Source organism: Cupriavidus sp. JZ107, from assembly GCF_053903255.1.
The window spans coordinates 410,001-637,395 of the sequence record NZ_CP096481.1 but is presented as its reverse complement, the minus strand read 5'-3'; the positions used below and the strand labels follow the sequence as shown (position 1 = coordinate 637,395).

Below are 227,395 nucleotides of genomic sequence, written 5' to 3'. Positions count from 1 at the left end.
GCGCGAGGCCGGCGCCGACGTGCTGCTGGTGGCCGGCCCGACCGGGCTGCCGACCCCGCGCGGCGTCGCCCGCATCGACGTGCAGAGCGCGCAGCAGATGCACGACGCGGTACTGTCGCAGCTGCGCGGCACCGACGTGTTCGTCGCGGTGGCCGCGGTGGCCGACTGGCGCCCGGCCGAGGTGTCCGAGCAGAAACTGAAGAAGGCCAACGACACCGACACGCCGACGCTGCGCTTCGTGCAGAACCCCGACATCCTGGCCACCGTGGCCGCGCGGGCCGATGCGCCCTATTGCGTGGGGTTCGCCGCCGAGAGCGAGAACCTGGAGCAGTACGGCGAGCAGAAGCGCCGCCGCAAGGGCGTGCCCCTGCTTGTCGGCAATATCGGCCACCATACCTTCGGCCTGGACGAGAACGAGATCGTGCTGTTCGACGAGCGCGGCGCCACGCGCCTGCCGCGCGCGGACAAGCTGTCGCTGGCGCGGCAGCTGGTGACGGCGATCGCCGAGCGGCTGCCGGCCGAGCGGCCTTGATCAGGCCTGACCGGCTTGATGGAGCTTCGATCTGGCTTGATTGCCTTCGTCAGCCTCGCGAACCTCGCCGAATCCCCCCGTTTTCTCCCCTCTCCCGCTTGCGGGAGAGGGGCTTGGGGGAGAGGGAAACCGCGGTGACATTGCCGCTATGGTTTGGCCCCCTCTCCCCAACCCTCTCCCCCTGAGGGGAGAGGGAGAACACAATCTCCTTTCCGACCCGACTCCGATGACCCCTTCCCCGAACCCGACCGTCGAAATCAAGATCCTTGACGCGCGCCTGCACCAGTGGGGCCTGCCCAGCTATCAGAGCGACATGGCCGCCGCGATCGATCTGCACGCCTGCCTGGACGCCCCGCTGACGATCGAGCCCGGCACGCCGGCGCAACTGGTGCCGGCCGGCATCGCGGTGCATATGGGCAACCCGTATATGGCCGCGACGATCGCGCCGCGCTCGGGGCTGGGACACAAGAAAGGCCTGGTGCTGGGCAACTCGATCGGCGTGATCGATGCCGACTACCAGGGTCCGATCATGGTCAGCGTCTGGAACCGCAATGCGCCGGGCACCGAGCCGATCGTGATCCAGCCGGGCGAGCGTATCGCGCAGATGATGTTCGTGCCGGTGCTGCGCCCGGTCTTCACCACGGTGGAAGCGTTCTCGAGCGAATCGGCGCGCGGCGCCGGCGGTTTCGGCTCGACCGGCGTCCATCACGGCGGCGCGGCGGCCTGACGGTCGCCGGCGCAGCCCTGCCGCCTCAGCGCTGCTCGAACAGCAGCGCGACGCCCGCGGCGGCTTGGGCCGGAATCAGCGTCTCGGTCGCGCTCAGGTCGAGGCTGGGAACGCCCGCCTCCCGCCACAGCGCGCGCGCCTGCTCCAGCGAGGTGGTACGCAGCCGGATCGCGGCATAGCCAGGCACCGCCTGGCGGATATGGCCGGTGCCGGTCGCCGCGGCAAGGGCCTGCGGGGTGGACAGCACCAGCGTCGCATCGCCGACGGCCAGGCTGCAGACGTGCTCGCTCAGCTGGGTCAGTTCGGCGCCCATCAGTTCCGCATAGGCCCGCGCAGCGGCATCGACCAGCGATGGCGCCACCACCAGGAACATCGTCCCGATTGCCTGCGCGCCATTGGCGTGCGTCATCCATTCCGGCCGCCACAGCAGCTCCGGCGTGCGGTGCTCGCACAGGAAGAAGCGCGCGCCCGGCGCATCGTCCATCGCCGTGACACGGAAGATCGCCGGGTGTTCGGAGCCATCGTCCAGCCGCACCGGACGCGAGAATTCGACCGGCTCGGCGGTATGCCAGCCGCCACCGCGCAGCGCCGCGGCATCGGCCACCGCATCGTCGCTGCGGCACGACAGCGCCGCGCAGCCGCCGCCGTGCTGCTGGCTGTGCCAGTAGTACTGCAGCGCCTCGCCGGGGCCGTCGACATGCATCAGCTCGAGATAGTCGCGAGCCAGCATCACGCAATGGTTCTGCGAGCCCAGCGTATGAAAGCCGCGCGGCGTCAGCGTGAAGCCGAGCCGCTGCCAGGTCTGCGCGGCGGCGTCGAGGTCGGGGCAGATCACGACGGCATGGTCGAACTGGCGCTGGGCTGCGAGGGTCGCTGTCATTGCCACTGTCCTTGCGTCACGTTGGGTCGATTGTCGGTTCGAACTCGGATCGATCGCGGATCGATCATTCGAACTGGAGATTGGCATGGCGGGCCACCGCCTGCCACCTGTCGTGCTCGCGCCGGACCAACTGCCCCAGCGCTTCCGGTGTGCCGGCCACGGGCTCGAGTCCATGCGCGGCCAACGCCGAGGCGACCCGCGGCGCGCGGATCGCGTTCGACAAGGCACCATGCAGGCGGCCGACCATGGCCGGCGGCAGTCCGGCCGGACCGAACACGCCGATCCAGCCATAGGCCTCGAAGCCCGCCAGGCCCTGTTCCGCGACCGTGGGCACCTGTGGCAACTGCGCCAGCCGGCGCTCGCCGGTCACGGCCAGCGCCTTCAGCGTGCGCGTCTGCAGATGGGCCTGCACGGCCGCGTAGCTCGCCAGCACCAGGTCCGCCTGGTCCGACAGCACGGCCTGCACCGCCGGTCCGGTGCCCTTGAACGCGACGTGCCGCCACGACGCCCCGCCCTCGCTCGCCAGCGCCTGCGCGGCCAGCTGATTGAGGCTGCCGGGGCCGGGCGACGCCACCCGGATCGCTTCGTCGCGCTGCCGCCCGAGGCCGATCAGCGCACGAATATTGTCGACGGGCAACGAGGGATGGACCGCCACCACCAGCGGATGGCGCGCCAGCTGGGAAATCGGCGTGAAGTCGCGGAAGGTGTCGTACGGCAGCTGCTTGTAGGCGATCGGCTGCAACGCGAGGCTGTCGAACGCCATCAGCAGCGTCTGCCCATCGGGCCTGGCCCGGGCCACCGTCGCCGCGGCCTGCAGGCCGGCGGCGCCGGGACGGTGATCGACCACCACCGGCTGGCCGAGCGCCTGCTTCAGCCCCGGCTGCAACTGGCGCGCGACCACGTCGCCGCTGCCGCCCGGCGGGATCGGCAGCACCATCGCCACGTGACCGCCGTAGGTGCTCGCGGACTCGCCCGGCAAAGCGTGGGCGATCAACGGGATCGGGGACGTCGCGGCCAGCGGCAGCGACTTCAGCATCAGACGACGCAGGCGAAACATCGGTGGCTCGTTCAGCTTGCCGGCAGGCATCGGCGCCGTGCGCGGCCAAATGAATAGGGGCGGCATCGCTGCCGCCCCGTACTATTTTGCCGAAGGATAGCATGGAACTCGCGTGGCGGGCCCGTCCGGCCCGCCACCCGCCCCGTGCCTGGATCAGGCCTCCGCGCGTTGCTCGCTTTCCGGCGCCTCTGGCGGCTCGGTATCGATCTCGGCGAACTCCAGCTTGATCTGGTCCTTGTCGTCCAGATCGACCACGACCTTGCCGCCCGACGCCAGCTGGCCGAACAGCAGTTCGTCGGCCAGCGCCTTGCGGATCATGTCCTGGATCAGCCGTTGCATCGGACGCGCGCCCATCAGCGGATCGAAGCCCTTGCGCGCCAGGAACTTGCGCAGCTTCTCGGTGAAGCTGGCCTCGACCTTCTTCTCGTGCAGTTGCTCTTCCAGCTGCATCAGGAACTTGTCGACCACGCGCAGGATGATTTCCTCGTCCAGCGAGCGGAAGCTGATGATCGCGTCGAGCCGGTTGCGGAATTCGGGCGTGAACATCCGCTTGATGTCGGCCATCTCGTCGCCCTGCTCGCGCGACGACGTGAAGCCGATCGTCGCCCGGTTCATCGTCTCGGCACCGGCGTTGGTCGTCATGATGATGATCACGTTGCGGAAGTCCGCGCGCCGGCCGTTGTTGTCCGTCAGCGAGCCGTGGTCCATCACCTGCAGCAAGATGTTGAAGATGTCCGGATGCGCCTTCTCGATCTCATCGAGCAGCAGCACACAATGCGGCTTCTTCGTCACCGCCTCGGTCAGCAGCCCGCCCTGGTCGAAGCCGACATAGCCCGGGGGCGCCCCGATCAGACGGCTGACCGCGTGGCGCTCCATGTACTCGGACATGTCGAAGCGGATCAACTCGATGCCCATGATGAAGGCCAGCTGCTTCGCCACCTCGGTCTTGCCGACACCGGTCGGGCCGGAGAACAGGAACGAGCCGATCGGCTTGTCGGTCTTGCCCAGGCCGGCGCGCGACATCTTGATCGCGGAAGCCAGCGCCTCGATCGCCGGGTCCTGGCCGAACACCACCGACTTCAGGTCGCGGTCCAGCGTCTGCAGCTTGCTGCGGTCGTCCTGGTTGACGCTCTGCGGCGGGATCCGCGCGATGCGCGAGACGATGTCCTCGATCTCGCCCTTGCCGATGGTCTTCTTCTGCTTGGACTTCGGCAGGATCCGCTGCGCGGCGCCAGCCTCATCGATCACATCGATCGCCTTGTCGGGCAGATGCCGGTCGGTAATGAAGCGCGCCGACAGCTCGGCCGCCGCGGTCAGCGCCGCCGACGCGTACTTGACGCCGTGGTGCTCCTCGAAGCGCGACTTCAGGCCGCGCAGGATCTGCACGGTCTGGTCGACCGACGGCTCGACCACGTCGATCTTCTGGAAGCGCCGCGAAAGCGCTGCATCTTTCTCGAAGATGCCGCGATATTCGGTGAACGTCGTCGCGCCGATGCACTTGAGCTGGCCCGACGACAGCGCCGGCTTCAGCAGGTTGCTGGCGTCGAGCGTGCCGCCCGACGCGGCGCCCGCGCCGATCAGCGTGTGGATCTCGTCGATGAACAGGATCGCGTTCGGGTTGTCCTTCAGCGATTTGAGCACGCCCTTGAGCCGCTGCTCGAAGTCGCCGCGATACTTGGTGCCGGCCAGCAGCGCACCCATGTCCAGCGAGTAGACGACCGCCTTCTCGAGGATGTCGGGCACCTCGTTCTTGGTGATGCGCCACGCCAGGCCTTCGGCGATCGCGGTCTTGCCGACGCCGGCCTCGCCGACCAGCAGCGGATTGTTCTTGCGCCGGCGGCACAGGACCTGCACCACGCGCTCGACTTCGCTCTCGCGGCCGATCAGCGGATCGATCTTGCCGGCCTTGGCCAGCGCGTTCATGTTCTGGGTGTACTGCTCCAGCGGGCTTTCCTTGCCGTCGCCGCCTTCGCCCTCGGCCGTACCGTCGCCATGCTTGGCCGGCTCGGACTGATCCTTGCGGATGCCGTGGCTGATGAAGTTGACGACGTCGAGCCGCGTCACGCCCTGCTGCTGCAGGTAATAGACCGCGTGCGAATCCTTCTCGCCGAAGATGGCCACCAGCACGTTGGCGCCTGTGACTTCCTTCTTGCCGTTGGAGGTCGACTGGACATGCATGATCGCGCGCTGAATCACGCGCTGGAAGCCGAGGGTCGGCTGCGTGTCCACCTCGTCGGTACCAGGCACGACGGGGGTGTTGTCGACGATGAAATTCTTCAGGCTGGTGCGCAGGTCCTCGATATTGGCCGCGCAGGCGCGCAGAACTTCCGCTGCGGTCGGGTTGTCCAGCAACGCCAACAGCAGGTGCTCCACGGTGATGAATTCGTGGCGTGCCTGCCTGGCCTCGACGAAGGCCATATGCAGGCTGACTTCCAGTTCTTGCGCAATCATGCTTCCTCCATCACGCACTGCAGTGGATGACCTGCCTGCCGCGCGTGCGTTGACACCAGCTCGACCTTCGTCGCGGCGATATCCCTGGTATAGATACCGCAGACTCCCTTGCCTTCCCGATGCACGGTCAGCATGATTTGCGTCGCCGTTTCTCGGTCCCTGCTGAAATACTGTTGCAGGATCATGACGACAAACTCCATCGGAGTGTAGTCGTCGTTCAGCAGGACGACCTTGTACATGGCCGGCGGTTTGAGCGCCTGCTCTTTCCGCTCCAGTACGGTGCCTGCATCGCGTTGTGGGACATTCGCCAGCCGTGTAGCCATGGCTTTATTCTAACCCCTCCGCTCAAGTCTGCAATTTGGGCAAAAGCTGTCGGTTTCAAGGGCAAGCTTCCAATTCCGGACCATTCTTCGACCCTCGAACCACGCCGCCCGACGCAGCGGCCAACGGCGTGCCCGAGGGCGTGCCCTGGAGCGTTCCGGGACGCTGCGCGAGCCGTCACAGTAGCACGGTTGCGAGCCGTCCCATTCCTGCCACATTGGCGTCAGGGTGGGGAATGTGCCGTCTTGACAGTCTGATTGTTTGCCAGAAGAATCGTTCGGACATTCAGGTCCGGTCCCGCGAGCCAAAGCAACAGACCGGACCTCGAGTGCTCCGTGAGCAGGGAGGCCTACGGAGCCAGCAGCGGCGCCTCGACAGAGGCGCTGCAGTGTTTGGTGCAACCCCTCGTTGCAGCTGCCGCTGGCCTGAGCGCCCCCCTGTTTGAAATCTGTTTTTTCGTTGGGGGAGTTTATGGCAAGCGGTACGGTCAAATGGTTCAATGATGCCAAGGGCTTCGGGTTTATCACCCCGGACGACGGTAACGAAGAACTGTTTGCGCACTTTTCGGCTATCCAGATGAATGGCTTCAAGACCCTGAAAGAGGGCCAGCGCGTTTCGTTCGAAATCGTGCAAGGTCCGAAGGGCAAGCAAGCCACGAACATCCAGAGCGCCGCCTGAGCGCGACATCGCGACCGCACCCGCCGGCAGAGCGCGCGGCGGTCGCTACAGGCTTCGACGACAGGCGTCCGGCGGGGGCAATCGAATCATCGATTGCCGAGGCGCAAGTCATTGAATCCTGGGGAAAAGGCCCGGCAACGCCGGGCCTTTTCCATTCCATTGCCGTCCATTCCATTCCCGCGGTTTAAAGCCGGCTTGAAAAAACAAACCCCCGCTACCTGACGGCAACGGGGGTTTTTCGTCAACGCCTTGCGTCGCGCAGCCAGGGGCAGCGCGACGCCAGCGAAGCCGGCGATTACATATTGTCGATCATCACCTGACCGAAGCCCGAGCACGAGACTTGCGTCGCGCCTTCGAGCAGGCGGGCGAAGTCGTACGTGACCTTCTTCGACAGGATCGACTTCTCCATCGACGAAATGATCAGGTCCGCGGCCTCGGTCCAGCCCATATGGCGCAGCATCATTTCGGCCGACAGGATTTCCGAACCCGGGTTCACGTAGTCCTTGCCGGCGTACTTCGGCGCGGTACCGTGGGTGGCTTCGAACATCGCCACCGAATCCGACAGGTTGGCGCCCGGCGCGATGCCGATGCCGCCGACCTGCGCGGCCAGCGCGTCGGAAACGTAGTCGCCGTTCAGGTTCAGCGTCGCGATCACCGAGTACTCGGCCGGACGCAGCAGGATCTGCTGCAGGAACGCGTCAGCGATCGCGTCCTTGACGATGATGTCCTTGCCGGTCTTCGGGTTCTTGAACTTGCACCACGGGCCGCCGTCGATCAGTTCGGCACCGAATTCCTTCTGCGCGAGCTCGTAGCCCCAGTCGCGGAAGCCGCCTTCGGTGAACTTCATGATGTTGCCCTTGTGGACCAGGGTCACCGAGGGCTTGTCGTTGTCGATCGCGTACTGGATCGCCTTGCGGACCAGGCGCTGGGTGCCCTGCTTCGACACGGGCTTGACGCCGATACCCGAGGTTTCCGGGAAGCGGATCTTCTTGACGCCCATTTCGTTCTGCAGGAAGGCGATGACCTTCTTGGCCTGCTCGCTTTCGGCTTCCCATTCGATACCGGCGTAGATGTCTTCCGAGTTCTCACGGAAGATCACCATGTCGGTCTTCTCGGGCTCGCGCACCGGCGAAGGCACGCCCTTGAAATAGCGCACCGGGCGCAGGCAGACGTACAGGTCCAGCTGCTGGCGCAGCGCGACGTTCAGCGAGCGGATGCCGCCGCCGACCGGCGTGGTCAGCGGGCCCTTGATCGAGACCACGTATTCGCGGAGCACGTCCAGGGTTTCGTCGGGCAGCCACACATCCGGGCCATAGACCTTGGTCGACTTCTCGCCGGCGTAGATCTCCATCCACGAGATCTTGCGCTTGCCGGCGTAGGCCTTGGCCACGGCCGCGTCCACCACCTTGATCATCACCGGGGTGATATCGAAGCCGGTACCGTCGCCTTCGATATAAGGGATGATCGGATTGTCCGGAACATTCAGCGAGAGATCCTGGTTGACCGTGATCTTCTCACCGGCCGGGACCTTGATGTGTTGGTACATGACGTCTCCAGTACGGAACGGGGGTTTTGGAACGGCCGGCGGGTTCGTGACCAGACGGCGAAATGCGGGCCTAGCGGGAGGCATTGTAACGGCCCTCGCGACACCGGCACTGCTGCATCGCGAGACTGCGTCCTATTTGAGTCTTATATAAGACACAAGACCGGTTTCGTATTATGCAGCAATTTTTCATCATCCGCCATCCCGGACTGGCGCTTGCGCCGCGCGCGCTGCGGCATACTGGCGCCTTTCCCGCACCGGTTGCCCCATGACCCTGATCGCCCTGAACAAGCCGTTCGGCACCATGAGCCAGTTCTCGCCCCATCCGAGCCGGCAGACGCTCGCCGACTGGATCGCGATGCCGGACGTCTACCCGGCCGGCCGGCTCGACGCCGACAGCGAAGGGCTGCTGCTGCTGACCGACGACGGCGTGCTGCAGGCGCGCATCGCCGATCCGCGCCAGAAGCTGGCCAAGACCTATCTGGCGCAGGTCGAAGGCGTGCCGGACGAGGCCGCGCTGGCCCGGCTGCGCGCCGGCCTGGATCTGGGCGACTTCCACACGCTGCCGGCACAGGCCACGTTGATCGACGAGCCCGCTTTCCTGTGGCCGCGCACACCGCCGATCCGCTATCGCGCGGCGATCCCGACCCAGTGGATCGAGATCGTGATCCACGAGGGCAAGAACCGGCAGGTGCGGCGGATGACCGCGGCGGTCGGCCACCCGACGCTGCGGCTGGTCCGGGTCGGCATCGGTGCGCTGGATCTGCGCCAGCTCGGCCTGGCGCCGGGGCAATGGCAGGAAGTCGCGCCGCAAAGCCTCGGCATGACCGGGCCCGCCCGCGGTGCGGCGGCCGTGCGGCCCCGGCCCAACCCGGGCCGCACCGGTGGACGCCGCGCGAACACGGGCCGCACAGAAGCGGCCCGCACTACCGGCAACGCCAACCGTCGCCGGCCGGCCTAGCCGTGCTGCGCTATGCTTGCGGCTGGCGTTCCGCCGCGTATTCCTGACCTCGCCGTCATGACTGCCGCCATTCGCACAATTCGCGCCTTTCGCTCGTTTCCCGCCATGCCTCTGCACCGTCCGTCGCCTGCCGCCCCACTCGATCGCGCTTCGCTTCGTTGGCCCCGCCGCCCGCTGGCGCGCCGGCTCGCCGCCCTCGCCTGCGGCGCGGCGCTGCTGGCCCCGCTCGCGCACGCGCAGCAGCGGCTGCCGGTCGTCTCGCTGAGCGCCGGCATGTACGTGATCCGAGCCGAGGTCGCCGCCGACCAGCAGTCCCGCCAGCAAGGCCTGATGTATCGCAAGTCGATGCCCGCCAACGCCGGCATGCTGTTCGTGTTCGAGCAGAAGGCCGGCCACTGCTTCTGGATGAAGAACACCGATCTGCCGCTGTCGATCGCCTTCCTGGCCGACGACGGCACCATCGTCAATATCGAGGACATGCGGCCGCACAGCGAGGAAAACCATTGCCCGAAGGCGGCGATCCGCTATGCGCTGGAGATGAACCAGGGGTGGTTCGCGCAGAAGGGCATCAAGGCCGGCGCGAAGATTGGCGGCCTGCCGGCGCAATAGCGGGCCGTAGAACAACGGGCAGCAAAAAAAACGCGGCCCTGTGCAGGGCCGCGTCGTCATCGCCAATACCTGGGTCCGGACTCAGTCACGGAAGTTGTTGAAGTCCAGCGGCGCCTCGGGCACGTCCTTGCGCAGCATCGCGATCACGCTCTGCAGATCGTCGCGCTTGGCCCCCGACACGCGCACCGCATCGCCCTGGATGCTGGCCTGCACCTTGATCTTGCTGTCCTTGATCATGCGGACGATCTTCTTGGCCAGATCGCCGGTCACGCCCTTCTTGATCGTGATGACCTGCTTGACCTTGTCGCCGCTGATCTTCTCGGTCTTGCCGTAGTCGAGGAAGCGCACGTCGACATTGCGCTTGGCCATCTTGCTGAGCAGCACATCCTTGACCTGGCCGAGCTTGAAGTCGTCGTCGGCGAACGCGGTCAGTTCGCCTTCCTTCTGCTCGACACGGGAATCGGAACCCTTGAAGTCGAAGCGGGTCGAGATTTCCTTGTTGGCCTGCTCGACCGCATTCTTGACCTCGACCATATTCGCTTCGCACACCACGTCAAACGACGGCATCGCCTACTCCTTCTGAATGTCCGGCACCTTCGTCCTCGGTACCGCTGTTCGATTGCTGAACCGGCCGGCCCGCGCCGGTGGTTCCGTATAATCCAGCCAACCCTGCAGTCCAGGCCGTTCCGCTTCCATCCCGCTGTCCGGGCATCCTCGTCCGGCAACTCTTTCCGCATGGCAGATTTCCACGAATTTTATCCGCTGCGCCAGCACAACACATTGGGTTTCGACGTACGCGCGCGCTTCGCGGTAGCGGTGCGCAGCGAAAGCGACCTCGTCGAGGCGCTGGCCGACCCTCGCGCCGCGCAGCGGCCGGTGGTCGTGCTGGGCGGCGGCAGCAACGTGGTGCTGACCGGCGATCTCGATGCGGTGGTGCTGCTGATGCAGATTCCCGGCTACACGGTCGCCGGCGACGACGACGCCTCGCTGGTGACGGTTGGCGCCGGGGAAAACTGGCACGCGACCGTCAATCGGACCATCGCCGACGGCATGCCCGGCCTCGAAAACCTGGCGCTGATCCCCGGCAGCGTGGGCGCCGCGCCGATCCAGAACATCGGCGCCTACGGCGTCGAACTGCGCGAGCGCTTCCACAGCCTGCGCGCCTGGGACCGGCAAACCCGCCGCTTCGTCACGCTGAGCCTTGGCGATTGCGCGTTCGGCTATCGGGACAGCCTGTTCAAGCAGGCCGGCCGCGATCGCTACGTGATCACCGCGGTCACGCTGCGGCTGCCGCGCCGCTGGCAGCCGGCGCTCGGCTATGCCGAACTCGCCCGTGAGCTGCATGACCATCCGGCACCCGATGCGGCAGCGATCCGCGATGCGGTCATCGCGATCCGCCAGCGCAAGCTGCCCGACCCCGCGGTGCTGGGCAATGCCGGCAGCTTCTTCAAGAATCCGGTGGTCGGCGCCGCGCAGCGCGACGCGCTGGTGGCAGAACACCCGGACCTGGTCAGCCATCGGCAGCCCGATGGCAGCTACAAGCTGGCCGCTGGCTGGCTGATCGATCGCTGCGGGTTCAAGGGCCTGCGCGATGGCCCGGTCGGCGTGCACGAGCGGCAGGCGCTGGTGCTGGTACACCATGGCGGCGGCGATGGCCGCGCGCTGCTGGCGCTGGCGGGGCGCATCGCGGATACGGTGCGGCAGCGCTTTGGCGTGGAGATCGAACCCGAGCCGGTGGTGCTGTAGCGCCAGCGGTATTGCGAAGGCCCCTCCCTCTCCCCTGCCGTGCCTGCCCTCTCCCGCGAGCGGCAGAGGGCAAACACATCCGCGTCGATGGCCGTTCGTCGATCCCTTACAACGGCATGTCCTGCAGGAACTCCTTGCGGATATCGACGGTGCCGCGCTTGCCGACGGCGTCGTAGTGCTGATCCAACCAGCCCTGCGCGGCAGCGCGTCCGCGCTCGCGCAGCATCAGCAGGAAATTCCAGTCGGTCACCAGCTTGGTCGACGATGACAGGTCCGCCAGCGCCTCGTCGGCGCGGATCGAATGCAGCAGGATGTAGGCGAGCTTGTCGCGATATTCGGGCTTGAGCCACTCCTCGTCGAGCAGCTTCTGCACGAAGGCGATCGCGCGCATCTCGCGCAGCAGCGACGCGTTGAAGGTGATCTCGTTGAGCCGCTCCATCACTTCCTGCGGCTGCGTGGGGACGTCGGGACGCGAGATCGGATTGATATGGACGACCAGAATGTCGCGCGATGCGGTCTGGTAGAAGAACGGGAACAGCACCGGATTGCCCATATAGCCGCCGTCCCAGTAGTACCGCTCGCCGATCTCGATCGCCGGGTACAGATAGGGCAGGCAGGCCGACGCGAGCACCGCGTCGACGGTCAGATCGGCGGTCTGGAACACGCGCACGTTGCCGCTGTTGACGTCGGTGGCGGCGATGAACAGCTTCGTTTCCGGACAGGCCCGCACGCGCTCGAAGTCGACCTGATCCTCGAGCAGCGAGCGCAGCGGGTTGAACGTGCTGCCCTGCGCGGTCGCGCTCCACCAGCCGGACCACATCCGCATCCAGTCCTGCAGCGGCCAGCTGTTGCCCGGTTGCCCGGACAGCCAGTCGACCGTCTGCTGCCCGATCGTCGAGAACGGCGAGCCGGCGCGCGACACGCCGAACCAGAAGTCGTGCAGCTTCTCTCTTGCACGCTCGGGGCCGCCCTCGAGCAGCCCATCGATCATCACCACCGCGTTCATCGAGCCGGCGCTGGTGCCGCTGATGCCGTCGAAACGCAGGCGGCCATCTTCCAGCAGCGCGTCGAGCACGCCCCAGCCGAAGGCGCCGTGCGCGCCGCCGCCTTGCAGCGCCAGATTGATCGGCTTGTGTCGATTTGCCATGCCGGAACTCCGAGAAGCGTGACGATCGAGGGAGACGGCCGCGGCATGCGCGCCGCCGCGGACAAGCGAGATGCGATCAGCCGAAATGGCAGACGTAGTCGAGCGTCTGCTGCACCTCGATATCGAAGCTGCTGTCGCCCGGAATGCTGAACTGCTGGCCGGCGCCGTAGGTCGTCCACTCGTCCGAGCCCGCCAGCCGCACGCGGCAGGTGCCGGCATTGATTTCCATGATCTCCGGCGCGCCGGTCTTGAAGGTCAGCGAGGCCGGGAAGATCACGCCCAGCGTCTTGCGGGTGCCGTCGGGAAACAGCACGGTGTGGCTGACGCATTTGCCGTCGAAATACAGATTGGCTTGCTTGACCACGGAAACATTGTCGAACTGGCTCATGGTGAGTCTCCTGATGAACGATGGAAGTTGGGTGCGGACCTGTGCGGACCTGTGCGGACTTGCGCCGACATCGACGGACATGAAAAGAGGGGCCGCCTGGGCCCCTCTTCTTCCTTGCCGATGCGCGTGACAGCCGCTCGCTGGCGACTTACTTGCCGCGCTGGCGGCGGGCGTTCTCGGCGATGCGCATGCGCAGCGCGTTCAGCTTGATGAAGCCGCCGGCGTCGGCCTGGTTGTAGGCGCCGAAGTCGTCGTCGAAGGTCGCGATGGTCTTGTCGAACAGCGTGTCCTTCGAATCGCGGGCCAGCACGATGACGTTGCCCTTGTACAGCTTGACGCGGACCCAGCCGTTGACGTTCTGCTGCGTATGGTCGATCAGCACCTGCAGCGCGCGGCGCTCCGGGCTCCACCAGTAGCCGTTGTAGATCAGGCTCGCGTAACGCGGCATCAGGTCGTCCTTCAGGTGCGCGACTTCGCGGTCCAGCGTGATCGATTCGATCGCGCGGTGGGCGCGCAGCAGGATCGTGCCTCCCGGGGTTTCATAGCAGCCGCGGCTCTTCATGCCGACGTAGCGGTTCTCGACCAGGTCCAGACGGCCGATGCCATGCTTGCCGCCCAGGCGGTTCAGTTCGGTCAGCACTTCTGCCGGCGACATGCGCTTGCCGTTCAGCGCAACGATGTCGCCCTGCTCGAACTCGATGTCGAGGAACTCGGGCGCGTCCGGCGCCTGCTCCGGCGACACGGTCCAGCGCCACATGTCTTCCTCGGCCTCGGCCTTCGGGTCTTCCAGATGGCGGCCTTCGAACGAGATGTGCAGCAGGTTGGCGTCCATCGAGTACGGGGCGCCGCCCTTCTTGTGCTTCATGTCGATTTCGATGCCGGCCTTCTCGGCGTAGGCCAGCAGCTTCTCGCGCGACAGCAGGTCCCATTCGCGCCACGGGGCGATGACCTTGACGCCCGGCTCCAGGCCGTAATAGCCGAGCTCGAAGCGGACCTGGTCGTTGCCCTTGCCGGTGGCGCCGTGCGACACGGCATCGGCGCCGGTGCTGCGCAGGATCTCGATCTGGCGCTTGGCGATCAGCGGACGGGCGATCGAGGTGCCCAGCAGGTATTCGCCTTCGTAGACCGCATTGGCGCGGAACATCGGGAAGACGAAGTCGCGCACGAACTCTTCGCGCAGGTCGTCGATGAAGATGTTCTCGGGTTTGATGCCGAACTTGAGCGCCTTCTGGCGAGCCGGTTCCAGCTCCTCACCCTGGCCGATGTCGGCCGTGAAGGTGACCACCTCGCATTGGTAGGTGTCTTGCAGCCACTTCAGGATCACCGAAGTGTCCAGCCCGCCGGAGTAGGCGAGCACGACTTTCTTGATATCGCTCATGTTCGACTCGATGCGCAAAAGAGGCGCGGACCGCAGGTAAGACAGCCCGCGCATCGGATAAGGAAAAACGGAAAGCCGCTATTTTGACATGACCGCCCAGGCTTGGGCGCCACATCGCCGGACGGCGCGGCTCGGGCGCCAGACGATCGATCGGATCAATCGCTCAATACTCAATAGCGCCCGCACAGCAGGTACTCCATCAGCGCCTTCTGCACGTGCAGCCGGTTCTCGGCTTCGTCCCAGACCACGCTCTTCGGCCCATCGATCACGGCCGCCTCGACTTCCTCGCCGCGGTGCGCCGGCAGGCAGTGCATGAACAGCGCGTCCGGATTGGCGCGGTCCATCATCGCGGTGGTCACCATCCAGTCCTGGAAGGCGCGCTTGCGGACCTCGTTCTCGGCCTCGAAGCCCATGCTGGTCCAGACGTCGGTGGTCACCAGATCGGCGCCCTGGCACGCGGCCAGCGGATCGTCGAAGACCCTGACCAGGCTCGCGGCGCTGGCCGGCACCATCGCCGGATCGAACTGATATCCCGGCGGCGCCGAGAAATGGAAGGTGAAGCCCAGCCGTTCGGCCGCCTGGATCCACGTATAGGCCATGTTGTTGGCATCGCCGATCCACGCCACCACCTTGCCGTGGATGCTGCCGCGGTGCTCGATATAGGTGAAGACGTCGGCCAGCACCTGGCACGGATGGTATTCGTTGGTCAGTCCGTTGATCACCGGCACGCGCGAATGGGCGGCGAACCGGTCGATGATCTCCTGCCCGAAGGTACGGATCATGATGATGTCGACCATGCGGGAAATCACCTGCGCCGCGTCCTCGATCGGCTCGCCGCGGCCCAGCTGCGAGTCGCGCGTGTTCAGGAACACCGCGTGGCCGCCGAGCTGGTGGATGCCGGCTTCGAACGACAGACGCGTGCGGGTCGAGTTCTTCTCGAAGATCATCGCCAGCGTACGGTCGTGCAGCGGATGCCAGGTCTCGTAGTTCTTGAACTTGGTCTTCAGAATCCGGGCGCGGTCGAGCAGGTACTCGTACTCCTTCGCATCGAGGTCGCTGAACTGGAGGTAGTGCTTGATCGGCGTTGGGCTCATAAAACAAAGAAGGCGGCTCGATGGGGACAGGCGAGCCCATGAACTGTCATGGAACCACGCTGCCGCGGAGCCGCCTTTCGCGTCGCTTGCGCAATGTGAGTTCAGGAATCATAAGGGATTATTCCTGCTTTGGCGAGCCTGGGCGGGCACCCGGCCATGCCGGCGAAGCCCGGTTCCGGGCCATGTGGCGGCTTATGCGGCAGTCTTATATAAGATATAATACTCGCTGATTCACGCGGGGCCCGGCATACCCTTGCCGCCGCCCGCCGCCGGCATCAAAAGTGCCCCCGCCACTACCGACGCCCCGCCTTCCGGCCAGATTCGCGCGAACCCATCGCCGCTCGCCGCGTCAAACGGGCGCCCGTTGCGGGTTTCCCGTCGAGTCACCAGCCTCACCGCAGTCCATGAATTCCACCGTTCGCCAGTACTTCATCCAGGGCATCACCAAGGAAGGCAACACCTTCCGTCCGAGCGATTGGGCTGAACGGCTGTGCGGCGTGATGGCGCAATTCCGCCCGCCTGGCGATACCGGCGACCCCCGCCTGACCTACTCCCCTTACGTGCGCCCGGTGATGTCGGGCGGCGTCAAGTGCGTGGTGGTCGATGCAAGGCTGCGCGAGATCGAGCCCAAGGCGCTGGACTTCGTGCTGAACTTCGCGCGCGACAATCATCTGCAACTGGTCGAGGCCTGCTCGCTCGATTGAGCGGAAGGCCGCACCGAGCGGAAAGCCGAAATGCAAAAAGCCCGTCATCGGACGGGCTTTTTTACTGCGCCGACCGCGCGCCAGGCGCGGCCGGTGAACGCGGCAATCAGGCGGCCATGGCCTTGATCGCAGCCGACAGACGCGACTTGTGACGCGCTGCCTTGTTCTTGTGAACGATCTTCTTGTCGGCGATGCTGTCGATCACGGCTTGCGAGTTCTTGAAGATCTCGGCAGCAGCTGCCTTGTCGCCGGCATCGATCGCCTTGCGGACAGCCTTGACGGCCGTGCGCAGACGCGAGCGCAGGCTGGAGTTGTGCGCGTTCTGGGCGACGGCTTGACGCGCGCGCTTGCGAGCTTGTGCGGAATTTGCCATTTCGTTAAATATCCTGAATTCAGATGCGTGCGTGGATTGCACAAGAGCGACCCGGGATGCACTGACACACGAATCCGGAACGCAACTATCTTCTCGAATCGGCGATTATACACACAAGATCGAAGCCGCCGCAAGGAAGATCCCGCCCCTCGGCGAAGGCGGCGGGCCGCGCACTCCAATCCGTATAATTGGCGCCACAATTGGCGGGCCCCGGCTCGCCCGGTGTGGTGCGATTGCAACTTTCGGCGTCCGGATGCCGTCTGACTGCGGTCTGCCGCCCGGCGACGCGCCCCGAGGCGGCGCTCCAACCGTTTCCTGTCTCCCCGACCTTGAACCTGCTCAAATCGCTCGCCACCATCAGCGGCCTGACGATGCTGTCGCGCATCACCGGCCTGATTCGCGAGATCCTGATCGCCCGCGCGTTCGGCGCCTCGGACATGACCGACGCGTTCAATGTCGCCTTCCGCATTCCCAACATGCTGCGCCGGATCTTCGGCGAGGGCGCCTTCCAGCAGGCCTTCGTGCCGATCCTTGGCGAATACCACGGCAAGCGCGGCGACGAGCCGACCCGGTTGCTGGTCGACGCGGTCGCCACCGTGATGGCGTGGGCGCTGGCCGCGGTGTCGCTGATCGGCGTGCTGGCAGCGCCGGTGATCATGACGATCGTCGCAACCGGTTTTCGCGGCGACCACCAGACCTACGACGCGGCCGTCTTCATGACCCGCGTGATGTTCCCGTACATCGGCCTGATCTCGATGGTTGCGCTGGCCTCGGGGGTGCTGAACACCTGGCGCAACTTCGCGGTGCCGGCGTTCACGCCGGTGCTGCTGAACCTGTCGCTGATCGGCGCGGCGCTGTTCGTCGCGCCGCACCTGCAGCAGCCGATCTACGCGCAGGCCTGGGGCGTGCTGGTCGGCGGCGTGCTGCAACTGGCGATCCAGATCCCCGCGCTCAAGCGCATCGGCATGCTGCCGCGGATCGGCGTGAACCTGCGCGCCGCCTGGCGCGATCCCGGCGTGCGCCGCATCCTGCGGCAGATGGGCCCGGCGCTGCTGGGCGTATCGGTCGCGCAGATCAGCCTGATCATCAATACCAATATCGCCTCGCGGCTGGCCACCGGCAGCGTGTCGTTCCTGACCTATGCCGACCGCCTGATGGAGTTCCCCACCGCCCTGCTCGGCGTGGCGATCGGCACGATCCTGCTGCCCAGCCTGTCCAAGGCCAGCGCGCGCGAGGACGGCGTCGAATATTCGGCGCTGCTCGACTGGGGCCTGCGGCTGACCTTCCTGCTGGCGATCCCGAGCGCGATCGGCCTCTACGTGTTCGGCGGGCCGCTGACCGCGGTGCTGTTCCACTACGGCAAGTTCGACGGCCATGCGGTCGAGATGACAAAGCTGGCGGTGATGGCCTACGGCGTCGGCCTGCTGGGCCAGATCCTGGTCAAGATTCTTGCGCCAGGCTTCTACGCCCGCCAGGACATCCGCACCCCGGTCAAGATCGCCATCGCGATGCTGGTGATGACGCAGCTCGCCAACCTCGCCTTCGTGCCGTGGATCGGCCACGCGGGCCTGGCGCTGTCGATCAGCGTCAGCGCGACGCTGAACGCGCTGCTGCTGTTCATCGGCCTGCGCCGCGTCGGCGTCTACCGGCCCGCGCCCGGCTGGTGGCTGTTCTTCGCGCAGCTGTCGGCCGCGGCGACGTTGCTGGCGGGCGTGCTGCTGTGGTTCGCGCGCACCTTCGACTGGGTCGCCCTCGGTACCACGCCGCTGCTGCGGATCGCGCTGATGGCCTCGTGCCTGGTGCTTGCGGCGGTCGTCTACTTCGGTACACTGTGGCTCACGGGCCTGCGCTATGCCGCCTTCAAGCGCAAAGCTGTCTGAAGACCATGGCGCCGGCCGCAACCAGGAACCGCTATGACCTCGACCAAAGTCCTGGACTATTTTGCCGCGCTGGTGGCGGACGACAGCGGCATCCCGCTGACCGAAACGGCCCTGTCGATCGCACAGGACGCCTACCCTGACCTGGACCTGCAGGCCGAACTGGCCGCCATCGATGTGCTGGCGCTGCGGCTCAAACGCCGGATCGCCGACGGCACTCCCGCTATCCAACGGCTGCGCCTGCTGAACCATTTCTTCTATCGCGACCTGGGCTTCGGCCCCAACGCGAACGACTACTACGACCCTGACAACTCGTACCTGAACGTGGTGCTGCGGCAGCGGCGCGGCATTCCGATCTCGCTCGCGGTGCTGTACATGGAACTGGGCCAGCAGATCGGCCTGCCGCTCAAGGGCGTTTCCTTCCCCAACCACTTCCTGCTGCGGATGTCGATTCCGGCGGGCGAGGTCGTGCTCGATCCGCTGACCGGCGAGACGCTGTCCAAGGAGCAGCTGCAGGACATGCTGGACCCATACCTCGAGCGGGAGGGCATCGCCGATCCGAACGCGGTGCCGCTGGGCCTGTTCCTGCAGACCGCCAGCCACCGCGAGATCATCGCGCGGATGCTGCGCAATCTGAAGGCGATCTATCTGCAGGAGTCGCGCTGGCAGCGGTTGCTCGCGGTGCAGAACCGGCTGGTGATCCTGCTGCCCGATTCGATCGAGGAGGTGCGCGACCGGGGGCTGGCCTATGCGAATCTGGAATGCTTCCGCCCCGCGCTGGAAGACCTGGAAGCCTATGTCAGCGCACGGCCCGATGCGGCCGATTCGACCCAGATCCGCGACCGCATGCCGGCGTTGCGGATGATGAGCCGGTCGCTGAACTGAGACATCGAAGCCGCTGGGTCCCCGCCTGCGCGGGGACGACGGTTTTTGTCCGCGGCGCGCAGCCGCGTCTTATGACACGCGGCGACGCTTGTCGCCACGCCGCAGCAGGCGCCACAGCCCGCCAAGAATCAGCGGCACGATCGCCGCGCTGATGCCGACCAGCACGATCAGGTTCAGGTACTGCTTGATGAACGGCAGGTTGCCGAAGAAGTAGCCCGCGAACACCAGGCCCACTACCCAGGTGACGGCGCCGACCACATTGAACAGCTGGAAGCGCGCGAAGGTCATCTGCGACACGCCGGCCACGAACGGTGCGAAGGTCCGCACGATGGGCACGAAGCGCGCGATCACCAGCGTCTTGCCGCCGTGGCGCTCGTAGAAGTCGTGGGTCTTGCGCAGCGCCTGCTGGTCCAGGAAGCGCCATTGATGGTCGAACACCTTGGGTCCGATCCAGCTGCCGACCCAGTAGTTGACGGTATTGCCGCCGATCGCGGCGACCAGCAGCAGGCCGATCAGCACCCACTCGTTCATCGCCCCGGTCGCGCAGAACGCGCCGGCGATGAACAGCAGCGAATCGCCCGGCAGGAAAGGCGCCACCACCAGGCCGGTCTCGGCAAAGACGATCGCGAACAGAATGGCGTAGACCCAGGCGCCATATTGCTGAATCACGGTGCCGAGGTACTTGTCGACATGCAGCAGCATGTCAATCACCTGCAATACGATATCCAAGACGTTCCCCATCTTTTTCCAGCCCGACATCATACAAGACGAACGTGCCCGTCCTGGCGACGAATCGGCTGCCTGGGGATCCTGAGTGCGACCTCGCGCACGCAAGCCCGCAGCCAGGCCACGGCCGGGCCGCAACGAAGCCGGCACGTATAATCGCTGCCATGTCCGCGCCGCACTCCTCCCCCGCCTCCCAAGCCTCCGACGCCGCCTCGGCCGAACGCCCCCAGCGCCGCCTGGCGCCGGCCCGGCCGATCCGTCCGCTGCCCGACCAGCTGGTCAGCCAGATCGCGGCCGGCGAGGTGGTCGAGCGCCCCGCCTCGGTGGTCAAGGAGTTGCTGGAGAACGCCCTCGACGCCGGCGCGACCCAGTTGTCGGTACGGCTCGAGGAAGGCGGCGTACGCCGCATCGTGATCACCGACAACGGCTGCGGCATCCCGGCCGACGAACTGGCGGTCGCGCTGATGCGCCATGCCACCAGCAAGATCGCCTCGCTCGACGAACTGGAATCGGTATTGACGTTGGGATTTCGCGGCGAGGCGCTGGCCTCGATCGCCTCGGTCTCGCAGCTGGTGCTGACCAGCCGCACGGCGAACTGCCCCCATGCCAGCCAGATCCACGCGGATACCGGCGCGCTGCAGCCCGCCTCGGGCGGGGTCGGCACCACCGTCGACGTGCAGCACCTGTACTTCAATACGCCGGCGCGCCGCAAATTCCTGAAGAGCGAACAGACCGAGCTCGGCCATTGCCTGGAGGTGATCCGGCGCATCGCGCTGGCGCGGCCCGACGTCACGCTGTCGGTCCATCACAACGGCAAGCCGATGGAGCACTGGAACGCCGGCGATGTCGCCACGCGTACCGCCCAGGTGCTCGGCAGCGAATTCGCACGGGCGCGGCTGCCGCTGGAGGAACAGGCCGGTGAACTGGCCCTGTACGGCTTCGCCGGGCTGCCGACCGCCTCGCGCGGCCGTCCCGATCAGCAGTTCTTCTTCGTCAATGGCCGCTTCGTCCGCGACAAGCTGCTGACGCACGCGGTGCGCAGCGCCTATCAGGACGTGTTGCACGGCGACCGTTTCCCTTCGTACGTGCTGTGCCTGGACCTGCCGCCCGAACTGGTCGACGTCAACGTGCACCCGTCCAAGATCGAGGTGCGCTTCCGCGAGTCGCGCGCGGTCCATCAGTTCGTCTACCACGCGGTGCAGCGCTGCCTGGCGCGCCAGGCCGGCGAGAATGGCGACAGCCTGCATACCGGCGACGGCGACATTGGCCACACCGGCCAGGCCCCGGCGCTGCGCGTCGCGGCCACCAGCCCCGCCCAGCCAGGCGGCCGCCCCTGGGTCGATTACACCGCGGCCGCTCGCCAGACCGAACTGGGCATTGCGCAGCCGCGGCAGGCGTATCTGGGCATGGTGCGCGACGCTATGTCGCCGGCCGGCCCGCGCTTCACGCCGTCGGGCCAGCCGCCCGCATGGCTCGCCGACGCCCGCGCCGCCCGCGAGAACGAGCCACCGTCGCTGCTCGACGGCGCACCGATGCAGGCAGCGCGCGTCACCGAGGGTCCGCAGGATGATGCCGACGGCCATCCGCTCGGCTACGCCATCGCCCAACTGCACGGCATCTACGTGCTGGCGCAGAACGCGCGCGGGCTGGTGCTGGTCGACATGCACGCCGCGCACGAACGGATCCTGTACGAGCAGATCAAGACGGCGCTCGACGCGCGCCAGATGACGGTGCAGCCGCTGCTGATTCCGGTCACGCTGCCGGCCAGCCCGGTCGAGATCGGTGCCGCCGAGGAACATCAGGAAACGCTGGCACTGCTGGGTTTCGATATCGCGCCGGTCTCGCCGACCACGCTGGCGGTGCGCGCCATTCCCGCGCTGCTCAAGCAGGCGGACGCCGAGGCGCTGGCGCGAGACGTGCTGCGCGATCTGCATGCCTACGGCGGTTCACGCGTGCTGGCCGAGCGCCAGAACGAACTGCTGGCGACGCTGGCCTGCCACAGCGCCGTGCGCGCCAATCGCAAGCTGACCGTCGAGGAAATGAACGCGCTGCTGCGACAGATGGAGCAGACCGAGCGCGCCGACCAGTGCAACCATGGCCGGCCGACCTGGGTCCAGCTGACCGTGGCCGAGCTGGATCGGCTGTTCCTGCGCGGCCAGTAAGGCCGCACCCTCGCTGTCGCCGTCCGCTTCCTCCATGGCCGCCGCTTCGCCCGCTCCCATCGTCTGCCTGCTCGGCCCGACCGCCTCGGGCAAGACCGCGGCCGCCCTGGCGCTGGCCGCACGCGCGCCGATCGAGATCATCAGCATGGATTCGGCGCTGGTCTATCGCGAGATGGATATCGGCACCGCCAAGCCATCGGCCGCCGAGCTGGCCGCGGTGCCGCACCATCTGATCGACATCATCGATCCCGCCGACAGTTATTCGGCCGCGCAATTCGTCGCCGACACCAATGCGCTGGTCGAATCGATCCGAGCGCGCGGCCGCGAGCCGCTGATCGTCGGCGGCACCATGCTGTACTACAAGGCGCTGACCCAGGGCCTGAACGATCTGCCGCAGGCCGATCCGCAGGTGCGCGCCGAGCTCGACCGACTCGCCGAAGAGCGCGGCTGGCCCGCGCTGCATGCGATGCTGGCCCAGGTCGACCCAGTCACCGCGGCGCGGCTGGCGCCCAACGATTCGCAGCGCATCCAGCGCGCGCTCGAGATTCACCGGCTGACCGGGCAGCCGATGTCGGCGCTGCTGGCCCGCCAGGCCGATGCGCGTACCTTCGATGGACAGCCGGGCTCGCGTTTCCGCGCCATCGCGCTGGAGCCGTCGGACCGCGCGGTGCTGCACGCGCGCATCGAGGCCCGCTTCGACGCGATGCTCGGCGGCGGCCTGCTCGACGAGGTCGAGCGCCTGCGCTCGCGCGGCGACCTGCATCCGGGGCTGCCGTCGATCCGCTGCGTCGGCTACCGGCAGGTCTGGGAATATCTGGACGGCCTCTGCGATTTCGCCACGATGCGCGAGCGCGGCATCGCCGCGACGCGCCAGCTGTGCAAGCGGCAGCTGACCTGGCTGCGCTCGACGCCCGAGCGGCTGGTGGTCGATTGCCTGGCGCCCGACTATGTCGAGCAGGTCGCGCGGCTGGCGCAGTTGGGCTCGTAGCCAGGGACGCACGCAGCGCGCGATAATCGCGGCTTCGTCCTGTCCGGACTCCAACATTGAATTCCGCCGCCATGACCGCCACCGCCTTCACGCTGCGCCCCGCCACCACCGACGACTGCGACACGCTGCTGCGCCTGATCGCCGAGCTCGCCGAGTACGAGAAGCTGACCCATCTGGTCGAGGCCACGCCGGAGAAGCTGCGCCAGACGCTGTTCGGCGCACGTCCGTCGGCCGAGGCGGTGCTGGCCGAGGTGCCTACCGCCGAAGGCCCGCGCGCAATCGGCTTCGCGCTGTTCTTCCACAATTACTCGACCTTCCTGGCCAAGCCCGGTCTGTACCTGGAAGACCTGTATGTCGAACCGGCCTGGCGCGGCCACGGCATCGGCAAGGCCTTGCTGATCCATCTGGCCGGCCTGGCGGTGGAGCGCGGCTGCGGCCGTTTCGAATGGACGGTGCTGGACTGGAACACGCCGTCGATCGACTTCTATCGCGCGATGGGCGCCAGCGTGCTGCCGGACTGGCGCATCTGCCGGGTCACCGGCGAAGCGTTGACCGAGATGGCGGCGCGCAAGGACTGAAATGAAAACAGGCGGATGCCGTCAGCATCCGCCTGGTTCTTTCGACAACTTCGCCGTCCCCGCGCACGCGGGGACCCAGTGACTTCAAAAAGACGCTGGATTCCCGCCTGCGCGGGAATGACGGCGCGGTTGGTCAGACCACCACGGTCGGCGCCTGCCCTTCCTCGCGCTCGCGGATCTCGCCGATCTGCCACACGGCCTCGCCGGCCGCCTGCAGGTGCCGGATCGCGCGTTCGGCGTCTTCCCTGGCGACGATCACTACCATGCCGATGCCGCAGTTGAACACGCGGTGCATCTCGTCGTCGGCGACGCGGCCCTGGGCCTGCAGCCACTGGAACAGCGGCGGCAGCGTCCACGCATCGCGCTGCAGCACCGCGGTGACTTCCTTGGGCAGCACGCGCGGCACGTTTTCGGTCAGGCCGCCGCCGGTGATGTGGGCCATGCCCTTGACCGGCAGCGTCTCGATCAGCGACAGCAGCGGCTTCACGTAGATGCGGGTCGGCGCCATGATCGCGTCCTGCAGGCGCTGGCCGTGGAAATCGGCTTCGAGGTCGGGCTTCGCGACTTCGATGATCTTGCGCACCAGCGAGTAGCCGTTCGAATGCGCGCCCGACGAGGCCAGGCCCAGCACCACGTCGCCCGGCACGATGGTGGTACCGTCAATGATGCGGCTCTTCTCGACCGCGCCGACCGCGAAGCCGGCCAGATCGTATTCGCCGTCCGGGTACATGCTGGGCATTTCGGCGGTTTCGCCGCCGATCAGCGCGCAGCCGGCCAGTTCGCAGCCATGGGCGATGCCCTGGATCACGGTGGCGGCGGTATCGACGTCCAGCTTGCCGCAGGCGAAATAGTCGAGGAAGAACAGCGGCTCGGCGCCCTGCACCAGGATGTCGTTGACGCTCATCGCGACCAGGTCCTGGCCCACGGTATCGTGGCGGTTCAGCTGGAAGGCCAGCTTCAGCTTGGTGCCGACGCCGTCCGTGCCGGACACCAGCACCGGCTCCTTGAACTTGCGCGACAGCTCGAACAGCGCGCCGAAGCCCCCGATGCCGGCCATCACGCCCTCGCGCATCGTGCGCTTGGCAAAGGGCTTGATACGGTCGACGAGCGCGTCGCCCGCATCGATGTCAACGCCGGCATCGCGGTACGAAAGGCCTGCCTGGCCGGAAGTGGGGGCTGCGCTCATGGAATTCTGCGGGTCCTGGATGGTGGAAATGACGACACTCGGGCGAGTCGGATCAAGCGCCGGACCACGCACAAGTGAGGAATGCGGCCCTCGCGGCGCCGGTTGGCGGGTCGCGAGTCCAGTAGAATCGCGATTTTAACGGATACAGGGTGTCGGCTTCCAGTTGCATCGGCTCGCGCCATGCAAACCCGCCGCCGCCGGGCGAGGACGCGCGCTTGCCGCCCGTCCTCGCCTGTCTTTTTGCTGGTTTCTTTTTGCCGGTTTTTCCCCCACTGCCCCGATGAACGCCCCCCTGCTGTCCCACGAGGCCAAGCGCATTCTGCTCTGGGTCGCGCTCGGCGTCGCGCTGTTCGCCACGCTGCTGGCGCTGGCTCCCGTGCTGTCGCCCTTTCTGTTCGCGTTCATCTTCGCCTATATCCTGAACCCCGGCGTCGATTGGCTGCAGCGGCACAAGGTACCGCGGACGATCGCGGTTTCGCTGATGATCCTGCTGCTGATCGTCGTCGTGGTGCTGCTGGTGCTGCTGGTCATTGCCGTGCTCCAGCGCGAGATTCCGCAACTGCGCGAGCAATTGCCGGAACTGCTGAAGAAGCTGAACTCGGTGGTCGCCCCGCGGCTGTCCGAGCTCGGTGTGCGCGTGCGCTTCGACTTCCCCGGCCTGCGCCGCATGATGTCCGAGCGCTTTGCCGCCAGCCCGGAGGACCTGCTGGCGGTGCTGCTGACCTATGTGCGCGTGTCGGGCACGGCGCTGGTGACCTACGGCGGGCTGGCGCTGCTGGTGCCGATCGTGATGTTCTACCTGCTGATGGACTGGCACATGGTGATGCGCCGGATCGAGGGCATGGTGCCGCGCCGCTGGGTGCCCAAGGTGCGCGAGCTGACCGCCGAGACCGACGCGCTGCTGTCGCAGTATCTGCGCGGGCAGATCCTGGTGATGCTGATCCTCGCCGCGCTGTATTCGATCGGCCTGACCATCGCCGGTTTCGAGATCGCGATCCCGATCGGCGTGTTCACCGGCCTCGCGGTCTTCATCCCCTATATCGGCTTCGGTTTCGGGCTGGCGCTGGCCATCGTCGCGGCGCTGCTGCAGTTCGGCAATCTGTACGGGCTGGGCGCGGTCGCCGTGGTCTACGGCATCGGCCAGTTCGTCGAGAGCTTCTATCTGACGCCGCGCCTGGTCGGCGACCGGATCGGGCTGCATCCGCTGGTGGTGATCTTCGCGCTGCTCGCCTTCGGGCAGCTGTTCGGCTTCTTCGGCGTGCTGCTGGCGCTGCCGACCTGCGCCGTACTGCTGGTCGGCGCGCGCCAGCTGCGGCGGCTGTATGTGACAAGCGACCTCTACCGAAAGTAATCGATACGCCATGTCTCCGCGCCCCAAGCAACTGTCGCTCGAACTGGGCAGCCCGCCGCCGTCGACCTTCGAGAACTTCTTCGTGTCGGCCAATCGCGAGCCGGTGCAGCGGCTGCGCGAGTTGCCGGGCGCGGTGGCGCAGGAGCGCGCCGCCGACCGGCTGATCTACCTGTGGGGCGAGACCGGCTCGGGCCGCACCCACCTGCTGCACGCGCTGTGCGACGCCGGCGCCCATGCGGGCCTGCGCTGCCGCTATCTGAGCCCGCACCACGCGCTGGCGGACTTCATCTTCGACCCGAGCTGCCAGCTATACACGGTCGACGACGTCGACCTGCTCGACGAGGCGCGCCAGATCGCGGTGTTTTCGCTGTATAACGAGGTCCGCGCGCACGTGCGCACCGCGCTGGTGGTGGCCGGCAGCCTGGCCCCGGTCACCATGCCGGTGCGCGAGGACCTGCGCACGCGGCTCGGCTGGGGCCTGGTCTACCAGCTCGCGCCGCTGTCGGACGACGACAAGATGGCCGCGCTGGTGCAGGCCGCGCGCGAACGCGGGCTGCAGCTGTCCCCCGAAATCCCGCACTGGCTGGTGACGCGGCACTATCGCGACATGCCCAGCCTGATGGCGCTGCTGGACGCGCTCGACACCTATTCGCTCGAACGCAAGCGGGCAGTGACGCTGCCGCTGTTGCGCGAAATGTTCGCCGAATTGCGTGAATAGCGCGCGGGCCGGCCAAAAGCCCTCGCCAGGTCCGCACCCGGCCCGCGCCCTGGCACGCTCCCTGCAATCGGCCGCCGAGCCGGCCGTCATCCCCTTAAGGTAAAATCGCCGCCCATGAATCTGGCATTGTTCGACCTCGACCACACCCTGATCCCGACCGACAGCGACCACGAATGGGGCCGCTTTCTGGTCCGTCTCGGCGTGGTCGACGAGGAAACCTACCGCCGCAAGAACGACGAGTTCTACGGCCACTACAAGGCCGGCACCCTCGATATCCAGGCCTTCCTGAAGTTCGCGCTGGCCCCGCTGGCCGCCCATCCGCGCGAGCGCCTGAACGCCTGGCGCCAGCAATTCATGCATGAAGTGATCGAGCCGGCCATCACGCCGCAGGCTCGCGCGCTGGTCTACAAGCATCTGGATGCCGGCGACCTGTGCGCGATCGTCACGGCGACCAACAGCTTCGTCACCGCGCCGATCGCCGCCGCCTTCGGCATCAAGCACCTGATCGCCACCGAGCCGGCCACCGCCGACGGCCTGGCCGAGAGCGCCTACACCGGCGAAGTGTTCGGCATCCCGAGCTTTCGCGAAGGCAAGATCGCCCGCGTCGAAGCCTGGCTGAAGGAACAGGGCGCGCGCTGGCAGGACTTCGCCACCACCACCTTCTATAGCGACTCGATGAACGACCTGCCGCTGTTGGCCAAGGTCACCGAACCGATCGCCACCAACCCGGACGAGCGCCTCCGCCATCATGCCGCCGCGGCCGGCTGGCGCATCATGGACCTGTTCTGACGTGATCAAGAAGCTTATCAACCGGCTGCTGGGCAAGCCCGGGCCCAAGCAGCGACGCCTCGGCCGCGCCCACACGCCGCGCATCATCACCGCCGACGAGCACCAGATCGATCCCACGCTGCTGTCGCGCAACGCGGTCAAGGTCACCAGCACGCTGCAGCAGGCCGGCTACCAGGCCTTCATCGTCGGCGGCGCCGTGCGCGACCTGCTGCTCGGCATCAAGCCCAAGGACTTCGACGTGGCGACCAACGCCACGCCCGAGCAGGTGCAGGCGCTGTTCCGCCGCTCGCGCATCATCGGCCGGCGCTTCCAGATCGTGCACGTGACCTTCTACGGCGGACGCGAGCAGGAAATCATCGAGGTGTCGACCTTCCGCGCGCTGGTCGACGCGGTGGCCAGCGAAACGCTGCCCGAGGGCCGCCGGCTCAAGCGCGCCGAACTGGACAACAAGACCCATGCGATCGACGCATCCGGCCGGGTGCTGCGCGACAACGTCTGGGGCTCGCAGGCGGAGGACGCCGAACGGCGCGACTTCACCATCAACGCGATGTACTACGACCCGGCCGAGCAGACCGTGCACGACTACCACCACGGCATGGAGGACATGCGGGCGCGCACGCTGCGGATGATCGGCGACCCGGTCACCCGCTACCGCGAGGACCCGGTGCGGATGCTGCGCGTCGTGCGGTTCGCCGCCAAGACCGGCTTCGACATCGACGAGGCCACGCGCCAGCCGATCGCCGACCTGGCCTCGCTGATCCACAACGTGCCGAGCGCGCGCCTGTTCGACGAGATGCTCAAGCTGCTGATGTCCGGCCATGCCTGGGCCTCGCTGCAGGAGCTGCGCAAGGCCGGCCTGCACAAGGGCCTGCTGCCGCTGCTTGATGTCGCGATCGAACAGCCGCTGGGCCAGCGCTTCGTGCAGCTGGCGCTGGACAATACCGACCGCCGCGTGCAGGCCGGCAAGCCGGTCTCCCCCGGCTTCCTGTTCGCCGCGCTGCTGTGGCACCACGTGCTGCAGCGCTGGAAGTCGCTGCGCGAGGGCGGCGAGCACCCGATCGCGGCGCTCAATGCGGCGATGGATGACGTGCTCGAGCGCCAGACCGGCCAGCTGGCGATCCAGCGCCGCTTCGTCACCGACATGCGGGACATCTGGGGCATGCAGCCGCGTTTCGAAAAGCGCGTCGGCCGCATGCCGTTCCGGCTGCTGGAATCGCCGCGCTTTCGCGCCGGCTTCGACTTCCTGCAGCTGCGCTGCGAGGCCGGCGAAATGCCGGCCGAACTGGCGACCTGGTGGCAGGACTTCCAGAACGCCGATTCGGAAGGCCGCGAGAATCTGATCGAAGCGGCACGCGCCTCCGGCACCGCCGGCAGCGAAGGTCCCGCGCGCAAGAAGCGCCGTCGGCGGCCGGCACGGAAATCGGATAAAGTTTCCCCCCGGGATGAGATGGACGCGGCAGCCGAGCAGCAAGGCGGCAGGCGCGGCCAGCCGGAGGAAACCGAATGACACTGGCCTTCATCGGCATCGGCGCCAACCTGGGCGACGCAAAACAAGCCGTCAAGGACGCCATCGTCTGCCTGGCGCAGCAGGTCGGCATCCGCATCGTGGCGCGATCCTCGCTGTACCGCAGCGCGCCGGTCGATGCCGGCGGCGACGATTACTACAACGCGGTGGTCAAGCTGGAGACCAGCTTCACCGCCGCCCAGCTGCTGGTCATCTGCCACCATATCGAGGACCAGTTCGGCCGCGAGCGGCCCTTCCGCAATGCACCGCGCACGCTGGACCTGGACCTGCTGGTGTTCGGCGACGAAATGCATGATGGCGCGCAGCTGACCGTGCCGCATCCGCGCGTGGCGGCGCGCGCGTTCACGCTGGTGCCGCTGCTCGAACTCGAACCCGACCTGGTGATTCCGGGCCTGGGCCGCGCCGCCGACCATCTGCCCGCGGTCGCGGGCCAGCGCATCGACAAGGTCTCCTTCTGCCAATGTACGCGCCAAACGGAATCTCTCCGTTCCTCCTGACCACAGGCCTGCTGACGCTGTCCAATGTGTTCATGACCTTCGCGTGGTACGGCCACCTGAAGGACCTGAGCAGCCGCCCCTGGTATATCGCGGCCATCGTCAGCTGGGGTATCGCGCTGTTCGAATACATGCTGCAGGTGCCGGCCAACCGGATCGGCTTCCAGCATGGCATCTCGCTGGCGCAACTGAAGATCCTGCAGGAAGCGATCACGCTGACGGTGTTCGTGCCGTTCTCGCTGCTGTACATGCAGCAGAGCTTCAAGTGGGACTACGTGTGGGCGGCGCTGTGCATGGTGGGTGCCGTCTATTTCATCTTCCGCAGCTGAACGCGCCGCCCGTCGCGGGCGCCGGCAAGCGGACCTCCGAGGCACATCGATGAGCTATCTCCTGGAACCCTCCCGCAAGTCCATCACCATCCCCAAGCTGCAGGCGATGCGCGCCGCCGGCGAAAAGATCGTGATGCTGACCGCCTACGACTCGAGCTTCGCCGCGCTGCTCGACCACTGCGGCGTCGAGGTGATCCTGATCGGCGATTCGCTGGGCAACGTGATGCAGGGCCAGCAGACCACGCTGCCCGTCACGCTCGAACAGATGGCGTACCACACCGAATGCGTGGCGCGCGGCAACCAGACCGCGCTGGTGGTCAGCGACCTGCCGTTCGGCACCTACGGCACGCCCGAGCAGGCCTTCGCCAGCGCCGCGACGCTGATGCGCGCCGGCGCGCAGATGGTCAAGCTCGAAGGCGGCGAGTGGCTGGCGCCGACCGTTCGCTTCCTGGTCGAGCGCAGCATTCCGGTGTGTGCGCATATCGGGCTGACGCCGCAGTCCGTGCATGCCTTCGGCGGCTTCAAGGTACAGGGCAAGACCGACGCCAGCGCGGCCCAGCTGCGCCGCGACGCCGAGGCCTTGCAGAGCGCGGGCGCCCAGCTGATCGTGATGGAAGCGGTGCCGGCCGCGCTGGCCGCCACCGTGACCAGCCAGCTGGAGATCCCGACCATCGGCATCGGCGCCGGCGTGGACTGCTCGGGCCAGGTGCTGGTGCTGCAGGACATGCTGAACATCTATCCGGGCCGCAAGGCCAAGTTCGTGCGCAACTTCATGGAAGGCCAGACCTCGATCGAGGGCGCCATCCGCGCCTATATCGCCGCGGTCAAGGACGGCAGCTTCCCCGCGCCCGAACACACCTTCACGGCCTGACGCCGCCCGATGGAGATCGGCGCGGCCACCGCGACCGCCTTTGCCCTGCTGGCCGGCGGCGATCCCGCGCTGTGGGAGATCGTCTGGACATCGCTGAAGATCGCCCTCGCCGGGCTGGCGATCGCCACCGTGCCCGCGGTCGGTGCCGCCTACCTGATCGCCACCCATGACTTTCCCGGCCGGCGGCTGGTAGTGGTGCTGGCGCAGGCCTTCCTGTCGTTTCCGACCGTGCTGGTTGGCTTGATCCTCTATCTGCTGCTGACGCGCCAGGGGCCGCTCGGCAGCCTCGGGCTGCTGTTCACGCCGACCGGCATGGTGATCGGCCAGGCCGTGATCGGCTTTCCGGTGGTGCTGGCGTTCGCGCTGTCGACGCTGCAGGGCGCCGACGCGCGGCTGCGCGAAACCGCCAGGGTGCTGGGCGCTGGCGCCTGGCGTACCTTCTTCACGGTGCTGCGCGAGCTGCGCTTCGGCCTGATGGCGGCCGTGGTCGCCGGCTTCGGCCGCGTGATCGCCGAGGTCGGCTCGGCGCTGATGATCGGTGGCAATATCGAAGGCTCGACCCGCACCATCACCACCGCGATCGCGCTGGAAACCAGCAAGGGGGAGTTCGCCCAAGGCATCGCGCTGGGCATCGTGCTGGTGGCCCTGGCCCTGCTGGTCAACGTGCTGCTGGCGTGGCTGCAGGGCGCCGGAGGATTTCGCCGATGAACGCACCGGAACCGGATCGGAACCGCGCCGCCGCGGACGCGCTGTCGCCGCCGCTGCTGGTGGTGCGCGGGCTGCGCCGCCGCATCGGAGCGCGGGCGCTGTTCGATATCGACGCGCTGGCCTTTCCGCGCGCAACCGCGGTGGTGCTGACCGGCGTCAACGGTGCGGGCAAGACCACGCTGCTGCGGATGATCGCCGGCCTCGAACGGGCGCCGGGCGCCACCGTCGACTGGACCGGCGCGGACGGCAAGCCGTGCAGCGCCGCGCTGGACCCGCTGCCGCCGGCGCTGCGCCAGCGCATCGCCTACATGCATCAGCATCCGTACCTGTTCCGCACCTCGGTGCGCGAGAACATCGCCTACGGGCTGCATGCGCGCGGACTGCCGGCCGACGAAGTCGCCCGGCGTGTCGGCGCCGCCCTCGGCTGGGCCGGCATCACGCATGTCCAGGACACCGCGCCCGACCGTCTGTCCGGCGGCGAGATCCAGCGCGTCGCGCTGGCCCGCGCCAAGGTGCTGGAGCCCGACCTGCTGCTGCTCGACGAGCCGACCTCCAACCTGGATGGCCACGCGCGCGAACAGGTGATCGCGCTGGTGCGCGAACTCGCCGCCGAGGGCCGCACCGTGGTGATGATCTGCCACGACCGCGACCTGATCAATCTGCCCGGCGTGGTGCGCTGGAAACTGACCGACGGGCGGCTGGACACCCACCACCGCTAGGACATCGTCAGGGCATCAGCGTGGCGAGCAGTACGCCGCGCAACGAATTGGCGATCGCGAGGTCGTCGGCATCCAGCAACATCTCGCGGGTGATCGGGCTCTCCTTGACCGGGCCGCCCAGATAGGCCTCGCCATCGCGCAACACCGCGTCCCGCATTACGCCCGGCAGGATGTCCGCCGCCAGCGGCGGCGTCAGCCAGCGGCCGTCGACGCGAACGAATACCGAGCTGCGTCCTCCTTCCAGCAGTTCGTCGCGCGTGTTGAAGAACAGGCTGTCGAAGGCGCCGACGCGCTCCGCCTCGCGCCAGCCGGCATCGAACGTTTCGCGCGCGCTGGTCTTGTGCCGGCGCAAGGGGTCGGCGACCGGCAAGGCGGTGCCGGCGACGATCAGGCCGACCGGCCCTGGCTGCAGCGGGACCAGCGCGCCGCTTGTCATTTGCAACGTTCCGGCCTTGTCCAGCGTGACTCGCAGACGTGCGGGGCCTTGTGCCAGGGCCGCCGCCGCTTTCGTCATCGCATCGCGCGCCTCTTCCTCGTCGAAGTGAAAACCAAGACACGCCGCAGAGGCCCGTAACCGGGCAACGTGCGCATCGAGCCGCAGGCAACGGCCCTGCTCGACCCGCATCGTCTCGATCAGTGTGAAGCCGGGATCGTGTCCCGTCAGAAAGCGCGCCTTCCAGCCGCACTCCGCGTATTCGTCGGCGGCGACGCTGTCGTGCACGATGCCGCTGCCCACGCCCATTTCGCCGGCGCGCAAGCCGTCGTCGCGGCGTGGACCGAGCACCAGCGTGCGGATCGCCACCGACAAGGCCATCCGCCCCAGCGTCTCGCCCGGGTCCGGCGCATCGAGCCAGCCGATCGACCCGGTATAGAGTCCGCGCGGCGCACGCTCCAGTTCGGCGATGATCTCCATGGTCCGGCGCTTCGGCGCACCGGTGATCGAGCCGCACGGAAACAGCGCAGCGAGCAGACCGGCAAGCGTGGTCCCGGCGCGCGCGCTGGCGGTGACGGTCGAGGTCATCTGCAGCACCTGCCCGAATGGCTGCACGGCAAAGCGCTCTGGCACCCGCACCGTACCCGGCTGCGCGACCCGGCCTAGGTCGTTGCGCAGCAGATCCACGATCATCACGTTTTCGGCCCGGTTCTTGGCGTCGGCCGCCAGCGCAGCGGCGGCTTGCGCATCGCGCTCCGGCTCGCCGCTGCGCAACGCGGTGCCCTTCATCGGCCGGGTCACCAGCTGGCCGCCGCCATCGTGGCGGAAGAACAGCTCAGGCGATAGCGACAACACCCACCGATCGCCAGGCAGCCGGGCCAGCGCGCCATATGGCACAGGCTGCGCGCGGCGCAGATCCCGATAGAAGGCGATCGGATCGCCAAACGCTTCGAAGCGCAGACGCTGCGTGAAGTTGACCTGATAGGTGTGCCCGGCCTCGATCCATTGGTGGATGCGCGCGATGGCCGCGTGGAAGCTCGCTTCGTCGGTGTCCGATCGGACTTGCATCGCGCCAGCGGGCGTACTGGCGTCGGATTGCGCTTCCAGCCAGCATTGAACAGTCGCCGCATCGCACACCGTTTTCGAGGCAAACCACAGCACGCGCATGGCGCCGTCGGCGAACGGATTGTCGACATTGGGCTGTGCGAGCGTCGGCACTCGGACCAGCGGCGCACCGAATTCATACGGGGCGAACAGGCAGGCATGCCAGCCGGCTTTCCACCCCTCTCCGAGTCTTGTCTCGAGTTCTTCCAATTCACCCGCCGGCACGACGTCCGTCCGCATGTGGTCGGCGTAGAGCCGGCACATCGCCGCCGCCTCGCTGGCGTCGTCGAGCAGTACGAATGGGGCGCCTTCGTCGATCCGAGGTAAGGCGGACGACGCGGAAGAGCCTGGGCAAGGAGACAACGGGGACATCGGGCAGCAAGGGACAAGAGAGCGCCACGGGCATGGCGGCGGGGGCGGGCCTAAGGGAGAGCCGACATTATCGCCCGCGGCCAGAGCTTCGCGCCAATTCCTTGCAAAAAGCACCGCGCGGCACCGCCGTCGGCTTGCCTTCCCACACGGCGGTTCCCTTCGTCGTTACCGGCAAAAACAAGTCTCCACCGTTTTTTATAGCGGCCTCCGTGCAATGCGCGGATCGTTGCCGCCATGCCATCCGCAGAGATGACGCAAAAAACGGGACCGCCACCCGTGCATGCCGCACGGGACTGAAACCGCTACGAGGGAGAAATGGGAGACAGCACCTCATTCATCCAGTGTGCGCGCCTCGAGGACTTGGCCACCATCCCAAGGTCGAAGAAGGAACGGATACTCCGGGTTCGCGAAGGCGATATCGGCTGCCTCAATGTACGGGTCGAGGGTCACGAATACCTGGTAATCAGGACACACCAGTTTGGCATTCAGGTCTGCCGTCTCGATATCGAAGACCTGACGCCCGCGGCGCGATTGATTCAGGCCATCAAGGAGTTTTTCACTCACCGCGTTGCGGATTTTTTTCAGCTCCGCGGCGTAGGGAGCCGGTCCTACCGGATCGGCAAGACGGTGGAAAGCTGGTTGCGGTTTCCGGATGGGCAGGAGAATGCGAAAGGACCGCCCTTGATGGCTACGCCGTCCATCACGATCGATGTCCCGGGCCACCGGACCACGGAAAGCGAATCTGACTATGTGCACGACCATCTCGCGAATCATTGCCCCCGGCGAGCACGTGAAATTGCAGTTCCCACAGCCTCCAGACCGCTGAGCGATCGTGATCGCGTGTTGCGCGACAACGCTGCTTGCCGACTCGTTCCCCAAGCAGCACAGGGCAGTCACGATGCCGCGCCGCCCCGGCCCCTTGATGATGCGGCATGCGAAGCGGAGTTGATGGCCGCATTCGACCACGCCGACGCAGACCCGACTGCCTTCGCCAGCCTGTTCGCCGCGTTGGAAGCAACCGCACGTCGATCTTCCAGCGCGTCAATCCCTGCCGATAGCTCGCCCCTGGTGCGCCGAGCAATACTACTGCTGCTCGGCAACGCCATTTCGACCGACATCTCCGACGACTTGCAGCCTCTGCGGCGTTCGCCCCAGCAAGCAATCGCCCTGCTCGACATGTTGCGCACACCGTGGCATCAGCTGAATAGTGGCGGAGAGCCGGTCGTCCAATGCTGGCAGGCAGCGCGCCGGCTGGCGAGATGCGAACTGGGCTTCCAGGTATTGTGCGGCCTCATCGGGTCGCCGCCTGACTTGCCAGCGGAAGCCGTGCACCAGTGGCATGCCGCGCTGAGAATCTATTTTCAATCGTGCGATCACCTGATTGCCGCCAGCGAGAACCAGCTCGAAGCAGCGGATTCGCCCAAAAGGGGCGCGATCATTGGAAGCGTGGTGGATGCGCGAAATGCACTGCGTGCCCTGACCGGCCATCCACTCAGGGCCGCCGAATATGCGGCCGCCATGCTTATGCAAGCCAATCACCCCCGCGCCAATCGGCTCGCCTATCGCGCGCTATTGGCGGCCGTCAAATTGTTGACGGTCCGCGAGCACGCGGATTCGGCCTGGCTGAAGGCGCAACGCCAGGCAGCAAGGCATCGGGTCGAGACCGGCTCGTTGCTGGCGCTACCGCTGGACAAGGACGAAGCGATGGCGCTGGCGTTATGGCGGAATGGCTTCCGTGATGATTTGGACGACGGCCTGCTCGCACAGTTTCAGCGGCTTCTCAACAAGTTGATCGTGGAGTGGCTTCCCCACGACGACGTGGCCCCTGATACCGGCTTGGTCGGTCGTCTCATACCCGACGAATCCCCGCTTGCGTTTGTCCTAGGCCACCCGTTGACACGAGGTGCAACGCGCAGGACCGTGACACAGCAAAGCGAGGATCATCAGGCGGCGTTCGGCCGCATGACTCGACTGTTAGTGCTGCACATGAAAATGGTTGCAGGCGTGCCATTGCGGAGACATGAGGGGCTATTGCGAGATGCCCTGCTCTTGCGAGATGAGATCAGGAGGCTTGGTCTGGCGCGAGAGTCTGAAGCGGCGGTGGACTCGAAGTTTGAAAGCGTCATAACTCGACTGGATGATGTCGCGCGCATAATCGATATCACTGAAGGCATTCAGCTTTACTCTGCTGCGGATCTGGCGCGACTTGCCCGCGAATTGGATGTGCCGAGCAAGAGAATGGCACTGCATCAAGTCGCGGCGCATGTTGAAGCATTCCAAGCCCAATTTCCCGAAATCCAACTCGATCGCCTTCGTCAAGCATGGCTCGGCGGCACGGACGAAGCCTTCGGACAGACCAAGCAAGGATTACTCAACCTCGTGCGGTCCAGCCTGCTGACGCATTGGGCGTCCTGTACTGAGCTTGGCATACGCATGCATGCCTATACGGTCACCAATACACTCAGAAGCGCGGTAATCAGTGATCTAGTCGAGCTTCCCGGGCTGCACTCGCATCGCCAAACACTTGAAAAGGAACTTGCCGAGATTACGCATATCGATCTCGACTTGATCCAAGCGTGGGCGGTTGAAACGGGTATCGTGCCCGCGGAATCGACAGCCGCATCAGAGCCGGCGGGATTACCGGAAAAGGCACAGCCTGCTGAACCATGGGAGATCAGCCGTCGCTTTCAACAATATCGCAACGTTGTGGCGATGATCAGGGCGGGCCGGGACAAAATTGATGCCGATGTCTCATTGCCGGAATCGCCGCGAAGCCGTGAGGACTTCCGGCGGATTGCTAGGCATCTCTTCGATGCCAATCTTGGCGCCGGTGCGTCGGGCAGCGTAACGCGAACCGCAGGTATAAGCGTCTCCGTCGGGGTCGAAATGGGCCCGGCGATCGTGCTGGCCGGGGCCGCGCCTTCGATCGGTTTCTCGTTCTCGCACGAACAAAACGCGGCGCACACGCAGACCTTCGGAATCATCGGCAGTTCGGTTGGCGGAGAGACCATGATGGTGAGCGAAGCTCGGAGCGAAATTGGCCAGGCGGGTGCGGGTATTACCGTCAACACGCCCGTGGCACTGCGGATCGGCCTCGACGCGCACCACGCCAATGGCTACGCCTTCGAGTTCGGCATCGCCATTCGCACGCCGCCCACACCGGGTTCGCGCGATTGGGTGCAGGCAGGCCAGCAAGCCATCGACGTCCTCTTCGGCCAACGCTTGGCTCAGAAGCTGGCCAAGGATCGGGCCGTTAAATCGGCCACACCAGATCCGCAGCGTGCGCTACGAGAGTTGTGCTTGCAGTGCTTTGAGCTGCTGCTGCGCGGCGCACTGGCATTGAACGTATTCGAGAATCGAACTGCAAATACCAGCGTGGCCGCCGGAATCTCGGCCGGGGTCGGCGCCAACGCGATCGGCGGCGTTGTCGAGATCGCTGTCAATGCGCGCCTGGCCAAGGAAACGGATCGGCTGCATCAGCAGAGCCGCGTCGACCTGACCGGGTCCGCACGACTGGACGTTCACGGTATGGGCACCGGCTCTCGGTATAGCGCGGCGCTGCGCCTTCTCGCGACGGTGCTGCCGGCACGTTTGACCCGCCACTTGACGAGCGGATTGGCCAGCGGGCCGATGGTGGGCGTGATCGCGACCTTTCGTGAATGCGGCGTTCATCATTTCATTCGGCGGGAAACGCGGGACGGCATCGCGCAGTCTTCGTTTGCCTGGGATATCGTCTTTCGCGATGTCGACGATCTGATCGCGCATCTGAATACACCCGAAGTACGGCGGCACTGGGATCGATACAACGCGCCGCTCCAGCGGCTCGAACGTTGGACACTCGACGAACGACTTCAATATTTACGGCTGCACGCGCGTCATTCGAATCAGAGCTATATGGTCCGTCGGCATTTAAAGGAAAGCAAGCTGGCGGAACTCAATGCACTCACAGCGCTATCGCAAGGGCTGGAGAGCATGAACGGCCCCTTTAGTCATTTGGCCACTCACTACGCGCTGGCGCGGCAGTGCTGGATCTTGCTCAACACGGATGATCATTACGAACTCGGTGGATTTGGCGTCTATGCCGCAAACCATCTCGATACGCAGATTGGCGTCCATGGCAGTGCATTGCTCACCACAGCACGATCGGTGTCGCTATCCTCAGAGCTCCTCTGGTTTAGCGCTCGCGTGGTTGCGCCCACTAAGAGGAATCCGGAGGAGACAGACACATCGGGCAAGGAGCAGACCGGCTCCAACTTTGTATATGGGCCCGCTCTATGACAAGCCCATGCGTTCGATCGGGTCGATGCGTGAGGCATCCATTGTTCGCTTACGCTGGATCCGCATCGGAACCCTAATCTCACCCAGGAACCTCACCATGACGAAGCTTAACCCCTCCAGTTCAGCCAATCGTTCAACACCCTTCACGGTCATTAATCCCGTGGAGCATGCACGCCGGGCATCGGCCTTCATTTCACGCGTCTGCACCGACACACCGTCTTCCGATACGCCGCTATTCGACAGGGCGCCATTGCAGCGATTCGCTATGTCCTTGCGCGGCCCTTCTATGGCATCCACTGGCAGCGCGGATGAAGCGCCTAGCGCTTCATCCATGAGCGCCGCGTCAATGGTGAAAGTACTGAAAGCACGAAAGCTGTCGCTACATGGTGCACACATTTACCACCTTGGCATGCCCGCCATCATGTTGCTTGCGTCGGCATATGCGGCGGACAGGATCTCCCGTAAAACATTCTTCAATACACTGGATCTGTTTTTACAACATACCAGTACAGATTCCGATCATCCCAAAGGGATAAAGCCCCACCACCTGGTAACGTTAGGCATTCCGGCAGCGGACGCTGGAAAGCTACCATTGATCGATTCAAAGCTGGACATCGTGCTCGTTGCAGGACTGTTCACTGGTGTCATCGACATGGAAGACTTCGATTTGCTATACGGCCCCGGACCCAAGGGGCGCTTTCTGCAACGTCACTTTCCAGGCCTCCCAGTCGTGCCATCCACCTCGCAACTCAAGCCTGGCTTCTACTGTGACGCCGAAGATCTATTGGCGAAGGACGGGTGGCAACTTAGCGAGCGCTACAGGGAAAACATCTCGCTGATGTGCGCGAACCTGGAGATGGGCCCTCCCTACTACCTATCGACAAATCACTACAAGCTGCGTCTCCTGGCGGCGGAAAGACGCGGGATATCGCTGGGCATCCCAGAGCAATTCGAAGACTATCGATTCGCGGAAGAGGCATTCCATGACATCTTCTACGTCGTCGCACCTGGCTACGATCCCGGTACCACACGGCGGGAAGATCTTGAGCGCTTCCACTTCGTTGAGCCGAAGGAAATTGATCAGAAACCACCGAAGCAGAGTGACTACCAGGCCGGCACGGAGTGCGATCATCCCAACCGCAGCTGCTCCCTACTCGCGTGTAGCCTTGTCTGACTGAGGCATAAAGCCGGCCGAACCGGCTTCGCATACAAAAAAGCCGCGCCCCTGACGAGGGCGCGGCTTTCGTTTGCTACGATCAAACGCGGTTGGTTCCAAACGCGGCGGTTCCAGCTTCAACTAAAAAAACTCTTGACCTTATCCAACCAAGACTGCTCCTGCGGACTATGCCGCGAGCCGCCTTCGTGCACCGAGCGGTCGAACTGGCGCAGCAGCTCCTTCTGGGCTTCGGTCAGCTTGACCGGCGTCTCGACGTTGACGTGCACGTAGAGGTCGCCCGGCGTGCCGGAGCGGACGCCCTTGATGCCCTTGCCGCGCAGGCGGAAGGTGCGGCCGGTCTGGGTGCCTTCGGGGACCGGGAAGCTGGCCTTGCCGTTCAGCGTCGGCACTTCGAGGTCGCCGCCCAGCGCGGCGGTGGCGTACGAGATCGGCATCTGGCAATGCAGATCGTCACCGTCGCGTTCGAACACCGGGTGCGGCTTGATATGGACCTCGACATAGAGGTCGCCCGGAGGGCCGCCGTTGATGCCGGGTTCGCCGTTGCCGGTCGAGCGGATCCGCATGCCTTCGTCGATGCCGGCCGGGATCTTGACCTCGAGGGTCTTCTGCGTCTTGATCTTGCCCTGGCCGTGGCATTTGACGCACGGCTTGGGGATGTACTTGCCGGTGCCGTGGCACTTCGGGCAAGTCTGCTGCATCGTGAAGAAGCCCTGCGACACGCGGACCTGGCCGATGCCTTTACAAGTGGGGCAGGTCTCGACGTGCGAGCCCGGCTCGGCGCCGTTGCCGTGGCAGTGATCGCAGTCGTCCCAGTGCGGTACGCGGATCTGCGCCTCGTGGCCGTGCGCGGCCTGCTCGAGCGTGATCTCCATGCTGTAGCGCAGGTCGGCGCCGCGATAGACCTGCGGACCGCCGCGTTGCCGGCCCCCGGCTGCCTGGCCAAAGATGTCGCCGAAGATATCGCCGAAGGCCTCGGCGAAGCCGCCGTAGCCCTGGGCACCGCCGAAGCCGCCCGCCATGTTCGGGTCCACGCCCGCGTGGCCGTACTGGTCGTAGGCCGCCTTCTTTTCGGGGTCGGAGAGCATCTCGTAGGCCTCCTTGGCCTCCTTGAATTTCTCCTCCGCATCCTTGCTGTCCGGATTGCGGTCCGGGTGGTACTTCATCGCGAGCTTGCGATACGCCTTCTTGATGTCGTCGTCGCTCGCGTTCTTGCCCACCCCGAGCACTTCGTAGTAGTCACGTTTTGCCATGGTGGCTCAAACCCTGATTGGCCGACCCGCGCGCAATGCGCGCCGGTCGACGAATAGCAAAAAGCCGAGCGGGGAAATCCGACGGCGCCGGCCCGCAGGTCCGCGCTTGGTCCGATATCCGCCGCCCGGCGTCGGGACTGGCATGGCGCCGGCGCAAGGCCCGCGCCATCCCATGTCCGTCGCATTACTTCTTGTCGTTGACTTCCTTGAACTCGGCATCCACGACGTTGTCGTCCTGCGGCTGCGCGTCGTGCGCACCGCCGGCCGCGCCAGCGCCGGCACCAGCACCGGCGGCGCCGGTTTCACCCGCCTTGGCCTGCATGTCGGCGTAGACCTTCTCGCCCAGCTTCTGGCTGACTTCGGACAGCGCCGCGACCTTGGCGTCGATCTCGGTCTTGTCGCCGCCGCGTGCGGCGTCTTCCAGTTCCTTGATCGCAGCCTCGATCTTTTCCTTCTCGCCCGACTCCAGCTTGTCGCCGTACTCGGTCAGCGCCTTGCGGGTCGAGTGCACCAGCGCATCGGCCTGGTTGCGCGCATCGGCCAGTTCGCGGGCCTTGCGGTCTTCCTCGGCATTGGCCTCGGCGTCCTTGACCATGCGCTGGATCTCTTCTTCCGACAGACCCGAGTTGGCCTTGATGGTGATCCGGTTTTCCTTGCCGGTCGCCTTGTCCTTGGCGCCGACGTGCAGGATGCCGTTGGCGTCGATGTCGAACGACACCTCGATCTGCGGCATGCCGCGCGGCGCCGGAGCGATGCCTTCCAGGTTGAACTCGCCCAGCAGCTTGTTGCCGCTGGCCATCTCGCGCTCACCCTGGTAGACCTTGATCGTCACCGCCGGCTGGTTGTCGTCGGCCGTCGAGAACACCTGCGCATGCTTGGTCGGGATCGTGGTGTTCTTGCTGATCATCTTGGTCATCACGCCGCCCAGCGTCTCGATGCCCAGCGACAGCGGGGTCACGTCGAGCAGCAGCACGTCCTTGCGATCGCCGGACAGCACCGAGCCCTGGATCGCCGCGCCAACCGCCACGGCTTCATCCGGGTTCACGTCCTTGCGCGCGTCGCGGCCGAAGAATTCGCGCACCTGCTCCTGCACCTTCGGCATGCGGGTCATGCCGCCGACCAGGATCACGTCGTCGATGTCGCTGACCTTGACGCCCGCGTCCTTGATCGCGATGCGGCACGGTTCGATGGTGCGGGTGATCAGTTCCTCGACCAGCGCTTCGAACTTGGCGCGGGTGATCTTCAGGTTCAAGTGCTTCGGACCCGAGGCATCGGCCGTGATGTACGGCAGATTGATCTCGGTCTGCTGCGAGCTCGACAGTTCGATCTTGGCCTTTTCGGCGGCTTCCTTCAGGCGCTGCAGCGCGAGCACGTCCTTGGACAGGTCGACGCCCTGCTCCTTCTTGAACTCGCCGATGATGTAGTCGATCAGGCGCTGGTCGAAGTCCTCGCCACCGAGGAAGGTGTCGCCGTTGGTCGACAGCACTTCGAACTGCTTCTCGCCGTCGACGTCCGCGATCTCGATGATCGAGATGTCGAAGGTACCGCCGCCGAGGTCATACACCGCGATCTTGCGGTCGCCCTTCTCGTTCTTGTCCATGCCGAAGGCCAGCGCGGCCGCGGTCGGCTCGTTGATGATGCGCTTGACTTCCAGGCCGGCAATGCGGCCCGCGTCCTTGGTGGCCTGGCGCTGGGCGTCGTTGAAGTACGCCGGCACGGTGATGACCGCTTCGGTCACCGGCTCGCCGAGGTAGTCCTCGGCGGTCTTCTTCATCTTGCGCAGCACTTCGGCCGAGACTTGCGGCGGGGCCAGCTTCTGGTCGCGCACCGACACCCAGGCGTCGCCGTTGTCGGCCTTGACGATCGAGTACGGCATCAGCCCGATGTCCTTCTGGACTTCCTTCTCTTCGAACTTGCGGCCGATCAGCCGTTTGACGGCGTACAGGGTGTTGCGGGGATTGGTCACTGCCTGGCGCTTGGCGGGGGCGCCGACCAGGATCTCGCCGTCTTCCATGTAGGCGATGACCGAGGGGGTGGTACGCGCCCCTTCCGAGTTCTCGATCACCTTGGGGGTGTTGCCCTCCATGATCGAGACGCAGCTGTTGGTGGTACCGAGGTCGATACCGATGATCTTACCCATTTATTCTCTCCTCTTGAGCCATCGCTATCCGCGCGGCCTCAACTCAACCTGAGGCCGAAGTGTGGCCGGCCGGCACCTTTTCAAGGGCGGAGCCGGCAAATCCGAGTAATTTTGTTGGTTTTTAGGGCGCCCCGGCTCGGGCGCCGCCGGGGCGAGAATCCGCCCGAATCGTCACTTATGTCAAATCAATTCTTGCGGCCGCGTTGCCACTGCACGTCGGTCTGCCCGCCGGCCCGGTTGGCGACGCGCGCCAGCACGAACAGCAGGTCCGACAGCCGGTTCAGGTACTGGCGGGGCGCCTCGTTGACCGCTTCGACGGCGCCCAGCGCGACCAGCGCCCGTTCTGCGCGCCGGCAGACGGTGCGGCAGACATGGGCGAGCGCCGCGGCGCGGGTGCCGCCCGGCAGGATGAATTCGGCCAGCCGCGGCAGATCGGCGTTGTAGTGCGCGAGCCAGTCGTCGAGCTGGGCGACCTGCTCGGGCTTGACCAGCGTGTACCCGGGGATCGACAGCTCGCCGCCCAGATCGAACAGGTCGTGCTGGATATGCAGCAGCGCGGCGCGGATGTCGTCGGGCAGCGCCTCGGCCAGCAGCACCCCGAGCTGCGCGTTCAGTTCGTCCACCTCGCCGATCGCGGCGATACGCAGGCTGTCCTTGCCGGTGCGGCTGCCGTCGCCCAGCCCCGTGGTGCCCGCATCGCCCGTGCGGGTCGCGATCCGGCTCAATCGATTGCCCATGGAAGTTCTCCCTGTCGAAGCCGCATTATGGCGCGGCATGCACGCGGCGTAGAATAACGGGGTCCGCAACACCCGGCCGCCCGCGCGCGGCCGCATCCAGACAAAGGGCAGCGGCTCGACGGTCGCCCAGAATGACGACCATTCATGGCCACCGCGGCCAGCCAAGGCAAAGCCAGCCCGCCCAGCCTCGCCGGAGACCAGCATGAACCATCCCACGCCCCACACCGCCCTGACCCGCCGTCCGCTGCCGCCGGAAGTGGCCGACGCCCTGCAGGCGCGCTTCGGCGAGCGCTTCACCACGTCGGCCGGCGTGCGCGATCACCACGGGCGCGACGAATCGCCGTTTCCGCCGGCCCCGCCCGATGCCGTCGTGTTCGCCCACAGCACCGAGGAAGTCGCCGAGGTCGCCAGGCTGTGCAACGCCCATGGCGTGCCGCTGATTCCCTACGGCGCGGGCTCGTCGCTGGAGGGCCATTTGCTGGCCGTGGCCGGCGGCATCAGCCTGGACCTGTCGCAGATGAACCAGGTGCTGGCGGTGCAGCCGGAAGACCTGACCGTTACCGTTCAGCCGGGCGTCACCCGCAAGCAGCTGAACCAGGAGATCAAGGACACCGGCCTGTTCTTCCCGATCGACCCGGGCGCCGACGCTTCGCTTGGCGGCATGTGCGCGACGCGGGCGTCGGGCACCAACGCCGTGCGCTACGGCACGATGCGCGAGAACGTGCTGGCGCTGACCGTGGTCACCGCCGACGGCCGCGTGATCAAGACTGGCACCCATGCCCGCAAGTCCTCGGCCGGCTACGACCTGACCCGGCTGTTCGTCGGCAGCGAAGGCACGCTCGGCATCATCACCGAGATCACCGTGCGGCTGTATCCGCAGCCCGAGGCGATCTCGGCCGCGGTCTGCGCCTTCCCCGACATGGGCAGCGCGGTGCGGGCCGTGATCGACACGATCCAGCTCGGCGTGCCGGTGGCGCGGGTCGAGTTCGTCGACGCGCTGGCGATCCGCGCGATCAACCGCCACGATCGCCTGACGCTGCCGGAAAGCCCGCACCTGTTCTTCGAATTCCACGGTACCGAGGCCGGCGTGCGCGAGCAGGCCGAGACCGTGCAGCAGATCACCGCCGAGCATGGCGGCCAGGGTTTCGAATGGGCGACGCGGCCGGAAGACCGCAGCCGGCTGTGGAACGCCCGCCATACCGCCTACTTCGCGATGCTGCAGCTCAAGCCGGGCTGCCGCGCGGTGACCACCGACGTCTGCGTGCCGATCTCGCGGCTGGCCGACTGCGTGGTCGAGACCGAGCGCGACCTGATCGCGTCCGGCCTGCCCTGCCCGATCGTGGGCCACGTCGGCGACGGCAATTTCCACGTGGCGATCCTGACCGATCCCGACAAGCCCGAGGAGCTGGAACAGGCCGAGGCGCTGAACGCGGCGATCGTCTCGCGCGCGCTGGCGATGGGCGGTACCTGTACCGGCGAGCACGGTGTCGGCCTGCACAAGATGGACTTCCTGGTCAGCGAGCATGGGGAGGACGCGCTGGACCTGATGCGCGCGATCAAGCGGGCGCTGGACCCGAACGGCATCCTCAATCCGGGCAAGATCTTCCGCCCGAGCCGCTGAGTCCCGCGAGCAACACCCGACATAACCGATATCCCGCTCATGGCCGCGCTGTTCAACCGCATCCCGCCGCTCCATCTGCTGATCGCCTTCGAGGCGGCGTCGCGGCTGGGCAGCTTCGCCCGCGCGGCCGAGGAGCTGTCGGTGACGCCCAGCGCGGTGTCGCACCGGATCAAGAATCTCGAGGAGCTGTGGGGCGAGGACCTGTTCGTGCGCGCCAACACCGCGCTGCGGCTGACCGCGGCCGGCACCCGCTATCTGCGCAATGTGCAGGACGCGCTCAAGTCGCTGAACGAGCTGGCCCGGCCCGAGTACAACAAGATGCGCACGCGGCTGCGGGTCGCCACGCCGCCGACGTTCGGCCGCCAGCATCTGGTGCCCCGGCTGCCCGAGTTCGGCGCGCTCTATCCGCATATCGACCTGGAACTGCAGCTGGCCATCCCCTTCCTCGATGTGAAGGCCGAGGACACCGACGTCGAGATCCGCTATGGCACGGGACGCTATCCGGACCTGAAGACCACGCGGCTGCTGGTCGAGCCGGTGTTTCCGGCCTGCGGCCGCGAGTACTATGAACGGATCGACGGACGCTCGATCACGCGCCCCGAGCACCTGGCCAATCTGGTGCTGCTGCGCAGTCCGCTGGAGCCGTGGAAGCCCTGGTTCGAGACCGCCGGGCTCGACTGGCCCGAGCCGCAGAGCGGCCCCCAGTTCAACGACATCGGCTTCATGCTCGAGGCGGTCGCCTCGAACCAGGGCGTGGCCCTGGTGCGCCAGCGCATGGCGCGGCACTGGCTGTCGCTGGGCCAGATGGTGCGGCTGCTCGATATCGAATCGGAGTCGCCGCATGGCTACTACATCGTCGAGCGCGAACAGGCGCCGCTCAAGCCCGAGGCCCGCTACTTCGTCGACTGGCTGCTCAGCCTCGAGTGGTAAGACACGGCGCGATGCCGCCCCGGCATGAACGGATTTGATCGGCGCGGCGCGCCGAATTCACGTGTGGCGGCGGCTGCGCGGGCATGGCCTGCGCTATAGTCTGCCGTCCCCGCCTCGCCCGCGCCGCCAGCGCCGCGAGGCCATACAGGAGTCGCCATGAACGCCCCGCAAGACGCCGCCATCCCCGCGGCCTCCTCCGCCGCGCTGTCGCCCGAGCAGACGGCAGAGCTGCTGCGCGAACTCGCGCGCATCCTTCCCGAGCCGGCGCTGCTGACGCGCCCCGAGGACACGGTCCCCTATGAATGCGACGGCCTGGCGGCCTATCGCCAGGTCCCGCTCGCGGTGGTGCTGCCCGACAGCGAGGAGCAGGTGATCGCGATCCTGCGGCTGTGCCACCGGCTGCGCGTGCCCGTGGTGCCGCGCGGCGCCGGCACCAGCCTGTCCGGCGGCGCGATGCCGATCGCCAGCGGCGTGGTGCTGTCGCTCGCCAAGTTCAAGCGCATCGTGTCGATCGATCCGCTGTCGCGCACCGCCGTGGTCCAGCCGGGCGTGCGCAATCTGGCCATTTCCGAAGCCGCCGCGCCGTACGGCCTGTACTACGCGCCCGATCCCTCGTCGCAGATCGCCTGCACCATCGGCGGCAATGTCGCCGAAAATTCCGGCGGCGTGCATTGCCTGAAATACGGCCTGACCGTTCACAACGTGCTGCGCGTGCGCGCGATCACGATGCAAGGCGAGGTGGTCGAGTTCGGCAGCGCCGCGCCCGACGCGCCGGGTCTCGACCTGCTGGCGGTACTGATCGGCTCGGAGGGCATGCTGGCGGTCACGACGGAAGTTACCGTCAAGCTGGTGCCGCGGCCGCAGCTGGCGCAGGTCATCATGGCCAGCTTCGACGACGTCGAGAAAGGCGGCAATGCGGTCGCCGACGTGATCGCCGCCGGCATCATCCCGGCCGGGCTGGAGATGATGGACAAGCCGGCGACCGCCGCGGTCGAGGAATTCGTCCATGCGGGCTACGACCTCGACGCCGCCGCGATCCTGCTGTGCGAATCCGATGGCACGCCGGAGGAAGTGGCCGAGGAAATCGAGCGGATGAGCGAGGTGCTGCGCGCCTCCGGCGCGACCCGCATCGCGGTGTCGCAAAGCGAGCCCGAGCGGCTGCGCTTCTGGAGCGGCCGCAAGAACGCCTTCCCCGCCGCGGGCCGGATCTCGCCGGACTACTACTGCATGGACGGCACCATCCCGCGCAAGCACATCGGCACGCTGCTCAAGCGCATCGAGCAGATGGAGCACAAGTACGGCCTGCGCTGCATCAACGTGTTCCATGCCGGCGACGGCAACATGCATCCGCTGATCCTGTTCGATGGCGCGGACCATGACGAGTGGCAGCGCGCCGAGCTGTTCGGCGCCGACATCCTGGAGACCTGCGTCGAACTCGGCGGCACCGTCACCGGCGAACACGGCGTCGGCGTCGAGAAGCTCAATTCGATGTGCGTGCAGTTCGCGCCCGAAGAGCGCGAGGCCTTCCTGCGCGTCAAGGCGGCCTTCGACCCGGCGCGGCTGCTCAATCCGGACAAGGCCATTCCGACGCTGGCGCGCTGCGCCGAATACGGCAAGATGCATGTGCGCCGCGGCCTGCTGCCGCATCCGGACCTGCCGCGCTTCTGAGCGAGGCCCGCACGCCAATGGCCAATTACCGCCAAGCCCCTCGCAACGACGGCCCCCGTCAGGCCCCGCGCGACGATCCGCGCCGCCGCCAGGAAGCGTTCGTGCGCCAGTATCTGGGCAAGCCGGAGACCGGCTGGCGCCAGCGCTGGTACACGATCATCTTCGAGGCCGATACGCGCGAGGGCCGGCAGTTCGATGTCGCGCTGCTGCTGGCGATCGTCGCCAGCGTGCTGGTGGTGATGTTCGACAGCGTGCCGGCGATCCACGCGCGGCTCGGCGTGGGCTTCACCGTGCTCGAGTGGATGTTCACGCTGCTGTTTACCGCCGAGTACGTGATGCGGATCCTGGTGGTGCGGCGGCCGCTGCGCTACGTGTTCAGCTTCTTCGGCATCATCGACTTCATCTCGATCATGCCGACCTGGCTGGCCTTCTTCATGCCGGAGCTGGCCTTCCTGATCGACGTGCGCCTGCTGCGGCTGCTGCGCGTGTTCCGGATCCTGAAGCTGACCGTCTACTTCGAGGAGGCGCAGATCCTCTACCGCGCGCTGGCCAACAGCCGGCGCAAGATCGCGGTCTTCCTCGGCACGGTGTTCATCATCACCGTGATCCTCGGCACCGTGATGTATGTGGTCGAAGGACCCGAGAATGGCTTCGTCAGCATTCCGCGCAGCATGTACTGGGCGGTCGTGACGCTGACCACCACGGGCTACGGCGACATGGTGCCCAAGACCGCGTTCGGGCAGTTCATCACCTCGCTGACGATCCTGCTGGGCTACGGCATCATCGCCTTCCCGACCGGCATCGTCGGCGCGGAACTGGCCGCCAGCATCATCCGGCGCCCGCTGACCACGCGCACCTGCGTGCATTGCCTGACCGAAGGGCACGACCCCGACGCCTCCTATTGCAAGCACTGCGGCAAGAAGCTGCCGCCGTATCAGGTCGAGGTCGGCGACAACGCCTGACGCGGCGCGACGACGAACGACCGAGCAACAGAACCAGAGCGCCCGCCGGCGCGGCAGCGTGCCGCGCGCAGGACGCCCCGAACCACAGAAAACCAGAACCCCAGCCATCCCTGCCAACGCCATGCAAGACAAGCTCGACGCCTTTCGCGATGCCATCCGGCACGCCGCCGCCAGCCGTACGCCGCTGCGCTTCACCGGCGGCGGCAGCAAGGACTTCTACGGCCAGCCGCCCCAGGGCGAGGTGCTGGACACGCGCGGCCATGCCGGCATCGTCGACTACGACCCCGCGGAGCTGGTGATCACCGCGCGCTGCGGCACGCCGCTGGCCGAGATCGAGGCGACGCTGGCCGAACGGCGCCAGATGCTGGCCTTCGAGCCGCCCCACTTCGCCGGCACCGATGGCGTCAGCCGGGCGACGCTGGGCGGCGCGGTCGCGGCCGGCCTGTCCGGCCCGCGCCGGCAGTCCGTTGGCGCGCTGCGCGACTTCGTGCTCGGCGTGCAGATGATGGACGGCCGCGGCGATACGCTGCAGTTCGGCGGCCAGGTGATGAAGAACGTCGCCGGCTACGATGTGTCGCGGTTGATCGCCGGTTCGCTCGGCACCCTGGGACTGATTCTCGAAGTCTCGCTGAAGGTGCTGCCGGTGCCGTTCGACGACGCCACGCTGCGCTTCGAGCTGGGCGAGGCCGAGGCGCTAGAGCGCCTGAACCAGTGGGGCGGCCAGCCGCTGCCGATCGCGGCCTCGGTCTGGCACGACGGCGTGCTGCACGTGCGGCTGTCCGGTGCGGCGGCGGCGTTGCGCGCGGCGCGCGAGCGCCTGGGCGGCGAGGCGATGGAACAGGGCGAGGCGCAGGCGCTGTGGCAGGCGCTGCGCGAGCAGACCCATCCGTTCTTCGCGCCGTCCCATGCCGGCGCGCCGCTGTGGCGCCTGGCGGTGCCGACCACGGCCGCGCCGCTGGCCCTGCCCTCCGCGGCGGGCGGCACGCAGTTGATCGAATGGGGCGGCGGCCAGCGCTGGTGGATTCCGGCGCAGCCGGTACCGGCCGCCCAGGTGCGGGCGATCGCCCACGCCGCTGGAGGACACGCGACGCTGTTTCGCCACGGCGACAAATCCGAAGGCGTGTTCACGCCGCAGTCCGCGCCGCTGATGGCGATCCACGCGCGGCTGAAGGCGGCCTTCGATCCGGCCGGCATCTTCAATCCGGGGCGGCTGTACCCGGAGCTCTGAATCGGCGCTCCCTTCGTTCCTTCCCCCATTCGCCCCTTCGCCCATTCGCCCATTCGCTAGACAAGCGCCCCGGCAAGTCCCCGCGACAAACCTGAACAACAAGGCAAACGACAAGCCGGCGCGACAAACACTCTGGTCCCTATCATGCAAACGACCCTGGCCGATTTCCTCCGCGACACGCCCGATGGCGAAGAAGCCAAGTCCATCGTCGGCAAGTGCGTGCACTGCGGCTTCTGTACCGCGACCTGCCCGACCTATCAGCTGCTCGGCGACGAGCTCGACGGCCCGCGGGGGCGCATTTACCTGATGAAGCAGGTGCTCGAGGGCAACCCCGTCACCGAAAGCACGCGGCTGCATCTGGACCGCTGCCTGACCTGCCGCAACTGCGAGTCGACCTGCCCGTCCGGCGTGACCTACGGCCGGCTGGTCGACATCGGCCGCCAGGTCGTCGACGAGCGGCTGGCCGAGCAGGGCCTGCATCGCCCGGCGCGCCAGCGCATCGCGCGCTGGGTGCTGCGCGAAGGGCTGACGCGGCCGCGCCTGTTCGGCGCCGCGATGCGCATGGGGCAACTGGTGCGTCCGCTGCTGCCCGAGGTGCTGCGCAACAAGGTGCCGGTCGCCGCGCCGGCCGGCGCATGGCCGCGACGCGAGCACGCCCGCAAGATGCTGCTGCTGGCCGGCTGCGTGCAGCCGTCGATGTCGCCCGGCATCAATGCCGCGACCGCGCGCGTGTTCGATCGTCTGGGCGTGCAGATGGTGGTCGCGCCCGAGGCCGGTTGTTGCGGGGCAATCCGCTATCACAATGGCGACCATCCGGGCGGCCTCGACAACATGCGCCGCAATATCGATGCATGGTGGCCGCATGTCGAGGCCGGCGCCGAGGCCATCGTGATGAATGCGTCGGGCTGCGGCGTGATGGTCAAGGAGTACGGCCATCTGCTGCGCCACGACCCGCAGTACGCCGAACGCGCGGCCCGCATCTCGGCGCTGACGCGCGACGTCTCCGAGTTGCTGCCGGCCTTCGCCGAGCCGCTGAAGCGGCTGGCCGAGGCCGCGCCGCCGCCCGAGCAACGGGTCGCGTGGCACCCGCCCTGCACGCTGCAGCACGGCCAGCAGATCCGCGGCAAGGTGGAGGCGCTCTTGACCGCACTCGGCGTGGAGGTCAAACTCTGCGCTGACAGCCACCTGTGCTGCGGATCGGCGGGCACCTACTCGGTGTTGCAGCCGGACCTGGCCTATCGCCTGCGCGACGACAAGCTCGCCAAACTGCAGGCCACGCAGCCGGACACCATCGTGTCCGCCAATATCGGCTGCATCACCCATCTGCAAAGCGGCACGCAGACGCCGGTGCTGCACTGGATCGAACTGGTGGATCGCATGCTCGGTTGACGGTGCGCGGGAGGCTGCCGCCGGTGGAATCGCGGTGATTCCGCCTGGCCGACCAACCTGCCTCTCGCATGCTTCAGACGCTTGCCATCCTGCTGGTATTCCAATCCGTGGGCGAGGTGTTCAGCTACGCGCTGCGCCTGCCCGTGCCCGGTCCCGTGATCGGCATGATCCTGCTGTTCTGCTGGCTCGCGATCGACGATCGCCTGCTGGCGATCATCCAGGGCACCACCGCCGAACTGCTCAAGCATCTGTCGCTGCTGTTCGTGCCGGCCGGCGTCGGCATCATGGTGCACGGCAGCCGCATCGGCGGCGAATGGATGCCGATCATCGTCGCGCTGGTGCTGTCCACCTGGCTGGCGATCGCGACCACCGCGCTCGTCACGCGCGCGCTGATGCGCAAGCCCCCAGCTTCGCCTTCCGCCCCTTCCAGCCCTTCCGCGGACGATGCCGCGAACGGCGCGGGAGAGACGCGATGACGCCGCGCCTGAACGAGATCTGGGTCTATCTGGCCGCCAGCCCGCTGCTCGGGCTGACCGCGACGCTGCTGGCCTATGTGTTCGCCTTCCGCATCTACGAGCGCGCGCGTTTCTCGCCGCTGGCCAATCCGGTAATGATCTCCGTCGCGCTGCTGGTCGCGGTGCTGACCGTGACCGGCACGCCGTACCAGACCTACTTCGACGGCGCCCAGTTCGTGCACTTCCTGCTCGGCCCTGCCACCGTGGCGCTGGCGGTGCCGCTGTACCAGCAATTGCCGAAGCTGCGCGCGCACGTGCTGCCGCTGCTGGGCGGGCTGCTGGCGGGCTCGCTGGTCGCGGTGGTGTCGGCGGTCGGCATCGCCTGGCTGCTGGGCGCCTCGCCCGAGGTGGTGCGCTCGCTGGCGCCCAAGTCGGTGACCATTCCGATCGCGATGGGCGTCGCAGAAAAGATCGGCGGCCTGCCGTCGCTGACCGCCGTGCTGGTGATGGGCACCGGCATCATCGGCGCGATCAGCGCGACCAAGATCCTGAACCTGCTCGGCATGCGTGACTACAGCGTGCGCGGCTTCGCCACCGGGCTGGCGGCGCATGGCATCGGCACCGCGCGCGCCTTCCAGGTCAACCAGGAGGCCGGCGCCTTCGCCGCGCTCGGCATGGGCCTGAACGGCGTGCTGACCGCCGTGCTGGTGCCGTTGCTGGCGACGTGGATGCCGCGCTGATTTGCGCCGATCGGCGCTGAACCCGCCGCAGCGCGCTTCGGCGCCGGCAACGCAGGACCGAACGACAACCGACCGGGAGAACGCGATGGTACTGAAGCTGGCTCTGGCGCTCGTCTCGCTGTTCGTGCTGTGGGGCGCGCTGGCGCCCGACCAGCTCGGCGCGACGATGCAATGGCTGCTGACGGGCGTGATCGCCCGCTTCGGCTGGTTCTATCTGCTGACGATGTTCGGCTTCCTGGTGTTCGCGCTGTACCTGGCGTTCGGCCGCTTCGGCAGCATCCGGCTTGGCGGCGAAGACGCGGAACCGCAGTTTCACCGGCTCAGCTGGTTCTCGATGCTGTTCGCCGCCGGCATGGGCATCGGCCTGGTCTTCTGGGGCGTGGCCGAACCGGTGTCGCACCTGATCAAGCCGCCGCAGGGACTCGAACCGCTGACGCCGCAGGCTGCCGGCACCGGGCTGCGCTACGCACTGTTCCACTGGGGCCTGCATCCGTGGGCCGCCTATTCGGTGGTCGCGCTGGCGCTGGCCTTCTTCCAGTTCAACCGCGACAGGCCGATGCTGATCAGCACGACCTTCGAGCCGCTGATCGGCGCGCGCGCCAACGGGCCGCTCGGCAAGTGGATCGACGTGCTGGCGCTGATCGCCACCGCGTTCGGCGTGGCCACCTCGCTTGGGCTGGGCGCGCTGCAGATCAATGCCGGCCTGTACCGGGTGTTCGGCGTGCCCAACGATATCGCGGTCGAGCTGATCATCATCGCGGTGGCCGGCGCGCTGTACATCCTGTCGTCGCTGAGCGGACTGACGCGCGGCATCCAGTGGCTCAGCAATCTGAACATGGTGCTGGCCGTGCTGCTGCTGTTGACGGTATTCGTGCTGGGGCCGACCTCGTTCATCCTGGATGCGCTGACCACCACGATCGGCGCCTATCTGGACAACCTGATCGGCATGAGCATGCGGATGACGCCGTTCAGCCAGGGCACCTGGGTCGCCGACTGGACACTGTTCTACTGGGCCTGGTGGATCGCCTGGGCGCCGTTCGTCGGCACCTTCATCGCGCGCATCTCGAAGGGCCGCACCATCCGCGAGTTCATCGTCGGCGTGCTGCTGGCGCCGACGCTGATCAGCTTCCTGTGGTTCGGTGTGTTCGGCGGCGCGGGGCTGTATGCGTCGATGTTCCAGAACGTGCCGGTGGTGCAGGCGGTCCAGCAGGATCCGTCGCTGGCGCTGTTCGCGCTGCTGGACGCCTACCCGGCGGCGACGCTGACATCGATCCTGGCGATCGTGCTGGTCACCGTATTCTTCGTGACCTCGGCGGACTCGGCGACCTTCGTGCTCGGCATGATGTCCGACCACGGCAATCCGCGTCCGCCGGCGCGGCTCAAGCTGATCTGGGGCGTGCTGATCGCGCTGATCGCCGGCGTGCTGCTGGTGTCCGGCGGGCTCAAGGGATTGCAGTCGATGTCGATCCTGGCGGCGCTGCCCTTCGCGGTGGTGATGGCCGCGATGTGCGTCAGCCTGTTCCGTGCGCTCGACGAGGAATCGACCCGGCTGGAGCGCCGGCACCGCGCGCGCGACCGGCTGCTCGAGCGGCTGCTGCGCGACCGCGAAACCCAGCCGCCGGCGGGGCCGCCGCAGGACTGAGCGGCCGCTGGCGACGGCCGGCGCCGCCTCGGTGCGCCGCCTCGGTGCGCCGGCTCGGTGCGCCGGCTCAGTGCGCCGGTTCGGCCAGCAGCGTCTCGATGTCGGCCTCGATGTCCTCGGGCTTGGTGGTCGGCGCGTAGCGCTTGTACACCGTGCCGTCGCGGCGCAGCAGGAACTTGGTGAAGTTCCACTTGATCGCCTCGATGCCGAGCAGCCCCGGCTTTTGCCCGGTCAGCCAGCGATACAGCGGATGCGCGTTGGCGCCGTTGACATCGATCTTGGCGAACATCGGAAAGCTGACCTGGAAGCGCGATTCGCAGAACTGGCCGATCTGCTGCGCATCGCCGGGCTCCTGCTTGCCGAACTGGTTGCAGGGGAAGCCCAGCACCGCGAAGCCGCGGCCCGCATGGCGCTCGTGCAGCCGCTGCAGCCCGGCGTACTGCGGCGTGAAACCGCATTCGCTGGCGGTATTGACGATCAGCAGAACCTTGCCCTCGAACTGCGATAGCGAGACCGGTTGGCCGGCCAGCGATTCGGCGGTGAACTGGTAGACGTTGTCCATGGCGTGTTCCTGTCGGCGATTGGATCGGGAGCAAACACTATAATGGCCTACCCCTAGTTGCCAACCGTTTCTTTAGATGTTTGCCGAATCATGTCGGTCATAGCCGCGAATCTGCAAGCCGTGCGCCGGCGCCTTGCCGCCGCCGAACTCGAGGCGGGCCGATCGGCCGGCGACGTATCGCTGCTGGCGGTGTCCAAGACCTTCCCGCCGGGGGCCGTGCGCGAGGCCTTCGACGCGGGCCAGCGGGCCTTCGGCGAGAACTACGTGCAGGAAGGCCTGGACAAGATCGCCGCGCTGGCATCGTTGCGCGAGCAGCTGTCGTGGCACTTCATCGGCCCGCTGCAAAGCAACAAGACGCGTGCGGTGGCCGAGCACTTCGACTGGGTCCATTCGGTCGACCGGCTGCGCATCGCCGAGCGGCTGTCGGCGCAGCGCCCGGCCTCGATGGGGCCGCTGCAGGTCTGCATCCAGGTCAATATCAGCGGCGAGGCCAGCAAAAGCGGCGTGGCGCCGGCCGACGTGCTGCCTCTTGCCCGCGCGATCGCGCCCCTGCCCAATCTGCATCTGCGCGGGCTGATGGCGATTCCCGAGCCGGAGGAAGACATCGCGGCGCAGCGCCGCCCGTTCGCCGCGCTGCGCGCGCTGCTGGCCACGCTGCGCGAGGATGGCCTCGCGGCCGACACGCTGTCGATGGGCATGTCCGGCGACCTCGAGGCGGCGGTGGCCGAGGGCGCGACCATCGTGCGCGTCGGCACCGCGATCTTCGGCTCGCGTCCGCGTCCGGCCTGAACTTGGCTTGAACCTGGCCGGCACCTCTCCGCCCATCTTTCGAACCCCACATCCAGACTCACAGCGAGACCCACCCATGCTCACCACCCTGACCTTCGGCTTCGTCGGCGGCGGCAACCTTGCCACCGCGCTGATCGGCGGCCTGATCGCCCGCGGCGTGCCGCCGACCTCGATCCGCGTCGCCGACCCGTACGCGCCGGCACGCGAGCGGCTGGCGCGCGAGCAGCGCGTGCATACCGTCGAGACGCCCGACGTCGAACTCGCCGGCAGCGACGTGATCGTGATGGCGACCAAGCCGCAGCAGTTCCGCGAGGCGGCCGAACAGCTGCTGCCGCATCTGCGCACCGCCGGCAGCCGCGGCCTGGTGATCAGCGTGGCCGCCGGCATCCGCCTGCAGGACATCCAGCGCTGGCTCGGCGGTCATGCGCGCGTGGTGCGCTCGATGCCGAATACGCCGGCGCTGGCCGGCAAGGGCATGACGGGCTTGAGCGCGCCGGCCAGCCTGTCGGCCGAGGACCGCGCGATCGCCACCGCGCTGGCCGAGGCGGTCGGCCAGTGCGTCTGGCTCGACAACGATGCGCAGATGGATGCGGTCACCGCGGTCTCGGGCAGCGGTCCGGCCTATGTGTTCTACGTGATCGAGGCGATGGAGCGCGCGGCCACCGAACTGGGGCTGACCGCGGCGCAGGGCCGCCAGCTGGCGATCGAGACGTTCCGCGGCGCGGCCGCGCTGGCCGCGCAGTCGAGCGAGCCGGTGGCCACGCTGCGCGAGCGCGTGACGTCCAAGGGCGGCACGACCTACGCGGCGCTGACGGTGCTGGAGCAATCGGGCGTCGGCGATGCCTTCGTCAAGGCGGTCCACGCCGCGGCGGCGCGCGGCGCGCAGATGGGCGAGGAATTCGGCAAGGAGGGTTGAGTCCGGAGCCAGCGCCAAGATCGCTGTCGTCCCCGCGCAGGCGGGACCCAGCGGCTTTCAGCCGCCCCCCTTGGGAGTCGCTGGGTTCCCGCCTGCGCGGGAACGACAGCTCTACCGCAGTGCGTAGGCCAGCGCGGTACCGGCGAACACCCAGGCGCCCAGCCAGTTGTTGTGCCGGAATGCCGCGAAGCACTGCATGCGGTCGCGCCCGCGGATCAGCGTGTAGTGATACAGCGCGGTGACGGCGGCGGCCGCCAGGCCGAGCCAGAACGGCCAGCCCAGCCCGAGCATGCTGCCGGCCAGCGCCATCAGCGCCAGGAAGCCCGCGTAACAGATCATGATCGCCGCGACATCGAAGCGTCCGAACGTGATCGCCGAGGTCTTCATGCCGATCAGCAGGTCGTCGTCGCGATCGACCATCGCGTAGGCGGTGTCGTAGGCGACCGACCAGAACACATTGGCGAGCAGCATCAGCCAGGCCACCGGCGGCACCTGCTCCTGCACCGCGGCGAACGCCATCGGGATGCCGAAGCCGAACGCGATGCCCAGATAGGCCTGCGGAATCGCGAAGAAGCGCTTGAAGAACGGATAGGTCGCCGCGACGATCACCGCGACCACCGACAGCCACTTGGTCAGCGCGTTGAGCGGCAGGATCAGCAGAAAGGCCAGCACGGCCAGCGTGCCCGCGACCGCCAGCGCCTCCCAGGGCTGGATGCGCCCGGCGGTCAGCGGCCGCTCGCGTGTGCGCTTCACATGCTTGTCGAAATCCCGGTCGGCCCAGTCGTTCATCGCGCAGCCGGCCGAGCGCATCAGGAAGGTGCCCACCACGAAGATCCAGAAGATCGGCCACGGCGGCGGGCCGCCGGCGGCCATCCACAGCGCCCACAAGGTCGGCCACAGCAACAGCAGCGTGCCGATCGGCTTGTCGATGCGCACCAGGCGCGCGTACAGGGCGAGACGTTCGAACATCGGGGTCGGGCGGTGGGAGGGGGACAGCGGCACGGGCGGACGGGCAGGAAGCGGGATCGAGAATGAAGCCCAGCGGTTGCCGTCAGGTTCGATTGCCCCTGGCGAGGCCCCTGCTGCAACCTGAAACGATACGCCGCCGGCATCGGCGGCGCATCGTCACGACTCCGGCCCGTTCAGGCCAGCATCGAGCGCAGCATCCACGCGGTCTTTTCGTGGGTCTGCATGCGCTGGGTCAGCAGGTCGGCCGACGGCTCGTCGGCGGCGGCCTCGACCAGCGGGAAGATCGAGCGCGCGGTGCGCACCACGGCCTCCTGGCCCTCGACCAGCTTGCGGATCATCTCCGTGGCCTCGGGCACGCCCTCCTCCTCCTGGATCGACGACAGCCGCGCGTATTCCTTGTAGGTGCCCGGTGCCGGATAGCCCAGCGCGCGGATGCGTTCGGCGATCGAATCGACCGCCAGCGCCAGTTCGTTGTACTGCGTTTCGAACATCAGATGCAGCGTGTTGAACATCGGGCCGGTGACGTTCCAGTGGAAGTTGTGCGTCTTCAGATAAAGCGTGTAGGTGTCCGCGAGCAGCTTGGACAGGCCCTCGGCGATCTTCTTGCGGTCCTTGTCCGAAATCCCGATGTTCACGCTCATCTCGTTCTTCTTCGCCATGATCGATACGCTCCGTTCTGATGTGGCCACGACAAACTGCGGAAAAATGCGACGGGGCCGCGTGCGGAATCTCCGCCTGCGGCCCGGCATCGCATTATGGCATCCCGCGGCGAATGCGGACAAACCCGCACGCACCGGCTGGGCGCCATGCGACGATCGTCAACGTACGTTCAGCGCCTGCTCCACCCCCTGCGCGTAGGCCGGGTCGATCTTGCGGAAGTGCGCGAGCTGGACCTGCACGATGTCGGCCGGCACGCCCTGCATCGCCGCCGCGATATTGCCGAACAGCCGTTGGCGCTGGCCTTCGTCGAACAGCTGGAACAGCGCGCGCGGCTGGCTGTAGTAATCGTCGTCGTCCGCCCGGTGATCGAAGCGGTCCGCCACCGCGCCGACCGCCAGCGGCGGCTCGACCGCGCGCTCGCCGGCCGCGAAGGCGCCCTGCCGGTTCGGCTCGTAGTTCAGCTTGCTGCCCTGGTTGCCGTCGACGCGCATCGCGCCGTCCCGGTGGAAGCTGTTGTGGAACGGGCATTTCGGCGCGTTGACCGGGATCTGGTGGTGATTGACGCCGAGCCGGTAGCGCTGCGTGTCGCCGTACGAGAACAGCCGTCCCTGCAGCATCCGGTCCGGCGAGAAGCCGATGCCCGGCACGATGTTGGACGGGTTCATCGCGACCTGCTCGACCTCGGCGAAGTAATTGTCCGGGTTGCGGTTCAGTTCCAGCACGCCGACGTCGATCAGCGGGTAGTCGGCATGCGGCCAGACCTTGGTCAGGTCGAACGGATTGATCCGATAGGTCGCCGCGTCGGCCTCCGGCATGATCTGTACCTGCAGCTTCCAGCGCGGGAAATTGCCCTGCTCGATGTGTTCGTACAGGTCGCGCTGCGCGCTCTCGCGGTCGCCCGCCACGACCTTCGCCGCCTCCTCGTTGGTCCAGTTGGCGATGCCCTGCTGCGACTTGAAGTGGAACTTGACCCAGAAGCGCTCGCCGGCGGCGTTGATGAACGAGTAGGTGTGCGAGCCGAAGCCGTGCATCTGCCGGTAGTTCTGCGGCAGGCCGCGATCGCTCATCAGGATGGTGACCTGGTGCAGCGATTCCGGATGGCGCGACCAGAAGTCCCAGACCGCGATCGGGTCACGCAGATTGGTGCGCGGATTGCGCTTCTGCGTGTGGATGAAGTCGGGGAATTTCAGCGGATCGCGGACGAAGAACACCGGCGTGTTGTTGCCGACCACGTCCCAGTTGCCCTCGTCGGTATAGAACTTGACCGAGAAGCCGCGCACGTCGCGCTCGGCATCGGCGGCGCCGCGCTCGCCGGCCACCGTCGAGAAGCGCAGGAACAGCGGGGTCTGCTTGCCGACCTCGGCGAAGATCGAGGCCTTGGTGTACCGCGTGATGTCGTGCGTCACCGTGAAGGTGCCGTGGGCGCCCGAGCCCTTGGCATGCACGCGGCGCTCGGGAATGACCTCGCGGTCGAAGTGCGCGAGCTTCTCCAGGAACCAGACGTCCTGCAGCAGCATCGGACCGCGCACGCCGGCGGTCAGCGAATTCTGGTTGTCGGCGACCGGCGCGCCGGCGGCGGTGGTGAGGATGTCCTTGTCCTTGCTCATCGTGACCTCTGCTGGTGGGGATACGGGGAATACGGAGATACGGGGGGTGCGCGGAACGGCTGCGCAAAACGGCTGCGCCAACGCGCGCGAGACTACGCGCCGTTTGCGATGCCGCCGTGACGCCGCGTTCGCCGGCCGTCAATAGACGGTGGCGAAACAGGCCAGGCAGTCGGTCAGCTGACGGCGCAGGTCGCGCCAGACGGCGCCCGGGGCGGGCAACGACAAGGGACGATTGCGGTTCATGCTGACTCCTTCTGCGAGCGGTATCGTGCGTCGATGGAAGGAGTTTAACAATCACCTATTGGTATGAGAATTTAATTATTTAAAACTATGATATAGCGTAAAGCTAACAGCGCCTTTGCAAGGCAATGCGGTCCCCGCCTGCGCGGGGACGAACGTGGATGCAGCGGGATGGGAAAGGGTCAGGCCGCCTTGGCCAGCGCGTCCGGCGTCAGCTTGCGCACGCCCGGCAGATCGCAGGCCGCGACCGCCGCGCACAGCGCTTCCATCGCCGGCAGCCGGGTGAAGCTCTTGCGCCAGGCCAGCACGACGCGGCGATCGGGCACCGGCTCGGCGAACGGCACGTAGGACAGCAGATCGTTGCCGGCCTGCAGGTCCGGCACCGAGGTACGCGGCAGCACGGTAATGCCGACGCCGCTGGCGACCATATGGCGGATGGTCTCGAGCGACGAGCCCTCGAAGGTCTTCTGGATGCCGTCGGCCGCCTGCGAGAAGCGCGACAGCTCCGGGCAGACGCCCAGCACATGGTCGCGGAAGCAGTGGCCGCTGCCCAGCAGCAGCATGGTCTGCTGCTTCAGTTCGTCGGGCGCGACGTGCTCGGCCTTTTCCAGCTGATGGCCGCGCGGCACCGCGACGACGAAGGGCTCGTCGTACAGCGGCCGCACCGTCAGGCCCGAGTCGGGGAACGGCTCGGCCATGATCGCGCAGTCGATCTCGCCCTGCTTGAGCAGCTCGATCAGCTTGACCGTGTAGTTCTCCTGCAGCATCAGCGGCATCTGCGGCACGGTCTGGATCATCTGCTTGACCAGCGCCGGCAACAGGTACGGCCCGATCGTGTAGATCACGCCGACCCGCAGCGGTCCGGCCAGCGGATCCTTGCCCTGCTTGGCGATCTCGCGGATCGCCATGGTTTGCTCCAGCACCCGCTGCGCCTGCGCGACGATCTGCTCGCCGACCGCGGTCACCGACACCTCGGAGGTACCGCGCTCGAAGATCTGCACGTTCAGCTCGTCTTCCAGCTTCTTGATCGCCACCGACAGCGTCGGCTGCGACACGAAGCAAGCCTCGGCGGCGCGGCCGAAATGGCGCTCTCGCGCGACGGCAACGATGTACTTCAGTTCGGTCAGCGTCATGTCGTATCGGCTTGGGACGGTTGCGGTGGAGCGGGCGATTCTCGCGAGATTGCCAGACGTTGCTGTACGTTGCCGGACGTGTCCCGGCGGACCGGTGCGGCCGGCGGGACGGTGGAATCGCCGCGAAAGCACGTGACAGAAGTGCTTCGCAAATTATCGCTTTTCGGAAGCGATAGATTTTACCTTCGAATCGAGGTTCTGTCAGAGCCGCGCGGCAAAGCGGCGCCGGCTGCTCTTGCCTGCGACGCCCCGCCGGTGGCCGCCGCAGGCGATTTCAAGCCTTCAGAAAGTGCTCCCGCCCACCGAGCCAGCGCGACAGGTGCGCCTGCGCCGCCTCCGGGTAGCGGCCCAGCAGCAGCTCGGCGGCCTGCTGTGCCGGTTCGACCAGCCAGGCGTCGGTCTCGAGGTCGGCGAAGCGCAGCATCGCCTCGCCGGACTGGCGCGCCCCGAGGAATTCGCCCGGCCCGCGGATCTGCAGGTCGCGCCGCGCGATCTCGAAGCCGTCGGTGGTCTCGCGCATCGTCGCCAGCCGCTGCTTGGCGGTGGGCGACAGCGGCGCCTGGTACATCAGCAGGCAGACCGACTCGGCGCTGCCCCGGCCGACGCGGCCGCGCAGCTGGTGCAGCTGCGCGAGGCCGAAGCGCTCGGCATGCTCGATCACCATCAGCGAGGCATTGGGCACGTCGACGCCGACCTCGATCACCGTGGTAGCGACCAGTACCTGCAGACGGTTGGCCGAGAACGCGTCCATCACCGCGGCCTTCTCGGCCGGCGGCAGCCGGCCATGGACCAGCCCGACCTTCAGGTCCGGCAAGGCGGCGGCCAGCGTCTCGAAGGTTTCCTGCGCGGTCTGCAGCTGCAGCGCCTCGCTCTCCTCGATCAGCGGGCAGACCCAGTAGACCTGCCGGCCCTGGGCGGCGGCGTGGTGCACGCGCTCGATCACCTCGTCGCGGCGGGCGTCGTTGACCAGCCGCGTGACCACCGGACTGCGGCCGGGCGGCAGTTCGTCGATCACCGAGACGTCGAGATCGGCGTAATAGGTCATCGCCAGCGTGCGCGGGATCGGCGTGGCCGACATCATCAGCTGGTGCGGTACCGTGGCGGGCTCGTCGGACTGTTGCGCAGTCGCGGCGCCGTGCTGGTCCGGCCCTTCCACGCCGTCGGCCTTGCCGCGCAGCGCCAGCCGCTGCGCCACGCCAAAGCGATGCTGCTCGTCGACGACCGACAGGCCCAGCCTGGCGAAGCGCACCGCGTCCTGGATCAGCGCATGGGTGCCGATCGCCAGTTGCGCCTGGCCCGATTCGACCCGCGCCACGGCCTCGCGCTTTTCGGTGCGCTTCAGGCTGCCGGCCAGCCACACCACCTCGACGCCCAAGGGCGCCAGCCAACCCGACAGCTTGCGGTAGTGCTGCTCGGCCAGGATCTCGGTCGGCGCCATCAGCGCGGCCTGGTAGCCGGCGTCGATCGCCTGGCAGGCGGCCAGCGCGGCGACGATGGTCTTGCCGCTGCCGACGTCGCCCTGCAACAGCCGGTGCATCGGGTGCGGCGCGCCCATGTCGGCAGCGATCTCCCTGACCACGCGCTGCTGCGCGCCGGTCAGCGCGAACGGCAGCGCGGCGAGGAATCGGTCGAGCAGGCCGCCGGCGCGGCGCGGCATCGGCGGCGCGTTGCGGGCGCGGCGGGCGGCCTGCGCGCGCTTGAGCGACAACTGCTGGGCCAGCAGCTCGTCGAACTTGATCCGGACCCACGCCGGATGGGAGCGGTCGATCAGCGCGGCCTCGTCGACCTGCGGCGGCGGCGCATGCAGCAGCCGCAGCGATTCGGCCAGCGGCTGCAGCTTCAACGGCGCCAGCGGCCCGTCCAGCAGCGGCCGCGGCAGCGTCTCCGGCAGCGGCGTGCGCTGCAGCGCCCCGCCGATCGCCTTGCGCAGATAGGCCTGCGAGATGCCGGCGGTGGCCGGGTACACCGGGGTCAGCCGGTCCGGCAGCGGCTCGTCGGGGCCGACCGGACGCACGACCGGATGGATCATCTCGGCGCCGAAGAAGCCGCCGCGGACCTCGCCGCGCACGCGCAGCCGCACGCCCTCGGCCATCTGCCTGGCCTGGCTGCCGTAGAAATTGAGAAAGCGCAGCGTCAGCTCGCCGCTGTCGTCGGCGATGCGCACCACCAGTTGCCGGCGCGGCCGCAGCGTGACCTCGCTCGACACCACCTCGCCCTCGACCTGCACGGCAAAGCCCAGGCCTGCCCGATGCACGGCCTCGCGGATCGGCAGCAGCGTGGTCTCGTCCTCGTAGCGCATCGGCAGATGCAGCACCAGGTCGACGTCGCGCTTCAGGCCGAGCTTGGCGAGCTTGGCCATCGCCGACGACGGCGCGCCGGGCTTGGCGGATTTCGCGGCCGCGGCGGGCTTGGTCGACCTGGACGTCGACTTGGACGCCGACTCGGACGCCGACTTGGGCGTCGACTTGCCGGCCGGCTTGGCCGATTGCGGCTGGGCGTCTGGCTCGGGCGTGCGTTCGCTGGCGGTGACGGGCATCGAGGCGGTGGTCGGCAGGGCGCGGCGGCGCCGCTGGCGTGTCGGATCGGATCGGGGAAAACGGCTGGGCCGTCGGCGCTTTGCGGGCCGCCCCGGCGGAATACCCGCCATCACGGCCAGCGCGGCAAGCCTGGCGGCCGAAGCCTTACAATAGCGGGTCCGCCGATTGTACCCATGCCTGCGCCGCGCGCTCCAGGCGCCACCGGCGGTTCCCCAACCTGCTGCCGTCCCGTTTCGTATGCGCCGGCCTCGTTTCGAGGCGCCGGCCCCTGTCCTTTTATGCTGACGCTGTCCGATTTCGATTTTCCGCTGCCGCCCGAACTGATCGCCCAGACGGCGCTGCCCGACCGCAGCGCGAGCCGGCTGCTGGTCGTGCGGGCCGGCGCGGACGGCGCCACGGAGCTCGACGACCGGGCCTTCGCCGACCTGACCGACTATCTGCGCCCGAACGACCTGCTGGTGTTCAACGACACCCGCGTGATCAAGGCCCGCTTCTTCGGCCAGAAGGCCAGCGGCGGCAAGGTCGAGGTGCTGGTCGAGCGCGTGCTCGACAACGACACGGTGCTGGCCCAGGTACGCGCCTCGAAGACGCCGGCCGAGGGCAGCACGCTGCGGCTGGCCGATGCCTTCGATGTCACGGTCGGCCCGCGCGTGGACCAGTTCTTCACGCTGCGCTTTCCCGAGCCGGCGCTGGACCTGATCGAGCGCTTCGGCCGGCTGCCGCTGCCGCCGTATATCACGCACGATCCCGACGCCTACGACGAGACGCGCTATCAGACCGTCTATGCCCGTCATCCGGGCGCGGTGGCGGCGCCGACGGCCGGGCTGCATTTCGACGACGCGCTGTTCGCGCGGCTCGACGCCCACGGCGTGCGGCGCGCCTTCCTGACGCTGCATGTGGGCGCCGGCACCTTCCAGCCGGTGCGCACCGAGAACCTGGCCGAACACAAGATGCACTCGGAGTGGTACGCGATCTCCGAGGAACTGGCGCAGGCGGTGCGCGACACCCGCGCCGCCGGCGGCCGTGTGATCGCGGTCGGCACCACCTCGCTGCGCGCGCTGGAATCGGCCGCGACGCCCGAGGGCGAGCTGGTTGCCGGCAGCGGGGACACCGACATCTTCATCACGCCGGGCTACCGCTTCAGGCTGGTCGACGCGCTGATCACCAACTTCCACTTGCCCAAGTCGACGCTGCTGATGCTGGTGTCCGCGCTGGCCGGCATCGAGCCGATCCGCGTCGCCTATCGCCATGCGGTCGAGCAGCGCTATCGCTTCTTCAGCTATGGCGACGCGATGCTGCTGCAGCGCCAGCGCTGAGCCGCCGGCACGCCTTGCCCCAACGAATCTCCGCCACCGCTACCCCATGCTCCAATTCGAACTGCTCACCACCGATGGCAACGCCCGCCGTGGCCGTGTCACCCTGAACCACGGCGTGGTCGAGACGCCGATCTTCATGCCGGTCGGCACCTATGGCTCGGTCAAGGCGATGTCGCCGCTGGAGCTGAACGAGATCGGCGCGCAGATCATCCTCGGCAATACCTTCCATCTGTGGCTGCGGCCCGGGCTCGAGGTCATCGACACCCACCAGGGCCTGCACCGCTTCATCGGCTGGGACAAGCCGATCCTGACGGACTCGGGCGGCTTCCAGGTGTTCTCGCTGGGCGAGCTGCGCAAGATCACCGAGGACGGCGTGACCTTCGCCTCGCCGGTCAACGGCGACAAGCTGTTCCTGTCGCCGGAGATCTCGATGCAGATCCAGCGCACGTTGAACTCGGACATCGTGATGCAGTTCGACGAATGCACGCCGTACGAGATCGAGGGCCGGCCGGCCACGCACGAGGAGGCCGCGCGCTCGATGCGGATGAGCCTGCGCTGGGCCAAACGCTCGCGCGACGAGTTCGAGCGGCTGGCCAACCCCAACGCGTTGTTCGGCATCGTCCAGGGCGGCATGTTCGAGGATCTGCGCGACGAGTCGCTGGCCGGGCTGTCGGAGCTCGGTTTCCATGGCCTGGCGATCGGCGGGCTGTCGGTCGGCGAGCCCAAGGAAGACATGATGCGGGTGCTCGAACACGTCGGCCCGCGGCTGCCGGCGGACAAGCCGCACTATCTGATGGGCGTGGGCACGCCCGAGGACCTGGTGGCGGGGGTGGCGTCCGGCGTCGACATGTTCGACTGCGTGATGCCCACCCGCAACGCGCGCAACGGCTGGCTGTTCACGCGCTACGGCGACGTCAAGATCAAGAACGCCGCGCACCGCAACGATCCGCGCCCGCTGGACGAAAGCTGCGCCTGCTACACCTGCCGCAATTTCTCGCGGGCCTATCTGCACCATCTGCACCGCGTCGGAGAAATTCTGGGCGCGCGGCTCAATACGATCCACAATCTGTATTACTACCTGCAGTTGATGCGCGAAATCCGCGAGGCGATCGAGCAGCACCGCTTCGACGCCTTCCGCCGCCAGTTCGCCGCCGACCGGGCGCGCGGCACGCAGTAGACGGGCCTGCCGGCCCTGCCGCCGGCCGTGCGAGACGGGGCTGTCCGGGCGGGCGAAGAAGCGCCTGAACCGGCCGAAGCGGGTGATAGAATGCCCGATTCCTTGAATGTAATTTGTGACGGAGAAGCAACGTGCTGATTTCGAACGCATTTGCCCAGGCCACCGGCGGAGCCGGCGGCGCGGCGGGTGGCCTGATGAGTTTCCTGCCGATCATCCTGATGTTCGCGGTGCTGTGGTTCATCATGATCCGCCCGCAGATGAAGCGGCAGAAGGAAGCGAAGGCGATGCTGGAAGCGCTGGCCAAGAACGACGAAGTCGTGACCGCCGGCGGCATCCTGGGCCGGATCACCAAGGTCAACGAGCAGTATGTGACGCTGGAAATCGCCGAAGGCACCGAGATCACGGTGCAGAAGAACGCCGTCACCGCGGTGCTGCCGAAGGGTTCGCTCAAGGCGCTCTGAGCCCCTCGCTCTCTTACGCCTTGCGGCTTGGCCGCAAGGTTCCGGCACGCCGCCAATAGCGTGCCCGCACAGCCGCCTGGCCCCGCCCCGGGAAGTCTCCGGTCGGGCCAGGCGGCTGTTTGCCAACCGGTTGCCAGCGCGGCACGCCCGCGGATTCCCGTCCGCGCGCCGCGCCGGCCGTAGCAAAACCGTAGAAAGACTGGCCGAAGATGAATCGCTATCCGCTTTGGAAATACCTCGTGATCCTGGTGGCGCTTGCCATCGGCATCATCTATACGCTGCCCAACTTCTTCGGCGAGGCGCCTGCGGTGCAGGTCTCGTCGGGCAAGGCCACCGTCAAGGTCGATCTGGCGATGCAGAAGCAGATCGAGCAGGTGCTGGCGCAGAACGGCTTGCAGCCCGACGGCGTGTTCTTCGACGTGTCGGGACAGTCCGGCTCGGTCAAGGCGCGCTTTCGCACCACCGACGAACAGCTGCGCGCCAAGGACGTACTGTCGCGCGCGCTGAACCCCGATCCCGCCGACCCGACCTATGTGGTCGCGCTGAACCTGCTGTCCGGCTCGCCGAAGTGGCTGACGTCGCTGCATGCGCTGCCGATGTACCTGGGCCTGGACCTGCGCGGCGGCGTGCACTTCCTGCTGCAGGTCGACATGAAGGGCGCGGTCGACAAGAAACTCGACAGCCTGGCCGGCGATGCGCGCACGGTGCTGCGCGACAAGGGCATCCGCCACGGCGGCGTGGACCGCAACGGCGACCGTGTGACCGTGCGCTTCAACAATGCCGAGGACGCCAACCGCGCCCGCGGCGTGCTGGCCGACACCATGCCGGATCTGACCTTCGCGATGGACGGCAACAACGTGGTCGGTACCTTCACCGAAGTGGCGCGCCGCGCGGTGCAGGACGCCGCCGTGAAGCAGAACATCACCACGCTGCACAACCGCGTCAACGAGCTGGGCGTGGCCGAGCCGGTGATCCAGCAGCAAGGCGCCGAGCGCATCGTGGTGCAGCTGCCGGGCGTGCAGGACACCGCCAAGGCCAAGGACATCATCGGCCGTACCGCCACGCTGGAGGCCCGCCTGGTCGATCCGGACGCGCCGCGCAGCCCGCGCCAGGGCGATCCGATCCCGTTCGGCAGCGAGCTGTTCCTGCACGGCAACGGCGCCCCGGTGGTGCTGAAGAAGCAGGTGATCTTCACCGGTGACCGCATCGAAAGCGCATCGGCCGGCTTCGACCAGAACCAGCGCCCGTCGGTCAACATCAAGCTCGACGCCCAGGGCGGCCGCGTGCTGCGCGACGTCTCCCGCGAGAACATCGGCAAGCCGATGGGCATCGTGCTGTTCGAGAAGGGCAAGGGCGAAGTGCTGACGGTGGCGACGATCCAGTCCGAACTGGGCTCGAGCTTCCAGATCACCGGCTCGTACTCGACCGAGGCCGCCAACGACCTCGCGCTGCTGCTGCGCGCCGGCTCGCTGGCCGCGCCGATGGAGATCATCGAGGAACGCACGATCGGCCCGTCGCTGGGCGCCGACAACATCGAGAAGGGCTTCGACTCGGTGGCCTACGGCTTTGCCGCGATCGCCGTGTTCATGGTGCTGTACTACCTGCTGTTCGGCGTGTTCTCGGTGATCGCGCTGGGCGTCAACCTGCTGCTGCTGATCGCGGTGCTGTCGATGCTGCAGGCCACGCTGACGCTGCCCGGCATCGCGGCCATCGCGCTGGTGCTGGGCATGGCGATCGACGCCAACGTGCTGATCAACGAGCGCATCCGCGAGGAACTGCGCGCCGGCGCGTCGCCGCAGATGGCGATTGCGGTCGGCTTCGACCGCGCCTGGGCGACGATCCTGGACTCGAACGTGACCACGCTGATCGCCGGCCTGGCGCTGCTGGCCTTCGGTTCGGGCCCGGTGCGCGGCTTCGCGGTGGTGCACTGCCTGGGCATCCTGACGTCGGTGTTCTCGGCGGTGTTCTTCAACCGCGGCCTGGTCAACCTCTGGTACGGCCGCAAGAAGAAGCTGCAGAGCGTGTCGATCGGCCAGATCTGGAAGCCCGGCCCGGACAACAAGGGCACCGTGGCCAACAAGTGAGCCAAATCAGCGCAATGAGCGCCAGCCGCGCGCGGCCCTGCCCCGCGGCTGCGCTCTGAACACGAAACACCCGAACGCAGCACGCTGCAGCAGATACAGGATTCACCATGGAATTCTTCCGCATCCGGCGCGACATTCCGTTCATGAAGCACGCGTTGATCTTCAACGTGATTTCCTTCGTGACGTTCTTCGCCGCCGTCTTTTTCCTCTGGCAGAAGGGCCTGCACCTGTCGATCGAGTTCACCGGCGGCACGGTGATGGAGGTCAGCTACCAGCAACCGGCCGATCTGGAACGGATCCGCGGCCAGGTCGGCAAGCTGGGCTACACCGACGTGCAGGTGCAGAACTTCGGCACCTCGCGCGACGTGATGATCCGGCTGCCGCTGCAGAAGGGCGCCGACGGCAAGCCGATCAGCTCCGCGCAACAGAGCGAGCAGGTGATGGGCGCGCTCAAGGCGGTCTCGCCCGACGCCAACCTGCAGCGCGTCGAATTCGTCGGCCCGCAGGTCGGCCGGGAGCTGGCCACCGACGGCATGCTGGCGCTGCTGTGCGTGATCGCCGGCATCATGATCTACCTGTCGATCCGCTTCGAATGGAAGTTCGCGGTGGCAGGCATCATCGCCAACCTGCACGACATCGTGATCATCCTGGGCTTCTTCGCCTTCTTCCAGTGGGAATTCTCGCTGTCGGTACTGGCGGCCGTACTCGCGGTGCTCGGCTATTCGGTCAACGAGTCGGTGGTGATCTTCGACCGGATCCGCGAGAACTTCCGCAAGTACCGCAAGATGAACACCCACGAGGTCATCGACAACGCGATCACCAGCACGATCTCGCGGACCATCATCACGCACGGCTCGACCGAGATGATGGTGCTGTCGATGTTCTTCTTCGGCGGCCCGACGCTGCACTACTTCGCGCTGGCGCTGACCGTGGGCATCCTGTTCGGCATCTATTCGTCGGTGTTCGTCGCCGCGGCGCTTGCCATGTGGCTGGGCGTCAAGCGCGAGGACCTGATCAAGGGCGAAAAGAAGGCCGGCGGGGCCGACCGCGACGACCCGAACTACGGCGCGCAGGCATGACGTGCCGGTGGTAAGGAAGCACGCATAAAAAAACGGGGCTCAGGCCCCGTTTTTTTATGCTCCAGCGTACCGCTCACCGGCTGTGTCCGCCCTCTCCCCCTCAGGGGGAGAGGGATTGGGGAGAGGGGGCGGTTTCCAACCACAGTGGCAACACCAGCGGCCGCTGCCCTCTCCCCTGCCCCTCTGCCGCAAGCGGGAGAGGGGAGAAAACCCGCGGGATGGCAACCGCTTCTCTTCCTGCCGATCCCCTTCCCTCAGAACTGCTCGATCCAGATCGCCAGCCGGTCGGCGCCGAACTCGGTCGAGGCCGGCGCCAGGCGCGAGACGATCGTGTTGCCGTCGCGCAGCATCTGCAGCGCATTGCCGCTGTGATCGAGCCACAGCAGCGCGGCGAACCACGCGGCGTGCTGCTCCGACACCGCCGTGCCGACCGGTGCGCCGAGGAATTCGGACAGCACCGGCAACGACAGCCACACCAGGGCGTCGCCGTCGCGGCGCACCGCCTCGCCCAGCTGCTGCGCGATCACCGCCAGCGCGTCGGCGCCCGCGGCGGCGTCATGCGCGGCGCGCAGCTGTGCCAGGCGGCTCGCCACCGCATGGCCGAACGCGCCGCTGCGCTGGCTTTCGGCGCCGACCAGGTCGGCGTAGTCCATCCGCGCCCAGTCCGGCTCGGGACCCTTGGCCCCGGCCAGCACGGCGGCCGCCAGATAGGTCTCGACCGGCTGGAAGCGTTCGGGACCGATCAGGCTGGCGCACAGCGCGCGCACCATGCCGATGCGCGCCGCCAGCGTCTGGCGCTGGATCACGCTGAGCTTCTCGCGCACCAGCTGGTCGCGCTCGCGGCGCAGCCCGGCGATTTCCAGCGCCTGCTTGAGCTCCATGCGCAGCGCGGTGATGTCCCACGGCTTCTTGATATAGCGGTGGATCTGCCCTTCGTTGACCGCCTGCACGGTCGACTCGAGCTCGGAATACGCGGTGGTCAGGATGCGGACGATATGCGGATAGTGCTCGCGCGCATGGCGCAGCAGCTCGTTGCCGTATTCGCCGGGCATGCGCTGGTCCGAGACCAGCACGGCCAGCGTGTCGCCATGGGCTTCGAGCAGCGCCTTGCCCTCCTCGACCGAACCGCCGGTGACCACGGGCGCCAGCCCGCCGATCGCCCTCTGGAAATACTTGACCGCGGTGGCCTCGTCGTCGACGAACAGAATCGCGGGAGGCGATGCCTGGTTGTCGTTCGGTTCGTTCATTGACCGCTCCTATTGCTGTGCATTCGAGTCTTCGTATGGGGGAATTCCAGCGTCACGGTGGTGCCGGCGCCCGGAATCGACTCGATCCGGATGCCGCCGCCGAACGACTGCATGACGCGGTTGCAGAAAATCATGCCGAGGCCATTTCCGCCGGCGGCGGCATGCGTGGTGACCGGATCGACCAGCAGGCGTTCCATCACGTCCGGTGGAATGCCCGGGCCGTTGTCGCTGATGCGGATCACGGGGTCGGGCTGCGCCACCACACGGAAGCGCAGCGACGGCCTGGGAACATCGGTCAGCGCCCGCAAGCCGTTGTTGAGCAGCGACGACAGCACCAGCGACACGCAGTTCGGCAGCGTATGGACGATGAAATCGCCGTGCAGCTCGACCTCGATCCAGTTGCGCTGCGGGCCAGCGAACGGATAGCTGTCGAGCAGCGCCATGATCAGGCTGCCGGCGGTGATGTCGCGATCGTTCTCGCTGGTCAGCGGCCGTTCGCCATTGCCGCGTACCGACTGCAGGAACGACGAGATCACCGCCAGGCAGTACTGCGCATTGCTGTGCATCACCGCGGCCGCCTGGCCGATCTCGGCCTGGCGCTGCGGATCGTATTCGGCGCTGCTGCGGCTTTCAACACCGCGGGCAAAATTCGCGATAGCCGCGAGCGGGGTGTTAAGTTCGTGCGCCAGGAAGGCCAGCGTCTCGTCGATCGCGGTCAGCCGCTGGTGGCGCGACTGCCGTTCGCGATAGCGCTCGCGCGCCAGCGCCAGCACGTCGCGCACCGCCTGCAGGCCGAGCGGCTTCTCGAGGATGCGAAACACCTCGCCGCTGTTGACCGTCTGCAGCAGCATGTCCTTGTCGGCGTAGGCCGTCACCAGGATTCGCACGATCTGCGGATACTCGGCGGCGACCTGCCGCAGCAGATCGGCACCGTTGCGCCCGGGCATGCGGAAGTCGGTGACCAGCACCGCGGTGCGGCCGCTGTCGTTGCGCAGCATCTCGATGGCCTGGTCGGCGCCCTGGGCGAGCAGCACCTCGTACTCCGCGCCTGCCGCGCGCGCGAAGTACTTGCAGGCCATCTCCTCGTCGTCGACGTAGAGCACGGTCAGCCGCGGCTGGCGCAGATCGGATCGCAGCTCGGGCCGCGGATCCGTCCGCTGTTCTGTCCGCTGTTCTGTCATCGCGCTCATTCCGCCCGCGGCAGATCGAAGCTGAACGCGGCCCACTGGCCCAGCTCGCTTTCGGCGAACAGCACGCCGCCATGCCGCTCGATCACCGCATAGCTGATCGACAGCCCCAGTCCCAGGCCCTGTCCGACTTCGCGCGTCGTGAAGAACGGCTCGAACACGCGCGCCAGATTCTCGCTGGGGATGCCCGGGCCGTTGTCGCGCACGTTGACATGCAGCCGGCCGTCCCTCCAGACGACGGTGGTATGGATTGCCGGTGCCGGCGTGCCGGCCTTGCGCATCGCCAGCGCCGCGTTCGAGAACAGGTTGATCAGCACGCCGATGATGGCCGCCTCGTCGCCGAACACCAGCGTGTCGGGCGGCAGATCGCGCGACATCCGCACGCCGCGCAGTTCGTGCGCGGTCAGCCGGCTGGCCGAGTCCAGCGCCTTCTCGAACAGGAACGGCCGGCCCTCGACCTCGGCGCCCGGCTGCCGATAGGCAAAGATCTTCAGGTCCGAGACGATATGCTGGATCCGCTGCATCCCCTGCCGGGCATCGATCAGGCATTCCTGCAGCGAGGCGCTCTCCTTGGCCTCGGGCTCTTCCAGCGCGATCTCGATCGCCATCAGGCAGAAGTTGACCGGGTTGTTGACCTCGTGCAGCAGCCCCGCGGCCAGCGTACCGACCGCGGCCATTTTTTCCTGCTGCAGCAGCTGGCCCTTGATCTGCGCCAGGTTCTCGTTGATGCGCGCCAGCTCGTCGTTCTTGTGGGCCAGTTCTTCCTTCAACCGGAACAGCTGGAAGCGGCCCTTCTCGTTGAAGTAGGTGTAGACCGCGCTGGCCGCGCCGGCGAACAGCACGAACAACGAGTTGACGATGAAGGTGCCGATCGGATGCAGGCCGTCGGGATGCAGCAGGCAGGCGACCAGGTAGCACAGGTACGAGAGCCCGCCGAACACGACGTTCTGCCACAAGCCGAACGGCAGCGCGATGCCTGACGCGAAGATCGCCAGGTTCAGCCCCACGTAGTACGGCGAGGCGACGCCGTCGGTCTCCCAGATCATCCACGCGATCATCAGCTGCGGCAGCAACAGCCACGACAGCGTCAGCCACGGCGCCAGCCTGCGCCCGTGCCGGCTGTACAGCACCACGACGATGCCGGCGATCAGCATCGACACGACGATGCGGGCGACCGCGAACGGTACCTGCCATTCCGGGTACTGGCCGTAGTCCAGACCCATGCCGAGCAGCACCAGCACGATGGCGGTGTAGGCCCCGCCGCGGCTGAACGCCAGGCGAAAGTCGGCCAGTTCGGCCTGGTATCCGGCGTAGAGTCGGTTGACAGTCATGGCAGATCGGCGGCGCCGCCTCAGGAGATGGTGGCTTCAGCGAACACGTTGACGCCCGTGGCATCGACATAGACCTGGTGGTCGGTCGACTGCTCGGGCAGCAGGCTCAGCATCTTTGCTTCGTCGCGATAGATCAGGTACCACTCGAGCAGGTGTTCCATGCCGTATCGCTCGGGATTGCTCGAATGGACGTTGGTGACCAGGACCCGCCCGCCGGGACGGGTGCGCGCCGCGAAATGGTTCAGCAGGCGGGCGCAGACCTTGTCGGACAGATAGTCGAACAGGCCGGCGCAATAGACCGCATCGAACTCGCGCACCGAGGGATCCTCGACCGCGATACGGCGCTTGAGCAGCTCGTGCACCGACTCGTGCACCATCTCGACCTGCACGCTGCGGCCCGCCTCCCGCGCCGCCCGCTGGATCGAGCCGCGCGTGAATTCGAGCGTCTCCTCGCTGAAGTCGACCAGCTGGAACGACAGCCGGTCGGGCTCGGCGTATTCGCGCGCAAAGCGCTGGATTTCGAAGGCCGGGCCGCAGCCGACGTTGAGCACGCGGAACGGTCGGCCCGCGGCGCGGGCGCTGTCCGCCTGCCGGCCGAGGAACTCGACCAGCAGATCGATGCGGTTGCGGTGCGCGGTGGCGACCGCCGCCTTCAGGAAGGCGGTATTGACGATCTGGAAGTAGGTGGTCGGCCCCTGCTGCGGATCGCTGAGGATCTGGTTCACCATTTCGTAGTCGCCGGCGTAGCCGAGCGGCTTGGTGAAGGTGCGATAGACGAACGGCGCGCGCAGCAGCAACGGGTGCAGCGCCGATTGCGCATAGGTGCGATGGACCGGCGCCAGCTCGACGTCGACGCGCTCGGCCTCCTCTTCGAGCCGGTCCAGGTACGCCTTGACCTTGACCATCAGCGGCGTGGCCAGCTCCTGGAACACGTCCTCGCGCAGGCGGCCGTCGACCTTGGGCAGGCTTTCGGTCAGGTCGACCTGCTCGACCCAGCGCGACACCTCGGACAGGAAGGCGCGCATCTCGTTGACGGCGATCTGGTAATCGCGGCGGATGTTGAAGCGCGTGTCCCAGTCCGTGACGAACAGCTCGGCCTCGCGTCCCACCGAGCGCGGCTCGTTGGGCAGGTCGCTCAGCTCGCGCCATTCGTCGATCAGCGTCAGCGAGACCACCGCCGTGAGACCGGTATTGACCAGGCTCATCACCACCGCTTTGCCAAGATAGGCGTTCTTGGCCCCGATCCTCACGCTCAGGTCGCTCAATACCTCGCTGACCTGAACGATCGAATACGGGTTATAGACTTCCATCACCAGAGACTTTCTCTGGAGATTGATGATCGTGCCCCGCACCTGCTCGCCCTGCGAGTTGCGGAAGCTGACCACCGGATCAATTTGCGTTTGGGAGTACACGGTTTTGCGCCAGGGAAAATCCGAAGAATGCGGCTGGCTCATGCCGACACGGGGGTCGGGACGGTCCGGCGCGGCATGGGCGAAGGAACTCGCGAACGGCTCGGCGAAGGCGATGCACGGAAACTAGGGGTTGGGCATACGCTTGCGATCCTGATCGGGAAGTGAGCGGCGAAGGGGCAAAGCTGCGGAAACGCCTGCGGGCCAACGACAGGCCGATGCGGGCCAGCAGCCTGACCGGAAGCCGGCCGGCAACGGCCTCGGCGCGGTCGGGCAACGCCTGCCCCGGTCCCGCTCCCCGGGCCGCCAGGTGCGAATCAGCGACCGATTGTACTGTGGGCCCCTGCGGTGGACAACGACCCTCATCCCAACGAGGGGGAGCGGCCGCACATGCCCCCCACCGCGGGAGGGGTTGCCACCAATGAAAAAGGGCCGGATCAACCGGCCCGCGAATGGCAATGCGCAGGCAATGCGGATGCGCCCCAGGCAGGGCCGCGGCGGCGTCAGTCGGCGCGCACGCCCTCGACCTGGATCGCCAGCTTGACCTCGGGCTTGAAGCCCATCTTGACGCCGTAGTCGATGCCGAAGTCGGTACGGTTGAAGGTGGCATAGGCATCGGCGCCGCAGGCCTCGCGCTTGAGCATCGGATGCTGGATGCACTTGAACTCGCGGATCTCCAGCTTGACCGGCTTGGACACCCCGCGCAGCGTCAGCACGCCATCGACCTCGGTCGGCACGTCGCCGGCGAACTTCGAGAACTTGCCCTTGTAGGTGGCCTCCGGATAGGCCTGCACGTCGAACATGTCCGGGCTCTTGGCGTGCTCGTTCATCTTGCCGTTGCCGAAGTCGATCGATGCGGCATCGATCTTGATGTCCAGCGTGCCGGTCTTGGCGGCACGATCGAGCGTGACGACGCCGCTGGACTTTTCGAACTTGCCGCGCCACTTCGACAGGCCGCCCAGGTGATCGGCCTCGAAGCTCGGATACGTATGGGTCGGATCGAGGTTGTAAGTCACGGCGGCAGCCGAGGCGAGGCCAGCGAAGGCAGTGGCGGAAGCGGCGGCAACGATGGCGGCGGCGGTACGCAGTTTCATGGGTTCTCCGGTCAGCGGTCGGGTTGGATACGTTTCGATCGATTCGATTCGATCGTTTGGGGTCGTTGGGTTGGGTTCGAACGTTGCGATTCGGTTCAGGACTTGGCGGCCGTCACCAGACGGAACTTGATCTGGACTTCGTCGGCGACCACCGAGGTGTCCTTCCACTCGCCCTCGCCGATATTGAAGACGCTGCGCTTGATCGGCAGCACGCCCTCGAAAACCTGGTTGGAACCTTCCTGGCGATAGGTCGCGGGCACCACCACGTCCACGGTCTTGCCCTTGATCGTCAGCTTGCCGGCGACATCGAACTTGCCCGCCGCGGCCGGCTTGATGCCGGTCGATTCGAACACGGCCTTGGGAAAGCGCGCGGCATCGAACCAGTCCTTGCCCTTGACCTCCTTGGTGGTGGTGGCGTCGCCGATCTCGAAGCTCGCCACGTCGATCTCGACCTTGGCGCTGGAGCTGGCCAGCCTGGCGGGATCGAAGTCCACCGCGGCGGCAAAGCGCTTGAACTTGCCTTCCATCGGCACGCCGATCTGGCGCGCCACCGCGGTCACCGAACTCTTGCCGGCGTCGAGCTGCGCGGCGGCGAGATTGGCGGCAAAGCCGGCGCAGGCCAGCGACGCGGCCAGCAGCAAGGCACCGGGACGGGGAATACGTTTCATCGAGGGCTCCTCGGATTCATTCGGTCAATGCTAAACAGCGGGAATCGGGTGGTGATCCTGCGGGCGATTCTGCGCAGGATTCTGGCGCTCGGGCGGGCTCAGCGCAGAAACGGCAGCATCCGGCCGAGCGTGCCGTCGCGGTCCAGCCACTGGTGCTTCAGCGCCGCGGCGGCATGCAGCACGACGATCGTTGCCATCAGGTAGTTCAGCCAGATGTGGGCGTACTTCAGCGTCTCCTTCAGCGCGTCATTCGGCTCGATCAGCTGCGGCAGCGGCCATACGCCCAGATAAACGACCGGCACGCCGGCGGACAGGCTGTACAGGTAGCCGGTCACCGGCACCACCAGGATCAGCAGATAGAGCAGCCCGTGGGCGGCCTTCGCGGCGGCTGCCTGCCAGGCCGGCATGCCGGCTACCGGCTCCGGCGCCGCATGGGTCAGGCGCCAGAGCACACGCATCACCGCCAGCGCGAACACCGTCACGCCCAGCCACTTGTGCCACGAGTACAGCTTCAGCTTGGTCGGCGTGAAGCCCGGGATGTCGGTCATGTAAAGGCCGAGCCCGAAGGCGGCGAAGATCAGCAGCGCGACGATCCAGTGCAGGCCGATCGCGGTCGCGCCATAGCGCGCGGAAGTATTGGAACGCATTGAGGAAATCCGGCTTCAGTCTTTATTCTTTCGGCAAACGCTATTGATTCTCGCATTATTGCGCCCGAAAAGTGACGTCGGAAAGGCGGAACTTCATCAAGTCGTTCAAAGCGTTTGAAGGGGCCTGCCCGCGCGACGGCCTGGGCTCGGCACATCGGGACGCCCGATGGCCTCAAGTCAGCCAGTTTTCGTAGCGCAAACCCGGCACGCGGGAAAACTCGGACACGTTGTCCGTCACGAGTACAGCGTCAATCGCCAGGGCATGCGCGGCGATCAGCATATCGTTGGCGCCGATCGGTTTCCCATGGCGCTCCAGCTCGGTGCGCAGCCGGCCATAGTGCCGATCGGCATCGCCATCGAGCGGCAACACGCGAAGCGTGCTCAAGGCATGTTCCACCCGGCGTGCCAACTCGGCGGAACCCTTCTTCGCAACGCCGAAGCGCAGTTCGGCCGCGACGACAATGGACGTGCACAGCGCCTCGGCGTCCGTCATTCCGATCCGCGCGGCACAGGCGCCACGGGTATTCCGAAGGGCCGCCGACACGATATTCGTGTCAAGCAGGTACAACGCCATCAAAGATCCACCGGCTCGGGAGGCCGGTCATCGATGTCCGGCCACGTCTCGTCCAGCGGCTCCCACTGCGCGAGAAGCGCCCGGAACGACGTCGCAGGAATCGGTTCGATGATCAGCTTGTCGCCTTCTTTACGCATGATCGCCTCCTCTCCGGGTAACTCGAATTCGCGCGGTATCCGCACTGCCTGATTGCGGCCATTGCGGAAAAGCCGCACATGCCTGCCTTCCGTTGTCGTCGTCATGGTACACCCCTTGGCATATGTCAAAGCATATGCCAACTGTAGTGGGTGCGCCAGTCTTCCAGTCATGTGGGAAATGGTACCGATTCGGCCCCCCTATGAAATAGGAGGTGGGCACATCGTGTCGCCTCCTTACGCTGCCGAATTGACCGGCCAGGCCAACCGGACAAGGCGCCCAGGAAGCAAAAAGCCGCCCCATGGGGCGGCTCGGTGACAAAGGGACGAGAGAGGCGAAGGGACGAGAGAGGCGCGATCCGGTACCGCGCCTTGCTTCCCTACTTCAACCGCTCGGCCAGTTCCACCGCGCGGCCGATATAGCTGCCCGGCGTCATCTCGAGCAGCCGAGCCTTGGCCTCGTCGGGGATCGCCAGGCCCTCGATGAAGGTGCGCAGCGCCTCGCGCGAGATGCCCTTGCCGCGGGTCAGTTCCTTCAGTTGCTCATAGGGATTGGCGATGCCGTGGCGCCGCATCACGGTCTGCACCGGCTCGGCCAGCACTTCCCAGCAGTTGTCCAGGTCCTCGGCCAGCCGCTCCGGGTTGGTCTCGAGCTTGCCCAGGCCGCGCAGGCAGGCCTCGTAGGCCAGCAGGCTGTAGCCGAACGCGACGCCGATATTGCGCAGCACCGTCGAGTCGGTCAGGTCGCGCTGCCAGCGCGAAACGGGCAGCTTCTCCGACAGGTGGCGCAGCAGCGCGTTGGCCACGCCCAGGTTGCCCTCGGAGTTCTCGAAGTCGATCGGATTGACCTTGTGCGGCATCGTCGACGAGCCGATCTCGCCGGCCTTGGTCTTCTGCTTGAAGTAGCCCAGCGAGATATAGCCCCAGACGTCGCGGTCCAGGTCCAGCAGGATGGTGTTGGCACGGGCCACCGCGTCGAACAGCTCGGCCATGTAGTCGTGCGGCTCGATCTGGATCGTGTAGGGGTTGAAGGCCAGGCCCAGCCGGTTCTCGATGACATCGCGCGAGAACGCTTCCCAGTCGAACTCCGGATAGGCCGACAGGTGGGCGTTGTAGTTGCCGACCGCGCCGTTCATCTTGCCGAGCAGCTCGACCCGCTCGATCCGTTCGATCGCACGTGAGAGGCGCGCGGCGACGTTGGCCATTTCCTTGCCCAGCGTGGTCGGGCTGGCCGGCTGGCCGTGCGTGCGCGACAGCATCGGCTCGCGCGCGTTGGCATGCGCCAGTTCGACCAGCCGCGCATGCACGCGCCGCAGCGTCGGCACGAGCACGCTGTCGCGCGCGCCCTTGAGCATCATGCCGTGCGAGGTGTTGTTGATGTCTTCGGAGGTGCAGGCAAAGTGGATGAATTCGCTGGCGGCCACCAGCTCGGCGTTGTCCTGCACGCGCTCCTTCATCCAGTACTCGACCGCCTTGACGTCGTGATTGGTGACCGCCTCGATCTCCTTGATCCGTGCCGCGTCGGCTTCGCTGAAGTGCTCGACCAGCGCGAGCAGCGCGGCTTCCGACTGCGCCGAGAACTTCGGCATGTCGGGCAGGCCGGTACGGGCCAGCGCAATCAGCCAATGGACTTCGACCTTGACGCGGTGGCGCATGAAGGCGGCCTCGGACAGCCATTCGCGCAGCGGGTCGGCCTTGGCGGCATAGCGGCCATCGATCGGGGACAGGGCGGTGAGCGGCGAGAGCGCGGCGGGGGAGGCGGTAGCGGACATGCTGGCAGACGGCGGGAGGGAATGAAGAGGAAAACCTGGAACGGTCGGCGGGCGCGCTGCGCTGGCACAGCCTATGTACTCAGACGCATACAAAGCCGGGAACGATCCTGCGCAATCCGGCGCGAACCGGTGCACCGGCCTGGCAGCCGGCGCTGGAAAGCCGCGATTTTACCACCGCCCTCCCCGCTGCGCCGCGCGATCGTCGCCAGTGTTGCGGGCAGCCCCGCGGGGCGCCCGTTCGGCGCCGGCGCCGTGCCGGAACGGCCTCCCGGGCGGTTATACTCGCCACGCCGAGCCAGCGGCCTGTTACGAAGTGCATCAAGGCAGACCGGACCCGCGCGCCACCGCCGGCGCACGAGGCCAGCCGCTCCCGCTGCGGAGCGCCCGATGCACTTCATAACGAGCTCAAGGGGAGAACATGAAGCTGTACGCATCGCAGACCAGCCCTTACGCGCGCAAGGTGCGCGTGGTGATGGCCGAGAAGAAGATCGACTATCAGATGGTGGAAGTCGACGTGTGGTCGCCGGACACGGCGATCGGTCAATTCAATCCCCTCGGCAAGGTGCCCTGCCTGGTGATGGAGGACGGCGGCGCGGTGTTCGATTCGCGCGTGATCGTCGAGTACGTCGATACGCTGACGCCCGTCAGCCGCATGATTCCGCAAGGCAGCCGCGAGCGGCTCGAGGTGCGCTGCTGGGAGGCGCTGGCCGACGGCCTGCTCGACGCGGCGCTGCTGGCGCGGCTGGAACATACGCAACGCGAGCCGGCCGAGCGCAGCGAGCGCTGGGTGCGCCGCCAGCTCGGCAAGATCGACAGTGCGCTGGTGGCAATGGCCAACGGCCTGGCCGATCGCACCTGGTGCGCCGGCAACCATTATTCGCTGGCCGACGTCGCGGTCGGCTGCGCCCTGTCCTATCTGGACTTCCGCTTCCCGGACATTGCCTGGCGCGAGCGCCATCCCAACCTGGTCGCTTTCCACGACAAGATCAGCAAGCGCCAGTCGTTCATCGATACGGAACCGCCACGCGGTTGAGCCGGCGCCCGCCCGAGGGTCAGTCGAAACGCCTGTCCTCGGGCGGCGCTGCCCAGCGGATCGCATCGAAGCGCTTCCAGACGTCTCGCAGCGCCGCATGCCGCGTCGGCTGCGCGCGCAACTCGCACAGGGCGAGCAGCGGCAAACCCTGATACTGGCCGGGCAATGCCGCGGTGGCGGCAATCAGTTGTTCCAGTAGCGGTCTGGCGGCAAGTTGCACACCCTTCCGATCGCCGCTCCATTTGCGCAGGTCGAACATCGCCAGCCGGCACAGGACCTGCGCCTGCAGTGTCGATGGCAGCGTCCGGGTCTGCTGCAGCAGCCACGCGCGTTCATCGATCTTCCTGAACTTGACCGCCAACGCATCCAGGACCTGGGCGCGCAGTGTTGGCTCGACTCGGGACAGCGCCGCGGCGATGATGTCCCGCCAGATGCGACCCCACTCCGGAGGCGGTTCCCGCATTTCGACCATCATCGAACGCCATGCCTTGGCGAGCCCGGCATCGAGCCACCCGGCGTGACGCCGCGCGTTGGTCGTGTGCGCCAGCATGGCGCCTGCCAGCGGTCCCCAGACCACGAGGTCGCTGTCGCACCGATATGCCGTTGCCCTCGCGCTGTCCTGGGCGGCCAGTTGTACGTCCTCCGGCAGACCGGCGTAGCGCTCCAGGATGACGGCTTCATCCCGGGTGGTTTTCAGGATGGCCTTGACGAACGCCCTGAACTCGGAAACCGCCGCCAGTGGCTCGGCCGGGGAAGGGCCACCCCCCTCGACATACCGAAGCACGGCCGCCACCGCTTCCCGGTCCGCCGGCAAGAGCCCATCGGCGGCGGCACGGACGCGGTCCGCCGTCCCAGGCGGCGCCCATTCGTTCGCTACCCAGGCCATGGCCTTGATCACAACGGCCCGGTCCTCGACGGACAGCGCCTGCGTCGAATCCAGCACGGCATTCCACACCGTCGGCCATGTCGCGCTCTGGAATCCCGGTCCCAAGGTGGTGTTGGTACGGTCGCGCTCGAGCGTCTTGACGAGCTCGAGCAACAGCGCCGTTTGCGCCGACAGCGGACGTCGCCTGGCATCGAGCAGTTCGCCATTGGCTTGCAGCAGTTGCAGGTGGCGATCGGCAAGCGCCGGCATGCCGCTACGCCAACGCACGCGCTCCAGCAGCGTCAGCAGCAGATCCACGCGCTGCTCGAGCGGCAGGGTCCGGCCGGCGTCGATCCACAGCGCCAGCCCCTGTTCGGACAGCGGCCGCGCGCAGAGGCGCAGATAGGCGCACAGCGACGGTCCGCGCTGGCTCGCCGGCAGCTCCATGACCGCGACGATCAGGTCATCGGGCGAGACGCCGTACTCCTCCCAGACGGCGCCTGCGGAATCGGCTTCGGTGCGGGTCCGGTAGCCCGCAGCAGCCAGCAGTCGCTGAAGCGGGCCGGCACGAACCGATGCCGGCAGATCGAGCACCGCCCTGGCGATATCGTGCTGCCGCCGGCTCGCCAGATAGGGCAGCTGAAAGACACGCCGCACCAGCGTGGCCAGAATCTCGGCCCTCCGCGCTGTCGGAACGACGTGCTGTCCCGGGGCCAGGCATTGCCGTTTGTCGCGATGCTGGTCGGTCAAGGCGTGCGTCCCGGAAGTGCATTCGCGCAATATCGGCGCGATCGTGGACGGCGTCGCCGCTCGCCGCGCGTGGTGCAGCAGTTTGTCGGCATGCAGCGCGTTGCGTAGCGCTTGCAGCATCGATTTCGACGCGCGGGCCAGGTTGGCGCAGGTTCGCGGTGGCAGCATGCCGGCCACCTGTTGCCAGACATGGCAAGGAACCAGGTCGATGGTGGCCTTGCTGGCGGACGACGCCGGCTGTCCCGGTGGCGGCGCGATGGCAAGCGCACCGGTGCTGGCGGGATGGGAGGAAGGAAAGGCCGTCGGCTCGGCGACAGGCAGGAAGGACGGCGCGGAAGGCGCACGGCCAGTAACAGGCGGATTCAGGGGCATGGCAGGCAAGCATGGGCAAGGCCGCTTGGCGCCTTGCCGCGTGGAACTCGGGAAGTCGGGAACCCGGATGCGGGGCACTATCGCGCGCCATCGGGCGCGCCATCGGTCGCGCCATCGAGGGCACCATCGGGGGCACCATCGCCGGCGCCGCACGAATGCGAATGGTGCGCGAACTCCCTGCCCCCCGCTTTGCCGTAATTCCGCCCGCTTTCGCTTCTACCGCCTGCTTTTGCCGATCGTGCCGCTGGCCACGCGGCCCTTACTGGATGATGCCTCCGCCAAGACACACCTCGCCGTCGTACAGCACCGCCGACTGGCCCGGCGTGACCGCCCACTGCGCCTCGTCGAAGCGCAGCTGAAGATCGTCACCGTCGACCGCGCCGACCACGCACGGCGCGTCGCTCTGCCGATAGCGCGTCTTGGCGCTGAGCGCGGTACCCGCGCGCGGCGCTTCGCCGGCGACCCACGACAGGTCGGCAGCCCGCAGCGTCGGCGACAGCAGCCACGGATGGTCGTGGCCCTGCACCACGTACAGCGTGTTCGACGCCATGTCCTTGCGCGCGACGTACCACGCGTCGCCGCTGCCGTCGCGGCTGCCGCCGAGACCGATGCCCTTGCGCTGGCCCAGCGTGTAGAACGCCAGCCCGATATGCTCGCCGACGACCTTGCCGTCGGCCGTCTTCATCGGCCCGGGCCTGGTCGGCAGATAGCGATTCAGAAAATCGCGGAATGGACGTTCGCCAATAAAGCAGATGCCGGTGGAATCCTTTTTCTTCGCGTTCGGCAGGCCGATTTCGGCGGCGATCTCGCGCACCTGCGTCTTCGGGATCTCGCCCAGCGGAAACAGCGTGCGCGACAGCTGCGCCTGATTGAGCCGATGCAGGAAGTAGCTCTGGTCCTTGGTGTGGTCCAGCGCCTTCAGCAGTTCGAAGCGGCCATGCTCGCCCTGCCGCACGCGCGCATAGTGGCCGGTGGCGATGCGCTCGGCGCCGAGCGACATCGCATGGTCGAGGAAGGCCTTGAACTTGATCTCGGCATTGCACAGCACGTCCGGGTTCGGCGTGCGGCCGGCCGAATATTCCCGCAGGAAATCGGCGAACACGCGGTCCTTGTACTCGGCGGCGAAATTGACCGCCTCGACGTCGACGCCGATCAGGTCGGCCACCGAGACCACGTCGAGCCAATCCTGGCGCGTCGAGCAGTATTCGCTGTCGTCGTCGTCCTCCCAGTTCTTCATGAACAGGCCGACCACCTCGTAGCCCTGCTGCTTCAGCAGCCAGGCCGTGACCGACGAGTCCACCCCGCCCGACATGCCGACCACCACGCGCTCGCCGCGGCCGATGGCGGGGTTCAGTTCGGGACGGGTCGAGACCGCGGCAAGCGATCCGGCGTTGCTGGCTGCGCTCATGGATGGGCTCCCGGCATCAGCGTCGACGGATGCGTGTACAGCGCATCGAGAGCGAAGCGCTTGCCCGCCAGATAGTCCTCGACGCAGGCCAGCACCAGCGGCGAGCGATGGCGTTCGGGACAGGCGCGGATCTCGTCGGCGCTGAGCCAGACGGTGCGGACGATGCCGGTGTCGAGCGGGCGGCCGCTGTCGAGCGGACCCAGATCGCCGGTGAAGGCGAAGCGCACATAGGTGATGTCGCCCTCGGGATGCTGGGTGGTCGGCGAGGTCACCGAACGGGCCAGATAGCAGCCGAGCAGCGCGCGCGGCTCGAAGCTGTGCGCGGTTTCCTCCAGCGTTTCGCGGATCACCGCGCGCACCAGGCTCTCGCCCGGGTCCAGGTGGCCGGCCGGCTGATTCAGCTTCAGGCCGTCGCGGGTTTCTTCTTCGACCAGCAGGAAGCGGCCACCGCGTTCGATCACGGCCGCCACGGTGACGCTGGTTTTCCAGTCTTGGGACATGATGCACAAGTTTTAGGCAATCCGGCATTTTACCGGCAGGCGCGCGCCGCTGCAGCGAGGCCGCCCGCGCCAGGCCCGGGCGGGGGACCGCAAGTCGATCTCCCCCGCATCGCCCCCTCTCCCCCACATCGCCCCCACATCGCCCCCACATCGCCCCCGCATCGCCCCCGCATCGCCCCCACATCGCGCCCACATCGCCCCCATTGCCGTCAGATTCCTGTAAGCTGCGAAAAAATTGTGCGCTGCGCTGGACGGCGGCGCCGACAAACGAGCCCGGATGCCTGCCCGGCCGTAGCCCGGAGCGGCACCGCAACAGGAGAAGCTGACGATGCAGATCGGTATCCCGCTGGAGACACGGGCCGGCGAAGCGCGTGTCGCCGCCACCCCCGAGACCGTCAAGAAGTACGTCGCCCAAGGCCATCAGGTGCTCGTGCAGAGCGGTGCCGGTGTACGCGCCAGCTGTCCCGACGCCGCTTACGAGACCGCCGGCGCCAGCATCGTCGATGCCGCCCGCGCGTTCGGCGCCGAGCTCGTGTTGAAGGTACGCGCTCCCGATCCGCAGGAACTGACGCAGATTCGCCCCGGCGCCGCGCTGGTCGGCATGCTCGATCCGTTCGACGCCGACAACAACGCGCGCATGGCGGCCGCCGGCATCGTCGCCTTCGCGCTCGAAGCCGCGCCGCGCACCACGCGCGCGCAAAGCATGGACGTACTGTCCTCGCAGGCCAATATCGCCGGCTACAAGGCCGTGCTGGTCGGCGCCAACCACTACCAACGCTTCATGCCGATGCTGATGACCGCCGCCGGTACGGTCAAGGCGGCACGCGTGCTGATTCTCGGCGCTGGCGTCGCCGGCCTGCAGGCGATCGCGACCGCCAAGCGGCTGGGCGCGGTGATCGAGGCCTCCGACGTGCGGCCCGCGGTCAAGGAACAGATCGAATCGCTGGGCGCGAAATTCCTCGACGTGCCGTTCGAAACCGACGAGGAGCGCGAGATCGCGCAGGGCGTCGGCGGCTATGCGCGGCCGATGCCGGCAAGCTGGATGCAGCGCCAGGCCGCGCTGGTGCACGAGCGGGCGAAGCAGGCCGATATCGTCATCACGACTGCGCTGATCCCGGGCCGGCGTGCGCCGGTGCTGCTCAAGGAAGAGACCGTGCAGGCGATGAAGCCCGGCTCGGTGGTGGTCGACCTGGCCGCCGCGCAAGGCGGCAACTGCCCGCTGACCGTGGCGGACGAGGTGGTCGAGCGCCATGGCGTGACGCTGGTCGGCTACACCAATCTGGCCAGCATGGTCGCGGCCGACGCCTCCGCGCTGTACGCGCGCAACGTGCTCGACTTCCTCAAGCTGATCGTCGACAAGGACGGCAAGCTGACAATCAACGCGGAAGACGATATCGTCGCGGCCTGCCTGATCAGCAGGGACGGCGCGCTGGCCCGCCAGGCCGCCTGAGCGGCAGCCGGCCCGGCGCCGCCGGTGCGATCGGCGCGCCGGCAGCGCCGACCCTCCACCATCGATTTCAACCCCGCGCCCATCCCGGGCGCGTTTTCACGGTGCCGCGGCCCCACGTTCGAGCCGTCGCGGCGCCAGCATCAACGAAGGAAAGCAACACCATGCAACGCATCATTCTGCGCGCCAAGCTGCATCGCGTCACCGTGACGCAGGCCGACCTGCACTACGAGGGGTCGTGCGGCATCGACGAGGATCTGCTCGACGCGGCGGACATGAAGGAGTACGAGAAGATCGAGCTCTATAACGTCAACAACGGCGAGCGTTTCTCGACCTACATCATCAAGGGCAAGCGCGGCACCGGCGAGATCTCGCTGAACGGCGCCGCCGCCCGCCGCGCCCACCTGGGCGACCACCTGATCATCTGCACCTACGCGCCGATGAGCGATGCGGAACTGGCCGACTACAAGCCGAAGATCGTGCTGGTCGACGACAACAACCGCATCAAGGAAATCAAGAAGGTGTAATCCCATGATCGCCGCGCGCAGGCAGTCTCGCCCGCAGTCCCGGCATGCCAACGGTGGCCCTGGCGCATGGCGCCGCTGGCTGATCGTTGTCTTGACGGCGGGCTGCGCGGCCTGCGCGGGCGTATCGACACCCGCATCGGGACCCGCATCGCCATCGCCTGACGGCGGTGCACCGCCGACTTCCGCCGCGGCGGACCCGCTGCCCTCCTGGCGCGACGGTCCCGCCAAGCAGGCGATCCTGCGCTTCGTGCGCGACACCACCACTGTGGGCGGCCCGGCCTTCGTCGCCCCGGCGGACCGCATCGCCATCTTCGACAACGACGGCACGCTGTGGCGCGAGGACCCGCGCGCCGAGCTGCTGTTCGTCGCGCACCTGGCGCGTGCGCGCACCGACGCCGATCCCGCGCTGGGCGCGCAAAGCCCCTACCGCGAATTCCTCGCCGATCCGCGCGGCTACCTGCAGCGCGGCGACACCGCGGCGCTGCAGCTGCTGCACGCCGTGTACGGCAACACCGCGGTCGAATCGTTCCAGGACGAGGCGCGGCGCTTTCTCGCGGCCGCCCGTCATCCCCGCAGCCGCGCGCCGCTGCGCGACGGCATCTACCAGCCGATGCTCGAGCTGCTCGCCCATCTGCGCGCGCAGGGCTACCAGACCTGGCTGTGCGCGGGTTCCACCGCCGACTTCATGCGTGCGTTCTCCGCGGACTACTACGGCATCGCGCCACAGCAGGTGATTGGCTCCCGGCTGGCACTGCGCTTTCGCGAAACCGCCCAGGGGAACGCGGTCTGGCGCGAGCCGCGCGTCGACAGCTTCAACGACAAAGAGAACAAACCCGCCAATATCGCGCTGCAGATCGGCCAGCGGCCGGTGTTCGCGGCCGGCAATGTCGGCGGCGCCGGCGATATCGCGATGCTGGCCTACAGCCAGGGACGGCACGGGCCATCGTTCCAGATGCTGATCGACCATGACGACGCGCAGCGCGAGTCGGCCTATACGGAGCCGGATGGCGCGTCGCTGAAGGCCGCCGCCGCGCACCGCTGGACCGTGGTCAGCATGCGGCGCGACTGGGAGCGGGTATTCGTGCCGCCGTCGGCACGGACGCCATCACCGGCGCTGGCCGGCGAGCCAATGGCGAAGCCGGCCGCGCCATAGCCGGGAAACTGCGCGGACAACCGAATTCAAGCAACGGGAGGAGAAGTCGATGGAGATGGTGAACCACACGGTGATCAACCTGATCATCTTCGTGCTGGCGATCTACGTGGGCTACCACGTGGTCTGGACGGTTACGCCGGCGCTGCATACCCCGCTGATGGCGGTCACCAACGCGATCTCGGCGATCATCATCGTCGGCGCGATGCTGGCCGCGGGGCTGACCGAAGGCGGCGTCGGCCGCGCGATGGGCACGCTGGCCGTGGCCCTGGCCGCGGTCAACGTGTTCGGCGGCTTCCTGGTGACCCAGCGCATGCTGGAGATGTTCAAGAAGAAGGAGCCGAAGAAGTCGGCTCCGGCCGGCAACAAGGAGGGCGCGCAATGAGCATGAACGTCGTCACGCTGCTCTACCTGGTGGCCTCGGTCTGCTTCATCCAGGCCTTGAAGGGGCTCTCGCATCCGGCGACCGCGCGCCGCGGCAACGCCTTCGGCATGATCGGCATGGCGATCGCCGCGCTGACCACCGTCGCGCTGATCGTCAAGCTGAAGAACGAGTTCCTGGCCGCGGGCATCGGCCAGTCGTCGATCGGCACCGGGCTCGGCCTGATCCTGGCCGGACTGGTGGTCGGCGGCGGCATCGGCGCCTACGTCGCGAAGAAGGTCGAGATGACCAAGATGCCGGAGCTGGTCGCGGCGATGCACTCGCTGATCGGCCTGGCGGCGGTCTTCATCGCGATCGCGGCGGTGGCGGAACCGGCCGCCTTCGGCATCACCGCGGCAGGCTCGCACGAGATTCCGCTGGGCAACCGCATCGAGCTGTTCATCGGCTGCTTCGTCGGTGCGATCACGTTCTCCGGTTCCGTGATCGCGTTCGGCAAGCTGGCCGGCCGCTACAAGTTCCGGCTGTTCCAGGGTGCGCCGGTGGTGTTCGCCGGCCAGCATTGGCTGAACCTGGCGCTGGCGGTGGCGATGGTCGGCTTCGGCATCGCCTTCTTCATGACACAGCAGTGGGTGCCATTCCTGGTGATGCTGGCGATCGCCTTCGTGCTCGGCGTGCTGATCATCATCCCGATCGGCGGCGCCGACATGCCGGTGGTGGTGTCGATGCTGAACTCGTACTCGGGCTGGGCGGCGGCGGGCATCGGCTTCTCGCTGAACAACCCGATGCTGATCATCGCCGGCTCGCTGGTGGGTTCCTCCGGTGCGATCCTGTCGTACATCATGTGCCGGGCGATGAACCGCTCGTTCTTCAACGTGATCCTCGGCGGCTTCGGCGGCGAGGCCGGCAGCGCGGCCGCCGCCGGCGCGCAGGCGCAGCGCAACGTCAAGTCCGGCTCGCCGGACGACGCGGCCTTCCTGATGGGCAATGCCGAGACCGTGATCATCGTGCCCGGCTACGGCCTAGCGGTGGCGCGCGCCCAGCATGCGCTCAAGGAGCTGACCGAGATGCTGTCGGAGAAGGGCGTCACGGTGAAGTACGCGATCCACCCGGTCGCGGGCCGGATGCCAGGCCATATGAACGTGCTGCTGGCCGAGGCCGAGGTGCCGTACGACCAGGTCTTCGAGATGGAGGACATCAACAGCGAGTTCGGCCAGGCCGACGTGGTGCTGGTGCTGGGCGCCAACGACGTGGTCAACCCCGCGGCCAAGACCGACCCGAACTCGCCGATCGCCGGCATGCCGATCCTGGAGGCCTACAAGGCCAAGACCATCATCGTCAACAAGCGCTCGATGGCGGCCGGCTACGCCGGGCTGGACAACGAGCTGTTCTACATGGACAAGACGATGATGGTGTTCGGCGACGCCAAGAAGGTGGTCGAGGACATGGTCAAGGCAGTCGCCTGACCGCGATCGCGCACCCGTAAAAGCTGTGCCGCCGGCCCTACTCCAGGGCCGGTTGCGCCCCCGCTCCGGCGCGCTATACTGGCCCTCGGCCGCGGGGGCCGGCATGCGCCGGCCATGGCGGCCCTGGCGCCGGCCCCGCGCTCCCCGCTGCAGCCGGACCCGCTTCTCGCCTCCCCGGGGTCGCACGCGACATGACATTCAATCCGCAGGACCGGCATCTGCCGGTCTTCCAACATCCGATCCTGACCGTGCTGGTCGACGACAGCCGTTCGTTCATGGACAGCCTGGTCTTCCAGATGGACCGGAGCCGCCCGGTGGTCACCTTCACCGACCCGCGCGAGGCGCTGCAGTGGATCCGCGAGGCCTACACCACGCGCTTCACCGGCTTCCTGCCGGTGCGCGTCACGCACGACGACCTGACGTTCCTGACCGAGCGCCGCACCGTGCAGCTCGATATCGACCGCATCCACCGGCAGATCCATGACATTCACCGCTTCGTGCAGCCCGGCGTGATCGTGGTCGACTATTCGATGCCGCAGATGGACGGGCTCGAATTCTGCCGCGCGCTGCAGGACCTGCCGTGCAAGACCATCCTGCTGACCGGCACCGCCGACGAGGGGGTCGCGGTGCAGGGCTTCAACCACGGACTGATCGACCGCTACGTCAAGAAGCACGACAGCAATATGGTCGAGCGCCTGGACCAGGAGATCGACGCGCTGCAGCAGCAGTACTTCACCACGCTGTCGCACACGCTGCGCGACCTGCTGACGCGGCACTCGTTCTCGTTCCTGTCCGATGCCGCGATGGCCGAGCGCGTGCGCCAGCTGGCGGCGCGCTACGGCTTCGTCGAGTACTACCTGTACCCGAACCCGGCCGGCATCCTGCTGCTGACCGCGCAGGGCCAGGCCACGCTGATGGTGATCGAGACCCGCACCAGCCTGGCCAGCCAGGTCGAATCGGCCGAGGCCTACGACGCGCCGGCGGCGCTGACCGAGGGCCTGCGCGAAGGCCGCATCGTGCCGTTCTTCTGGCCCGGCAACGGCATGTACACGCCGGCCTGCGTCGACTGGGAGCAATACTGCCTGCCGGCCGAGCGCGTCGAGGGCCGCGAGGAATTCCTGTACGCGCTGTTCGACCTGCCGCGCCATCTGCTGGACGAGCCGGTGGTCAGCTTCAGGACCTTCCTGACGGAATTCGAGCGCAACGAAGGCAGTTTGACGGGGCGTTGAGAGCTACTACCGGTTCTCTCCCCTCTCCCGCTTGCGGGAGAGGGAGAACACCATCAGGCCGTCACGACTGCGCCCGGTTCCCGCCCTTCACCATCTCGAAGCGGAACAGCCGGCATTCGATGGCGCCGTTATACAGCGGCACCCGCCGCGATTCCTTCAGCCGCAGCCGGCGCGGCAGCGACAGGTCGCCGGTAAAGATCCACGCCTCCCAGCCGGCAAAATGCTGCTTCAGCGTCGTCGCGAACGCGCTGGCGAACTGGTTGGCGGCGTCTTCCTCGGCGCTGTCCACCGGCGCCTCGTCGAATGCGGGCCGGCGCTGGCCGCGCACCGCGATCCGCTCGCCATAGGGCGGGTTCAGCAGCAACAGGCCGGGTTCCGCGAATGGCGGCTGCACGTGGCGCGCATCGACCTGCTTGGTGCGCAGCTCGCCCGGCAAGCCGGCACGCTGCCAGTTGGCGCTCGCCATCGCCAGCATGTCGGTCGAGATATCGCTGCCCGCGATCGCGCGGTCCGTCGCCGATGCCGCCGCAGCGGCGCGCCGGCTGGCGGCCTGGGCCTCGCTCTTCAGCGCCTTCCACGGCTTCTGGTCGATGCCCTTGAGCCATTCGAAGGCAAAGCTGCGTGCCGCCCCGGGAGCGAGACCGAGCGCGACCTGCGCCGCCTCGACCAGGAACGTGCCGCTGCCGCACATCGGGTCGTAGAAGGGCCGCGCGGTCTTGCCCGGCGTCCAGCCGGCCAGCCGCAGGATGCCCGCGGCCAGATTCTCCTTCAGCGGCGCCTCGCCCTTCTCCATGCGCCAGCCGCGCTTGAACAGCGGCTCGCCGGTGGTGTCCAGGTACAGCGTGCAGTCGTGCTCGGTCAGGTGCGCGTAGATCCGTACGTCGGGGCTGGCGGTATCGACGCTGGGCCGTGCACCGAGGCGCTCGCGCATCGCGTCGCAGACGCCGTCCTTGACCCGCAGTGCCGTGAAGTTCAGGCTGCGCAGCGGCGAGCGGTGCGCGGTCAGTTCGATCTTGATGGTCTCGTCCGGACCGAACCACTGGTCCCAGCGCTGCGCGCGCGCCAGCTCGTAGATGTCGTCCTCGTGGCGGTAGCCGCGGGCGGCGACCCGCAGCAGCACGCGGCTGGCGATGCGCGAATGCAGGTTGACCGCGTACGCGGCCGCCATGTCGCCGGAAAAGCTGACGCCGCCCGGCACCTCGCGATGGACGTCGAACGGCGCCAGGGCGTCGACATCGGGCCGCACGGCGATCTCGCGCAGCTCGTCGGCGAGCGCGCTCTCGAGGCCGCGCGGGCAGGGGGCGAAGAAGGCTTGAGTCATCACAGCGGTCCGGCAAAAGGTCGCGAACGGGTCGCAAGAAAGTCGCGAATGGTCCAGTGGTCGCGACAGGTCAAATAAACAGCAGGCGAAACGGCGGCACAAGCCGCTTCAAACAAAAACGTCCGCCGTGGCGGACGGAGGCACCGGCGCCGGCCTGGGCCGGCACGGACCGCGCTCAGGCGGCCGCCAGCGCGCGATCGAGAAAGTCGAGCCGATCCTGGCCCCAGTACGGCTGGCCGTCGTAGACATACCACGGCGCGCCGAACACGCCGGCCGAGATCGCATCTTGCGTATGGCGCGCGTATTCGTCCTGCACGCCCTGCCCTTCGCTGGCCTTGAGCAGCGCCGCGCCATCGAAGTCCAGGCGATCGGCCAGCTCGGCCAGCGTGGCGGCATCGGCGATATTACGCTCCTGCGCCCACAGCGCCTGGCCGATCGCCCCGAGCAGCGCCATCGCGCGCGCGGTGCCATGCGCCAGCCGCGCCGCGATGATCAGCCGGCTGGCGGCGTCGCCCGAGACCGGAAAGTACTTCGGCTCCAGATTGAGCGGCACGCCGAGGTAGTCGCGCCAGCGCGCCAGTTCGATCAGCCGGTAGGCCTGGCGCTGCGGCGGCCGCTGGGCCAGCGGCAGACCGCCCGAGGTCGCGAACACCTTGCCTAGGTCGCATGGCTTCAGATTGACCTGGGCGCCATGACGGGCCGCGATCTCGGTAAAGCGCGCGTGGCCGAGATAGACGTACGGCGACTGCGGCGAGAAGTAGTAGTCGATCTGCTTGCTCATCGGTTCCTCGGGAATGGGTTCAGGCGAAGAGATACAGCGTCAGAACGGGATGTCAGAGGGCGTCAGAACGGCTTGACCACCACCAGCACCACGATCGCCAGCAGCACCAGCACCGGCAGTTCGTTGAACCAGCGGTAGAAGCGGTGCGAGCGGGTATTGCGGCCGGCCTCGAACTTGCGCAGCAGCACCGCGCAGCCATGGTGATAGCCGAGCAGCACCAGCACCAGCGCCAGCTTGGCATGCATCCAGCCCTGCCCCGGCCCGCGCCCGATGCCATAGCCCAGATAGAGCCACAGGCCGAACGCCAGCGCGGGGATCGCCAGCATCGTCATGAAGCGCAGCAGCTTGCGCGCCATCGCCAGCAGCCGCGTCACCGCGGCGGGATCGGTCTCCATCGCCAGATTGACGAAGATGCGCGGCAGATAGAACAGCCCGGCGAACCAGGAGACCACGAAGACGATATGCAGCGATTTGACCCAGAGCATCGGCGATCCGTATGACGCGGCGATTTACGTGCGAATCTCGCCGTGGCCGAACACCACGTACTTCAGCGAGGTCAGTCCTTCGAGGCCGACCGGGCCGCGTGCGTGCAGCTTGTCGTTCGAGATGCCGATCTCCGCGCCCAGGCCGTATTCGAAGCCGTCCGCGAAACGCGTCGACGCGTTGATCATCACGCTGGCCGAATCGACCTCGCGCAGGAAACGCATGCCGGCCGAATAGTTCTCGGTGACGATCGAATCGGTATGGGCCGAGCCGTAGGTATTGATATGGGCGATCGCCTCGTCGAGGCCGGACACCGTGCGGATTGCCAGCACCGGCGCCAGGTATTCGAGGCGCCAGTCCTCCTCGGTGGCATCGACGAGCCCCTTGATGCCGGCCGCTTCCAGCGTGGCGCGCGTGGCCGGGCAGACCCGCAGCTCGACGCCCTTCTGCTGGTAGATCTTGCACAGCGGCGGCAGCACGCGCGCGGCGATCGATTCGGCGACCAGCAGCGTTTCCATCGTGTTGCACGGCGCGTAGCGCTGCGTCTTGGCGTTGTCGCAGATGCGCACCGCCTTGTCGAGGTCGGCGTCGGCGTCGACGTAGACGTGGCAGATGCCGTCCAGATGCTTGATCATCGGCACGCGCGCCTCTTCCATCAGCCGCGCGATCAGGCTCTTGCCGCCGCGCGGCACGATCACGTCGACATACTCGGTCATCGTGATCAGGCGGCCGACCGCGGCGCGGTCGGTGGTCTCGACGACCTGCACCGCCTCGGCCGGCAGACCGGCTTCGGCCAGGCCCTCGGCGACCAGCCGGGCCAGCGCGGTATTCGATTCGATCGCTTCCGAACCGCCGCGCAGGATGGTCGCGTTGCCGGACTTCAGGCACAGCGCCGCGGCGTCGATCGTCACATTGGGACGCGACTCGTAGATGATGCCGATCACGCCGAGCGGCACGCGCATCTGGCCGACCTGGATGCCGGTCGGCCGGTATTTCATGTTGCCGATCTCGCCGATCGGATCGGGCAGCGCGGCGATCTGCTCGAGGCCCGCGGCCATCGTCGCGATGGCCTTGTCCGACAGCGTCAGGCGGTCGACGAAGGCGGCGTCCTGGCCGTTGGCGCGGGCGCGCTCGACATCGCGCGCATTGACGGCCTTCAACTGCTCGGCGTCGCGTCGGATCGCGGCGGCGATGGTCAGCAGCGCGCGGTTCTTGTCGGCGGTCGATGCGCGCGCCATCGCGCGCGATGCGGCGCGGGCCTGGCGGCCGACGCGGTCCATGTACTGGTAGAGGTCGAGCTCGTTCATATCGGGGGCCGGTCGGTGCGGCCTGGCAATCTTGTATTTTGGCGGGTCGCGCTGCGGGCGGCGCGGCGGCGCGGGTTCCGGCGGCGCTCGGCCGCAGGGCAGCGTTGGAACGGCGGCGGATCAGCGCGCGATCATCAGCGCCAGCTGCAGCAGGCCATCCCACGGCTCGGCCGGCATGCCGTCGACGCGCAGCCCCTTGGTCTGCCGGTCCAGCTTCGCGGCCATCGCCAGCGCGGCCTCGAGGCGCTCGGTGGACAGCCGCTGCGCGGCCTGCGGCACCAGCTTCTCGCGCGGTCCCCAGATGCGCAGCTCGCGGGTCAGCACGCCCATCGGCTTGCCGCCGGCTAGCCCCTGCCGGACCTTGGATAATACGCGAATTTCCTCGGTCAGCGCCCACAGCACCAGCACCGTGGCCTCGCCCTCGCCGCGCAGTCCTTCGAGCATCCGCACCAGCCGTGGCACGTCGCCGCCGAGCATCGCCTCGGACAGCTTGAACACGTCGTAGCGGGCGACATTGAGTACCGCGTCGTGGACCTGGTCGAAGGTCAGCACGCCGGCCGGGTACAGCAGCCCGAGCTTCTGGATTTCCTGATGCGCGGCCAGCAGGTTGCCCTCGACCTTGTCGGCGATGAACTGCAGCGCGCGGCGGCCCGGTTCGCCCGGTTCCACGCGCTGGTTCTGCAGCGCCAGCCGCTCGCCGACCCAGGCCGGCAGCCGGCTGCGATCGACGTTGTCGACCTTGATCGAGACGCCGGCGCCCTCGAGCGCCTGGAACCAGGCGGATTTCGACGCGGCGAAGTCCAGCCGCGGCAGCGTGATCAGCATCACCAGATCGGACGCGGACTGCGCGCCCGCCAGCTGCGCCGCCACCGCGCGCAGCGCCTCGCCGCCTTCCTTGCCTGGCTTGCCGGACGGAATGCGCAGCTCGACGATCTTGCGGTCGCCGAACAGCGACATCGATTGCTGGGCCTCCAGCAGCTGGCTCCACTGGAAGCCGCGCTCGGACACCAGCACGTCGCGCTCGCTGTAGCCGGCGTCGCGCGCCGCCTGGCGCAGACGGTCGACCGCCTCGAGCACCAGCAGATGCTCGTCGCCGTGTACCACGTACAGCGGCGCCAACCCGCGCGCCTGGGCCTGGCGCAGGTGACCGTCGAGGGCGTCGAGCTTGAGCTGCATCCGGTGGGCCGTGTCCGCCTGGCTTGCCTGTCGTGTCCGTGTTGCCTGTGCGTGCGCCGTGCGCGGCCTCAGGCGGGCTTGGCGGCGGCGAGCCGGCGCATCAGCTGCTGCACGATGTCGCGCTGCATGTCGCGATACAGCTGCTCTTCCTCGTAGCCCTTGGCCAGCGCGTTGGCCTCGTTGTAAGTCAGGTCGCGGAACAGCACCATCTGCGACGGCGCGATCATCTCGCGGCCGGCCGCATCGCGCAGCCGGAACGTGAAGCGCTGGGTCAGCCGGTATTCGCGCACGACACCGGCCGTCGTGATCGACAGCACGGTCCGCGTGCGGGTGTCCTCGAGCACGTCGAGCAGCGCGTCGGCCTGCTTCGGATCAGTGACGACGATGGTATCGGAACCGCCCTGGATCGCGCGCGTCAGTTCGGCGCCCATCAGCGAGTTCTTCGGGATGCCGACATACAGCCGCTTGAAGGCGAAGTCCGAGCTGCCGCGCAGATGGAAGCCACAGCCGGCCAGCGCACCGGCGGCCAGCAGCGCGGCCAGCACGGCGCGGCGATTCGGGTTCGGTCTAGTCATGGCGCGATTCCTTTGATTGGGACGATGGCGCGGCGGCGGGATGCCATTGCAGGGCGGCCCGCCTCAGACCACCACATTGACCAGGCGGCCGGGCACCACCACGATCTTCTTCGGCGCGGCACCGGCAGCGAACTTGGCGACGGTCTCGCTGGCGGCGGCCATCGCCTCGATCGCGGCGCGGTCGGCGTCGGCCGGCACCGTCAGGCTGCCGCGCACCTTGCCGTTGACCTGCAGCACCAGCTCGATCTCGCTCTGCACCAGCGCGGCCTCGTCGACCTGCGGCCACGGCGCATCGAGCAGATCGCCATGCGCGGTGGCGTAGCCCAGCTCCTGCCACAGCACGTGGGTGATGTGCGGCACCACCGGGTACAGCACGCGCAACAGGATGCCGAAGCCCTCGCGGCGCGCGGCCGGCGAAGCCGACTTGGCGTCTTCCAGCGCGTTGAGCATCTTCATCGCGGCGGACACCACGGTGTTGTACTGGATCCGCTGGTAATCGTAGTTGGCCTGGCGCAGCACGCCATGCACGTCGCGGCGCAGCGCGCGGTCCGCGTCGACGGCTTCACCGCCGGCGCCGGCCGCCCGGATCGCCTCGGCATTGGCCTGGCCATAGGCCCAGACGCGGCGCAGGAAGCGCGACGCGCCCTCGACGCCCGAGCTGCTCCACTCGAGCTGCTGCTCGGGCGGCGCGGCGAACATCGTGAACAGGCGCGCGGTGTCGGCGCCGTACTGGTCGATCAGTGCCTGCGGGTCGATGCCGTTGTTCTTGGACTTCGACATCTTCTCGACGCCGCCGATCTCGACCGGCTGGCCGTCGGCCTTCAGCGTCGCGCCGACCGGGCGGCCGCGCTCGTCGGTCTTCACATCGACGTCGGCGGGATTGAACCAGTGCTTCTTGCCGCTGGCGTCCTCGCGATAGTAGGTCTCGTTCAGCACCATGCCCTGCGTCAGCAGGTTGGTGAACGGCTCGCCGAACTTGACCAGGCCCAGGTCGCGCATCACCTTGGTCCAGAAGCGCGCGTACAGCAGGTGCAGGATCGCGTGTTCGATGCCGCCGATGTACTGGTCCATTGGCATCCAGTAGTCGTTGCGCGCATCGACCATCGTGGCCGCGTCCGGGCAGGTATAGCGCATGTAGTACCAGCACGAGTCGATGAACGTATCCATCGTGTCGGTCTCGCGCCGGGCCGGCTTGCCGCAGGACGGGCAGGTGCATTCGAGGAAGCGCGGATCCTTGGCGAGCGGATTGCCGCTGCCGTCCGGCACCAGGTCCTCGGGCAGCACCACCGGCAGGTCCTGCTCTGGCACCGGCACCACGCCGCAGCTGTCGCAATGGATCAGCGGGATCGGCGTGCCCCAGTAGCGCTGGCGCGAAATGCCCCAGTCGCGCAGGCGCCAGGTCACCTTCTTCTCGCCCAGGCCCTTGGCGGCCAGGTCGGCGGCGATCGCGTCGACCGCGGCGCGATGGTGCAGGCCGTCGTAGTGGCCGCTATGGATACAGCGGCCATGTTCCTTGTCGGCGTACCAGTCCTGCCAGGCCTCGGTCGAGAACGGCCGACCCTCGACGTCGATGACCTGCTTGATCGGCAGGCCGTACTTGCGCGCGAAGGCGAAGTCGCGCTCGTCGTGGGCGGGCACGCCCATCACCGCGCCGTCGCCGTAGCTCATCAGCACGTAGTTGCCGACCCAGACATCGACCGGCTCGCCGGTCAGCGGGTGCACGACCTTCAGGCCGGTCGGCATGCCCTTCTTTTCCATGGTCGCCATGTCGGCTTCCATCACCGAGCCGTGCTTGCACTCGTCGATGAAGGCGGCCAGTTCCGGATTGGTCGAGGCGGCGTGCGTTGCCAGCGGGTGCTCGGCGGCGACCGCGCAGAAGGTCACACCCATGATGGTGTCGGCGCGCGTGGTGAACACATACAGCTTGCCGCCGCCGATCAGCTCGCCGTCGTCGCCGACGATCGCGTGCGGGAAGGCGAAGCGCACGCCCTCGCTCTTGCCGATCCAGTTCTGCTGCATCACCTTGACGCGCTCGGGCCAGCCCAGGCCTTCGAGCTCGCCCAGCAGTTCCTCCGCGTATTGCGTGATGCCGAGGTAGTACATCGGGATCTCGCGCTTTTCGACCACCGCGCCGGAGCGCCAGCCGCGGCCGTCGATCACCTGCTCGTTGGCCAGCACGGTCTGGTCGATCGGATCCCAGTTGACGGTGCCGGTCTTGCGATAGGCGATGCCCTTCTCCAGCATCTTCAGGAACAGCCACTGGTTCCAGCGGTAGTAGTTCGGATCGCAGGTGGCGACCTCGCGCGACCAGTCGATCGCCAGGCCCATCGACGCCATCTGCTTCTTCATGTACGCGATGTTGTCGTAGGTCCAGGCGGCCGGCGCCACGCGGTTGTTGATCGCGGCGTTCTCGGCCGGCATGCCGAAGGCGTCCCAGCCCATCGGCATCAGCACGTTATGGCCGTTCATGCGCAGGTAGCGCGCCATCACGTCGTTGATCGTGTAGTTGCGCACGTGGCCCATATGAAGCTTGCCCGACGGATACGGCAGCATCGAGCAGGCATAGAACTTGGGCTTCTCCTTGCCGTCGGGGCCCACCGCGTGCTCGTCGACGCGATAGGCATCGATGGCTTGCCAGTGCTGGCGGGCGGATTCTTCGACTTCGGCGGGGAGGTATTTGTCTTGCATGGTTGGGACAGCGGTGCGCACGCGGCGCATCGGCAATGTGGAATCTGGCAGCGGTGGAAGGCACGCCGGCCGTTGCGGCGTGCGGAAAGCGCCGATTATAACCGGCGGTGGCCGGCGGAAACGGCCTGCGCCCGCCATCGCGGGGGCCGCAGGCGCGTGCATGGCAGGACTTACTTCAGGCCCAGTACGTCCTGCATGTCGAACATCCCGTTCGGCTTGCCGGCCAGGAAGCGGGCGGCGCGTACCGCGCCATCGGCATACGACTGGCGGCTCGAGGCCTTGTGCGTGATCTCGATGCGCTCGCCGATGCCGGCGAACAGCACGGTGTGGTCGCCGACGATATCGCCGCCGCGCACCGTGGCAAACCCGATCGAATTCCCTTCGCGCTCGCCGGTATGGCCCTCGCGGGCGAACACGCCGCAGGTCTTCAGGTCGCGGCCGAGCGCTTCGGCGATGACCTCACCCATCTTCAGCGCGGTGCCCGACGGCGCGTCGACCTTGTGGCGATGGTGGGCCTCGATGATCTCGATGTCGTAGCCCGTGGACAGCATCTTCGCGGCCACCTCGAGCAGCTTGAAGGTCGCGTTGACGCCGACGCTCATATTGGCGGCGAAGACCACGCCGATCGACTGCGCGGCCTCGGCCAGCGCGGCCTTGCCGGCATCGTCGAAGCCCGTGGTGCCGATCACCATCTTGACGCCGAGACGGCGCGCCACCTGCAGATGGGCCAGCGTGCCCTCGGGGCGGGTGAAGTCGATCAGGCAGTCCGCACCGGCCAGCGCGGCCTCGATGTCCGAGGTGATCGTGACACCGGTCTCGCGGCCGAGGAACAGGCCCGCGTCCTGCCCCAGCGCAGCGGCGCCGGGCGCATCGAGCGCGCCGGCCAGCGTCACGCCCTCGGCGTCCAGCACATATTCGATCAACATGCGGCCCATGCGGCCGGAGGCGCCGGCGATAGCGAGTTTCATGGCGAGTCGGTTCCCCGGAAAGAAATCAGGCGAATTTCAGCGAATGACAGCGAATACGGTCAACAAGACCGGAATGGCGCCGGGCGCTGCGTGGAACGGCCACGCGCGCAACGGCGCGGGTGCTACGGCAGGGGCGACCGGGCGGTGGCCCGCGCCCGCTGCCTACTTGAGGGTGTAGGCGGGGCCGGCGCTGGCGGCGCGCTCGCTGGCCGGCTCGGCCGCGGGCTGCGACGGCGTCGCACCGGCCGGCGCTGCGGCGGCTTCGGAAGCGGAGGCGGACGGCTGTGCTTGCGCCTGGGGCTGCGCGGCTTCGGCCGGGGCCTGCGGCTGCTGGCCGCCCTGCTGAGCCGGCGGCTCGGCCGGCGCGGCGGCCTGCTGCGGCGCCGGCTTGGCGCCCTTCGCGTCCGGCGCGCGCTTCATGCCGTCGATCTCGGCGATCAGTTCGTATTCCGACGGCAGTTCATCGCCGCCGAAGCGGACCAGACGATCGTTGTCGAAGAACACGGTGAAGCGGCGCTGCTGCACCACCTGGGTATTGCCGCGCTTGAACGAGAACACATAGTCCCAGCGATTGGCGTGGAACACGTCGGTCAGCAGCGGCGTGCCGAGCAGGAACTGCACCTGGTCGCGGGTCATGCCCTCGCGCAACTGAGCGGCGGCTTCGCGCGAGACGAAGTTGCCCTGGACGATATTGATCCGGTACGGCGTGATCGCGTTGGCGATCTTGCGGGAAGTGCTGTCGTAGGTCGAGCAGGCGGCGGAGGCCAGCGTGATGGCTGCCAGAAGCGTGGTCAGCAGCGCCGGGCGCAGGGCGGATGTTCGAATGGAATCCATGTAACTCGCAGTTCTCGCTACCGAAGGAAGGGAAAGTGCCGGTCGGTGGGCATGGGCCGCGTGTCCGCGCGGACACGCGCTCGCCGCCGCGTGAAGGGATCAGCGCATTGCCAGCACCGGCGGCGCCGGGCGACTTTTGCCGGCAAAACCCTTATGATTCAACAATCCAGACATTGTACTCTAGGGAGTCACGCCCATGCCGAGTCCGGCGGAACTCAAAAATATCGGCCTGAAAGCAACCGTGCCGCGGCTGAAGATCCTCGAAATCTTTCAGACCAGCGAGCAGCGCCATCTGAGCGCGGAAGACGTCTATCGCATCCTGCTCAACGAGCATATGGATATCGGGCTGGCCACCGTCTATCGCGTGCTGACCCAGTTCGAACAAGCCGGCCTGCTGTCGCGCAACAACTTCGAATCGGGCAAGGCCATCTTCGAACTGAACGAAGGCAAGCACCACGATCACCTGGTCTGTCTCGATTGCGGCCGCGTCGAGGAATTCTTCGACGGCGAGATCGAACAACGCCAGCAAAGCATCGCGCGCGAACGTGGCTTCGCGCTGCAGGAGCATGCGCTGTCGCTGTACGGCAATTGCACCAAGACCGCTTGCCCGCATCGGCCCAAGCGCTGATGCACGGTACCGCGTGCGAGGAGGCACGCGGCGGCAACAAAAAAACCGGCGCCAGGCGCCGGTTTTTTGTTGTGCAGCGGTGCCGCGCACCAGATCTGCCTAGACCTGCTCGCGCTCGATCTCGGCCATGCGCTGGGGCAGCCCGGGCACCGGCACGCCGACAAATTCGGCCACGACCTGGCGGAACAGTCCGCGCGCCCAGACCAGCATCGGATGGGTGTTGCGGCTGCGGTGCCAAAACATGTTCAGGCCGAGCGTGGTCTGGATTTCGGCCGGCAGCGGGAACGCGTTCAGGCCGTAGCTTTCGCAGGCGACGTCCTTGGTCAGCGCGTTGACGGTGAAGATCATGTCGGTCTGCGCGGCCAGTTCGGCCTGGGCGCGCCACGAGTGCACGGTCAGCGCCGCATTGCGCTTCAGGCCGCGCTGCTGCAGCGCGTAGTCCAGCGGAATCAGCGAAGGTGCCGGGCGCCCGGTGCCGCCCGCCGAGGCCATGAAGATATGGCCGCACTCGAGATAGTGGTCCAGCGTGCAGGCTGTCTGCAGCAACGGGTGCCCCTTGCGCGCGCAAACCCACAGGTTCAGCGCGGCGACGGTTTCCTCGACGATCTCCGGGTGGCCGGTCGGCAGCGCGCTGAACGCCAAATCCAGCTCGTTGGCGCGCATCGAGGCCACATCGGCCTCCCACGAATGGGATTCGACCAGACGGATATGCAGTTCGGGAGCCAGCTGCGCCAGGCGCAACACGAAGCGGTTGAACACCGTATCGCCGAGTTCGGCGGCAAAGCCGATATGCAGCGTGCCGGACGCGACCGCGGGATCGAAGTTATCGACGTCGCCCTCGTTGATCGAGGACCACAGGTCCAGCATCTCGCGGATCTTCGGTCCGAGTTCGAGCGCGCGCGGCGTCGGCGTCAGGCCATGCGGGACGCGGATGAACAGCGGGTCGTCGAAGATCTCGCGCAGCCGGCCCAGCGAGTGCGATACCGCTGGCGCCGTCATGTGCATCTTCTCGGCGACATAGGTCGCGTTCCGCTTGCTGAGCAACTCGGTGAAGATCACGAGCAGCTTGGTGTCAACGTTCACCATGATCACGCCCAGTTCAGGTTTGATACGCGTGGCCAGGCGAGCGCACGCGAGGACACTAAGGCTAGTGTAAGATCAAATCGCCACTTCGGGGAAGCGAAAACGTCATTTTTACTCGCCCGGGAACCCCTCCGTAGCGGGGTTCTTGTGTCGTATTTACCATATTTTACAGTCCGTGCGTGGGCTGGCGCACACAGGCCATAAAAAACGGCGCCACATGGGCGCCGCTTCGGAGTCCCCGCCAAAGCGGTGACGTCGGCCATTGACCACAGGCCGATTTACTTGGCGTTCATCAGCGCCACGGTGGTATCGAGCATCCGGTTGGAGAAGCCCCACTCGTTGTCGTACCAGCTCGACACCTTGACCAGATTGCCGGACACCTTGGTCAGCGTCGCGTCGAAGGTCGACGAGGCCGGGTTGTGGTTGAAGTCGACCGACACCAGCGGTGCGGTGTTGTAGTCGAGGATGCCCTTGAGCTCGCCTTCCGACGCGGCCTTCAGGATCGCGTTGACTTCATCGACGGTGGTCTCGCGCGCGGCGACGAACGACAGGTCGACCAGCGACACGTTGATGGTCGGCACGCGGATCGCGAAGCCGTCCAGCTTGCCGTTCAGTTCCGGCATCACCAGGCCGACCGCGGCGGCGGCGCCGGTCTTGGTCGGGATCATCGACTGGGTGGCCGAACGCGCGCGGCGCAGGTCCTCGTGATAGACGTCGGTCAGCACCTGGTCGTTGGTATAGGCGTGCACCGTGGTCATCAGGCCGGTCACCACGCCCAGCTTCTCGTGCAGCGGCTTGACCAGCGGGGCCAGGCAGTTGGTGGTGCACGAGGCGTTCGAGATCACGGTGTCCGAGGCCTTCAGCACGTTGTGGTTGACGCCGTAGACGATGGTCGCGTCGACGTCCTTGCCGCCCGGCGCCGAGATGATGACCTTCTTCGCGCCGCCGGCCAGGTGAGCCGAGGCCTTTTCCTTGGAGGTGAAGAAACCGGTGCACTCCATCACCACGTCGACGCCCAGCTCGCCCCACGGCAGTTCGGCCGGATTGCGGTTGGCCAGCACCCGGATCTTGTCGCCGTTGACGACCATGTAGTCGCCCTCGACCGACACGGTGCCCGGGAACTTGCCATGGGCGGTGTCGTACTGCGTCAGGTGGGCGTTGGTCTTGGCATCGCCGAGGTCGTTGATCGCGACGATCTCGATGTCATGCTTCTTGCCGCCTTCGTAGTGGGCGCGCAGCACGTTGCGGCCGATACGGCCATAGCCGTTGATGGCAACCTTGATAGTCATGGTACGTCTCCTGAACGGGAAGTAGAAAAAGCTGCGGGCGCCCGGGCCGGCGACGGCAGCGCCGCCGCGCCCGCACGTCCCTGAAAGTCAGATCACGCTCTTGACGGTGTTCGCCACGTTCTCGACGGTGAACCCGAAGTGCTTGAACAATACGCCAGCCGGCGCCGATTCGCCGAAGGTGTCGATGCCCACCACCGCCTGCACCTGGTACTTCCACCAGAAGTCGGTGACGCCGGCCTCGACCGCCACGCGGGGTACGCCCGCGGGCAGCACCGTCGACTTGTATGCCGCATCCTGCTTGTCGAACACAGTCGTCGAGGGCACAGACACGACACGCACACGGATCCCTTCGGCGGCCAGCTGGTCGGCCGCGCCGACCGCCAGGCCCACTTCCGAGCCGGTCGCGACGATCACCGCATCGGGCAGGCCGGTGCGGGGGTTGACGTTGTCGCGCAGCACGTAGCCGCCGCGCGCGATGTTGGCGCGGGTGGCATCGTCACGCTTCTGGAACGGCAGGTTCTGGCGGCTGAAGATCAGGCAGCTGGGACCGTTCTCGCGGCGGATCGCCTCGGCCCACGCCACCGCGGTTTCGGTGGTATCGGCGGTGCGCCAGACGTCCATGTTCGGGATCAGGCGCAGGCTGGCGACGTGCTCGATCGACTGGTGGGTCGGGCCGTCCTCGCCCAGGCCGATCGAATCGTGCGTAAACACGAACAGCGTGCGGATCTTCATCAGCGCCGCCATGCGCAGCGCATTGCGGCTGTAGTCGGAGAACGTCAGGAAGGTGCCGCCGTAGGGGATGTAGCCGCCATGCAGCGTGATGCCGTTCATGATCGCGCTCATGCCGAACTCGCGCACACCATAGTTGATGTGGTTGCCCCAGGCATCGACGCGTACCGCCTTGCTGCCCGACCAGTTGGTCAGGTTCGAGCCGGTCAGGTCGGCCGAGCCGCCGAGCAGTTCGGGCAGCACCGGCGCCAGCGCCTCGATCGCGTTCTGGCTGGCCTTGCGGGTGGCGATGGTCTCGGCCTTTTCCTCGCACTTGGCCAGATAGGCCTGCACCGCGGCGTCGAACGCGCCGGGCAACTCGCCGCGCATGCGGCGCTCGAACTCGCCGGCTTCGTACGGATAACGCTCCGAATAGCCCTCGAACAGCGCGGCCCAGGCCTTCTCCAGCGCCGCGCCATTGGCCTTGGCGTCCCACGCCGCATAGACCTCTTCCGGCAATTCGAACGGGGCGTGGCTCCAGCCCAGCGCCTCGCGCGTCGCCAGGATCTCGGCGCCGCCCAGCGGGGCGCCGTGCACGTCGTGGCCGCCCTGCTTGTTCGGGGATCCCTTGCCGATCACGGTGCGGCAGCAGATCAGCGTCGGCTTGTCGCTGGCCTTGGCCTGCGCGATGGCGGCGTCGATCGCGTTGACGTCATGGCCATCGACCGCGCGGATCACGTTCCAGCCATAGGCCTCGAAGCGCTTCGGGGTGTCGTCGGAGAACCAGTGCTCGACGTCGCCGTCGATCGAGATGCCGTTGTCGTCCCACAGCGCGATCAGCTTGTTCAGCTGCAGCGTGCCGGCCAGCGAGCAGGCCTCGTGGCTGATGCCCTCCATCAGGCAGCCGTCGCCGAGGAAGACATAGGTGTAGTGGTTGACGATGTCGAAGCCGGGACGGTTGAACTCCTCGCCCAGCAGCCGCTCGGCCAGCGCCATGCCGACCGCGTTGGTGATGCCCTGGCCCAGCGGGCCGGTGGTGGTCTCGACGCCCGGCGTGATGCCGTATTCCGGATGCCCCGCGGTCTTGCTGTGCAGCTGGCGGAAGTTCTTCAGCTCCTCGATCGGCAGCTCGTAGCCGGTCAGATGCAGCAGCGCGTACAGCAGCATCGAGCCGTGGCCGTTGGACAGCACGAAGCGGTCGCGGTCGGCCCACTTCGGATTGACCGGGTTATGCTTCAGATGACGGCTCCACAACGCGACGGCGATATCGGCCATGCCCATCGGCATGCCCGGATGGCCCGAATTGGCCTGCTGGACGGCGTCCATCGCCAGGACGCGGATCGCATTGGCCATCAGCGACGCGGGCTGGCTGGCATAGGGGCTGGTGGCTGGGTGTGCGAGGTGAGACATGCGGCGGGAAATTGGCGGCGGGAAAAGCGCGATTTTACCAGAAGGAGGCGACGTTTCCGGTACGGCGGCGGCCCCGACGGCGCCTTCCGAGGCCGGCCTCGAATGGCGTGAATGGCTATCCAGAGGCGTCGGCTCCACACTGGCCGACGTCATCCCGCGCGCCTCGGTGCGCTCGCCCCATCAGCACATCGAGATAGGCGAGCATCCGCTGTTCGGCCGCGTGTTCCGGCTCGATGGCCGCATCATGAGCGCGGAAGCCGACGCGTTCATCCAGCATGAGGTAATGGTCCACCCGATGGCCGTAGCCCATGGCGCCGCCGCCAGCGCGCTGGTGATCGGCGGCGGCGACGGCGGCTCGGCGCGCGAACTGCTGCGGCTGCCGGGAATGCGCGAGGTCGTGATCGCCGAGCTCGATGCCGAGGTCGTGCAGCTGGCGCGGCGCTGGCTGCCGGGCATCCACCACGGCGCCTTCGACGATCCACGCGTGACGCTGGAGATCGGCGACGGACTCGCCGTGATGCAGGCGCTGCGCGATGCCGGCCGCCGCTTCGACTTGGTGGTATTCGACCTGACCGACGCCGACGATGGCAGCCCCGCCACGACGTTGTTCAGAGCGCGCGGCCTGCAGGCGGCGCGCGACTGCCTGGCACCGGACGGGGCGATGTCGCTGCATCTGGGGCCGCCCTTCCACCGCCCGGACACGGCGCAGCTGCTGTGGCGGCGGCTGCGCGACCATTTCCGGCTGGTGCAGCCGATGACGGTGGCGATTCCCGTCTATGGCGCGCTGTGGGCGATCGCGGTGGCCAGCGACACGCTCGACGTGCGGGCCGCCGACCCTGCCATGCTGGCCGCCCGGCTCGCCGACTGGCGGCTCGACGGCGCGCTGCGCTGCTATCACGCCGGCCTGCATGCGGCGTTGTTCGCGCTGCCACGCCACCTGCAATCGCTGTTCGACGGCGGCGCCACATCGACGTGATATGCTCGGCTGACCGCTCCACCGGGGGACTTGCGGCAAGGCAGGCGCGGCGCTCGTCCGGCGTTCGCTTCGCGCGCGATACCCGCCACCGTGGAGCCCGGCGGCCACGCCGCACGGAATCCGGGAGGACACGATCATGACCAAACCTGCCAACACGCCCTGGCTGATTCCCTACCTGACGGTCGGCGACGCACGCCGCGCGCTCGACTTCTACAGCCGCGCCTTCGGCTTCGTGCCCGGCAATGTGGTCGACGAGAACGGCGTGCCGACCCATGCCGAGATGCACTACCACGGCGAGCTGGTCGTGATGTTCGCCCCCGAGGGCGCCTGGGGCAGCACCGCCCGCACGCCGCGCTCGACCGGCTTCGAGTGCCCGCAGACCTTCTACCTGTACTGCGACGATGTCGACACGATGCATGCGCGCGCGGTGGCGGCCGGCGCGATCAGCCTGATGGCCCCGGGCGACCAGTTCTGGGGCGACCGCTATTGCATGGTCGAGGACCTCGACGGCTACCGTTGGGGCTTTGCCCGGCCGCTGGACCAGGCCGTCGCCGCCGCCACCGGCTCGCAGGCCGCCTGACCGTCCGATGCCGGGCCCGCTGCCGCGACGGCGCGCATGATACCCATGTCGCGCCCGCCGCGGCGGGCCCTCCCCGCCTGACCGATTTCCCCTGGATTCAATGCCACCGCGCTTTTACGTCGATCAACCGCTCGCCCCCGATACCCTGCTGCCGCTGCCCGAGGCGGTGGTCCGCCATGTCCAGGTACTGCGCCTGCATCCTGGCGAACCGATCACGCTGTTCGACGGACGCGGCGGCAGCCATGCCGCGACGCTGGTCGACATCGGCAAGCGCAGCGCGACCGCGCAGGTCGGCGCGCGCGACGCCGCCGAATGCGAGCTGCCGTTCCGCGTCACGCTGGCCCAGGGCATTGCCGGCGGCGACAAGATGGACTGGCTGATCGAGAAGGCAGTCGAGCTCGGCGTCGGCGCGATCCAGCCGCTGCAGACCGCGCGCGCGGTGGTGCGGCTCAGCGGCGAACGTGCGCAGAAGCGCCACGCACACTGGCAGGCGCTGGTCACCGCGGCCTGCGAACAATGCGGGCGCAACCGCTTGCCGGCGGTATCGCCGGTGGCTAACTTGGAGTCGTGGCTGGCGGCGATCCCGGCCGATGCGGGACAGCGGCTGCTGGTATCGCCGCGCGCCGAATCGACGCTGGTGGCGCTGGCCCAGGCGCACCGTGACGAATGGATTGCTGGCGGCGTCACGTTGCTGATCGGCCCCGAAGGCGGACTGTCGCCCGAGGAAGAACGCGCCGCGCTGGCGCAAGGTTTCACGGCGGTGTCGCTCGGACCGCGCATCCTGCGCACCGAGACCGCCGGTCTGGCCTGCCTGGCCGCGCTCAATGCGCTGCTGGGCGGATTCTGACGGCACCGCGCCGTCGACCGCTATCGACCGAGCCGGTCCGCAGCATGGCACCGGCCGGTCCGATAAATGAATCAACAACAAGGAGCTGAAGATGGGACTGCTCGATAGTGTGCTTGGCGGCGTGCTCGGCCAAACCAACCCGGCGCAGGCCGGCGAATCCGGCCAGTCCGGCATGAATCCGAAGATGATGCTGGCGCTCGGCCTGCTGGCGATGCTGGCGATGCGCGGCCGTCAAGGCGGCGCGGAAGCGACGCAGGATCCGGGCGGCATGGCCGGCGGCCTGGGCGGCATCCTCGGCGGGCTGGCCGGTGGCGGTGGCGGACTCGATCTCGGCTCGCTGCTGGGCGGCTTGATCGGCGGCCAGGGCGGCGCGGCCGGCGAAGCGCAGACGATCGGCGCGGCGGCCGGCGGCATCGGCGCGCTGCAGCAGATCCTGGCGCAGGCGGGCCTGGGCGAGCAGGTGTCCTCGTGGATCGGCACCGGCCCCAATCAGCCGGTATCGCCGTCGTCGCTGGCCGAGGCGCTGCAGGGCACCGGCGCGCTTGACACGCTGTCGTCGAGCACCGGCCTGTCGCGCGACGATGTCGCGGCGCAGCTCAGCGCCGGCCTGCCGGAGCTGATCGACCAGCTGACGCCGCAGGGCAAGGTGCCGCCGGCCGCCTGATCGGCCTTGCGAAGTGCCGGGACGGCGGCCGCGCCGCTGTCCACGCAAAAAGGCCCGCCGATTGGCGGGCCTTTTCCTTGTGCGGCGGGATCAGTGCGCTCAGGCGAACGAGTAGAACACGCGGAACTGCACGCGGCGCTCGGCCCAGAATTCGGCGGCGTCGCGGAACACGTCGAGCAGCGTCTCGCGCGCTTCCTTGTCGAACTTCTGCGCGCAGGGCAGGCCCTCGAGCACGATGACGAAACCGGGCTGCACGCCGGCCTTGTGAATCATGTCGGTCAGGCAATCGGCCAGCGCATCGAAGTTCTTGCCGAAATGCTTCGGGAACAGGAAGGCGGTGGCGATCGTTTCCAGCACCTCGCCCTTGGTCGTGCAATGGGCGCAATTGGCGTAGAGGAAATGCTGGCCAAGGTCGGCTGCCGCCTGTGCCAGCTCGGGCACGCGGAAGGCGCGGATCGACTGGACGATATTGGGTCGCACGGTCTTGAACAGGTTCAGCGCGGCCTCTCTGCCGCAGGCCACTTCGGCATTGCCGTCCTGCGGCGACGCCGGCGGCAGTTTATTGTGCGCGACCTCGTAGCGGGGCATCATCAGCACACTGTCATAAAGGTTCTGGGCATGTTGTTGAGCCCGCTGCCAGCCATCTCCGGCGCCGCGCTCTTCGCGGGCGGCAAGGGCGTCGCCCAGTCCGAAAATGTCAGTCATCATCTGATTATCCGTTTGAAGCTGTTGTAGTGGTCTTCCGTGTAATAGCAGTCGTTGGCGGCCCGTTGTTCGCCGCCACAGACGATTCGCTTCGCCCCCCGATTGCGGCTGCCTGGACGGGCAACCGTGTATTCACGGTAATAGCCGCGCGGCCGCCGAGGCAGGATCCGCTCGTAGTTGCCGAACCGCGAGCCATCCTTCGCGTACGGGTACGGCCCTCCGGCCTCGATGCGCTGCAGCGTCTGCTGTGCCTCGTTGGGCAGCTGCTGCACTGCAATGGTTCCCAGCGTATCCGGCAGCACCTGCGCGGACTGCTTCGCGTGGGCCGGCTGCGCCAGCGTGGCCGCCATGGCCAGCGCCGCGAGCGTATGCAGGGCGCCGCGCGCAACCCGTTGGAGCGAAGGCTGGACCCGTAGCAGGATCTTGTCGGAGCGCGATGCGCGTTGCGGCAAAGAAGTCGGGGAACCCACGTTGTCTGGTCTGGTGGCGCAGCAATCCAACGCCAAGCGCGGTCAAGGGATCGCCTGCATCGAAGGCGCTAGGTTACGCGCAAGCGGTTAAATAATCAATCCCCGCGCGCCGGCCACGCCGAAAACCTGAATTGTTTCAAGGCGTTAATGGAATGTATGCGCACACTAACTGCCCCTGAAGAGTAATAAAAAAGCCGGGGCATGCCCCGGCTCCTGCACTCGACTGGCGAGGTCTTACCGCTTCGCCGCCGCGTCCACCACCACCAGCGACGTCATGTTGACGATGCGGCGCACGGTAGCCGACGGCGTCAGGATATGCACCGGCGCGTTGACGCCCAGCAGGATCGGGCCGATCGCGACGTTGTTGCCGGCGGCCGTCTTCAGCAGGTTGTAGGCGATATTGGCGGCATCGATGTTCGGGCACACCAGCAGATTCGCTTCGCCCTTGAGCGTGCCGTCCGGCACCAGCTGGTCGCGCAGCTTCTGGTCCAGCGCGCAGTCGCCGTGCATCTCGCCGTCGACCTCCAGCTCCGGCGCGCGCTCGCGCAGGATCGCCAGCGTTTCGCGCATCTTCTGCGCGGACGGCGCTTCCGACGAGCCGAAGTTCGAATGCGACAGCAGCGCGATCTTGGGCTCGATGCCGAAGCGCTTGAGCTCCTCGGCGGCCATGATCGTGATCTCGGCCAGTTGCGGCGCGCTCGGATCGACGTTGACGTGGGTGTCTACCAGGAAGATCTGGCGGCCCGGCAGCACCAGGCCGTTCATCGCCGCATAGACCTCGTTGGTGCCGCCCAGCACCTGGTCGATATAGCGCAGATGCGCGGCGGTATTGCTGACGGTGCCGCAGATCATGCCGTCGGCCTCGCCCTTGTGCACCAGCATCGCGCCGATCAGCGTGGTGCGGCGGCGCATCTCGAGCTTGGCGTACTGCGGCGTCACGCCCTGGCGGGCCATCATCCGGTAGTAGGTGTCGGAGTAGTCGCGGAAGCGCTCGTCGTGCTCGGGGTTGACCACGGTGAAGTCGACGCCCATGCGCAGGCGCAGGCCGAAGCGTTCGATGCGGTGCGTCAGCACGGCCGGCCGGCCGATCAGGATCGGGTTGGCCAGCTTCTCGTCGACGATCACCTGCACCGCGCGCAGCACGCGCTCTTCCTCGCCCTCGGCGAACACGATGCGCTTCTTCTCCATCGCGACCTTGCGGGCGGCCGCGTAGATCGGCTTCATCAGCGTGCCCGAGTGGTAGACGAACTGCTGCAGCTGCAGCTTGTACGCGTCCATGTCCTCGATCGGGCGGGTCGCCACGCCGGAGTCCATCGCCGCCTGCGCCACCGCCGGCGCGACCTTGACGATCAGGCGAGGATCGAAGGGCTTCGGAATCAGGTATTCGGGGCCGAACGACAGATCCTGGATGCCGTAGGCCGTCGCCACGATATCGCTCTGCTCCTGCCGCGCCAGCTCGGCGACGGCGTGCGCGGCGGCGATTTCCATCTGCTTGGTGATGGTCGTCGCGCCCACGTCCAGCGCGCCGCGGAAGATGAACGGGAAGCAAAGGACGTTGTTGACCTGGTTCGGATAGTCGGTGCGGCCGGTGGCGATCACCGCGTCGGGCCGCACTTCCTTGACCTGCTCCGGCATGATTTCCGGATTCGGGTTGGCCAGCGCCAGCACCAGCGGGCGGTCGGCCATCCGCTGCACCATGTCCTGCTTGAGCACGCCGGCGGCCGACAGGCCCAGGAAGATGTCGGCGCCGTCGATGACCTCGGCCAGCTTGCGCTTGTCGGTCTTCTGCGCGAAGCGCGCCTTCTCCGGATCCATCAGCTCGGTGCGGCCCTCGTAGACCACGCCCGCCAGGTCCGTGACCCAGATGTTGGACAGCGGCAGGCCGAGATCAACGAGCAGATCCAGGCAGGCCAGCGCTGCCGCGCCCGCGCCCGAGGCGACCAGCTTGACGTCCTTGATGTCCTTGCCGACCACGCGAAGGCCGTTGATGACCGCCGCGCCGACCACGATCGCGGTGCCGTGCTGGTCGTCGTGGAAGACGGGAATCTTCATCCGCTCGCGCAGCTTGCGCTCGACGTAGAAGCATTCCGGCGCCTTGATGTCCTCGAGGTTGATGCCGCCGAAGGTCGGCTCCAGCGAGGCGATGATCTCGACCAGCTTTTCCGGGTCCTTCTCGTCGATCTCGATATCGAACACGTCGATGCCGGCAAACTTCTTGAACAGGCCTGCCTTGCCTTCCATCACCGGCTTCGAGGCCGCCGGACCGATGTCGCCCAGGCCGAGCACCGCGGTGCCGTTGGTGACCACGCCGACCAGATTGCCGCGCGCGGTATAGCGGAAGGAATTGGCCGGATCGGCGACGATCTCCTCGCAAGCGGCCGCGACGCCCGGCGAATAGGCCAGCGCCAGGTCGCGCTGGTTCGACAGCGGCTTGGTCGGCGTGACCGAGATCTTGCCCGGGGTCGGAAACTCGTGATATTCGAGGGCGGCTTTGCGCAGCGCCTCGCGCTGCTGCTGTTTCAGCTCGTCTTGCGAGATTGCCTGCGAGTTCGGCTGTGAATCGGGCTGCGAAGGACTGGTCATCGGCGCATCTTCCGGTCTGTGGAGCCGTGTTTGACGAAGCGGAAAGCGGTGGGAACACACCCTCGCGGGCCGGCTCCACCTGCCCGCTGTCTCCTGATCGAGCCCCGCATTTTATATTGTGAAATTTTATTTCACAATAAGCGTTTTGCGAGAGGCACCTTTGCGTTTCGGTACAATATGCCGGATGCGGAGGGCACTGACCAGCCGCGCATGCCGTCCGAGGCGTCGTCCGGCGGCCCCGTCACAAGACACCCAGGACTCTCCCGCCTTCTTGCCGCGCCCGCCGGGCGGGTTGCCGAGCCGACTCCAGCATGCCTCCGACCGACCGCGACCCCGCCGCGCAACCTTCCACGCATCCATCCGCGCAGCTATCCGAATTTGAACTGATCCGCCGCTATTTCACCCGGCCTGCCCGCAAGGCGGTGCTCGGCGTCGGCGACGACTGCGCGCTGCTGGACCCGCGCCCGGGACATCTGCTGGCGGTCAGCACCGACATGCTGGTCAGCGGCCGCCATTTCTTCCCCGACGTGCCGCCGCGCGCGCTGGGCCACAAGGCGCTTGCCGTCAATCTGTCCGATCTCGCCGCGATGGGCGCCGAGCCGCGCGCCTTCACGCTGGCGCTGGCGTTGCCCGAGGCCGAGCCGGCGTGGCTGGCCGAGCTTGCCGCCGGCATGCTGGAACTGGCTGACGCGCATGGCTGCGAACTGGTCGGCGGCGACACCACGCGCGGCCCGCTGACGCTGTCGCTGACCGTGTTCGGCGACGTGCCGCGCGCCAGCGCGCTGCGCCGCGACGCGGCCCGGCCGGGGGACGACATCTGGATCTCCGGCACGCTCGGCGACGCGCGGCTGGCGCTCGGCGACTGCCGCGGCGAATGGCTGCTGCCCGAGCCCGACTTCACGCTGGTGCGTCCGCGCATGGACACGCCGACGCCGCGCGTGGCGCTGGGCATGGCGCTGCGCGGGCTGGCCCATGCGGCGCTCGATATCTCGGACGGCCTGATCGGTGATCTCGGCCACATCCTGGAGCGGTCGCAGGCCGGCGCACTGCTCGACGTCGACGCGCTGCCGCGCTCGGAGGTATTGGCCGGCCAGCCGCGCGACTGCCAGCTCGAATGCGTGCTGGCCGGCGGCGACGACTACGAGCTGTGCTTCACCGCCCCGGCCGGCGCGCGCGAGGCGCTGGCGGCCCTGGCCGAGCGGCTGGCGCTGCCGCTGACCCGGGTCGGCACGATCACGGCCGAGCCGGGGCTGCGCCTGGTCGATGCCGGTGGCGAACCCGTCTCCTTCCAGGCCACAAGCTTCGATCATTTCGCCAACCCCTGACAGCGGGACGGCGGCATGTCATGATGCCGCCATGCGGCGGAGCGCCGCGCCCGGCGGCAGCCAGCCGCGCCAGCAGCAGCCAAGCCCCGGCCCGCTCCGACCGCGATAACAAACGAGCCAGATACCTTGATGTCCGCCTACCCTCCCGGTTCGGCGTCGACCGATCCCGCGATGACGCTGGAGGCCGGTCAGACCGCCAAGATCCTGCGCCCGACGGCGCGCTTCATGCTGTCCCATCCGGCGCATTTCATTGCGCTGGGCTTCGGTTCCGGCCTGTCGCCGGTGATGCCCGGCACGGTCGGCACCCTGTACGGGTGGCTGTCCTTCGTCGTCATTTCGCTGTGGGTGCAGCCGTCCGCCTGGCTGTGGATCATCGGCGGCGGCTTCCTGCTGGGCCTGTGGGCCTGCGCACGGACCGCGCGCGCGATGGGCGTGCACGATCACGGCAGCATGGTGTGGGACGAGATCGTGGCGTTCTGGCTGGTGCTGGCCTTCGTGATGCCGACCGGTTTCGGGGGCCAGTTCGCCGCCTTCCTGTGGTTCCGGCTGTTCGACATGGCCAAACCCGCGCCGATCGCCTATTACGACCGCACGCTGAAGGGCCCGGGACTGCGCGGCGGCTTCGGCGTGATGTTCGACGATCTGGTCGCGGCGTTCTACACGCTGCTGGTGTTCGCGCTGTGGCGCTCGTTCTGAGCGCATCCGCGCCGCCGCATCCGCACCGCATCGATTCCCCGCCAGCACGAGAGCCGTCATCATGTCCATCAGCCGCTTGCTCGACCAGCTTGCCGTCCAGGCCGGCATTGCCCTCAAGGAAAAATCGCTGATGGTCGCCACCGCCGAGTCCTGTACCGGCGGCCTGGTGGCGGCCGCGATCACCGACGTCGCGGGTTCGTCCGGCTGGTTCGAACGCGGCTTCGTGACCTACTCGAACGAGGCCAAGAGCACCATGCTCGGCGTGCCGGCCAAGCTGATCCGCGATTACGGCGCGGTCAGCGAGGAAGTCGCCCACGCGATGGCAGAGGGCGCGCTGCTCAACAGCCGCGCCCAGGTGGCGCTGTCGATCACCGGCGTCGCCGGTCCGACCGGCGGCACCCCGGAGAAGCCGGTCGGCATGGTCTGCTTCGGCTGGAGCAACCGCATCGTGACCCGGGTCGAGACCCAGCGCTTCAAGGGCGACCGCCAGCAGATCCGCCGCCAGGCCGCCGAGCATGCGATGCGCGGCCTGCTCGATCTGGTCCGCAACGAGGCCTGAGCGCCTTGGCGCCAGGCCGTCCGTTCAGCCCTGGCGGAAGCGGTTGATCGTATCGCGCGTCTGCAGCGCGGCGCGGCGGGCCGCGGCGGCGAAGTCCTTCTCGCGGCTGGCGTACAGGATCGCCCGCGACGAATTGATCATCATGCCGGTGCCGTCGGCGCTGCGGCCGGCCTTGACGGTGGCCTCGATGTCGCCACCCTGGGCGCCGATGCCCGGAATCAGCAGCGGCATGTCGCCGACCAGCTCGCGCACCTTGGCGATCTCGTTGGGGAACGTCGCGCCGACCACCAGCCCCATCTGCCCGGTGGTATTCCACCGCGCCGCGGCCTGCTCGGCGACCAGCTGATAGATCGGCTTGCCCTCGACCTGCAGGAACTGCACGTCGGAGCCGCCCGGATTCGACGTCCGGCACAGCACGATGACGCCGCGCTCCGGATAGGCCAGATACGGCTCGACCGAATCGAATCCCATGTACGGACTGACCGTGACCGCATCGGCCTGGTAGCGCTCGAACGCCTCGATCGCGTAGTGCTGCGCGGTCGAGCCGATGTCGCCGCGCTTGGCGTCGAGGATCACCGGGATGCCGGGGTGCGCGTCGTGGATATAGTGGATCAGCTGCTCGAGCTGGTCCTCGGCGCGCTGCGAGGCAAAGTAGGCGATCTGCGGCTTGAAGGCGCAGACCAGGTCGGCGGTGGCGTCGACGATCTCGCGGCAGAAGGAAAAGATCGCGCCGCCGGCGCCGGTCAGCGACAGCGGCAGCTTGCCCGGGTCCGGATCGAGCCCGACGCACAGCAGCGAATCGTTGCGCCGCCAGGCCTGGGTCAGCTGCTCGGTGAACGGGACGGGAGGAACGGAAGGACGGGTCATGGATCGCTCGAATGCGTGGCGTCGGGGCCCGGGATGGGCCGCGGCGGACCGTTGGCCATCGTGCCGGCACGCGCAGGCAATCGCGGTGGCCGTCGACGGGCGGGTCGTTGCCGGCAATTTTACCCGTTGCATGCTATCTTCCTTGCGCTTTTCCGACAGACGAAACCAATAGAAAGAGCGGTAACGCACCCGTAGCCGCCTGCCCTCCATGACTCTCGATCGCCGCAACATTGCCCTGCTCGTCGCCCTGACGCTCGCCTGGGGCGTCAACTGGCCCGTGATGAAGATCGGCGTGGCCCATTTCCCGCCGCTCGGTTTCCGCCTGCTGTGCATGGCCGGCGGCCTGGTCGCGCTGGGGCTGGCGCTGCGTGCCAAGGGCATCCCGCTGACGGTGCCGCGCGAGGCCTGGGGCACGGTCTTCAAGCTGGCGCTGCCCAATATGGTGATCTGGCACCTGCTGGCGATCGGCGCGGTCAAGATGCTGTCGTCCGGCCGCGCCGCGATCCTGGGCTACACGATGCCGATCTGGGCGGTGGTCTGGGGGCTGCTGCTGTTTCGCGAGCGGATTTCCGGCTGGGCCTGGGTCGGCATCGGCTGCGCGCTGGCCGGCACGCTGCTGCTGATGTCGAGCGAGTTCGGCACGCTGACCGGCAGCCCGACCGGCACCGTGATGATGCTGGCGGCCGCCGCCGGCTGGGGCTACGGTACCCAGCTGATGAAGCGCACCCCCGTCGATATCCCGCTCGGCACGCTGACCTTCTGGATGCTGGCCGTCGCGCTGCCCTTCCTGCTGGTCGGCACGATGCTGTTCGAGGACGGCTGGCGCATGCCGAACGCGATCGAATGGGCGGCAATCCTGTACAACGCGGTGGTCGTGTTCGCCTTCTGCCATCTGGTCTGGTTCGCGCTCGCCCGTTCGCTGCCGCCGGTGGTGTCGAGCCTGTCGATCATGTTCATCCCGGTGGTCGGCGTGTTCTCGGGCATGTGGCTGCTGGGGGAGCAGCCGCACTGGCAGGACTACGCCGCCATCGTGCTGATGTTCGCCGCGCTGGCCTCGGTGCTGCTGGTGCCGTTGCTGCTGCCGCGGCTGCGCCGGCGCGCCTGAGGCAAGGCCAGCCTGATCCCGGGACGCGGTGACGCTTCATCCAGATTTCACTTAACAAACGCGGTCGCGTTGGGCTACACTCGCGGCCATCCATAATCCCGGAGAAATTACGTGGGCAGTAGCATCGGGTGTTCGAGTTGCCGCGGCAAAGCCGCGACCTCTACGAATGCCATGTCACTGCGGGCTGCGTAACGACGAACCCGTCCGGACCATGCTGGTCGGACGCTCGCCGAACCCGCCCGCAGCACACTGCGGGCGAGTGTTTTTTCCGTACTGCCACCGGCGGCCATCGTTTCAACAGGCCCGCCGCGTTGTTGCGGACTTCCCTCACCCGGCTTGCCAGCCATCAACGGCAAACGCCATCGCCTTGCGCGGCCCGTCCGCGCAGCGCGATCACGCTTGCCTTCGAGCCCGCCATTCGCCGCCGCGAAGGGTGCGGCCCGGCCGTGCCGCAAGCCTGCCTGCCGCTTTTCTTCATCGCACGGCATAAGGAATACCGGGGATGATCAATCTGTTCGTCCTGCAGAAAGGCCGGCTCGCCCAGGAGCAGGTCGACGACCGCAACGAGTTGCTGCAGCACAAGCCCATCTGGATCGATGTCGTCAGCCCCGACGACGAGGAACTGGACTGGATCAAGGAAGCCTACGGCGTGGCCCTGCCCGAGCTCGAGGACCTTGGCGACCTCGAAGCCTCGGCGCGTTATTTCGAGGGCGAGGATGAAAACATCCATATCCGCACCGACTTCCTGCTGGACGAGGACGAGGTCTCGCGCAACGTGCGCGTGGCCTTCGTGCTGACGCGCGACGTGCTGTTCTCCATCCACGACGAGGACCTGCCGGTGTTCCGGCTGGTGCGGCTGCGCGCGCGCATGCGCCCGGGCTCGGTGCGCAACGCCAAGGACGTGCTGATGGATCTGTACGCGACCGACGCCGAATACTCGGCGGACTCGATCGAGGAGATCTACGAACGGCTGGAGGACGCCAGCAAGCGCGTGCTGGCCGAGAACGTGACCGATGCCGCCGCGGCCGACGTGCTCGAGACCATCGCCCGCGAGGAAGACCGCAACGGCCGCATCCGCCGCAACGTGATGGACACCCGGCGCGCGCTGTCCTTCCTGATGCGCAGCCAGCTGCTGTCCGCCGAGCAGCAGGACGAGGCGCGCCAGATCCTGCGCGACATCGACTCGATCGAGAACCACACCGCGTTCCTGTTCGACAAGATCAACTTCCTGATGGACGCGACGGTCGGTTTCATCAACATCAACCAGAACAAGATCATCAAGCTGTTCTCGGTGGTGTCGGTGGCGCTGATGCCGCCGACCCTGATCGCCAGCGTCTACGGCATGAACTTCAAGGTGATGCCCGAGCTCGACTGGGCCGCCGGCTATCCGTGGGCGATCGCGCTGATGGCGGTATCGGCGGCGATTCCGCTGATCTACTTCCGCCGCAAGGGCTGGCTCAGCTGACGCGGCTCAGCTGACGCGAGCGGGGCGCCACGGGCCGGACCGCATCAGTCCGGCAGCGTGGCCGACCCCATCCGGCGCGCGATGATGCCGGCCTTGGCGCGGAAGTTGACGCGCACATGCGCGCAGTACTGCTTCTTGTCGAAGCATTTTGGCGCCGGCAGCGCCGCCGCCAGCCGCGCCGCCTGGCCCACGCTCAGGCGAGCGGCGCTGGTCTTGAAGTAGTGGCGCGCGGCCGCCTCGGCGCCGAACACGCCCTCGCCCCACTCGACCGAGTTCAGATAGATCTCGTAGATGCGCTGCTTGTCGAGCCAGAACTCCAGCATCCAGGTGATCAAGAGCTCCTGCCCCTTGCGCAGGTAATGCTGCTCCGGCGACAGGAACAGGTTTTTGGCCAGCTGCTGCGTGATGGTGGACCCGCCTCGCACGATATGGCCGCGCTTCTTGTTGCGCTCCCAGGCCTCGAGCATCGCGTCGAAGTCGTAGCCCGGATGATTGACGAAGTCGGCGTCCTCGCTGGCGATCACCGCCCGCTTCAGATTGCGCGAGATGTCGGCATACGGCACCCACTGCCGCTCGATGCCGCAGCTCCAGACGTTCCAGCCGCACAGGCGCCAACGCTCGGCGCGCATGAACGAGGTGGGACCGGGATCGACGATCTGCCACGCCGCGATCTGCAGGAAGAAGTAGACCTGCATCGCGACCACGCCGGCCAGCACGCTGCCCGCCAGCCAGGCGAGCCAGCGCAGCGGGGAGGAAGCGCCCGCGCGCGCGGACGCGGCGGCGGCACGGGAACGGATGGCGCGTTTGCGTTGGGCCAAGGCGGAACTCGCGTCGGTCGGTCGGCGAAAGTGGGCGAAATCGGGCGAAATCGGGCGAAAAAGCCGAACAAGCAAAAGACGAAATGACGGCAGGCGACAGGCGCGGCAATCAGCGTCCGGCCTGCGCTTCCTGCTGCAGCAGCGCCCGCAGTTCGTCGAGCACCGGCGCGGTGTCCGGATGCACGCCGCGCCAGAGATAAAAGGCCTGCGCCGCCTGCTCGACCAGCATGCCGAGACCGTCGGCGGTACGCGCGCCCTGCGCGGCCGCATAGCGCAGGAACACGGTCGGCTCGGCGCCGTACATCATGTCGTAGGCGAGCACGCCGTCGCCGAGCAGCGCCTCGGGTACCGGCGGCACCTCGCCCTGCAGGCTGCCGGCGGTCGCGTTGATCACCACCTCGCAGCCGTCCTCCTCGGACAGCCCGGCCAGCGCATCGAAGCCACCGCCCCACAGTTCGACGCCGGCCTCGCCGGCCGCCTCGGCAAAGTTCTCCAGCATCTCGCTGGCGCGATCGGCCGTGCGGTTGGCCACCACGATGCGGTCGGGCCGGCAATCGATCAGCGGCAGCATCGCGCCCATCGCCGCGCCGCCGGCGCCCAGCAGCAGGATGCGGCGGCCTTCGAGTTCGACGCCGAGGCGATCGACGATATCGCGCACCAGGCCGACGCCGTCGGTGTTGTCCCCGTGCAGCAGGCCGTCCTCCATCCACAGCGTGTTGACCGCGCCGGCGGCCTCGGCGCCGGGCGTCAGCCGGTCGGCCAGTTCGAAGGCCTGCACCTTGAACGGCGTCGTCACGTTCAGGCCCTGGCCGCCCTCGGCGAAGAACTGGCGCACGGTGCCGGCAAACCCGTCCAGCGGCGCCAGCAGCCGTTCATAGCTGAGCGCCTGCGCGGTCTGGCGCGCGAAGGCGGCGTGGATCTGTGGCGAGCGGCTGTGCGCGATCGGGTTGCCGACCACGGCATAGCGGTCCACGGCGAGGTCTGCGTTGGGCATCTGGGTAGGCGTAGTCATTTCAGTCTGCTGACAAGGCGCGATCGGGCTTGCGGTCCGCGATCCGAGTCATTTAGCGGCCAATTAGCGGGATTGCAGCCGGGTTTCCAGCCCGCTGCGCGAGAACTTGAACGTCGAAATCACTTCGAGAATATCGTAGCGGGCCCGCATCTCCGGCGAGAACTCGCCGAACGGCGCCGCTGCGCGCACGATCGCGATGGCCTGGCGGTCCAGCGCCGCGTTGCCCGAGCTCTTGACCAGCTCGACGCCGTCGACGCGATAGCCGCCGCGCTCGTAGCCGAGCCGGCCATGGCGGTCGACGTTGATCGCCACGATCAGCTCGCCATACAGCGGCTGGCCGCCACGGCGCGGAAAGTCGGCGGTGCCGCGCGCCTCGATCGTCTTGCGCAGGCGGTCGTAGTAGCGGGCGTAGACGACCTGCTGCGCGCTGGTCGCGGTGATCTGGTGACGCTTGGGCCGGCGCGCGTAGTGTTCCAGATTGCGGCCGATTTCGGCCTCCAGCCGCGCCATCTCGTCGAGCGAATCGTGCTCGTCCTGCCCGCGCGCCGGCGTATCGAGACGGCGCTCGCCCGGACGCAGCGGCTGGCTGTGGACCGGCGGCGCGCTCTCGCGCAGCTGCGTCATCAGCCGCTGCTGGCGCGCTTCGAGCAGATCGACGCGGCGCTGCACCTGGCGCACCAGATCGCCCTCACGCGGCACCGGCTGCGACGGCAGCGGGGTCGTGGCGCGCTGCTGCTGATGGTCGCCGCCGCCGTCGAGATCGGCCTGGGCCAGCGCGGCCGGCTTGAGCGGCTGCTGGCCCGACTTGGCATTGACCAGCACCACGTCGAGCGCGGTATCGCTGCGCTTGATCTCGAAGGCCTCCGGCGCGCCGAATCGCACCGCCAGCAGCAGCGCATGGACGGCCAGCGAGATCGCGACGGCCCTGGCCATCGTGCTGCTGCCTTGCCACCACTGGCGGAAAGCGCGACGGAGGTTCACGGCGGGCCGGGATCAGGAGGCAGCGGGGCCGCTGTTGCCGGCGCTCTTGGCAGCGCCGTCGCGTCCATCGGCGCTGTCGTCGGCGCTGTCGTCGGCGCTGTCGTCGGGGATGGCTTCGGCCGGCGGTTCGGCACCGGCACCGTCCACCGTCTCCGGCACCGTCTCGGCGCCCTGCTCGGCGGCCTCCTGCGCGATCTGCTCGGCCGCGACCTCGGCGGCGGCTTCGGCGGAGACCTCGGCCGATTCCTCGTCGCCTTCGAGTTCATCGGCGGGCAGCTCGCCTTCGCCGGCAAACACTTCCAGCACCCGGCAGCTGACTTCCAGCGTCAGCTCGTCGGTGCCGGCGATCTCGAGCAGCACCTGCGTGCCGCGCGCGGCCTGCGCGAGTTCGGGCACGCGCGTGACCAGCGGGATCTCGGCAAAGCGCACCGCGCCGTCCTTCAGCACGGTCGCCATCATGCGCTCACGCTTCTCCTGCGCGAGCCAGCGCAGGCACCAGTAACGCTCCATCGTCGACTGGTGCTCGGCATAGGCGGCATAGGTGCCTTCGAAATCGGCGACCGCGGCCAGCAGGTCAGCGTCCTTGGGCTTGAACGGCGCCACCAGCTTGGCGGTGATCCCGTGCTGGGCCGCCGCGATGATCTGCCATTGATTGACCAGATCGACATAGCGGCGCAGCGGCGACGTGCTCCACGCATACTGCGCGACGCCCAGGCCTTCATGCGGTGCCGGATAGGTCTGCATGCGGGTCCGGTGCATGCCCCAGGCCTTCTGCGTGCGGTAGATGCCCGGCACGCCGTGGTCGGCCAGCAGCTTGCCCCAGGTGCTGTTGGCCAGGATCATCAGCTCGGCGACGATCTTGTCCAGCGGCGAGCCGCGCTTGCGCTGCTCGATGCGCACGCGCTGGCTGCCGTCGTCCTGCTCGTCCAGATAGAAGCTGTAGTCGGCGCGGCTGTGCGATTCGGGCCGCAGGCCGCTGGCGACGCGCGCGCGCTGGCGCTCGTCGTAGAGGAAATTGGCAAAGCCCCACAGCGCGGTCAGCGCGTCGCGGAACGGATAGTCGCCGCTGCCTTCGGTCAGCGCGGCCTCGGTCACCACCTCGTCGAGCAGGTTGTGGCGCAGATTGGCGGCGATCTGGACCATCTCGGCGCGCGTCTCGCTGGCAAGGATCTGCTGCGCCGCCGGGTCGTAGATCACGTACAGCGACAGCGCCGGGCACTGCCGCCCTTCCTGCAGCGTGTAGCGCTCGACCACCGCATCGGGCAGCATCGTGATCTTGTCGCCGGGGAAGTAGACCGTCGACAGCCGCTGCCGCGCGATCGCATCGAGCGGATCGCCGCGGCGGATGCCCAGCCCCGGCGCCGCGATATGGATGCCGATGCGCAGGCGCCCCTCGTCCAGCGGCATCACCGACAGCGCGTCGTCGATCTCGGTGGTGGTGACATCGTCGATCGAGAACGCCTGGACCGGCGCCAGCGGCAGGTCGCCGGCAGGCTCGGGCACCGTGACCTCCGGGAAGCCGGTGCCCTTGGGGAAGCATTCCGACAGGAAGCGGGCCTCGTGCAGCGCGCGCGCGTTCGGCACGCCGCCGACCTCGATCATCAGCCGCATCGGCGACTTGCCAAGCGCGGTGCAGGCGGCATCGAGCGCCTTGTATTCGAGGCTGTTCTTGTCGGGCTTGAACAGCAGCGTCAGCACCTTGCCGCGGAACGCCTCGGGCAGCGTGCCCGCCTTCAGCTGCTGTTCGTATTCGGCCTGCACCAGCGCCTGCTGGCGCTTGCGCTCGAGCCCGGCCAGCGCCGCCTTCAGCTGGTCCTCGGGCGCGCGCTGGTAGCGGCCCCGGCCCTTGCGGCGGAAGTAGACCGGATTGCCGTGCAGCGCCATCGCCAGCGCCGCCTGCTGCGCGGGGCTGGCCGTCGCGCCGTAGTACTCGGCGGCCAGTTCGGTGAAGCCGAACTCCTGCTCGGGGGCGCATTCCCACAGGAAATCGAGGTCGATGTCGCCGGTCAGCGCCGCGGTCTGCGACAGCAGCTCGGCCGCGCTCGGCTGCGCAAACTGCAGCAGCACGTCGCGCGACTTGACCTTGGTGCGCTTGCCCGCGGGCAATTCGACCTGATAGGCCTCGCCTTGCTGGTTCAGCACGGTACCGGCGCGGATCTCGCCGCCTTCCTCGAACAACAACTGCATGGGATCAGGTCTTTCAGATATGCCGGAAACCGGGCGTCGGCGAGGCGCGCTGCCCGCCTCGGAAATGGATAAGCGTCACCGCCCGGCGCATGCCGGGCGGTGGGATCGTCGGCCGCGCACGCGGCGGCGGCCGGTCGTCAATGATACCGTACCGGGCTCGCGCGGCCGCCTGCCCTGCCACGCAATAAAACGTGTCGGCGGCGCCGGGCGAGCGGCGCAGAATCGCGCCCTCAGATCGACATGCCGCCGCTGGCCTCGATCGCGGTGCCGTTGATATAGCTGGCGTCGTCGCTGGCAAGGAAGGCGTAGATGCTGGCGATCTCGTCGGGCTCGGCCAGCCGGCCCAGCCAGCAGGCCTGCTTCATGCCGTCGAGCACCTTGTCGGGTACCGTCTGCAGGATCTCGGTGGCGACGAAGCCCGGACAGACCGCATTGACGCGCACGCCCTTGGGCCCGAGCTCGCGCGCCCAGGTCTTGGTGAAGCCGACCACGCCGAACTTGCTGGCCGCGTAATTGGTCTGGCCGAAATTGCCGTACAGGCCGACCACGCTGGAGGCGTTCAGGATCACGCCGCGGCCCTGCTCGATCATCGGACCGGCGACGGCCTGCGCGCAATGGAACACGCCCTTCAGGTTGACGTCGATCACCGCGTCGAACTGGGCCTCGGTCATCTTGACCAGCCGCGCGTCCTTGGTGATGCCGGCATTGTTGACCAGGATGTCGATCCGCCCGTGCTCGGCCAGCGTCGCCGCGACCATCGCGTCGACCTGCTCACGCTGCGTCACGTCGACCTGGTGCGCGCGGACGGCGGCGCCGTTCGGGCCAACGTCGGCCAGTTGCGCGGCGGCCTCCTGCACGCGTTCGGCGTTGACGTCGCACAGGATCACGATGGCGCCCTCGGCGGCGAAGCGCCGCGCGGTCGCAAAGCCGATGCCGGCGGCGGCGCCGGTGACGATGGCAATCCGTCCCTGAAGTTTCATCGTAGTGTTCTCGTGGTAGTGGGGTTGGCTGTCGTTATCGTTTTTTGTCCCGGCGCGCCGCCGCGTCTACCGCGGCGGACGCATCGGCACCGGCATGCCGGTCGCGGTGCGCGGCGCGGGCCGCGTGGCGAGGTCGGGCAGGAACACCTCGGTCACCAGCATCACGCCGGCGCCACGCCGGAACACCGAACGCCGCGCCGGCAACATCATCGCCGCCAGCTCGTCGCCGAACCCGGGCAGCGCGCGGCGCAGCCGCTGCGCCAGCGGATGATGCGGCAGCAGGCGGGCGAATTCGAACGGATCGCGGCGCACGCGCGGGTCGACGAACAGCGCGCCGCCCAGCGGCCGGTCGCCCAGTCCGCCAAGAAATGGCCAGTCGCGGCGCGCATGGCGCGGGTGGACGATGGTGTGGCCGAACACGGCCGGGGTGTTGTCGCAGACAAGCAGCACATCGCGGGCGATCACCGGCAGCGGCGCGCCCAGGCCCAAGGTGTGCCATTCGTCGGCCAGCGGACGCTCCATCCGCTGCGACAGCTTGCTGACGCGAAAGCGCGACGAGGCGCTGATCAGCCGCGCGGTCAGCGAACCTTCGCCGGTGATCCAGCGGCGCAGGTTGGCGCCCAGCGCCGCATCGAACGGCAGATGCCCGCTCCAGGCACAGCGGCGCACGCGCGCCGCGCAAACGTCAGGCATCGGCGCCGTCCTTGCCGCCTGGCCTTTTTCCGTTCTCCTTGCCACCGTCCGCGGTGTTGCCGTAGCCGCAGAAGTCCAGCACCTCGTCGACATAGTCGGCGAACTCGCTGATGCCGTGGTCGCTGCCTTCGATCACGCGGATGCGCGCGCCAGGGCAGGATGCCACCATCTCGCGGTAATCGAGCACCTCGTCGCCGGTCGCGGCGATCAAATAGAAACGTTCCGGATGGCGCAGCGTGTCGACGCGCAGGTCCAGCAGTTCCTGCAGATGGTGGCGCTCGACCTTGACCGAACCGCCGCCATGCCACAGCGGCTGCTCGCCGAGGTGGCGCTCGAGATCGGTCCACGGATGCACGGCGGGGTTCAGCAGCACCGTGGGGCAGCCGTGCCGCTCGCCGAGCCAGCGCGCGTAGTAGCCGCCGAGCGAGGAGCCGACGACGGCGAGCGGCCGATCACTGGATTGGCGGGCCGCGGCGATCGCAGCCTCGGCCTGCTCGATTGCCCGAGCCGGCGACACGTCCAGCATCGGGCAGGCGTAGTAGCGGCCAAGGCCGCGCTCGCGCAGGCGCCGCTGCACCAGTTGCGCCTTGAACGAGCGCGGTGACGAACGGAATCCGTGCAGATACAACAGCATCGGCGCCGCTCCGCTCAGCCCCTGGCCGGCGCCGCCAGCGCGTCCAGCAGCTTCTGATGGACGCCGCCGAAGCCGCCGTTGCTCATCACCAGCACATGGTCGCCCGGCCGCGCGGCGGCGCGCACCGCCGCGACCAGTGCCTCCAGGTCGTCGAAGGCCGCGGCGCGCTCGCCCAGCGGCGCCAGCGACTCGGCCAGGTCCCATCCCAGCGCGTCCTTGCCGCTGGGCGCGCCATAGCCGAACACCAGGTCGGCCAGCTCCAGGCTGGCGGGCAGTTGCGCCTTCATCACGCCGAGCTTCATGGTATTGGAGCGCGGCTCCAGCACCGCGAGGATGCGCGACGCGCCGACGCGCCGGCGCAGGCCGTCGAGCGTGGTCTGGATCGCGGTCGGATGGTGGGCAAAGTCGTCGTAGACGGTGACGCCGCCGGCCATGCCACGCACTTCCATGCGGCGCTTGACGTTGGCGAAGCGGCTCAGCGCATCGATCGCCTGCGCGGGCGGCACGCCGACATGGCGGGCGGCCGCGATCGCGGCCAGCGCGTTCATGCGGTTGTGCACGCCCTGCAGCGTCCATTGCACGCGGCCGACCACGGTCTCGCCGTGCCAGACGTCGAAGGCATCCAGCCCCGGGTTCGCCGCGGCAGTGTCGGCGGCATCGCTGGCGCGCCAGTCGCCGGTACCGAACTGCTCGACCTCGCTCCAGCAGCCGCGCTCGAGCACACGCGCCAGGCTCTCTTCCAGGCCATTGACCAGCAGCCGCCCCTGGCGCGGCACGGTGCGCACCAGATGATGGAACTGGGTCTCGATCGCGGCAAGATCGGGGAAGATGTCGGCGTGATCGAACTCCAGATTGTTCAGGATCGCGGTGCGCGGCCGGTAGTGGACAAACTTGCTGCGCTTGTCGAAGAAGGCCGTGTCGTACTCGTCGGCCTCGATCACGAAGAAGTCCGACGGCGTGACGCGCGCCGACACGCCGAAGTTCTGCGGCACGCCGCCGACCAGGAAGCCCGGCTCGTAGCCGGCGTCCTGCAGGATCCACGCCAGCATCGAGGTCGTCGTGGTCTTGCCGTGGGTGCCGGCCACAGCCAGCACCCACTTGCCGCGCAGCACGTGTTCGCCGAGCCATTGCGGGCCGGACACATAGGGCAGGTTGCGGTCCAGGATCGCTTCCATCAGCGGATTGCCGCGCGAGACCACGTTGCCGATCACGAACAAGTCCGGCTCCAGCGACAGCTGGGCCGGATCGAAGCCCTCGATCAATTCGATCCCCTGGGCCTCGAGCTGCGTGCTCATCGGCGGATAGACATTGGCGTCGCAGCCGGTGACGCGGTGACCGGCCTGCTTGGCCAGCACGGCAAGGCCGCCCATGAAGGTGCCGCAGATACCGAGGATATGAATATGCATGGGGATCGGTGAACAGCCGGATGGAAAGCGAGGGTTGATGGCGCGAGCCCGCGGCGAAGGCCCTTGCGAGCTCGACGGCGGCTTGACGATGGCTTGACGGTGGCGCGTCGGCGGGCATCGATGGCGCACTGGACAGGGTCATCGGCGCGACCGCACCGTGCCGCAGTGCCGCATTGTACCGTGCGAGCCGGGCCTCGGCGGCAGCGGGTATCATCGTGGGATGTCACGACGTACCTCCATCGATCCGGCGCGCCTGCGCAACGAGATCGCCCAAGCCGCCGCCCGGATGATCGCCGAGGATGGCGCCGACTACGCCACCGCCAAGCGCAAGGCCGCCCGCCAGCTGCTCGGCGACGTGCGCATCGCCGGCGACTGGCTGCCCGACAACGAGATGGTCGAGGACGAGGTCCGCGCCTATCAGGCGCTGTTCCATGCCGACAGCCAGCCGCGCATCGTCGCGCTGCTGCGCCGCGTGGCGCTGCTGGCGATGCAGGATCTGGCCGGTTTCCGCCCCTATCTGGCGGGCGCCGTGCTCAACGGCACCGCCACCGAGCACTCCGACATCCACCTTCAATGCTTCTGCGACAGCCCCAAGGACGTCGCGCTGCATCTGCTCAATGCCGGCGTCGACTTCGAGACCAGCGAGACGCGGCACTTCGCCAACAAGGGCGAGGTCGAGACGCTGAGCTTCCTGTGGCGCGGCCAATGGCCGGCGCAGCGCGAGGCGCGCCTGCTGGCCGGCGAGGTGCGCGCCGAACTTGGCGCACCGGTCGGCATTCATATTGCGCTGTACGACGCGAATGACGAACGCGGCGCGCGCGGCGAGGCCGGGGGCCGGCCGCTGCGGATCGACGAGGACGCCTTGCGCACGTTGATCGCGGCGGATGAGGCAGCCGCGGACGACAGGACTGCCGACGGCGACACCATCTAAATAAAAATGGCGCCGATAGCGCAGCAAACCGGCGCCAACATTCCTCTTCCCTGCTCGAGGCCTTCATGAAAGCCGATTCGTCGACCTCCACCACCCCGCCTTCCGCACCGCAACCGGCGCGGCGCGGCCGTCTGCTGTTCTGGCTGGCGATCGCCGTCGCCGCCGCGATCGCCGGCGCGGTCGTCGGTAGCCGTGTCTTCTCGCCGCAGCCGGCCAGCGACCAGGCCGTCGAGGCGCTGTACCGCATCGAGCTGCCGGACGCGGACGGCAAGCCGATCCGGATGGACGCGTTGCGGGGCAAGACCGTGGTCGTCAACTTCTGGGCGCCCTGGTGCGGCCCCTGCGTCGAAGAAATGCCGGACCTGACCGCGCTGCACAAGGAATACCAGTCCCGCGGCGTCGAATTTGTCGGCATCGGCATCGATTCGGCCAGCAATATCCGCGAGTTCGTCCAGAAGGTGCCGGTCGCCTACCCGTTGGCCGTGGCGGGATTCGCCGGCACCGAACTGACCCGCAGCTTCGGCAACGCCGCCGGCGGCCTGCCCTACACGGTGGTGATCGACCCGGAAGGTGTGGTGCGGATGCGCAAGATGGGACGCGTGATGCCCGATGAACTGCGCGCCGTGCTGCCCAAGGGATCATGAGCCCGGCCTGCCGACGTGTGCCGCCGGCGCGGTTTTGCCGGCTTCTGCAGCGAACCGGCCCGCAATTGTGGCGAAATGGTGCGGCGCGCGGCGATTAACGGGTCTGATGCACTCAGATGCGGTGCATCGTGCCCCTCCAAGGCGGGATTCGCGGATCCGCCTTGTACCGTGTGCTAGACAAATCCCTCTAAGCTACGGTAATCTCCGCGCAATTTCGTAGAACTGGTCGAGCTGCCGTGACCGATATCCGTCCAAGCCCTAGCGCCGCCCGCTACCGTCAGGTACTGGTCCTCCATGGACCGAACCTGAACTTGCTGGGCACGCGGGAGCCGCAGACGTATGGCACGACCACGCTGGCCGACATCGATGCCGCGCTCGGGCAGCGCGCTGCCGCCGCGGGCATCGGACTGGCGACGTTCCAGTCCAACCACGAAGGTGCGTTGATCGACCGTATCCATGCCGCGCGCGAGCAGGGTGTGGATTTCATCATCATCAATCCCGCCGCCTACACGCACACCAGCGTGGCGTTGCGCGACGCGCTGGCGGGCGTGTCGATACCGTTCGTCGAAGTGCACCTGTCGAACGTGCATCGCCGCGAGAGCTTCCGCCACCGGTCCTATTTTTCCGATCTGGCGGTCGGCGTGATCTGCGGGCTCGGTTGGCAAGGCTATCTGCTGGCGCTGGACTACGCCCTCGGGCAGGAACAGGCGCCGCCCGGGGCCTGAGCCCCGCGTCGAATCAGAAACAGACACAGTACCCATGGCGCGCGCCGGTGTGCGCGCCCTCGCCGGCTCCCCCGCGTGCCCGGCGCGGCGGCGCGATTGCCGGCCGCAACGATTTTCTCCGGGCCCCCGCCATCGCGGCGGTGCCGGACAACCCGATTCAGGAGGATAGAAGATGGACCTGCGCAAGCTGAAGACGCTGATCGACCTGGTGGCCGAATCCGGCATCTCCGAGCTGGAGGTCACCGAGGGCGAAGGCAAGGTGCGCATCGTCAAGGCGCCGCCCCAGGTGTTGGCCCAGCCGATGCCGATGCAGGCCGCCCCGGCGATCGCCGCCGCGCCGGCCCCGGCCGCCGCGCCCGCCGCGATCCCCGCCGAACCGGCCGCGCCCCAGCTGCCCCAGGGCCACGTCGTGACCTCGCCGATGGTCGGCACCTTCTATCGCGCGCCGTCGCCCGGCGCGGCGCCTTTCGTCAACGTCGGCGACACGGTCAAGGAAGGCCAGACCGTCTGCATCATCGAGGCGATGAAGCTGCTCAACGAGATCGAGTCCGACAAGGCAGGCGTGATCAAGGAAATCCTGGTCGAGAACGGCCAGGCGGTCGAATACGGCCAGCCGCTGTTCGTCATCGGCTGATTCTGAGGACGGCACGCCCGGCCCACACGCTGTCCACGCCCGCACGATGCGGGCGTTTCGCGTGGCGGCGTGCGGCGCCGGCCGCCGGTCGCGACGCGGCGTCCATTGCCCGCCCCCGGCGTGACCGCCCTTTCCGCTGCGCAGAGAGAGACTATGTTCGAAAAGATACTGATCGCGAACCGCGGCGAAATCGCCCTTCGCATCCAGCGCGCCTGCCGCGAGCTCGGCATCAAGACCGTGGTGGTCTATTCCGAAGCCGACAAGGAGGCCAAGTACGTCAAGCTGGCCGACGAAGCGGTCTGCATCGGCCCGGCCCCCTCCCCCCAGTCGTACCTCAACATGCCCGCCATCATCTCGGCGGCCGAGGTCACCGACGCACAGGCGATCCACCCGGGCTACGGCTTCCTGTCGGAGAACGCCGACTTCGCCGAACGCGTGGAAAAGTCCGGCTTCGTCTTCATCGGCCCGACCCCGGAATGCATCCGGCTGATGGGCGACAAGGTGTCGGCCAAGCAGGCGATGATCAAGTCCGGCGTGCCGTGCGTGCCGGGCTCCGAGGGCGCGCTGCCCGAGGATCCGAAGGAGATCCTGGCGACCGCGCGCCGGGTCGGCTATCCGGTCATCATCAAGGCGGCCGGCGGCGGCGGCGGACGCGGCATGCGCGTGGTGCACACCGAGGCCGCGCTGCTGAACGCCGTCAACATGACGCGCGAGGAAGCGGGCCGCGCGTTCGGCAATCCGGAGGTCTACATGGAGAAATTCCTGGAGAACCCCCGGCATATCGAGATCCAGGTGCTGGCCGACCAGCATCGCCAGGCGATCTGGCTGGGCGAGCGCGACTGCTCGATGCAGCGCCGCCACCAGAAGGTCATCGAGGAAGCGCCGGCTCCGCACATTCCGCGCCGCCTGATCGAGCGGATCGGCGACCGCTGCGCCGATGCCTGCAAGAAGATCGGCTATCGCGGCGCCGGCACGTTCGAATTCCTGTACGAGAACAACGAGTTCTACTTCATCGAGATGAACACGCGCGTGCAGGTCGAGCATCCGGTGACCGAGATGATCACCGGCATCGACATCGTGCAGGAGCAGATCCGCATCGCCTTCGGCGAGAAGCTGCGCTACCGCCAGAAGGACGTGCAGTTCCGCGGCCACGCGATCGAATGCCGCGTGAACGCCGAGGATCCGTTCAAGTTCACGCCGTCGCCGGGCCGCATCACCGCCTGGCACGCGCCGGGCGGCCCCGGCGTGCGGGTCGATTCGCACGCGTATGATGGCTATTTCGTGCCGCCGCACTACGATTCGATGATCGGCAAGCTGATCACCTACGGCGCCACCCGCGAGCAGGCGATCGCCCGCATGCGGATCGCGCTGTCGGAGATGGTGGTCGACGGCATCCAGACCAATGTGCCGCTGCACCGCGAGCTGATGCTCGACGCCAACTTCGTCGAAGGCGGCACCAGCATCCACTATCTGGAGCACCGCCTGGCCCAGAAGAGCGTGGCCAAGGGCGAGAAGGTCTGAGACGGCCCGGACAGTCCAGGCAGCAATGGCGGTAATGGCGGTAATGGCAGTAACCGCGGTAACGGCAGTTTGACGGCCGCCCCGCCCACCACGGCAGGCGGCCAGCATGGGGAAAGTGCGTGGCATTTCAGGAATGTGTAATCGAGATTGCCCAGGATCAGGCCGAGGCCTGGTCCGACGCGCTGTTCGAGCTCGGTGCGCTGTCGGTCTCGGTCGAGGACGCGGACGCCGACACGCCCGATGAGCAGCCGCTGTTCGGCGAGCCGGGCATGGAACCGACCCGCCTGGCATGGCAGCACTCGCGGCTGGTCGCGCTGTTCGATCAGGACACCGATCCGGCGCTGGTGCTGGCCGCCGCGGCCAACGCGCTGGGCTGCGCGGTGCCCGCCAGCGTCGTGCGCAGCGTCGAGGACCAGGACTGGGTGCGGCTGACGCAGTCGCAGTTCGAACCGATCCGGATCGGCGAGCGCATCTGGGTGGTGCCGTCCTGGCACGATGCGCCCGACCCCGACGCCGTCGTGCTGGAGCTCGATCCGGGCCTCGCCTTCGGCACCGGCAGCCATCCGACCACGCGGCTGTGCATGCAGTGGCTGGAGCAGAACCTCAGGCCGGGCGAGACCGTGCTCGACTATGGCTGCGGCTCCGGCATCCTGGCCATCGTCGCCAGGAAGCTCGGCGCCGGCGACACGCTGGGCGTCGATATCGATCCGAACGCCGTCGAGGCCTCGCGCTACAACGCCGAGCGCAACCGCGTCAGCGCGACCTTCGCGCTGCCGGACGAGGCCGCGGCACTGGCTGCCTCCACCGGCACCGCGACCCATGACCTGGTGGTCGCCAATATCCTGTCCAACCCGCTGAAGCTGATGGCCGCGATGCTGAGCGCGCGCGTACGGCCGGGGGGCCGGCTGGTGCTGTCCGGCGTGCTCGAACGGCAGGCCGACGAGGTCGCCGCCGCCTACGCGCCGTGGCTGCCGCTGAGCGTCTGGCGCAGCGACGAAGGCTGGGTCTGTCTGCATGGCACCCGCGCCTGACGCCGACCATCCCGAACTTCCCGAAGACGCCCGGCGCGAGGCCGGGCCGCAGCATGCCGGCCGCGATGCCGGCACGGATACCGGCACCCACGCCAGCCCCGACGCAAACGCCGACACCGGCAACGTCGACACCAACGCCGGCACCAACGCCGGCACCAAACGCAGCCTGAGCGCCGGCGGCTATCTGCGCGCACGGGCCGTCGAATCCAACGAGATCGCACCGAGCGCGATCGCGCGCGAACAGGCGATGCGCCGCTGGCAAGGCGGCGCCGCGCCCGACACCGTTCCCTTCTCCGCCGATCTGTCCGGCACGCCCGAAGAGGCCGCGCTGGCGGCGCGGCGTGCGGCCGCGCGCGGCCGTCGCCTGCGCTGGGCCGCGGCCGCCGCGGCGCTGGCCGCGCTGCTCGCGTCGATCGCCGCCGCGCTGCTGTGGCGCACCGAACTGGCCGGGCGTGTGCCCGCGCTGCGGCCGGGGCTCGAGGCGGCCTGCGCACCGCTGGGCTGCCGCGTGCTGCCGGCCAGGCAGCTCGCCGCGCTGCGCATCGACGGCTCGCAGCTGCAGATGCCCGATGCCGGCGCCGACGACTATCTGCTGACGATGACGCTGCGCAACGAGGGCCGCGCGCTGGTGGCGCTGCCGGCGATCGAGCTGGTGCTGACCGATGCGCAGGATCGCCCGGTGCAGCGGCTTGTGCTGATGCCGGCCGACTACCTGCCGGCCGCGCAGCGAGCGCGCGATCCGGATGGCGCCACGGGCCTGCAGGCGGGCGCCGAGCTGCCCCTTCAGGTACGATTCCGGACTCGGCAGGCCGCGGACAACTACCGCGTGTCGGTCTTTTATCCCTGACCATCGCCGAGCATCCTCGAACCATCCCCGAATCCCCGGGATGCGCCGCCGCGGCATCCGGCCGCGCGCCGCGTCCCCTTCAACCCAGGAGCGACCATGAGCACTGTGACCCTCGGCGGCAACCCGATCGAAGTCGGCGGCAAATTTCCCCAACCCGGTGACAAGGCCCCCGCATTCTCGCTGGTCGGCAAGGACCTGAAGGACGTGACGCTGGCCGACTTCGCCGGCAAGCGCAAGGTCCTCAATATCGTGCCGAGCCTGGACACGCCGGTGTGCCAGGCCTCGGCCCGCAAGTTCAACGAGAAAGCCAGCGCGCTGGCCGACACCGTGGTGCTGACGATCTCGGCCGACCTGCCGTTCGCGATGGGCCGCTTCTGCACCGCGGAAGGCCTGAACAATGTGGTGCCGCTGTCGACGATGCGCGGCGCGCAGTTCAAGAACGACTACGGCGTCGACATCAAGAGCGGCCCGCTGGCCGGCGTGACCGCCCGCGCGGTGGTGGTGCTCGACCAGAACGACACGGTGACCTACAGCCAGCTGGTGCCAGAGATCAAGAACGAGCCGGACTACGACGCGGCGCTGGCGGCGTTGAAGTAAGCGCGAGGCCGAACCCCTTTGCTCTCCCTCTCCTCAGGGGGAGAGGGCCGGGGAGAGGGAGGTGGTTTCAAACGGCAGTGGCATGGCCACCGCCCTCTGCCCTCTCCCCCGCCCCTCTCCCGCAGGCGGGAGAGGGGAGACAAACCACCAGCAGCACCAGCAGCACCAGCAGCACCAGCAGCACCACCAGCGAACCACCAGTACCAAAACACCTTGGAGCATCCATGCCCAGCCTGATCTGCGGCTCCGTCGCCTACGACACCATCATGACGTTCGAGGGCCGGTTCCGCGAACACATCCTGCCGGACCAGATCCACATGCTCAATGTGTCCTTCCTGGTCCCCGGCATGCGCCGCGAATTCGGCGGCTGCGCCGGCAATATCGCCTACAGCCTGAAGCTGCTCGGCGGCGAGCCGGTGGTGATGGCGACGGTCGGCGAGGATGCCGGCCCGTATCTGGACTACCTGCGCGCGCTCGGCATCGGCACCGAGCATATCCGCATGCTGCCCGATACCTTCACCGCGCAGGCGATGATCACCACCGATCTGGAGAACAACCAGATCACCGCCTTCCACCCGGGCGCGATGAACCAGTCGCAGCTGTCGCACGTGCAGGACGCACTGAAGGGCGAGCGTGCGCCGCGGCTGGGCATCGTCGCGCCGGACAGCCGCGAAGGGATGCTGCACCACGCCCGGCAATTCGCCGAGGCCGGCGTTCCGTTCATCTTCGACCTCGGCCAGGCGATGCCGCTGTTCGGCGGCGAGGACCTGCGCCAGTTCGTCGAGCTGGCCAGCTACGTGACCGTCAACGATTACGAAGGACAGGTGCTGCTCTCGCGCACCGGCTGGAGCAGCGCCGAAGTGGCCGCCCGCGTGCGCGCCTTCATCGTGACGCACGGCGAGCGCGGCGCCACCATTCACGCCGATGGCCGGCAGTACAATATTCCCGCGGTGCAGGCCGAACGGGTCGTCGACCCGACCGGCTGCGGCGACGCCTTCCGCGGCGGCCTGCTGTACGGCATCGAACAGGGCTTCGACTGGGAAACTACCGGTCGGCTCGCGAGTCTGATGGGGGCGATCAAGATCGCGCACCAGGGACCCCAGAACTACAAGGTCTCGCGCGAGCAGATCGGCCAGATGTTCGAGTCGGCATTCGGCTACCGTTACGCGTAAACCCTCGCTGGGGAATCACCATGCAAACCCTTCTCCGAACCTGCGGCGTCGCGCTCGTGGCGGCCGCCAGTCTCGTGGCCGGCTGCGCCACGCAATCGAACTCCGCCAGCATCTATACGCCGGGGCAGGCGCAGCGTGAACAGACGCTGCGCTATGGTGTGGTCGAGAGCGTGCGCGAGGTGATGATCCAGGGTCAGCAATCGGGCGTCGGCACGCTCGCGGGCGGCGCCATCGGCGGCATCGCGGCCGGCAGCTCGATCGGCAGCGGCAGCGGCTCGGTGGCGGCCGGCATCCTGGGCGCGGTGCTGGGCGGCATGGCCGGCAGCGCGATCGAGAACCGCGTCGATCAGCGTCGCGGGCTGGAGATCACGGTGCGCCTGGACAATGGCGAGATGCGCGCGATCACGCAGGACGCCGACGAGATCTTCCGTCCGGGCGAACGCGTGCGGCTGCTGTCCTCGGGCGGCGTCACGCGCGTCACGCACTGAGCATCGCCACCAAGCGGCGCGCTTCACCGGCCGTCGATCGAGACGCCGCCCCCTTCGGGGGGGCGGCGTTTTTCTTTGTGGTCCCAGCCCGGCGGTATTCTCCCTCTCCCCCTCAAGGGGAGAGGGCTGGGGAGAGGGAGGTGGTTTCAAACGGCAGTAGCATGGCCATGGTCCTTGCCCTCTCCCCCGGCCCCTCTCCCGCAAGCGGGAGAGGGGGAGCAGTCCTGCGGGTTATCGATCGGTGCACCCGCCCAAAATGAAAAACCCGCCGCGGCTTGCGCCGGCGGCGGGTTGGCAGGACCACTGTCATGCCGACCGGATACGAGGTATCCGGTCATTCGGGCACGCGAAGGTGCCCCGAGGATTCCCGCAGGAATCAAGCGCGCACGGGTCGCGCTTCAACGCTTACGGACGGCTGCCGGTCGGGAACGGCCAGGCGGCGGCCGGGCTCAGCGCGGTCTTGGCGGCCGGCGCGGGAGCCGAGGCAGGCGACGAGGCAGGGGCCGCGGCAGGCTGGGCGGCGGCCTTCTTGCCGGCAGCCTTCTTCGCCGGCGCCTTCTTCGCGGCAGCCTTCTTGGCCGGCGCGGCCTTCTTGGCGGTCGCCTTCTTCGCGGTGGTCTTCTTGGCCGCGGCCTTCTTGGCCGGTGCCGCCTTCTTCGCCGCTACCTTCTTGGTCGCGACCTTCTTGGCGGGGGCCTTCTTCGCTGCAGCCTTCTTGGCCGGTGCGGCCTTCTTCGCCGCTACCTTCTTGGTCGCGACCTTCTTGGCGGGAGCCTTCTTCGCTGCAGCCTTCTTGGCCGGCGCCGCCTTCTTCGCCGCTACCTTCTTGGTCGCGACCTTCTTGGCGGGGGCCTTCTTCGCTGCGGCCTTCTTGGCCGGCGCCGCCTTCTTAGCGGCGACCTTCTTCACCGCGGTCTTCTTGGCCGGTGCGGCCTTCTTGGCGGCTGCCTTCTTGGCGGGCGCGGCCTTCTTGGCCGCAGGTTTCTTCTTCGCAGTCGTTGCCATGGATGACTCCTTCACTAAAGCGTGAATATCGAATGTCCAAAATTGGCGACCCGACCGACCCGAGGCGTTAATGCCTGCAAGCCGCAGGCTTGCAAACCCCAGTCGAGCGAGCGATTCATCGGCGTGCCGCAATACGGCTGCCGCACGCTAATGAATTCCTTGGCGGGCGCCTTGCGCAGGGCAAGGCTTCCGTGGCGACGTGCAACGCGATGACCCGCGCGCAACGCTCGTCGCGTCCCGCAGTATTCGATCCGCTCGCGCGTCGTTGCCCGACGACACGCGGCTTCAAAGTAGGAGTATTCCGACGGCAGACCTGCATTCGCGGTCATGGCCCGCGCCAGGCAGACGCCGTGTTGTTCGAGGTAGCGAACCCATCCCGTCAATGGGCCACAGGAGACTGTACGCGTTGTAAGAAGCCAGCCCGGTCTGGTCTGCGTCAAAGTTCTGTTGCTCCTCGGCTACCTGCATCACTGCATCGAATCGCGCCGCGGTTGTTGTTCGAGTTCTTCGCTTTGCGATGTCCTGCTTCATGCAATGAAGAGAGACTCTTGTCAAGGCGAATCATAATTCGTTTGGTCGGTGATGTTAAGAAAAAAGTTCCAAAAAATCACGCCATCGAATGCGCGCGCTTTGCAATGACGAACGCATCGATGCAATGACACGCGCGACGCGCTGTCGAGACACGCGTCGCATGCCGCGACGACACGCTCGCCGACCCTCTGCGTTGCTCGCATCGCGGCTCCGTCGACATGCCGACGACGCACTGGTCGAGCCGCGCGTGAAGACCTTGCGGCAACGATCGCGTGGACCGCTCGAAGGCCTTCGAGCGGACACGCAGAAGACACGAGGGAGAACCCGCATGCTCGCCGCAAAGCCGCATGCAACAAGGCTTTGCGGCAAGCAGTGAAGAGCGGTCGCGCGTGCCATGCGCGCGCTGCGCGTCGCGCGACGCGGCGGCGTCGAGGCGCATCGCGGCCGCGTGCGATCGCGACGACGGCAGTCCGGCGACGAGCGCGCCGATGATGCCGACGGCCATCGCGACAGCGAAGCGCGCATCGCGCATCGGCTTCGCATCGCGCGCCATCGCGCATCGCGCGCGCGCGCCGTTCGAGTGATGCGTCGACGCAACGCTTTGCCATTCGCGAGCTCGGTATCGCTGCCGCATCGACGCCTCATCGACGCCTCATCGACCCCGGATCGACGCCCGATCGACGCCTCACCGATGCGCGATCGACTGTCGAACGACGCTCGATCGATGACCGTCGATGGTCATTGCCCACGGTCGACCACCACCATCGGCCTTGGTCGATCTCGATCGCTCGTACGTGCGCGCTGTCGGACGACGGCGGACACCAACGTCGCGCCACCGCTGTGCGATGCATGCGCCGACGGCATGCGGACATGCGCAGATTTCGTTACCGCCCACGCCGGCCCAGCTTCTAACATCGGCCGTCCGGCCCGCTGCGCCAGCCGCACGCGGGCGCCTGCCCATCCCAGAGGAGAACGCCATGAAGAGGAGAACCCCATGCAAGCGAGCGTAGCCCACGCCGACGCGCTGCCCGTCACTCACGCGAGGGAACGCCGCCGCGCCATCGTCGCGACGGTGATCGGCAACGGCCTCGAGTGGTTCGACTTCACCGTCTACAGCTTCTTCGCGGTGATCATCGCCAGGCTGTTCTTTCCGACCGGCAACGACCTGTCGTCGCTGCTGCTGGCGGTCGCCACCTTCGGCGTCGGCTTCTTCATGCGTCCGGTCGGCGGCATCGTGCTCGGCATCTATGCCGACCGCGTCGGCCGCAAGCAGGCGTTGTCGCTGACCATCCTGCTGATGGCGGTGGGCACCACCATCATCGGCATCGCCCCGACCTACGACCAGATCGGCGTGTTCGCGCCGCTGCTGATCGTGATCGCGCGGCTGATGCAGGGCTTCTCCGCCGGCGGCGAGATGGGCGGCGCGACCGCCTTCCTGACCGAGTACGCGCCGGCCCGCCAGCGCGCCTTCTACTCGAGCTGGATCCAGGCCAGCATCGGCGTCGCGGTGCTGCTCGGCGCCGCGGTCGGTACCTTCGTCACCAGCGCGCTGAGCCCGGAGGCGCTGAACAGCTGGGGCTGGCGCCTGCCCTTCCTGCTGGGCATCGTCATCGGTCCGGTCGGCTACTACATCCGCCATCACCTGGACGAAACGCCAACCTTCCGCGACAACGCCGAGCGCTCCGACTCGCCGCTCAAGGAGATCGTGCAGACCTACCCGCGCGAGACCACGGCCAGCTTCTCGATGGTGATCCTGTGGACCGTCTGCACCTACGTGCTGCTGTTCTATATGCCGACCTACTCGGTCAAAGTGCTCCAGGTGCCGCAGTCCACCGGCTTCATCGCCGGCATGGTCGGCGGACTCGCGATCATGGTGTTCTCGCCGATCGTCGGCTGGCTCGCCGACCGCATCGGCCGCCGCGCGCTGCTGTCCGGTTCGGCGCTGCTGATCCTGCTGCTGGCCTATCCGATGTTCTTCTATATCAACCAGGTGCCGGGCCTGGTATCGCTGCTGGTGTTCCAGCTGGTGTTCGGGGTGCTGATCGCCGCGTACACCGGCCCGATCCTGGCGGCCTTCTCCGAACTGTTCCCGGCCAAGGTGCTGTCGACCGGCCTGTCGGTCGCCTACAACCTGGCGGTGACGATCTTCGGCGGCTTCGCCTCGTTCATCATCACCTGGCTGATCGCCAGCACCGGCAGCACCATGGCGCCCGCCTTCTACGTGATGATCGCCGCCGCGATCAGCTTCGTCGGCACCCGCTTCGTCCGCGAGCCGGCCTATCTGCAACGACACTGATTTACCGATGACCAGAATCCTGCTTCAGGGCGGCAACGTCCTCGACCCGGCGCACGGCAGCCTGCTGCGCCGCCATGACGTGCTGATCGACGGCGAGCGCATCGCCGCGGTATCGGCCACGCCGCTCGACCTGCCCGACGCCCCCGACCTGCGGCGCATCGACGTCGCCGGCAAGACCGTGATGCCGGGGCTGATCGACTGCCACGTGCACGTGCTGGCCTCGCTGGCCAACCTTGGTTTGAACGCGACGCAGCCCAATGTGCTGGTCGCGATCCGCGCGCTGCCGATCATGCGCGCGATGCTCGAGCGCGGCTTCACCACCGTGCGCGATGCCGGCGGTGCCGACTGGGGCCTGTCGCAGGCGGTGGAGAGCGGCCTGATCCCCGGTCCGCGCATCTTCCCCTCGGGCAAGGCGCTGTCGCAGACCGGCGGCCACGGGGACTTCCGTCCGCGCGGCGACACGCTGGAGCCGTGCTCGTGCGCGTTCCGCGCCGGCGCCATCGCGCGCGTGGTCGACGGCGTCGACGCGGTGCGGCTGGCGGTGCGCGAGGAGATCCAGAAGGGCGCGACGCAGATCAAGATCATGGCCTCGGGCGGCGTCGCCTCGCCGACCGATCCGATCGCCAACACGCAATACAGCGAGGCCGAGATCCGCGCCATCGTCGAGGAGGCCGAGGCCGCGCAGACCTATGTCGCGGCGCACGCCTACACGCCGCGCGCGATCGCGCGTGCGGTGCGCTGCGGCGTCCGTTCGATCGAGCACGGCAACCTGGTGGACCGCGCCGCCGCCGAGGTCATGCGCGAGCATGGCGCCTTCGTGGTGCCGACCGTGATCACCTACGAGGCGCTGGCGCGGGATGGCGCGCGGCTCGGCCTGCCGGCCGAGTCGGTGGCCAAGATCGAGACCGTGCGCCAGGCCGGCCACGACTCGCTGCGCATCTACGCCGAGGCCGGCGTGCCGATGGCCTTCGGCTCCGACCTGCTCGGCGAGATGCACCAGTGCCAGAGCGAGGAGTTCCGCATCCGCGCCGACGCGCTCGGCAACCTGGAAGCGATCCGCTCGGCGACCTCGATCGCCGCCGCGCTGCTGCAGCGCGAGAACGAGCTCGGCACGGTGCGCGCCGGCGCGCTGGCCGACCTGCTGGTGGTCGACGGCGACCCGCTGGCCGACATCGGCTTGCTGATGGGACAGGGCGAGCATCTGGCGGTAGTGATGCAGCGCGGGCGGATTCATATGCGCGCCGCGCGGTAGCGCTTCGGTACGTCCACCTTTGTCGTTCTCCCCCCTGCCCTACATGGGGAGAGGGTTGGGAGAGGGGAGCGCTGCAGGACTCCCACTACCCCTCAGGGGGGAGTGGGTTGGGGAGAGGGGGTGGTGTAGAAGCCCGGCGGCACCGCGACCGCCCTTGCCCTCTCCCCGCCCCTCTCCCGCAAGCGGGAGAGGGGAGCACCCGTGCGCGGGCGTGCTCGATGTCGTGGCCCATCGCTCCACTATCATGGCGGCTTGACCGACCGGACGCCGCCATGCGCATTGCCCCGCTTCCTCCGCTGCCCTGCCTGATCGCCTTCGAGGCGGCGATGCGGCACGGCAGCTTCACCCGCGCCGCCGCCGAGCTGCATCTGACACAGAGCGCGATCAGCCGGCAGGTCGCGCAGCTCGAGCAATTCCTCGGCAAGAAGCTGTTCGTGCGCGAGCCGCGCGCGCTGCGGCTGACCGTCAGCGGCCAGCGCTATGCCGAGGTGGTGCAGCGGCTGCTGGTCGGCTGCGCGGAGGCGACGGAGGATGTGATGAAGCGCAAGGGGCATACCGAGCTGTCGGTGGCCTGCTCGTCCGGCGTCGCGGTGCCGTGGCTGACGCCGAGGCTGGCGCGCTTTCGCGCCGCGCATCCGGACATCCACCTGCGCCTGGTCGTCAACGACAGCCTCGCCTCGATGTCGGGCGCCGAGTTCGATATCGGTCTCTATTACCTGCGCGAAGGACCGCCCCCCGCGTTCGCGGCGCGGCGGCTCTATGACGAGGAAGTGTTCCCGGTCTGCACGCCCGGCTATCTGCGCGGCCGCTCGCTGGCGCCCGCCGACCTCGTCGACGAGACGCTGCTGGTGCTCGAAGACGCGCAGCGCAACTGGATGTCATGGGAATCCTGGCTCGGCCAGAACGGCCTGCCGGATGCACGGCCGCACCATCGCGTGGTGGCCAACCAGTATCCGATCCTGCTGCAGCTGGCGATCGAAGGCCACGGCATCGTGCTGGCCTGGCGCCATATGATCGATGCGTGCCTGCGCGACGGCCTGCTGGTGCGCGCCACGCAGGCGAGCGCGACGCTGGGCGGCGGCTACTACGCGGTGTGGCCGCGCGAACGCGCCGAGCCCGCCGCGGCCCGTGCCTTCCGGCAATGGCTGGTGCAGCAGAGCGGCATCGACGGCCGCGCCGGAGATCGAAGCGCCGATGGATGAAGCGTCGATCGATGCGCGCCGATGACCGAGCCCGGGCCGCTCAGGATATCGGCAACCCCGACCCAGAACACAAGGAGCGATTCGCCATGAAAGACGTGCTGCTGCCCTGCGGTGAACGCGTGCCGGCCCTCGGCATGGGAACCTGGAATATCGGCGACGATCGTTCGCGCCGCGCCGAGGAGATCGCCACGCTGCAACTCGGCCTGGACCTTGGCCTGCGGCTGATCGATACCGCCGAGATGTATGGCGAGGGGCTGTCGGAACAACTGGTCGGCGAAGCGATCGCGGGCCGGCGCGACGAGGTCTTCCTGGTCACCAAGGTCTATCCGCACAACGCCGGCCGGCGCGACGCGGTGGCCGCCTGTGAACGCAGCCTGCGCCGGCTGCGCACCGACCGCATCGACCTGTATCTGCTGCACTGGCGCGGCGGCGTGCCGCTGGCCGAAACGATGGAGGCCTTCCTGGCGCTGCAGCAGGCCGGCAAGATTCGCCACTTCGGCGTCAGTAACCTCGACCTCGACGACATGCGCGAGCTGTGGAAGGTACCGGGCGGCGATCGCGTCCAGACCAATCAGCTGCTGTACAACCTGGGCCGCCGCGGCATCGAATGGGACCTGCTGCCGTGGCTGCGCGAGCGCGGCGTGCCGGTGATGGCCTACTCGCCGATCGAGCAGGCCCGGCTGCTGCGCCATGCCGGCCTGAAGGCGTTCGCCGCGCGTCATGGCATCGCACCGGCGCAGGCGGCACTGGCCTGGCTGCTTGCGCGCGACGGCATCATCGCCATCCCGAAGACGAGCCGGCGCGACGCGCTGCGCGAGAACGCCGCGGCGCTGTCGGTCGCGCTCGATGCCGCGCAGCTGGCGGAGCTCGACGCCCTGTTCCCGGCGCCGCGCGGGCCGCGTCCGCTGGAGATGCTGTAGCGGCCTGCCGCGGAGGGAGGCTTACGCGCCGATCGGCAGCGGCGCCCCGCTCTTGACCTCGCACAGCACGATGCTGGAGCGGATGCCCGTCACGCCCGGCAGCCGGAATATCACGTCGTGCAGGAAGGCATCGTAGGCGCGGATATCCGGCGTCAGCACCTTCAGCAGATAGTCGGCCTGGCCGGTGGTGCGATAGCACTCGACGATGGCCGGGCAGCGGCGCACCGCGGCCTCGAATTCGTCGACCACGGTCTCGCTGTGGCGGGTCAGGTTGATCTCGGCCAGCACGCAGTTCGACAGCCCGACCCGCTCGCGGTCGACCCAGACCGTGTAGTTGCGGATCACCCCGCTCTCCTCCATCGCCTTGAGCCGCTTCCAGCAGGGCGTGACCGACAGGCCCACCGCCCCGGCCAGCTGCTGCAGCGACTGGCGCGCGTCGCGCTGCAGCTCGGCGAGGATGCGGCGCGAGTACTCGTCGAGAACCTCTTCGTTCTTCATATCGCTCGATATCGAGATGGGTTTTCTCCAATCTAGGCCGTGGCGGCAAAATTGAGAAATCCATTTCTTCGATCGCGTGCCTAACATGGTCTTCAGGACAGGCGCGGCAAGACGGCCGGAACACCGGCCGCGCATGGCCGGCGGAACGCCGGTCATGATGCCGAAAGGAGACCGAGATGGACGCTGCAATGGAGGCCGGCACGCTGCGCGCCGACTATCGGCTGTCGGACAATCTGACCGCGCCCGCGGGCCAGGTCTTCCTGAGCGGCACGCAGGCGCTGGTCCGCCTGGTGCTGGAGCAGGCCCGGCGCGACCGCGCCGCCGGCCTGGGCACCGCCGGCTTCGTCAGCGGCTATCGCGGCTCCCCGCTCGGCATGGTCGACCAGGCGATGTGGAAGGCCGCGCCGCTGCTCGATGTGGCCGGCGTGCGCTTCCTGCCCGCGATCAACGAAGAACTGGCCGCCACCGCGGTGCTCGGCACGCAGCAGGTCGAGGGCGATCCGCAGCGCACCGTCGACGCGGTATTCAGCCTCTGGTACGGCAAGGGCCCCGGCGTCGACCGCGCCGGCGATGCGCTCAAGCATGGCAACGCCTATGGCAGCTCGCCGCACGGCGGCGTGCTGGTGGTCGCCGGCGACGACCATGGCTGCGTGTCTTCGTCGATGTCGCACCAGAGCGATTTCGCGATGCAGGCCTGGTCGATGCCGGTGCTGGCGCCGGCCGACGTCGCCGAATATCTGGAATTCGGGCTCTACGGCTGGGCGCTGTCGCGCTACTCGGGCAACTGGGTCGGCTTCACCGCGCTGTCGGAGACCGTCGAGAGCGCCATGACGGTCGATCTGGATCCGATCCATGCGCGCGTCGCCTGCTGGCAGGATGCCGACGCGGTACGCCAGATCAGCGGCCACATGCCGCCCCCCGACGGCCTGCACTATCGCTGGCCCGACCTGCCGTCGCCGCGCATCGAGCAGCGGCTCGGCGCCAAGCTCGAGGCGGTGCGCGCCTTCGCCCGCGTCAACAGCATCGACCGCATGGTGGTCCAGGCCGACGAAGCGCGCGCCGGCATCGTGACCTGCGGCAAGGCCCATCACGATCTGATGGAAGTGTTCCGGCGCCTGGGCATCTCGACGCAGGCGCTGGCCGACGCCGGCATCCGCGTCTACAAGCTGGGGCTCGCCTATCCGGTCGAGCCGACCCGGCTGCTGGCCTTCGCGCGCGGCCTCGAGGAGATCCTGGTGGTCGAGGAAAAGGGCCCGCTGGTGGAACGGCAGCTGCAGGCGCTGTTCTACAACGCGCCCGATGGCGTGCGGCCGGCGATCGCCGGCAAGTTCGGCATCGATGGCCGGCCGCTGTTGCCCGAACGCGAGGAAATGCGGCCATCGCGGCTGATGCAGCCGGTGGCCGACTGGCTCGCCCGTCTCAGCCGCGGGCTGGACCGGCGCGAGCTGGTGCCGCAGTTCAGCGAACATCCGCTGCTGTCCAATGCGGCCGACGGCATCCGCCGCCAGCCCTACTTCTGCCCCGGCTGCCCGCACAACACGTCGACCCGCGTACCGGAAGGCTCGCGCGCGCAGGCCGGCATCGGCTGCCATTTCATGGCGAGCTGGATGAACCGCGAGACCTCGGGGCTGATCCAGATGGGCGGCGAAGGGGTCGACTGGGTCGCGCACAGCCGCTTTACCGCGACGCCGCACGTGTTCCAGAACCTCGGCGACGGTACCTACTATCACTCGGGCTACCTGGCGATCCGCCAGGCGGTCGCCGCGCGCACCAACGTGACCTACAAGATCCTGTGCAACGACGCGGTGGCGATGACCGGCGGACAGCCGGTCGATGGGCCGCTCGACGTCGAGGCGATCGCGCGCCAGGTCAGCGCCGAGGGCGTGGCGCGTGTCGCGCTCGTCAGCGATCGCATCGACGTGCATCGCGGCCGCCGCGTCCGCTTTCCCGCCGGCACGACGTTCCATCCGCGCGAGTCGCTCGAGGCGGTGCAGCGCGAGCTGCGCGAGGTGCCGGGGGTCACCGTGCTGCTGTACGAGCAGACCTGCGCCGCCGAACTGCGCCGCCGGCGCAAGCTCGGGCGCGCGCCGGCCCCGACGCGACATGTCTTCATCAACGAGGCGGTCTGCGAGGGCTGCGGCGACTGCAGCGTGCAGTCCAACTGCCTGGCGGTACAGCCGGTCGAGACCGCGCTGGGGCGCAAGCGGCAGATCGATCAGGCCAGCTGCAATCACGACGAGTCGTGCATCAAGGGCTTCTGCCCGAGCTTCGTCACCGTCGAGGGCGCGACGCCGCGCCACCCGGTCGGGCATGAGCGCGGCGTGGCGGCGCTGCGCGAGCGGGCGGCCGCATTGCGTGAACCGGCACCGCGGCTCGGCCCCGGCCCCTTCGACATCCTGGTGGCCGGCGTCGGCGGTACCGGGGTGGTCACGGCCGGCGCGCTGATCGCGATGGCGGCGCATCTGGAGCGGCGCGTGGCCAGCGTGCTGGACTTCATGGGCTTCGCGCAGAAAGGCGGATCCGTGCTGTCCTTCGTGCGGCTGGCGCAGGGCCGGCAGTGGCTGAACCAGGCACGCATCGACGCGCAGCAGGCCGACGCGGTGCTGGCCTGCGACCTCGCGGTGGGGGCCTCGCCCGACGTGCTGCAGACGGTCGCGCCGCGGCGCACACAAATCGTCGCCAATACGCATCCGACCCCGGTCGCCGAATTCCAGCGCAATCCGGATGCCGACCTGCATGCCGACGCGCTGCTGGCCAAGCTGCGCCACGCGACGGGCTCGGGCGGCATCGACACGCTGGACGCGCAGGCGCTCGCCACCGCCTTCCTCGGCGATACCGTGGCCGCCAATATCGTGGTGCTCGGCTTTGCGTGGCAGAAGGGCCTGGTGCCGGTCTCGCTGGCGGCGCTGACGCGCGCGATCGAACTCAATGGCGTCGCGGTGGACGCCAATCTGGAGGCGCTGGCGCTGGGGCGCCTGGCCGCCGGCGATCCTCTCGCGCTGACGCGGCTCGCCGCGGGCGAAGGCAAGCCGGACGGCCTGGCGCTGATCGCGCCCGAGCCCGCGGCAATGTCGGCCACGCCGCTGCCGCAACTGGTGGCCGACCGCGTGGCGCTGCTGACGGCCTACCAGGACGCCGCCTACGCGGCACGCTATACCGCGCTGGTCGAGGCGGTGCAGGCCGCGGAGAACGCACTGGGCGAGGCCGGGCGCGAGCGCCGGCTGACCCGGGCGGTGGCCGAGCAGTTCGCCCGGCTGATGGCGTACAAGGACGAATACGAGGTGGCGCGGCTGCACAGCGACCCGGCCTTCCGGCAGGCGCTGCGCGCGCGTTTCGACGGCCCGCTGCGGCTGCGCTTTCATCTGGCGCCACCGCTGCTGTCGCGCCCCGGCAAGCATGGCGAGCCGCCGCGCAAGATCGCGTTCGGCGCGTGGCTATGGCCGCTGATGGGATGGCTCGCCAAGGGCAAGCGGCTGCGCGGCACCCGCTTCGATCCGTTCGGCAGGACCGCCGAGCGCCGGCTGGAGCGGCAGTCCATCGCGGACTACGAGGCTCGCATCCGCGCGCTGCTGCCGGCGCTGACCGAAGCGCGGCTGCCGGTCGCGGTCGAGATCGCGCAGTTGCCCGCCAGGGTACGCGGCTTCGGCCACATCAAGCTGGCCGCGCATGCCGTCGCTGCGGCGCGGGCGGCCGAGCTGCTGCACCGCTTCGACGGGCAGCGCTATCCGCGCCCGGACAGCACGCATGGCGCCAATGGTGCGGGTCAACTGCGCGGAATTCCAATCCGGCAGGCCGACGCAATGGCCGATGCAACGTCGGACGCAAAGGCGGAGGCAAAGGCGGACGCAAAAACGGCGCGCACTGGCGCGCCGCATTGAGCGAAGGATTGGGCGGAAGCCGGAACGCCGCCTTACTGGCGGGCGGCGACGGCGCGGTGGTACTCGACGTGGCGCAGCAGATAGGCGCGCACCTTGTCTTCGGTATCACGGCCCACGCGGTCGGCCGCCTGGCGCGCCGAACGCTTGCCGTGGGCTGACGACATCTGGCCATCCAGGTACTCGCGGAACGATGTGCGCACCGCGTCGAGCTCGCCGCGGCAGTCGCGCAGCGCATCGTTGACCACGGCCTGCGTCGTGCCCGGCTTGGCCGAACGGGCTTCGGCCTTCTCGCGCGCGCACTCGGTGTATTGCTGCCGCTTCTTTTGCCACTCGGGCGGCGGCCCGGAGGCGGCCTGGCTCTCGGCGGCAGCGGCGGTGGCGGCAGCGGCGGCCTGCTGGTCCGAAGGCGCATGCGAGGCGCAGGCGCCGACCAGCAGGATGGCGGGGATCAGGGCAAGGACTTTAGGCATGCCGCATGGTAGCGCCACGGCTTCGACAAGGTAACCGGCGGTTACATCGCGTTGCAATGGTGCCGCAGAAAGTGCTTTGTAGGACAGACACCACACGGCCTGAGTCGGTCGTCCTACAGCAGCCGCCGCGTGCGCTTTGTATATTGCACAAACGGAGGGCAGCGTGATGGCGCGCCATCGTCCGGCGCAACGACCGTCGGCGAGGACGCCATCCTGGTTGGCATCGCAGTGATTGACAGGAACAAAGGAGAACAACATGGAACGTAGGGCATTCCTGAACGCCAGTGCGGGTCTCGGTTTGGCGGTGGCCGGCAGCGGCCTGCTGCTGGGCGCGTGCACCACCACGCGGGATTCGGCCTCTTCCCCGACCGAGAAGGCGACGCGCCGCCGCGAGATCGATTCCGGCGTGCAGAACACGCTGGACCGGCTCTACAGCTCGGTCAACGGCTCGCGCGATCTCGCCTCGCGCGCGCGCGGCATCCTGGTGTTTCCGCGCACGCTGTCGGCCGGCTTCTTCGTCGGCGGCGAATATGGCGATGGCGCGCTGCGCGTGGGCAATACCACCCGCGGCTATTACCGCACCATTTCCGGTTCGCTGGGCTGGCAGATCGGCGCGCAATCGAAGGCGCTGATCTTCATGTTCATGAACCAGCAGGCGCTCGACAAATTCCTCGCCAGCGAAGGCTGGACCGCGGGCGTCGACGCCACCGTCGCGGTAGCCAAGGTGGGCGCCAACGGTGCGCTCGATACCAATACCGTGCAGCAGCCGGTGGTCGGCTTCGCGCTGACCAATGCGGGCCTGATGGCTGGCCTGAGCCTCGAAGGCACCAAGATCACCAGGCTGGACCTGTAAGGCTGACGCTGCAAGGCGCCCTTCTGCGGACGACGCCTTGCAGCACCTCGCGTCCGCAGCCCTTGGCAGGGGGCCGCGGCGCTTTTTCGTCCGTGGATGGCTGTCCGCTCTCTTCACCGGTGTTGCCGTACGCGACATCGGCCACGCCAAGCCGCTAGAATTCGTCCCTTTCGCCAACTGGCCGAGGTGCCGAATTCTCATGTGGTTCAAGAATCTTCAGCTACACCGCTTCTCCGCACCCTGGAACAAGGACGCCGACGAGATCGAGGCCTGCCTCGCTTCGCACGCCTTCTATCCGGGTACCAGCCTCGAAATGCAGACGCAGGGATGGGCCTCGCCGCGCGATAACGGCGCGCTGGTGCACCGCGTGGGCAAGCAGATGCTGCTGACCATGCGCGCCGAGAAGAAGCTGCTGCCGGCCACCGTGGTCAACCAGGTCACCAAGGCGCGCGCGGCCGAGCTCGAGGAGCAGCAGGGCTACAAGCCGGGCCGCAAGCAGTTGCGCGAGCTGAAGGAACAGATCACCGAGGAACTGCTGCCGCGCGCCTTCAGCATCCGGCGCGATACCCGCGTCTGGATCGATCCGGAGCGCGGCTGGCTGGCGATCGACGCGGCCTCGGCGATCAAGGCCGACGAGGTCCGCACGCTGCTGTTCAAGGCGCTGGACCCGCTGCCGCTGACGTCGCTGCAGGTCAACCAGTCGCCGGTGGCGGCGATGACCGGCTGGCTGGCCGACGATGCGGCGCCGGCCGGCTTTACCGTCGATCAGGAGATCGAGCTGCAGGCCAGCGCCGAGAGCAAGGCCACCGTCCGCTATGTCCGCCATCCGCTCGATGCCGAGGAGCTGCGCCGCCATATCGCCGCGGGCAAGCGCTGCACGCGGCTGGCGATGACCTGGAACGATCGCGTCTCCTTCGTGCTGACCGACGCGCTGGCGATCAAGCGCGTGGCGCCGCTCGACGTGGTCAAGGAACAGATCGACGGCACCATGAGCGACGAGGACGAGCGCTTCGACGCGGACTTCACGCTGATGGCCGGCGAGCTGTCGGCCATGCTCGGCGATCTGACCGAGGCGCTCGGCGGGGAACGCCAGGGCTGACGGCGGCTCGTCCGGAAACGATACGGGCCGGCGTCGATGCCGGCCCGGACTTTGACGGCCCCTTCCTTCAGCGGGCCGGATGCCGGTCGGCACGCGCCGGCGCGCACCGTTCCAGCACCGCCTCCACGCCGGTCATGCCGGCAAACAGCGGGTGCACCGACACCAGCGCGCGCAGCTCGGCCGGCAGCATCGCGCGGTCCCGGCGCGCCAGCGCCGCGGCCTGCCGCAGCGCGCCCAGCACCTGCTCCATCAACGCACGCCGCAACTGCGCATGACACGGGTCGATGGTCGCGATCGATTGCAGCGTCAGCGCCAGCACGCTGGGCCGGGCGAGCCGCGCCAGCGTCTCTGCGGCAATCGTGATGTGCGCACCCTCGAGCTGCGCACCGCTGAAATCGGTCCACGCCAGGCTGATCTCGCGCAGCGTCGCCTGCTTCAGGTTGGCACCGTGGAAACGCAGGTGCGATACGCCGGCGATCGGCGGATCGGCGCCCGCCAGGTCAGCATGGCTGAAATCGAAAGCCAGCGCCGTCAGCGGCGCCTCGTCGTCCGGCTCCAGCCTCACGCCGCGCAGCAGGGCGCTGCGCTGCGCGGCAGCCGGCGGCGTGGCCCGTGCGGCATCGCCGGCGCGCAGCCCGACCAGACGCCGCGCCAGCTCGAGGAAGCGTTGCCAGCTGCGCTGCCGCGGCGCGGCATCCTGGCCCGATGGCTCGGGCTGGCGCACATCCTGAACGGCGAGCTGGATGCCGGCGTTCAGCGGCGTCGTCGACGCCGGAGGGATCGCGCCGCTCTGCTGCGGCGCGGAGGGTGCGGCAATGCCGCGGTGGATACTGGGAATGGTCATCTCGGCTCTCCCGCTGTGGAATCAGGCTGCTGGGCCAAAGGATCGATTCGACGGTCGGATCGACCGGTGGATCGAATGGCAGCCATTGTTCCCGTGGTGCAGAGGTACGACCATGCGTTAGGGCAGCAGACTATCGGTTTTGGTCTACTCCTTGCGGCGTTGGTGATGCGGGCCTCACGACGATCGGCCTCACAACATTTCGCCGAGATGCGACACCAGAAATAGCAGGATGCCGATGCAGCAACCGACCGCCGTGCCGCTGATCCGGATGTACTGCAGGTCGGGGCCGATGCTCAGTTCGATCTGCCGCGACATGTCCGTCGCGTCCCAGTTGCGCACCGTGTCGCTGATATGCGACGTCAGGAAGTCGGCGAACCGGGGCGCGGCCGCCGCGGCGAACGACTCGGCGTGGTCGTTGATCGAGCGGCGCAACTCCCGGTCCTCCGACAGCCTCCGGCCGAACCACAGCCCCACGCGTTCGACCTGTTGCTGCAGCTGCGGCGAGCTGGACGCCAGGTCGTTCGACAGCCAGTCGCGCAGCGCCGCCCACACGTTCTGCGCATAGTCGGCGAGCTCGGGATTGCGCAGCACGAAGTCCTTGATCTCCTCGCCTTTCCTGACGAACGCTTCGTCGGTCTTGAGCCTGGCGATCAGGCCTTCCAGCGCGTCGTCGAAGGCCGCGCGCAGCTCGTGCGCCGGCATCCGCGCCACATCGTCGAGAAAGTCGATCACATTGCTGCGCGCCGCCTCGGCGGCCTTGTCGCCCAGCCATTCGGTCGGCAGCACGAGCTGCTTCCACCTGTGCTCGCTCTTGAGCCAGTTGACCACGCGCTGGGCGATCAGCTGCTGCGTTTCGGGCCGTTTCAGCAGGGCGATCGCATGCCGGAGCACGGCGTCGAGCAGTTGCTGATGGCTGCCGCCGCGGGTCAGCATCTCGAGCACGGAACCGAGCGCCTGCGAGAAATCGATGCGGCCAATGACCGTACGCGCGGCATCGTTGAGGAAGGCCTGGATCCGCCGGTCGTCCACCAGATCGAGCAGCACGCCCATCAGGTTCGCGGCATGCTGGCCGATGCGGCGCGCATTGGCCGGCTCGCTGAACCAGGCAGCCAGCCAGTGGGCGGGATCGCTGCGCCGGATCAGATCCGTCACGACCTCGGGGTTCAGGAACTTGTCGCGCACGAATGCCGCGAGATTGTCGGCGATGCGGTTCTTGCTCTTCGGGATGATCGCCGTATGCGGGATCGGCAGGCCCAGCGGCCGGCGGAACAGCGCCACGACCGCGAACCAGTCCGCCAGGCCGCCGACCATCGCCGCCTCGGCACCGGCCCGGAGCAGCCGGACCCAGAACGTGGCAGGCAGGAACAGCGTGGCGACGAACACCGCCGCCGCCACGCCGACGCATGCCAGCGCCACCGATTGCATGCGCTTGAGTTCGGCTTCCCTGCCGGCGTTCCTGCCCTGCTGCATGGCGTCTCCTTGCGCCGCGCGAAGCCGGCGGCGTAAAAAAAATGGGACGTTTCGGCCGAAACGTCCCACTCTTTACCGATGCTGTCGCTGCCGGCCGCCGGCTTCACGCCGCCGGCCGGTGCAACCTTGCCTCAATCCCAGGACAGCGCGCCACCCGTCTGGTATTCGATCACGCGCGTCTCGAAGAAGTTGCGCTCCTTCTTCAGGTCGATCATCTCGCTCATCCACGGGAACGGGTTTTCCTCGTTCGGGAACAGCGCGTCGAGGCCGATCTGCTGGCAGCGGCGATTGCAGATGAAGCGCAGATAGCTCTTGAACATCGGCGCGTTCAGGCCCAGCACGCCGCGCGGCATCGTGTCCTCGGCGTAGCGGTATTCGAGGTCGACCGCCTTCCTGAACAGGCCGACGATCTCTTCCTTGAACTCGGCGGTCCACAGATGCGGGTTCTCGAGCTTGATCTGGTTGATCAGGTCGATGCCGAAATTGCAGTGCAGCGACTCGTCGCGCAGGATGTACTGGTACTGCTCGGCCGCGCCGGTCATCTTGTTCTGCCGGCCCATCGCCAGGATCTGCGTGAAGCCGACATAGAAGAACAGGCCTTCCATGATGCAGGCGAACACGATCAGCGACTTCAGCAGCTTCTGGTCGTTCTCCGGCGTGCCGGTCTTGAACGACGGATCGGTCAGCGTGTCGATGAACGGGATCAGGAACTCGTCCTTGTCGCGGATCGACGGCACCTCGTGATAGGCGTTGAAGATCTCGGCCTCGTTCAGCCCCAGCGACTCGACGATGTACTGGTAGGCGTGCGTGTGGATGGCCTCTTCGAAGGCCTGGCGCAGCAGGTACTGGCGGCACTCGGGCGCGGTGATCTGCCGGTAGGTGCCCAGCACGATGTTGTTGGCGGCCAGCGAATCGGCGGTGACGAAGAAGCCCAGGTTGCGCTTGATGATGCGGCGCTCGTCCTCGGTCAGGCCGTTCGGGTCCTTCCACAGCGCGATGTCGCGCGACATGTTGATTTCCTGCGGCATCCAGTGGTTGGCGCAGCCGGCCAGGTACTTCTCCCAGGCCCACTTGTACTTGAACGGCACCAGCTGGTTGACGTCGGTGGCGCCGTTGATCACGCGCTTGTCGGCGGCGTTGACGCGGCGCGTGCTCTGCGCGGCCGCAGCGTTCGGGTTGTTGCCGAGGATGCCGGCGCCCGGCTGCGTCGCAGCGGGCGGCAGCACGCCCTGCTGGTCGGCGGTGGCGATCGCCGGTTGCAGGGCGGGTTGAGGCGCGGGCTGCGGGGCAGCCTGCGGATTGGCTTGAACGTCGTCGTCCCAGCTCAGCATGGTGTTGGTTCTCCGTGTAACGCTCTGGTGAGCCGGCCCCCGGGGCCACCGCGCGCGGCGCGGGCCATCGGGTCCGGATCGGTTGCCAGTATCAGGACCGGCACGCGCGCTGCGTGGCGCCGCGTGCCGGCATTGCCGTTATTGGCAGGCTTCGCACTCGTCGAACCCCGGATCGCCCGGGCGCATCGTGCAGACCGCGCCTTCGGCTTCCGGCATCGCCGGGGCCGAGGCGGCCACCTGGTCGATCGACGAGGCCGAGGCACCGCCGGCGCCGGCGCCCGAGGACACCGCGTTCAGCGAGCCGCGCGACACGGTCGACTTCTCGACGTGCGTGGCGGCGATGGTGCGCAGGTAGTAGGTCGTCTTCAGGCCGCGGATCCACGCCAGCTTGTAGGTATCGTCCAGCTTCTTGCCCGAGGCGCCGGCCATGTAGATGTTCAGCGACTGGGCCTGGTCGATCCACTTCTGGCGGCGGCTGGCGGCCTCCACCAGCCAGGTCGGCTCGACCTCGAACGCGGTCGCGTACAGGTCGCGCAGGTCCTGCGGAATGCGGTCGATGCGGGCGAGCGAGCCGTCGAAGTACTTCAGGTCGGCGACCATCACCTCGTCCCACAGGCCGCGTGCCTTCAGGTCGCGCACCAGGTAGTCGTTGACCACGGTGAACTCGCCCGACAGGTTCGACTTGACGTACAGGTTCTGGAAGGTCGGCTCGATGCAGGCCGACACGCCGATGATGTTCGAGATCGTCGCGGTCGGCGCGATCGCGATGCAGTTCGAGTTGCGCATGCCGTGCTGCTTGATGCGGGCACGCAGCTTGTCCCAATCCATCGTCGACGACTGGTCGACCTCGAGGTAGCCGCCGCGCTCCTCGGCCAGCAGCTTCAGCGAATCCTGCGGCAGGATGCCGCGATCCCACAGCGAACCCTGATAGGTGCTGTAGCGGCCGCGCTCCTCGGCCAGCTCGGTCGAGGCCTGGTAGGCGTAGTAGCAGACCGCCTCCATCGAGGTGTCGGCGAACTGCACCGCGGCGTCGCTGGCGTACGGCACGCGCAGCACGTGCAGGCAGTCCTGGAAGCCCATGATGCCCATGCCGACCGGACGGTGGCGCAGGTTCGAATTGCGTGCCTTGTCGACCGCGTAGTAGTTGATGTCGATCACGTTGTCGAGCATGCGCATCGCGGTGCGGATGGTCTTCTCGAGCTTGGCGTGGTCGAGCGCGTGGCTGCCGTCGGCCTGCTGCTTCAGGTGCGCGACCAGGTTGACCGAACCCAGGTTGCAGACCGCGATTTCGCTGTCGTTGGTGTTCAGCGTGATCTCGGTGCACAGGTTCGAGCTGTGGACCACGCCGACATGCTGCTGCGGGCTGCGGATGTTGCACGGATCCTTGAAGGTGATCCACGGATGGCCGGTCTCGAACAGCATGCCCAGCATCTTGCGCCACAGCTGCATCGCGGGGATCTTCTTGAACAGCTTCAGCTCGCCGCGCGCCACCTTCTCCTCGTAACCGAGGTAGGCCTTCTCGAATTCCTTGCCGACCTTGTCGTGCAGGTCCGGGCAGGTCGACGGCGAGAACAGCGTCCACTCGCCGTTCTCCATCACGCGCTTCATGAACAGGTCCGGAATCCAGTTCGCGGTGTTCATGTCGTGCGTGCGGCGGCGGTCGTCGCCGGTGTTCTTGCGCAGCTCGAGGAATTCCTCGATGTCCAGGTGCCAGGTCTCCAGGTAGGCGCAGACCGCGCCCTTGCGCTTGCCGCCCTGGTTGACCGCCACGGCGGTGTCGTTGACCACCTTCAGGAACGGCACCACGCCTTGCGACTTGCCGTTGGTGCCCTTGATGTGCGAGCCCAGTGCGCGCACGTTGGTCCAGTCGTTGCCCAGGCCGCCGGCGAACTTCGACAGCAGCGCGTTCTCCTTCAGGCCCTCGTAGATGCCTTCCAGATCGTCGGAGATCGTGGTCAGGTAGCACGAGGACAGCTGCGAGCGGCGGGTGCCCGAGTTGAACAGCGTCGGCGTCGACGACATGAAGTCGAACGACGACAGCAGGTTGTAGAACTCGATCGCACGGCCTTCACGGTCGGTCTCGTTCAGCGCCAGGCCCATCGCGACGCGCATGAAGAAGGCCTGCGGCATCTCGATGCGGGTCTCGTCGACGTGCAGGAAGTAGCGGTCGTACAGCGTCTGCAGGCCCAGGTAGTTGAACTGGAAGTCGCGCGAGGCGTCCAGCGCCGCGCCCAGGCGCGCCAGGTCGAAGGTCGCCAGCTTCTCGTCGAGCAGTTCGGCCTCGATGCCGCGGGCGATGAACTTGGGGAAGTACTCGGCGTAGCGACTGCCCATCTCGGCCTGGGTCACTTCCTCGCCGAGGATTTCCTTGCGGATCGTGTGCAGCAGGATGCGGGCGGTGACCTGGCTGTAGGCCGGGTCCTTTTCGATCAGCGTGCGCGCGGCGAGGATGGCCGAGTCGTAGACCTGGCTCATCGGCACGCCGTCGTACAGGTTCTTGACCGTTTCCTTCAGGATCGGCTCGGCATCGACGCCTTCGCCCAGGCCGGCGCAGGCGGTGTCGATCAGCGCGTGCAGCGCGACCAGATCCAGCGGACGCGTCACGCCGCCGTCGGTGACGTTGAAGTTGGCCACGGTCTGCGCCACGCGGGCGACGGCCTGGGCATTGGCCTGGCCGCGCTCCTGGTTGCGCTTCTCGCGGTAGAGCACGTAGGCGCGCGCCACTTCATGTTCGCCCGAGCGCATCAGCGCCAGTTCGACGTGATCCTGCACATCCTCGATGTGGAAGGTGCCGCCGTTCGGGCGGCTGCGCAGCAGCGCGCGCACCACGTTCTGGGTCAGCTGCTCGACCAGCTCGCGCACGCGCGCGGAAGCGGCGCCCTGCCCGCCGTTGACGGCGAGGAAGGCCTTGGTCATCGCCACCGAGATCTTGCTCGGCTCGAAAGCGACCACCGCGCCGTTGCGGCGGATGATCTTGTAATCCTGGTAGTTGCCAGCGGCGTTCTCAGCGGCGGGGCTCGGCTGCGCCACGGCGGCGATACCGGCGTTGCCGGCGATGTCTTGTTGGGCCGTCTGCATGTAGCACTCCTGTTTTTGTGACCAGTGTTATCAACGACAAAGAGCCCCTGGAAAATGCGCAAAAAGAGACATCCCATGCGCGGCGATGCCGTGCCGGATTACTGCCTTGCTGCATTCCCGTGGAGGGCTCTTGTGACGTGCCGACCGTGTGGCGCGCCGGTGCCGCATGCTGGGGGCCGGCTGGAAACGCCCGCCGCGCGTGGCGCGAAGGCAACCTGCCGAGCCCGTGGCGGACGCTGCACGCCTAGGTCGGCTCCCCGAAAGCACCACTAGATATAGTGGTCATGACGAAAAGCTGGACTAAGTATAGTGAAATGAATCGCGTTGACCAGTCTTGACAAGCGCGTCCGCGGGCCGGTCCGGCGTCACGCCGGCACCCCGGCTCCCCGCCAGACCAAGCGGCTCAAGGGTTGCGGCCGTTTTGTCGGCTGGCGCACCGACGAAAGAATTTTTTTTGATTAGCGCCACGCTTCCGATAGCCCCGCGCCGGCGCGGGGTTTTCGGCTAGGCCGCGGCGCCGCCGCAACGGTACGGCAGCATCGCCGGCGCGAGTCCCGCGGCCTGCGCAAAGCGCGGCCAGTCAAAGCACGGACCGGGGTCGGTCTTGCGGCCGGGGGCGATATCGCTGTGGCCGGCCACGGCCGCGATCGGATAGGCCCGCACCAGCAGCCGCGACAGCGCGGCCGCGGTGTCGTACTGGGCCGGCTCGAACGGCAGCGTGTCGCAGCCTTCGAGCTCGATGCCGATCGAGAAGTCGTTGCAGCGCTCGCGCCCGAAGAAGGCCGACTGGCCGGCATGCCAGGCGCGCTCGGCGCACGAGACGAACTGCAGCAGCTCGCCGCTGCGCCGCACTAGGAAATGCGCCGACACGCGGACCTCGTGGATGGTGGCGAAGAACGGATGGCGCGCCGGATCGAGCCGGTTCAGGAACAGCGCCTCGATATCGTCGCTGCCGAATTCGCCGGGCGGCAGGCTGATGTTGTGGATCACCAGCAGATCGACCGGCATGCCGGGCGGGCGCGGATCGAAGTTCGGCGACGGCACCCGGCGCGCGCCCTCGACCCAGCCAGCGCCGTCGAGCCGCAGCAGGGGCGGAAGCGGCGCGGTCATGGGGAACCGCCGGGGTCGCCGCCGCGGTCGCCAGATCGCTGCTGAGCTTCAGGGAGATGACCGGCACGGCAGTAGTGCAGGCCCTGATAGGCGATCGCCTCGCTGCGCGGCAGATGCACGCCGCAGTGGGCGCACGGCACGATCGGCTCCTGCGCCCGGCGATTCGCGTCGGGAGCGGCATCGGCCGGCGGGGGATCGGCGCGCCGAGCGCGCACGCGGCTGCCGAGCCACCAGAATATGGCCAGCAGGACCGCCAGCAACAGGAACAGACGTGCCATCGACGATGCCTTGCTTCAGAGGCGATGCAGAATCACTTCGATCACGAAGCGGCTGCCGACGTAGGCCAGCAGCAGGATGCAGAACGAGGCGATGACCCAGCGCAGCGCCACGCGGCCACGCCAGCCGTAGAACCGCCGGCCCGCCAGGATGCCGGCGAACATCACCCACGAGACCAGCGCGAACACGGTCTTGTGGTCGAAGCGGAAGACCCGCCCGAACAGCTCCTCGGAGAACAGCAGCCCCGAGGCGATCGTCATCGTCAGCAGCACGAAGCCGGCCGCGATCAAGCGGAACAGCAGCTTCTCGAGCGTCAGCAGCGGCGGCAGCAGGTCGAGCCAGCGGCCCAGCCAGCCGGCCTGCTGCGGCGCGCCGGCGGCCATCGCGCCGCCCGGCACGTGTACGCCGTGGCCGCGATTGAAACCATGCAGCCGGCGCTCGACCAGCAGCATCAGGAAGGCGTGGAAGGCCGCCAGCGTGAACAGCCCGTAGGCGACGTTGGCGATGATGAAATGCAGCTTGAACAGCGGCCGCGCGGCATAGCCGAGGATCTGCGCGCCGGGGAAGGCGAGCGGCATCAGGCTGGCCAGCATCGCCACCGGGATCACGACCAGGCCCAGTCCCGCCAGCGAGAAGAAGAAGCTCTCGATCCAGTAGATGCCGACGCCCAGCCACAGCATCGCCGACAGCGCGAAGGCAAAGCCGAACACCATGCGGTCGGCCGGAAAGATGGTCTCGTGCAGCAGCATGCCGTGGCTGGCCAGCACCGCCACCATCAGCAGATGCCACCAGGCAGGCTGCCCCTCGGCGCTGCCGCCCGGCGCGGGGCCCGGCACCAGCACCATCGAGCCCGGCTGGCCGCCGAGGCCCGGACCGCCAGCCGTGCTAGTGGCCAGCCCGGCGTGGCGCGTCGCCCAGCCGTGATAGGCCAGCGCGCAATAGAGGAGTGCCGTCAGGGCATACAGTACAATCGCCATTCGCGCAGTTTACCCTAGCGCCTGTTACGGTGACCGACGGCGGTGACTGACCCGCGGTGACCGGCGGCAATGACCCGCGGCGGCAAGGCCGGATGGCGGCGCCGCGATGGACGCCCGGCGAATTCGCCCGATCGGCCCCCGTCCGCCACGCCACGGCCCGCACCGCATGGTCGATCAGCGATCGGCCACCGGCCGACAAGCGCGGCGGCGCGCCGCAACCCTACAAAGCCCACCTCCGGATTTCTGCCATGCTGGACAATCTCACTCAACGCCTGGCGCGGGTCGTCAAGACCATGCGCGGCGAGGCACGCCTGACCGAAGCCAACACCGCCGAGATGTTGCGGGAGGTTCGCCTGGCCATGCTGGAGGCCGACGTCGCGCTGCCGGTGGTGCGCGAGTTCGTGGCCCGCGTCAAGGAAAAGGCGCTGGGCGAGGAAGTGGTCGGCAGCCTCACGCCCGGCCAGGCGCTGGTCGGCGTGGTGCAGCGCGAACTGACCGCGGTGATCGGCGGCGAGGAAGCCGTCGCGGCCGACGGCGCGGCCGGCAAGGCGGCCGAGCTGAACCTGGCGGTGCAGCCGCCGGCGATCATCCTGATGGCCGGCCTGCAGGGCGCGGGCAAGACCACTACGGTCGGCAAGCTGGCCAAATGGCTGAAGGAAAACAAGAAGAAGAAGGTGCTGACGGTCTCGTGCGACGTCTACCGCCCCGCCGCGATCGCGCAGCTCAAGACCGTGTCGGACCAGGTCGGCGCCGACTTCTTCCCGTCGCAGCCGGATCAGAAGCCGGTCGACATCGCCCGCGCCGCGCTCGACTGGGCCCGCAAGCACTATCACGACGTGCTGATCGTCGACACGGCCGGCCGGCTCGGCATCGACGAGGCGATGATGCAGGAGATCGCCGCGCTGCACGCCGCGCTCAAGCCCGCCGAGACGCTGTTCGTGGTCGACGCGATGCTGGGCCAGGACGCGGTCAACACGGCCAAGGCGTTCAACGACACGCTGCCGCTGACGGGCGTGGTGCTGACCAAGCTCGACGGCGATGCGCGCGGCGGCGCCGCGCTGTCGGTGCGGCACGTGACCGGCCGCCCGATCAAGTTCGTTGGCGTTGGCGAAAAGCTCGACGGCCTCGAACCGTTCTACCCGGATCGCATGGCCCAGCGCATTCTCGGCATGGGCGACATCCTCGCTCTGGTCGAGGAGGCGCAGCGCGGCGTCGACATGGAAGCGGCCGAGAAGCTCGCCAAGAAGATCAAGAAGACCGGCGGCTTCGACCTCGAGGACTTCAAGGCGCAGATCGGCCAGATGAAGAAGATGGGCGGCCTGGGCAGCCTGGTCGACAAGCTGCCGGCGCAGTTCGCCCAGCAGGCCCAGGGCGCCAATATGGATCAGGCCGAGAAGCAGGTGCGCCGCATGGAAGGCATCATCAACAGCATGACGCCGGCCGAGCGCGCCAAGCCCGAGCTGATCAAGGCCAGCCGCAAGCGCCGCATCGCCGCGGGCGCCGGCGTGCCGGTGCAGGAAGTGAACCGCCTGCTGAACCAGTTCGACCAGATGCAGAGCATGATGAAGAAGCTCAAGGGCGGCGGCATGGCCAAGATGATGCGCTCGATGGGCGCGATGAAGGGCGGCATGAAGGGCCTGTTCAACCGCTGATCCGCCCCATCGAACTGCCGCCCGCAAAGAACACCAGACAGGACCGAACATCATGATGACTGCCGAACAGGCCCGCGAACTGTGGGCGAACTCCGAGGAAATCGTCAGCGCGCAGCAGGTGCAGCAGTCGCTGGACCGCATGGCGCGCGAGATCACCGACAAGATGGGAGACCGCTTCCCGCTGGTGCTGTCGGTGATGGGCGGCGCCGTGGTCTTCACCGGCATGCTGCTGCCCAAGCTCGAATTCCCGCTCGAGTTCGACTACATCCACCTGTCCCGCTACAACAACAAGACGGTCGGCGGCGAGATGCAATGGCGCGTCGCGCCACGCGAGTCGGTCAAGGACCGGACCGTGCTGGTGCTCGACGACATCCTCGACGAGGGCGAGACCATGGCGGCGATCCGCCAGCGCATCATGGACATGGGCGCGCGCGATTTCTACGCGGCGGTGCTGTGCGAGAAGACGCTGGCCAAGTCCAAGCCGATGCATCCGGACTTCTGCGGCTTCACGGTGCCGGACCGCTATGTGTTCGGCTGCGGCATGGATGCCAAGGGCTACTGGCGCAACCTCGGCACCATCCGCGCGCTGAAGGACTGAGGCGCCCGCCTTTCTTCCCCGCCCCTTCCCCGTCCCGGCGGACGCGCCTGCTTTCAGTGTCCGGCCGCCAGGATCGGCCACAGCGAGCCGAGCAGCAGCAGCGCCATCGTCACGTTGAACACGCGCAGCACGCGCGGCCGCGCCAGCCAGCGGCGCAGCGACGCGCCGAACACTGCCCACACCGCCACGCTCGGCAGATTGATGATCGCCGACAGGCTGGCCAGCAGCAGCACGTTGAGCCAGACATTCGGGTGCAGCACATAGGCGCTGCACGCGCCCACCGCCATCACCCACGCCTTCGGATTGACCCACTGGAACGCGGCCGCCTGCAGGAAGCCCATCGGCCTGGCCACCTGCCGGTCCTGCACGCCACCGGCGGTGGCCAGCTTCCAGGCCAGGTAGACCAGATAGACGGTGGCGGCCACGCGCAGCAGCGGCCAGGTCCACGGCAGCGCGGTGAACAGCGAACCGAGGCCGAGGCCGATCAGCGCGATCATCACCGCGAAGCCGCTGCTAATGCCGAGCAGATGGGGAATGGTGCGCGCGAAACCGAAATTGACGCCCGAGGCCAGCACCATCGTGTTGTTCGGTCCGGGCGTGATCGACGACACCAGCACGAAGCCGCCGAACGCGGCAAACACGGCAGAGCCCGCCGCCAGTTCCGACAGTGCCATGGCAACTCCTTGAATACAGGGGAAGCGGCAGTCTAGCTTGACGATCCTATACAGTACCGGTACAGATTCACCGGTAAAGTCCGGCACAGTGCTGCTGCCGGTTCAGCACAGATGTGGCGGGCGGAGCGCGACCACGGGCTCCGTGCCTCCGGGCGGCAGCGGGTCAGCCTTCGCCGCGATACGGCGCTTCGCGCAGCCACTTGGTGGCGATCCACTTCTCGCCCTGCTCGACCGGCAGCCCGGCGTGCAGCGTCCGTTCGTCGAGCGAGCCGTCCTCGCCGAGATAGGCGAAGAACACTGCATTACCCTGCACCGGATTGACGCGCAAACCCAGCTTCGGGAACGCGGTCGCGCCGCCGGCCGGCACATCGTTCAGGTAGATCACCAGCGTCGCCATCCGCTGTCCGCCAACGCGCAGCTGGCGTGCCTCGCCGGGGCGCTGCGGGTTGAAGAAGTCGTAGTGCGGCTGGTACTCGGCGCCGGGCTTGTAGTTCAGGATCTGCAGCCCTTCGCCGTGCTCGACCGGCACGCCGGTCACCGCGGCGATGCGCGCCTCCAGCCGCTCGATCAGCGGATGCTCGCCGACCTGGAACATCGCGCCCATGCTGGTGCGCGCGTCGATCAGGTTCTCGTCGCCGGTATCGGGATTGACCACCGGCGAGCGCGCCAGCCGGCCGCGCGACAGCGCGATCAGCGCCTCGCATTCGTCTGGCATCAACAGCCGCTGGAACAGCGCGATGCGCGGCGACTCGATCGCGAACAGCACCGGCACGTCACGGCCGTCGCCGGCCGGCAATGCATTGGGCGCGGCGATCGCAGGGGTCGCCGCCGCGGCGGTGGCAGCGTGGTGCGCGGCGTTGGGCATGGACTGCGCAGCGGCCTTCGCCCTGGCGGTCGGCGATGGCGAATGTCCCGACCGCGCGCCGCGCTGCCCGGATCCGGCAAAGGCGGCCTGCACCGTGGCGCGCGCGAAGGCCGCGTCGTAGCCGGACTGGCACATCGACCGCACCAGCGCGTCGGCGCCGAAGCCTTGCGCGATATGCCGGGCCAGCCAGCGTTCCAGTTCGGGCGACGAGGTGGCGTAGCCGGTCTTGCCGGCCGCCGGATGCGGGCGCGAAGTCATGACGGATCGGACAGGCGGGTGGATGGGAACGCGGCAGGCGCGGCGGTGTTCGCCACCGTCACCGCGGCCTCGGCCTCTTGCCAGCGCTTCCACGCGGCCAGCACCGCGTTCGGATAGTCGGCCCGGCCGCGGCTGCCGTTGTAGCGGCCCAGCGCGAGGAACAGGTCGCCGGACTCGCGGTCCAGGTAGTGGCGCAGGATCGTGCAGCCGTAGCGCAGATTGCTCTGCAGATGGAACAGCTTGCGGGCGTCGCCGTCGCCGATGGTGCGCGCCCAGAACGGCATCACCTGCATCAGCCCGCGCGCGCCCGCCGTGCTGATCGCGTACTTGCGGAAGTTGCTCTCGACCTGGATCAGCCCCAGCACCAGCGCGGGCTCGAGTCCGGCCCGCTTGGCCTCGTAGTAGACGGTCTCGACCAGCTCGGTGCGGATCAGCGGCTCGGGAATGCGCCGCTCGAGGCGGCGCGACATCTCGGCGACCCAGCGCAGATAGGCGTCACGCTCGCCGGCGGAGACGAACACCGGCCGGGTGGGGCGCGCATCGGCAATCGCCGCGGCCAGCGCGCCGCGCACGGCGTCGGCCAGCTGCTCCTCGCGCTGGGCGCCGGCGTGCGCGGGCGGCGCGGTCAGCAACGCCAGCGCTGTCAGCAGCGCCGCGATGGCGGCGCATCGCGGCGTGGGCATGGCGTCAGTTGGCCAGCAGCTTGCGGACATGCCCGACGATGTCGGCCACCGCCACGCGGCTCGCCTCGGCATCGCGCCGGCCCTGATACTCGACCTGGCCTTCCTTCAGGCCGCGGTCGCCGACCACCACGCGATGCGGCACGCCGATCAGTTCCCAGTCGGCGAACATCACGCCGGGGCGCTCGCCGCGGTCGTCCAGGATCGCATCGACGCCGGCCGCCAGCAGCTCGGCATGGATACGGTCGGCCTCGGCCTTGACCGCTTCCGAGCGGTCGTAGCCGACCGGGCACACCACCACCTCGAACGGGGCGATCGCGGCCGGCCAGATGATGCCGCGCTCGTCGTAGTTCTGCTCGATCGCCGCGCCGACGATGCGCGTCACGCCGATGCCGTAGCAGCCCATCTGCATCGGCTGGGTCTTGCCGTTCTCGTCGAGGAAGGTCGCGTTCATCGCCGCCGAATAGCGCGTGCCGAGCATGAACACATGGCCGACCTCGATGCCGCGGCAGATCGCCAGCCGGCCCTTGCCGTCGGGCGAGGCATCGCCCTCGACCACGTTGCGCAGGTCCGCGACCACCGGCTCGGGCAGGTCGCGGCCCCAGTTGACGCCGGTCAGGTGATAGTCGCGCTCGTTTGCGCCGCAGACGAAGTCGCTCATGTTGGCGACGGTGCGGTCGGCCACCACGCGGATCGGCGCCTTGGCACCGATCGGGCCCAGATAGCCCGGGGGCGTGCCGAACGTGGCGACGATCTCCGCCTCGGTGGCGAAGCGGAACTCGGCCAGGCCCGGCACCTTCGACGCCTTGATCTCGTTCAGGTCGTGGTCGCCGCGCAGCAGCAGCAGCCAGATCTGGGCGGGCTCGCCGGCCGGGCCCTCGGTCGCCAGCACGATCGACTTGACGGTGCGCTCCAGCGGAATGCCCAGCAGTTCGGCGACGTCCTCGCACTTGGCCTTGCCCGGCGTCGGCGTGCGCGTCAGCGGCTCGCGCGCGGGCGCACGCTCGGCCAGCAGCGACAGCGCCTCGGCGGCCTCCATGTTCGCGGCGTAGTCCGACTCGGGGCAGTAGACGATCGCGTCCTCGCCGGTGTCCGCGATCACGTGGAATTCATGCGAGCCCGAGCCGCCGATCGCGCCGTTGTCGGCCGCCACCGCGCGGAACTCCAGCCCGAAGCGCTGGAAGATGCGGATATAGGCGTCGTACATCTGGCGGTACGACACCTTCATGCCGTCCTCGTCGCGGTCGAACGAATAGGCGTCCTTCATCGTGAACTCGCGCCCGCGCATGATGCCGAAGCGCGGCCGGCGCTCGTCGCGGAACTTGGTCTGGATCTGGTACAGGTTCAGCGGCAGCTGCTTGTAGCTGCGGATCTCGGTACGGACGATGTCGGTGACAACCTCTTCGGAAGTCGGCTGCAGCACGAAGTCGCGCTCATGGCGATCCTTCAGGCGCAGCAGCTCCGGCCCCATCTTGTCCCAGCGGCCGGTCTCCTGCCACAGCTCGGCCGGCTGCACGAACGGCATCAGCAGTTCGACGGCGCCGGCGCGGTTCATCTCCTCACGGACGATCTGCTCGATCTTGCGGATCACGCGCAGGCCGGTTGGCATATAGCTATAGATGCCGGCACCCAGCTTCTTGATCATGCCGGCGCGCATCATTAGCTTGTGCGAGACGATCTCCGCGTCGGCGGGGGCTTCCTTGAGAGTGGAAATGAAGAATTGCGAAGCTTTCATCCGTGGCTTTCGGTTGGGACAGCGGGTTGGGACAGCGCGCGCGGCGCGGATCGATGGGAAAAAGGGTAAGGGGTCCGACAGGGCAAGGATTGGGTAAAAAATGCGGCCGGGCACACGGTCGCGACACGGTGTCTGGGCCGGCGAAAGGCGCCTGAAACGGCGCATTTCGTCGGGGAAAACCAGCACGCCGGACCGGCCCGGACGGACCCCGCGCTTCCTTTATAATCGACGTAATTCTAAAGGATTCGAGGTGCAGTCATGCTCGATCGTGAAGGCTTCCGCCCGAACGTCGGCATCATCCTCATCAACGCACGGAACGAGGTGTTCTGGGGCAAGCGAATCGGCGAACATTCTTGGCAGTTTCCCCAAGGCGGCATCAAATACGGCGAGACGCCGGAACAGGCGATGTACCGCGAACTGCATGAAGAGGTCGGACTGCTGCCCGAGCACGTCAGGATCGTCGGTCGCACGCGCGACTGGCTGCGTTACGAGGTGCCGGACAAGTTCATACGCCGCGAGATTCGCGGGCATTACAAGGGGCAGAAACAGATCTGGTTCCTGCTGCGCATGGCGGCGCGCGATTGCGATATCTGCCTGCGCGCCACCGACCACCCGGAATTCGATGCCTGGCGCTGGAGCCAGTACTGGGTGCCGCTCGACGCGGTGATCGAATTCAAGCGCGAGGTCTACCAGATGGCGCTGACGGAGCTGTCGCGCTTTCTGCATCGCGGCCAGCGGGCGCCGCTCAGTCCCTACGGCAACCACCATGCCGGGACCCATGGCAACGCCGGCCGCGCCGGCGGCCAGCGCGCGGGCCGGCAAGGTCCGGGCAATGCGCCGGCCGCCAGCCAGCCGTCCCCTACCCTGACGCAGCCGGAAGCGCCGGTCTGCGTGCAAACGCGGAGCACTGATGACTAAACCCGCCGGCTTCGGCCGACGCCGCACCGGCAGCGCAACCCCCACGGGTCTGGCTGCCGGACTTGCCACGCTGTTGGCACTCGCCCTGGTGAGCGCCTGCTCGACCAGCACCGAGACGCCCAAGCGCGCCGCCCAGCTCGAAGCGGAGGAGGCCGAGGAACCGGTCTTCCTGCTCGACCGGCTCGCCTCCAAGGGCTTTCAGGAGGCCGCGACCAAGCTGCCGCCGCCGCCGGCCGACGCCGATCTGCTGCCGTTTGACGTCAGCACGACCGGGCGCCTGTCGTTCGCGGTGGACGCCAAGTCGATCCTGGTCGGCGAGGACGGCGCGGTGCGCTACACCGCGGTGATCACCAGCCCGACCGGCGTGCGCAACATCAGCTACGAAGGGGTGCGCTGCGACGTGTTCCAGCGCAAGCTGTTCGCCACCATGCCGCCCGGCAGCAAGACCTGGGTGCCGAACCAGAGCGCGGGCGCCGAGCAATGGCGGACGATGAGCACCAGCGTGCGCAACAGCTATGCGGCGACGCTGGCGTCCGAATATCTGTGCGACGGCCGCGCGGTGGCGGGCAAGACCGAGGACATCGTGCGCGCGATCCGCGACGGCGTGGCCCGGCAGGGCGCGTACCAGTAAGGGCTATCGACAGCCTGCGATGAAGGCCGGCGGCGGCGGATTGCCCTCGCCGGCCTTTTTGCGTCCGCTCAGACGAGTACGAGGTTGTCCCGGTGGATCAGCTCGGGCTCGTTCAGATGGCCGAGCACCGCTTCGATTTCCGATGACGGCTTGCGGGCGATCAGCCGCGCCTCGGCGCTCGAGTAGTTGGTGAGGCCACGCGCCACCTCGCGCCCCTGCGCATCGACGCAGGCGATGACCTCGCCGCGCGCGAACTCGCCCTGCACTTCCACCACGCCGATCGGCAGCAGCGACTTGCCGCCCGCGGTCAGCTTGTCGACCGCGCCGGCATCAATGACGACGCGCCCGCGCAGCTGCAGATGGTCTGCCATCCACTGCTTGCGCGCGGTCAGCCGCCCGGTCGGCGCCAGCAGCTGCGTGCCGATCGCCTCGCCGCCGGCCAGACGCGCGAGCACGTCGGCCTCGCGTCCAGACGCGATCACGGTATGGGCGCCCGACTTGGCCGCGCGCTTGGCCGCCAGGATCTTGGTCAGCATGCCGCCGCGGCCGATCGCGGTGCCGGCACCGCCGGCCATCGCCTCGAGCTGTGGCGTGCCGGCCAGCGCCTCGTGCACGAACTCGGCGGCCGGATCCTTGCGCGGATCGGCGGTATAAAGGCCGCGCTGGTCGGTCAGGATCACCAGCGCATCGCCCTCGATCAGGTTGGTGACCAGCGCGCCCAGCGTATCGTTGTCGCCGAACTTGATTTCGTCGGTGACGACCGTGTCGTTCTCGTTGATGATCGGCACCACGCCCAGGCCGAGCAGCGTCAGCAGCGTCGAGCGCGCATTCAGGTAGCGCTCGCGGTCGGCCAGGTCGGCATGGGTCAGCAGCACCTGCGCGGTGCGGATGCCATAGCGGCCGAACTGGCTTTCGTAGACCTGGGCCAGCCCCATCTGCCCGACCGCGGCCGCGGCCTGCAGTTCATGGATCTCGCGCGGACGGCGCGCCCATCCCAGCCGCTGCATGCCCTCGGCGATCGCGCCCGAGCTGACCAGCACCACTTCCTTGCCGGCGGTGCGCAGCCTGGCGATCTGCGCCGCCCAGCGGGCGATGGCATCGTGGTCCAGCCCCTTGCCGTCGTTGGTGACGAGGCTCGATCCGACCTTGACGACGATGCGCCGGGCCTGCGCGATGACCGATTGGGTGGGCAACTGTGTCTCCTGAAGTGGGGTCGTGCCGGGCGATGTTCCGGCGCAGATTTCCGGCGCGGGGTCAGCCTTGTCGCTCGTCGCGATTTTCTTCGCGATGTTCGTCGCGATCGACGTTGTGCAGCCGCTCGTCCAGACGCACGTCCGGCTCGGCCAGCGCCGCGGCCTCCTCGGCCTTCAGCGCGGCCAGGTGGTCCTTGATCGCGTAGACCAGCTCACGGCAGCCCTCGCCGGTCAGCGCCGAGATGCGGAACACCGGCCCCTTCCACTTGTAGCGCTTGATGAAGTCCTTGACGCGCGCCTCACGCTCGTCCTCGGGAACCATGTCGAGCTTGTTCAGCACCAGCCAGCGCGGCTTCTCGTACAGCTCGGCGTCGTATTTCTTCAGCTCGTTGACGATGGCGCGCGCCTCGGCGACCGGATCGACCGATTCGTCGAACGGTGCCAGATCGACGATATGCAGCAGCAGCCCGGTGCGCTGCAGATGTCGCAGGAACTGGTGGCCCAGGCCCGCGCCCTCGGCGGCGCCCTCGATCAGCCCCGGGATATCGGCGATCACGAACGATTGCTCGTGGTCGACGCGCACCACGCCCAGGTTCGGATGCAGCGTGGTGAACGGATAGTCCGCCACCTTGGGCCGCGCGTTGGACACGTGCGAGATGAAGGTCGACTTGCCGGCATTGGGCATGCCCAGCAAGCCCACGTCGGCCAGCACCTTCAGCTCGAGCTTGAGCATGCGGCGCTCGCCCGGCTTGCCGTCGACCTGCTGGCGCGGCGCACGGTTGGTACTGGACTTGAAATGCAGATTGCCCCAGCCGCCGATGCCGCCCTCGGCCAGGCATACCTTCTGGCCGTGCTCGGTCAGGTCGGCGATGACCTCGCCGCTGTCCATGTCGGTGATCAGCGTGCCGACCGGCATGCGCAGGGTCACGTCCTCGCCGGCCGCGCCGTAGCAGTCGGAGCCGCGGCCGTTCTCGCCGTTGCGGGCGACATGCTTCTTGGCGTAGCGGAAATCGATCAGCGTGTTGATGTTGCGATCGGCCACCGCGTAGACGCTGCCGCCACGGCCGCCATCGCCGCCGTCCGGCCCGCCGAACGGCACAAACTTCTCGCGCCGGAACGACGCGCTGCCATTGCCGCCGTTACCGGCAATGACTTCGATTCGGGCTTCGTCGATGAACTTCATGATGGTGATCCGTGCTGGAGCGTGCCGCGTCGAAAGACCTTGTCAGGCGCTGCCGGCGGCGGGCGACGTGCGACATTGTCGCCAGAAAAGAAAAAGCCCCGCAAGGGTTGCGGGGCCTTCGTGCTGCAAGGCAGTGGTCAGGCTGCCGGAACGACGCTGACCTGCTGCTTCTTGGCAGCGCCCTTGACGGCGAACTTCACGTGGCCGTCAACCAGGGCGAAGAGGGTGTGGTCCTTGCCCACGCCGACGTTCTCGCCGGCATGCACGCGGGTACCGCGCTGGCGGATGATGATGCCGCCGGCGTTGATGGCCTGGCCACCAAACACCTTCACGCCCAGACGCTTCGATTCGGAATCGCGGCCGTTCCGTGTGGAACCGCCGCCTTTTTTCTGTGCCATGACTTAACTCCTGTCGCTATACCTGATGTCGCTCGATTGCGTTGTCTCGTTGCGGTCCGTGGGGACTCAGGCAACGATCGCTTCGATGCGCAGTTCGGTGTAATTCTGGCGATGGCCTTGGCGCTTTTGGTAATGCTTGCGACGGCGCATCTTGAAGATCTTCACCTTGTCGTGACGACCCTGGGAGATAACGGTAGCTTTGACGGAAGCCCCGCTGACCAGCGGCGTACCAAACTTGATCTGGTCGCCAGCGCCCACTGCGAGCACTTGGTCGAGCGTGATTTCTGCGCCAATGTCTGCCGGTATCTGTTCTACTTTCAGTTTTTCGCCAGCAGCAACCTTGTATTGCTTGCCGCCGGTTTTTACGACCGCGTACATTGTCGAACCTCTCGATGTGAATAAACGCCCAAAAGCCAGCGCTGGCGCGGCTTCGCGGCTAGGCGAAGCGGCCATGCAACGCGCTTTCGGCCCGGTTATCTCCCGCCGGCACGGACGCAACAACAGCAGTTCAGCCGGAGGAAACTCGGCATTCTATACGAGCAGCGGGAAAAGTGCAAAGAAAACAAACACATAGACCCGCAGAGACGGGCAGCGCACTTACTGCGCGCTTGCCCGCGCCCTTGGGCTGACGGCCCTCAGGTCGCCTCGGCGAGCAGAAATCCGGCCAGCGCGGCGAACGCCACCCACCACGCAAGGCGGCGGGACGGACGGCGGCCATGGCCATCGGGAGCGGCGGGCTTCTTCATGGCGGCATTATAGGCGCCGGCCGGCCCGTCCTGCCCCCGGGTTCGGCGGCGAAGAGCGCGCCGCGCCACCGCGCGCAGCAGGTGCCATCCGGGCCATCTGGACACGGCCATCGCATATAATCGCTCGTTCTGCGTAACGGTGATCATCTTGTCCGAGTCTTCCGCTTCTGCCTTGCTCGCTCCGGTCGCTGCCGACATGCGCGCCGTCGATGCAGTCATCCGGCAGCGCCTGTCTTCCGAAGTGCCCCTGATCGAACAGATCGGCGAATACATCATCGGCGCGGGCGGCAAGCGCCTGCGCCCCGTGATCCTGCTGCTGTCCGCGCGCGCGCTGGGCTATGACGGACATCGCCATCACGAACTGGCCGCGGTGGTGGAATTCATCCACACCGCCACGCTGCTGCACGACGACGTGGTCGACGAATCCGAGCTGCGCCGCGGCCGCCAGACCGCCAACGCGGTGTTCGGCAATGCCGCCAGCGTGCTGGTCGGCGACTTCCTCTATTCGCGCGCGTTCCAGATGATGGTCGACGCCGGCAGCATGCGGATCATGCAGATCCTGTCGGACGCGACCAATGTGATCGCCGAGGGCGAGGTGCTGCAGCTGCTGAACATGCACGACCCCGACGTCACGGTGGAGCGCTATCTGCAGGTGATCCGCTACAAGACGGCCAAGCTGTTCGAGGCCTCGGCCCAGCTCGGCGCGGTGCTGGCGGGCGCCGACGCGGCGATGGAAGAGGCGGCCGCCGAATACGGGCGCCGCATCGGCACCGCCTTCCAGCTGATCGACGACATGCTCGACTACACCGCCAGCGCCGAGCAGATGGGCAAGAACGCCGGCGACGATCTGCGCGAGGGCAAGCCGACGCTGCCGCTGCTGCATCTGATGGAGCATGGCACCGCCGAGCAACGCGCGCTGGCGCGCGAGGCGATCGTCGAAGGCGGCACGGAACACTTCGACGCGGTGTTCTCGGCCATCCATCAATGCGGGGCCCTGGATGCGACCTTCGAGGCCGCAAAACGCGAGGCCGATGCGGCCGAACGCGCGGCAATGCAATTTCCCTCTTCACAACTGAAGGAAACGCTGATAAAGTTATGTGCTTTCTCGCTGCAACGTCAGTCCTGACGCGGCGGGGAACAAAAAACGGGGTGTAGCTTAGCCTGGTAGAGCGCTACGTTCGGGACGTAGAGGCCGGAGGTTCGAATCCTCTCACCCCGACCAGTTTTTTCGAAAGGGCCGTGCAGCGATGCACGGCCCTTTTGTTTTGGTCGTTTTGGCTTTGGCCGGCGCTTCCCATTTGAGACTGGGCGCATTCCCCTCCCTGCCCGCGCATCGCACACTGGGCCACTCCTCCACTGCGCCCCGCCCGCCATGATCGCCGTGACCTCCCCGTCCGATGCGCCGTCCGATGCGCCGTCCGATGCGCCGTTCGATGCGCCGATCGAATACGACCCCGCCATGCCGTCGGCCGACGACGCGCCGGTCGTGCGCTTCGTCCACAGGCTGCTGACCGAGGCCTGCCTGCGCGGCGCCTCGGATCTGCACTTCGAACCGTACGAAGGCTTCTACCGCGTGCGCTTTCGCATCGATGGACGGCTGCACGAGGTCGCGCGTCCGCCGCTGGACATTCGCGATCGCATCGCGACGCGCATCAAGGTGCTGGCGCGGCTGGACATCGCCGAGAGGCGGATACCGCAGGATGGCCGCATGCGTTTCGTGGTGCCGCGGCGCGACGGCGAGGCAACGCCTGACGGGGCCGCCGGCCGCGCGGTCGACCTGCGCGTATCGACGCTGCCGACGCTGTTCGGCGAGAAGATCGTGCTGCGCATGCTGGCCGCGTCCAGCGTGCGGCTCGATATGGACAGCCTCGGTCTCGAGCCGCCGCAGCTTGCCGTGCTGCGCGAGCGGCTGCGCCGCCCGCACGGCATGGTGCTGGTCACCGGTCCCACCGGCAGCGGCAAGACCGTCTCGCTGTACGCCTTCCTGAACCTGCTGAACCAGGAGGAGCGCAATATCTCGACGGCCGAGGATCCTGCCGAGATCCAGCTGGCCGGCATCAACCAGGTCAATATCCACGACAAGATCGGCCTGAACTTCCCGACCGTGCTGCGCGCGTTGCTGCGGCAGGACCCGGACGTGATCATGGTCGGCGAGATCCGCGATGCCGAGACCGCCGATGTCGCGGTCAAGGCGTCGCAGACCGGCCATCTGGTCCTGTCGACGCTGCATACCAACGACGCGCCGGGCACGCTGACGCGGCTCGCGCAGCTCGGCGTCGCGCCGTTTCACCTGGCCGCCAGCGTGCTGGTGATCACCGCGCAGCGGCTGGCCCGCGTGCTGTGCGCCTGCAAACGTCCCGGCCCGGTGCCGCTGTCGGTGCTGCGCGAGGCCGGTTTCGCGGATACGTTGCTCGACGGCGACTGGCAGCCCTGCCAGCCCGTCGGTTGCGCCGCCTGCCGCGGCAGCGGGTATCGCGGCCGCTGCGGCATCCATCAGGTGATGCCGGTCTCCGACGCGATGCAGGGCATCATCCTGTCGCGTGGCAGCGCCCGCGCGCTCGCGCAGCAGGCGCGCCGCGAGGGCGTGCTATCGTTGCGCGAGGCCGGGCTGCTCAAGGTCAGGGCGGGCACGACCTCGCTGGCCGAGGTGCTGGCGGCCACCAGTCCATAACGACAATCCACAACGACGATCGACCGAACGATCATGCCATCCGGGTCCACCATGGCGGCGCCGGCCCCACGCGCCGCGCTCCGCCTTCCGGCCATGGCGCGCACCATCGCGCCACCCCGCTTCCGAGCCGAAGACATCGTGCGCTTCACGCGTCAGCTGTCGACGCTGCTGGGCGCCAGCGTGCCGCTGCTGCCTGCGCTCGACATCATCGCGCGCGGCCATGGCGACCCGGCGTGGCGCCGCCTGCTGGCCCAGCTGCGCGGCGACATCGAAGGCGGCAGCAGCCTGGCGCAGGCCATGCGCCGCCATCCCCGCGCGTTTGACGCGCTGTACTGCAGCCTGGTCGAAGCCGGCGAGCACAGCGGCGCGCTGGGCGGCATGCTTGACCGGCTGTGCGCCTATCAGCAACAAGCGATCGCGCTGCGCGGCCAGGTACGCGCCGCACTGCGCTATCCGCTGGTGGTGCTGGCGGTCGCCGCCGCCGTGACGACGATCCTGATGCTGTTCGTGATTCCCGCGTTCAAGCAGGTGTTCGTCGGCTTCGGCACCGGCGCCGAACTTCCTGGGCCGACGCAATTCGTGATCGCGGTGTCGGATGGCCTGGTTGCAAACTGGCAACTGCTGCTGGCGCTGCCGGCGCTGGCGTGGCTGGGCCTGCGGCATGCGCTGCGGCGCTCGGCTGCGCTGCGCCATGCGCGCGATCGCGCGCTGCTGCGCTTGCCGCTGGCCGGTCCGCTGCTGCGCAAGGCGGCGGTGGCGCGCTGGACGCGCACGCTGGCGACGCTGTCGGCCGCGGGCACGCCGCTGGTCGAGGCCATGGCGCTGGTCGCGGGCGCCGCCGGCAATCGCGTGTACCGCGACGCCACCCGGCAGATCGAACGCGCGGTGCGTTGCGGCGCCAGCCTGGCGACGGCAATGCGCGCCAGTGCCGCGTTCGACCCGATGGCGCTGCAGATGACGCGCATCGGCGAGGAATCCGGCGCGCTCGACACGATGCTGCTGCATGTCGCGCAATGCTGCGAGCGCGAGGTCGACGAGGGCGTCGCCGCGCTCGCCGGCCTGGTCGAGCCGTTGATCGTCGTGGTGCTGGGCGTGCTGATCGGCGCGCTGGTGATCGCGATGTACCTGCCGATCTTCAGGCTCGCCCAGGTGGTCTGAGATGCAAGGCTTCCTGTCGAACTGGAACGCGGCCATGCCCGCCGGTACCTGGACCATCGCCGCACTGGCCGCGCTGCCGCCATGGTTCCTGCTGGGCGCGGCGGCGCTGCTCGGACTGGTGGTCGGCAGCTTCCTCAACGTGGTGGTGCATCGGCTGCCGCGCATGATGGAGCGCGAGGAGGCCAACTATCTGGCGGCGCTGCGCCACGAGCCCGCGCCCTTCCCGGACCGCTACGACCTCGTGGTGCCGCGCTCGTCGTGCCCGCACTGCGGCCATGCGATCGCGCCGTGGGAGAACATCCCGGTGCTCGGCTATCTGCTGCTGCGCGGCCGCTGCTCGAGCTGCCGCAAGCCGATCGGCCTGCGCTATCCCGCCGTCGAGCTGATCAGCGCGGCGCTGTGCGCGCTGGCGGCCTGGCATTTCGGACCGACCTGGCAGGCGGCGGCCGCGCTGGTGCTGATCTGGTCGCTGCTGTCACTGGCGCTGATCGATGCGGACACGCAGCTGCTGCCGGACCAGATCACGCAGCCGCTGCTGTGGCTGGGCCTGCTGCTGAACATGACCGGCCTGTTCGCACCGATCGGCGATGCGGTCATTGGTGCGGCCGCCGGCTATCTGCTGTTGTGGACCACCTATTGGCTGTTCAAGCTGCTGCGCGGCAAGGAGGGCATGGGCTATGGCGACTTCAAGCTGATGGCCGCGCTGGGCGGCTGGTTCGGCTGGCAGGCGCTGCCCGCGCTGGTGCTGGTGTCGTCGGTGGTGGGACTGATGTACGGTCTTGCCAAGATCGCACTGCGCCGCCACGATCGCGATACGCCGTTCCCGTTCGGGCCGTTCATTGCCGGCGCCGGACTGCTGGTGCTGTTCGCCGGTGCCGACTGGCTGCTGCCGGCATTGGCGCCCGACATTGCCATCGAAGCGGGCGCGATGCAGACCCACTGACCCTGGAGACTTATGCTGGAAATCGGATTGACCGGGGGCATCGGCTCTGGCAAGAGCCGCGTCGCCGATCTGTTTGCCGAACGCGGCGCCGCGCTGATCGATACCGATCTGATCGCGCACGAGATCACCGCCCCCGGCGGCGCGGCGATTGCCGCGCTGGTCGAGGCCTTCGGCCCCACCTGCCTGCGCGCCGACGGCGCGATGGACCGCGATGCGATGCGTGCGCTGGTGTTCTCCGATCCGACCGCCAAGGCTCGGCTCGAGGCAATCACGCATCCGCTGATCCGCGAGATCACCGAACAGCGGACCGCGCGTATTCGCGCCGACGGCACCCATCCGTATCTGATCCACGTGGTGCCGCTGCTGGTCGAATCTGGCCGCTGGCGCGAGCGCGTCGACCGCGTGCTGGTGGTCGACTGCAGCGAATCGACACAGATCGCCCGCGTGATGGCGCGCAACGGTTTCTCGCGCGAGCAGGTCGAGGCGATCATGGCCCGGCAGGCCACGCGCGCGCAGCGGCTGGCCGTCGCCGACGACGTGATCGACAACGATGGCCCGGTCGAGGCATTGCCGCCGCAGGTCGAGGCGCTCGATCGCCGCTATCGTGCGATGCAAGCGCTGTCCGCCAAACCGACTGCGCGCTGAGCCGGAGCCGGCGTACCACTGCACTTTGCATCAGGCGCCGCCGAGGCCACCATCGGCGGCGTTTCATTGTCCTTGCGCGCTGTCTCGCATAGAATGCGTTGGAATATGCTGCCAAGTGCATGCATACGGCCGCATGCGAGCTTCGCATGCATTCTGTACCGATCGCCTCGCGCGCCAGCCTGAGCCGATTCGTCTGTCGAATCCAGCACCGGGCCGGCAAGCTGACCGACGCCGCGCTGCACGGACTTCCCCTTGATTCTGTACGAATATCCTTTCAACGAACGCATCAGGACACTCCTGCGTCTGGAGGACCTGTTCGATCGGCTGGATTACTTTCTCGGACAGGAACATGCGCTGCAGCATCATGTCGCGCTGACCACGCTGTTCGAGATCATCGACGTCGCTGGCCGCGCCGACCTGAAGACCGATCTGATCAAGGAACTCGACCGCCAGCGCCAGGCGCTAAGCGCGCTGCGTTCGAGCCCGCAGATCGACCAGCAGACGCTCGACGCGGTGATCGGCGAGCTCGAGCAGGCCATCGCCCAGCTGAACCAGACCGTCGGCAAGGCGGGCCAGCTGCTGACCGACAACGAGTGGCTGACCAGCATCCGCAGCCGCGCGATCATTCCCGGCGGCACCTGCGAGTTCGACCTGCCCTCGTACTATGCCTGGCAGCATCGGCCCGCCGAGGAACGGCGCGCCGACATCCTGAAGTGGGTACGTCCGCTGATTCCGCTGCGCGTGGGTACCGATGCGGTGCTGAAGCTGCTGCGCGAATCCGGACAGAGCGGCAAGGTGATCGCCACCGGCGGCAGCTATCAGCAGATGCTGTCCGGCCGCAGCTACCAGCTGATGCAGGTGCTGCTCGACGATTCGCTGCTGGCCTTCATCCCCGAGATGAGCGCCAACAAGTACATGCTGTGGGTGCGCTTCACCCAGCAGGACGGCGACATGCGACCGCGCTCGGTCGACGCCGACATCCCCTTCCTGCTCAAACTCTGCAACTTCTGATTTGCCATGCCATCCGTAGTCAAATGCCCGACCTGTGGCAAGGACGTGGTTTGGGTGCCGGAAAACAAGTTCCGTCCCTTCTGTTCCGAACGTTGCAAGCAGATCGACCTGGGTGCCTGGGCCTCGGAGAAATACGTGATCGGCGGCAAGCCGGCCGATCCGACCGAGGACGAGCAGGACCGGAACGAGGACTGAGCGCCCGCGCTCGCACGGCGGCAACGCTCAGGCCGCCTCCTCCCCCAACCACTGGACCACCGGAATCGTCGCCGGCAGCAGCGGACCGACGGTAACGGGCACCTGCTCCCACGAGAACGCCTGGCCTTCGCGCCCGACCGGTTCGCCGGTCCAGCCGGTGACCTTGCAGAAGTGCAGCCGCACATAGGCGTGTGGGTAATCGTGCTCGAGCACGTGCCAGCGCGTCGAGGCCGTGATGTCCAGGCCCAGTTCCTCGTGCAGCTCGCGCGCCAGCGCCGCTTCGACCGATTCGCCGGCTTCGAGCTTGCCGCCGGGAAACTCCCAGTAGCCCTCGTACGGCTTGCCGGCCGGCCGCTGTGCCAGCAGGAAGCGGCCGTCCGGCCGTACCAGCACGCCGACCGCGACCTCGGTGACCTTGCGTCCCCCGCTCATGCCGGCTCGCCCTGGTGCGCGCCCGGATGTCCGCCGTAAGGCTTGCCATGCTTGCCGCCCCAGTCGCGCGCGAACTGCCACGCGACGCGCCCCGAGCGCGAGCCGCGCTCGAGCGCCCAGACCAGCGCATCGCCGCGAGCCGCGGCAATATCGTCGTCGCTGCAGCCAAACTGGCGCAACCAGTGCGCGACGATATTCAGGTATTCGTCCTGCTTCGGCGGATAGAACGACAGCCACAGGCCGAAGCGCTCGGACAGCGAGATCTTTTCCTCGACCACTTCGCCGGGATGGATTTCGCCATCCGCGGTGTGCTGGTAGGTCTCGTTGTCCTTCATGTACTCCGGCAGCAGATGGCGGCGGTTCGAGGTCGCATAGACCAGCACGTTGTCCGACTGCGCGGCGACCGAGCCGTCGAGCGCCGACTTCAGCGACTTGTAGCCCGATTCGCCGTCCTCGAACGACAGGTCGTCGCAGAAGATCACGAAGCGTTCCGGCCGCTGCGTCAGCTGCTCGACGATATCGCCCAGGTCCCCCAGATCGGCCTTGTCGACTTCGACCAGGCGCAGCCCCTCATCCACGAAGGCGTTCAGGCAGGCCTTGATCAGCGACGACTTGCCGGTGCCGCGCGCCCCGGTCAGCAGCACGTTGTTGGCCGGCAGCCTGTGCACGAACTGGCGCGTATTGGCGACGATCGCGTCCTTCTGGCGCTCGATGTTCTTCAGGTCGTCCAGATGGATCGGCGGCAACTGCCGGATGGCCTGCAGGTAGCCGATATTGCCGAACAGGCTTTGGCGCTTGCGCCAGCGGAAGGCGACGGCCTGCTGCCAATCGTCCTCGGTCAGCTGCGGCGGCAGCCATTGTTCGAGCCGGGACAGAAACTGGTCGAGACGGGAGGCGAGATCGGACATGGCGGCAATCCGGAAAGGCGGGGGATGGCAGAAGCGGAACAGCGAGGCGAGCACGATGGGCCGATGCCCGGCCCTCGGCGTGCGCGATGCCTCGCCAATCGGCAAGGCATCGTCAGGCAGCAATCAGGAACGATAGTCCGCGTTGATCGATACGTAGTCGTGCGACAGGTCGCAGGTCCAGACCGTGGCCGTGGCATTGCCGCGGCCCAGCGCGATACGCACCGTGATCTCGGCCTGCTTCATCACGCGCTGACCGTCTTCCTCGCGGTAGTCGGGGTGGCGGCCGCCGTCCCTGGCGACCCAGACATCGTCGAGCCACAGGTTGACGCCGCCGACATCGAGGTCGTCGACACCGGCATAGCCCACCGCGGCCAGGATCCGGCCCAGATTGGGGTCGGACGCGTAGAACGCGGTCTTGACCAGCGGCGAGTGGGCGACCGCATAGGCGATCTGCCGGCACTCGGCGACATCGCGTCCGCCCTCGACCCGGATCGTCATCAGCTTGGTCGCGCCTTCGCCGTCGCGCACGATCATCTGCGCCAGCTCCTGCGCCAGCGACGTCACCGCATCGCGCAGCGCCGCGAACTCGGCACCGTCCGCGCGCTCGATCGCGGGCGCGCCGGCGCGGCCGGTGGCGATCAGCACGAACGAATCGTTGGTCGAGGTATCGCCGTCGATCGTGATGCTGTTGAACGAGTGGTCCGCCGCGTGCGCCACCAGCGCCTGCAGCACCGGCTGCGCCACGGTCGCATCGGTGGCGATGAAGCCCAGCATCGTGGCCATATTGGGACGGATCATGCCGGCGCCCTTGCTGATGCCGGTCAGCGTGACGGTCTTGCCGCCGATCGCCACCGTGCGCGACGCGGCCTTCGGCTGCGTGTCGGTGGTCATGATCGATTCGGCCGCCGCCAGCCAGTTGTCCTCGCGCGCGTTGGCGATCGCCTTCGGCACGCCGGCCAGCAGGCGCTCCATCGGCAGCGGTTCGAGAATCACGCCGGTCGAGAACGGCAGCACCTGATCGGCCCCGATGCCCAGCGCGCCGGCGACCGCGTCGCAGGTCGCGCGGGCATTGGCCAGGCCCGGCTCGCCGGTGCCGGCATTGGCGTTGCCGGTATTGATCACCAGCGCGCGGATGCCGCGGCCGGCCGCCAGATGCTCGCGGCAGACCTGCACCGGCGCGGCGCAGAAGCGGTTGCGCGTGAAGACGCCCGCCACGGTGCTGCCTTCGGCCAGGCGCACCACCAGCACGTCCTTGCGGTTGGCCTTGCGGATGCCCGCTTCAGCCCAGCCGAGCTCGACGCCGGCGACCGGTTTCAGATTCTCTGCCTGCGGCAGCGGCAAGTTGACGGCCATGTTCGATTCCTTGCTTCGATGCGATACCCAGTGCCAGTGTCTTGCGGCCGGCTCAGCTCAGCCGGCCGTGGCACTGCTTGAACTTCTTGCCCGAGCCGCACGGGCATGGGTCGTTGCGGCCGACGCGGGGCATGGTCGCCACTTCGCTGTCGTCGCGCGCGCCGCGTGCCGCTGCGGCAATCGCGCGCTCGCCGGTGTCGGGACCGGCGCCGCCGAACTCGTCATGCTGGTATCGCACATTGCCCAGATGCGACAGGTCGTCCTCGATCTGCTCGGAGGCGTGCTCGAGCTCTTCCGGCGACTGGATCTGGACGTTGAAGACGACGCGGGTGACTTCGCTCTTGATCACGTCCAGCAGCCGCGCGAACAGCTCGAACGACTCGCGCTTGTACTCCTGCTTCGGATCCTTCTGCGCATAGCCGCGCAGGTGGATGCCCTGGCGCAGATGGTCCAGCGCGGCCAGGTGCTCGCGCCAGTGCGTGTCGATGCTCTGCAGCATCACCGAGCGTTCGAAGCCGGCAAAGGCCTCGCGGCCGACCTGCGCGACCTTGGCCTCGTAACGCTCAGCCGCGGCCGAGACGATCATCTGCAGCAGTTCCTCGTCCTCGATGCTCTGCGCGTTCTCGATGGTCTGCGCCAGCGGCAGCTCCAGGCCGAAATCGTCGCGCAGGCGCTTCTCCAGGCCGGCGATGTCCCACTGCTCTTCCATCGATTCGGCCGGCACGTACTCGCGGAACAGATCGACCAGCACGCCCTCGCGCAGGCTCTTGATCATCTCGCCGACGTCCTGCGCCTCGAGCACCTCGTTGCGCAGCTTGTAGATTTCCTTGCGCTGGTCGTTGGCTACGTCGTCGTACTGCAGCAGCTGCTTGCGGATATCGAAGTTGCGGCCCTCGACCTTGCGCTGCGCCGATTCGATCGAACGCGTGACGATGCCGGCCTCGATCGGTTCGCCCTCGGGCATCTTCAGGCGGTCCATGATCGCGCGCACACGGTCGCCGGCGAAGATGCGCAGCAGCTGGTCGTCCAGCGACAGATAGAAGCGCGACGAACCCGGGTCGCCCTGGCGGCCGGCCCGGCCGCGCAGCTGGTTGTCGATCCGGCGCGACTCGTGGCGCTCGGTGCCGACGATATGCAGGCCGCCCGCGGCCTTGACCTGCTCGTGCAGCGACTGCCATTCCGACTTCAGCTGCGCGATGCGCGAGGCCTTGTCGTCGTCCGACAGATTGGCATCGGCCTCGATGAAGCCGGCCTGCTTCTCGACGTTGCCGCCCAGCACGATGTCGGTACCGCGGCCCGCCATGTTGGTGGCGATCGTGATCATCTGCGGCCGGCCCGCCTGCGCGACGATCTCCGCCTCGCGCGCGTGCTGCTTGGCGTTGAGCACCTGGTGCGGCAGCTTTTCCTTGTTCAGCAGGTCCGACAGGTATTCCGAGGTCTCGATCGACGTGGTGCCGACCAGCACCGGCTGCCCGCGCTCGTAGCATTCGCGGATATCGCGGACCACGGCGTCGTAGCGCTCCTTGGACGTCTTGAAGATCTGGTCCTGGAAGTCCTTGCGCTGGGTCGGCTTGTTGGTCGGGATCACGACCACTTCCAGGCCGTAGATCTCCTGGAATTCATAGGCTTCGGTGTCGGCCGTGCCGGTCATGCCGGCCAGCTTCTCGTACATCCGGAAGTAGTTCTGGAACGTGATCGTCGCCAGCGTCTGGTTTTCCTGCTGGATGGTCACGCCTTCCTTGGCCTCGACCGCCTGGTGCAGGCCGTCGGACCAGCGGCGGCCCGTCATCAGGCGGCCGGTGAATTCGTCGACGATGACGACCTCGTCGTTCTGCACCACATAGTGCTGGTCGCGATGGAACAGGCTGTGCGCGCGCAAAGCCGCGTACAGATGGTGCATCAACGTGATGTTCTGCGGCGCGTACAGCGACTCGCCCTCGCCGATCAGGCCCAGCTGCGCCATGATCTGCTCGGCCTTCTCGTGGCCGGCTTCGGTCAGGTAGACCTGGTGCGCCTTCTCGTCGACGTAGTAGTCGCCCGGCTTCTCGACGCCGGTGCCGTCCGCCTTCTCCTCGCCGATCTGGCGCTCGAGCAGCTTCGGGATGCCGTTCATGCGCTGGTACAGGTCGGTATGGTTCTCCGCCTGGCCCGAGATGATCAGCGGGGTGCGCGCCTCGTCGATCAGGATCGAGTCGACCTCGTCGACGATTGCATAGTGCAACGGCCGCTGCACGCGCTGACCCGGGTCGTAGACCATGTTGTCGCGCAGGTAGTCGAAGCCGAATTCGTTGTTGGTGCCGTAGGTGATGTCGCTGTTGTAGGCCGCCTGCTTCTGGTCGTGCGGCATCTGCGACAGGTTGACGCCAACCGACAGCCCGAGGAAGTTGTACAGCCGGCCCATCCACTCGGCATCGCGCTGCGCCAGGTAGTCGTTGACCGTGACCACGTGCACGCCCTTGCCGGTCAGCGCGTTCAGGTAGACCGCCAGCGTCGCGGTCAGGGTCTTGCCCTCGCCGGTACGCATCTCGGCGATCTTGTTGTCGTTCAGCACCATGCCGCCGATCAGCTGCACGTCGAAATGGCGCATCTTCATCACGCGCTTGCTGGCCTCGCGGCAGACCGCGAAGGCTTCGGGCAACAGCGACTCGAGCGATTCGCCGCCGGCGTGGCGCTGGCGGAACTGTTCGGTCATGCCGCGCAGCTCGTCGTCCGACAGCGCTTCGAACTTCGGCTCCAGCGCGTTGATCCGCTCGACTGTCCGTCGATATTGTTTGATCAGCCGCTCGTTACGGCTGCCGAAGACTTTCTTGAGAAGGCCCGTGATCATCGATTGGTGTCACCTGCGCACGATTGCGGTCCCGCCGTCCGAGCCGCAGGGCCGGACGCGAAGCACGCGTGGCGAAGAGAGGATTAGCGCAAAACGCCGAGTTTATCACGCGCGGCGGGCGGTTCCGTGGCCGGTCCCGCGCGGTTTCGGACATGCCGGGCGTGGCTGCCGACCGTGCCGGCACGGCGTCTCGCGCACGGCACCGCGGGTGCCGTGCCGGGGCCGCTCGAGGCAGGCAGCGGCTAGAATGCCGGCATGCGCCTGTTCACCCACCACGCCCTGCAAACACCCCACGCCAAGCCGCTGAACGACTGGCTGGCCAAGGCCGGACCGATGTCGTCGCTGATGCAGGCGGCGCGCGAGCTGGCCGCGCTGGAAGCCGAGGTGATGGCGCTGCTGCCGCCGGGCATGCGCGCCGGCATCGCGATCGGGGGTGTGCGCCAGGACACCCGCAGCCCGGGGCAGCCGAACACGCTGCTGCTGCTGGCCGCGCACGGCGCGGCCGCGGCGCGGGTGCGGCAGATCGTGCCGAGCCTGCTGGCGCGGCTGCAGCAACGCGGGGCACGGATCGATGCGGTCAAGGTGCGGGTACAGCCCGACGCCGCGCGCGGCGACTGGGACGTGGAGCCGGCCGAGCGGCCCAAGAGAACGGGCGTTCCGGCGGCGGGATTGAACAGCCTGGGGGAATTGGCGCAGACCTTGCCGGACTCGCCGCTGCGGGACGCGGTGCAGACGCTGCTGTCGCGGCATCGCTGAGGCCAGGCGCGGGGGGCCTGGCAAGCGCCGTTGCCCCCACCTCCGCCCCTCTCCCGCAAGCGGGCGAGGGGAGCAAACCCACCCTTGAATAATCAGGCGAAGGCCGGCTGCAGCTGCGGCAGGAAGGCGGCCGGGGCCTCTTCCTGGCGTTCGAAGCTGACGATCTCGTAGGCCTGCTCGTCCGCCAGTAGCGCGCGCAGCAGCTGGTTGTTCAGCCCGTGGCCGGACTTGTTGGCGACGTAGGCGCCGATCAGCGGATGGCCGACGACATAGAGGTCGCCGATCGCGTCGAGGATCTTGTGGCGCACGAACTCGTCGCCATAGCGCAGTTCCTCGTTGTTCAGCATGCGGTGCTCGTCGAGCACGATCGCGTTGTCCAGGCTGCCGCCGCGCGCCAGGCCCATCTCGCGCAGGGCCTCGACCTCGTGCGCGAAGCCGAAGGTACGGGCGCGCGCGATCTCGCGCACATAGCTGGTGTCGCCGAAATCGATCTCGAAGGTCTGGCCGGTCTTGTCGACGGCCGGATGGCGGAAGTCGATCGTGAACGACAGCTTGAAGCCGAAATACGGCTCGAGCCGCGCCAGCTTGTCGCCCTCGCGCACCTCCACCGCCTTCCTGACGCGGATGAAGCGCTTGGCCGCCGGCTGCTCCTCGATGCCGGCCGACTGCAGCAGGAACACGAAGGACGCCGCGCTGCCGTCCATGATCGGGATTTCCTCGGCGTCGACGTCGACGAACAGGTTGTCGATGCCGAGGCCCGCGCAGGCCGACATCAGGTGTTCGATGGTGGACACGCGGGCGCCGTTCTTCTGCAGCACGGAAGCCAGCCGCGTATCGCCGATCGCCGATGCCTTGACCGGAATCTCGACCGGCTCGGGCAGGTCGACCCGGGTGAACACGATACCGGTGTCGGTCGGGGCGGGCCGCAATGTCAGCGTCACTTTACGGCCCGAGTGCAAGCCAATGCCAACGGTCTTGACCAGGGACTTGATGGTGCGCTGTTTGAGCATGACGGCCTCTGCTAATTATTAAAATCTATCGGGCTGTAAATCCAATAAACCGCATCTTACCACCGGCGAGAATATTGCGCTGCACCAGTTTTGTTTCGTCGTGTTAACGGTGTGGCATTCGACGGGTAAAGGCCCGAAAAAGATGCGGGAAATGGCGGCGAAGTCGTCGACGGACGCGTTATAAGGGACCCGTCAAGCACTTTCAATGCCTCACTCTCCGGGTCACGGCGGCCATGGAGCACGGCATGCCGTCTTACGCGCGCAACATCGCGAGCACCGCTTCCGCGCTGCTGACCTCGAATTTGCCCGGGGCTTCGACGGCCAGGTGCGTGACCACGCCATCGTCCATCACCAACGCATAGCGCTGCGAGCGGACGCCCATGCCGCGCTTGCCCAGGTCCTGCTCCAGGCCCAGCGCACGCGTCCAGTCGGCGCTGCCGTCGCCGAGCATCCGGACCTTGCCGGCAGTGCCCTGCTCGCGCGCCCAGGCGCCCATCACGAAGGCGTCGTTGACCGACACGCACCAGATCTCGTCGACGCCCGCGGCGCGCAGCGCCTCGGCCTGCTCGACGAAGCCGGGCACATGGCGTGCGGAACAGGTCGGCGTGAACGCGCCGGGCAGACCGAACACGACGATGCGGCGGCCCTTGGCCAGCTCGGCGACCGAGAAGGCGTTGGGACCGAGCGCGCAGCCGCCCGTCTCGGTTTCGAAGTACTCGTACAGCGTCGCGTCGGGCACGCGTGCACCGATTTCGATCATGGCGTTTTCCTCAGGTAGCCGCGGCGTCGGCGTCCACGTCGCCCATCGGCAACGACGGCGCGGCAACGACGGCGATCGCCTTGGCCAAACCCAGTCTGCATCATAGTTGCCGCCTTCCGGCATCCCAAGTGGGACGGCGGCGCGCACGGCTGTCGGCGGACGCCGACAGGCCGGCAAGCAGAACTGACAAAAACAGGCGCGGCGAGCTTGCGCTCGCCGCGCGGACGGAAGGCACATCCCGGCCGGGATACGGCGGGAGACCAGTCCGGGGAGGCGGCCGGCGGCGCGCCTGTCCCGGCACGGGATGCGGACGGAGGACAGCGGGCGGCGTCAATCTCCTCGCTCGCGCGAAAGGCCGGCGGCCGTCATCCGGAGCGCGGGCACGGGCGGATGGGGAGCGCCCATCGTGCCCCGCTGTCGCGGATGCGCGGCCGGCAACCTGCCGGCGATGCGATCGGCCAGCCGAGGGGTCGGCTCGCCGCGGACCGACGTCGCGCCGTGCTCAGTCCGCCTGCTTGCGCAGGAAAGCCGGGATGTCGTACGTGTCGACACCCTTTTCCTGCAGCGCAGCCACGTGCGCCGACGCGGTTTCGCGCGAGCTGCGGAACACCGCCGGCGTATCGAGGCCGCTGTAGTCCGGCGCGCTGTGCAGCGCCGAGCCATGCTGCAGGCCGGCCATCATCTGCACCGGCATGTTGTCGGTACCGGTCTTGAGCAGCGTCATCGGCTGCTGCTTCTTGCCCGAGCGGCCCAGGCCCGTGGCGACCACGGTCACGCGCAGCGCATCGCCCATCGAGTCGTCGTAGACGGTACCGAAGATCACGGTCGCATCTTCCGCGGCATAGCTGCGGATCGTGTTCATGACTTCCTTGGTCTCCGACAGCTTCAGCGAGCGGCTGGCCGTGATGTTGACCAGCACGCCGCGCGCGCCGGACAGATCCACGCCTTCCAGCAGCGGGCTGGCAACCGCCTGCTCGGCGGCCAGGCGCGCGCGATCGACGCCCGACACCGTGGCCGTGCCCATCATCGCCTTGCCCTGCTCGCCCATCACGGTCTTGACGTCTTCGAAGTCGACGTTGACCAGGCCGTCCACGTTGATGATCTCGGCAATGCCGGCCACCGCGTTGTGCAGCACGTCATCGGCGCACTGGAAGCACTTGTCCATCTCGGCGTCGTCGCCCATCACCTCGAACAGCTTCTCGTTGAGCACGACGATCAGCGAGTCGACGTTGTTCTCCAGCTCGGCCGAACCATGCTCGGCGACCTTCGCGCGGCGCGCGCCTTCGAAGTCGAACGGCTTGCTGACCACGCCGACGGTCAGGATGCCCATCTCCTTGGCGACCTGCGCCACGATCGGCGCCGCACCGGTACCGGTGCCGCCGCCCATGCCGGCAGTGATGAAGACCATATGCGCGCCGCGCAGCGCGTCGGCGATCTGTTCGCGCGCCGATTCGGCGCAGGTGCGGCCGACCTCCGGCTTGGCGCCGGCGCCCAGGCCCGTATTGCCCAGTTGCAGCACGCGCGCCGCGGTCGAGCGCTTGAGCGCCTGCGCATCGGTGTTCATGCAGATGAATTCGACGCCCTGCACCCCGCGGTTGATCATGTGCTGCACGGCGTTGCCGCCCGCGCCGCCCACGCCGACCACCTTGATGATGGTGCCGTCCTGCATTTCCGATTCGATCATGTCAAAGTCCATCACTGCCTCCGAGAAAAATCAGTCGCCAAACGCTGCGGCCTCCCCGCCGCAACCCTTGGTTCCTGAACAAAGAACCAAAAGAAAGAAACTGCTCCATCAACGCGCCGGGCCCGCCACGGTGGACAGTCGGCAATCGGCGCGTCGCCAATTCGTGTCATCAATGCCTGTCGCCGATCAGAAATTGCCGACGAACCATTCCTTCATGCGCGTCCAGATCTGCTTGACCGAACCGCTCTGCACCGCCACCTTGCGTCCGCGCATCCGTTGCACGCGGCCTTCCAGCAGCAGGCCCATCACCGTCGAATAGCGCGGGCTCTTGACGACCTCGTGCAGGTTGCCGCGGTACTCGGGAACGCCAACCCGAACCGGTTTGAGGAAGATGTCCTCTCCCAGTTCCACCATGCCGGGCATCATTGCGGTGCCGCCGGTGATCACGATACCGGACGACAGCAATTCCTCGTAGCCGGACTCGCGCACGACCTGATGGACCAGCGAGTACAGCTCCTCGATGCGCGGCTCGATCACCGCCGCCAGCGCCTGGCGCGACAGCGTGCGCGTGCCGCGGTCGCCCACGCCCGGCACCTCGATCATTTCCTCCGGATCGGCGATCGCCTGCTTGGCGATGCCGTACTGGATCTTGATGTCCTCGGCATCGGGCGTCGGCGTGCGCAGCGCCATCGCGATGTCGTTGGTGATCTGGTCGCCGGCGATCGGAATCACCGCGGTATGGCGGATCGCGCCTTCGCTGAAGATCGCGATATCGGTGGTGCCGCCGCCGATGTCGACCAGCACCACGCCGAGCTCCTTCTCGTCCTCGGTCAGCACCGCCAGGCTCGACGCCAGTGGCTGCAGGATCAGGTCGTGCACCTCCAGTCCGCAGCGGCGCACGCACTTGACGATGTTCTGCGCCGCGCTGACCGCGCCGGTCACGATATGGACCTTGACCTCCAGCCGGATGCCGCTCATGCCGATCGGCTCGCGCACGTCCTCCTGGCCGTCGATGATGAATTCCTGGGTCAGGATGTGCAGGATCTGCTGGTCGGTCGGGATGTTGACCGCCTTCGCCGTTTCGATGACCCGCGCCACATCGGTCTGGGTCACCTCCTTGTCCTTGATCGCCACCATGCCGCTCGAGTTGAACGAGCGGATGTGGCTGCCGGCAATGCCGGTGAAGACCTCGGCAATCTTGCAGTCGGCCATCAGCTCGGCTTCCTCGAGCGCCTTCTGGATCGACTGCACGGTGGCCTCGATATTGACCACGACCCCTTTCTTCAACCCCTTGGACTCGGATTGGCCCATCCCGATCACTTCGTAGCTGCCGTCGGGGCGCAATTCCGCGACCACCGCCGCCACCTTCGAGGTGCCGATGTCCAGACCAACCAACAGGTCCTTGTATTCCTTGCTCATCGGGTTTTCTCCGCGTTCTCTTTTCTCAGTCGCGTCGGATTGTTGTTGGAAGCCGGGCCACGCTTCGCGCTGCTTGCACTGGCACTGGCATTGGCACGGTTGGCGCCGTTCGCATTGCTCGCTCCCTGCTCGCGGGCCTTGGCGGCGGCTGCCGCCTGGGCCTCGGTCAGGAAGCGCACATTGGCTGCCCGGATGGCAAACCCGTTCGGATAGCGCAAATCCGCATACTCGATCTGCTTGCCCCACTGCTCCGTCACCTGCGGCCAGGCGATGACGAAACGCTTGACGCGCTCCTCCATCGCCATCCGGTCAAGGTCGGTCTGTTCCCGTCCCAGTTCGACCACCATGCCGTTGGACAGCCTGGCCCGCCAGGCGTAACGCCCGGACAACGTCACCGCGAGCGGTTCGGCCTTCAGCGGCCGGAACCAGTCGCGCATGATCTCGAGCTTGTCGACGACGTCCGCCTCGCTGCCGGGCGGGCCATCGAGCGCGAGCAGACGGGCGTCCTCTTCCGCCTCGGCCGGATTGGCCACGAACAGCTCGCCATAGGTATTGATCAGCCGGCCGGTATCGGGCGCGCCCCAGGTACCGAGCGCCTCGTGTTCCTCGATCCTGACCGTCAGGCCGCTCGGCCATTCGCGCCGCACGCTGGCCTTGCGCACCCAGGGCACCGACTCGAAGGCCTGGCGCGCGGCGTCCAGGTCCAGCGTGAAGAAATTGCCCGACAGCTTGCCCAGCGCGTTGGCGCGCACCGCCGGCGCGTTGACGTGGCGCAGCGTGCCGCCGTACATCGGCGCCAGCTCGACATGGGTGATCGCGAACACCGGCCGCTGCGCCAGCCACATCAGGCCGGCCGCGAGCGCCATCACCACCACCACGGCATAGAGCGTGGTGGCGATCAGGTTCAGCAGGCGTGCGTTGTGCCACATGTCGGTTCGGTGCGCGCGAAGGCTTCGTTGTGCGGGTTATTCGGGTTTCCAGTGCTCGTTCGGATGCAGGTCCAGCGTCGCCGCGGCGACCACCTGCAGCACGAAGTCCTCGTAGCTGATGCCGGCCGCGCGCGCCGACATCGGCACCAGCGAATGGCCGGTCATGCCGGGCGAGGTGTTCATCTCGAGCAGGTAGGGCTGGCCGTCGGCGGTCAGCATCACGTCGGCGCGCGCCCAGCCGCGGCAGCCCAGCACGCGGAAGGCCTCGACCGCGAGGCTGCGCACGCGCTGCTCGAGTTCGTCGCCCAGGTTCGCGGGGCACAGGTATTGGGTAACGTCCGTGAAGTACTTGTTTTGATAGTCGTAGTTGGCGTCGGGCGCGACGATGCGGATCACCGGCAGCGCCCGCGCGTCGCGCCCCTCGCCGACGATCGGGCAGGTCAGCTCGGCGCCGTCGATGAACGCCTCGGCGATGACGTCGTTGTCCAGCGCGGCGGCCTTCTCGTAGGCGGCGCGCATCTGGCTCGCGTCCGTGACCTTGGTCAGCCCGATCGACGACCCTTCGCGCGCCGGCTTGACGATCAGCGGCAGGCCCAGGTCCGCCACCACCGCGTCGAACTCGCGCTCGGTGCAGTCGGCGGTCAGCATCGCGAAGCGCGGCGTCGGCAAGCCATGGGTACTCCACAGCCGCTTGGTGGCCGGCTTGTCCATCGCCAGCGCGGAGGCCAGCACGCCGCTGCCGCTGTACGGGATGCCCAGCTGCTCGAGCAGCCCTTGCATGGTGCCGTCCTCGCCGTAGCGGCCGTGCAGCGCGATGAAGACACGGTCGAAGCCTGCCGCAGCCAGTTCGGCGACGCCTTGCACCGCGGGATCGAAGGCATGCGCGTCGACGCCGCGCGACCGCAGCGCGGCCAGCACCCCCTGGCCCGACAGCAGCGAGATTTCGCGTTCGGCCGACCGGCCGCCCATCAGCACGCCGACCTTGCCGAGCGTCTTCGGATCGATTTGGGGATTGGGGACGAAGCTCATGCCTGGCCTCCGGCTTGCGGCACGGCCGCTTGCACTGGTTGTTGCGACGCTGGCTGGGCAGCGGGTTGCGAAGAGGAAGATGCCGCGGATGCCGTGGAAGGCGTGGCCGTCGATGAGGCCCCGGCCTGGCCCGACACCAGCAGGCCCGGCACCGCACCGATCGTGCCGGCGCCCATCGTCACCACCACGTCGCCCGGACGCGCGGCGTCCAGGATCGACTGCGGCATGTCGTCGATCCGCTCGACGAAGACCGGCTCGACCTTGCCGGCGACGCGCAGCGCGCGCGTCAGCGCGCGGCCGTCGGCGGCGACGATCGGCGCCTCGCCGGCCGCGTAGACCTCGGCCAGCAGCAGCGCGTCGACGGTGCCGAGCACCTTGACGAAGTCCTCGAAGCAGTCGCGCGTACGCGTGAAGCGATGCGGCTGGAACGCCAGCACCAGGCGGCGGCCCGGGAACGCGCCGCGCGCGGCGGCCAGCGTCGCGGCCATCTCGACCGGGTGGTGGCCGTAGTCGTCGACCAGCGTGAAGGTGCCGCTGCCGTCCGCGCAGGCCACCTCGCCGTAGCGCTGGAAGCGCCGGCCGACGCCGTGGAATTCGCGCAGCGCCTTGACGATGGCGGCGTCGGGCACTTCGAGCTCGGTGGCGATCGCGATCGCCGCCAGCGCGTTCTGCACGTTGTGCAGGCCCGGCAGGTTCAGCACCACGTCGAGCGGCGGCTCGCTATGGTTGTTCAGCTGGCGCAGCACCGTGAAATGCATCTGGCCGTCGACCGCGCGGGGGTTGACGGCGCGCACCTGCGCGTCCTCGGCGAAGCCGTAACGGACTACCGGCTTGGACACGAAGGGCAGGATCTCGCGCACGTTCGGATCGTCGACGCACAGCACCGCGATGCCGTAGAACGGCAGCCGCTGCGTGAATTCGACGAAGGCCTGCTTCAGACGGGCAAAGTCATGCCCGTAGGTGTCCATATGGTCGGCGTCGATGTTGGTGATCACCTCGATCACCGGGAACAGGTTCAGGAACGACGCGTCCGATTCGTCCGCCTCGGCGACGATGAAGTCGCCGGTGCCCAGCCGCGCGTTGGCGCCGGCCGAGTTCAGCCGGCCGCCGATCACGAAGGTCGGATCGAGCCCGCCCTCGGCCAGCACCGACGCCACCAGGCTGGTGGTGGTGGTCTTGCCGTGCGTGCCGGCGATCGCGACGCCCTGCTTCAGGCGCATCAGTTCGGCCAGCATCACCGCGCGCGGCACCACCGGAATGCGCTTGGCGCGCGCCGCCAGCACCTCGGGGTTGTCGCCGCTGACGGCGGTCGACACCACCACCGCGTTGGCGCCGGCGATATGCGCGGCATCGTGGCCGTGCATCACCGTCGCGCCCAGCGCGGCGAGGCGGCGCGTCGCGGCGTTGCTCCCCATGTCGGAACCGGACACCCGGTAGCCGAGATTGAGCAGCACCTCGGCGATGCCGCTCATGCCGGCGCCGCCGATGCCTACGAAGTGGATGTTCTTGACGATATGCTTCATGAATCCTGCTTGTCGGTGGACCTCGATCCCGTCGGTTCCCCGTACTAATCCCTGGCCAGCTCGCTGCAGACCTGCGCCACGCGCCGGGTCGCATCCGGCTTGGCCAGTCCGCGCGCGCGCAGCGCCATCTCTTTCAATTGCGGCCGCGACAGCTGCGCCAGCGTCTGCGCCAGCCCTTCCGCGGTCAATGCGTCCTGTTGCACCAGCAGCGCGGCGCCCTGTTCCGACAGGAAGCGCGCGTTGGTCGTCTGGTGGTCGTCCACCGCATGCGGAAACGGCACGAACAGCGCCGCCACGCCGGCTGCCGCCACCTCCGATACCGTCATCGCGCCGGCGCGGCAGATCACCAGATCGGCTTCGGCGTAGGCCTGCGCCATGTCGTCGATGAACGGCACGGCCTCGGCCGCAACCCCGGCCGCGGCGTAATTGGCCCGCAGCGTATCGATCTGCTTGACGCCGGCCTGGTGCCGCACCAGCGGCCGCTCGCCTTCGGGCAGCATCGCCAGCGCCTGCGGCACCACCGAGTTCAGCGCCGCGGCGCCGAGGCTGCCGCCGACCACCAGCACCCGCAGCTGACCCTGGCGGCCGTCGTAGCGCGCGGCCGGTTCGGTGAGCGCCGCCACTTCGTCGCGCACCGGATTGCCGGTCCACTCGGCGCCGGGCAGCGTCTGGGGAAATGCGCACAGCACGCGGTCGGCGACCCTGGCCAGTACCTTGTTGGCCAGCCCCGCGATCGAGTTCTGCTCGTGCAGCACCAGCGGCCGGCCCAGCAGCGAGGCCATCATGCCGGCCGGGAAGGTGATATAGCCGCCCATGCCGAGCACCACGCTCGGGCGCACCCGGCGCAGCGCGCCGATGCTCTGCCAGAACGCACGCAGCAGGTTCAGCGGCAGCAGCAGCTTGGTCAGCAGTCCCTTGCCGCGCAGCCCGCCGAACTGGATGAACTCCATCGGGATATCGTGCTTCGGCACCAGCGTCGCTTCCATGCCGGTGCGGTTGCCGAGCCAGACCACGCGCCAGCCCTGCGCGCGCAACGCATGCGCGACGGCGAGCCCCGGGAACACATGGCCCCCGGTGCCGCCCGCCATCACGAGGAGCGTGCGCTGCTGCGTGGAACTCATACCTTCCCTCCACGCATCAATACGCGGTTTTCGTAATCGATGCGCAGCAGCAGCGCCAACGCCACACAGTTCATCAGGATCCCGGACCCGCCATAGCTGACCATCGGCAGCGTCAGCCCCTTGGTCGGCAGCAGTCCCAGGTTCACGCCCATGTTGATGAAGGCCTGCCAGCCGATCCAGATGCCGATGCCCTTCGCCACCAGGCCGGCGAAGGTGCGGTCCAGCTGCAGCGCGGTGCGGCCGATCGAAAAGGCGCGGCGCACCAGCCAGTAGAACAGCACGATCGCGGCCAGCACGCCGATGAAGCCGAGTTCCTCGCCGATCACGGCCAGGATGAAGTCGGTATGCGCCTCGGGCAGGTAGTGCAGCTTCTCGATGCTGCCGCCCAGCCCGACCCCGGCCCATTCGCCGCGGCCGAACGCGATCAGCGAATGGGTCAGCTGATAGGCCTTGCCCAGCGCGTATTCCTCGCGCCAGGGGTCCAGATAGGCGAAGATCCGCTCGCGCCGCCACGGCGACACCGCGATCAGCAGCGCGAAGGTGCCGACCGCGATCGCCACCAGCGCGCCGAACAGCTTGCCGTTGACGCCGCCGAGGAACAGGATGCCCATCGCCACCGCGGCGATCACCAGGAACGCGCCCATGTCGGGCTCGAGCAGCAGCAGCATGCCGACCACCGCCACCGCGACGCCCATCGGCAGGAAGCCCTTGCCCAGGCTCTGCATCCATTCCTGCTTGCGCACCGTGTAGTTGGCCGCGTACAGCACCACCGCCAGCTTCATCAGCTCGGACGGCTGGAAGTTCATCAGGCCCAGCGGAATCCAGCGGCGCGCGCCGTTGACGCCCTTGCCGATGAAGGGCACCAGCACGATGATCAGCAGGATCAGCGCCAGCACGAACAGCTTGGGCGCATAGCGATCCCAGTACTTGACCGGGATCTGGAAGGCCAGCAGGCCGACGCCCAACCCGATCAGCAGCGAGAACGCATGGCGGATCAGGAAATGGCTCTCGCGGTAATTGGCAAAGCGCGGCGAATCGGGCAGCGCGATCGTCGCCGAGTAGACCATCACCAGGCCGAGCGACAGCAGCACGATCGCGACCCACAGCAGCGGCTGGTCGTATTCCATCATCCGTGAACGGGTCGGCTTGACGCCCGACACCGCATCGCGCAGCCCTTCCCAGGCGTTGCCGATGGTCGCGCCGACGATGGTGGCGCCGACGAAGCCGCTGCGCTTGGCCTGGCGCTCTGCCTGCATCTCGCTCATGGCATGATCCCCCGGGACAGCGCCAGTTCTTCGACCGCGGCGCGGAACACCTGCGCGCGGTGCACGTAGTTGCGGAACATGTCCAGGCTCGCGCAGGCCGGCGACAGCAGCACCACGTCGCCCGGCTGCGCCTGCTCGGCGGCCAGCCGCACCGCGGCCTCCAGCGCACCCTCCTGCGAACCCGCATCGAGCAGCGCGACGCCGGTGCCTTCCAGCGCCGCGCGCAACTCGGCGGCGGCCTTGCCGATCAGCACCACCGCGCGCGCGTACTGCGCGACCGGCGCGGCCAGCGGCGAGAAGTCCTGGCCCTTGCCCTCGCCCCCGGCGATCAGCACCACGCGCTTGTCCAGCCCGGACAGCGCGGCGACGGTCGCGCCGACATTGGTGCCCTTGCTGTCGTCGAAGTACTCGACATCGTCGATCGTGGCGAGCCACTCGACCCGGTGCGGTTCGCCGCGGTATTCGCGCAGGCCGTGCAGCAGCGCGTTCAGCGGCAGATCGATGGCGCGGCACAGTGCCAGCGCCGCCATCGCGTTGGTGGCGTTGTGCATGCCGCGGATGTGCAGCGCGTCGGCCGGCATCAGGCGCTTGTGCCGCACCGGCACCGGCGCGGCCTCGTCGCCGGCGGCGCCCTTGCGGCGGCGCGGCTTCGCCTCGTCGGCCTCGCCATCGGGTTCGGCCAGCACCAGCCAGGGCATGCCGCCCTCGCGCAGGATGCCGAAGCTGCCCGGCACTTCCGGCAGGTCGGTGCCGAAGGTCACCGGCACGGTGCCCGGGCGCGCCATCTCCATCGTCAGGCGGTCGTTGCGGTTCAGCACCTGCACGCACTGCGAACCATCGCCGCCGGCCGGCCCGAAGATGCGCTGCTTGGCCGCCGCGTAGGCCTGCATCGTGCCGTGCCAGTCCAGGTGGTCCTGCGTGACGTTCAGCACCGCGGCCGCGTGCGGCGCCAGCGTATGCGTGGTCTCCAGCTGGAAGCTCGACAGTTCGAGCACCCAGACATCGGGCAGCGTCGCCGAGGCGATGCAGGCCGACAGCTTGTCCAGGGCCGACGGGCTGATATTGCCGGCCACCGCGACGGTCTTGCCGGCGCGCTCGACCAGCCGGCCGGTCAACGCGGTGGTGGTGGTCTTGCCGTTGGTGCCGGTGATCGCCAGCAGCTTCGGCGCGTAGCCCGCTTCGGCCTGCAGATGCGCCAGCGCGCGCGCGAACAGTTCGATCTCACCCCACACCGGGATGCCGCGCTCGCGCGCCGCGTCCAGCAGCGCGCCGGTGTCGGCTTCGGCCGGCGACAGGCCCGGGCTGATCGCGATCAGCCCGATGCCGTCGAGCAGCGCGGCGGTGAACGGGCCGCCGACGAATTCGGCCGAGGGCAGCTCGGCCTGCAGGAAGGCAAGATTGGCGGGCGCCGGACGGGTATCGGCGACGCGCAGCGCGCAGCCATACCGGCCGCACCAGCGCGCCATCGCCAGGCCCGATTCACCGAGGCCCAGTACCAGCACATCAGGGGTCTGCAACTCGCCAAACACTTCGTTTCCTGCCTTTGATTTCCTGTCGTCGATCGATCTTGCGAACGCGCATCCGCGCGAATTCAGTCAGTCCGGCTTCAGCGCAACTTCAGCGTCGAGAGGCCGATCAGCACCAGCAGCAGCGTGATCACCCAGAAGCGGACCGTGACCTGCGTTTCCTTCCACCCGCTCAACTCGAAGTGGTGGTGCAGCGGCGCCATGCGGAACAGCCGCCGTCCTTCGCCATAACGCCGCTTGGTGAACTTGAACCAGGTGACCTGCAGCATCACCGACACCGTCTCGGCGACGAACACGCCGCCCATCACGAACAGCACGATCTCCTGGCGCACGATCACGGCGATGGTGCCGAGCGCCCCGCCCAGCGCCAGCGCGCCGACATCGCCCATGAACACCTGCGCCGGATGCGCGTTGAACCACAGGAACGCGAGGCCGGCGCCAGCCATCGCCGAGCAGAAGATCAGCAGCTCGCCGGCGCCCGGGATATGCGGGAACAGCAGGTACTTGCTGTAGACCGCATTGCCCATCACGTAGGCGAACACGCCGAGCGCGCTGCCGACCAGCACCACCGGCATGATCACCAGGCCGTCGAGGCCGTCGGTCAGGTTGACCGCGTTGCTCGAGCCGACGATCACGAAATAGGTCAGCACGATGAAGCCGGCCACGCCGAGCGGATAGCTGACCTCCTTGAAGAAGGGCACCAGCAGGTTCGACTTGTAGGGCATGTCCAGCGACAGCCCGCCCTCGACCCAGCTGAGGAACAGCTCCCACACCTTGACGTTGCTCGCCTCGGAAATCGAGAAGGCCAGATAGACCGCGGCGACCAGCCCGATCAGCGTTTGCCAGAAATACTTCTCGCCGCTCGACATGCCGCGCGGATCCCGGTAGACGACCTTGCGGTAGTCGTCGACCCAGCCGATCGCGCCGTAGCCGAACGTCACCAGCATCACCACCCAGACGAAGCGGTTGCCCCAGTCGCACCACAGCACCGTCGAGATGCCGATCGACAGCAGCACCAGCACGCCGCCCATGGTCGGCGTGCCGGACTTGACCAGATGGGTCTGCGGGCCGATCGTGCGCACCGCCTGGCCGATCTTCATTTCGGTCAGCTTGCGGATCACCCACGGACCGAGCGCGAGGCCGATCACCAGCGCCGTGAGGTTGGCCATCACGGCGCGGAAGGTCAGATAGTTGACGACCCGCAGGAAGCTGTAGTCATCTTGCAGCCATTGGGCCAGGGCCAATAACATCGTTCTTCGGTTTCCAGTCTGCTGCCGCGGTGTCCCTGGTTCGGGGCCTGCGGCCAATTCCAATCAATCGTTAAGCTTCACTACCGTTCAGCATCAACCCTGCGTCGCCGGCGCCGGCGGCGCCACCAGCGCGTCCACCATGCGTTCCATCCGCATGAAGCGCGAACCCTTGACCAACACCGCGCTCGCGCGCGCGACGGTGCCGTCGGCATCCGCGGCCAGCGTCGCCGCCAGTTCGCCGGCGCCGGCAAAGTGCCGCGCGCCCTCGCCGAACGCCTGCACCGCATGCGGCGAGGCCTCGCCGGTGGCCCACAGCGTCTCGATGCCGCGCGCGTGCGCATAGGCGCCGATCTCGGCGTGGAACGCCGGTCCCTGATCGCCGACCTCGCCCATGTCGCCAATCACCAGCACGCGCGGCGGCGCGAAGCCGGCCAGCACGTCGATGGCAGCGCGCATCGAGTCGGGGTTGGCGTTGTAGGTGTCGTCGATCACCACGGTGCCGACAGCGGCGCGCTTGACCTGCAGCCGGCCCTTGACCGGCGCGAAGCCGGCCAGGCCGCGCTGGATCGCGTCGATCTCGACGCCGGCGGCCAGCGCGCAGGCGATCGCCGCCAGCGCATTGCGCACGTTGTGCATGCCGAGCAGCGCCAGCCGGACCTCGAAGGCACGGCCGGGCGCGCGCACCCGCAGCCGCTGCACGCCATCGTCCAGGCTCACTTCGGCGCTGACGTCGGCCTGGCCGCCGTTGCCGCCGTTGCCGCCCTCGGCCAGGCCGAAGGTCAGCACCGGCCGGCTGCCGGCGGCGGCGCGCCAGATGCCGGCATGCGCGCCGCCGCTGGCCGCGTCCACCGGGAACACCGCGGTGCCGTCGGCCGGCAGCGCGGCCAGGATGCTGGCGTGCTCGTGCGCGACGGCCTCGACGCTGACCATGAATTCCTGGTGTTCGCGCTGCGCGTTGGTGATCACCGCGACCGTGGGCTGCGCGATCGCCGCCAGCGTTGCGGTCTCGCCCGGATGGTTCATGCCGAGCTCGAGCACCGCGAGCCGGTGGCTCGGACGCAGCCGCAGCACCGTCAGCGGCAGCCCGATGTCGTTGTTCAGGTTGCCGCCGGTGGCGAGCCGCTGCGGCTCGCCGACCGCCGCGGCGAAGATCGCCGCGATCATTTCCTTGACCGTGGTCTTGCCGTTGCTGCCGGTCACCGCCACCGTCGGCAGCGTGAAGCGGGCGCGCCAGCCGGCACCGAGCTGGCCCAGCGCGATGCGCGTGTCGAGTGCCACGATCGCCGGCAAGCCCGGCGCCGCGGCGGAGACATCGCGCTCGACCAGCACCGCGGCGGCGCCCTTGGCGGCCACGTCGGCAATGAAATCGTGCGCGTCGAAGCGCTCGCCGCGCAGCGCGACGAACAGGTCGCCGGGCTCGACGGTACGGCTGTCGGTATGCACGCGGGTAAACCGCCGTGTGCCATCGCCTTCCACGCGCGCGCCGGCGATCCAGCCCGCGGCCTGCTGCAGGTCGGTCATCGCCTGTTCCGGATTGGCCATCGCCTTCATCTCGTGACTCATGCCGATGCTCATGCCGAGACTCCGCGCGCCGCGAGCGCCAGGCGCACATGTTCGCGATCGGAGAACGGCCGCTTGCGGCCCTGGATTTCCTGCGTGGCCTCGTGGCCCTTGCCGGCCACCAGCACCACGTCGTTTGCGCCGGCATGCTTGACCGCATAGAGGATCGCCGCGGCGCGGTCCTCGATCTGGCGGCCACGGCGGAAGTCGCGCATGCCGTCGGCGATCGCATCGAGGATCGCCTGCGGGTCCTCGCTGCGCGGGTTGTCGCTGGTCAGCACCACCTCGTCGGCCAGGCGTTCGGCCACCGCCCCCATCTGCGGGCGCTTGCCCGGATCGCGGTCGCCGCCGCAGCCGAACACGCACCACAGCCGGCCCTGGCGCGCCGCCACCACCGGCCGCAGCGCGTTCAACGTCTTCTCCAGCGCGTCGGGCGTATGCGCGTAGTCAACCACGGCCAGCGGCCCTTCCTGGCCGCCGAACAGCTCCATGCGGCCGTCCACGGGGCGCAGCGCGCGCAGCGCGGCCAGCGCCGCGTCCCAGGCGACGCCGTTGGCCAGCGCCGCGCCGAGCACGGCCAGCAGATTGCTGACGTTGAACTCGCCGATCAGCGGCGTGGTGACCTCGGCGCTGCCGAAGCTGCCGTCGACCTTGAACACGGTGCCGGTCGGGGTCGCCTTGACGCCGGTCGCGCGCAGCCACGCCGCGCCGCCGCTGAAGCCGGTCGCGCCGGCGGGGCCGCCGATGCCGTACTCGATCACCTGCCGCGCCGCCATGCCGGCCGCCAGCAGGCGCCGGCCCATCGCGTCGTCGCGGTTGATTACCGCGGCCTGCAGCTTCGGCCAATGGAACAGCAGCGTCTTGGCCGCCTCGTACTCGGCCATGGTGCCGTGATAGTCGAGGTGGTCCTGGGTCAGGTTGGTCAGCACCGCGACCTGGAACGGCGTGCCGGCGACGCGGCCCTGCTCGAGACCGTGCGAGGACACTTCCATCGCCACCGCGGCCGCGCCGGCCGCATGCAGCTCGGCCAGGCTGTCCTGCAGCTGGACCGCATCGGGCGTGGTGAAGCCGGTGTGCTGCAGCGCGTCCGGAAAGCCGCTGCCGAGCGTGCCGATCGTCGCGCAACGGGTGCCGGCGGCCTGCAGCACGCGCGCGAGCCACTGGCTGCACGAGGTCTTGCCGTTGGTGCCGGTGATGCCGGTGATCGCGAGGCCGCGCGCCGCGTTGCCGTACCAGGCGGCGGCGATCGGCCCGGCCAGCCGCTCCAGCCCTTCGATCGGCAGATGCGGCACGGCGTCGCCATGCGGCCAGTCGTAACCGCGGCTCTCGTAGACCACCGCGGCGGCGCCGCGCGCCAGCGCCTCGGCGATATACGGGCGGGCGTCGGTCGACAGGCGCGCGTTGCCGAGCACATAGGCGAAGAAGACGTCGCCCTGGCGCAGCCGGCGCGTGTCGCCGGTCAGGCGGGCCGTGTCCGCTGCGTGCTGGCGCAACCAGGCCGCTGCCTTGGCAGCGGCCTGTTCGAGGGCGGCGTGCTTGCTGCGGGCGGTCATCGGGCGGTGCTCCCGGATCCGCGGGCGGACAGGGTTTCGGGCGGCGTATCGGGCAGGGTCTCGGGCACGCTCTCGGTGACCACCAGTTGCCGGATCGGCGAATCGGGCTGGACGTTCAGCGCGCGCAGCGTGCCGCCGGTGATCGCGGCGAACACCGGGCCGGCAACCGCGCCGCCATAGTGGCTGCCGGAGGTCGGCTCGTCGACGCTGACGGCGACGATGATGCGCGGGTTCGACATCGGCGCCAGGCCGATGAACGAGGCGCGGTACTTGCTGCGGTCGTAGCCGCGGCCGACGTGCTTGTAGGCGGTGCCGGTCTTGCCGCCGACGCGGTAGCCCATCACCTGGGCCTGCGTCGCGGTGCCGCCCGGAGCCGTCACCATTTCCAGCATGCCACGCACATCGCGCGCGACCTGGGGCGAGATCACGCGCTCTCCGCTGGCCGGACCGTCGGTGCGGAACATCGTGATCGGGATCAGTTCGCCGTCGTGGGCAAAGATCGTATAGGCGTGCGCCATCTGCATCAGCGACACCGACAGGCCGTAGCCGTACGACATCGTCGCCTGCTCGATCGGCCGCCAGCTCTTGTACGGGCGCACGCGGCCGGCGGCGGCGCCGGGGAAGCCGAGCTTGGGCGCCTGGCCCAGGCCCAGGCTGGTGAACATGTCCCACATTTCCTGCGGCTTCATCAGCATCGCCATCTTGATGGTGCCGATGTTGCTGGACTTCTGGATCACGCCGGCGACGGTCAGCGGCCCGTAGTTGTGGGTATCCGAGATCGTCGCGCGTTCGAAGGTGTAGCGGCCGTCGGTCTGGAACACCGTCGACGGCGTCACGCGCTTCAGTTGCAGCGCGAGCGCGGCGGTGATCGGCTTCATCATCGACCCGGGCTCGAAGGTGTCGGTCAGCACGCGGTTGCGCAGCTGCTCGCCGGACAGGCGCGCGCGGTCGTTCGGGTTGTAGCTGGGCCAGTTGGCCAGCGCCAGCACCTCGCCGGTCTGCGCGTCGAGCACCACCGCGCTGGCCGCCTTGGCCTTGCTGCGCTCGGCCACCGCCTTGACCTCGTTGAAGGCCAGGTACTGGATCTTGGCGTCGATCGACAGCTGCAGGTCCTGGCCGTCGCGCGGGCTGCGCAGCACGCCGATGTCCTCGACCACGCGGCCGAGCCGGTCCTTGATGACCTGGCGCGCGCCGGCCTTGCCGGCCAGCACGCCTTCGCGGGCCAGCTCCATGCCTTCCTGGCCGCGGTCCTCGACGTTGGTGAAGCCGACGATGTGCGCCATCGCCTCGCCTTCCGGGTAGAAGCGCTTGTACTCGCCGCTCTGGTGCACGCCGTCGATCTTCAGCGCGGCGATTTTCTCGGCGACATCGGGCAGCACCTGGCGCTTCAGGTAGACGAAGCTCTTGTCCTCGGTCAGCTTCTTGCGCAGCTCCTTCTCGGACATGTCGAGCAGCCGGGCGAGCTGGCGCAGCTTGCTTGCATCGAGGCTCGACGGTACGTCCTCGGGCACGGCCCAGATCGCCTTGACCGGCAGGCTGGTGGCCAGCACCAGGCCGTTACGGTCCAGGATCTTGCCGCGCGTGGCGGGCAGCTCGAGCGTGCGCTGGAAGCGCTTCTTGCCCTCGGCCTCGTAGAACTGGTTGCCGGGGCCCTGGATCCACAGCGCGCGCACGGCCAGCGCGACGAACGCCGCGAACATCAGGAACACCACCAGCTTGGAGCGCCACATCGGCAGGCGCAGGCCGAGCACCGGGCTGGCCGAGAACTGACCGGAGCGCGGACGCGTGGCGGCCGGCCGCGCGGCGCGCGGGCGGTTCAGGCTGGGGCGGGCCATCGTCATGGACGGGCCTCCGCGTTGGCGCTGGACTGCTGCTTGTCTGCGCCATTGGCCCCTTCGCCGGCCGCGGCGCCCTCGGCGCGCGGCAGCACGATGCCCTGCAGGTATTGGGTGCGGCCCGGGCTGACCGGCGACATCTTCAATTGCGCGCGGGCCGCGTCGGCGATGCGCGCGCTCTTGGACAGCGCGCTCTGCTGGTATTGCAGCCGCGACCACTCGGTCTCGAGCTGGCGCTCCTCCGACTGCTCGCGCTCGAGCGCGACGAACAGCGTGCGCGCCTCGTGCTGGGCGCTGACCAGCGACAGCGCGCACAGGATCAGTGCGCCGAGCAGGAAGAAGGTCAGGCGGTTCATGCGCGCGCCCCGCCCTGCGGTGTCGGCGCCGCGGGCGCCAGTTTTTCAGCGACGCGCATCACGGCCGAGCGCGCGCGGGGATTGTCGGCGACTTCCTGGGGGCCGGGCTTGAGCCGGCCGAGCAGCTTCATCGTGGGCTGGGGCAGGTCGGCCGCGCGCAGCGGCGCGCGCCGCAGCGCCGGATCGGCGTCCTGCTGCGGGCGTGCGTGCGCCTGCATGAACCGCTTGACGATGCGGTCCTCCAGCGAATGAAAGCTGATCACCACCAGCCGTCCCCCTACCTCGAGCAGATCGTAGGCCGCGCTCAGACCGCTTTCGAGGTCCGCAAGCTCTTGATTGATGAAAATCCGTAGAGCCTGAAAGGTGCGGGTCGCAGGGTCCTGACCCTTCTCGCGTGTCTTGACGGCTTTCGCCACGAGCGCGGCAAGGTCGGCAGTAGTGGCGAGGCGTCCGCCATCGCCGGGTTCGCTCCGGCGAGCAACAATCGCCTTTGCAATCTGTACAGCAAACCGTTCTTCCCCATAGTCTCGTATCACCCTCGCGATGTCCTGCTCGTCGGCCTGCGCCAGCCACTCGGCGGCAGTGATGCCGCGCGTGGTGTCCATGCGCATGTCGAGCGGGCCCTCGAACCGAAACGAAAACCCCCTCGCTGCGTCGTCGATCTGGGGCGAGCTGATCCCCAGGTCGAGCAGCACGCCCGCGACCTTCGCGCCGGCCAGGCGCTCGCCCATGGCGGCGAAGCTCGCGTGCTCAATAGAGAAGCGGGCATCCTTGATGGTGCCCGCTTCTGCGATTGCTGCCGGATCCTTGTCGAAGGCGACCAGTGCCCCTTCGGGTCCCAGCCGCGCCAGCACGGCCCGGCTGTGCCCTCCCCTGCCGAAGGTACCGTCCACGTACACGCCGTCGGGCCGCCACACGAGCGCATCGACGGCTTCGTCGAGCAGCACGGTGCGATGGCGCAGGGGGGTGGGCCCCGGCGTACGGGTCGGTTCCATAACCACTTCAGAAAGAGAAGTTCTTCAATGCTTCAGGCATGCCCTGGGCCATCGCCTGCTGTTCCTTGGCGGCGTAGGTCGCGGCATCCCAGACCTCGAAATGGCTGCCCATGCCGAGCAGCATCACTTCCTTGTCCAGCATGGCGGCGCTGCGCAGCTCCGGCGCGATCAGCACGCGCCCGGCGCTGTCCATTTCGACGTCCGCGGCATTGCCCAGAAAAATGCGCTTCCACCAGTGCGCGTCCATCGGCAACGCCGCAATCCGTGTGCGAAAGGTTTCCCATTCCGGCCGGGGAAAGAGCAGCAGGCATCCATCCGGGTGCTTGGTCAGCGTCACCCGGCCCTCGGCCTGTTGTTGCAGCGCTTCCCGGTGCCGCGTCGGAATCGACATCCGACCCTTGGCATCGAGGGAGAGCGCCGATGCTCCCTGAAACAAGTTCACCCCCGTCCCGCGCCTGCCTGCGGCGGCTTGGCGTGGCGTTGACTGGTCCGCTTCGGCTAGTGCACATCATCCCACACCGAAGCCCTTTCCTCACACAAAAATACACTTCCTCACACTATTCCCCACTTTAGAGGAAGCCTATTGGGCGGTCAAGGCTCGTCAACGGTGCCAAAAAGGCGTTTTTCGGAATCAGAACAATGACTTAGCGCAGCGCGAGCGCGCACCAGGAAGGTGAATTCCTAATGAAATGAAGGTCTTAGGGGAGAAAGCCGAGAAACCACCTGAGAACTACGAGGGGAGAAGTCGCTGGCGCAAGGAAATACCGCGGTCCCGAGCCCGGCCAAAGGATACAACGATTCGGTGCCGGGGGCCCTTGGGGCGAGCCCGCAGCGCGGGCCGGTCCAGGCGGTCCGGCGCCGCGCGCGAGTTCGGGATGACCGGTCAGATCCGATAGGCGGTGGTGGTCATCACGCGCGAGGCCGCGCGCATCGCCGCACGTACCGGGGCCGGCAGCGTGATACCCCCCGCTTCGCGCGCGCTGGCGCCGTGGCGGGCCTCGTCGTCGCGCATCTGCTCGAGGATCGCGCGCGAGCGCGCGTCGGCGGCGGGCAGTTGCTCGAGATGGCCGGTCAGGTGCTGCTCGACCTGGCGCTCGGTCTCGGACACGAAGCCCAGGCTGGCGCGGTCGCCGGCGCGTCCGGCCAGCCAGCCGATGGCGAAGGCGCCGGCATACCACAGCGGGTTCAGCAGGCTCGGTCGCGAGCCCAGTTCGCGCAGGCGCTCGGCGCACCAGCCGAGGTGATCCTCTTCCTCGCGCGCGGCGGCATCCATCTGCGCGCGCACCGCGCCATCGCGGGCGGTCAGCTTCTGCGCCTGGTACAGCGCCTGGGCGCAGACCTCGCCGACATGGTTGACCCGCATCAGCCCGGCGACATGCCGGCGCTCCCCGGCGTCGAGTTGCGTGTCGTCATGCTCGCCCAGCGGCTCGGCCGGGCTGGGCCGCCCCGCTCGGGTCGCGCCGGTGATGGCGCGCAGGGCGACGTCGAATTCGTGGATCAGCTTGTCCATGTCGGTACGGCGGAGGCGGCACGCGTGACGGTGAAAGTGACGACGAGCCGCCTTGGGTCGGTTCGGGGAATTCCCGCATTGTACCGCCCCCGTTTCGGACGTCCCGCACCGGGCGCCTTGCCAGTACTGGCTTGGGCTGGCGGGCTACTCCAAAACCCTGAGTTGTGAAAAGCCGACAATAGAACGACTGTGCGATTGTGCAAACAAGGCCGTTTGTTACAGTACCTGACAACTTCTCGCGAAGTTGGGTGCGTGGGCCATGGAGAGCTCAGGAGGCTGCCTCGCGCATCACACCAATAATTCTTACTACAGGAGATAAACCAGCATGAAGAAGTCGCTTCTTGCATTGGCCGCGCTCGGCGCTTTCGCCGGCACCGCACAGGCCCAATCGAGCGTCACGCTGTACGGGGTGGTCGACGCCAACATCGAATACGTCAGCAACATGTCTTCGACCGCGGCCGGCACGGCCGGATTTCCGGGTCGTGGAGAGAACAAGTTCGGGGTGACTTCCGGTGGCCTGTCCGGTTCGCGCTGGGGTCTGCGCGGCGTGGAGGATCTCGGCGGTGGCATGAAGGCGCTGTTCGTGCTCGAAAGCGGCTTCGGCGTCGATGATGGCCGCATGCAGCAGGGCGGCCGCCTGTTCGGTCGTCAGGCGTACGTCGGGATCGAGAGCAACCAGGTCGGCCGCTTCACCTTCGGCCGCCAGTACACCTCGATGTTCGATGCGTTCGCCAACTTCTCGCCGACCGGCTACGCGACGCAGTATGAACCGATCGCCTATCAGCTGGGCACCAACTTCCGTTCGGACAACACCGCCAAGTACACCGGCAAGTTCGGTCCGGTCACGGCCATCGCGCACTGGTCGTTCGGCAACGGCGTGGCCGGCACCGGCGAAGTCCCGGGCCAGTTCCGGCGCGACACCGGCTACGGTGGCGCGGTGGCGTACGCGGCCGGTCCGCTGGGCGTAACCATCGCCTACGACCAGTCGAACCCGACGGTGGCCAACACCGGCGGCGACACCGCGACGTTCCGCAAGGCAGGCGCCGCGGCCAGCTACGCGTTCGGCCCGGCCAAGCTGATGGCCGGCTATCGTTGGGGCCAGAACAAGGCCCCGAACGACGCCACCATCTATCGCGACGACTACTACTGGGCCGGCGCCAACTACCAGGCCACCGCCGCGCTGGGCCTGACGCTGGCGTACTACTACGCCGACGTCAAGAACCTGAACGGCGTCAACGCTCCGAACCCGTGGCAGGTCAGCTTCGTGGCGGACTACAACATCACCAAGCGGACCGACATCTACCTGACCGCGGCCTACACGAAGAACGCCGGCCTGAACTTCGACAGCGCCGTGATCAGCTTCGCCAACGGCTACCCGCTGGGCGCCGGCGAAGACAATATGGTCGGCGTGGGCATCGGCATCCGCCACAAGTTCTAAGAACAACGGCAACACCGCGGGCACGCCCGCTTTCGAAAGGCACCTCCGGGTGCCTTTTTTGTTGGCCGCGCCGTGCTGCCATAGGGCTTCACCTCATCGGCAGCGCTGCGCCGGCGCCACTAGAATGCAGCAGTCCCGTCGGCCCGCCGGCAGGCACAAGACGATGCGCCAGCAGGCGCCCGAGGAGACGAACCGATGCAAGCAACCCGCCGCCGCGCGCTGCGCCTGACCCTGGCCGCCACCCTGAGCGGGCTCGCCGCGACGGCATGGCAGATTCCCGCGCACGCCGCCGATCCCGGCAGCTATCCCGCCAAACCGATCCGCATGGTCGTACCCTTCGCCCCCGGCGGCACCACCGACATCCTGGCGCGCGCGGTCGCCGCCGAGCTGTCGAAGCTGCCGGGCTGGAACGTGGTGGTCGACAACCGTCCCGGCGCGGGAGGCAATATCGGCGCGGAGATCGTCTCGAAGGCCGAGCCCGACGGCTATACGCTGCTGATGGGCACGGTCGGCACGCATGGCATCAACCAGTCGCTGTACGGCAAGCTGCCGTACGACCCGATCAAGGACTTCGCGCCGATCACGCTGGTCGCCGCGGTGCCCAACGTGCTGGTGTTGAACCCGGCGTTCGCGCAGCAGAACAAGATCAACAGCGTCAACGACCTGATCGCGTACGCGCGAGCCAATCCCGGCAAGCTGAACATGGCCTCGAGCGGCAACGGCACCTCGATCCACCTGGCCGGCGAACTGTTCAAGACGCAGACCCGGACCTTCATGGTCCACTTCCCGTACAAGGGCAGCGGCCCGGCGCTGACCGATCTGGCCGGCGGCACCATGCAGGTGATGTTCGACAACCTGCCGTCGTCGATGTCGCTGATCAAGGCCGGCAAGCTGAAGGCACTGGCGGTAACGAGCGCCAGGCCGTCGCCGGCGCTGCCCGACCTGCCGACCATCGCGCAGGCCGCGAAGCTGCCCAGCTACGAGGCCAGTTCCTGGTTCGGCCTGCTGGCGCCGGCCGGCACGCCGCCCGCGATCGTGTCGCGGATCCAGCAGGAAGTCGCCAAGGCGCTGGGCACCCCGGCGATGCGCGAAAAGCTGCAGGCCCAGGGCGCCGAGCCCGTCGGCAATACGCCGGAGCAGTTCGCGCAGCATATCCGCGCGGAAACCACCAAGTGGGCCAAGGTGGTCAAGGACTCGGGCGCCAAGGTCGACTGACCGCCTCGCCGCACTCGGGTCGCGCCGGCTGCCTGAGCCAGCCTCGCGGTCGGCCAAACGCATATACTTCAGGCGTCAACCATTTTCTTCGATGCCCGCCTGCAATGCCGACCTCCGCCGCCGACGCCGCGCCCAACGCGGCGCCAGTCGATCTCGAAACCCGCGCCGATGACGCCAGCCACGAGGCGCTGCGCCTGTGGCTGCGTCTGCTGACCTGCACCAACCTGGTCGAGGCCGATATCCGCGGCCGGCTGCGCGAATCGTTCGGCTGCACGCTGCCTCGCTTCGACCTGATGGCGCAGCTCGAGCGCCATCCCGAGGGCCTGAAGATGGGCGAGCTGTCGCGCCGCATGATGGTGACCGGCGGCAACGTGACCGGCATCACCGATCAGCTGCAGCAGGAAGGGCTGGTTTCGCGCGAGCCGCTCGCCAACGACCGGCGCGCCTATCTGATCCGGCTGACGCCGGCCGGCCGCGCGGCCTTCACGCGCATGGCGCGCGCGCACGAGCAATGGGTCGAGCAGCTGTTCGAAGGGCTCGCCGAGACCGAGCGGCGCGCGCTGTTCAAGCTGCTGGGCCGCCTCAAATCGACACTGGTGTCCGCATGAAATCCCTGATGCCGCAACCGAGGTTGCAACAGCGGCCGCAAGCGCAAGCGTTGCGTGTCTTGCGCCAGCCGGCGCCCGCGAGGACGGCCGCGGTGGCCGCCATGGCCGCCGCCGTGGCCGTCCTCACCGGTGCCTGCGCCAGGTCGCCGAGCGCGCCGCCGGCGCCGCAGATCACGCCGGTCAACGCCACCGTCAAGCTGGGCAGGATCGCCGAGAAACGCTTCGTCACGCGCGTCGACGTCGAACAGGCGCGCGGCTATTCCGGCTATGGCGTGGGGGTGGGCGCCGCCAGCGGGGGCGGCTGGAGCGGTGGCGGCGTCGGGGTCGGGCTGGCGTTCGACCTGGGCCGGCTGCTGAATCGCCCGCCGGTGCAGCAAGTCGACATCTTTGCCTACGAGATCAAGCTGAACGACGGCACCGCTGCGACGGTCAACGGCCCGGCGGCGCCAGGGCTCGATGTCGGCAGCTGCGTGCGCGTGGTCTACGCGGACGGACGGCGCGAGCCGGGGCTGGCGCCGTCCAACGAGTGCTGAGCCGGCGCCGGCATCGTCGGCATCGTCGGCGCCGTGGCGGCGATCAGGCGGCCTTGCGCGAATCGCGCAGCTCGCGGCGCAGGATCTTGCCGACGTTGGTCTTCGGCAGTTCGGTGCGGAACTCGACGTACTTCGGCCGCTTGTAGCCCGTCAGCCGGTCCTTGCAGAACGCGATCACGTCCTGCTCGGTCAGCGCCGGATCCTTCCTGACGACGAACAGCTTGACCACCTCGCCCGAGTGTTCGTCCGGCACGCCGACCGCCGCGACCTCGAGCACGCCCGGGCACTCCGCGACCACGCCCTCGATCTCGTTCGGGTACACGTTGAAGCCCGACACCAGGATCATGTCCTTCTTGCGGTCGACGATGCGGGTATAGCCGCGCTCGTCGATGATGCCGATATCGCCGGTCTTGAAGAAGCCGTCCGGCGTCATGACCTTGGCGGTCTCGTCCGGCCGGTTCCAGTAGCCGGCCATCACCTGCGGTCCGCGGATGCAGATCTCGCCCGGCTGGCCCAGCGGCACGTCGCGGCCGTCGTCGTCGCGGATGGCGATTTCCGTGGACGGCAGCGGCAGTCCGATGGTGCCCGAGAAGGCGTCGCTGTCGGTCGGATTGCAGGTCGCCGACGGCGAGGTCTCGGACAGGCCATAGCCTTCGATGATCGGGCAGCCGGTCTTGGCCAGCCATTTCTTGGCCACCGCCTCCTGCACCGCCATGCCACCGCCGTTGGCCACGCGCAGCCCCGAGAAATCGACCTTGTCGATGTCCGGATGGTTGATCAGCGCGTTGTACAGCGTGTTGACGGCCGGGAACATGTGGAAGCGGTACTTCTGCAGCTCCTTGATGAAGCCCGGGATATCGCGCGGATTCGGAATCAGCACGCTCAGGCCGCCGCTGCGCATGCCCAGCAGCCCGCAGACCGTCAGCGCGAAGATGTGATACAGCGGCAGCGCGGTGATCGTCACCACCTGGTCGATCGGCGCGCCCTTGGCCAGCGCGGGCTGCATCCACGCATGCGACTGCAGCACGTTGGCGACCACGTTCCGGTGCAGCAGCACCGCGCCCTTGGACACGCCGGTGGTGCCGCCGGTGTACTGCAGGAAGGCGATGTCGTCCGGGCCGGTATCGACGGGCTTGCGCTGCAGCCGGCTGCCCTCGGCCAGCGCCGTGGGGAAGCGCACGCAGTTCGGCAGCTCCCACGCGGGCACCATCTTCTTGACGTTGCGCACGACGAAGTTGACCACCGCGCCCTTCAGGCCGCCGAGCATGTCGCCCATGCTGGCCACCACCACGTGCTTGACCGGCGTGGCCGACAGCACCTGCTGCAGCGTGGCGGCGAAGTTCTCCAGGATCACGATCGCCTCGGCGCCGCTGTCCTTGAGCTGGTGCTCGAGCTCGCGCGGCGTGTACAGCGGATTGACGTTGACGACGACCATGCCGGCGCGCAGCACGCCGGCCAGCACCACCGGGTATTGCAGCACGTTCGGCATCATGATCGCGACGCGCGCGCCGGGCTTCAGTCCGCGCGCCTGCAGCCAGGCGGCGAAGTGGCCGGACAGCCGGTCCAGCTCGGCATAGGTGATCGCCTTGTCCATGCAGACGAAGGCACGCCGGTCCGCGTAGTCCCGAAAGGATTCCTCCAGCAGTTGGGCAAGCGACCGGTACTGGCTGGCGTCGATCTCGGCGGGGACGCCTGCCGGATAGTATTTCAGCCACTGCTTTTCCATATGCCGTCTCCTGGTTTCTGAATGATCGTTCGATTTTTGCAACGCTAAACGGCGATGCTAAACGGCGGGCCCCCTTAAGACAACACCAGGACGACACGTTAGATGAAGTCCTCTGGACCGCTGCCAGTGTAATGGCGCCCGATCGCGCCGTCGGTGTGCGCGCCGGCGCGGGAATACCCTAGGACCCGCCGGACTGCCCGGTGGCGGCACCCGGGCCGGCCGAGGCATGGCCTGCCGCGTCGCCGCCGCCGGCGTCGGCGTTCACCGTCGCCGCGCCGATCGCCCGCTCATTCGGCGCCAGCGCACGCAGCCGCGCCTTGCGCTGCTCGGGCTTGAGCTTGCCGATGCGTTCGGCCTCCGCATAGAAGGCCTTCCAGTCGCCGCCGCATTGCTCCAGCAGCGCGAGGAACGCCGGCACCCATTGCTGATAGGTGGCGACCGCGGCCAGATGGGCGTTGGTCAGCGGCTGCGAGAACCAGCGGTCGTAGCCGCTGTAGCCGCCCCACGATTCCTTCAGCGCCGCATAGCGCTGGCGCAGCGCGGCGAAGATCGCCGCCTTGCCGGCCCGCTTGGCGTCGTCGTCGATGGGGCTGCGGTACAGCGCGTCCAGTTCGGCGCGCGCCTGCAGCAGCATCGCGCGGAACTGCCGGCGGCGCGCATCGTACTGGCGATAGCTGGCGCGCGCGTCGGCCGAGGCCTCGCGCGCCAGCCAGCGTTCGACGCCGGCGATCTCCACCGCCGAGGCAAACGACTCGTTGAAGGTGGTGTCGTTGCGCACGTAGACCACCTGATGCGCGAGCTCGTGGAAGATCATCCGCGCGAGCTCCCCCTCGGGCAGATAGACGAAGGTGTTCAGCAACGGATCGTCGAAATAGCCCAGCGTCGAATAGGCGGGAACGCCCGCCACATAGGTCTCCAGCCCCTGGCTGCGCAGCCCCGCGGCATAGCGGTGCGCGTCCTCGATCGCGTAGTAGCCGCGGTAGTTGACGCAGCCGACCACCAGGAAGCACCACTTGTGCAGCTCCATCGACAGCTCGGGCGTCGCAAAGACGCTCCACACCACATAGGGACGATGCAGGTTGGCGTAGTGCCGGTAGCTGCCGTTGTCCGGCAGCGCCAGTTCGCGCGAGGCAAAGTCGCGCATGCGTCCGGCCAGCGCGAGCCGGTCGGCCAGCCGCTTGTCGTTGCTGCCGTTGGCGTAGGCGATCGCGTCGGACAGCGGCGTGGCCTGGGCCATCACGCCCAGATGGCCGCTGATCGACTGCGCGTAGTAGCCGACGGCCTCGCAGCCGGCCAGCAGCGCGCCCAGCGCCGGGGCGGCAAGGGCGGCCAGCGCGGCCGCCACGCGGACGCGAGCCGGCCGCCGTGCCATCACGTCACCGCCTGCGCGGCGGCCTCCACCTGCACCAGGCAGTCGTAGAAGACCGGCGCGCGGCCCATGTCGGTCAGGCGCTGGCTGGTCAGCTCGTTGGCGTTCTTGCCGTCCGGCGCCAGCTTCTTCCACCAGATCGACAGCCCGACCACCAGCCCCTGCCGCGCGCGGTCGGTGACGCGGGCACGCGCCTGCATGCTGCCGCGGTCGTTGAAGGCGCGCACCATCATGCCGTCGACGATGCCGCGCGCGGCGGCGTCGTCCGGATGGATGTCCAGATGCGGCTCGCCCTCGGTCGCGCGCAGGCTGTCGACGTTGACGAAGGTGCTGTTCAGGAAGTTGCGCGCCGGCGGCGAGATCATCGCCAGCGGATACCGCGCCGCCAGCTCCGGCGCGCTGGCGGGCGCCTCGTACGGCGGCACGTAGCCTGGCAGCGGATCGAGGCCGTCCTTGACCATCTCGGCCGCGTAGAACTGGCACTTGCCGGTGGGGCTGGGAAAGCCGCCCTCGGCAAACGGCGCCGCCGGCAGCTTCAGCTTCTGCCAGCCGCTTTCCTTCAGCGTCGGCCAGTCGATGCCGGCCGCGCGTGGATCGTTGTGCGCGATCGCCTGCGCGGCGATGTCCTCGTCGCTGTCGGCGAAGCAAGGCTCGGTAAAGCCCATGCGCCGTGCCAGCCGGCGGAAGATCTCGGTATTGGGCAGCGCCTCGCCCAGCGGTGCGATCGCCTGGTTGTTGGCGAGGAAGTAGGTGTGGCCGTAGGCCTTGTGCACGTCGACGTGCTCGAGCTGCGTGGTGGCCGGCAGCAGGATGTCGGCATAGTCGGCGGTATCGGTGCGGAAGTGCTCGAGCACCACGGTGAACAGGTCCTCGCGGGCAAAGCCCGCCGCCACCTTGCCCGATTGCGGCGCGACCGCGACCGGATTGCTGTTGTAGACGACGATCGCCTCGACCGGCGGCGTGCCGGCCGGCAACCCCTCGCCCAGCAGCGCATCGCCGATCGTCGACATATTGATCGTGCGCGGCAGCTTCGGCCAGCTCGGCAGCAGGTCCGGGCGCTGCAGCGCCGCGTTGTCGATCGGGAAGAAGCCCGACGTCGACAGCTGCAGCCCGCCGGCGGCGTGGCGCCATGCGCCCACCAGCGACGGCAGGCAGGCCACCGCGCGCACCGCCTGGCCGCCGCCGTGGGCGCGCTGCATGCCATAGTTCAGGCGGATCGCGACCGGCTGCCGTTCGCGCACGGCGAGCTGGCCGTACAGGCCGGCCAGCCATTCGATGTCCTGCGCATCGATGCCGCAGATCTGCGCGGCGCGCGCCGGGGAATACTGCGCCGCGCGGTCGCGCAGCGCGTCGAAGCCGACCGTGTGCCGGGCGATGTAGTCGTGATCGAGCAGATCGTCGCGGATCAGCACGTGCATGATCGCCAGCGCCAGCGCGCCGTCGGTGCCCGGCATCGGCGCGAGATGGCGATGGCACTTCTCGGCCGTCAGCGAGCGGTACGGGTCGATCGCCACCAGCGTCGCGCCGCGGCGCTTGGCCTGCTGCACGCGGGTCCAGAAGTGCAGGTTCGAGGCGATCGGATTGCCGCCCCAGATCACGATCAGCTTCGCGTCCTCGACATGCTCGATGTCCATGCCGACGCTGGCGCCGTAGGTGTAGCGCAGCGCGGTGGCGCCGGCGCTGGCGCAGATGGTGCGATCGAGCAGCGAGGCGCCGAGCTTGTGGAAGAAGCGCGCGGCCATGCTTTCGCCCTGCACCAGCCCCATCGTGCCGGCGTAGCTGTAGGGCACGATGGCCTGCGGATCGCGCGCGGCGATCGCGCCGAGCCGCTGCGCGACGATGTCGAGCGCCTCGTCCCAGCCGATCGGCGCGAACTGTCCGCTGCCCTTCGGGCCGATCCGCTTCATCGGGGTCAGCAGGCGGTCGGGATGATAGGTGCGCTCGGTATAACGCGACACCTTGGTGCACAGCACGCCCTGCGTGCCCGGATGGTCGGGATCGCCGGCCACCTTGACGGCGCGGCCGTCCTCGACGGTGACGAGCAGCGCGCAGCTGTCGGGACAATCGTGCGGGCAGGCGGCGCGGACGATGCGGGTGGACATGGGTTCTCCGGGGGCGATGGTCTTTGTGGCCGATTGTATTCGATCGGATTCCGTCGGATTCGATCGGATTCCATCCAGGGGCAGCCGGCGCAGGCGCCGCCGCCTCCCTGCGCCGCCTGCTCGCCTCCTCCGGCCAGTGGTCCCGTCGTCCGCGTCAGGCGCTCAACGCTGGTCGTTCAGATGACAGGCTGACATCCGCCCCGGCGCGATCTCCTTCAGCGCGGGAGACTCCTCCCGGCAGCGCGGCATCGCATGCGGGCAGCGCGGATGGAAGTGGCAGCCCGACGGCGGATGCAGCGGCGACGGGATCTCGCCCTGGATCGCCACATAGGTCTTCTTGCCGACCTCCAGCTTGGGCGCCTCGGCCAGCAGCGCCTGCGTGTACGGATGATTCGGCGCGGCGAACACCTGCTCGGTCGGCGCGGATTCGACCACGCGGCCCAGGTACATGATCACCACGCGGTCGCTGGTGTGCTTGACCACGCCGAGGTCGTGGCTGATGAACAGGTAGGTGAGGTTCAGCTCCTGGCGCAGCCGCATGAACAGGTTCAGCACCTGCGCCTGGATCGACACGTCCAGCGCCGCCACCGATTCGTCGCAGACCAGGAACTCCGGCCTGACCGCCAGCGCGCGCGCAATGCCGATGCGCGCCCGTTGGCCGCCCGAGAACTGATGCGGAAAGCGCCGCAGCACGGTCGGGTCCATGCCGACCCGCGTCAGCATCTCCTCGACATAGGCCTTCTGGCCCGAGGCCGGCACGATGCCGTGCACCACCGGCGCCTCGCCGACGATATCGAGCACGCGCAGCCGCGGGTTCAGCGAGGCGTACGGATCCTGGAAGATCATCTGGATCGCCAGCTGCTTCTCGCGCTTTTTCTCCGCCGGCAGCTGCTCCAGGTCCTCGCCCTTCCACAGCCGCGTGCCTTCGGTCAGCGTATGCAGGCCGACGGCCATCCGGCCCAGCGTCGACTTGCCGCAGCCGGATTCGCCGACCAGGCCGACGACCTCGCCGGCGCGGATGGCCAGGTCGACATGGTCGACCGCGTGCACCACTTCTTCCTTCGCATGCGCGCCGAACAGATTGGCGATGCGTGCGGCGGCGTCGAGCGACTTGACGAAGCGCTTGGAGACGCCGCGCAGCTCGAGCAGCGGCGCGCCGGTTGCCGACGCGGAGGCCGGCTTCGCTGCCGCGTCGGCGGGCGCGTCGATCACGGACATATCGGTCATGCGGCCTCCTGGGTTTCGAGCACCGGATGGAAGCAGCGCAGGCGCCGTCCGTCGGGCGCGCTGCTCAGCGGCGGCTCGGTGCGGCAGATCTCGGTGGCGCGCGGGCAGCGCTCGCGGAACGCGCAGCCGCCCGGCAGGTTCAGCAGCGACGGCGTCATGCCGGGGATCTGCCGCAGCGGCGCGCCGCGCGGATTGCGCGACGGCGCCGAGCCGATCAGTCCGTGCGTATAGGGATGTTCGGGACGCTCGAGCACCTGGCGCACGTCGCCAGCCTCGACGATCCTGCCGGCGTACATCACGCAGACGCTGTCGGCCAGCCCCGCGATCACCGACAGGTCGTGCGTGATCCAGATCAGCGCGGTGCCGGACTCGCGGCACAGCTTCTGCATCTCGTAGAGGATCTGGCCCTGGATCGTCACGTCGAGCGCGGTGGTCGGCTCGTCGGCGATGATCAGGTCCGGCTTGTTCAGCAGCGCGATCGCGATCGCGACGCGCTGGCGCATGCCGCCGGAGAACTGGTGCGGATAGGCCTGCAGCCGCTCGTCCGGCGACGGAATGCCGACCCGCGCCAGCGCATTGCGCGCGCGCTCGCGCGCCACCGCCTTGTCGACCTTCTCGTGCGCCAGCACCGCCTCGATCATCTGCGTGTCGATGCGCAGCACCGGATTCAGCGTCATCATCGGATCCTGGAAGATCATCGCGATGCGGTTGCCGCGCACGTTGCGCATCTGCGCCGGCGTCAGCCTGCGCAGGTCGCGCGTGACGCCGTCGCGGCTGGTCAGCTCGATGCGTCCGCCGACCACCTGCCCCGGTGGGTCGATCAGTCCCATGATCGAATAGCCGGTCATCGACTTGCCCGAGCCGGACTCGCCGACCAGCCCCATGATCTCGCCGCGGCCGATCGAGAAGGAGACGCGATCGACCGCGCGCGCGACGCCGCCGCGCGTGAAGAAATGCGTTTCCAGGTCCTCGACCAGCAGTGTTGGTTTGCTGTTCATGCGGTCATTCCCTTGTTGGCGTCGTCTGTCAAAGCGTCTGCAGGCGCGGATTCAGCACGTCGCGCAGCTGGTCGGCGACCAGGTTCATCGCGACGATGGTCACCACCAGCGCGATGCCGGGGAAGAAACTGATCCAGTACTTGCCGGACAGCATGTACTGCTGTCCGTTCGAGATCAGCGATCCGAGCGACGGCTCGGTGATCGGCACGCCCAGTCCCAGGAAGGACAGCGTTGCCTCCAGCGTGATCGCGGACGCCACCTGCAGCGCGGCGATCACGATCAGCGGTGGCAGGCAGTTCGGCAGCAGGTGGCGGAACATGATGCGCCGCGCCGGCAGCCCCAGGCAGGTGGCCGCCTCGATATATTCCTTGCGCCGCTCGACCAGCGCCGCGCTGCGCGTGGTGCGCGCGTAGTAGGCCCACTGCACCGCCACCAGCGCGATCACGATATTGCCGATACCGGGCCGCAGGAAGGCCAGCAGGATCAGCGCCAGCAGGATCGGCGGGAACGACAGCTGCAGATCGGCGACGCGCATGATCAGCGCCTCGACGCGTCCACCGACGAAGCCCGCGATCAGCCCGAGCGTGGCGCCCAGCACCAGCGCGATCACCGTGCTGACCACGCCCACGCCGATGCTGATGCGCAGGCCGTACATCACCGCCGACAGGATGTCGCGGCCCTGCTCGTCCGAGCCGAGCAGGAACGTCATGCCGTTGCCCGCCACCTCGCCCGGCGCCAGGCGCGCGTCCAGCACGTCCAGCGTGGCCAGGTCGTAGGGGTCCTGCGGCGCCAGCCACGGCGCGAAGATCGCGACCAGCACGATCGCGATCAGCACCGCCAGGCCCGCCACGGCGATCTTGCTGGAGAAGAACTGCCGGGCGAAGCGGCGCCACGGCGTATCGACGGCCGCCGCTGACGGCGTCGGCGTGCCGGTCGGGGTGCCCGGGGGACCGGCGGGAATATCGGAGGGGGGAACCGGCAGCCCATCCGGCGTGCCCGGTTGCGTAGCGATGGTCATGGGATCAGCCCTTGTTGTCGGCGATGCGCACGCGCGGGTCGAGCACGCTGTAGAGGATGTCGACCGCCAGGTTGATCAGGATGAACAGCGTCACGATCACCATCAGGTAGGCGACGATCACCGGCCGGTCCAGCAGCTGGATCGAATCGATGATCAGCTTGCCCATGCCGGGCCAGGCGAAGATCGTCTCGGTGACGATGGCGAACGCGATGATCGAGCCGAACTGCAGCGCGATCACGGTGACGATCGGAATCAGGATGTTCTTCAGCACGTGCACGCCGACGATCCGCGTGTTCGACAGCCCCTTGGCCCGCGCGAACTTGACGTAGTCCTGCAGCATCGCCTCCTGCGTGCCGGCGCGCGTCAGCCGGATCACCATCGCGATGTTCAGCAGCGACAGCGTGACGGCGGGCAGCACCAGATGGCGGATGCCGTCGACGGTCAGGAAGCTGACCGGGATGCCGAGCACCGGGACGGTCTGCCCGCGCCCGTTCGACGGCAGCCAGCCCAGCTGCACCGCGAACACCATGATCAGCATCAGCCCGACCCAGAAGGTCGGCAGCGAGAAGCCGAGGATCGACACCGTCATGATCGACTTGCCGGCGATGCCGTTGGGCCGCAGGCCGGCCCACAGCCCGAGCGGAATGCCGAGCACGATCGCCAGCAGGATCGCGCAGACCGCCAGCTCCATGGTCGCCGGCATCCGCTCGAAGATCAGCTTCAGCGCCGGCGTGCCGTGCGCGAACGAGATGCCCAGATTGCCCTGCAGCGCATTGGTCAGGAAGATCCAGTACTGCTCCCACAGCGGCTTGTCGAGGCCGAGCGCGGCGATGGTGCGCTTGATGTCCTCCTGATCGGCCTGCGGATTGATCAGGATGTCCACCGGATTGCCGATGGCGAACACACCGAGAAAGACCAGCAGCGACATGACGAAGAGCACGACCACGCTCTGCATCAGGCGCCGGATGATAAAGACCAGCATAGTCGGGACGCTTTTCCTTCGCCGCCGGCACCGCCCTCCGTCATGGCTCGCGCGAGAAGTCGCGCGAAGGCATGCGGCGGGACGCGGCACCGGCTGACGGCTAGCGCCGCCCGATCGTCGCCGGGCGGCTGTTTGGGTGGCGATCGGCGCGTGGCCGGGTCCGAGGGCCCACGGCCCGCGGGGCCCCGGCCGCACGCGGCGGTCCGCTTGGGCCCGGCGGTCCGGTCGAGCGCGCGGCGCCATTGGGCACCGCGCACTGCACGGCTGTCAAGTCGACAGCCTGGCGCCGGCCCTGCCGCGTTATTGCTGCGGCTTGAAGTTGTGCGCGTAGGTCCGTTCGTCGGTCCGCGGCACGTAGGTGATGCCCTTCTGCGTGGCCCAGGTGGTCACCTGTTGATGGATCGGGATGATGCCGCCATCGTTGATCGCGATCGCGGTCGCCTCCTGCAGCAGCTTCGAGCGCTCGCCGTCGTCGACCGTCGACAGCGCCTTCTCCAGTACCGCGTCCATCTTCGGATTGCAGTACTCGCCCCAGTTCGTGGTGCCGAAGCCCTTCTTGGCATCCTCGCACGCCAGCAGCGCGCGCAGCGGCGAGCTGACCTCGCCGGTCTGCGCGCCCCAGCCCAGCAGGCCGAACGACCACTCGTGCTTGATGCCCTTGGACGAGTACGTCGCCATCGGCATGCCTTCGACGCGCGTGGCAATGCCGATCCGCGTCAGGTTCTGCGCGATGGTCTGCGCGATCTTCTCGTCGTTGACGTAGCGGTTGTTCGGCGTATGCAGCGTCACGCCGAAGCCGTTCGGGTAGCCGGCGTCGGCCAGCAGCTTCTTGGCGCCCTCGGGGTCGTACTTGACGGTCTTCAGGTTCGGGTTATGCCCGAACAGCGTCGCCGGCACCAGGTTGTTGGTCGGCTCGGACAGCCCCTCCATCAGCCGGTCCTTGATGCCCTGGCGATTGATGGCCATGCTGATGGCGTTGCGCACGCGCGCATCCTTCAGCGGGTTCTTGTCCATCGGCTGGCCGTCCTTGCTGGTGACGTACGGCGACTTGTCGCGCTTGGCATCGAAATACAGGTAGATCACGCGGTGCGAGATCTTCGAGAAGAACGACAGCTTCGGGTTCTTGCGCACCTGCGGAAGATCCGGCGTCGGCACGTTCTCGATCGCCTGCACGTCGCCGGACAGCAGGGCGGCAAGACGCGTGGCGGGGTTCGGAATGAAGCGCAGCGTCACCTTGTCCCACGCCGGCTTCGGGCCCCAGTAGTCGGGGTTGCGCGTCAGTTCGACCCGGTCGTCGCGCGCATAGCTGACGAACTTGAACGGACCGGTGCCGATCATGCCCTTGCCTTGGGCGAAGTCGTCGGAGTTCAGGCCCTGCGTGGCCTTCTTCTGCACGATGAAGATCGAGGTCAGGTCGTTCAGCACCAGCGGATAGGGCTGCGCGGTGATCAGCTGGATCGTGTTCGGATCGATGATCTTCTTGGCGACGATGGCCTTGGTATAGACGTCGAACTTGCCCGGGCTGTTCTGGATCGTCGCGGGCCGGTCCAGCGACCACAGGATGTCCTCGGCGGTCAGCGGCGAGCCGTCATGGAACTTGACGCCCTTGCGGATCTTGAACTCCCAGGTGGTCTCGTTGACCAGCTTCCACGACTCGGCCAGGCCCGGAATGATGCGGCTGTCCGCGTCCATCTTGATCAGGCTGTCGAAGATGTGCTCCGACACGTTGATGTTCGAGAACAGGTTGTAGAAGTGCGGGTCCATCGAGGTGGGCGGCGAGCTCATGGCCAGCTTGAAATCGGCTGCCAGTGCCTGACCGCCGGCACCGAAGCTGATGGCTGCGGCGAGCAGGGCGGTTGCAAGTGCCTTCTGGTGGTGGCGTAGCGGCATCGAGCGATTCTCCCGAAAAGTGGGGGCAACTATAACGAGCGGCCTGTGACCGTCGCAAGCTGCGACGCCGCAAATTGGTGCAGGCGTCGTGATACTCGCGGGGCCCGGCTCGCGGACGCGGTACGGCAAGCATTAACTGTTCCAGTAGAGAAGCCCCGGCGGCAATGCGGGGAAACCCACCTCCGGGCGCAACGGTGGCGAATGCCGACGGCAAATCGCGCGGTATATTGGGCGGCATATACGGGAAATCTCCTGGGGGAAACCTCGCGCCTTGGCCCTTCATGGTGGCCGCTGGTGGTGACCCTCGGTTCCGGCGCCGGTTTTGGCGCATTCCGGCGGGGCGTCGTATGATCCGGTTGTTTCACCCCCGCGGTTTCCCCATTCCGTATTGTCGACTCGGTGTTTCTCCCCGGTCATTACCTTCTCGTTCATCACCGCTTACCGCTGCTGCCACGGCCATGACCCTGATCCCCGAAATCCTCCAGGCGCAAGACGAGATCCGTTCGATCCGCCGCGATATTCACGCTCATCCGGAATTGCGGTTCGAGGAGCAGCGCACCGCCGACGTGGTTGCGCGCACGCTGACCGACTGGGGCATCGAGGTCCATCGGGGCCTGGGCAAGACCGGCCTGGTCGGCGTGATCCGCAACGGCAGCAGCGCGCGCAGCATCGGACTGCGCGCCGACATGGACGCGCTGCCGCTGCAGGAGGCGAACACCTTCGGCCACCGCTCGCAATACGAGGGCAAGATGCACGCGTGCGGACACGATGGCCATACCGCGATGCTGCTCGGCGCCGCCCGCTACCTCGCGCGGCACCGCAACTTCGACGGCACCGTCCATCTGATCTTCCAGCCGGCCGAGGAAGGCGGCGGCGGCGCGCGCGAGATGATTCGCGACGGCCTGTTCGAGCGCTTCCCGTGCGACGCGGTGTTCGGCATGCACAACTGGCCCGGCATGCCGGCCGGTTCGTTCGGCACCTGCCCCGGCCCGCTGATGGCATCGAGCAACGAGTTCCGCATCGTCGTGCGCGGCAAGGGCGCGCATGCCGCGATGCCGCATAACGGCAACGACCCGGTCTTCACCGCGGCCCAGATCGTGGGCGCGCTGCAGGGCATCATCACCCGCAACAAGCGGCCGATCGACGCGGCGGTGATCTCGGTCACGCAGTTCCACGCCGGCGACGCCACCAATATCGTGCCCAACGAGGCATGGATCGGCGGCACCGTGCGCACCTTCACGCTGCCGGTGCTCGACCTGATCGAACGGCGCATGGAAGAGGTGGCGCGCGCCGTCGCCACGGCCTTCGACTGCACCATCGAATTCAGCTTCGACCGCAACTATCCACCGACCGTCAACAGCGCCGCCGAAGCGGCCTTCGCGGTCGAGGTCGCACGCGAGCTGGTCGGCGTCGACAACGTCGAGGCCAACGTCGAACCGACGATGGGCGCCGAGGACTTTTCCTTCATGCTGCTCGAGCGGCCCGGCTGCTATCTGTTCATCGGCAACGGCGAGGGCGGGCACCGCGAGGCGGGCCACGGCATCGGGCCCTGCATGCTGCACAACCCCAGCTACGACTTCAACGACGAGATCCTTCCAGTCGGCTCGACATTCTTCGTCAAGCTGGTCGAGAAGTGGCTGGCGCCGGCGTGAGCGGCGAGGACATTGCCGGCGTGACTGGCACGGCCGGGCGGGCCGCGCTGCCGGCACTCGATATCGCGACCGCCAGCGCCTTCGCCCAGGTCGCGCTCGAGAACATCCTGCGGCCCTATCCCTACCGCGTCGACCACATGATGATGGGCGCCGGCGACCTGGCCGAGCCACGCACGCTGCATCCGGTCTATTTCGGCAGCTATGACTGGCACTCCAGCGTGCACATGCACTGGCTGCTGGTCCGGCTGCTGGCGCAGCGGCCCGATCTTCCCGAGGCCGGCGCGATCCGCTCGACGCTCGATATCCAGTGGCAGGCGCAGGCGGTCGCGGCCGAACTTGCCTATTTCCAGCGGCCGGGGTGCGCGACCTTCGAACGTCCCTATGGGTGGGCCTGGATCCTGCGGCTGCAGGCGGAGTTGCGCGAATTTCCCGGGGCCGACGAGCAGGTCCAGCGCTGGGCGAAGGCCTGCGAGCCGCTGGCGACCGATCTGGCCGGCCGGCTGACCGACTATCTCGATATCGCCGACTTCCCGATCCGCACCGGCACGCACGCCAACAGCGCCTTCGCGCTGGTGTTGGCGGACGGTTATGCGCGCACCGAGGGCCATCCGGCGCTGCGCCGGGCCATCGCGCGGCGCGCGCATCGCTGGTTCGGCCACGACCAGCGCTACCCGGCCCGCTATGAGCCGGGCGGCGACGAGTTCCTGTCAGGCGGCCTGATGGAGGCGGTGCTGATGCGCAGGGTGCTGGACGACTGCGCGTTCGCCGAATGGTGGGAGATGTTTGCGCCGGCGCCCAGCGATCTGGCGACCTGGCTGACGCCGGTGGTGGTCGCCGATCGCACCGATCCGAAGCTGGTGCACCTCGACGGACTGAACCTGTCGCGCGCCTGGTGCTGGCGCCTGCTGGGGCCGTCGCTGCCGGAACCGTTGCGGACGAAAGCGGCGGCCGCGTGGGCCGATCATCTGGACGCGTCGCTGGCGCAGGCGGTCAGTGGGGACTATGTCGGTACGCACTGGCTGGCTTCGTTCGCGGCGCTGGCCTTGACCGATCCCGTGCTCGCGGCGTGAGCGCCTGTTCTTCGCCGGTTGGTCCTCGCCGATCGAATTTTCGGCGATCGATTTTCGGCGGTGGACCGTCGTATCGGTCTGCCCGCCGCTAATCCAGCGCGATGTCGCCATACCAGGCTTCGGCCTGGCTCTTGGTGTTATCGGTGTCCGTCATGATGCCGACCGCCAGCAGGCGGCCCGGCTCCTTGCCGAAGGCGGCGCGATAGTCGGCCCGCAGATCTCGCTCATGGCAGCGCCATTGCCTCGCGTGACGCGTGCCCGAGTCGGCCACGATCATGCGGACCCGCTCGGTATGGGGATTCGGAATGACGGTCCCTTCCGCGCGTTTCGAACCCCAGATGTACATCAACGTCGCGTAAGGCATCTCGCGGCCTGTCATCAGCCGCGCCATCTCGTCCATCAGATGGTCCTTCAGCGACAGCGTGCTCTTGTCGCCATCGAACGCCACGAACACCCGCAGCGGCGCGTCTTCGCGCGGCCCGGCGGCGTTGTCGCCGTCGGGGATGACGTCGCGGGTCTTCCAGGCCCAACGCAGCTTGCCGGGATCGCGCGGCGTCAGCGGGACATAGAGCCCCGACGCCGAGCCCTCGGCGCGGGCATGCAGCACGACACGCTGGTCGACTTCGGCCAGCGCATATTGCGTCGGCGTCTTGCTGCGGTTGACAGTCCAACTGCGCCAGCCGGCCGGCAGCGATTGCTCGGGATCCGACGCGGAAAATAATGGAAGATGCGGCAACGGCGTCGGTTCGCTGTCTTCTTGCTCGCTTCCATCGGCAACTTTCTGGAACACTCCCGCAACGCCCGTGCCGGCCGATGCTCGCGTGCGCAGCGTTCTGGCGGTGGAGGAAGCGGCGAGCCGCTTATGAAAGCCGCGGCAGTCGGTCGCGGCGATCTTGATCGATGGCTTCGCCGACGGCGCGCGGGCCGCTGAGTCGATCGGTGGCGATGAAGAGGTCGAACATGCCGCCAATGCGGCGGTCAGCACACAAAGTGCGGCTGCAACCGCGGGCCTGCGCAGGTCCATGCCGATGATTCCGGGCCTGATTGCGGCCATCCCTCTCTCCCGAACTTCGGATCGCCGGGCGCTGGGTCGACCGCGGCTCCGATTACATGACGCCGGCCTGCCATGCCCTGAAACAGGGCGGGTGCCAACGCCGAGCGACACCATAGCAGAGCCCGTTCGGGCGCGGAACCGGTGACTTCACCTTGGCGGCCAATCTGTTGTATTCCGTCTGCGGGCTGGGGCACACAATGTCGTTCTATTTCGGCCCTGCCGCAAAGCAAAACGCCCCAGACCTGTTGGGATCTGGGGCGTTTTTGAATGGAGAGCCTGGCGATGACCTACTTTCACACGGGTAGTCCGCACTATCATCGGCGCGAAGTCGTTTCACGGTCCTGTTCGGGATGGGAAGGGGTGGTTCCGACTTGCTATGGTCACCAGGCATAAAGGGTTGCCGGACTGGCTTGTGGGGCCAATCGGGCGTATTGGGATGTAGCGTAGGTTGTGCTGTATGGCACGTATGCGGATACCAGCGGCGCGTATCGAACGCGCTAAACGCACTGGTTATAGGATCAAGCCTTACGGGCAATTAGTACTGGTTAGCTTAACGCATTACTGCGCTTCCACACCCAGCCTATCAACGTCCTGGTCTTGAACGACCCTTCAAGGAGCTCGAGGCTCCAGGGAATCCTCATCTTCAGGCGAGTTTCCCGCTTAGATGCTTTCAGCGGTTATCTCTTCCGTACATAGCTACCCTGCGATGCCTCTGGCGAGACAACAGGTACACCAGCGGTACGTCCACTCCGGTCCTCTCGTACTAGGAGCAGCCCCCGTCAAGATTCCAACGCCCACGGCAGATAGGGACCAAACTGTCTCACGACGTTTTAAACCCAGCTCACGTACCTCTTTAAATGGCGAACAGCCATACCCTTGGGACCGGCTACAGCCCCAGGATGAGATGAGCCGACATCGAGGTGCCAAACACCGCCGTCGATATGAACTCTTGGGCGGTATCAGCCTGTTATCCCCAGAGTACCTTTTATCCGTTGAGCGATGGCCCTTCCATTCAGAACCACCGGATCACTATGTCCTGCTTTCGCACCTGCTCGACTTGTCGGTCTCGCAGTTAAGCACGCTTTTGCCATTGCACTTTAGGTACGATGTCCGACCGTACCAAGCGTACCTTCGAACTCCTCCGTTACACTTTGGGAGGAGACCGCCCCAGTCAAACTGCCTACCATGCACTGTCCCCGACCCGGATTCACGGGCCTAGGTTAGAACCTCAAACAAACCAGGGTGGTATTTCAAGGACGGCTCCACGAGAACTGGCGTCCTCGCTTCAAAGCCTCCCACCTATCCTACACAGATCGGTTCAAAGTCCAATGCAAAGCTGCAGTAAAGGTTCATGGGGTCTTTCCGTCTAGCCGCGGGGAGATTGCATCATCACAAACACTTCAACTTCGCTGAGTCTCGGGAGGAGACAGTGTGGCCATCGTTACGCCATTCGTGCAGGTCGGAACTTACCCGACAAGGAATTTCGCTACCTTAGGACCGTTATAGTTACGGCCGCCGTTTACCGGGACTTCAATCAAGAGCTTGCACCCCATCATTTAATCTTCCGGCACCGGGCAGGCGTCACACCCTATACGTCCACTTTCGTGTTTGCAGAGTGCTGTGTTTTTATTAAACAGTCGCAGCCACCATTTTATTGCAACCCCTTCACCCTTCTGGCGCAGGCCAGTCAAGCTACCAGGGCGTACCTTATCCCGAAGTTACGGTACCAATTTGCCGAGTTCCTTCTCCCGAGTTCTCTCAAGCGCCTTAGAATACTCATCTCGCCCACCTGTGTCGGTTTGCGGTACGGTCTCGTATGACTGAAGCTTAGAGGCTTTTCTTGGGACCCCTTCCGATTGCTTCGCAGCACTAGGCCGCTCGCCCCACATCCTTGAATCCTGCGCCCGGATTTGCCAAAGCGCCTTCTCCAATGCAGGGACCGGGACTTCCAACACCCGGACAACCTTCCGCGATCCGTCCCCCCATCGCATCATACGACGGTGCAGGAATATTAACCTGCTTCCCATCAGCTACGCATCTCTGCCTCGCCTTAGGGGCCGACTCACCCTACGCCGATGAACGTTGCGTAGGAAACCTTGGGCTTACGGCGAGGGGGCCTTTCACCCCCTTTATCGCTACTCATGTCAGCATTCGCACTTCCGATACCTCCAGCATCCTTTACAAGACACCTTCACAGGCTTACGGAACGCTCTCCTACCACGCGCACAAGGCGCGTCCGCAGCTTCGGTGACTGGCTTAGCCCCGTTACATCTTCCGCGCAGGACGACTCGATCAGTGAGCTATTACGCTTTCTTTAAAGGGTGGCTGCTTCTAAGCCAACCTCCTGACTGTTTTAGCCTTCCCACTTCGTTTCCCACTTAGCCAATCTTGGGGACCTTAGCTGGCGGTCTGGGTTGTTTCCCTCTTGACACCGGACGTTAGCACCCGATGTCTGTCTCCCGTGATTGCACTCTTCGGTATTCGGAGTTTGCTATGGCGGGGTAATCAGCAATAGACCCCCCAACCATGACAGTGCTCTACCCCCGAAGGTGAGACACGAGGCACTACCTAAATAGTTTTCGGAGAGAACCAGCTATTTCCAGACTTGTTTAGCCTTTCACCCCTATCCACAGCTCATCCCCTAACTTTTCAACGTTAGTGGGTTCGGTCCTCCAGTACGTGTTACCGCACCTTCAACCTGGCCATGGATAGATCGTCTGGTTTCGGGTCTACACCCAGCGACTCAATCGCCCTATTCGGACTCGCTTTCGCTACGCCTTCCCTAACCGGTTAAGCTTGCCACTGAATGTAAGTCGCTGACCCATTATACAAAAGGTACGCCGTCACCCGTTGCCAGGCTCCGACTGTTTGTATGCATGCGGTTTCAGGATCTATTTCACTCCCCTCCCGGGGTTCTTTTCGCCTTTCCCTCAC

205 protein-coding genes, 1 tRNA gene and 2 rRNA genes (2 of these 208 only partly in view) are annotated in these 227,395 nt (G+C 67.6%); 92 read left to right on the top strand and 116 right to left on the bottom strand.

What is annotated here, in order from left to right; translation table 11 throughout:
• Both coaBC and dut read left to right on the top strand, forming a co-directional pair.
• A protein-coding gene (gene coaBC / locus M1D55_RS12505) for a bifunctional phosphopantothenoylcysteine decarboxylase/phosphopantothenate--cysteine ligase CoaBC (protein WP_064576506.1) crosses the window boundary here: on the top strand, positions 1-532 show its 3' portion. Its footprint begins 668 nt before the window's first position; only the last 532 of its 1,200 coding nucleotides appear in the window; its start codon lies off the left edge, out of view; it ends in the stop codon at positions 530-532.
• Positions 533-758: 226 nt separating this feature from the next.
• Positions 759-1,259, top strand: coding sequence for a dUTP diphosphatase (gene dut / locus M1D55_RS12500; RefSeq protein WP_006578055.1), 501 nt, complete (start codon positions 759-761; stop codon positions 1,257-1,259).
• A gap of 25 nt (positions 1,260-1,284) precedes the next feature.
• Here dut and M1D55_RS12495 read toward each other — a convergent pair whose 3' ends face one another.
• From M1D55_RS12495 to clpS, 4 genes are all read right to left on the bottom strand, one after another.
• Complete coding sequence (locus M1D55_RS12495; RefSeq protein ID WP_456282295.1) at positions 1,285-2,139, bottom strand: VOC family protein; 855 nt, start codon at positions 2,137-2,139, stop codon at positions 1,285-1,287.
• 64 nt (positions 2,140-2,203) lie between these two features.
• A complete protein-coding gene (locus M1D55_RS12490) occupies positions 2,204-3,196 on the bottom strand; it encodes a Bug family tripartite tricarboxylate transporter substrate binding protein (protein WP_043436878.1) in 993 nt (330 codons plus the stop codon).
• Between the two features lie 153 nt (positions 3,197-3,349).
• The gene (gene clpA / locus M1D55_RS12485) at positions 3,350-5,647 is read right to left on the bottom strand and encodes an ATP-dependent Clp protease ATP-binding subunit ClpA (RefSeq protein WP_006578052.1); all 2,298 of its coding nucleotides are present in this window, start codon (positions 5,645-5,647) and stop codon (positions 3,350-3,352) included.
• Positions 5,644-5,970: an ATP-dependent Clp protease adapter ClpS gene (gene clpS, locus M1D55_RS12480; RefSeq protein WP_006578051.1), complete on the bottom strand. Its 327-nt coding sequence runs from the start codon at positions 5,968-5,970 to the stop codon at positions 5,644-5,646. The genes clpA and clpS overlap by 4 nt, the downstream gene beginning before the upstream one ends.
• Positions 5,971-6,439: 469 nt before the next feature.
• Here clpS and M1D55_RS12475 point away from each other — a divergent pair, with 469 nt between their 5' ends.
• Complete coding sequence (locus M1D55_RS12475; protein ID WP_006578050.1) at positions 6,440-6,646, top strand: cold-shock protein; 207 nt, start codon at positions 6,440-6,442, stop codon at positions 6,644-6,646.
• A gap of 295 nt (positions 6,647-6,941) precedes the next feature.
• Here the strand turns inward: M1D55_RS12475 and icd are convergent, their stop codons facing one another.
• On the bottom strand, positions 6,942-8,192 hold the full coding sequence (gene icd, locus M1D55_RS12470) for an NADP-dependent isocitrate dehydrogenase (RefSeq protein WP_023263378.1): 1,251 nt from the start codon (positions 8,190-8,192) through the stop codon (positions 6,942-6,944).
• A gap of 265 nt (positions 8,193-8,457) precedes the next feature.
• On the opposite strand from icd, the gene M1D55_RS12465 reads away from it, so the two are divergent.
• Positions 8,458-9,150, top strand: coding sequence for a pseudouridine synthase (locus M1D55_RS12465; RefSeq protein WP_456282294.1), 693 nt, complete (start codon positions 8,458-8,460; stop codon positions 9,148-9,150).
• 111 nt (positions 9,151-9,261) lie between these two features.
• Positions 9,262-9,759, top strand: a complete 498-nt coding sequence (locus M1D55_RS12460) for a DUF192 domain-containing protein (protein ID WP_440268309.1) — start codon at positions 9,262-9,264, stop codon at positions 9,757-9,759.
• Between the two features lie 81 nt (positions 9,760-9,840).
• Here M1D55_RS12460 and M1D55_RS12455 read toward each other — a convergent pair whose 3' ends face one another.
• Complete coding sequence (locus M1D55_RS12455; protein ID WP_006579066.1) at positions 9,841-10,326, bottom strand: YajQ family cyclic di-GMP-binding protein; 486 nt, start codon at positions 10,324-10,326, stop codon at positions 9,841-9,843.
• Positions 10,327-10,494: 168 nt separating this feature from the next.
• On the opposite strand from M1D55_RS12455, the gene murB reads away from it, so the two are divergent.
• A complete protein-coding gene (murB, locus tag M1D55_RS12450; RefSeq protein ID WP_456282293.1) occupies positions 10,495-11,505 on the top strand; it encodes a UDP-N-acetylmuramate dehydrogenase in 1,011 nt (336 codons plus the stop codon).
• Positions 11,506-11,611: 106 nt separating this feature from the next.
• Here the strand turns inward: murB and M1D55_RS12445 are convergent, their stop codons facing one another.
• The 4 genes from M1D55_RS12445 to argF all read right to left on the bottom strand — a co-directional run bounded on the left by M1D55_RS12445 (position 11,612) and on the right by argF (position 15,512).
• Complete coding sequence (locus M1D55_RS12445) at positions 11,612-12,652, bottom strand: patatin-like phospholipase family protein (RefSeq protein WP_006579064.1); 1,041 nt, start codon at positions 12,650-12,652, stop codon at positions 11,612-11,614.
• Between the two features lie 76 nt (positions 12,653-12,728).
• On the bottom strand, positions 12,729-13,040 hold the full coding sequence (ppnP, locus tag M1D55_RS12440) for a pyrimidine/purine nucleoside phosphorylase (RefSeq protein ID WP_260731053.1): 312 nt from the start codon (positions 13,038-13,040) through the stop codon (positions 12,729-12,731).
• 148 nt (positions 13,041-13,188) lie between these two features.
• Entirely contained in the window at positions 13,189-14,418 is a 1,230-nt protein-coding gene (locus M1D55_RS12435) for an argininosuccinate synthase (RefSeq protein WP_144829900.1), read from the bottom strand.
• 170 nt (positions 14,419-14,588) lie between these two features.
• Positions 14,589-15,512 (bottom strand): ornithine carbamoyltransferase, encoded by a 924-nt coding sequence (gene argF / locus M1D55_RS12430; RefSeq protein ID WP_456282292.1) that lies wholly within the window; start codon positions 15,510-15,512, stop codon positions 14,589-14,591.
• Positions 15,513-15,916: 404 nt separating this feature from the next.
• Here argF and M1D55_RS12425 point away from each other — a divergent pair, with 404 nt between their 5' ends.
• Positions 15,917-16,216, top strand: coding sequence for a DUF3579 domain-containing protein (locus tag M1D55_RS12425; RefSeq protein WP_456282291.1), 300 nt, complete (start codon positions 15,917-15,919; stop codon positions 16,214-16,216).
• Positions 16,217-16,322: 106 nt separating this feature from the next.
• Here the strand turns inward: M1D55_RS12425 and rpsT are convergent, their stop codons facing one another.
• The gene (gene rpsT / locus M1D55_RS12420; protein WP_006579059.1) at positions 16,323-16,589 is read right to left on the bottom strand and encodes a 30S ribosomal protein S20; all 267 of its coding nucleotides are present in this window, start codon (positions 16,587-16,589) and stop codon (positions 16,323-16,325) included.
• 329 nt (positions 16,590-16,918) lie between these two features.
• Here rpsT and murJ point away from each other — a divergent pair, with 329 nt between their 5' ends.
• Together murJ and M1D55_RS12410 are read left to right on the top strand one after the other, a co-directional pair.
• Entirely contained in the window at positions 16,919-18,469 is a 1,551-nt protein-coding gene (gene murJ, locus M1D55_RS12415) for a murein biosynthesis integral membrane protein MurJ (protein WP_064576511.1), read from the top strand.
• 33 nt (positions 18,470-18,502) lie between these two features.
• Positions 18,503-19,351 carry a SirB1 family protein gene (locus M1D55_RS12410; protein ID WP_023263957.1) on the top strand — a complete coding sequence of 283 codons (849 nt, stop codon included), beginning with the start codon at positions 18,503-18,505 and terminating at the stop codon, positions 19,349-19,351.
• Positions 19,352-19,420: 69 nt separating this feature from the next.
• Here M1D55_RS12410 and M1D55_RS12405 read toward each other — a convergent pair whose 3' ends face one another.
• On the bottom strand, positions 19,421-20,068 hold the full coding sequence (locus tag M1D55_RS12405) for a VTT domain-containing protein (protein WP_157071949.1): 648 nt from the start codon (positions 20,066-20,068) through the stop codon (positions 19,421-19,423).
• A gap of 173 nt (positions 20,069-20,241) precedes the next feature.
• Between M1D55_RS12405 and mutL the strand changes: the two genes are divergently transcribed.
• The 3 genes from mutL (at position 20,242) to M1D55_RS12390 (ending at position 23,805) form a co-directional block, all read left to right on the top strand.
• Positions 20,242-22,239: a DNA mismatch repair endonuclease MutL gene (gene mutL / locus M1D55_RS12400; RefSeq protein ID WP_456282290.1), complete on the top strand. Its 1,998-nt coding sequence runs from the start codon at positions 20,242-20,244 to the stop codon at positions 22,237-22,239.
• 34 nt (positions 22,240-22,273) lie between these two features.
• Complete coding sequence (miaA, locus tag M1D55_RS12395; RefSeq protein WP_456282289.1) at positions 22,274-23,227, top strand: tRNA (adenosine(37)-N6)-dimethylallyltransferase MiaA; 954 nt, start codon at positions 22,274-22,276, stop codon at positions 23,225-23,227.
• Positions 23,228-23,298: 71 nt separating this feature from the next.
• Positions 23,299-23,805, top strand: coding sequence for an N-acetyltransferase family protein (locus M1D55_RS12390; RefSeq protein WP_456282288.1), 507 nt, complete (start codon positions 23,299-23,301; stop codon positions 23,803-23,805).
• A 133-nt stretch (positions 23,806-23,938) separates the two neighbouring features.
• Here M1D55_RS12390 and purM read toward each other — a convergent pair whose 3' ends face one another.
• Positions 23,939-24,991, bottom strand: coding sequence for a phosphoribosylformylglycinamidine cyclo-ligase (gene purM / locus M1D55_RS12385; protein WP_232206775.1), 1,053 nt, complete (start codon positions 24,989-24,991; stop codon positions 23,939-23,941).
• A gap of 280 nt (positions 24,992-25,271) precedes the next feature.
• Here purM and M1D55_RS12380 point away from each other — a divergent pair, with 280 nt between their 5' ends.
• The 9 genes from M1D55_RS12380 (at position 25,272) to M1D55_RS12340 (ending at position 32,495) form a co-directional block, all read left to right on the top strand.
• Positions 25,272-26,342: an AI-2E family transporter gene (locus M1D55_RS12380; protein WP_006578917.1), complete on the top strand. Its 1,071-nt coding sequence runs from the start codon at positions 25,272-25,274 to the stop codon at positions 26,340-26,342.
• 10 nt (positions 26,343-26,352) lie between these two features.
• Entirely contained in the window at positions 26,353-27,060 is a 708-nt protein-coding gene (gene hda, locus M1D55_RS12375) for a DnaA regulatory inactivator Hda (protein ID WP_064576515.1), read from the top strand.
• Positions 27,061-27,174: 114 nt separating this feature from the next.
• A complete protein-coding gene (locus M1D55_RS12370; RefSeq protein WP_006578919.1) occupies positions 27,175-27,849 on the top strand; it encodes a histidinol-phosphatase in 675 nt (224 codons plus the stop codon).
• Position 27,850: 1 nt separating this feature from the next.
• A complete protein-coding gene (gene pcnB / locus M1D55_RS12365; protein WP_064576516.1) occupies positions 27,851-29,356 on the top strand; it encodes a polynucleotide adenylyltransferase PcnB in 1,506 nt (501 codons plus the stop codon).
• Positions 29,353-29,871 carry a 2-amino-4-hydroxy-6-hydroxymethyldihydropteridine diphosphokinase gene (folK, locus tag M1D55_RS12360; RefSeq protein ID WP_456282287.1) on the top strand — a complete coding sequence of 173 codons (519 nt, stop codon included), beginning with the start codon at positions 29,353-29,355 and terminating at the stop codon, positions 29,869-29,871. The genes pcnB and folK overlap by 4 nt, the downstream gene beginning before the upstream one ends.
• Complete coding sequence (locus M1D55_RS12355; protein ID WP_456282286.1) at positions 29,835-30,197, top strand: DMT family protein; 363 nt, start codon at positions 29,835-29,837, stop codon at positions 30,195-30,197. The genes folK and M1D55_RS12355 overlap by 37 nt, the downstream gene beginning before the upstream one ends.
• A gap of 49 nt (positions 30,198-30,246) precedes the next feature.
• Positions 30,247-31,068 (top strand): 3-methyl-2-oxobutanoate hydroxymethyltransferase, encoded by an 822-nt coding sequence (gene panB, locus M1D55_RS12350; RefSeq protein WP_053822468.1) that lies wholly within the window; start codon positions 30,247-30,249, stop codon positions 31,066-31,068.
• Positions 31,069-31,077: 9 nt separating this feature from the next.
• Positions 31,078-31,776 carry an ABC transporter permease gene (locus M1D55_RS12345; RefSeq protein WP_456282285.1) on the top strand — a complete coding sequence of 233 codons (699 nt, stop codon included), beginning with the start codon at positions 31,078-31,080 and terminating at the stop codon, positions 31,774-31,776.
• Positions 31,773-32,495 carry an ATP-binding cassette domain-containing protein gene (locus M1D55_RS12340; protein WP_456282284.1) on the top strand — a complete coding sequence of 241 codons (723 nt, stop codon included), beginning with the start codon at positions 31,773-31,775 and terminating at the stop codon, positions 32,493-32,495. Before M1D55_RS12345 ends, M1D55_RS12340 begins: the two co-directional genes overlap by 4 nt.
• A 7-nt stretch (positions 32,496-32,502) precedes the next feature.
• On the opposite strand, the gene pabB is transcribed toward M1D55_RS12340, so the two are convergent.
• Positions 32,503-34,404: an aminodeoxychorismate synthase component I gene (gene pabB / locus M1D55_RS12335; protein WP_456282283.1), complete on the bottom strand. Its 1,902-nt coding sequence runs from the start codon at positions 34,402-34,404 to the stop codon at positions 32,503-32,505.
• 315 nt (positions 34,405-34,719) lie between these two features.
• Here pabB and M1D55_RS12330 point away from each other — a divergent pair, with 315 nt between their 5' ends.
• Positions 34,720-38,682, top strand: a complete 3,963-nt coding sequence (locus tag M1D55_RS12330; RefSeq protein ID WP_456282282.1) for a hypothetical protein — start codon at positions 34,720-34,722, stop codon at positions 38,680-38,682.
• Here M1D55_RS12330 and M1D55_RS12325 read toward each other — a convergent pair.
• Positions 38,677-39,015 (bottom strand): hypothetical protein, encoded by a 339-nt coding sequence (locus M1D55_RS12325; RefSeq protein ID WP_456282281.1) that lies wholly within the window; start codon positions 39,013-39,015, stop codon positions 38,677-38,679. The two genes, M1D55_RS12330 and M1D55_RS12325, sit on opposite strands and share 6 nt — an antisense overlap.
• A gap of 13 nt (positions 39,016-39,028) precedes the next feature.
• Between M1D55_RS12325 and M1D55_RS12320 the strand changes: the two genes are divergently transcribed.
• Positions 39,029-39,856, top strand: coding sequence for a hypothetical protein (locus M1D55_RS12320; protein WP_456282280.1), 828 nt, complete (start codon positions 39,029-39,031; stop codon positions 39,854-39,856).
• A gap of 119 nt (positions 39,857-39,975) precedes the next feature.
• On the opposite strand, the gene dnaJ is transcribed toward M1D55_RS12320, so the two are convergent.
• The 3 genes from dnaJ to M1D55_RS12305 form a co-directional block, all read right to left on the bottom strand.
• Entirely contained in the window at positions 39,976-41,109 is a 1,134-nt protein-coding gene (gene dnaJ, locus M1D55_RS12315) for a molecular chaperone DnaJ (RefSeq protein ID WP_006575623.1), read from the bottom strand.
• Positions 41,110-41,293: 184 nt separating this feature from the next.
• Positions 41,294-43,249: a molecular chaperone DnaK gene (gene dnaK / locus M1D55_RS12310; protein WP_456282279.1), complete on the bottom strand. Its 1,956-nt coding sequence runs from the start codon at positions 43,247-43,249 to the stop codon at positions 41,294-41,296.
• A 185-nt stretch (positions 43,250-43,434) separates the two neighbouring features.
• Complete coding sequence (locus tag M1D55_RS12305) at positions 43,435-43,986, bottom strand: cob(I)yrinic acid a,c-diamide adenosyltransferase (RefSeq protein ID WP_456282278.1); 552 nt, start codon at positions 43,984-43,986, stop codon at positions 43,435-43,437.
• Between the two features lie 202 nt (positions 43,987-44,188).
• On the opposite strand from M1D55_RS12305, the gene M1D55_RS12300 reads away from it, so the two are divergent.
• The 9 genes from M1D55_RS12300 to M1D55_RS12260 all read left to right on the top strand — a co-directional run bounded on the left by M1D55_RS12300 (position 44,189) and on the right by M1D55_RS12260 (position 54,621).
• The gene (locus tag M1D55_RS12300; RefSeq protein ID WP_064576522.1) at positions 44,189-45,607 is read left to right on the top strand and encodes an FAD-binding oxidoreductase; all 1,419 of its coding nucleotides are present in this window, start codon (positions 44,189-44,191) and stop codon (positions 45,605-45,607) included.
• 39 nt (positions 45,608-45,646) lie between these two features.
• Positions 45,647-46,537 carry a LysR substrate-binding domain-containing protein gene (locus tag M1D55_RS12295; protein WP_006575626.1) on the top strand — a complete coding sequence of 297 codons (891 nt, stop codon included), beginning with the start codon at positions 45,647-45,649 and terminating at the stop codon, positions 46,535-46,537.
• 156 nt (positions 46,538-46,693) lie between these two features.
• On the top strand, positions 46,694-48,205 hold the full coding sequence (locus M1D55_RS12290) for an FAD-linked oxidase C-terminal domain-containing protein (protein ID WP_456282277.1): 1,512 nt from the start codon (positions 46,694-46,696) through the stop codon (positions 48,203-48,205).
• Between the two features lie 17 nt (positions 48,206-48,222).
• On the top strand, positions 48,223-49,167 hold the full coding sequence (locus tag M1D55_RS12285) for an ion transporter (protein WP_006575628.1): 945 nt from the start codon (positions 48,223-48,225) through the stop codon (positions 49,165-49,167).
• Positions 49,168-49,288: 121 nt separating this feature from the next.
• Positions 49,289-50,395 carry a glycolate oxidase subunit GlcE gene (glcE, locus tag M1D55_RS12280; protein WP_456282276.1) on the top strand — a complete coding sequence of 369 codons (1,107 nt, stop codon included), beginning with the start codon at positions 49,289-49,291 and terminating at the stop codon, positions 50,393-50,395.
• 144 nt (positions 50,396-50,539) lie between these two features.
• The gene (gene glcF / locus M1D55_RS12275; RefSeq protein WP_456282275.1) at positions 50,540-51,784 is read left to right on the top strand and encodes a glycolate oxidase subunit GlcF; all 1,245 of its coding nucleotides are present in this window, start codon (positions 50,540-50,542) and stop codon (positions 51,782-51,784) included.
• A 68-nt stretch (positions 51,785-51,852) separates the two neighbouring features.
• Positions 51,853-52,260: a CidA/LrgA family protein gene (locus tag M1D55_RS12270; protein WP_064576525.1), complete on the top strand. Its 408-nt coding sequence runs from the start codon at positions 51,853-51,855 to the stop codon at positions 52,258-52,260.
• The gene (locus tag M1D55_RS12265) at positions 52,257-52,979 is read left to right on the top strand and encodes an LrgB family protein (protein WP_006578593.1); all 723 of its coding nucleotides are present in this window, start codon (positions 52,257-52,259) and stop codon (positions 52,977-52,979) included. The genes M1D55_RS12270 and M1D55_RS12265 overlap by 4 nt, the downstream gene beginning before the upstream one ends.
• An 85-nt stretch (positions 52,980-53,064) precedes the next feature.
• Positions 53,065-54,621 (top strand): glycine betaine uptake BCCT transporter, encoded by a 1,557-nt coding sequence (locus tag M1D55_RS12260; protein WP_006578594.1) that lies wholly within the window; start codon positions 53,065-53,067, stop codon positions 54,619-54,621.
• Positions 54,622-54,688: 67 nt separating this feature from the next.
• Here the strand turns inward: M1D55_RS12260 and M1D55_RS12255 are convergent, their stop codons facing one another.
• The gene (locus tag M1D55_RS12255) at positions 54,689-55,183 is read right to left on the bottom strand and encodes a glutathione peroxidase (protein WP_006580237.1); all 495 of its coding nucleotides are present in this window, start codon (positions 55,181-55,183) and stop codon (positions 54,689-54,691) included.
• A 90-nt stretch (positions 55,184-55,273) separates the two neighbouring features.
• Here M1D55_RS12255 and M1D55_RS12250 point away from each other — a divergent pair, with 90 nt between their 5' ends.
• A complete protein-coding gene (locus M1D55_RS12250) occupies positions 55,274-55,972 on the top strand; it encodes a YggS family pyridoxal phosphate-dependent enzyme (RefSeq protein WP_064576528.1) in 699 nt (232 codons plus the stop codon).
• A gap of 76 nt (positions 55,973-56,048) precedes the next feature.
• Positions 56,049-56,888: a pyrroline-5-carboxylate reductase gene (gene proC, locus M1D55_RS12245; RefSeq protein ID WP_023263945.1), complete on the top strand. Its 840-nt coding sequence runs from the start codon at positions 56,049-56,051 to the stop codon at positions 56,886-56,888.
• Between the two features lie 111 nt (positions 56,889-56,999).
• Here the strand turns inward: proC and ubiA are convergent, their stop codons facing one another.
• The 5 genes from ubiA to recG all read right to left on the bottom strand — a co-directional run bounded on the left by ubiA (position 57,000) and on the right by recG (position 64,033).
• Positions 57,000-57,857, bottom strand: a complete 858-nt coding sequence (gene ubiA, locus M1D55_RS12240; protein WP_456282274.1) for a 4-hydroxybenzoate octaprenyltransferase — start codon at positions 57,855-57,857, stop codon at positions 57,000-57,002.
• Between the two features lie 173 nt (positions 57,858-58,030).
• The gene (locus tag M1D55_RS12235; RefSeq protein ID WP_006577618.1) at positions 58,031-58,516 is read right to left on the bottom strand and encodes a Dps family protein; all 486 of its coding nucleotides are present in this window, start codon (positions 58,514-58,516) and stop codon (positions 58,031-58,033) included.
• 159 nt (positions 58,517-58,675) lie between these two features.
• Positions 58,676-60,124 carry a catalase gene (locus M1D55_RS12230; RefSeq protein WP_064576530.1) on the bottom strand — a complete coding sequence of 483 codons (1,449 nt, stop codon included), beginning with the start codon at positions 60,122-60,124 and terminating at the stop codon, positions 58,676-58,678.
• A gap of 422 nt (positions 60,125-60,546) precedes the next feature.
• Positions 60,547-61,497: a LysR substrate-binding domain-containing protein gene (locus M1D55_RS12225; RefSeq protein ID WP_006577620.1), complete on the bottom strand. Its 951-nt coding sequence runs from the start codon at positions 61,495-61,497 to the stop codon at positions 60,547-60,549.
• A 274-nt stretch (positions 61,498-61,771) separates the two neighbouring features.
• Positions 61,772-64,033: an ATP-dependent DNA helicase RecG gene (gene recG, locus M1D55_RS12220; RefSeq protein WP_456282273.1), complete on the bottom strand. Its 2,262-nt coding sequence runs from the start codon at positions 64,031-64,033 to the stop codon at positions 61,772-61,774.
• A gap of 279 nt (positions 64,034-64,312) precedes the next feature.
• Here recG and queA point away from each other — a divergent pair, with 279 nt between their 5' ends.
• From queA to secF, 5 genes are all read left to right on the top strand, one after another.
• Positions 64,313-65,350 (top strand): tRNA preQ1(34) S-adenosylmethionine ribosyltransferase-isomerase QueA, encoded by a 1,038-nt coding sequence (gene queA, locus M1D55_RS12215; protein WP_456282272.1) that lies wholly within the window; start codon positions 64,313-64,315, stop codon positions 65,348-65,350.
• Positions 65,351-65,396: 46 nt separating this feature from the next.
• Positions 65,397-66,527 (top strand): tRNA guanosine(34) transglycosylase Tgt, encoded by a 1,131-nt coding sequence (gene tgt, locus M1D55_RS12210; protein ID WP_006577208.1) that lies wholly within the window; start codon positions 65,397-65,399, stop codon positions 66,525-66,527.
• Between the two features lie 131 nt (positions 66,528-66,658).
• Positions 66,659-66,988 (top strand): preprotein translocase subunit YajC, encoded by a 330-nt coding sequence (gene yajC / locus M1D55_RS12205; protein WP_006577207.1) that lies wholly within the window; start codon positions 66,659-66,661, stop codon positions 66,986-66,988.
• Between the two features lie 209 nt (positions 66,989-67,197).
• On the top strand, positions 67,198-69,072 hold the full coding sequence (secD, locus tag M1D55_RS12200) for a protein translocase subunit SecD (RefSeq protein ID WP_006577206.1): 1,875 nt from the start codon (positions 67,198-67,200) through the stop codon (positions 69,070-69,072).
• 107 nt (positions 69,073-69,179) lie between these two features.
• The gene (gene secF / locus M1D55_RS12195; protein ID WP_006577205.1) at positions 69,180-70,151 is read left to right on the top strand and encodes a protein translocase subunit SecF; all 972 of its coding nucleotides are present in this window, start codon (positions 69,180-69,182) and stop codon (positions 70,149-70,151) included.
• A 254-nt stretch (positions 70,152-70,405) separates the two neighbouring features.
• Here secF and M1D55_RS12190 read toward each other — a convergent pair whose 3' ends face one another.
• From M1D55_RS12190 to purB, 10 genes are all read right to left on the bottom strand, one after another.
• Positions 70,406-71,398, bottom strand: coding sequence for a response regulator (locus tag M1D55_RS12190; protein ID WP_064576534.1), 993 nt, complete (start codon positions 71,396-71,398; stop codon positions 70,406-70,408).
• Entirely contained in the window at positions 71,395-72,579 is a 1,185-nt protein-coding gene (locus M1D55_RS12185; RefSeq protein WP_006577204.1) for a hybrid sensor histidine kinase/response regulator, read from the bottom strand. Before M1D55_RS12185 ends, M1D55_RS12190 begins: the two co-directional genes overlap by 4 nt.
• 5 nt (positions 72,580-72,584) lie before the next feature.
• Positions 72,585-73,916: a sensor histidine kinase gene (locus tag M1D55_RS12180; RefSeq protein ID WP_006577203.1), complete on the bottom strand. Its 1,332-nt coding sequence runs from the start codon at positions 73,914-73,916 to the stop codon at positions 72,585-72,587.
• 20 nt (positions 73,917-73,936) lie between these two features.
• Entirely contained in the window at positions 73,937-75,328 is a 1,392-nt protein-coding gene (locus tag M1D55_RS12175; RefSeq protein WP_006577202.1) for an SAM-dependent methyltransferase, read from the bottom strand.
• A 500-nt stretch (positions 75,329-75,828) separates the two neighbouring features.
• Positions 75,829-76,419 (bottom strand): YceI family protein, encoded by a 591-nt coding sequence (locus M1D55_RS12170; RefSeq protein WP_006577201.1) that lies wholly within the window; start codon positions 76,417-76,419, stop codon positions 75,829-75,831.
• A 95-nt stretch (positions 76,420-76,514) separates the two neighbouring features.
• Positions 76,515-77,087 (bottom strand): YceI family protein, encoded by a 573-nt coding sequence (locus M1D55_RS12165; RefSeq protein ID WP_456282271.1) that lies wholly within the window; start codon positions 77,085-77,087, stop codon positions 76,515-76,517.
• Positions 77,088-77,185: 98 nt separating this feature from the next.
• Positions 77,186-77,734 carry a cytochrome b gene (locus M1D55_RS12160; protein WP_456282270.1) on the bottom strand — a complete coding sequence of 183 codons (549 nt, stop codon included), beginning with the start codon at positions 77,732-77,734 and terminating at the stop codon, positions 77,186-77,188.
• A 172-nt stretch (positions 77,735-77,906) separates the two neighbouring features.
• On the bottom strand, positions 77,907-78,308 hold the full coding sequence (locus tag M1D55_RS12155) for a type II toxin-antitoxin system VapC family toxin (protein WP_232206759.1): 402 nt from the start codon (positions 78,306-78,308) through the stop codon (positions 77,907-77,909).
• Positions 78,308-78,550: an antitoxin gene (locus M1D55_RS12150; protein WP_023265229.1), complete on the bottom strand. Its 243-nt coding sequence runs from the start codon at positions 78,548-78,550 to the stop codon at positions 78,308-78,310. Before M1D55_RS12150 ends, M1D55_RS12155 begins: the two co-directional genes overlap by 1 nt.
• A gap of 272 nt (positions 78,551-78,822) precedes the next feature.
• A complete protein-coding gene (purB, locus tag M1D55_RS12145; RefSeq protein ID WP_456282269.1) occupies positions 78,823-80,214 on the bottom strand; it encodes an adenylosuccinate lyase in 1,392 nt (463 codons plus the stop codon).
• 418 nt (positions 80,215-80,632) lie between these two features.
• Here purB and M1D55_RS12140 point away from each other — a divergent pair, with 418 nt between their 5' ends.
• Positions 80,633-81,247 carry a glutathione S-transferase family protein gene (locus M1D55_RS12140; RefSeq protein ID WP_006577195.1) on the top strand — a complete coding sequence of 205 codons (615 nt, stop codon included), beginning with the start codon at positions 80,633-80,635 and terminating at the stop codon, positions 81,245-81,247.
• Positions 81,248-81,266: 19 nt separating this feature from the next.
• On the opposite strand, the gene M1D55_RS12135 is transcribed toward M1D55_RS12140, so the two are convergent.
• From M1D55_RS12135 to M1D55_RS12125, 3 genes are all read right to left on the bottom strand, one after another.
• Positions 81,267-83,234 carry a hypothetical protein gene (locus M1D55_RS12135; RefSeq protein WP_456282268.1) on the bottom strand — a complete coding sequence of 656 codons (1,968 nt, stop codon included), beginning with the start codon at positions 83,232-83,234 and terminating at the stop codon, positions 81,267-81,269.
• A 259-nt stretch (positions 83,235-83,493) separates the two neighbouring features.
• Positions 83,494-84,642, bottom strand: a complete 1,149-nt coding sequence (gene mnmA / locus M1D55_RS12130) for a tRNA 2-thiouridine(34) synthase MnmA (protein WP_456282267.1) — start codon at positions 84,640-84,642, stop codon at positions 83,494-83,496.
• Entirely contained in the window at positions 84,639-85,142 is a 504-nt protein-coding gene (locus tag M1D55_RS12125) for an NUDIX hydrolase (RefSeq protein WP_006577192.1), read from the bottom strand. Before M1D55_RS12125 ends, mnmA begins: the two co-directional genes overlap by 4 nt.
• Before the next feature lie 328 nt (positions 85,143-85,470).
• Between M1D55_RS12125 and M1D55_RS12120 the strand changes: the two genes are divergently transcribed.
• From M1D55_RS12120 to M1D55_RS12095, 6 genes are all read left to right on the top strand, one after another.
• The gene (locus M1D55_RS12120; protein WP_456282266.1) at positions 85,471-86,592 is read left to right on the top strand and encodes a Re/Si-specific NAD(P)(+) transhydrogenase subunit alpha; all 1,122 of its coding nucleotides are present in this window, start codon (positions 85,471-85,473) and stop codon (positions 86,590-86,592) included.
• A 161-nt stretch (positions 86,593-86,753) separates the two neighbouring features.
• Complete coding sequence (panD, locus tag M1D55_RS12115) at positions 86,754-87,116, top strand: aspartate 1-decarboxylase (RefSeq protein ID WP_006577190.1); 363 nt, start codon at positions 86,754-86,756, stop codon at positions 87,114-87,116.
• Between the two features lie 4 nt (positions 87,117-87,120).
• The gene (locus tag M1D55_RS12110; RefSeq protein WP_456282265.1) at positions 87,121-88,269 is read left to right on the top strand and encodes an HAD family hydrolase; all 1,149 of its coding nucleotides are present in this window, start codon (positions 87,121-87,123) and stop codon (positions 88,267-88,269) included.
• A gap of 49 nt (positions 88,270-88,318) precedes the next feature.
• A complete protein-coding gene (locus M1D55_RS12105) occupies positions 88,319-88,651 on the top strand; it encodes an NAD(P) transhydrogenase subunit alpha (RefSeq protein WP_006577188.1) in 333 nt (110 codons plus the stop codon).
• The gene (locus M1D55_RS12100; RefSeq protein ID WP_023263383.1) at positions 88,648-90,111 is read left to right on the top strand and encodes an NAD(P)(+) transhydrogenase (Re/Si-specific) subunit beta; all 1,464 of its coding nucleotides are present in this window, start codon (positions 88,648-88,650) and stop codon (positions 90,109-90,111) included. Before M1D55_RS12105 ends, M1D55_RS12100 begins: the two co-directional genes overlap by 4 nt.
• Positions 90,112-90,302: 191 nt before the next feature.
• Positions 90,303-91,340 carry a response regulator gene (locus tag M1D55_RS12095; RefSeq protein ID WP_456282264.1) on the top strand — a complete coding sequence of 346 codons (1,038 nt, stop codon included), beginning with the start codon at positions 90,303-90,305 and terminating at the stop codon, positions 91,338-91,340.
• A gap of 61 nt (positions 91,341-91,401) precedes the next feature.
• On the opposite strand, the gene M1D55_RS12090 is transcribed toward M1D55_RS12095, so the two are convergent.
• From M1D55_RS12090 to M1D55_RS12050, 9 genes are all read right to left on the bottom strand, one after another.
• Positions 91,402-92,661: a THUMP domain-containing class I SAM-dependent RNA methyltransferase gene (locus M1D55_RS12090; RefSeq protein ID WP_456282263.1), complete on the bottom strand. Its 1,260-nt coding sequence runs from the start codon at positions 92,659-92,661 to the stop codon at positions 91,402-91,404.
• Between the two features lie 175 nt (positions 92,662-92,836).
• A complete protein-coding gene (locus M1D55_RS12085; protein WP_456282262.1) occupies positions 92,837-93,442 on the bottom strand; it encodes a DsbA family protein in 606 nt (201 codons plus the stop codon).
• 62 nt (positions 93,443-93,504) lie between these two features.
• Entirely contained in the window at positions 93,505-93,927 is a 423-nt protein-coding gene (locus tag M1D55_RS12080) for a CopD family protein (RefSeq protein ID WP_023263385.1), read from the bottom strand.
• A 24-nt stretch (positions 93,928-93,951) separates the two neighbouring features.
• A complete protein-coding gene (locus M1D55_RS12075) occupies positions 93,952-95,232 on the bottom strand; it encodes a glutamate-5-semialdehyde dehydrogenase (protein ID WP_232206750.1) in 1,281 nt (426 codons plus the stop codon).
• Between the two features lie 120 nt (positions 95,233-95,352).
• Entirely contained in the window at positions 95,353-96,408 is a 1,056-nt protein-coding gene (gene holA / locus M1D55_RS12070) for a DNA polymerase III subunit delta (RefSeq protein WP_456282261.1), read from the bottom strand.
• A gap of 68 nt (positions 96,409-96,476) precedes the next feature.
• On the bottom strand, positions 96,477-96,983 hold the full coding sequence (locus M1D55_RS12065) for an LPS-assembly lipoprotein LptE (protein ID WP_006579735.1): 507 nt from the start codon (positions 96,981-96,983) through the stop codon (positions 96,477-96,479).
• A 63-nt stretch (positions 96,984-97,046) separates the two neighbouring features.
• Positions 97,047-99,671, bottom strand: a complete 2,625-nt coding sequence (gene leuS / locus M1D55_RS12060) for a leucine--tRNA ligase (RefSeq protein WP_064576544.1) — start codon at positions 99,669-99,671, stop codon at positions 97,047-97,049.
• Positions 99,672-99,841: 170 nt separating this feature from the next.
• Positions 99,842-100,639: a 4-hydroxy-tetrahydrodipicolinate reductase gene (dapB, locus tag M1D55_RS12055; RefSeq protein WP_456282260.1), complete on the bottom strand. Its 798-nt coding sequence runs from the start codon at positions 100,637-100,639 to the stop codon at positions 99,842-99,844.
• 162 nt (positions 100,640-100,801) lie between these two features.
• Entirely contained in the window at positions 100,802-101,473 is a 672-nt protein-coding gene (locus M1D55_RS12050) for an outer membrane protein assembly factor BamE (protein WP_456282259.1), read from the bottom strand.
• 196 nt (positions 101,474-101,669) lie between these two features.
• Between M1D55_RS12050 and fur the strand changes: the two genes are divergently transcribed.
• Entirely contained in the window at positions 101,670-102,101 is a 432-nt protein-coding gene (gene fur, locus M1D55_RS12045) for a ferric iron uptake transcriptional regulator (protein WP_023263964.1), read from the top strand.
• A 99-nt stretch (positions 102,102-102,200) separates the two neighbouring features.
• Here the strand turns inward: fur and M1D55_RS12040 are convergent, their stop codons facing one another.
• From M1D55_RS12040 to tkt, 3 genes are all read right to left on the bottom strand, one after another.
• Positions 102,201-103,187, bottom strand: a complete 987-nt coding sequence (locus M1D55_RS12040) for a LysR family transcriptional regulator (protein ID WP_043438440.1) — start codon at positions 103,185-103,187, stop codon at positions 102,201-102,203.
• A 275-nt stretch (positions 103,188-103,462) separates the two neighbouring features.
• A complete protein-coding gene (gene gap, locus M1D55_RS12035; RefSeq protein ID WP_006579985.1) occupies positions 103,463-104,473 on the bottom strand; it encodes a type I glyceraldehyde-3-phosphate dehydrogenase in 1,011 nt (336 codons plus the stop codon).
• Positions 104,474-104,560: 87 nt separating this feature from the next.
• Entirely contained in the window at positions 104,561-106,591 is a 2,031-nt protein-coding gene (gene tkt, locus M1D55_RS12030; RefSeq protein WP_197498381.1) for a transketolase, read from the bottom strand.
• A 166-nt stretch (positions 106,592-106,757) separates the two neighbouring features.
• Here tkt and M1D55_RS12025 point away from each other — a divergent pair, with 166 nt between their 5' ends.
• From M1D55_RS12025 to M1D55_RS12010, 4 genes are all read left to right on the top strand, one after another.
• On the top strand, positions 106,758-107,567 hold the full coding sequence (locus tag M1D55_RS12025; RefSeq protein WP_456282258.1) for a spermine/spermidine synthase domain-containing protein: 810 nt from the start codon (positions 106,758-106,760) through the stop codon (positions 107,565-107,567).
• Positions 107,568-107,703: 136 nt separating this feature from the next.
• Entirely contained in the window at positions 107,704-108,147 is a 444-nt protein-coding gene (locus tag M1D55_RS12020) for a VOC family protein (RefSeq protein WP_064577406.1), read from the top strand.
• 100 nt (positions 108,148-108,247) lie between these two features.
• The gene (locus tag M1D55_RS12015; RefSeq protein WP_456282257.1) at positions 108,248-108,994 is read left to right on the top strand and encodes a 16S rRNA (uracil(1498)-N(3))-methyltransferase; all 747 of its coding nucleotides are present in this window, start codon (positions 108,248-108,250) and stop codon (positions 108,992-108,994) included.
• Between the two features lie 91 nt (positions 108,995-109,085).
• Positions 109,086-109,658, top strand: coding sequence for a YidB family protein (locus M1D55_RS12010; protein ID WP_456282256.1), 573 nt, complete (start codon positions 109,086-109,088; stop codon positions 109,656-109,658).
• A gap of 99 nt (positions 109,659-109,757) precedes the next feature.
• Here M1D55_RS12010 and M1D55_RS12005 read toward each other — a convergent pair whose 3' ends face one another.
• The 3 genes from M1D55_RS12005 to M1D55_RS11995 form a co-directional block, all read right to left on the bottom strand.
• Positions 109,758-110,366 carry a barstar family protein gene (locus tag M1D55_RS12005; RefSeq protein ID WP_006579293.1) on the bottom strand — a complete coding sequence of 203 codons (609 nt, stop codon included), beginning with the start codon at positions 110,364-110,366 and terminating at the stop codon, positions 109,758-109,760.
• Entirely contained in the window at positions 110,363-110,713 is a 351-nt protein-coding gene (locus tag M1D55_RS12000) for a ribonuclease domain-containing protein (RefSeq protein ID WP_456282698.1), read from the bottom strand. The genes M1D55_RS12005 and M1D55_RS12000 overlap by 4 nt, the downstream gene beginning before the upstream one ends.
• Positions 110,714-111,067: 354 nt before the next feature.
• Complete coding sequence (locus M1D55_RS11995) at positions 111,068-113,416, bottom strand: NADP-dependent malic enzyme (RefSeq protein WP_043439473.1); 2,349 nt, start codon at positions 113,414-113,416, stop codon at positions 111,068-111,070.
• Between the two features lie 311 nt (positions 113,417-113,727).
• Between M1D55_RS11995 and thiL the strand changes: the two genes are divergently transcribed.
• The 3 genes from thiL (at position 113,728) to M1D55_RS11980 (ending at position 115,996) form a co-directional block, all read left to right on the top strand.
• Entirely contained in the window at positions 113,728-114,741 is a 1,014-nt protein-coding gene (gene thiL, locus M1D55_RS11990; RefSeq protein WP_456282255.1) for a thiamine-phosphate kinase, read from the top strand.
• 129 nt (positions 114,742-114,870) lie between these two features.
• Positions 114,871-115,437, top strand: a complete 567-nt coding sequence (locus M1D55_RS11985) for a phosphatidylglycerophosphatase A family protein (RefSeq protein ID WP_456282254.1) — start codon at positions 114,871-114,873, stop codon at positions 115,435-115,437.
• Positions 115,438-115,498: 61 nt separating this feature from the next.
• Positions 115,499-115,996 (top strand): CinA family protein, encoded by a 498-nt coding sequence (locus M1D55_RS11980; protein ID WP_006577338.1) that lies wholly within the window; start codon positions 115,499-115,501, stop codon positions 115,994-115,996.
• Positions 115,997-116,020: 24 nt separating this feature from the next.
• Here the strand turns inward: M1D55_RS11980 and pyrF are convergent, their stop codons facing one another.
• Positions 116,021-116,863, bottom strand: a complete 843-nt coding sequence (pyrF, locus tag M1D55_RS11975; RefSeq protein ID WP_064577392.1) for an orotidine-5'-phosphate decarboxylase — start codon at positions 116,861-116,863, stop codon at positions 116,021-116,023.
• Positions 116,864-117,071: 208 nt separating this feature from the next.
• Between pyrF and M1D55_RS11970 the strand changes: the two genes are divergently transcribed.
• Positions 117,072-117,968, top strand: coding sequence for a DMT family transporter (locus M1D55_RS11970; protein ID WP_456282253.1), 897 nt, complete (start codon positions 117,072-117,074; stop codon positions 117,966-117,968).
• Between the two features lie 502 nt (positions 117,969-118,470).
• On the top strand, positions 118,471-119,433 hold the full coding sequence (gene corA, locus M1D55_RS11965; RefSeq protein ID WP_006577335.1) for a magnesium/cobalt transporter CorA: 963 nt from the start codon (positions 118,471-118,473) through the stop codon (positions 119,431-119,433).
• Positions 119,434-119,477: 44 nt separating this feature from the next.
• Here the strand turns inward: corA and mtgA are convergent, their stop codons facing one another.
• The 8 genes from mtgA to mpl all read right to left on the bottom strand — a co-directional run bounded on the left by mtgA (position 119,478) and on the right by mpl (position 128,144).
• Positions 119,478-120,179, bottom strand: a complete 702-nt coding sequence (gene mtgA, locus M1D55_RS11960) for a monofunctional biosynthetic peptidoglycan transglycosylase (RefSeq protein WP_456282697.1) — start codon at positions 120,177-120,179, stop codon at positions 119,478-119,480.
• A 181-nt stretch (positions 120,180-120,360) separates the two neighbouring features.
• Positions 120,361-121,245, bottom strand: a complete 885-nt coding sequence (aroE, locus tag M1D55_RS11955; RefSeq protein ID WP_232207296.1) for a shikimate dehydrogenase — start codon at positions 121,243-121,245, stop codon at positions 120,361-120,363.
• A gap of 81 nt (positions 121,246-121,326) precedes the next feature.
• Complete coding sequence (locus M1D55_RS11950; RefSeq protein ID WP_006577332.1) at positions 121,327-122,196, bottom strand: energy transducer TonB; 870 nt, start codon at positions 122,194-122,196, stop codon at positions 121,327-121,329.
• Between the two features lie 60 nt (positions 122,197-122,256).
• The gene (locus M1D55_RS11945; protein ID WP_456282252.1) at positions 122,257-124,431 is read right to left on the bottom strand and encodes a ribonuclease catalytic domain-containing protein; all 2,175 of its coding nucleotides are present in this window, start codon (positions 124,429-124,431) and stop codon (positions 122,257-122,259) included.
• Positions 124,432-124,661: 230 nt separating this feature from the next.
• A complete protein-coding gene (gene fabG, locus M1D55_RS11940; RefSeq protein ID WP_456282251.1) occupies positions 124,662-125,411 on the bottom strand; it encodes a 3-oxoacyl-ACP reductase FabG in 750 nt (249 codons plus the stop codon).
• Positions 125,412-125,477: 66 nt separating this feature from the next.
• Positions 125,478-126,104: a chorismate--pyruvate lyase family protein gene (locus M1D55_RS11935; protein ID WP_064577383.1), complete on the bottom strand. Its 627-nt coding sequence runs from the start codon at positions 126,102-126,104 to the stop codon at positions 125,478-125,480.
• Complete coding sequence (locus M1D55_RS11930) at positions 126,097-126,738, bottom strand: YqiA/YcfP family alpha/beta fold hydrolase (RefSeq protein WP_456282250.1); 642 nt, start codon at positions 126,736-126,738, stop codon at positions 126,097-126,099. The genes M1D55_RS11935 and M1D55_RS11930 overlap by 8 nt, the downstream gene beginning before the upstream one ends.
• Positions 126,739-126,752: 14 nt before the next feature.
• Positions 126,753-128,144, bottom strand: coding sequence for a UDP-N-acetylmuramate:L-alanyl-gamma-D-glutamyl-meso-diaminopimelate ligase (gene mpl / locus M1D55_RS11925; protein WP_456282249.1), 1,392 nt, complete (start codon positions 128,142-128,144; stop codon positions 126,753-126,755).
• 220 nt (positions 128,145-128,364) lie between these two features.
• Between mpl and M1D55_RS11920 the strand changes: the two genes are divergently transcribed.
• The 8 genes from M1D55_RS11920 (at position 128,365) to tpx (ending at position 135,074) form a co-directional block, all read left to right on the top strand.
• Positions 128,365-129,075: a hypothetical protein gene (locus M1D55_RS11920; RefSeq protein WP_023265172.1), complete on the top strand. Its 711-nt coding sequence runs from the start codon at positions 128,365-128,367 to the stop codon at positions 129,073-129,075.
• A 65-nt stretch (positions 129,076-129,140) separates the two neighbouring features.
• Positions 129,141-129,719: a TlpA family protein disulfide reductase gene (locus M1D55_RS11915; protein WP_064577380.1), complete on the top strand. Its 579-nt coding sequence runs from the start codon at positions 129,141-129,143 to the stop codon at positions 129,717-129,719.
• A 245-nt stretch (positions 129,720-129,964) separates the two neighbouring features.
• Positions 129,965-130,444 carry a type II 3-dehydroquinate dehydratase gene (aroQ, locus tag M1D55_RS11910; protein WP_043442635.1) on the top strand — a complete coding sequence of 160 codons (480 nt, stop codon included), beginning with the start codon at positions 129,965-129,967 and terminating at the stop codon, positions 130,442-130,444.
• Positions 130,445-130,616: 172 nt separating this feature from the next.
• Positions 130,617-131,078, top strand: a complete 462-nt coding sequence (gene accB / locus M1D55_RS11905) for an acetyl-CoA carboxylase biotin carboxyl carrier protein (protein WP_456282248.1) — start codon at positions 130,617-130,619, stop codon at positions 131,076-131,078.
• A gap of 153 nt (positions 131,079-131,231) precedes the next feature.
• On the top strand, positions 131,232-132,599 hold the full coding sequence (gene accC / locus M1D55_RS11900; RefSeq protein ID WP_006579042.1) for an acetyl-CoA carboxylase biotin carboxylase subunit: 1,368 nt from the start codon (positions 131,232-131,234) through the stop codon (positions 132,597-132,599).
• A gap of 119 nt (positions 132,600-132,718) precedes the next feature.
• Positions 132,719-133,630, top strand: a complete 912-nt coding sequence (gene prmA / locus M1D55_RS11895; protein ID WP_456282247.1) for a 50S ribosomal protein L11 methyltransferase — start codon at positions 132,719-132,721, stop codon at positions 133,628-133,630.
• Positions 133,614-134,477: a DUF3426 domain-containing protein gene (locus tag M1D55_RS11890; RefSeq protein WP_456282246.1), complete on the top strand. Its 864-nt coding sequence runs from the start codon at positions 133,614-133,616 to the stop codon at positions 134,475-134,477. Before prmA ends, M1D55_RS11890 begins: the two co-directional genes overlap by 17 nt.
• 96 nt (positions 134,478-134,573) lie before the next feature.
• Positions 134,574-135,074, top strand: a complete 501-nt coding sequence (gene tpx / locus M1D55_RS11885; RefSeq protein WP_064577233.1) for a thiol peroxidase — start codon at positions 134,574-134,576, stop codon at positions 135,072-135,074.
• Positions 135,075-135,141: 67 nt separating this feature from the next.
• Here the strand turns inward: tpx and M1D55_RS11880 are convergent, their stop codons facing one another.
• Positions 135,142-135,300, bottom strand: coding sequence for a hypothetical protein (locus tag M1D55_RS11880; protein WP_456282245.1), 159 nt, complete (start codon positions 135,298-135,300; stop codon positions 135,142-135,144).
• On the opposite strand from M1D55_RS11880, the gene M1D55_RS11875 reads away from it, so the two are divergent.
• Both M1D55_RS11875 and M1D55_RS11870 read left to right on the top strand, forming a co-directional pair.
• On the top strand, positions 135,299-136,246 hold the full coding sequence (locus M1D55_RS11875; RefSeq protein ID WP_006579693.1) for a carbohydrate kinase family protein: 948 nt from the start codon (positions 135,299-135,301) through the stop codon (positions 136,244-136,246). The two genes, M1D55_RS11880 and M1D55_RS11875, sit on opposite strands and share 2 nt — an antisense overlap.
• A gap of 20 nt (positions 136,247-136,266) precedes the next feature.
• Positions 136,267-136,734 (top strand): outer membrane lipoprotein, encoded by a 468-nt coding sequence (locus tag M1D55_RS11870; RefSeq protein WP_064577234.1) that lies wholly within the window; start codon positions 136,267-136,269, stop codon positions 136,732-136,734.
• A gap of 405 nt (positions 136,735-137,139) precedes the next feature.
• Here the strand turns inward: M1D55_RS11870 and M1D55_RS11865 are convergent, their stop codons facing one another.
• The 3 genes from M1D55_RS11865 to M1D55_RS11855 all read right to left on the bottom strand — a co-directional run bounded on the left by M1D55_RS11865 (position 137,140) and on the right by M1D55_RS11855 (position 138,904).
• The gene (locus tag M1D55_RS11865; RefSeq protein WP_023264369.1) at positions 137,140-137,739 is read right to left on the bottom strand and encodes a histone H1-like DNA-binding protein; all 600 of its coding nucleotides are present in this window, start codon (positions 137,737-137,739) and stop codon (positions 137,140-137,142) included.
• 14 nt (positions 137,740-137,753) lie between these two features.
• A complete protein-coding gene (locus M1D55_RS11860; RefSeq protein WP_456282244.1) occupies positions 137,754-138,068 on the bottom strand; it encodes a hypothetical protein in 315 nt (104 codons plus the stop codon).
• Between the two features lie 278 nt (positions 138,069-138,346).
• On the bottom strand, positions 138,347-138,904 hold the full coding sequence (locus tag M1D55_RS11855) for a hypothetical protein (RefSeq protein ID WP_156526619.1): 558 nt from the start codon (positions 138,902-138,904) through the stop codon (positions 138,347-138,349).
• A 360-nt stretch (positions 138,905-139,264) separates the two neighbouring features.
• On the opposite strand from M1D55_RS11855, the gene M1D55_RS11850 reads away from it, so the two are divergent.
• The 4 genes from M1D55_RS11850 to M1D55_RS11835 all read left to right on the top strand — a co-directional run bounded on the left by M1D55_RS11850 (position 139,265) and on the right by M1D55_RS11835 (position 143,940).
• Positions 139,265-140,566, top strand: a complete 1,302-nt coding sequence (locus M1D55_RS11850) for an MFS transporter (RefSeq protein ID WP_064577236.1) — start codon at positions 139,265-139,267, stop codon at positions 140,564-140,566.
• A 7-nt stretch (positions 140,567-140,573) separates the two neighbouring features.
• Complete coding sequence (locus tag M1D55_RS11845) at positions 140,574-141,818, top strand: metal-dependent hydrolase family protein (RefSeq protein ID WP_064577237.1); 1,245 nt, start codon at positions 140,574-140,576, stop codon at positions 141,816-141,818.
• A 272-nt stretch (positions 141,819-142,090) separates the two neighbouring features.
• Positions 142,091-143,020: a LysR substrate-binding domain-containing protein gene (locus M1D55_RS11840; RefSeq protein ID WP_456282243.1), complete on the top strand. Its 930-nt coding sequence runs from the start codon at positions 142,091-142,093 to the stop codon at positions 143,018-143,020.
• Positions 143,021-143,106: 86 nt separating this feature from the next.
• Entirely contained in the window at positions 143,107-143,940 is an 834-nt protein-coding gene (locus tag M1D55_RS11835; RefSeq protein WP_456282242.1) for an aldo/keto reductase, read from the top strand.
• A gap of 21 nt (positions 143,941-143,961) precedes the next feature.
• Here the strand turns inward: M1D55_RS11835 and M1D55_RS11830 are convergent, their stop codons facing one another.
• Positions 143,962-144,438: an Lrp/AsnC family transcriptional regulator gene (locus tag M1D55_RS11830; RefSeq protein WP_006578359.1), complete on the bottom strand. Its 477-nt coding sequence runs from the start codon at positions 144,436-144,438 to the stop codon at positions 143,962-143,964.
• 176 nt (positions 144,439-144,614) lie between these two features.
• Here M1D55_RS11830 and M1D55_RS11825 point away from each other — a divergent pair, with 176 nt between their 5' ends.
• The gene (locus M1D55_RS11825) at positions 144,615-148,316 is read left to right on the top strand and encodes an indolepyruvate ferredoxin oxidoreductase family protein (protein ID WP_456282241.1); all 3,702 of its coding nucleotides are present in this window, start codon (positions 144,615-144,617) and stop codon (positions 148,314-148,316) included.
• 32 nt (positions 148,317-148,348) lie between these two features.
• Here the strand turns inward: M1D55_RS11825 and M1D55_RS11820 are convergent, their stop codons facing one another.
• Positions 148,349-148,786, bottom strand: a complete 438-nt coding sequence (locus M1D55_RS11820; RefSeq protein ID WP_023263515.1) for a hypothetical protein — start codon at positions 148,784-148,786, stop codon at positions 148,349-148,351.
• 256 nt (positions 148,787-149,042) lie between these two features.
• Here M1D55_RS11820 and M1D55_RS11815 point away from each other — a divergent pair, with 256 nt between their 5' ends.
• Together M1D55_RS11815 and M1D55_RS11810 are read left to right on the top strand one after the other, a co-directional pair.
• Complete coding sequence (locus M1D55_RS11815) at positions 149,043-149,639, top strand: BPSL1445 family SYLF domain-containing lipoprotein (protein ID WP_006579078.1); 597 nt, start codon at positions 149,043-149,045, stop codon at positions 149,637-149,639.
• A 199-nt stretch (positions 149,640-149,838) separates the two neighbouring features.
• Positions 149,839-150,738 (top strand): recombination-associated protein RdgC, encoded by a 900-nt coding sequence (locus M1D55_RS11810; RefSeq protein WP_456282240.1) that lies wholly within the window; start codon positions 149,839-149,841, stop codon positions 150,736-150,738.
• 67 nt (positions 150,739-150,805) lie between these two features.
• Here the strand turns inward: M1D55_RS11810 and M1D55_RS11805 are convergent, their stop codons facing one another.
• From M1D55_RS11805 to M1D55_RS11775, 7 genes are all read right to left on the bottom strand, one after another.
• A complete protein-coding gene (locus M1D55_RS11805) occupies positions 150,806-151,582 on the bottom strand; it encodes a pentapeptide repeat-containing protein (protein WP_064577242.1) in 777 nt (258 codons plus the stop codon).
• A gap of 189 nt (positions 151,583-151,771) precedes the next feature.
• Positions 151,772-153,052, bottom strand: coding sequence for a DUF445 domain-containing protein (locus M1D55_RS11800; RefSeq protein WP_456282239.1), 1,281 nt, complete (start codon positions 153,050-153,052; stop codon positions 151,772-151,774).
• 131 nt (positions 153,053-153,183) lie between these two features.
• Positions 153,184-154,383, bottom strand: coding sequence for a ribonucleotide-diphosphate reductase subunit beta (locus M1D55_RS11795; RefSeq protein ID WP_064577244.1), 1,200 nt, complete (start codon positions 154,381-154,383; stop codon positions 153,184-153,186).
• A gap of 138 nt (positions 154,384-154,521) precedes the next feature.
• Complete coding sequence (locus M1D55_RS11790; RefSeq protein ID WP_064577245.1) at positions 154,522-157,461, bottom strand: ribonucleoside-diphosphate reductase subunit alpha; 2,940 nt, start codon at positions 157,459-157,461, stop codon at positions 154,522-154,524.
• Between the two features lie 504 nt (positions 157,462-157,965).
• Complete coding sequence (ampD, locus tag M1D55_RS11785; protein ID WP_006577077.1) at positions 157,966-158,571, bottom strand: 1,6-anhydro-N-acetylmuramyl-L-alanine amidase AmpD; 606 nt, start codon at positions 158,569-158,571, stop codon at positions 157,966-157,968.
• Entirely contained in the window at positions 158,568-158,849 is a 282-nt protein-coding gene (locus M1D55_RS11780) for a PP0621 family protein (protein ID WP_456282238.1), read from the bottom strand. Before M1D55_RS11780 ends, ampD begins: the two co-directional genes overlap by 4 nt.
• Before the next feature lie 15 nt (positions 158,850-158,864).
• Positions 158,865-159,824, bottom strand: a complete 960-nt coding sequence (locus M1D55_RS11775; protein ID WP_023264221.1) for a cytochrome C assembly family protein — start codon at positions 159,822-159,824, stop codon at positions 158,865-158,867.
• A 248-nt stretch (positions 159,825-160,072) separates the two neighbouring features.
• Here M1D55_RS11775 and ffh point away from each other — a divergent pair, with 248 nt between their 5' ends.
• Positions 160,073-161,476, top strand: coding sequence for a signal recognition particle protein (gene ffh, locus M1D55_RS11770; protein ID WP_006579214.1), 1,404 nt, complete (start codon positions 160,073-160,075; stop codon positions 161,474-161,476).
• A 52-nt stretch (positions 161,477-161,528) separates the two neighbouring features.
• Complete coding sequence (locus M1D55_RS11765; RefSeq protein WP_023264223.1) at positions 161,529-162,074, top strand: hypoxanthine-guanine phosphoribosyltransferase; 546 nt, start codon at positions 161,529-161,531, stop codon at positions 162,072-162,074.
• A gap of 53 nt (positions 162,075-162,127) precedes the next feature.
• On the opposite strand, the gene M1D55_RS11760 is transcribed toward M1D55_RS11765, so the two are convergent.
• The 4 genes from M1D55_RS11760 to M1D55_RS11745 form a co-directional block, all read right to left on the bottom strand.
• Positions 162,128-162,748 (bottom strand): LysE family translocator, encoded by a 621-nt coding sequence (locus M1D55_RS11760; RefSeq protein WP_006579216.1) that lies wholly within the window; start codon positions 162,746-162,748, stop codon positions 162,128-162,130.
• A 163-nt stretch (positions 162,749-162,911) separates the two neighbouring features.
• Positions 162,912-163,871, bottom strand: coding sequence for a 2OG-Fe(II) oxygenase (locus M1D55_RS11755; protein WP_456282237.1), 960 nt, complete (start codon positions 163,869-163,871; stop codon positions 162,912-162,914).
• Positions 163,868-164,554 carry a lytic transglycosylase domain-containing protein gene (locus M1D55_RS11750; RefSeq protein WP_440268570.1) on the bottom strand — a complete coding sequence of 229 codons (687 nt, stop codon included), beginning with the start codon at positions 164,552-164,554 and terminating at the stop codon, positions 163,868-163,870. Before M1D55_RS11750 ends, M1D55_RS11755 begins: the two co-directional genes overlap by 4 nt.
• 4 nt (positions 164,555-164,558) lie before the next feature.
• Entirely contained in the window at positions 164,559-166,286 is a 1,728-nt protein-coding gene (locus tag M1D55_RS11745; RefSeq protein ID WP_456282236.1) for a proline--tRNA ligase, read from the bottom strand.
• 258 nt (positions 166,287-166,544) lie between these two features.
• Here M1D55_RS11745 and M1D55_RS11740 point away from each other — a divergent pair, with 258 nt between their 5' ends.
• Positions 166,545-167,204: an RNA pyrophosphohydrolase gene (locus M1D55_RS11740; RefSeq protein WP_006576520.1), complete on the top strand. Its 660-nt coding sequence runs from the start codon at positions 166,545-166,547 to the stop codon at positions 167,202-167,204.
• The gene (locus M1D55_RS11735; RefSeq protein ID WP_043438063.1) at positions 167,197-167,835 is read left to right on the top strand and encodes a CNP1-like family protein; all 639 of its coding nucleotides are present in this window, start codon (positions 167,197-167,199) and stop codon (positions 167,833-167,835) included. Before M1D55_RS11740 ends, M1D55_RS11735 begins: the two co-directional genes overlap by 8 nt.
• 68 nt (positions 167,836-167,903) lie before the next feature.
• On the opposite strand, the gene proB is transcribed toward M1D55_RS11735, so the two are convergent.
• The 5 genes from proB to M1D55_RS11710 form a co-directional block, all read right to left on the bottom strand.
• On the bottom strand, positions 167,904-169,028 hold the full coding sequence (gene proB, locus M1D55_RS11730) for a glutamate 5-kinase (protein ID WP_064577249.1): 1,125 nt from the start codon (positions 169,026-169,028) through the stop codon (positions 167,904-167,906).
• Positions 169,029-169,089: 61 nt separating this feature from the next.
• Entirely contained in the window at positions 169,090-170,211 is a 1,122-nt protein-coding gene (gene cgtA / locus M1D55_RS11725; protein WP_006576523.1) for an Obg family GTPase CgtA, read from the bottom strand.
• Between the two features lie 137 nt (positions 170,212-170,348).
• A complete protein-coding gene (gene rpmA / locus M1D55_RS11720; protein WP_006576524.1) occupies positions 170,349-170,609 on the bottom strand; it encodes a 50S ribosomal protein L27 in 261 nt (86 codons plus the stop codon).
• Positions 170,610-170,675: 66 nt separating this feature from the next.
• Positions 170,676-170,987, bottom strand: a complete 312-nt coding sequence (rplU, locus tag M1D55_RS11715; RefSeq protein ID WP_006576525.1) for a 50S ribosomal protein L21 — start codon at positions 170,985-170,987, stop codon at positions 170,676-170,678.
• A gap of 257 nt (positions 170,988-171,244) precedes the next feature.
• Entirely contained in the window at positions 171,245-171,574 is a 330-nt protein-coding gene (locus M1D55_RS11710) for a hypothetical protein (protein ID WP_456282235.1), read from the bottom strand.
• On the opposite strand from M1D55_RS11710, the gene ispB reads away from it, so the two are divergent.
• The 8 genes from ispB to M1D55_RS11670 all read left to right on the top strand — a co-directional run bounded on the left by ispB (position 171,552) and on the right by M1D55_RS11670 (position 177,978).
• Positions 171,552-172,481, top strand: coding sequence for an octaprenyl diphosphate synthase (ispB, locus tag M1D55_RS11705; protein WP_006576526.1), 930 nt, complete (start codon positions 171,552-171,554; stop codon positions 172,479-172,481). The genes M1D55_RS11710 and ispB overlap by 23 nt on opposite strands.
• A gap of 19 nt (positions 172,482-172,500) precedes the next feature.
• Positions 172,501-172,577: transfer RNA gene (locus tag M1D55_RS11700), tRNA-Pro, on the top strand.
• A 150-nt stretch (positions 172,578-172,727) separates the two neighbouring features.
• Positions 172,728-174,026 (top strand): GspE/PulE family protein, encoded by a 1,299-nt coding sequence (locus M1D55_RS11695; RefSeq protein WP_456282234.1) that lies wholly within the window; start codon positions 172,728-172,730, stop codon positions 174,024-174,026.
• 93 nt (positions 174,027-174,119) lie between these two features.
• Entirely contained in the window at positions 174,120-175,184 is a 1,065-nt protein-coding gene (locus tag M1D55_RS11690) for a type II secretion system F family protein (protein ID WP_456282233.1), read from the top strand.
• A gap of 1 nt (position 175,185) precedes the next feature.
• A complete protein-coding gene (locus M1D55_RS11685) occupies positions 175,186-176,127 on the top strand; it encodes a prepilin peptidase (RefSeq protein WP_304524546.1) in 942 nt (313 codons plus the stop codon).
• A 12-nt stretch (positions 176,128-176,139) separates the two neighbouring features.
• Positions 176,140-176,772: a dephospho-CoA kinase gene (gene coaE, locus M1D55_RS11680; protein WP_456282232.1), complete on the top strand. Its 633-nt coding sequence runs from the start codon at positions 176,140-176,142 to the stop codon at positions 176,770-176,772.
• A gap of 252 nt (positions 176,773-177,024) precedes the next feature.
• On the top strand, positions 177,025-177,783 hold the full coding sequence (zapD, locus tag M1D55_RS11675; protein WP_006578256.1) for a cell division protein ZapD: 759 nt from the start codon (positions 177,025-177,027) through the stop codon (positions 177,781-177,783).
• 6 nt (positions 177,784-177,789) lie between these two features.
• Entirely contained in the window at positions 177,790-177,978 is a 189-nt protein-coding gene (locus M1D55_RS11670) for a DNA gyrase inhibitor YacG (RefSeq protein ID WP_023264847.1), read from the top strand.
• Positions 177,979-178,005: 27 nt separating this feature from the next.
• Here M1D55_RS11670 and M1D55_RS11665 read toward each other — a convergent pair whose 3' ends face one another.
• From M1D55_RS11665 to secA, 4 genes are all read right to left on the bottom strand, one after another.
• Entirely contained in the window at positions 178,006-178,410 is a 405-nt protein-coding gene (locus M1D55_RS11665; protein ID WP_006578258.1) for an NUDIX domain-containing protein, read from the bottom strand.
• Positions 178,407-179,318 (bottom strand): ATP-binding protein, encoded by a 912-nt coding sequence (locus M1D55_RS11660; protein ID WP_064577270.1) that lies wholly within the window; start codon positions 179,316-179,318, stop codon positions 178,407-178,409. The genes M1D55_RS11665 and M1D55_RS11660 overlap by 4 nt, the downstream gene beginning before the upstream one ends.
• Positions 179,319-179,441: 123 nt before the next feature.
• Positions 179,442-180,671, bottom strand: coding sequence for a bifunctional glutamate N-acetyltransferase/amino-acid acetyltransferase ArgJ (argJ, locus tag M1D55_RS11655; RefSeq protein WP_456282231.1), 1,230 nt, complete (start codon positions 180,669-180,671; stop codon positions 179,442-179,444).
• A gap of 52 nt (positions 180,672-180,723) precedes the next feature.
• Complete coding sequence (secA, locus tag M1D55_RS11650; RefSeq protein ID WP_006578261.1) at positions 180,724-183,498, bottom strand: preprotein translocase subunit SecA; 2,775 nt, start codon at positions 183,496-183,498, stop codon at positions 180,724-180,726.
• A gap of 255 nt (positions 183,499-183,753) precedes the next feature.
• Here secA and M1D55_RS11645 point away from each other — a divergent pair, with 255 nt between their 5' ends.
• Complete coding sequence (locus M1D55_RS11645; protein WP_456282230.1) at positions 183,754-184,254, top strand: DciA family protein; 501 nt, start codon at positions 183,754-183,756, stop codon at positions 184,252-184,254.
• Positions 184,255-184,346: 92 nt separating this feature from the next.
• Here the strand turns inward: M1D55_RS11645 and lpxC are convergent, their stop codons facing one another.
• The 18 genes from lpxC to coq7 all read right to left on the bottom strand — a co-directional run bounded on the left by lpxC (position 184,347) and on the right by coq7 (position 205,579).
• Positions 184,347-185,264, bottom strand: coding sequence for a UDP-3-O-acyl-N-acetylglucosamine deacetylase (lpxC, locus tag M1D55_RS11640; RefSeq protein ID WP_456282229.1), 918 nt, complete (start codon positions 185,262-185,264; stop codon positions 184,347-184,349).
• Between the two features lie 253 nt (positions 185,265-185,517).
• Positions 185,518-186,024: a redoxin family protein gene (locus M1D55_RS11635; RefSeq protein WP_456282228.1), complete on the bottom strand. Its 507-nt coding sequence runs from the start codon at positions 186,022-186,024 to the stop codon at positions 185,518-185,520.
• Positions 186,025-186,526: 502 nt separating this feature from the next.
• Positions 186,527-187,720, bottom strand: a complete 1,194-nt coding sequence (gene ftsZ / locus M1D55_RS11630) for a cell division protein FtsZ (RefSeq protein WP_006579111.1) — start codon at positions 187,718-187,720, stop codon at positions 186,527-186,529.
• A 174-nt stretch (positions 187,721-187,894) separates the two neighbouring features.
• Positions 187,895-189,127: a cell division protein FtsA gene (ftsA, locus tag M1D55_RS11625; protein WP_006579112.1), complete on the bottom strand. Its 1,233-nt coding sequence runs from the start codon at positions 189,125-189,127 to the stop codon at positions 187,895-187,897.
• Positions 189,124-190,056 (bottom strand): cell division protein FtsQ/DivIB, encoded by a 933-nt coding sequence (locus tag M1D55_RS11620; protein ID WP_456282227.1) that lies wholly within the window; start codon positions 190,054-190,056, stop codon positions 189,124-189,126. The genes ftsA and M1D55_RS11620 overlap by 4 nt, the downstream gene beginning before the upstream one ends.
• A 36-nt stretch (positions 190,057-190,092) precedes the next feature.
• On the bottom strand, positions 190,093-191,085 hold the full coding sequence (locus M1D55_RS11615) for a D-alanine--D-alanine ligase (protein ID WP_064577257.1): 993 nt from the start codon (positions 191,083-191,085) through the stop codon (positions 190,093-190,095).
• Positions 191,082-192,608 (bottom strand): UDP-N-acetylmuramate--L-alanine ligase, encoded by a 1,527-nt coding sequence (gene murC / locus M1D55_RS11610; protein ID WP_456282226.1) that lies wholly within the window; start codon positions 192,606-192,608, stop codon positions 191,082-191,084. The genes M1D55_RS11615 and murC overlap by 4 nt, the downstream gene beginning before the upstream one ends.
• Before the next feature lie 44 nt (positions 192,609-192,652).
• Positions 192,653-193,729: an undecaprenyldiphospho-muramoylpentapeptide beta-N-acetylglucosaminyltransferase gene (murG, locus tag M1D55_RS11605; RefSeq protein WP_456282225.1), complete on the bottom strand. Its 1,077-nt coding sequence runs from the start codon at positions 193,727-193,729 to the stop codon at positions 192,653-192,655.
• Positions 193,726-194,994, bottom strand: a complete 1,269-nt coding sequence (gene ftsW / locus M1D55_RS11600) for a putative lipid II flippase FtsW (protein ID WP_006580277.1) — start codon at positions 194,992-194,994, stop codon at positions 193,726-193,728. The genes murG and ftsW overlap by 4 nt, the downstream gene beginning before the upstream one ends.
• A complete protein-coding gene (murD, locus tag M1D55_RS11595) occupies positions 194,991-196,523 on the bottom strand; it encodes a UDP-N-acetylmuramoyl-L-alanine--D-glutamate ligase (RefSeq protein ID WP_232207060.1) in 1,533 nt (510 codons plus the stop codon). The genes ftsW and murD overlap by 4 nt, the downstream gene beginning before the upstream one ends.
• Positions 196,524-196,600: 77 nt before the next feature.
• Positions 196,601-197,770: a phospho-N-acetylmuramoyl-pentapeptide-transferase gene (gene mraY, locus M1D55_RS11590; RefSeq protein WP_023264842.1), complete on the bottom strand. Its 1,170-nt coding sequence runs from the start codon at positions 197,768-197,770 to the stop codon at positions 196,601-196,603.
• 93 nt (positions 197,771-197,863) lie between these two features.
• Complete coding sequence (locus tag M1D55_RS11585; protein ID WP_456282696.1) at positions 197,864-199,291, bottom strand: UDP-N-acetylmuramoyl-tripeptide--D-alanyl-D-alanine ligase; 1,428 nt, start codon at positions 199,289-199,291, stop codon at positions 197,864-197,866.
• 50 nt (positions 199,292-199,341) lie between these two features.
• Complete coding sequence (locus tag M1D55_RS11580) at positions 199,342-200,883, bottom strand: UDP-N-acetylmuramoyl-L-alanyl-D-glutamate--2,6-diaminopimelate ligase (RefSeq protein WP_456282224.1); 1,542 nt, start codon at positions 200,881-200,883, stop codon at positions 199,342-199,344.
• Positions 200,880-202,724 carry a peptidoglycan D,D-transpeptidase FtsI family protein gene (locus M1D55_RS11575; protein ID WP_006579883.1) on the bottom strand — a complete coding sequence of 615 codons (1,845 nt, stop codon included), beginning with the start codon at positions 202,722-202,724 and terminating at the stop codon, positions 200,880-200,882. Before M1D55_RS11575 ends, M1D55_RS11580 begins: the two co-directional genes overlap by 4 nt.
• Positions 202,721-203,074 carry a cell division protein FtsL gene (gene ftsL, locus M1D55_RS11570; RefSeq protein WP_006579884.1) on the bottom strand — a complete coding sequence of 118 codons (354 nt, stop codon included), beginning with the start codon at positions 203,072-203,074 and terminating at the stop codon, positions 202,721-202,723. The genes M1D55_RS11575 and ftsL overlap by 4 nt, the downstream gene beginning before the upstream one ends.
• A complete protein-coding gene (gene rsmH, locus M1D55_RS11565; protein ID WP_023263707.1) occupies positions 203,071-204,069 on the bottom strand; it encodes a 16S rRNA (cytosine(1402)-N(4))-methyltransferase RsmH in 999 nt (332 codons plus the stop codon). Before rsmH ends, ftsL begins: the two co-directional genes overlap by 4 nt.
• A gap of 7 nt (positions 204,070-204,076) precedes the next feature.
• Entirely contained in the window at positions 204,077-204,505 is a 429-nt protein-coding gene (gene mraZ, locus M1D55_RS11560) for a division/cell wall cluster transcriptional repressor MraZ (protein ID WP_006577764.1), read from the bottom strand.
• A 447-nt stretch (positions 204,506-204,952) separates the two neighbouring features.
• Positions 204,953-205,579, bottom strand: a complete 627-nt coding sequence (gene coq7, locus M1D55_RS11555; RefSeq protein WP_064577263.1) for a 2-polyprenyl-3-methyl-6-methoxy-1,4-benzoquinone monooxygenase — start codon at positions 205,577-205,579, stop codon at positions 204,953-204,955.
• 325 nt (positions 205,580-205,904) lie between these two features.
• Between coq7 and M1D55_RS11550 the strand changes: the two genes are divergently transcribed.
• From M1D55_RS11550 to M1D55_RS11535, 4 genes are all read left to right on the top strand, one after another.
• Complete coding sequence (locus tag M1D55_RS11550) at positions 205,905-207,017, top strand: porin (RefSeq protein ID WP_006577766.1); 1,113 nt, start codon at positions 205,905-205,907, stop codon at positions 207,015-207,017.
• A 195-nt stretch (positions 207,018-207,212) separates the two neighbouring features.
• Positions 207,213-208,232 carry a Bug family tripartite tricarboxylate transporter substrate binding protein gene (locus M1D55_RS11545; protein WP_006577767.1) on the top strand — a complete coding sequence of 340 codons (1,020 nt, stop codon included), beginning with the start codon at positions 207,213-207,215 and terminating at the stop codon, positions 208,230-208,232.
• 104 nt (positions 208,233-208,336) lie between these two features.
• The gene (locus tag M1D55_RS11540) at positions 208,337-208,840 is read left to right on the top strand and encodes a MarR family winged helix-turn-helix transcriptional regulator (RefSeq protein WP_006577768.1); all 504 of its coding nucleotides are present in this window, start codon (positions 208,337-208,339) and stop codon (positions 208,838-208,840) included.
• A 101-nt stretch (positions 208,841-208,941) separates the two neighbouring features.
• A complete protein-coding gene (locus M1D55_RS11535) occupies positions 208,942-209,373 on the top strand; it encodes a hypothetical protein (protein WP_456282223.1) in 432 nt (143 codons plus the stop codon).
• 43 nt (positions 209,374-209,416) lie between these two features.
• Here the strand turns inward: M1D55_RS11535 and M1D55_RS11530 are convergent, their stop codons facing one another.
• The 8 genes from M1D55_RS11530 to M1D55_RS11495 all read right to left on the bottom strand — a co-directional run bounded on the left by M1D55_RS11530 (position 209,417) and on the right by M1D55_RS11495 (position 220,685).
• Positions 209,417-211,099 carry a long-chain fatty acid--CoA ligase gene (locus M1D55_RS11530; protein ID WP_006577770.1) on the bottom strand — a complete coding sequence of 561 codons (1,683 nt, stop codon included), beginning with the start codon at positions 211,097-211,099 and terminating at the stop codon, positions 209,417-209,419.
• Between the two features lie 178 nt (positions 211,100-211,277).
• Positions 211,278-212,471, bottom strand: coding sequence for an aminopeptidase (locus M1D55_RS11525; protein ID WP_456282222.1), 1,194 nt, complete (start codon positions 212,469-212,471; stop codon positions 211,278-211,280).
• Positions 212,471-214,570, bottom strand: coding sequence for a molybdopterin-containing oxidoreductase family protein (locus tag M1D55_RS11520; protein WP_456282221.1), 2,100 nt, complete (start codon positions 214,568-214,570; stop codon positions 212,471-212,473). The genes M1D55_RS11525 and M1D55_RS11520 overlap by 1 nt, the downstream gene beginning before the upstream one ends.
• Before the next feature lie 162 nt (positions 214,571-214,732).
• Positions 214,733-215,788 carry an ABC transporter ATP-binding protein gene (locus M1D55_RS11515; RefSeq protein WP_456282695.1) on the bottom strand — a complete coding sequence of 352 codons (1,056 nt, stop codon included), beginning with the start codon at positions 215,786-215,788 and terminating at the stop codon, positions 214,733-214,735.
• A 5-nt stretch (positions 215,789-215,793) separates the two neighbouring features.
• Entirely contained in the window at positions 215,794-216,795 is a 1,002-nt protein-coding gene (locus M1D55_RS11510; RefSeq protein ID WP_456282220.1) for an ABC transporter ATP-binding protein, read from the bottom strand.
• Between the two features lie 28 nt (positions 216,796-216,823).
• Positions 216,824-217,813, bottom strand: a complete 990-nt coding sequence (locus tag M1D55_RS11505) for an ABC transporter permease (protein ID WP_023264133.1) — start codon at positions 217,811-217,813, stop codon at positions 216,824-216,826.
• Positions 217,814-217,817: 4 nt separating this feature from the next.
• Complete coding sequence (locus M1D55_RS11500) at positions 217,818-218,795, bottom strand: ABC transporter permease (RefSeq protein ID WP_023264134.1); 978 nt, start codon at positions 218,793-218,795, stop codon at positions 217,818-217,820.
• Positions 218,796-219,095: 300 nt separating this feature from the next.
• On the bottom strand, positions 219,096-220,685 hold the full coding sequence (locus M1D55_RS11495) for an ABC transporter substrate-binding protein (RefSeq protein ID WP_064577268.1): 1,590 nt from the start codon (positions 220,683-220,685) through the stop codon (positions 219,096-219,098).
• Between the two features lie 458 nt (positions 220,686-221,143).
• Here M1D55_RS11495 and M1D55_RS11490 point away from each other — a divergent pair, with 458 nt between their 5' ends.
• Together M1D55_RS11490 and M1D55_RS11485 are read left to right on the top strand one after the other, a co-directional pair.
• Positions 221,144-222,337 carry a M20 aminoacylase family protein gene (locus M1D55_RS11490; RefSeq protein ID WP_006578029.1) on the top strand — a complete coding sequence of 398 codons (1,194 nt, stop codon included), beginning with the start codon at positions 221,144-221,146 and terminating at the stop codon, positions 222,335-222,337.
• Positions 222,338-222,357: 20 nt separating this feature from the next.
• Positions 222,358-223,407 (top strand): DUF2891 domain-containing protein, encoded by a 1,050-nt coding sequence (locus M1D55_RS11485; protein ID WP_456282219.1) that lies wholly within the window; start codon positions 222,358-222,360, stop codon positions 223,405-223,407.
• A gap of 88 nt (positions 223,408-223,495) precedes the next feature.
• Here the strand turns inward: M1D55_RS11485 and M1D55_RS11480 are convergent, their stop codons facing one another.
• The 3 genes from M1D55_RS11480 to M1D55_RS11470 all read right to left on the bottom strand — a co-directional run.
• A complete protein-coding gene (locus M1D55_RS11480) occupies positions 223,496-224,575 on the bottom strand; it encodes a DUF3047 domain-containing protein (RefSeq protein ID WP_456282218.1) in 1,080 nt (359 codons plus the stop codon).
• A gap of 160 nt (positions 224,576-224,735) precedes the next feature.
• Positions 224,736-224,849, bottom strand: a 5S ribosomal RNA gene (rrf, locus tag M1D55_RS11475).
• Between the two features lie 126 nt (positions 224,850-224,975).
• Positions 224,976-227,395 (bottom strand): 23S ribosomal RNA (locus M1D55_RS11470); it runs 461 nt beyond the window's last position.

Excerpts from the sequence above, each read along its gene's own strand:
- dut (WP_006578055.1), top strand. The coding sequence starts at position 759 with ATGACCCCTTCCCCGAACCCGACCGTCGAAATCAAGATCCTTGACGCG.
- M1D55_RS12495 (WP_456282295.1), bottom strand. The coding sequence starts at position 2,139 with ATGACAGCGACCCTCGCAGCCCAGCGCCAGTTCGACCATGCCGTCGTG.
- M1D55_RS12490 (WP_043436878.1), bottom strand. The coding sequence starts at position 3,196 with ATGTTTCGCCTGCGTCGTCTGATGCTGAAGTCGCTGCCGCTGGCCGCG.
- clpA (WP_006578052.1), bottom strand. The coding sequence starts at position 5,647 with ATGATTGCGCAAGAACTGGAAGTCAGCCTGCATATGGCCTTCGTCGAG.
- clpS (WP_006578051.1), bottom strand. The coding sequence starts at position 5,970 with ATGGCTACACGGCTGGCGAATGTCCCACAACGCGATGCAGGCACCGTA.
- M1D55_RS12475 (WP_006578050.1), top strand. The coding sequence starts at position 6,440 with ATGGCAAGCGGTACGGTCAAATGGTTCAATGATGCCAAGGGCTTCGGG.
- icd (WP_023263378.1), bottom strand. The coding sequence starts at position 8,192 with ATGTACCAACACATCAAGGTCCCGGCCGGTGAGAAGATCACGGTCAAC.
- M1D55_RS12465 (WP_456282294.1), top strand. The coding sequence starts at position 8,458 with ATGACCCTGATCGCCCTGAACAAGCCGTTCGGCACCATGAGCCAGTTC.
- M1D55_RS12455 (WP_006579066.1), bottom strand. The coding sequence starts at position 10,326 with ATGCCGTCGTTTGACGTGGTGTGCGAAGCGAATATGGTCGAGGTCAAG.
- murB (WP_456282293.1), top strand. The coding sequence starts at position 10,495 with ATGGCAGATTTCCACGAATTTTATCCGCTGCGCCAGCACAACACATTG.
- M1D55_RS12445 (WP_006579064.1), bottom strand. The coding sequence starts at position 12,652 with ATGGCAAATCGACACAAGCCGATCAATCTGGCGCTGCAAGGCGGCGGC.
- ppnP (WP_260731053.1), bottom strand. The coding sequence starts at position 13,040 with ATGAGCCAGTTCGACAATGTTTCCGTGGTCAAGCAAGCCAATCTGTAT.
- M1D55_RS12435 (WP_144829900.1), bottom strand. The coding sequence starts at position 14,418 with ATGAGCGATATCAAGAAAGTCGTGCTCGCCTACTCCGGCGGGCTGGAC.
- argF (WP_456282292.1), bottom strand. The coding sequence starts at position 15,512 with ATGAGCCCAACGCCGATCAAGCACTACCTCCAGTTCAGCGACCTCGAT.
- M1D55_RS12425 (WP_456282291.1), top strand. The coding sequence starts at position 15,917 with ATGAATTCCACCGTTCGCCAGTACTTCATCCAGGGCATCACCAAGGAA.
- rpsT (WP_006579059.1), bottom strand. The coding sequence starts at position 16,589 with ATGGCAAATTCCGCACAAGCTCGCAAGCGCGCGCGTCAAGCCGTCGCC.
- M1D55_RS12410 (WP_023263957.1), top strand. The coding sequence starts at position 18,503 with ATGACCTCGACCAAAGTCCTGGACTATTTTGCCGCGCTGGTGGCGGAC.
- mutL (WP_456282290.1), top strand. The coding sequence starts at position 20,242 with ATGTCCGCGCCGCACTCCTCCCCCGCCTCCCAAGCCTCCGACGCCGCC.
- miaA (WP_456282289.1), top strand. The coding sequence starts at position 22,274 with ATGGCCGCCGCTTCGCCCGCTCCCATCGTCTGCCTGCTCGGCCCGACC.
- M1D55_RS12390 (WP_456282288.1), top strand. The coding sequence starts at position 23,299 with ATGACCGCCACCGCCTTCACGCTGCGCCCCGCCACCACCGACGACTGC.
- purM (WP_232206775.1), bottom strand. The coding sequence starts at position 24,991 with ATGAGCGCAGCCCCCACTTCCGGCCAGGCAGGCCTTTCGTACCGCGAT.
- M1D55_RS12380 (WP_006578917.1), top strand. The coding sequence starts at position 25,272 with ATGAACGCCCCCCTGCTGTCCCACGAGGCCAAGCGCATTCTGCTCTGG.
- hda (WP_064576515.1), top strand. The coding sequence starts at position 26,353 with ATGTCTCCGCGCCCCAAGCAACTGTCGCTCGAACTGGGCAGCCCGCCG.
- M1D55_RS12370 (WP_006578919.1), top strand. The coding sequence starts at position 27,175 with ATGAATCTGGCATTGTTCGACCTCGACCACACCCTGATCCCGACCGAC.
- folK (WP_456282287.1), top strand. The coding sequence starts at position 29,353 with ATGACACTGGCCTTCATCGGCATCGGCGCCAACCTGGGCGACGCAAAA.
- M1D55_RS12355 (WP_456282286.1), top strand. The coding sequence starts at position 29,835 with ATGTACGCGCCAAACGGAATCTCTCCGTTCCTCCTGACCACAGGCCTG.
- panB (WP_053822468.1), top strand. The coding sequence starts at position 30,247 with ATGAGCTATCTCCTGGAACCCTCCCGCAAGTCCATCACCATCCCCAAG.
- M1D55_RS12345 (WP_456282285.1), top strand. The coding sequence starts at position 31,078 with ATGGAGATCGGCGCGGCCACCGCGACCGCCTTTGCCCTGCTGGCCGGC.
- M1D55_RS12340 (WP_456282284.1), top strand. The coding sequence starts at position 31,773 with ATGAACGCACCGGAACCGGATCGGAACCGCGCCGCCGCGGACGCGCTG.
- pabB (WP_456282283.1), bottom strand. The coding sequence starts at position 34,404 with ATGTCCCCGTTGTCTCCTTGCCCAGGCTCTTCCGCGTCGTCCGCCTTA.
- M1D55_RS12330 (WP_456282282.1), top strand. The coding sequence starts at position 34,720 with ATGGGAGACAGCACCTCATTCATCCAGTGTGCGCGCCTCGAGGACTTG.
- M1D55_RS12325 (WP_456282281.1), bottom strand. The coding sequence starts at position 39,015 with ATGGATGAAGCGCTAGGCGCTTCATCCGCGCTGCCAGTGGATGCCATA.
- M1D55_RS12320 (WP_456282280.1), top strand. The coding sequence starts at position 39,029 with ATGGTGAAAGTACTGAAAGCACGAAAGCTGTCGCTACATGGTGCACAC.
- dnaJ (WP_006575623.1), bottom strand. The coding sequence starts at position 41,109 with ATGGCAAAACGTGACTACTACGAAGTGCTCGGGGTGGGCAAGAACGCG.
- dnaK (WP_456282279.1), bottom strand. The coding sequence starts at position 43,249 with ATGGGTAAGATCATCGGTATCGACCTCGGTACCACCAACAGCTGCGTC.
- M1D55_RS12305 (WP_456282278.1), bottom strand. The coding sequence starts at position 43,986 with ATGGGCAATCGATTGAGCCGGATCGCGACCCGCACGGGCGATGCGGGC.
- M1D55_RS12300 (WP_064576522.1), top strand. The coding sequence starts at position 44,189 with ATGAACCATCCCACGCCCCACACCGCCCTGACCCGCCGTCCGCTGCCG.
- M1D55_RS12295 (WP_006575626.1), top strand. The coding sequence starts at position 45,647 with ATGGCCGCGCTGTTCAACCGCATCCCGCCGCTCCATCTGCTGATCGCC.
- M1D55_RS12290 (WP_456282277.1), top strand. The coding sequence starts at position 46,694 with ATGAACGCCCCGCAAGACGCCGCCATCCCCGCGGCCTCCTCCGCCGCG.
- M1D55_RS12285 (WP_006575628.1), top strand. The coding sequence starts at position 48,223 with ATGGCCAATTACCGCCAAGCCCCTCGCAACGACGGCCCCCGTCAGGCC.
- glcE (WP_456282276.1), top strand. The coding sequence starts at position 49,289 with ATGCAAGACAAGCTCGACGCCTTTCGCGATGCCATCCGGCACGCCGCC.
- glcF (WP_456282275.1), top strand. The coding sequence starts at position 50,540 with ATGCAAACGACCCTGGCCGATTTCCTCCGCGACACGCCCGATGGCGAA.
- M1D55_RS12270 (WP_064576525.1), top strand. The coding sequence starts at position 51,853 with ATGCTTCAGACGCTTGCCATCCTGCTGGTATTCCAATCCGTGGGCGAG.
- M1D55_RS12265 (WP_006578593.1), top strand. The coding sequence starts at position 52,257 with ATGACGCCGCGCCTGAACGAGATCTGGGTCTATCTGGCCGCCAGCCCG.
- M1D55_RS12260 (WP_006578594.1), top strand. The coding sequence starts at position 53,065 with ATGGTACTGAAGCTGGCTCTGGCGCTCGTCTCGCTGTTCGTGCTGTGG.
- M1D55_RS12255 (WP_006580237.1), bottom strand. The coding sequence starts at position 55,183 with ATGGACAACGTCTACCAGTTCACCGCCGAATCGCTGGCCGGCCAACCG.
- M1D55_RS12250 (WP_064576528.1), top strand. The coding sequence starts at position 55,274 with ATGTCGGTCATAGCCGCGAATCTGCAAGCCGTGCGCCGGCGCCTTGCC.
- proC (WP_023263945.1), top strand. The coding sequence starts at position 56,049 with ATGCTCACCACCCTGACCTTCGGCTTCGTCGGCGGCGGCAACCTTGCC.
- ubiA (WP_456282274.1), bottom strand. The coding sequence starts at position 57,857 with ATGTTCGAACGTCTCGCCCTGTACGCGCGCCTGGTGCGCATCGACAAG.
- M1D55_RS12235 (WP_006577618.1), bottom strand. The coding sequence starts at position 58,516 with ATGGCGAAGAAGAACGAGATGAGCGTGAACATCGGGATTTCGGACAAG.
- M1D55_RS12230 (WP_064576530.1), bottom strand. The coding sequence starts at position 60,124 with ATGAGCAAGGACAAGGACATCCTCACCACCGCCGCCGGCGCGCCGGTC.
- M1D55_RS12225 (WP_006577620.1), bottom strand. The coding sequence starts at position 61,497 with ATGACGCTGACCGAACTGAAGTACATCGTTGCCGTCGCGCGAGAGCGC.
- recG (WP_456282273.1), bottom strand. The coding sequence starts at position 64,033 with ATGCCCGTCACCGCCAGCGAACGCACGCCCGAGCCAGACGCCCAGCCG.
- queA (WP_456282272.1), top strand. The coding sequence starts at position 64,313 with ATGCTGACGCTGTCCGATTTCGATTTTCCGCTGCCGCCCGAACTGATC.
- tgt (WP_006577208.1), top strand. The coding sequence starts at position 65,397 with ATGCTCCAATTCGAACTGCTCACCACCGATGGCAACGCCCGCCGTGGC.
- secD (WP_006577206.1), top strand. The coding sequence starts at position 67,198 with ATGAATCGCTATCCGCTTTGGAAATACCTCGTGATCCTGGTGGCGCTT.
- secF (WP_006577205.1), top strand. The coding sequence starts at position 69,180 with ATGGAATTCTTCCGCATCCGGCGCGACATTCCGTTCATGAAGCACGCG.
- M1D55_RS12190 (WP_064576534.1), bottom strand. The coding sequence starts at position 71,398 with ATGAACGAACCGAACGACAACCAGGCATCGCCTCCCGCGATTCTGTTC.
- M1D55_RS12185 (WP_006577204.1), bottom strand. The coding sequence starts at position 72,579 with ATGACAGAACAGCGGACAGAACAGCGGACGGATCCGCGGCCCGAGCTG.
- M1D55_RS12180 (WP_006577203.1), bottom strand. The coding sequence starts at position 73,916 with ATGACTGTCAACCGACTCTACGCCGGATACCAGGCCGAACTGGCCGAC.
- M1D55_RS12170 (WP_006577201.1), bottom strand. The coding sequence starts at position 76,419 with ATGAAACTGCGTACCGCCGCCGCCATCGTTGCCGCCGCTTCCGCCACT.
- M1D55_RS12165 (WP_456282271.1), bottom strand. The coding sequence starts at position 77,087 with ATGAAACGTATTCCCCGTCCCGGTGCCTTGCTGCTGGCCGCGTCGCTG.
- M1D55_RS12160 (WP_456282270.1), bottom strand. The coding sequence starts at position 77,734 with ATGCGTTCCAATACTTCCGCGCGCTATGGCGCGACCGCGATCGGCCTG.
- M1D55_RS12155 (WP_232206759.1), bottom strand. The coding sequence starts at position 78,308 with ATGGCGTTGTACCTGCTTGACACGAATATCGTGTCGGCGGCCCTTCGG.
- M1D55_RS12150 (WP_023265229.1), bottom strand. The coding sequence starts at position 78,550 with ATGACGACGACAACGGAAGGCAGGCATGTGCGGCTTTTCCGCAATGGC.
- purB (WP_456282269.1), bottom strand. The coding sequence starts at position 80,214 with ATGTCCGCTACCGCCTCCCCCGCCGCGCTCTCGCCGCTCACCGCCCTG.
- M1D55_RS12140 (WP_006577195.1), top strand. The coding sequence starts at position 80,633 with ATGAAGCTGTACGCATCGCAGACCAGCCCTTACGCGCGCAAGGTGCGC.
- M1D55_RS12135 (WP_456282268.1), bottom strand. The coding sequence starts at position 83,234 with ATGCCCCTGAATCCGCCTGTTACTGGCCGTGCGCCTTCCGCGCCGTCC.
- mnmA (WP_456282267.1), bottom strand. The coding sequence starts at position 84,642 with ATGAGCGCAGCCAGCAACGCCGGATCGCTTGCCGCGGTCTCGACCCGT.
- M1D55_RS12125 (WP_006577192.1), bottom strand. The coding sequence starts at position 85,142 with ATGTCCCAAGACTGGAAAACCAGCGTCACCGTGGCGGCCGTGATCGAA.
- M1D55_RS12120 (WP_456282266.1), top strand. The coding sequence starts at position 85,471 with ATGCAGATCGGTATCCCGCTGGAGACACGGGCCGGCGAAGCGCGTGTC.
- panD (WP_006577190.1), top strand. The coding sequence starts at position 86,754 with ATGCAACGCATCATTCTGCGCGCCAAGCTGCATCGCGTCACCGTGACG.
- M1D55_RS12110 (WP_456282265.1), top strand. The coding sequence starts at position 87,121 with ATGATCGCCGCGCGCAGGCAGTCTCGCCCGCAGTCCCGGCATGCCAAC.
- M1D55_RS12105 (WP_006577188.1), top strand. The coding sequence starts at position 88,319 with ATGGAGATGGTGAACCACACGGTGATCAACCTGATCATCTTCGTGCTG.
- M1D55_RS12100 (WP_023263383.1), top strand. The coding sequence starts at position 88,648 with ATGAGCATGAACGTCGTCACGCTGCTCTACCTGGTGGCCTCGGTCTGC.
- M1D55_RS12095 (WP_456282264.1), top strand. The coding sequence starts at position 90,303 with ATGACATTCAATCCGCAGGACCGGCATCTGCCGGTCTTCCAACATCCG.
- M1D55_RS12090 (WP_456282263.1), bottom strand. The coding sequence starts at position 92,661 with ATGACTCAAGCCTTCTTCGCCCCCTGCCCGCGCGGCCTCGAGAGCGCG.
- M1D55_RS12085 (WP_456282262.1), bottom strand. The coding sequence starts at position 93,442 with ATGAGCAAGCAGATCGACTACTACTTCTCGCCGCAGTCGCCGTACGTC.
- M1D55_RS12080 (WP_023263385.1), bottom strand. The coding sequence starts at position 93,927 with ATGCTCTGGGTCAAATCGCTGCATATCGTCTTCGTGGTCTCCTGGTTC.
- M1D55_RS12075 (WP_232206750.1), bottom strand. The coding sequence starts at position 95,232 with ATGAACGAGCTCGACCTCTACCAGTACATGGACCGCGTCGGCCGCCAG.
- holA (WP_456282261.1), bottom strand. The coding sequence starts at position 96,408 with ATGCAGCTCAAGCTCGACGCCCTCGACGGTCACCTGCGCCAGGCCCAG.
- M1D55_RS12065 (WP_006579735.1), bottom strand. The coding sequence starts at position 96,983 with ATGACTAGACCGAACCCGAATCGCCGCGCCGTGCTGGCCGCGCTGCTG.
- leuS (WP_064576544.1), bottom strand. The coding sequence starts at position 99,671 with ATGCAAGACAAATACCTCCCCGCCGAAGTCGAAGAATCCGCCCGCCAG.
- dapB (WP_456282260.1), bottom strand. The coding sequence starts at position 100,639 with ATGAAACTCGCTATCGCCGGCGCCTCCGGCCGCATGGGCCGCATGTTG.
- M1D55_RS12050 (WP_456282259.1), bottom strand. The coding sequence starts at position 101,473 with ATGGATTCCATTCGAACATCCGCCCTGCGCCCGGCGCTGCTGACCACG.
- fur (WP_023263964.1), top strand. The coding sequence starts at position 101,670 with ATGCCGAGTCCGGCGGAACTCAAAAATATCGGCCTGAAAGCAACCGTG.
- M1D55_RS12040 (WP_043438440.1), bottom strand. The coding sequence starts at position 103,187 with ATGGTGAACGTTGACACCAAGCTGCTCGTGATCTTCACCGAGTTGCTC.
- gap (WP_006579985.1), bottom strand. The coding sequence starts at position 104,473 with ATGACTATCAAGGTTGCCATCAACGGCTATGGCCGTATCGGCCGCAAC.
- tkt (WP_197498381.1), bottom strand. The coding sequence starts at position 106,591 with ATGTCTCACCTCGCACACCCAGCCACCAGCCCCTATGCCAGCCAGCCC.
- M1D55_RS12020 (WP_064577406.1), top strand. The coding sequence starts at position 107,704 with ATGACCAAACCTGCCAACACGCCCTGGCTGATTCCCTACCTGACGGTC.
- M1D55_RS12015 (WP_456282257.1), top strand. The coding sequence starts at position 108,248 with ATGCCACCGCGCTTTTACGTCGATCAACCGCTCGCCCCCGATACCCTG.
- M1D55_RS12010 (WP_456282256.1), top strand. The coding sequence starts at position 109,086 with ATGGGACTGCTCGATAGTGTGCTTGGCGGCGTGCTCGGCCAAACCAAC.
- M1D55_RS12005 (WP_006579293.1), bottom strand. The coding sequence starts at position 110,366 with ATGATGACTGACATTTTCGGACTGGGCGACGCCCTTGCCGCCCGCGAA.
- M1D55_RS12000 (WP_456282698.1), bottom strand. The coding sequence starts at position 110,713 with ATGGCGGCCACGCTGGCGCAGCCGGCCCACGCGAAGCAGTCCGCGCAG.
- M1D55_RS11995 (WP_043439473.1), bottom strand. The coding sequence starts at position 113,416 with ATGACCAGTCCTTCGCAGCCCGATTCACAGCCGAACTCGCAGGCAATC.
- thiL (WP_456282255.1), top strand. The coding sequence starts at position 113,728 with ATGCCTCCGACCGACCGCGACCCCGCCGCGCAACCTTCCACGCATCCA.
- M1D55_RS11985 (WP_456282254.1), top strand. The coding sequence starts at position 114,871 with ATGTCCGCCTACCCTCCCGGTTCGGCGTCGACCGATCCCGCGATGACG.
- M1D55_RS11980 (WP_006577338.1), top strand. The coding sequence starts at position 115,499 with ATGTCCATCAGCCGCTTGCTCGACCAGCTTGCCGTCCAGGCCGGCATT.
- pyrF (WP_064577392.1), bottom strand. The coding sequence starts at position 116,863 with ATGACCCGTCCTTCCGTTCCTCCCGTCCCGTTCACCGAGCAGCTGACC.
- M1D55_RS11970 (WP_456282253.1), top strand. The coding sequence starts at position 117,072 with ATGACTCTCGATCGCCGCAACATTGCCCTGCTCGTCGCCCTGACGCTC.
- corA (WP_006577335.1), top strand. The coding sequence starts at position 118,471 with ATGATCAATCTGTTCGTCCTGCAGAAAGGCCGGCTCGCCCAGGAGCAG.
- aroE (WP_232207296.1), bottom strand. The coding sequence starts at position 121,245 with ATGCCCAACGCAGACCTCGCCGTGGACCGCTATGCCGTGGTCGGCAAC.
- M1D55_RS11950 (WP_006577332.1), bottom strand. The coding sequence starts at position 122,196 with ATGGCCAGGGCCGTCGCGATCTCGCTGGCCGTCCATGCGCTGCTGCTG.
- M1D55_RS11945 (WP_456282252.1), bottom strand. The coding sequence starts at position 124,431 with ATGCAGTTGTTGTTCGAGGAAGGCGGCGAGATCCGCGCCGGTACCGTG.
- fabG (WP_456282251.1), bottom strand. The coding sequence starts at position 125,411 with ATGAAACTTCAGGGACGGATTGCCATCGTCACCGGCGCCGCCGCCGGC.
- M1D55_RS11935 (WP_064577383.1), bottom strand. The coding sequence starts at position 126,104 with ATGCCTGACGTTTGCGCGGCGCGCGTGCGCCGCTGTGCCTGGAGCGGG.
- M1D55_RS11930 (WP_456282250.1), bottom strand. The coding sequence starts at position 126,738 with ATGCTGTTGTATCTGCACGGATTCCGTTCGTCACCGCGCTCGTTCAAG.
- mpl (WP_456282249.1), bottom strand. The coding sequence starts at position 128,144 with ATGCATATTCATATCCTCGGTATCTGCGGCACCTTCATGGGCGGCCTT.
- M1D55_RS11920 (WP_023265172.1), top strand. The coding sequence starts at position 128,365 with ATGTCACGACGTACCTCCATCGATCCGGCGCGCCTGCGCAACGAGATC.
- M1D55_RS11915 (WP_064577380.1), top strand. The coding sequence starts at position 129,141 with ATGAAAGCCGATTCGTCGACCTCCACCACCCCGCCTTCCGCACCGCAA.
- accB (WP_456282248.1), top strand. The coding sequence starts at position 130,617 with ATGGACCTGCGCAAGCTGAAGACGCTGATCGACCTGGTGGCCGAATCC.
- accC (WP_006579042.1), top strand. The coding sequence starts at position 131,232 with ATGTTCGAAAAGATACTGATCGCGAACCGCGGCGAAATCGCCCTTCGC.
- M1D55_RS11890 (WP_456282246.1), top strand. The coding sequence starts at position 133,614 with ATGGCACCCGCGCCTGACGCCGACCATCCCGAACTTCCCGAAGACGCC.
- tpx (WP_064577233.1), top strand. The coding sequence starts at position 134,574 with ATGAGCACTGTGACCCTCGGCGGCAACCCGATCGAAGTCGGCGGCAAA.
- M1D55_RS11875 (WP_006579693.1), top strand. The coding sequence starts at position 135,299 with ATGCCCAGCCTGATCTGCGGCTCCGTCGCCTACGACACCATCATGACG.
- M1D55_RS11880 (WP_456282245.1), bottom strand. The coding sequence starts at position 135,300 with ATGGATGCTCCAAGGTGTTTTGGTACTGGTGGTTCGCTGGTGGTGCTG.
- M1D55_RS11870 (WP_064577234.1), top strand. The coding sequence starts at position 136,267 with ATGCAAACCCTTCTCCGAACCTGCGGCGTCGCGCTCGTGGCGGCCGCC.
- M1D55_RS11865 (WP_023264369.1), bottom strand. The coding sequence starts at position 137,739 with ATGGCAACGACTGCGAAGAAGAAACCTGCGGCCAAGAAGGCCGCGCCC.
- M1D55_RS11860 (WP_456282244.1), bottom strand. The coding sequence starts at position 138,068 with ATGACCGCGAATGCAGGTCTGCCGTCGGAATACTCCTACTTTGAAGCC.
- M1D55_RS11855 (WP_156526619.1), bottom strand. The coding sequence starts at position 138,904 with ATGCGGCAGCGATACCGAGCTCGCGAATGGCAAAGCGTTGCGTCGACG.
- M1D55_RS11850 (WP_064577236.1), top strand. The coding sequence starts at position 139,265 with ATGCAAGCGAGCGTAGCCCACGCCGACGCGCTGCCCGTCACTCACGCG.
- M1D55_RS11845 (WP_064577237.1), top strand. The coding sequence starts at position 140,574 with ATGACCAGAATCCTGCTTCAGGGCGGCAACGTCCTCGACCCGGCGCAC.
- M1D55_RS11840 (WP_456282243.1), top strand. The coding sequence starts at position 142,091 with ATGCGCATTGCCCCGCTTCCTCCGCTGCCCTGCCTGATCGCCTTCGAG.
- M1D55_RS11835 (WP_456282242.1), top strand. The coding sequence starts at position 143,107 with ATGAAAGACGTGCTGCTGCCCTGCGGTGAACGCGTGCCGGCCCTCGGC.
- M1D55_RS11830 (WP_006578359.1), bottom strand. The coding sequence starts at position 144,438 with ATGAAGAACGAAGAGGTTCTCGACGAGTACTCGCGCCGCATCCTCGCC.
- M1D55_RS11825 (WP_456282241.1), top strand. The coding sequence starts at position 144,615 with ATGGACGCTGCAATGGAGGCCGGCACGCTGCGCGCCGACTATCGGCTG.
- M1D55_RS11820 (WP_023263515.1), bottom strand. The coding sequence starts at position 148,786 with ATGCCTAAAGTCCTTGCCCTGATCCCCGCCATCCTGCTGGTCGGCGCC.
- M1D55_RS11815 (WP_006579078.1), top strand. The coding sequence starts at position 149,043 with ATGGAACGTAGGGCATTCCTGAACGCCAGTGCGGGTCTCGGTTTGGCG.
- M1D55_RS11810 (WP_456282240.1), top strand. The coding sequence starts at position 149,839 with ATGTGGTTCAAGAATCTTCAGCTACACCGCTTCTCCGCACCCTGGAAC.
- M1D55_RS11805 (WP_064577242.1), bottom strand. The coding sequence starts at position 151,582 with ATGACCATTCCCAGTATCCACCGCGGCATTGCCGCACCCTCCGCGCCG.
- M1D55_RS11800 (WP_456282239.1), bottom strand. The coding sequence starts at position 153,052 with ATGCAGCAGGGCAGGAACGCCGGCAGGGAAGCCGAACTCAAGCGCATG.
- M1D55_RS11795 (WP_064577244.1), bottom strand. The coding sequence starts at position 154,383 with ATGCTGAGCTGGGACGACGACGTTCAAGCCAATCCGCAGGCTGCCCCG.
- M1D55_RS11790 (WP_064577245.1), bottom strand. The coding sequence starts at position 157,461 with ATGCAGACGGCCCAACAAGACATCGCCGGCAACGCCGGTATCGCCGCC.
- ampD (WP_006577077.1), bottom strand. The coding sequence starts at position 158,571 with ATGACCGCGCCGCTTCCGCCCCTGCTGCGGCTCGACGGCGCTGGCTGG.
- M1D55_RS11780 (WP_456282238.1), bottom strand. The coding sequence starts at position 158,849 with ATGGCACGTCTGTTCCTGTTGCTGGCGGTCCTGCTGGCCATATTCTGG.
- M1D55_RS11775 (WP_023264221.1), bottom strand. The coding sequence starts at position 159,824 with ATGGCGATTGTACTGTATGCCCTGACGGCACTCCTCTATTGCGCGCTG.
- ffh (WP_006579214.1), top strand. The coding sequence starts at position 160,073 with ATGCTGGACAATCTCACTCAACGCCTGGCGCGGGTCGTCAAGACCATG.
- M1D55_RS11765 (WP_023264223.1), top strand. The coding sequence starts at position 161,529 with ATGATGACTGCCGAACAGGCCCGCGAACTGTGGGCGAACTCCGAGGAA.
- M1D55_RS11760 (WP_006579216.1), bottom strand. The coding sequence starts at position 162,748 with ATGGCACTGTCGGAACTGGCGGCGGGCTCTGCCGTGTTTGCCGCGTTC.
- M1D55_RS11755 (WP_456282237.1), bottom strand. The coding sequence starts at position 163,871 with ATGACTTCGCGCCCGCATCCGGCGGCCGGCAAGACCGGCTACGCCACC.
- M1D55_RS11750 (WP_440268570.1), bottom strand. The coding sequence starts at position 164,554 with ATGCCCACGCCGCGATGCGCCGCCATCGCGGCGCTGCTGACAGCGCTG.
- M1D55_RS11745 (WP_456282236.1), bottom strand. The coding sequence starts at position 166,286 with ATGAAAGCTTCGCAATTCTTCATTTCCACTCTCAAGGAAGCCCCCGCC.
- M1D55_RS11740 (WP_006576520.1), top strand. The coding sequence starts at position 166,545 with ATGCTCGATCGTGAAGGCTTCCGCCCGAACGTCGGCATCATCCTCATC.
- M1D55_RS11735 (WP_043438063.1), top strand. The coding sequence starts at position 167,197 with ATGACTAAACCCGCCGGCTTCGGCCGACGCCGCACCGGCAGCGCAACC.
- cgtA (WP_006576523.1), bottom strand. The coding sequence starts at position 170,211 with ATGAAGTTCATCGACGAAGCCCGAATCGAAGTCATTGCCGGTAACGGC.
- rpmA (WP_006576524.1), bottom strand. The coding sequence starts at position 170,609 with ATGGCACAGAAAAAAGGCGGCGGTTCCACACGGAACGGCCGCGATTCC.
- rplU (WP_006576525.1), bottom strand. The coding sequence starts at position 170,987 with ATGTACGCGGTCGTAAAAACCGGCGGCAAGCAATACAAGGTTGCTGCT.
- ispB (WP_006576526.1), top strand. The coding sequence starts at position 171,552 with ATGCGCGCCGTCGATGCAGTCATCCGGCAGCGCCTGTCTTCCGAAGTG.
- M1D55_RS11710 (WP_456282235.1), bottom strand. The coding sequence starts at position 171,574 with ATGACTGCATCGACGGCGCGCATGTCGGCAGCGACCGGAGCGAGCAAG.
- M1D55_RS11695 (WP_456282234.1), top strand. The coding sequence starts at position 172,728 with ATGATCGCCGTGACCTCCCCGTCCGATGCGCCGTCCGATGCGCCGTCC.
- M1D55_RS11690 (WP_456282233.1), top strand. The coding sequence starts at position 174,120 with ATGGCGCGCACCATCGCGCCACCCCGCTTCCGAGCCGAAGACATCGTG.
- M1D55_RS11685 (WP_304524546.1), top strand. The coding sequence starts at position 175,186 with ATGCAAGGCTTCCTGTCGAACTGGAACGCGGCCATGCCCGCCGGTACC.
- coaE (WP_456282232.1), top strand. The coding sequence starts at position 176,140 with ATGCTGGAAATCGGATTGACCGGGGGCATCGGCTCTGGCAAGAGCCGC.
- M1D55_RS11670 (WP_023264847.1), top strand. The coding sequence starts at position 177,790 with ATGCCATCCGTAGTCAAATGCCCGACCTGTGGCAAGGACGTGGTTTGG.
- M1D55_RS11665 (WP_006578258.1), bottom strand. The coding sequence starts at position 178,410 with ATGAGCGGGGGACGCAAGGTCACCGAGGTCGCGGTCGGCGTGCTGGTA.
- M1D55_RS11660 (WP_064577270.1), bottom strand. The coding sequence starts at position 179,318 with ATGTCCGATCTCGCCTCCCGTCTCGACCAGTTTCTGTCCCGGCTCGAA.
- argJ (WP_456282231.1), bottom strand. The coding sequence starts at position 180,671 with ATGGCCGTCAACTTGCCGCTGCCGCAGGCAGAGAATCTGAAACCGGTC.
- secA (WP_006578261.1), bottom strand. The coding sequence starts at position 183,498 with ATGATCACGGGCCTTCTCAAGAAAGTCTTCGGCAGCCGTAACGAGCGG.
- M1D55_RS11645 (WP_456282230.1), top strand. The coding sequence starts at position 183,754 with ATGCGCCTGTTCACCCACCACGCCCTGCAAACACCCCACGCCAAGCCG.
- lpxC (WP_456282229.1), bottom strand. The coding sequence starts at position 185,264 with ATGCTCAAACAGCGCACCATCAAGTCCCTGGTCAAGACCGTTGGCATT.
- M1D55_RS11635 (WP_456282228.1), bottom strand. The coding sequence starts at position 186,024 with ATGATCGAAATCGGTGCACGCGTGCCCGACGCGACGCTGTACGAGTAC.
- ftsZ (WP_006579111.1), bottom strand. The coding sequence starts at position 187,720 with ATGGACTTTGACATGATCGAATCGGAAATGCAGGACGGCACCATCATC.
- ftsA (WP_006579112.1), bottom strand. The coding sequence starts at position 189,127 with ATGAGCAAGGAATACAAGGACCTGTTGGTTGGTCTGGACATCGGCACC.
- M1D55_RS11620 (WP_456282227.1), bottom strand. The coding sequence starts at position 190,056 with ATGTGGCACAACGCACGCCTGCTGAACCTGATCGCCACCACGCTCTAT.
- M1D55_RS11615 (WP_064577257.1), bottom strand. The coding sequence starts at position 191,085 with ATGAGCTTCGTCCCCAATCCCCAAATCGATCCGAAGACGCTCGGCAAG.
- murC (WP_456282226.1), bottom strand. The coding sequence starts at position 192,608 with ATGAAGCATATCGTCAAGAACATCCACTTCGTAGGCATCGGCGGCGCC.
- murG (WP_456282225.1), bottom strand. The coding sequence starts at position 193,729 with ATGAGTTCCACGCAGCAGCGCACGCTCCTCGTGATGGCGGGCGGCACC.
- ftsW (WP_006580277.1), bottom strand. The coding sequence starts at position 194,994 with ATGAGCGAGATGCAGGCAGAGCGCCAGGCCAAGCGCAGCGGCTTCGTC.
- mraY (WP_023264842.1), bottom strand. The coding sequence starts at position 197,770 with ATGTTATTGGCCCTGGCCCAATGGCTGCAAGATGACTACAGCTTCCTG.
- M1D55_RS11585 (WP_456282696.1), bottom strand. The coding sequence starts at position 199,291 with ATGACCGACCTGCAGCAGGCCGCGGGCTGGATCGCCGGCGCGCGCGTG.
- M1D55_RS11580 (WP_456282224.1), bottom strand. The coding sequence starts at position 200,883 with ATGACCGCCCGCAGCAAGCACGCCGCCCTCGAACAGGCCGCTGCCAAG.
- M1D55_RS11575 (WP_006579883.1), bottom strand. The coding sequence starts at position 202,724 with ATGACGATGGCCCGCCCCAGCCTGAACCGCCCGCGCGCCGCGCGGCCG.
- ftsL (WP_006579884.1), bottom strand. The coding sequence starts at position 203,074 with ATGAACCGCCTGACCTTCTTCCTGCTCGGCGCACTGATCCTGTGCGCG.
- rsmH (WP_023263707.1), bottom strand. The coding sequence starts at position 204,069 with ATGGAACCGACCCGTACGCCGGGGCCCACCCCCCTGCGCCATCGCACC.
- coq7 (WP_064577263.1), bottom strand. The coding sequence starts at position 205,579 with ATGGACAAGCTGATCCACGAATTCGACGTCGCCCTGCGCGCCATCACC.
- M1D55_RS11550 (WP_006577766.1), top strand. The coding sequence starts at position 205,905 with ATGAAGAAGTCGCTTCTTGCATTGGCCGCGCTCGGCGCTTTCGCCGGC.
- M1D55_RS11545 (WP_006577767.1), top strand. The coding sequence starts at position 207,213 with ATGCAAGCAACCCGCCGCCGCGCGCTGCGCCTGACCCTGGCCGCCACC.
- M1D55_RS11540 (WP_006577768.1), top strand. The coding sequence starts at position 208,337 with ATGCCGACCTCCGCCGCCGACGCCGCGCCCAACGCGGCGCCAGTCGAT.
- M1D55_RS11535 (WP_456282223.1), top strand. The coding sequence starts at position 208,942 with ATGGCCGCCGCCGTGGCCGTCCTCACCGGTGCCTGCGCCAGGTCGCCG.
- M1D55_RS11530 (WP_006577770.1), bottom strand. The coding sequence starts at position 211,099 with ATGGAAAAGCAGTGGCTGAAATACTATCCGGCAGGCGTCCCCGCCGAG.
- M1D55_RS11525 (WP_456282222.1), bottom strand. The coding sequence starts at position 212,471 with ATGGCACGGCGGCCGGCTCGCGTCCGCGTGGCGGCCGCGCTGGCCGCC.
- M1D55_RS11520 (WP_456282221.1), bottom strand. The coding sequence starts at position 214,570 with ATGTCCACCCGCATCGTCCGCGCCGCCTGCCCGCACGATTGTCCCGAC.
- M1D55_RS11515 (WP_456282695.1), bottom strand. The coding sequence starts at position 215,788 with ATGTCCGTGATCGACGCGCCCGCCGACGCGGCAGCGAAGCCGGCCTCC.
- M1D55_RS11510 (WP_456282220.1), bottom strand. The coding sequence starts at position 216,795 with ATGAACAGCAAACCAACACTGCTGGTCGAGGACCTGGAAACGCATTTC.
- M1D55_RS11505 (WP_023264133.1), bottom strand. The coding sequence starts at position 217,813 with ATGACCATCGCTACGCAACCGGGCACGCCGGATGGGCTGCCGGTTCCC.
- M1D55_RS11500 (WP_023264134.1), bottom strand. The coding sequence starts at position 218,795 with ATGCTGGTCTTTATCATCCGGCGCCTGATGCAGAGCGTGGTCGTGCTC.
- M1D55_RS11495 (WP_064577268.1), bottom strand. The coding sequence starts at position 220,685 with ATGCCGCTACGCCACCACCAGAAGGCACTTGCAACCGCCCTGCTCGCC.
- M1D55_RS11490 (WP_006578029.1), top strand. The coding sequence starts at position 221,144 with ATGACCCTGATCCCCGAAATCCTCCAGGCGCAAGACGAGATCCGTTCG.
- M1D55_RS11480 (WP_456282218.1), bottom strand. The coding sequence starts at position 224,575 with ATGGTGTCGCTCGGCGTTGGCACCCGCCCTGTTTCAGGGCATGGCAGG.